Consider the following 224,177-nt stretch of genomic DNA (forward strand, 5'->3'; position numbering starts at 1 on the left):
GCTGATGGTGGCAGTCGATATTTGCCCGCCGTCTTTGAGCAACAAACTGGAGCCCACATTTACATCGACATTACCGGCATTACCCAGCGCCTGCGTACCTGCATCACTATAGATGCCCGTTGCCATGCCCTTGCCATCAATCGTCAGACCGGGAGTGTCAATATTGACGCTGCCAGCATTACCTGAAAAACGGGTGGCAGAAGAAATTCTCGCGCCACTTTGCATTTGTAAAGCAAGATTGGCTTTGACTGCAACATTGCCTGCATTACCCGTACCCACGGTCTCTGCCAGGATGCCACTGCGCTCACCATCCATGGCCAGGGTATTGGCAACGACGCTGATAGCGCCGCTATTACCGCGCGTATAAGTCGTGGATGAGATGCGGCCACCATCTATCGTGGATAATTTGTCGGCGATGCTGACATCAATATCCCCACCGTTGCCACCACGAAAATTGGCAGAAGTACGAAAATCACCAGCGTCGCTGTAAATACCGGCTTCCAGGCCCTTGCCGTCTATAGTGAGACTATTACCGACGAACTTGATCTTGCCAGCCTGGCCCGTACCGAATGCCGAGGTAGCGATGCCACCTTCAGAAAAAATATTGCTGGCACCGCTGACAGTCACATTGAGGTTGCCAGCATTGCCTGAGCTACTGGCTATGCTGTTGATACCGGTAGAAACTGCATTGCCATCAATCAGTAACTCTGCCGCATTGATTTTTACATCTGCGCCCTGCCCTGCTGCATAAGTAGCGGTCGATATTTGCGCACTATTCAAGATACTTAATTTACCCCTGGCATTGACTTCGATATTGCCTGCATTGCCAGTGCCGTTATTGGTGGTACTCAGCAGGCCGGTAGAAGGGCCATTCGCATCAGCACCATCCAGTAGAATTTCATTGGCACTGACACGCACATTACCGCCATTTCCCGAGGTATAAGTCGATGATGACATGAGGGCACCGTTCAAGACCGTCAGCTTTCCAGCCACATTGATATCCAGATTACCTGCATTACCTGTCGCCTCATTGGCCTGGCTATAGATACCGCTGACACTGCCCTGTCCATCCATGATGACAGCACCTGCATCCAGCTTGATGGAACCAGCATTGCCAGCACTGTAAGTAGAAGTGGAAATGCGGCCACCATTTTGTATGCTGAGCTGCTGACTGGCAGCGATCAAAATATCGCCGGATTTGGCATTACCCTCTTTGGCATTGCTGAAAATACCCGTATCCTGGCGGCTATCCTGTTTATCGATCAAGATCTGCCCTGCCTGCACCCGCACTTGATTACCATCGACATTGCCAGTGACAGAAGTATTGATACTACCGCCGTTGAGTATGTTCAAGCTGCCATCTGCTTTAGGCAAATCACCATTGAAACCAACTTCGAGTTTGTTCTTGCCAGTGGCGATCAGGCGCACTGCTGCACCAGGCGCAAGCACTGTGGCATCATTGATAGCGATATCACCTGCGGCCAGCGTCAATGCCTGCTGAGCACGCAGGCTCAGGTTTGCACCGTCCCTGAATTCCAGCGAGGCTGAATTATTTCCTAAAAAACCGAAAGCTTCAGGAGCTGCCGCGGACAAGGTGCTGGCCTTTGTGGTATCCACATAAAAATTACCATCGGCGAATTTCACATAATCTGCTGTGCTGATATGCAAACCCGCAGGTACGTCAACAGCTGCACCCGCCCCAAAAATCACGCCAGCAGGATTGATGAAATAAAAATGCGGCTGGCTCCCGGGTGCGGCGCTTAGCTTCAACAAGCCATTGATAGTCGATGCGCTGCCGCCAGTGACGCGGGCAATCACATTTTGCAAGGCCGTAGTCGTTGTAAAATTTGCCGACTCGCCACTCTCTATGCTGAAGTTCTTGAAACTATGGAATAAATTGCCGCCTTTGGTCGTGCCCAGGCTTTGCGGGATCACAAAATTACCACTCAGATTTTGCACGGCGCCGACTGTGCCATCGGTACTGGCACCAGCCCAGGCGAGTGCAGACATGTTTCCCAATGCCAGCAAAACACTTATTCTGAGCAAGCTCATGGAATGTAAATGAACCTTGCTCATAACCAGCTCCCTACCATGATGAACGGTGCCCAATAAAAAGGATGATTGAAGTTACTATTTTTCATCAAGGTCAACTGGGCTTTTTGCAATGCCTGCGCCTTGCTGGTCGCTGGCTCTGCCAGATTACGATAAAACTGTCCCATCAACAAGGTAGCAGCATCGTCGGAAACCGGCCAGAGTGAACCCAGGGCACTCTTGGCCCTGGCTTTCAAGGCAGCACCACTCAAGCCCAGCGGTGCCCTGTCATCGCCTTCCGCAGTTTCACATGCAGACAGGGTCAACAATTCCAGTTCCTGGCTTTTCATGCTGCCAGCCCTTAAAAATAGCTGAAGATTATCCATGGTAATCACATCATCATGGGCCATCACAAAAGTCGTATCTGCCGTGCCACCAAAGACCCCGTGTGAAGCAATATGCACAATCTGATAATCCCCGGTTTTAACTTTTTGACTAAATGCTGCCACAGTAAAACCGGCATTCAACAAGGTCTGGCTGCTGGTGAGTTTTTCCAGTGTATGGATTTCTTCATTAACGCCAGCCAGTGCCAGCATTTGCTGTAATTGCTGATGTTGTTCCGGCTTACTGATGGAGAGCTCGCTCAGTTTGCCACTCATGCTGCTGTCTGCAGTTTTGGGGATATTACGCAAGCTTCGGGTCAGCACGGCTCTGGCGACTTGTCGCCCATTCATGCTGGACGCCTGCTGGTTGGCATTCAATAATTGCTCGACCATGGCGTTCGGCAATTTATCCACCACCGTTCCTGGTTCGCTCATACCCGCCAGCAGAGTCTTGAAAGCGGCATCATGATGGGCGCGGGCATTGGTATTGGTCAGGCTCAATGCCGGTACTACAGCGATGGCATATTTTTCTATGGCAAAGCGCTGGCCATCATGCAAGGCAGCGAAAGGCAATAAGCGCAAAACACCGTCAGGAACAATCACCAGGGTATGTATGCCTTGCTGCGTCAATTCAGCATCGACCGGTGTCAACAGGGCTTGATACAGGCGTTTCGCCTGAGACTGGAAGGAGAGATTGTCTTTCAGGGTATTGCCAAAATCAATGACATCCGCCCGCAACTTTGTGGCGGACATGGGCAAGCTTTGGCGATACATGCCTGAGCTGGTTTCCAGCAAGAGTTCCAAACGGTCTGGCAAGATAATCGGATACAGTATCGCGGTATCACTGGCAAGCTGCGTGCTTTTACGATTTGCCCTGGCGGTTTCGACCGCGCAACGATCGCCCAGATAATCTTGCAATTCAGTTTGCTTGAGCAATTCCAGGACATCGCGGGCACGGCGCAATTGCGCATTTTTTTGTACGCCTTCAAGTTGCACTGAAGTCTGCAAGAGCAAATCTGCCAATCCCAGGTAAACTGGTTCCAGGGTTTCACGGAAAGACGAGCGACCATCCTGGTATTCCACCGGTATGTCGACGCGTATGGTTTCTATATGCTCCAGTGCTCTTTGGTAAGCAGCAATTGCCCCGACATTATTGGCTTGTGCCCGCAAAATGCGTGCATGGCGCCATTCTATATTGATCAGTAAATCATGCGCTTCTACGCCTTGTGCCGCCAACAGGGCCTGATCGGTCAGTGACAGGACATCATCAAAGCGGCCAGCATCTTCATACATTTGCGCGAGTTGATCCAATGCCTCCAACTGTAATCGTGCCTGCCCTGGTGCCAGGCTCAAGACACGTGCATGCTCAAATGCCTGGAAAGCCAGGGCTAGCCCTGCTTTGCCCAATGACCTGGCTTGCACGCCGAGATTGAGGCTATAGCGCGCCGCTTGCGGCGCATCTTTCAGTTGCAGCAAACGCTGCCACAATGCTTGCAGATTTTTCACTTGCTCAGCGGGGGGCATTTTTTTGGCTGTGAGCTTGTGCCGGTTGAGGCCAGCACTGATGGCAATTGACGCGTTGTCACCAGCCAGTTTTAATGCCGCATCGTAATAATAAGCCGCCTGCTCTGCATGCCCCTGTTGCTGTTGCCAGTTACCAAAATCGATGGCGTAGCCAGCTTTATCCAGCTTATCGTCTGCTTTATCAAAGGCAAAGCTTAAATATGTTTCCGCCTTGGCTGCCTGATGCATTTGCATATAGCTCTGTGCCAGTGCTGAAGCAGCTTTGACTTTATCGCCATTTTTTTCTGCTTTGGCATAAGATGTCTGCAACAGACTCAAAGCCTGGTTGTAGTTGCCACTGGCACAATCACGCAAACCCTGATCCAGCATACTCTCGCTGGCAAAAGTGCTAGAACTGAAGCAGCAAACCAGCAGCAGTTTCAATGTCAGTATGCGCATACCTGATGACGCAAATTTCTTAGTCATGGCTCGCATTCTCAAAATAAATGGTAAGTCAATTGGAAGTGCAGGCCGTGGTCTTGCAAATTGCCACTGCTTTGTCCCGGCAGGCTGACGAGTTTCTTTGCCAGGAAAATATCTGCACTCCAATTTTGTCTACGCCAGTTCAAGCCTGCGCCCAATGAGGCTAATCGCTGGGCAGATTCATCTTTATTGCTGGCGCTGGCCATATCGGTAAAGGCAATGAGTTTGAACTGTTGTCCGGCATCTTGCCAGACAGGTAAGGGGTAATGATATTCAAAATTGAGCAAGCAGGCACGATCACGTACTACGGCATTTTCCCGGTAGCCGCGCACAGTGGCTACCCCGCCGAGAGAAAAGCGCTCCAGCGGTAACAAACGATCCGGCGTCAGTTGCGCCGAGGCGCGCAGGACTATTTGCTGGCCTGCTGATTCCAGATTCCTGACATATTGCAGTTGTCCGGTCCAGATACGATAATGTTGCGCTGGCACTTGGGTGTCGCTTGCATTACCGTCTATGTTATTGCGACCAAAGGCAAATACGCTGCGCATGGCCAGGGCCTGGGTTTCCCAGCGTTCTGTCCACTCCTGAGAGAAGCGCATCACCCTGGTTTTTGAATAACCATCTGGCTCACCAGGGGTAAATGAAAATGCCTCACCCAACAAACTGGTCTGGCTATCGCGCTGGCTATAACTCAGGCCCAGCTCGATTTTTCTTTGCAGGCGATAGACCAGCGCCTGGCTGATGCCCAGTTCATAGCCCGAACTGCGACTTTTGATATCCACCGCAGCCAGGGACTCACCAACCACAGAAGAACTGCCCTGGTCCACACCGAGTTTGATACTGGTGCCCAGGCTATTGACTGGCATGGTCCAGCCCAGATGCACAGGGTCAGCCCCTTCACTATGGGCCAGGCTGGCTTCCAGATAATCGCCATAGCCACTCAAATTGCGCACCCAGCCGCTAACACCCAACACTTCCGAGCCTATCGAAGGTGCGCGGTAATTATTGGCATACAAGTTCAAGCCATATGCTTTGGTCCTTACCACATCAATATCCAGTACGGCCATGCCCGGCTGATCCCCAGGAATAATGCGACTATTGATTTTTTCAAATAAAGGGTCGGTCAATAAAAGTTGAAAGCGCTGTTGCAAGACCGGCATATTGAAAGCTTCGCCTTCAGCGACCAGACGTTGTTGCAGGTAGGCCGGTCGCAAATTAGCTTCGCCCCTGATTCTGACTTCTGTGATGCGCCCTTCTATCAGGCGGATAGGTACTATGCCCGCTGGAAAAGGCTCTGCCCCTTCAGTCACTTGCAGCACTGCGCCAGAATTCAGGTAACCACGCTCTACATACACGCGTGTGATACGGGTACGTAACTCTTCCAGTTCGGCGTAAGTGACAGGTTTGCCAAGATATACTTTTGTCATCTCTTGCAATTCTGCATTGCTGAGTACAGCATTGCCGCTAAATTGAAATTCCCTGACCATGACATCCCTGCTCTTTGCCTGCACCGCGGGCAAATTAAAGACAGGTAAATCAGATGCCAGCAAGGATCCGGGTGCCAGCCAGGTCAATGCCAGGCAAGCAGCCATCAGTCTGGGCCGCGAGACCATACAATTCCTTGCATGATGAGGAGCTGGCATGGTCGGAAGAATCATAGACATGAATTGGGTGAGTAAATAGACGAAGCAAGCGGGTTGAGAAGCAAACTGACAACACTGACCCGGCATGATAAGTCCATTGCCCCTCCATTACAACGATACCAAGGTATGGCTTACATTTGGACACATCTGAAACAGTGGTCTCTAGCTTTACCGTCAAGCCGGGTTCACTCTACAAAAATTGTCATGGTGAAATTCCCATGTCAGCACAGCTTAGTACAGGAAATTGTACCGGTACAGCCACACCGCACTCATCTAAGATAATGCCAACAACAAGGAGCCTAAATGCAAACACCCGGCACACGCCCCATGCAAAAATATCAAGCCAGTTGCCACTGCGGTGCAATACGCTTTGAAATAGAAACAGATTTTCCTGAGCTGACGATGTGCGACTGCTCGATATGCCGTCGTAAGAATGCTTTGATGGTCAAGGTGCATGAAAGTCAATTCAAATTATTGGCAGGAGCAGAGTCCTTGAGTGAATATCAATTCAATAGCCACACGGCCCATCATTATTTTTGCAAGACCTGTGGGATTTATCCGTTTCATCGCAAGCGTGTCACACCGGATAATTTTGGCATCAATGTGTATTGCCTGGAAAATTTTGATCCGGCTGGTATCCCGGTACGCCAGACGAAGGGTTCAACAATGACGACCGTACTCAAGGCTGAATAGGCAAGAACTAAGCCTCGCTTTTCCAATTAATCACATTCATTACCAATAATGCAAACTCAAACCCTGCTGGCCTTTACCGCAATCGCCGGACTCTCCATACTCAGCCCTGGTCCTGCCATATTACTGTCCCTGAAGAATGGTGCAAGCTATGGCGTGCGTTCTGTCATGTGGTCAGCCTTGGGTAATATCAGCGGTGTATTTTTTCTGTCAAGCGCGGCTTTTCTGGGTTTGGGAGCATTGCTGAATTCTTCAGCAATGCTGTTTGCTGCCGTCAAGATAATAGGTGCACTGTATTTGTTTTATATAGGTGCAAAGCAGTTGTTTGGCAAGAATAATGCACTGCTGGCACAAGGGATGAGCACTGGAGAAAATGAACAACCCGCCAAAAAGAAATTGTTTGCCGAAGCTTTCCTGACGGCAGCCACTAATCCCAAGGCCTTAATGTTTTTTACTGCCCTGTTCCCTCACTTCATCAATACCAGTGAAGCACTGGCACCACAGTTTTTTGCTCTGATGGCTATCTTCATGAGCCTGGCATACCTGACGCATCTGATGTATGCGCAACTGGCTGCGCGTGCCATGCATCTATTGGTCAAGCCACATTTTGTGAAATGGGTAAACCGTGTAGTTGGTACAGTCTTTATTTCATTTGGGGCGATGCTCCTGAGCTTGCGTCGGCAAACAGCCTGATCGTTTTTTTCAGATCAATAAATTTTTCTCCATGAAGACGCTCAAAGGATCTTCATGGTAATCGCCAAAAACGGCTCTCTCTGCATAACCGAGGCGGAAGTATAAGCCCAGCGCCTCGGGCTGCCTGATTCCGGTTTCCAATCTGGCCACACGGATATCCTGCCCCAGCAAATAATCTTACAGTGCGCGCATGATGTGCTTGGCTAAACCTCTGCCACGGAATTCATCCGGCACAAACACGCGCTTGATTTCACCATAACTTAGCTGTTCATCGTCATCAAACAAGATTTTGACTGCACCGCAAGCTGCCAAGTCTTCGTCGATATAGCATCCAAGAAAAATCACATTGTCTTGCGCTAAGGCGCTGACACTTTCCAGATGATTGCTCTCTGCCGGATATAAGTCATTCATATAAGTATCTGACATGGAGATCAGCTTCCCCGCGGCTTCAGAGGCTGGATCTATTCTTTCTATCTTCATATTAGTGGACTTTTTCCTGCATATTGAAGCTGATCATTTTCTTGAGCTCAGGTACGCAAGAACCACAATTCGTACCGCATTTGAGCTTGCTTTGCAAACCAGTCAGGATATCGGCTGGCAGACCATCCATATCGCCAAGCGTCTTATTAATTTCGGTATCAGTCACATTCAGGCAACTACAAACCACTTTGCCACGTGCGGCAAAACCCTGTGGTGCTGTGGTGCTGGGCATGAGCAGGAGACGCCCCAGCCTGGCGACTGGTTCCTGTGCCTGCAGAAAATCCTTGAGCCAGCTTTCTGCAGACACGTCTCCCGCCAGCGCGACGGCAGCCAGACCACCTTCTTTTACCAGGATATGGCGCGAAACACTGCGGCGCTTGTCGTCATAGCGCAAGACATCCACACCCTCAACACCAAAAATCTTTTCGATTTTTTCCAGTACTTCATTTGCTACCGCTTCTTCATTGGCTGCGCGAAAAATCACCCCCACCTTGTCGCGACCAAATGGCGTGCAGGATGCATAGGCAAACTCGCGCATATATGGGCGCAAGGCAGCCTGGATACTATAAGCATCGTCACTATCCAGCCAGGCAAACACGACGAAACGCCAGGGCAATTCTGCTTTCAGAATCTTAACGGCAGCGGCTTTCAACTCTGGTTGCTTGGAAATGGGATCGATTGCTGGTGAAGTCAGGGCATTCACACCATAGCTGGCATTCTGTGCATGACCGCGGCCAGACACATATTCCTCACCCCAGTGCATGGCGATGAAAACCTGGCCCGCACGCTGCTCATCACTTTCGACTACCGGCAAAATGACAGTGCCGCGACGGCTGCTAACATGCACCAAATCTCCCGCTTTCAGGAAGCGTCTTTGCATATCTGTGGCTTCCATGCAGATACCCGGTTCGGCCACGTGGGCAAACAGTTGCGCCACCGTGCCGCTACGGCTCATGCCGTGCCATTGATCACGCAGGCGACCTGTATTCAAAGAGAATGGATAACGCGCATCAACTGCGTCTTTGACAGGCTGATACACGGTATTGATAAAGCGCGCACGGCCATTGGCAGTAGGAAAAATACCATCTTCATACAAACGCTGCTTGCCCGTACTGGCACCAGTCGGATAAGGCCATTGCTGTGGCCCCTGCTGCTCAAGTATGGCGTAAGACAAACCGGTGATATCGAGGTCACGGCCACGGGTGCTGTCGCGGTGTTCGTTCCAGACTTGTTCGTCGCTGTCGTACTTGAAGTTTGCTGGCGATTTACCCAGCAAAGGGGCCAGTACCTGAGCAAACTGGCTGGCGATTTGCCAATCGTGTCTGGCTTCACCAGGTGCAGGTATGACGGCGCGTACACGTGATATGCGGCGTTCTGAATTGGTGACGGTGCCTGTCTTCTCGGCCCAGGTGCTGGCTGGCAACAGTATGTCGGCATACGGCACGGTAGCCGTGCTTGCATAGGCTTCCTGCACGATCACCAGCTCGGCTTTTTGCAAAGCTTCGCGTATCAGGTTTTGCTCAGGCATGGATTGCGCCGGATTGGTACAAACTATCCAGATGATCCTGATCTCACCCTGTCTGACTGCTTCAAACATTTCCACTGCAGTTTTGCCCGGCGTCGCGGGTACATCATATACACCCCAGTACGCGGCTATCTCCGCGCGGTGTTCAGCATTGGCAAGGTCACGGTGACCCGACATCAGATTAGCCATGCCACCGACTTCACGCCCGCCCATGGCGTTTGGCTGTCCAGTCAGGGAAAACGGCCCTGCGCCCGGCTTACCAATTTGATGCGTAGCCAGATGCAGATTGATGAGAGCAGCATTTTTTGCAGTACCAACAGATGATTGATTGAGTCCCTGGCAATACAGCGACAGGCTGGCTTTGGCTTGCCCAAACCAGCGCGCTGCCTGCACCAGGTCCGCCTCCTTGATGCCACAGGTCTTGGCGACAGCTGCTGGCGTGTAATCACGCACGGTTTGCTTGAGCTCGGCAAAGCCCTCTGTATGTTCCTGGATATAGGCCAGATCGATCAAGTCTTCCCACAGACACAGATGCAGCATGCCGTTGAACAAGGCCACATCGGTGCCCGGCAAAATAGGCAGGAATAAATCTGCTTCACGCGCCGTATCGGTGCGGCGTGGATCAGCGACGATCACTTTCAGCGCAGGATTTTTCTCCCTGGCTTGTTCAATACGGCGGTATAAGATCGGATGCGCATAGGCCGTGTTGGAGCCGACGATGAAGATGACTTCTGCCAGGTCTATGTCTTCATAACATGTGGGCGGTGCATCCGCACCCAGAGTCTGCTTGTAACCGGCAACCGCGCTGGACATGCACAAACGCGAATTGCTATCGATATTATTGGTGCCGACCAAACCTTTGGCGAGTTTATTGAAAACGTAATAGTCTTCAGTCAGCAATTGACCAGAAATATAAAAGGCCACACTGTCCGGGCCATGGGTCTTGATGGTGTCAGCAAACTTGTCCGCCATGCTGGCAATGACGGTATCCCAGTCACTGCGCTGACGCAGCTCTTCACGCATTAGCGGATCACGTATTTCGGGATACAGTGCCCTGACCTGTTGTTGTAGCCTGATATCCGCTGACAAATGCAGGGTACTGCCTTTGCTGCACAAACGACCAAAATTGGCTGGGTGCTCAGTGTCACCACGCACACCCAGTACTTGCTCGCCATCGCTTTCTATGACTACACCGCAACCGACGCCACAGTAACAACAGGTAGATTTGGTTTCAGTCATACATGCCTTTAAAAGCCCGCAACATAGTAATCATTTGTGAGCTTGTGCATTTTCTCATGCCTCTACTGCATGTGCCGACAATTCATTGGCATCAAGATAGACCTGACCTGCTTCCACTTTCAAACTGAATTTTTGTGTACAACCCACGTCCGGTGCAATCGCACAGCCCGTGGGTAAATCTATATTCCAGTTATGCAAGGGACAGGCTACCTTTTCGCCAAAGACGATGCCTTGCGATAAGGGGCCGCCTTTGTGCGGACATTTGTCCAGCAGGGCAAATATCTTGTTTTCGCTATTCCTGAAGATAGCCACATCCGGTTTGCTGTCACGGGCGACTACACGGGCGCCCAATACAGGTATGTCGTCAACGCGACAAATAACTTGCCATTCCTGATTCATGTTTTTTCCTTTCAATTAGGCTGGCAAGCGCTCAAACTGTCGTGTATCGACCTGGGCTTTTTCTGGTTCATGCCATGGATCAGATTCACCTTCCAGTGCAAACAGCAGATGTTGATACAGGTCTTTGCGACGGCCATGGTCTTCCAGAATAATTTTCTTTACATAGTCGAGGCCAACGCGGGCCAGGTAATGGACGGTACGTTCCAGATACCAGCCTTCCTCCCGATATAACTGCAAGAAGGCGCCGGTATATTCCATGACTTCTTCATGGGTTTTGAGTTTGACGAGGAATTGCGCGACTTCGGTTTTGATACCGCCATTGCCACCGACATAAATTTCCCAACCTGAATCAACACCGATGACACCAACGTCCTTGATACCGGCCTCGGCACAATTACGTGGGCAACCAGATACCGCCAGCTTGACCTTGTGTGGCGCATACATGCGTGCCAGTTCACGTTCCAGTTGTTGTCCCATGAGAGTGGAATTTTGCGTACCGAAACGGCACCATTCACTGCCCACGCAAGTTTTCACGGTACGCAAACCCTTGGCGTAGGCAAGGCCAGATGGCATACCCAGGTCTTGCCAGACGGCGCGCAAGTCTTCTTTCTTCACACCCAGCAAATCGATGCGCTGACCGCCGGTAACCTTAACTGTCGGTATCTTGAACTTATCGACAACGTCAGCAATCCTGCGCAATTCGCTGGCATTGGTTTCACCGCCCCACATACGCGGTATGACGGAGTAAGTACCATCCTTCTGGATATTTGCGTGTGAACGCTCGTTGATGAAACGCGATTGCGGATCATCCCTGGCTTCACGCGGCCAGGTAGAAATCAGGTAATAGTTGATGGCTGGCCGGCAACTGGAGCAACCATTAGGCGTACGCCATTCCATGAATTCCTGCACGCCAGCTACTGTCAGCAATTTGTTGACCTTGATCGCATCACGCACTTGCTGATGACTGTGATCAGTACAAGCGCACATGGGTTTGACTTTAGACGCAGTCGAATAATCACCACCCGCCGTGAACATGATGATCTGTTCTACCAGCCCGGTACAGGAGCCGCAAGATGCCGATGCCTTGGTATGCTTGCGCACATCGTCGAGTGTGAACAAGCCTTTTTCCTTGATGGCCTTGACGATGGTGCCCTTGCAGACACCGTTACAGCCGCAGACCTCGGCCTCATCCGGCATGGCAGCAGCCTTGGTGTGTCCTTCATGACCAACATCGCCAGTATTCGATTCCCCAAACATCAATGAGTCACGAATCTCGGCAATATTCTTACCTTCACGCAGCAGTTTGAAATACCAGCTGCCATCGACAGTATCGCCATAAAGGCAAGCACCAATCAGCTTGTCATCCTTCACCACGAGCTTCTTGTAAACACCACCTATGGGGTCGGACAAAATGATTTCTTCAGTATCCTTACCCCCCATGAATTCACCTGCAGAAAACAGATCTATGCCCGTCACTTTCAGTTTGGTGGAGGTGACTGAACCCTGGTAACGACCTATGCCAAAATTCGCTAGATGATTGGCACAGACCTTGGCCATTTCAAACAGAGGTGCGACCAGGCCATATACAGTGCCACGATGATTGACGCATTCGCCAACGGAATAAATACGTGGGTCATAAGTCTGCATGGTGTCATTGACGATGATGCCGCGATTGCAGTACAGACCAGCAGATTCTGCCAGCGCAGTATTAGGGCGTATGCCAACTGCCATGACGATCAGTTGCGCAGGGATTTCCAGGCCATCGGTAAAGCGTATGGCTTTCACATGACCAGCATCATCACCAATGATGGCTTCGGTATTCTTTTCCAGCAGGAAGTTCAGGCCGCGGTCTTCTAGGGATTTTTGCAACATCTTGCCAGCAACGGGATCAAGCTGACGCTCCATCAACCAGCCTGGCAAATGCACCACAGAGACACTCATGCCACGCATTTTCAAGCCATTTGCCGCTTCCAGACCCAGCAGGCCACCGCCAATGACGACAGCGTGAGTATGCTTTTCTGCCGCCTCTATCATTGTATTGGTGTCGTAGATATCGCGATAGGCTATTACGCCTTTCAGATCTTTGCCCGGTACAGGCAGCATGAAGGGCGTAGAACCCGTCGCCAGCAATAGACGGTCATATTCAGTTTGCGTGCCATCTTCGGCAATCACGACGCGCTTGTGGCGATCTATTTTGGTTATTTTTTTTCCGAGATGCAGGGTAATATTATTTTCTTCATACCAATCCACATCATTGAGCATGATGTCCTTGATGGTTTGCTCGCCAGCCAGTACGGGTGATAGCAGGATGCGGTTGTAATTGGCATAAGGTTCTGCACCAAATACGGTAATGTCATACAGGTCGGGGGCGATCTTGATTAATTCTTCCAGGGTACGCACACCTGCCATACCATTCCCTACCATCACTAGCTTAAGTTTCTTCATGGCTGCTCCTTTGCTTGTCTCCTCACACACTAAGCAAGAGCAATGCCAGTTCATTACCCCCAGAGAGAAGACCAGCCTGTTTTTATAAGCCCGCACCAATTTGACTGCACATTAATATGGTTTTCACCAAGAAAAACGGAGGATTCCTCTGCTGGCAGCAAGAGCAATGCCACTTATTGAAGCATGCGCCCAAAATCCTCATGGCACTCATAAAAAAAACAGTCATTCTGGTGCATTGCACCATTTAATTCAGGGTGCGCACAGTTTTTGCGCAGAAAGTTTTGTTTTCAATCAAGAAATATGCGAATCACCTGCACATTTTGATGGCACGTCCCTTGCAAGTGGCATGCATGTTCACTATTGGAGCGATCATGCAAAAAACTTCCTTCTGGAAAGCCGGGCACACGCCCACCTTATTGGCATCCTTCTTTTATTTCGACCTGAGTTTCATGGTCTGGGTATTGCTGGGGCCACTCGCCATCCAGATTTCCAAGGACCTAGGCCTGACTGCAGCACAAAAAGGCCTGGTCGTCGCCACCCCCTTATTGGCTGGTGCCTTGCTACGCATCGTCATGGGCGTGCTGGTCGATCATTTAAAACCCAAGAAAGCAGGATTGATAGGCCAGATCGTCGTGCTGATAGGCTTGTGCTGGGCATGGCTGGGTAATTTGCACACTTATGAACAACTGCTGTTCCTCGGCGTGATCCTGGGTGTCGCAGGTTCTGCCTTTGCCGTGGCATTGCCGCTGGCATCGCGCTGGTATCCGCCTGAGCATCAGGGCACTGCTTTAGGGATTGCGGGTGCAGGCAATTCCGGCACCGCCTTTGCGGCCCTGTTTGCGCCAGCGCTGGCAATTGCCTTTGGCTGGCAAAACGTGTTTGGCCTGGCGCTGATACCATTATTGATTGCCTTGGCGGTTTACCTGATTTTCGCCAAGGATGCACCGGGTGATACACCAAGCAAATCATTGACTGAATACCTGGCTGTGCTGAAAGACAAGGACGCCTGGTGGTTCATGTTCTTTTACAGTGTCACTTTTGGAGGTTTCTCTGGCCTGGCCTCTTCCCTGACCATTTATTTCAATACCCAGTATGGTTTAACGCCCGTCACGGCAGGTTATTTCACTGCCGCCTGCGTTTTTGCCGGGTCGCTGGTGCGTCCTATGGGTGGTCGTATTGCTGACCGCATAGGTGGGATCAAAACCCTGTCTGTCATGTACACCATCGCTTCTGCCTTCCTGTTCATTGCAGCTACAGGTTTGCAATCAGCAAGCACCGCTGTATGTGTCTTTGTGGTTGCCATGCTGGCTCTGGGTACGGGCAATGGTGCGGTATTCCAACTGGTGCCGCAGCGTTTCCGTAAGGAGATGGGTGTCATGACTGGCCTGGTAGGCATGGCTGGCGGCATAGGCGGTTTTTATCTGGCTGCCAGCATGGGTTATTCACGCCAGCTCACCGGCAGTTATCAAATAGGCTTGTCGATTTTCGCCAGCCTCGCCATCATCGCCTTGCTGGGTTTATCATTGGTCAAGAAACGCTGGCGCACGACCTGGGGCTCTGCCGCCATGACTACAGCAAAAATTTAATCCATCGCATATGCCATTGACAGTCAGCACAGGACATCACAGCGTAGCCGGTTTACGCCCACGTAATGAAGACTTTGTCGGCATGGTCACGCCAGGCGAACCCGAGCTATCCTGCAAGGGCATGGTGTTGGCCGTGGCTGACGGCGTCTCTGGCAATGAAGGCGGGCGTGAAGCGGCTGAATATGTAGTACGTGGCCTGCTGACCGATTACTATGCCACGCCTGACACCTGGGAAGTAACGACTGCACTCGACAAGGTGCTGGTCGCCATGAATAGCTGGGTGCAGCAACAGGGATCGGTACGCCGCGAACTGGCAGGCATGGCCACCACCATGACCTCACTGGTCTTGCGCGGACGCATGTATTACAGCGCCCATGTGGGCGATACCCGCTGCTACCTGTTGCGTGACGGTGCGTTGCAAAAACTGACCCAGGACCATGTCTGGGACAGACCAGAGATGCAACATGTGCTGACCCGCGCCATAGGCCTGGACAATCACCTCGTCATCGATCATGGTATGGGTGAGCTGCGTGTCAATGATGTCTTTTTACTGGCTTGTGATGGCATCTGGGCCAGCCTCACCGAATATGATCTGACAGATTTTTTGAAGCAGGTCAGCGCAGGCAAGCTGAGCAGTGAGGCGTCCTGCGAAGCGCTATGTGCAGCCGCACTGAAAGCGGGGTCGCAAGACAACTGCAGTGCCGTGATAGCACGCATAGACAGCTTGCCAGAAGGCGAATTGCGCGATGCCATCAGCGAGCTGCACGCCCAGCCTGTACCACCACGCATGAAGCCCGGCCAGACCCTTGATGGCTATGCGATAGAAGAAGTCATGCATACCTCGCTGACGACGATACTGTATCGCGTTAGCGATACCACTCATCACCAGCAACTGGTGTTAAAAACCCTGCATCCCGACAAGGCCAATGATGCACCGGAGCGCTCAGCCTTTGCGCATGAAGCATGGCTGGCCAAGCGCGTGGTAGCGCGCTTCTTTCCCCAGGTAATCACGCCCGATCAAAGAAACTACCTGTACTATCTCTCAACCTGGCATGCGGGTGCATCCCTGCAACAAAGGCTGGAAGCCGGGCAACATTTCACCATACCAGAAGCAGTCGCTTATGGTGGCAAGCTGGTACGCGCCATCGGTGCGCTGCACAGGCGCAGCATCCTGCACAGGGATATCAAGCCCGCCAATGTCCATCTGGGGGACGATGATGAAATCCGCATTCTTGACCTTGGTGTCGCGCAATCCGGCTTTGACAGCCAGGATGGCCAGGGCAATGCCAGCCACAGCATGGCGGGTACACCCTCATTTCTGGCGCCTGAGCAATTTCAGGGCGCAGCTCCATCCCGCGCCACTGATCTGTATGCCACTGGCGTCACACTTTACTATTTGCTGACGCGTCACTATCCGTACGGCGAAGTCGAGCCTTTTCAGCGCCCCAGGTTTGCTGAGCCTGCGTCGCCGGGACGTTACCGCCCCGACTTGCCACACTGGCTGGAAAATGTCTTGCTCAAAGCCGTGGCACGCGACGATGCTGAACGTTTTGAAACCGCTGAAGAATTTTTACTGGCACTGGAACGCGGTGCCGCCCATCCCCTGCCCTCCCCACAAGCCAAACCCCTGGCACAACGCGACCCGCTGGCCACCTGGCGCATGCTGGCAGTATTGTCCCTGGTTGCCAATGTGCTCATGTTATATCTATTGATTGCACGTTAATTTTTACTGCCGCAAGCATGAATTCATCCCCATCTGCCCCTGATTGATCCCAGTACGCTGGGATTTCATGCAATCCCATGACATAGTCAGGATTGCGCAAAAGCACCGGTCTTACTCTTATTGCCTGGCCACAAGCTAAAATAGGCATTTGCCACCCATATCATCCTATTCAAGCAATGAGTTTCAGATAAATGTCACGGATGACTACGCATTATTTTCGGCTCACTTCATGATGTCTGTAAACAGAATGAGAAATCTTCCCAGTGTGAAGTGTTTCCTCTCCATCCTGATGACATGGTTTCTCGTCATATTATTCTTCAGCCTGGCCCAATATACGGACTTTTCCAAGATTATGCCCACGTCGTTTTTTGAAGCGCTGTGGATGACGACTATCTATTTCTTTCCTTACATTCCTTTAAGTTTTATTCTGGCAATAACGTTTAAACGTTTGCCAGCCCATTATTTGAATGCCAAACACCTATCGCTGCTATATGTCCTGGTGCTCGTCTTATTTCTTCCTGTGATAGTTAGTTATCAGATAGCAGCAGAGTATTATTTTGTCTTAAAGAAAACTCCCCCCTCCCTTGGAATATTGCTGACTGGTATGTCTGCCATGGGTTGGTGGGTATTAGGTTTTCAAACCAGTATTGCTTATTTCATGGAAGTCGCGGCAACACTATGGAAACGCAATCACGCGCAGGCAAAGCTCACCCAGGCTTTACAAAAAAAGAACCTGCTACTGCGCCTGTCTTTGATGCAATGTCAACTTGAGCCTTATTTCTTGCTCAGCTCTCTGGATGGCATAGGTAATCTTATCCGTGTCGCGGATCGTAGTCTAGCCACCACGGCACTGGCTCGCCTGAGTGATTTACTGCGCTATGTTCTACGTTCTACAGGAAATGAAAAGCCTACTATGGCTGACGAAATAGGTTTTGCCAAAGCTTATCTCAGTCTGCAAGAATTGCGCTATGGAGAGCAGTTGCAGGTTCAATGGATTTTGTCCGACAATGACTGGTCTGCCCTTACATGCCCTGCCTTGTTATTACATGCATTCCTGGAGCAAGCATTGCAGTGGTCACTTATTTTAAAACAAGAAAAACATCTCTTGCAAGTAAGCCTGGTGCTAAGCAATGACATACTCCGGTTCTGCGTTCTACTCAAAGTGGAGAACGCCAGCATAGAAACAGAGATGATAAAAATTGTCGCCGTAAAAGAAAGGCTGGACATACTCTATGCCGGAGTGGCCAGTCTGGAGTTAACGCAGGACTATCAACAAATAAGCATTGCCATGTGTATCCCATCGGGAGAGTTACAAGATGGATAATCAAACCATGCAAATCATTACGGGCCAACACTCACCGCTTAGAGCCGCGCCCCAGAAGCTCTTACTAAATGAATTCGATGCCCCTTGTATCAATGAGACAAACGACAAGGCTGATTACCTGAATTTAATATTTACGCTATTAATCTGGTTTTTGATTGCCAGCTTACATAGCCTGGCTTTTTACAAGGACGCCTTACGCCATCACACTAATGTCAATATCTTTCGTGACCTTGCCTCGATACTGCCTGGTTATGTCGTGCTGCTTGCACTGAGTTGCGGTTTTGCTCGTGTTTTCTCAAAGAAAGCTGATCACCTGCTCAAGCTGAAAAATATGCTGTTTACAAGTGGGCTGACGGTATTGCTTGGTGTGCCAATCCTGACCATGATCTCACTGCTCATGAATGCGCTGATCAACCATCGTGACCTGACTACTTTGCCAGCTATGCTCAACAAGCATTCGGCTATCATTTATTGCGTAGATGCTGGACTACTGTTGTTTGCTTACCTGATGCAAGCGGCTTATGCATTCTGGCACAAGGGACAGATACAGAGTCTGGCTTTTACTCAGCAAAACAATGAGAGCCTGGCCTTGCGCCTGCGCCTTCTGCAGGGTCAGTTAAAACCACATTTTCTGTTTAACGCACTCAATAGTATCAGTGCGTTAGTCAGAACAGCCGACCGCGAACTCGCTTCCTCCGCACTGGAAAAACTCAGTGCATTGCTACGCTATGTGGTTCATTCCAGCAAACATGAGTGGTTAAGTGTTGCAGACGAGATCAACTTCACCAAGGCCTATCTGGACATGCAAATGCTGCGCTATGGCGAACGCACCAGTATCAACTGGCATCTGGCAAACGTGCCATGGGAAAAACTGTCATGCCCACCCCTGCTCTTTCAACCACTGGTAGAGAATGCCATTCATCACGGTGTAGAGCAAAATCACGAAATTTGCCATATACAAATTAACTTACGACAAAAAGGCGATATGCTGGAATTTCGCATCACCAGCCCGGTGTTCAAACAAGGCTGTAGTAAAAAGGGCCATGGCCTGGGCTTATCTGCCAGCAGGGACAGGCTTGCCATCCTGTACGGACAGCGCGCAAGCCTCACAACCGAAGCCAGCACAGATCGTTATACGGCAACACTGGAATTTCCCTTGGGATTTCTGCAGACTGCATAAAATACTCTTGCCACAATCTCCATACAAATTCTCTGACTATCTGAAGAAAATATGAGTCTCAAAAAAGTCTTGCTGGTAGATGATGAATTGCCAGCGCTGATCAATATGCAATATATCCTGTCAGACAATCCCGACTGGCAACTGGTGGGCAGCTGCCATTCGACGGCGCTGGCTAAAGAATTCATGCAAAAAACCCATGTCGACCTGATCCTGCTCGATATAGAAATGCCGGAGCAAAATGGACTGGAATTTGCTCGCGAACTCTGCAGCCTGCCCGATACTCCATTGATTGTTTTCATCACGGCTTACGACCAGCATGCCGTCAGCGCCTTCGATGTATTCGCACTCGATTATCTGCTCAAACCTTACGATGATGAGAGATTTAATCTGATGCTGCGAAGGGCTTTGCAGCAATTGAATCTGAAACAAAAAGCCTTGAATTCAACTGCGATACAAGATTATTTGCAAGACAGGGCTGCGTTTGATGAAGGCAAACGCAGCCCGGAATTACAGCAACTTATCATCAAATCCATAGGTAGCACAGAACGTATCAATATTGATGATGTGATCTGGCTTAGCACTGCCGCCAACTATGTAGAAATCCATTTGAGCAAGCGCATCGTTTTGCATCGCGCCACTATCACGGCAATGGAAACACGTCTACCAGAGCATCAATTCATACGCGTACACAGGACGGCCATCGTTCGCTGTGAAGCAATCCTTAATTTGAAAATAAATACTGATGGTAGCCATCAAGTAGATTTGAGCAATGGTGATGAGGTCAGAGTCAGTGAAAGTTACCTGAAGAATCTGAAGAAATTATTTACTTCTATATAAAGCAAAATTTTTCCGCTCTTGCCATCATTTTTTAGCTCATTTTTTCATCCCTGGGCACTCACAAAAAAAACAACACATTCGCTCACTTCATCCCTGCCTTCCCCCGTTTCATCACGCGGCAATTTTCCCATCACCTGACAATTCCAACTCGTCCCTAGTCGATAGTTGAGGCATTTCTTTCATGTCAAAGTCTCTGTCACACCGACTTGCCGTTTGGTTTTTTGATATCCCAAAAAAGGCATGCGCTTGCGTCTCACCACCTCAAAAACACATGACATTGCCGGGGTGAGTAGCAAACAACATCGGGATAGTCGCTTTCGCTTTCAATGAAAACCTTAGGAAATTACATGCAAAAACGAAATCATGTATTCAGAAAAACACTGGTAGCCCATGCGCTGACTCTGGCGTTTGGCGCAGGCGTATTGACAATGACATTTGCACCTGCTGTCCATGCACAATCAAATGCTGCAGGTACAGTTTTTGGTAAAGTCAATGCAGGTTCTGCCACCACTGTCATCCTGAAAAATACAGACACCAATTTGACACGCACTGCAACTGTAGATGCCACAGGAAAATTCCAGGCAACTGCACTTCCCATAGGGCATTATCGTCTCAGTCTGATGAAGGACAGCACGACCTTGTCGACACTGGAACTGGATGTACTTGCAGGACAAGGTGTTGAAGCTGCATTCAGTACTGAAACATCTGGCGTGCAGTCAGTCACAGTGGCGGCTACTCGCAAACGCATAGACGTCTCCAATGCCACGAACGGTGCAACCTTTACTGCAAAAGAACTGGACAAGTTACCTATTGCAAAAAATGTCAATGCCATCATACAACTGGCACCGAATACTACGCGCAGTGACCCAACCTATGCTGGCGGAGCAGCATTTGCCGGCGGCGGAGCATCAGAAAACGCCTACTATATCAATGGTATGGTAGTCACCAATCCATTGACACAATTGGGTGCATCTGAACTGCCATTCGGCGCGATTTCGCAAGCACAGGTTCTAGTCGGTGGTTTTGGTGCAGAATTTGGTCGCTCTGTCGGTGGTATCGTCAATATCACGACCCGTGGCGGGACCAATAACTGGGAAACAGGTATCTCGGCATATACCACACCAAACTCTTTACGTGGCACGAGACTTGATTACTATTTCCCTGTCATCGGCGCCAGCAACACCAAAGCAACTGATGGTCTCACACGCCGGAACCGCTCGGAAAACACTTACAATGAAAAACAGCTTGGTGCCTATCTGGGTGGTCCTATCATACAGGACAAACTGTTCATGTTCATTGCAGCAGAAGGAACTCGATCTGATAACGGCATAGTCAATAGGGACAGGACTGAGGCCACACTGGCCTCGAGTGGTTGGCGTGACCAGAATAACACCATCAATCGTTACTACGGCAAGCTGGACTGGAATATCAATGATGATCATCGTCTGGAATTGACCCTCCTGGGGGATAAGACCAAGCATGATAATACCTATTATTCATACGACTATGCGACACGCACACGCGGCACAGTGCCAAAATTAATAGAGCACATAGAACTCAATTCTGATGCCAATGTGGGCGATAACGGTGCCGACGTACAAATCCTTCGCTATGTTGGCAATATTACCGAGAACCTGACTGTTACAGCTCTATATGGTCAAAGCAAGGCCAAGCATATCTATGAGGCTGTGGGTTATGACCCTACTCTGCTTGCAGTAACCGCAGATACCAACAACCGCGTGCCAGGCTTGAATTATAATTCCCCGCAAAGCCTGACTGGTCTTTTGAAAAATAAAGACGCTACGGATTCAGTCAAATCAGCACGTTTTGATGTCGAATACAAACTCGGCAAACATCTGATACGTGCTGGTATTGATAATAATTCAGCGAATTCAATTAATGCAGGTGAATATAGCCCCGGTGGCGGCACCTGGACTTATCTGCGTACAACAACGCCCAATTTGCCTACTGAAGTCACTGGCGGTACCGTCCCAGCCCTGACTCCTTTTGGCGGCTATGCAGCGCAGGGCTATTATGTGCAAAAAGGCTTGTACACTACAGTTTCCGATGCCTATACAGAGCAATCCGCCCAGTATATTGAGGATAAATTCCAGGTCACCAAGGATATCTTGCTGAGTTTTGGTCTGCGTAATGAACAGTTTTCCAATGCCAACCGGGACAAGGTCAAGTTCGTTGATATGAAAAACCAGCTGGCACCACGCTTTAGTGCTGCCTGGGATGTCAATGGTGACTCTTCTCTGAAACTATTTGGTAGCGCAGGCAGGTATGCAGTGCAAATGCCATCAGTTGTTGCTTTGCGACAAGCTAATGGGTCTCTTAATACCAACCAGTATTATGCTTATACTGGCACAGATGCTAATGGCTTGCCTACCGGTTTGACGCAATTGACGAATCCACTTTCTGGCAATAGTGAATTTGGTCAGGTCAAAGACCCGAAATCCATCACAGCGACCAACCTCAAACCCATGTTCCAGGACGAGCTTACCCTGGGTTTTGAAAAAGCTTATTCGCCAAACCTGAATTTTGGTGGCAAAGTCACTTACCGCACTTTGCGCTCATCCATTGATGATTTCAGCGATCCACGGGTATTTGAAGATTGGGCCAAACGCAATAATGTACCTATCGGTGACTCTTGGTCATTTTCTGGTGCTGCGTTCAATCCTGGCGAAGACAATGATTTCCTGATTGATTTCAAAGGTGGCAAAGGTTATTCAGCGGTGCACTTGACTGCAGCAGATATAGGCATGGAAAAAGTCAAGCGTGTCTACAAGGCTCTTGATCTGTTTGCAGAACACCCTTATCGCAATGGCTGGTATGGCAAGGTCAACTATACCTGGTCACGCAGCGAAGGCAACACCGAAGGCCAGACGCTGTCTGATACTGGTGTCGGGCAAGGTGACGTGGCAACCACACAAACCTGGGACTATAAGGAATTGATGTACTACGCCAGCGGCAGGCTGCCCAATGATCGTACTCATCAATTGAAAATGTTTGGTTACTATGATCTGACACCAGAATTGACCATAGGTGGCAATTTATTGATTGCAGCAGGTCGCCCGACCAATTGCAAAGGTACCTTCCCTAATCCCGACCCGCGTGCCGTGAATTATGGCATCAACTATAACTCTGCCTCTTTTTATTGTTATGGTACGACCGCGAGCAAAAACGTGCCGTCACCACGTGGTACGGCTGGTAATCTTGAATGGGATAGAAACCTGGATATGAACCTTGTGTACAAACCCAGGCAAGTCCCAGGCCTGATATTCAAACTCGACGTCTTCAACGTATTCAATGCACAAACTGTGCAGAAAATTGAAGAACGCTACAACAACTTCAATGTCTTGCGTAACTTATATGGCGGCGTATTAAGCCTGACTGCACCACGTAGTGTACGTCTGGGAGCGGAATACAACTACAAATTCTGATATTCAATTTTTCAACTGTCATTTTTCCTTTGCGCCTTTGCAGTACGACTGTTTCTGCATAAACGGAACTGCTGCAAACTTCATACGCCCGGCTTGCCGGGCGTTTTTTTGTTTACCGTCGGCCCCACAATGGTATTGCTCTTGCTGTTGATAGTGCATTAACATGAGAGCTAGCATGCTCAAATGGCATCTTCGACACCAAAGAACTGCAAACGCTTGCTTCAGTTTTCCCTCTTCACCAACTTTGATCTGACCTGAATATGCCGAATAGTCTTGATCGCCTGACCCATTCCCTGCGCTTGCGACGCATAGGTGTAAGGCTGGCGCTCAGCTATGGCTTGCTGCTGGTCTTATTCAGCATTGTCTTATTGTTGCCAATTTCACAAATTCGCAAAATGACGAGTTTGAGTGAGAAATTTGCCCGCAAAGAAGTACAAAGCCTCTTGTATGTACAGGAACTCAGCGTCTCGACAGAAAATGTAGGCCGGGCACTGTTGCAATTCCTGACTGTACCTTATGAACAAAGAGTGCCTGAATACGCCATCGTCGATGAAAAAAATCGCCAGATTGATCGCCTGATTACGGCCCTGGAAGCCTCGCTGAGTGATGATGAGCAATTAAAAAACCTGAAAGTCCTCCAGGAAAAGCGCCGGATTTACAACAAGCATTATCTGGACACGGTCAACCAACTGGAAGAAGAGGGCCAGGAAGCCGCCAAGGCCAGCTTTATCACACAAGTCAAACCTGCACTGGATGCCTTGCTGGATCAGTCAAAAAGCTTTCTCAAGCGCGAACAGGAGTTGATACTGACCCATCAGGCCCAGGCACAGCGTGAACTGGAGCAAACCAGCATGCTGGTTGCCATGCTGTCTGTATTTGGGGTCATCATGGCGGCGGTACTGGCCTGGCTGACTACCCGCAGCGTCGTCAAGCCGCTGGCAAGACTGGAAGCCAGCGCCCTGCAAATTGCCAGGGGTGACTATCAAACCCGCTTTATCCCCAGCAAAACAGAAGAAGTCGCCAGAGTGGGGGAAGCCTTGAATACTATGGCCGAAGCCATAGGCATACGTGAACAAGCAGTAGAACGTCTGGCTTATTACGACAGCCTTACAGGATTACCTAACCGCACCCTGCTGCTGAAAACCCACGAAGGCAAGGATTTGCCACACCAGGGCTTTATCCTGATGGACCTGGCACGCCTGAAGGTCATCAATGAAACCCTGGGCTTTGATACTGGTGACACCGTCATTTCCGACATTGCCCTGCGCCTCAAAACCGTCATCAGCGACGACACCAGCACAGCCAAACCCTGGCTGGCCAGGCTGGCAGGAGGCGCTTTCGCGATACTCTGCACCGATAGTTCAAAAACCAGTATCGAAGACTTGCATCAGCGCATCGATGCCGCCATGGCCAACCCGGTCAAATGCGGTCTTCATTCTGTCGATGTCAGCCTGGTCTATGGCTTTGCGATTACCGCTGGCACACCCATGCCCTTAATGACACTGGTCAGGAATGCCGAAGTGGCCCTGTATGCTGCCAAACGTAGTGCCAGTGCCTCGGCCTGGTATAGCGATGCGCAAGAAGCCTCACGGCTGACACATCTGAGCTTGTTGTCTGACTTGCGCTCTGCTGTTCGCGGTGCTGAACTGCAAATGTGGCTGCAACCCAAACTTCGTCTGGATACCGGCAAAGCCTATGGCTTTGAAGCCCTGGTACGCTGGCAACATCCTACCCGTGGTTTTATTTCCCCAGCTGATTTCGTACCCTTTGCTGAGCGCACAGGCTATATCAATCTGCTGACCATGTGGATGCTGGAGCAAGCCATCGTCACGCTCAAGAACTGGCAAGGCAAATATCCAAACCAGACCATCGCCGTCAATGTCAGTACCCATGATTTGCGTGACGCCAGTTTTCCAGACCAGATTTCTGCGCTGTTGCGTCAATATGAACTCAATCCAAAACTGCTGAAACTGGAGATTACCGAAAGCGGTATCATGGAAGACCCCAGCAGTACCATAGAATTGCTGAACCGCCTGCGTGCTATCGGCCTGGAATTGTCAATTGATGACTTTGGCACCGGCTACTCTTCCCTGTCCTACCTGCAACGTCTGCCCGTGAGTGAGCTCAAGATAGACCGCAGCTTTGTCACCGATATCGACAAGCTGCCAGCCACCCAGGGTCTGGTCAAAGCCATCATAGAAATGGGCCATGGCCTGGGCTTGAGTGTGATTGCCGAAGGCATAGAAACCGCTGCCGAACGCGAAAGCCTGCGCCTGCTTGGCTGTGATTCCATGCAAGGCTACTTCGCCAGCAAGCCACTGTATGGCGAAGGCTTGCAAAAATGGCTGGCCAGCCTGTCGACTGACTAGCATTTATGCAAGTACCTGCATTTCCTGAAGATGAAGCCCTGCGCCTGCAAACCCTGATTGCCTGCGCCATACTGGACACGCCCGCAGAAGAACGTTTTGATCGCCTGACACGGCTGGCACGCCACTTGTTTCAAACGCCGGTTGCCTTGATCTCCCTGATAGACAGTGAACGCCAGTGGTTCAAATCCAGACAAGGCCTGGATGCCATAGAAACGGCCAGGGATATCTCATTTTGCGGCCATGCCATACTCAGCCCGGATGTCCTGTATATCCCCGATGCCAGTCTGGATGCCCGTTTTGCAGACAATCCTCTGGTTGCCAGTGCCCCTCACATACGCTTTTATGCTGGCGCTCCGCTCAGGGCAAGCAATGGTCAGCGCCTGGGTACCTTGTGCATCATTGATACCCAAGCACGTACACTGACTGCCGCCGATCTGGCCGCATTGCGCGACCTGGCAGATTGTGTAGAGCGCGAGTTTTCCCGCGAAGAGCAGCAAAGGCAGCATCATGCCCTGCTGGCCCTGACCGCCATCACTTCACTCTCTTATCAAGACCCGGATGCCGCACTACGACAGAGTCTGGCCATGGCCTGTGATTACCTGGGCATGGCCTGTGGCCAGATCAGTCGCATGCAAAACAATGGCAAGCAAGTGCTGTTATATCAGTCCGGCAATCGCTTGCATTGGGCGCTGGAGCAAGCAGGCCAGGCAAGACTCTGTCCCTTACCAGAGTCAGCAACCGGCTTGATAACGGGCTTGATACATGCCGCCAATCTGGCCGACAGTGAATATCATCATTTCTATCACCTGCAACCGGATGTGCAAAGCCTGATAGGCTTGCGTCTGCATATCCATGCCAAAGACGATACCGCCCTATGTATCTGGCATACAGAATCCAGGGTATTTCCTTTTTCCGAGGTAGAAACAGATTTCGTGTGTTTGCTGGCCGACTGGATCAGCGGCGTCATGAAGCGTCAGGAACTGGACCGGCAATTGCAAAGACAGCGCGCCCTCAGTGATGCCATTGCCATGGCCCAAGCCTTGTTCATACGCGAGACTGGCCAGGAAAAAGGTTTTGCATCCCTGCTGGCAGCGATCCTCAAGCTCACGGAGAGTGCCTACGGATTCATAGGTGAAGTCAAGAACAAAAGCCCTGGCACCCTCTCCCTGAAAAGCATGGTGTTGGGCTGGAATACCACAACAGACCACGTCAGCAGCCTCAACCTGGGGACAGAGGTGCAGGATGCCGCCTGTCGGCAACTGCAATCCCGCTACGGTGAGGCGCTCAAATCAGGTCAGCCTGTGATAGACAATGATCTCCCGGCTACTGCACTGGATCAGGTTTTCCCGCCTCATTTCCCTGCCTTGCGCAGCTTCCTGTACATACCCGTGCAATATGATGGTGAACTGATTGCCCTGCTTGGCCTGACCAACAGAGCAGATGGATATGATCAGCAAATCAGTGATTTTTTAAGCCCCTTGTTCAGCACCCTGGGCCAGTTGATCAGCGCTGCCCGCGTGCAAAAACAAAGGCGGGAAACCGAACGACAACTCGCCAATGTCATCAAGGGCACCAATATCGGCACCTGGGAATGTAATATCCTCACAGGTGAAACTATCTATAACGAGCGCTGGGCCGAAATGCTGGGTTACACCCTGGCAGAGCTGCAACCCACCACCGTCGACACCTGGCTCAAACTGTGCCACCCGGAAGATCTGCACGTCACCAGTGGCATGATAGAGCAGCACTTCAGAGGCGAGATCGAATACTTTGACCTCAAGAGCCGTATGCGCCACAAGGATGGCCACTGGATCTGGATACATGACCGCGGCTGCGTCGTCAGTTGGGGCCCCAATGGTGAACCACTCATCATGTCGGGTAGCCATGCCGACATCACCAGGCAAAAAGAAGCCGAAGCCGAACTTGAACACACTTATGAGTTACTGGAAAAATCGAATGCAGCTGCCCGTATCGGCACCTGGGGTCTGGAAATAAAAAACCGCAAACTGCAATGGAGTAAAGTCACCAAAGAAATACATGAAGTCGATGACGACTTCAGTTGTGGCGTCGACGAAGCCGTGGCTTTTTACAAAGGGGAGAAAAACCAGCAAAGAATCCGTGAACTATTCATCAGTGCAGTGCGCGAAGGCAGCTCCTTTGATACTGAATTCTGCATCCTTAGCGCAAAAGGTAATGAACGCTGGGTACACGTCATTGGCTTCCCTCAATTCGAAGACAATGTCTGTGTACGTGTCTATGGCACTTTCCAGGATATCAGCGAAAGAAGAGCCGCGGCAGAAAATCTGCGCGACCAGGCTGCACACACTAGTACCATACTCGACAACGTGCTTGATGGCATCATCACCTTCGACGAAGATAACCATATCCTCAGCGTCAACAATGCAGCGATCGATATTTTTGATTTTTCTGCGGATGAATTACTGGGCAAGAATATCTTGCAATTGATCCCCTACACCAGCGACCCCGCACCCGACAATATCATCCCTGGGATACAAGACATCATAGGTATCAGCCGTGAAGTAGAAGCAAGGCGCAAGGATGGAGAGCTATTCCCGCTGGATTTGTCTGTCTCCACCGTCAAGCGCCAGGGCAAGCCTTTGTACATTGCCCTCATGCGTGATATTACTGAACGCAAGCGCACGGAAAAAATCAAGAATGAATTCATTTCCACGGTCAGCCATGAATTGCGCACGCCACTGACATCGATTTCCGGCGCCCTGGGTTTGATTTCTGGTGGCGTCTTCGGCGGCTACTCTGAGCGCATGAAACAAATGATAGACGTCGCCAATAAAAACTGCCAGCGTCTGACTTTCCTCATCAATGACTTGCTGGACATGGAAAAACTCACCGCGGGCAAGATGGTATTTCGTCTGGAAACCAGCTACCTCAGCGACTTGCTGCAACAAGCGGTAGAAGCCAATCAAACCTTTGGTACTATCCGTGGTGTCAGCCTGCGTTTATCAAAAAACATCCCCGCAATCAGTCTCTCTGTCGATACTCAGCGCTTCATGCAAATTTTGTCCAATCTGTTGTCGAATGCCATCAAGTATTCACCGGAAAACGATGTGGTGGAAATTGAAGCCGAGAGAAGAGGGAAAAAGATACGCATCTATGTCATCGACCACGGCGTTGGCATCCCGCATGAATTCCGCGAGCGCATCTTCCAAAAATTTGCCCAGGCAGATTCTTCCGACACCCGCCAGAATGGCGGCACTGGCCTGGGCCTGGCGATCACACGCGAACTGGTAGAAAGAATGGGCGGCAGTATCGGTTTTGAATCCACTCCTGGTCAAGTAACCAGGTTTCATGTTGATTTGCCAGTTTCGCCCTGAATACCAGCACCGCAATTACCTGCCTTTATGACAGGGCATGCTTCTCAAGACTCTTTAAGTAAAGGGCATGATACTCTTGCCCTTCTTTGGAGACCTCCCAGTCGGCAAAATGCAAAGTCGGCTTGTCTGTAAGATGTGTGGATGGCACGGCACTCGCTAGTAATCTGCAAAAAGTATCGAGTGTCAATAAATCAGGATCTATCCCTTCCTTCCAGAGAAATTGACCTGCTTCATTGATTTCCAAAAATATATACTCGCCAGCCTTATTGACGATCAAATCTATACATCCAAAGACCAGGCCCAGTTTTCTACACAAAGCAATACAACGATCTGCTATCTCTGCTGGCAATTCTATTTTTTTAAGAGGCAGGTCTGCACCCAAATCACAACGCCAGTCTATGGTTTCACCCTTGCTTTGACTATCTATCGCCGCAGCAAGCACGGTATCACCCATCACCGTGACGCGAAGTTCATAGCTCTTTTCAACCAGTACTTGAAAAATGCCAGGGCAGGCCCTGATACCATAGTCATCCTGAAAATGCTCTTCAGATAAAGCCGCGGTACGCAAGCCTGTTACCGAACCTTGTTCATGATGCCAATATCCTTGAAAAAACGCTTTGTAGATAATTTTCCCATCATGCTTTTCAAAGAAATTTTTCACTTTTAAAAAATCATTGCCAATAAGCGTGTCCGGGATCTTGAAACCCAGCGCCCTGGCAGCCAGTAATTGTGCGGGCTTCATATCTGCCTGCTGTCCCGCAGCCGGTGAATTAACCCAAAGACTATTGGCGCTACCGATTAGCGAAGAAATGCTTTTCAGGAATTCATTCGACTCACGTTGAATGATGACAACATCTTCAGGGTGCGAATCCAGCATAGGGGTAGCCGTACCAGCGCGACGATTCCAGATGACATCAAAGGGTCCAGTACATTCACGTCCAGCAATCACCATACTTGCTTTGTGATTGCCAGTTTCATCGATCTCCAGCGTAAGCGCATCAGATTTTGGAAAATCTGACCAGTCCCACAAAATGGAATCACAACCCAACATCTTAAGCCCCCAATGCACTGCGGCTGCATGCACATCCAGGGGGTTAGAAAGAATTAAAATACTCATCTCGGTAAATTATCTATTTTTTCACTGAGGCTGTCATCATCAACCAGCTCACTGCACGTCCATGAAGACGAAGTCTTGTACATCTCCATGCTTGAAGATGTACAAGACCAATTAACATTGAATCAGTAACTTTCCCTTTCCAAATTTGGAATGAGCTTACAGATTCGAAATCTCAATTAACTTGGGAGAATTCTGTCGCTGCTGTTTTCTGGCAGGTGATTCCAAGTAGGACCATGAGCGTTATCACCGCCAGCGATAAATTTTTGCTCTTCAACTGTCAATTCTTTACCTACAGTTTTTCCCAAAATACGTTTCTCTGTAGTAGAAGAAATTTCGTTTTTTACTGTTTTAGTTACAAACATTATGTATCTCCAATAATGCATTTGGCCATTAAATAATCTCTGCCTGACCTGGCCAAATTTAGCCAGGCAGAGCTACCGTTGAAACCGGTCAGCCACAATATAAATATATATTTTTGAATTTACATCCTGTCCATAAGTACAGGTAGGTGCTACTACTGTTGTCCCTACGACCTGGTCTGATGGATCAGATATGGGACCTTGAATTTTGCATAAAAAAGTTTTCATTTGCGAAATGTAAAATATGCAATTACTATGGGATTGTTTTTTAAGCATTTTTAATATTGCTGTTTTCAGCGTCATCACCTACTCAGGACGGGTACTCCATGCGCAACAGGAAAAATGTTCATTTCCATATCTACATCTCCTATTTCTTTACTGGCCTGATCCTGATCTTTGCACTCGCCATGGGCACGGTACTCTTCATGCGCATGAGTAAAATCATCCTGTCCCAGGCGGATAGCAGTTATTCATTGATAGGTAATGAAGTTGCCAACAATGTCAAAGACATTTATGAGCCGGTAAAAAACCAGACCGAGATACTGGCGCAGTCCCACCCCATCGCAGGCAAAAACCTGGATGAACGCCTGACCCATGTCAATTATCTGGCCAAGGCCATCATCAGCGTCAAATCTGCGACCTCTGCTTATGTGGGCTATGCCGATGGTGAATTCTTCCTGCTGCGGCAGTATGCCAAGTCAAATGGCGGCAAGGATGTCTTCAATGCCCCCGATAAAACTGCGTGGATAGTGCAAAGCACCAGCATGGATGCAGGCAAGATGCTGGAACATGTGGTTTACCTGGATGACAGGCTCAATGAAATCAGTCGCCAGCCCATACCCTTGCGTAATTATGATCCCCGCCTGCGCGGCTGGTATGAAAAGGCCATGAAAGAACCAGGACAAGCCCATGTGTCAGAACCCTATTACTTCTTCACAACGAAACAGATAGGTGTCACTTACGCGCAAAAGATAGTCAATGCAGATGCGGTCGTCGGTATAGATATAGAACTGCCCACCATCCATGAAACCATCAGGAATAGCAGTGTCACCCCGTCAACCATGATGGCCCTGATAGATCACAAGGGTCAGTTGCTGGCCTGGCAAAATGGCAGGCAGCCGGCCTATAAGCCGCAAATCACCACTCGCCTGGATGGCACACAAAGCATGCCTACCCTGGCAGAGCAGAATACACCCGTACTCCATCAAATACTGGAGTTGGGCAACGCTGATGGCAACAAGAGTCAGACGCTGGATGTCATGGACAAAACCTGGTCTACCTATCTGGGCAATATACAAATCCCCGGTGGCCAGGATTTGCGCATCCTGATCGCCAGCCCGCATGAAGAATTGCTGGCAGGTGTCATCAAGATGCGCAGGCAAAGTATCGCCCTGTTCATGCTCTTGTTACTGATAGGCTTGAGCGTGACCATTTATTTTTCCAGGCTGGCCTCCTTGCCGCTGAAGCAACTCAATGCAGAAGCCAGCAAGATCGCCCGTTTCGACTTCAGAAGCCCGGTCAATATCGAGTCACGCATCAAGGAAATTGCCGACCTCAGCAATTCCATGCGCGGCATGAAAGCGACCATACGTTCCTTTCTTGATATCGCCAGCAGCCTGGCGTCCGAAACCAATTACGACAAATTGCTGGCGCGGGTACTGAAAGAAATGTCGGAAATCACAGAAGCCAAATCCGGCATGTTATATCTCTACCAGCCACAAGACCAGACCATGCAGGTAGTGCAAGCCTACGCAGACCATGAAGTGCTGGAAGCTGCCACCCAATGCATCAGTATGACGGATGAAGACCATCCCGTCATACTGGCTTGCAAGTCCCGCAGCAGTATCTGCCAGTTGCTGCCAGCAGACCTGACACGCTACTTCAGCACCTTGCCTGCCACCGACCACATTACTACCCTCATCGCCATCCCTTTAAAGGATAGAAACAATACCCTGGTTGGCGCAATCGCCCTGGTGATAGACGACGCTGCCATCGATCCTGGCAGGCAAGCCATGGCCGAAGCCGTCTCTGGCGCGGCCGCAATAGCCATAGAAAACCAGCGCCTGATACAGGAACAGAAGACCCTGCTGGAAGCCTTCATACAACTGATTGCCAGCGCCATCGACGCCAAAAGCCCCTACACCGGCGGCCATTGCCAGCGCGTGCCCGTACTGACCAAGTTATTGGCCCAGGCCGCCTGCAAGGAAACCGAAGGCCCGTTTGCAGGCTTCCAGCTCACAGAGACAGAATGGGAAGAACTCCACATCGCCGCCTGGCTGCATGACTGTGGCAAAGTCACCACGCCAGAATACATAGTCGATAAAGCCACCAAGCTCGAAACCCTGTACGACCGCATCCATGAAATTCGCATGCGTTTTGAAGTACTGAAACGCGATGCAGAAATCAGTTATTGGAAAGCAGTTGCAGAAACGCCAGATCAGCAAGAAAAACTCAAAACTGAACTCGACAAAACCCTGGCAGAACTCGATGAAGAATTCAACTTCATCGCCACCTGCAATGAAGGTGGCGAATTCATGGCCGCTGACAAAATCGCCCGCATCAAGCAAATTGCAGAGCGCAGCTGGACCCGTACCCTGTCTGACCGCATCGGCATCTCGCACGATGAAAAAGAACGTAAAGACCGCGCACCAGAACCAGCATTACCCGTACAAGAGCAGCTACTGAGTGACAAGGCAGAACATATCTTCAGCAGAGCAGAACGTGACAATGTCAGGCCAGACAACCCCTGGGGTTTCAAGGTCAAGGTGCCTGAGCACCTGTACAACCGCGGTGAAGTGTATAACCTCACTGTAGCTCGCGGCACCCTGTCAGAAGAAGAACGCTACAAGATCAATGAACACATGATACAAACCATCATGATGCTGGAAAAACTCCCCTTCCCGCGCCACCTCGCCAAAGTACCGGAGATTGCCGGTGGTCATCATGAAAAAATGGATGGCACAGGCTACCCCAAACGCCTGATGGCAGCCGACATGAGCATACCCGCCCGCATGATGGCCATAGCAGACATCTTCGAAGCCCTGACCGCCGCCGACCGCCCCTACAAGAAAGGCAAAACACTGTCAGAAGCCATCAAGATCATGGGCTTCATGAAGAAGGACCTGCATATAGACCCTGAACTGTTCACCCTCTTCCTGCGTTCAGGGGTGTATCTGGAATACGGCAAGATGTTCATGCAAAAAGAGCAAATTGATGCGGTGGATATAACGACATTCATTTGAAGCAGTTACCAGAACAATTAACATCGCAAACAAAAATTTACTATGCTCACACTTAAGCAACTTGCAGCCATCGCCAGCATTATTTTCCTTGGCAATTTCTATCCTGCTGCAGGCTTTGCCAAGCCACCTCAGGAGCAATTACTTGTAGGAAAATGGATGCACAGCCACCAAATTCAAACCGATGATGGTCGCGTCATTCCGCAAAAAAAGACATCGATAGAAGACACTGGTATAAAAGCCACGGGCGAATTTTTTACCGACAATACCTGGGTACTTAATGGAAGAAAAGTACGTTCGTCAGGTACTTACCGATGGGTAGATAGCGAGCACATAGAACAAAAAGTTCTGGAATCCAACGTCGCTATACAAGTAGGAATGCTTTCTATAAAACGAATAAGAGTCAGCGAAAACCGCCTGGAATTTATCGTCACCCACGATAGGGCCGAAATGGAACGCTATCTAGGCCCAGTCAAGCCAGGCCAAAAGCGTCCTAACGAAACTATCATTACATCAGTCTTTACACGTGTTGGCACTGGCAATCCTTGAGCAAGGACTTCCCTTTTCAAAAAAAGGAAGTCCTTCATTTCATACTAGCCCGTTAAAACCTTACTTACCCGCACTCGCCCTGGTATAGCTATTGATCAAGTTCCGGTAATCAGGGATATGATTCGAGAACAGCGTACCCAGACCGATCACATCATTTCTCCAGTCGCGATGCAATTCACCGGCCACTGCAAACCAGCTCGTCAACTGCGCACCCGCTGCCTGCATGCGTTGCAGGGCAGAATTGCGGGTGATATCGTTGAAAGTGCCTGATGCATCTGTCACCACAAACACTTCATAACCCTCACCCAAAGCTGACAAGGCAGGGAAAGCCACGCATACCTCAGTCACCACACCAGCGATAATGATTTGCTTGCGACCGGTTGCCTTGACGGCTGCCACAAACTCTTCATTGTCCCAGGCATTGATCTGGCCCGGGCGGGCGATGAAAGGCGCGTCCGGGAAAATCTCGCGCAGTTCAGGCACCAGCGGGCCATTTGGTCCATCCTCAAAACTCGTCGTCAATATCGTCGGCAAATTAAAGTACTTCGCCACATCTGCCAGCGCCAGCACATTGTTCTTGAACTGGTCAGGCTGGATATCACGCACCAGTGACAGCAAACCAGTCTGGTGATCCACCAGCAGCAAGATTGCATCATCTTTATTCAAACGTTTATAGAGATCGCTTCTAATTTCTTTACTCATTTCATCTTCCTAAAAAAGTGGGCAGGTTTGCCCACGTACAAAAAGCTTTTTATTACGCAATCTTGCCGAATTGGCCGCTTCTGAAATCGGCAAAAGCCTGGTCTATCTCGGCTGCTGTATTCATTACAAAAGGCCCATGTGCCACTACCGGTTCGTCAATGGGATCACCACTCAGTAACAGCACATGCGCATCGGCTTCTGGCTGTATCAAAACATCTACACCTGCCTTGTCCAGCAAGACCATTTGCGCAGGCCCGGCCACCTGCTGACCATTGACCTTGACCGTGCCTTGCAACACCACCAGCATGGCGGTACGGCCCGCCTGCAAAGTCAAGCTCGTGGCCTTGCCCTGGTTCAGCCGCATGTCCCACACGTCCATCGCTGTGTGCGTATGTGCTGGCCCACCCTTGCCTGCATGGCTGCCAGCAATCACCCGCAAACAGCCTGCATCACCTGGCAATTCCACCACAGGGATATCGCTATTCAAGATGCCCTGGTAACCGGGCTCTGTCATCTTGTCGCGTGCTGGCAGGTTGACCCACAGTTGCACCATCTCCAGCGTGCCACCTGTGCGGCTAAATGCTTCTGAATGAAACTCGTCATGCAAAATGCCTGATCCCGCCGTCATCCATTGCACATCACCCGGACCTATAGTGCCGCCTGCGCCAGTTGAATCGCGGTGCTCGACTTCGCCCTGATAGACGATGGTCACCGTCTCAAAACCACGGTGTGGGTGGCTGCCTACGCCGCGCTGCTGCCGACCCGTCATCGGTGCAAACTGCGCAGGACCTGCATAATCCAGCATTAAAAACGGGCTGATATGCTGACCCAGACTGGCATTGGAAAACAAAGTCCGCACCGGAAAACCATCACCAACCCAATGTTGGCCGCTAGTACCGTAGATACCTAAAACTTGTTTCATGATCTTGTCCTTATTTGCAAACACACATGGTGTCGATGGAAAGAAGTGTAAATTTTTCCCAAACAAGGCGGTAGTAGGCGAAAATATGATGCAACGTCCCAAAAATAGAACGATAAAATAGAACGATCAAAGATCCATGTCACAAGACTTGAATGACCTCTACTACTTTGCCCAGGTAGTCGACCACCGCGGCTTTGCCCCGGCCGGGCGTGCCATAGGCATACCCAAATCCAAACTCAGTCGCCGCATCGCCGAGCTGGAAGAACGCCTGGGCGTGCGCCTGATACAGCGTTCATCCCGCAGCTTTTCTGTGACCGAGATAGGCCAGACCTACTACAGCCATTGCAAGGCCATGCTGGCCGAAGCCAGTGCCGCACAAGAGGCCATAGACCAGGACAAGGCAGAACCACAAGGGGTCGTACGCCTGAGCTGCCCCATCGCCATGCTGCACGCCCAGGTCGGCACTATCCTGGCCGATTACATGACCAGCCACCCGCGCGTCACCCTGCAACTCGAAGCCAGCAATCGCCGCGTTGATGTCATAGCAGAAGGTTTTGATCTGGCCATACGCGTGCGCCCGCCACCGCTGGAAGACAGCGAACTGGTCGTCAAGGTATTAGGCACCCGCTGCTGGTGTCTGGCCGCCAGCCCTGCACTGCTGGAGAAACTGGGCACGCCACAACAACCAGCCGACCTGGCCAACTACCCCAGCCTGGACCTCGGCCCCGCGCGTGAAGAATACCTGTGGCAACTGGTAGGCGAACAAGGCGAACTGCTGACCATGCGCCACACCCCGCGCATGATCAGCGACGACATGACAACCCTGCGCCAGGCCGCCATCGCGGGCGCAGGCGTCGTGACATTACCTGTGATGATGATGGAAGAAGAATTAAAAGACGGCCGCTTGGTCCAGCTCATCCCCTACTGGACCCTGAAACACGGCATCGTCCACCTGGTGTTTCCATCAAGGCGATGGATAAGACCGGCGGTGCGCAGTTTGATTGATATGCTGGATGAGAGGTTTAGGGATTTGCCGAATAATTAGAAGAGCAAACTATCTTTGCCCTTCGTCGGAGCGGCTTCAGCAGCGAGCAATGGCTGATATACGTATTATAGCGATTCGCGGCTGAAGCCGTTCCTACAAAAATTCCGACCAGAGTTGATAAAAGCTAGGTCTGTTCGCAACGAAAAACTACCGAAGTCCCTCCAGTTGCACTAGATAGCAAGTATCTGAATGGGTGATACAATAAATGAACAACAACACTAGCGAACCTTTATGGATAAGGCACAGGCAGTAAAACTGTTGCAGGGGATTTTAAACGAGATCACTATGCCAGATGGATCTGCAGCGACGGACAGATTCACAGGCTTACGTGATGTCGATGGCAAAATTCGTGAGGCCAGAATGATTCTGGATGAGCTCGCTGGCATTCCACCAACACTATTATCAAACATGGCTGACGACCTTGACTTTCAAGTCAATAGTCGTCGTATACGATTAGAAGCCCTTGCCCGGTACATTACCAGCGCATTAAAATTCGCTAATACAGGTGCGTTTGAAAAGCCTCAAAAAATCATCCATGCCCCTCGCGATTTTTCACGTTTGACAACCACAGTACCAGGTCTTAAGGAAGAGTTGGAAAAACGTTGGCGTGAGGCCCAGCGTTGTGCACACGTTGAAGCATACACTGCTGCTGTAATTTTGATGGGCAGTATCCTAGAAGGATTACTTTTGGCGCGAGCGCAACTTTCCACTCCGATAGCGTACCAATCACAAAAAGCCCCGCGAGACAAAACAGGAAAGACGCCAGCCATCCATGATTGGAACCTTAGTACATTGATTGACGTAGCCGCAGACGTTGGTTGGATTAAAGGCGACCGGAGCAAATTTAGTCATGCACTACGCGACTCCCGCAATGTCGTGCACCCATGGCAAGCTGTTATGACTCGCTCCAACTTTGATCAAGCCACATGCAAAACGTCGTGGAATGTGCTCGATGCTTCAGTAGAGGATTTGTTTAATTCATTACCTTAGTCACAAAAACTTTAACCTCATTCATTTGTTTTCTACTTGTGCAGATACGTTAGTTTCTGGTTTCAGAATTGTTGCCCCAGAGTTAGCTAGAACCTTTTTTGACTGCGATATCTCGCTATATTTACTCATTACAGTAGGTGTTATTGGAGAGATATCTTCAAATTTCGCAGGACGTTTTTTAAATGGGAGACATCCCGCAGCACCAACTTCGTCAGGACGAATTCTAATTCCGTTAACACTAGCCCTGACCGCAATTACGTGATCATTACTTACACCTTGTCTCTGAAGCAAATCAACTACCTCATTCCCCCACACTATATTCTCAGCAGTTTCTTTCCAAGTAGTTTCATCAACTAAAGGAAGAACGGCTGCGCGGAATATCTCTGTGACAAAAGTGGCACAAGTCAATCCATGGCTTCCTTTAGGCGCGCTGTAATGACCGTTTGAATCAAATGAATTTTTCGCAGTAAGTACATTAACAGCATAGCTTATTGAGGGTCTTCTTTTCGCTATAGCTCTGACAATAGCAACCATTTGCTTCGATGCAGAATGAGAAATCTCTGGCACGCATGCGATCCAGCATTGATCCAATGGTAATGAATCTACAAGAAGACTTTTATGCCAAGCTAAATGCAGAAGTTGAAATCCTTCTTTTGCGGAATGAAAAGCAATTCCAGTATGACTGCCAAATCTACCAGCCGTAATTGCTATTGCTACCTGGTCCTTGGTGATCTGATTCTCACTTACTTCAGAAAACGTCATAAGCATTGCCTTAAAGCATACCAGCTAATGCGTCTTGAGCGTCAATCCCTTCATTTTTCAAAGCATTGACAGCCAGTTCAAAAGCATCGTTCCAGCCATCTATATTGAATCTGTAGTGATATGTTACCCTCAACAATGAAGCCAAATGCTCACCATTTACATGGTTTCTTTGAAACTCATTTAAAACAATTGCCCCAGGCCCAAATCGAGAAATAATTTCAAAAGCGCTTTCAACCGTCTCAGACAGGGAGTCAATATCGGAAGAAACTCCTGGGGTATTAATTTTCATTTTCAGGATATCTAACAATTTGATCTTTTCGATTTCCTGCTGAAATTTAATTGCGGCCAGCGGCTCCCCATTATTTGCCCACACCATAAGTGAATCAGAAATGGAATTGGCTGTCTTTGTAGCGACAAAAAAGAATACAGCTGAATTTGTTACAAAACTGTTTGAAATGCGCTGAGTAATATGCTGTGGCAAACCAAATTTTGGTCTGTCTTTATATTCGGCTGTAGCAACAATCCTAGGTTGAAAAAAATGTGAGTCACTAAGCGTATAATCAGAAGTAGCAATCATTTCAATTCACCTCACTTGGTTCCATCAAAGCCATTATTGGTTTTGTGATTTCAAAGAACATATTGTGAATATTATTGTGCGATAAATTCAGTACAGCCATTACTTCAGCCACATCAGCATTAGTTTCGATGTTGGTAACAACATTGGTATCCATAAGAAACGCAGGGTTTCCACCAGACATACCTTCACCAATAGAAATTAGCATGACTTCTTTATCTTTCATTGGAATTTGAAGTTGCAAGGACGGTCTATGCGTTTCACCCTTAGCTATATGATTGGATATACCAGTCGGTATGGATATATTTATACCTAAAACTTCTGACATGAATTTATCGATACCCATGCCTTGGATCAGCGGCTCCTTAAATGCATCCAAGTATCGAAGACTGACATTTGAAAATGGCTTAAGCTTATCACTTCCAGATCGAGCTGTTAAAAGTGCGTTTAGTCCATCTTCAATAACAGGAGAAAAGTCATTCCAGGATTTGTATCCTGCTGTTGCATTTACCGAAAAATAACCCGCCCCGACCTGATAAAGCACGTCGTTATTCTCTGATCGAAATCGAAAAATAGGCTGATGAGAGAAAAGAGGCATTCCGTGAGGAAAAAGCCGTTCTATTTTTTTGAAACCGAGCTTATTTACCTCACCAGAGAACATCATGAAGAATTCTTCACATTCAGCTTGATTGATCACTATTCCAGAAGGCCCGTTACCAATATTGGCGCCGGGAAATTGCTGCTCAAGAATGTCCCAATTTAGTTCAGCAACTAATTCAACAATAGGACTTTTTTTCAGTGTTACGGGCATACTCTTTGCCTCAATTTTTGCATCTGGAATATGAAGATAATATCACCAAATTAATTAAAATTGCCTTTTAATTAATAATGGACCGATATTTAACGGGCAGCGAATAATATAACAATCTCCCATATCACGCCATCGCACGTTTGACAGTTACGGCTAGTAGGAATCATCTGGCGATTCATTTCATCAAATAACTACAGATTATATTTATCAAAATTAAATTTATCAAAGAGACACCAATCGTGCACGCACTTTTACTTAGTCTGAATCAAAATGTTGCAAAATTGACTCGTAGCCTAATCTATTACTCCAACGACTAACTTCCTTTAGTACAGGCGCCTTTATATCTCCCCCTAAAAAAGCTCAATGTTAACCAGAATAAAATCGCCGCATATTCTTGTTAAACAGAATGTATTTATGGCCATTCCAAATTTGGATTTGATAATTTCTACCCCACCACCCCAGCCCTCCCCAGCATCGCATGCAACAACACATTGCACCCTGCCTCCAGATGTTCTGATTTCGCATCTTCAATTTCATTGTGGCTGATACCATCCTTGCAGGGCACGAAGATCATGCCGGAGGGGGCCAGTCTGGCGGTGTAGATGGCGTCGTGGCCTGCACCAGAAACTACGTCCATGGTGCTGTAGCCCAGGGTGGCTGTGGCTTCGCGTACGGCGTTGACGCAGTCAGGGTGGAAGGGGCAAGGAGGGTAGTAGGAGACGCGTTCTACGCTAATGCTGAGGCCACTGTCCTTGCTTGTCTTATCGACGAAGGCGAGGATTTCATTGTGCATGGTGTCGAGCAGCTCTGCTGATACATTGCGCAGGTCCATGCTGAATTTGACTTCGCCGGGGATGACGTTGCGACTGTTGGGGAAAACCTGCACCATGCCTACCGTGCCGCGGCCATAGGGCGGGTAGCGGTTGCCGATGTTGACGACTTCCTGCATGATTTTGGTGGAGATTTGCAGGGCGTCTTTGCGCAGCGCCATGGGCGTGGGGCCGGCGTGGGCTTCCATGCCGGTGACGACGCAGTCGTACCATGAGAGGCCAAGCACGCCGGGGACGACGCCGATGACCTTGTCGGCATCTTCGAGCACCGGGCCTTGTTCTATATGGGTCTCGAAGTAGGCACCTATGGGGTGCTGGCCAGGTACTTCTGTTCCTTTGTAGCCTATGCGTTCCAGCTCATCACCGACGGTCTTGCCTTCGGTGTCTTTGGCGGCATAGGCTGTTTCCAGCGAGAATGCGCCGCAGAATACGCCTGAGCCCATCATGACGGGGACGAAGCGTGAGCCTTCTTCATTGGTCCAGAAGGCGACTTCGATTGGCGCTTCGGTTTCTACGTTGTGGTCGTTGAGGGTGCGCACGACTTCGAGTGCGGCCAGCACGCCGTAGTTGCCGTCGAACTTGCCGCCAGTGGGCTGGGTGTCGATATGGCTGCCGGACATGATGGGTGGCAGTGCCGGGTTCTTGCCTGCCCTGCGCATGAAGACATTGCCTATCTGGTCTATGGTGACGGTGAGGCCAGCCTGTTTGGCCCAGGAGACAACGAGGTCGCGGCCTTGTTTGTCGAGATCAGTCAGGGCCAGGCGTTTGACGCCACCCTTTTGTGTGGCACCGATTTTTGCGAGTTCCATCAATGAGGCCCAAAGGCGGTCTCCATTGATACGTAGATTTGCGGTAGACATTGCGTTACTCCTTATATTACTTTTATGCGCGCATTCTGTTGAGCGCATGAAACATGGGTGAGAAGGATGGGCGTTTGATATAACGCCCTGCCCCCATCTCTGCCATTAATTCACCTTGTTTAAACACCAGCTTGCCACCGCTGATGGTGTGCGTTGGTATGCCTTTGACAGTGCGACCTTCAAAGATATTGAAATCACCTTTGGAGAATTGCGTTTTGGCGGACAATGTCTTGGTGCCATTGACATCCCACAGCACGATATCAGCATCTGCACCTTCTGCGATCACGCCTTTGCGTGGGTAGATATTGAAAATCTGTGCGCAGTTGGCAGAGGTGACCTTGACAAATTCTGATGGCGTCAGGCGGCCTGTGTTGACGCCTGCATCCCACAAGATCATCATGCGTTCTTCTACACCGCCGCAGCCATTGGGTATCTTGGTGAAGTCATCCTTACCTGCGGCTTTTTGGGCGGCACAGAAGGTGCAGTGATCAGTGGCTGTAGTATGCAGGTTACCGCCTTGCAGTCCTTGCCATAGAGCCTCTTGATGATGGCTGCTGCGGAAAGGTGGGCTCATGACGTGGCCTGCCGATTGTACAAAGTCCGGATTCTTGTAGACGCTGTCATCGACAACGAGGTGGCCTGCTAGCACCTCACCAAACACGCGCTGGCCGTGGGCACGGGCGCGGGTGATGGCGTCCAGCGATTCCTGGCAGGATACGTGGACGATATACAGCGGGGTGTTAAGCACATTGGCAATGGCGATGGCACGCTGTGCGGCTTCGCCTTCTACCATGGGCGGGCGTGACAACGGGTGGGACTGTGGGCCCGTCATGCCTTTTTTTATGAGCTCTTGCTGCAACATGTAAACGAGTTCACCGTTTTCTGCATGCACGGTGGGTATGGCACCAAGTTCCAGTGCGCGGGAAAAGCTTTTTACCAGGATTTCATCATCAGCCATGATGGCGTTCTTGTAGGCCATGAAATGCTTGAAGCTGTTGACGCCATGCTCATTGACGAGCTTGCCCATGTCGGCATGGACGCTGTCATCCCACCAGGTGACGGCGACATGGAATGAATAATCACCGGCAGATTTTTCTGCCCAGGTGCGCCAGATATTGAAGGCTTCCATCAGGCTTTGTTGAGGGTTGGGGATGACGAAGTCGATAATGCTGGTCGTACCGCCCGCCAAGCCAGCAGCCGTGCCGGTAAAGAAATCATCTTGCGTGACCGTGCCCATGAAGGGCAATTGCATATGGGTGTGCGGATCTATGCCGCCGGGCATGACGTAGAGGCCACCAGCGTCTATGATTTCGGCACCAGCAGGTGCGTCGAGATTGTCGCCTACGGCGATGATCTTGCCGTTGTCGCAAAGGACATCGGCTTTAAATTCGCGGTCTGCGTTGACGACAGTGCCGCCGCGTATCAGGATGGTCATGACAGTTCCTTCATTAATTCATTGGGTGTGCGAGATCAGGGAGGTTGCTTCTCGTAGGTTGGGCATCGCTTCATCTACCCAACACTGGGCCTCAATTAACGTATACGTTTTTGAAGGCCGAGTGTTGGGCTTGATGAAGCGAAGCCCAGCGGGGCCCGGCCCAACCTACGTTCTTGCAACCTATCCGGTGATTTTGCACACCTCCACACATTCAAAATTCAAACCTTCTTACCACTCATCAAACCCATATACACCACCCCGGACAAGGCAAGGCCGACGAACCAGGCGTAGGTGTAGATGGTCTTTAATACTTCTGGAATAGCCGGGAAGCTGGCAGGGAAAGCCGCGTTCAAAAACCCCGGGATATTCGGTAAGACGCCGATCACAAAAGCGATCACGGCTGCCATGTTCCAGCCATTTTTATAGCTGTACTTGCCTTCATCCTGATACAGGGCATGGACATCAATTTCTGTCTTGCGGATGAAGTAATAATCAATGATCAAAATACCAGCAATGGGGCCAAGCAAGGCGGAATAGCCTATCAGCCAGGTGAAGATATAACCCTGGGTGGATTCTAGAATCTTCCATGGCATCATGATCAGGGCGATGGATGCGGTGATGTAGCCACCGGTTTTATACGAGATCAGCTTGGGGTTCAGGGCCGAGAAATCATAGGCCGGGCCAACGAGATTGGCGGCCAGATTGACGGATACCGTGTCTATCAGCAAGATCAGCAAGGCGATCAACACTGCAATGCCAGTCATGCGGCTGGCCAGGTCTACCGGGTCCCACAAGGCTTTGCCGTACAGAACTACGGTGGCAGAGGTGACGATCACTGCCAGCAGCGCCAGCAAACCCATGGGAGCTGGCAAGCCTATGGTCTGGCCGAGTACCTGGTCTTTTTGTGATTTGGCGAAACGGGTAAAGTCAGGGATGTTCAAGGCAAGGGTAGCCCAGAAGCCAACCATGGCTGTCAGTGAAGGCCAGAAGGTTGTCCAGAATTGCCCGGCTTTTTTACCGCCTTCGACGAACTGGGATGGTTGATCCAGTATCGGGCCAAAGCCGCCAGCCTTGTTATAGACCCAGCCCAGCAGGACGAAACAGATAAGAATTTTTAAAGGCGCGGTATAGGTTTCCAGCTTGCGTATGGAGTCCATGCCGTGGAAGATATACCAGAATTGTATCGCCCAGAAAATCAGGAAACAAACCAGTTGCGCGACATTGATGCCCAGACCAGCAATATTGTCACCACCTAGAGGATGGCCGATCAATACCCCACTCAGGGTATAAATCATTTGCCCGCCAAACCAGGTTTGTATGCCATACCAGCCGCAGGCAACAATGGCACGCATGAGGGCAGGCAGACGTGCACCGCGTACACCAAACGAAGTACGCGCCAGCACCGCATAGGGGATGCCGTATTTGGCACCGGCATGGCCTATCAGCAACATGGGGACGAGGACGATGGCATTGGCAATAAACACGGTCACCACCGCCTGGTAACCCGACATGCCGCCTTCAATCAGGCTGGCTGCCAGGGTATAGGCCGGGATACACATGACCATGCCGACCCACAAAGCGGCAAAGTGATACCAGCGCCAGGTGCGCTGTGCTTCTGAAGTAGGTGCTAAATCTTCATTCCAAAGTTGCCCGCTTTGTGTCTGCATATACTCTCCATTGGGTGTCAGCAAGTGAATTAGCGATACATTCAAGACCTCTCAACACAGAGGCACAGAGACACAGAGGGCTCACTGAGAAGAACATGAGGAAAACCATGTAATTCTCTTGCACCTCTCTGTGTATCAATACTCAGATACTGAATGATCTTTATATATCTACTTTATAGCAGATTTATAGCAAACTTCGTTCCAACATCAACATCTAACAACACTTGAAAATTCAAAACAGATCAATCGACCTGAACTGCCTTGAACTCTCTTGCCTTTCTCTGTGATCCCTCTGTGTCTCTGTGCCTCTGTGGTGAGTGGTTTTGAACCTATTTCAACACCGCACGCGGATTACGTGGGTCTTGCGTCCAGTTCATATAGGGCTTGCCAGTTGCCTGGGGCACCATGGTGATGCACTGCTCTACCGGGCAGGTGATCTGGCAGAGGTTGCAGCCTACGCATTCTTCCTTGATGACTTCGTATTTGCGGGTGCCGTTGTCGGCGATCAGTTGCGCAATCGACTGATGCGATGTGTCTTCGCAGGCGATGTAGCAGCGACCACATTGTATGCATTTGTCCTGGTCGATCTCGGCAATGACGGCATAGTTCATGTCCAGGTATTTCCAGTCTGTCGTATTGGCGACGGCTTTACCGGCAAAATCGCTGATGCGTTCATAGCCTTTTTCATCCATCCAGCGTGACAGGCCATCTGTCATTTCCTTGACGATACGGAAACCATGCAGCATCGCAGCAGTACAGACCTGCACCGAGCCTGCACCCAGCGCCAGAAACTCTGCCGCATCACGCCAGTTGCCTATGCCACCTATGCCTGAGATAGGCAAGCCCTTGGTGGCCGGGTCACGGGCGATTTCTGCCACCATGTTCAGGGCGATAGGCTTGACGGCGCTGCCACAGTAACCGCCATGCGTACTTTGGGTGCCCACTATCGGGCGGGCGATCATCTGGTCAAGATCAATGGACGTGATGGAATTGATGGTATTGATCAGTGACACGGCATCTGCACCACCATTGAAGGCAGCACGCGCTGGCACACGCACATCTGTGATGTTGGGTGTGAGCTTGACGATGACGGGCAGTGAGCAATACTTTTTGCACCAGCGTGTGATCATTTCCACATATTCTGGCACCTGGCCTACGGCTGCGCCCATGCCGCGTTCCGGCATACCGTGCGGGCAGCCGAAGTTGAGTTCTATGCCGTCTGCGCCTGTGGCCTCTACCAGTGGCAGGATGCGCGCCCAGCTTTCTTCTTCGCAGGGGTACATCAGCGATACGATCATGGCGCGGTCTGGCCAGTCTTTTTTGACTTGCGTGATTTCACGCAGGTTGATTTCCAGACTGCGGTCGGTGATGAGCTCAATATTATTAAAGCCGATGACTTCACGGTTCTTACCAAAGTGGGCAGAGTAACGGGAAGAGACATTGACCGGTGGTGGATCTTCACCCAGGGTTTTCCAGACCACGCCGCCCCAGCCTGCTTCAAAAGCACGGATGACGTTATAGGCCTTGTCGGTCGGTGGTGCAGAAGCCAGCCAGAAAGGATTGGGGGCCTTGATGCCGGCAAAGTTAATCGAGAGGTCAGCCATATTACACCTTCGCTTTCAAATCATTATCAATCGCCAGCGCTGCCAGCTTGCCATGTTGGACTGCCTGTACGGTCAGGTCCTGCCCGTCGGCGATACAATCACCCCCGGCATAAATACCGGATACGCTGGTGCGATACTGCGCATCCACATGGATTTTGTCATTCTGCTTTAGCAGGTCTTTTGCCATTGCATCTGACAGGCTGTTGCTGTCCATGCTTTGGCCGATTGCCTTGAAAATGGCTTGTGCGGGGATGTCGATAGTGGCGCCGCTGGTTTGCAATTTGCCACCCACTTCTTTAGTGCGTGCAAAGCGCATGCCGCTGACCTTGCCTTCTGCATCACGCAAGACTTCTTGCGGTTGCGCCCAGGTGACGATGCGTACCTGGTTGGCTTTGGCGATGTCCTGTTCATGGTGGGTAGCAGACATATGCTCTGCACCACGGCGGTACACCAGGGTGACCTGCTCTGCACCAAGGCGGGCGATTTGCACTGCCATATCGATGGCGGTATTACCGGCACCGATGACCACGCATTGCTTGGGTACGGGTAATTTGCTCAGGTCTTCTGCCTGGCGCAGCTCGGCGATGTAATCTACTGCAGCCATCAGGCCGGGAGCATCTTCACCTGTCAGGCCCAACTGGCGGCTGGCACCCAGACCGAGACCGAGGAAGACGGCATCATAATCACGACGCAAATCTGCCAGATGCAGGTTCTGGCCCAGTACCTGCTCATGCTTGACGGTGATGCCGCCAATTTGCAGCAGGAATTCTACCTCGCGTTGAGCACTGTCTTCTGTCAGTTTGTATTTGGCGATACCGTATTCATTGAGGCCACCGGATTTTTGCTTGGCTTCAAAAATCACGACATCATGGCCCAGGGTCGCGAGCCTGTGCGCACAGGATAAACCAGCAGGGCCACCACCAACGATGGCGACTGTTTTACCTGTACTGGCAGCGCGCTGGAAAGGATGCTGTTCAAACTTGGCATTGTCGAGTGCAAAGCGTTGCAGCAGACCGATCTTGACTGGTGCACCTTCTGCATCATGATTGCGCACGCAGGCGTGCTCGCACAAAATCTCGGTGGGGCAAACGCGTGAGCAGCTTGCACCGAGTATATTTTGATCGAGAATAACTTTGGCCGCACCATTGATATTGCCGACAGCAATATTCTGGATAAAGCTGGGCACGTCAATTTCCGACGGGCAGATGCGTGTGCAGGGAGCATCGTAACAATAGAGGCAGCGGTCACTTTCTATCGCTGCCTGACGCTTGTTCAGTGCCGGATTCAAATCAGTGAAATGCGAACGCAGCGTTTCCTGACTTTCTTCTGCCTGGGGTAAATGCTTAAGGGCTTCCAACATGGTGGCTCCAATCGATCTTGAGAATTCTTTTTACAAGCAATTTTCGTGACAGCTAATTTACTACTTTAGGACTTACGAAAAATTGTCCCAGCAAGGCTGCCGCTTTGGGAAACATCCTTTGTAGGGGATGTTCGTTTCGTCGGCAGACAACGTGTTGTCTGAAACCCCGACTACACCGCAGCGACGAAGACAGTACTTTAGTACCAGGTCTTGCCAAAAGCGGGAGCTGCAACGCCGCTGGGGCGATTTTCTCGTAAGTCCCGCGTTTATTTATTTTGAGGGAAGGAGAATTCTGCCCCCTTGGAAATACTGTCAGGCCAGCGTTGCATGACTGCTTTCACACGCGTATAAAAGCGCACACCTTCAGGGCCGTAGATGTGATGATCACCAAACAGGCTACGCTTCCAGCCACCAAAACTATGGAAGGCCATAGGCACAGGCAAGGGTACGTTCACACCGACCATGCCTACCTGTATCATCCGCACAAATTCGCGCGCTGTACCGCCATCGCGGGTGAAGACGGCGACGCCATTGCCGTATTCATGCTTGTTGATGAGGTCTGCTGCTGCTTCCATGTCCGGTACGCGCACTACGCACAGAACCGGGCCAAAAATTTCCTGTTTATAGACGGTCATTTCTGGCGTCACATGATCAAACAGACTACCACCGCAAAAGAAACCTTGCTCATGTCCGGGCACGCTGAAATTACGGCCATCGACGACCAGTTTTGCGCCTTCTGCCACGCCGTCACCGATCAGGCTTTCTATGCGTTCTTTCGCTGCATGAGTAATGACCGGCCCCATTTCTGCATCAGGGATCAGGCCATTATTGATCTTAAGAGATTTGACACGGGCTGCCATGGCATCGACCAGGGCATCAGCGGCAGAGCCAACGGCGACAGCCACAGAGATGGCCATGCAGCGCTCACCGGCAGAACCATAGGCTGCGCCCATGAGGGCATCGACTGCCATGTCCAGATCAGCATCTGGCATAACGACCATGTGGTTTTTTGCACCACCGAGTGCCTGCACGCGCTTGCCATTGGCACAGCCACGTGCGTAGATTGCCTGCGCAATCGGGGTCGAACCGACGAAGCTGATAGCCTGTACTTCTGGATGATCAAGCAGCGCATCAACGACAGTTTTATCGCCTTGCACGACGTTGAAAACACCATCTGGCAAACCGGCCTGCTTGAGAAGTTTTGCATGCAACAAGGATGCAGACGGATCACGTTCTGACGGTTTCAACACAAAGGTATTACCGCAGGCAATAGCGATAGGGAACATCCACATCGGCACCATGACAGGGAAGTTGAATGGCGTGATGCCAGCAACGACACCCAGCGGCTGGCGCATGCTGCAGGCATCGATGCCACGGGCGATTTGTTCGGAATATTCGCCCTTTAACAGTTGTGGTATGCCTATCGCAAACTCCACCACTTCTATACCACGCGCGACTTCGCCCTTGGCATCGGCCAGGGTCTTGCCATGTTCCTTGGTCAACAAGTTGGCGAATTCATCAGTGTGCTGTTGCAGCAGGTTCAGGTAAGCCATGAGCACGCGGGCACGTGACAGGGCTGGTGTATTTGACCATGCAGGAAAAGCTTTTGCGGCTGCGGCGACCGCCAGGTTAACGTCCTGCTCGCTGCCCAATGCGACCTGTCCTTGTACAGAGCCGAGTGCAGGATTATAGATATCGGCAAAGCGTGGCTGCACGCTTTGATGCAGTTCGCCGTTAATGTAATGATTGACTTGATATGTGGTCATGATGTTCGCCGGATTAATCGAGGTGTTTCAGGATGTCGTGCAATTTGCCAAACAGCTGGTCTACGTGTTTTTTCTCCAAAATCAACGGAGGTGACATGGCGATGATGTCGCCAGTCGTGCGTACCAGTACGCCTTCAGCAAAGGCTTTCTTGTAGGCGGCCATGGCGCGTGCACCGACTTTGCCGGGCATGGATTCCAGCTCTATCGCACCGATCAGGCCGACATTGCGCAAGTCTATGACGTGCGGTAAACCTTTCAAGGAATGCAGGCCGTCTTCCCAATAGGCAGTCATGCTTTGTGCGTGTTCCAGCACTTTTTCTTCCTTGAATACTTTGAGGGAAGCCAGGCCAGCAGCAACTGCCAGCGGGTGACCGGAATAGGTGTAGCCGTGGAACAGTTCTATGCCAGCCGGACCTTCCATCAAGGCATCGTAAATCTTTTGATGGCTGAACACCGCGCCCATGGGTACGACACCATTGGTCAGGCCCTTGGCCGTCGTCATGAAGTCAGGTGTGACACCAAAATAGTCAGATGCAAACGGTGTACCCATACGGCCAAAGCCGGTGATGACTTCATCAAATATCAGCAGGATGCCATGCTTGTCGCACAGTTCACGCAGGCGTTTCAGGTAACCTTTTGACGGCAGGATGACGCCAGCAGAACCAGCCAGTGGTTCTACGATAACGGCAGCGATGGTGGAAATGTCGTGCAGGGTAATCAGGCGTTCAAGTTCATCTGCAAGGTGGGTGCCGTATTCTGGCAAGCCACGGGTGAAGGCATTTTTTTCCAGGTTGTGTGTGTGCGGCAGATAATCAACACCGGCCAGCAAGGTACCAAACTGTTTACGGTTGGCTGGCAGGCCACCGAGTGACATGCCGCCAAAGCCTACGCCGTGGTATGCACGTTCGCGGCTGATGAAGCGGGTGCGCTGGGCTTCGCCACGGCTGCGGTGGTAAGCCAAGACCATTTTCATGGCCGTATCGACGGCTTCCGAGCCGGAATTGGTGTAAAACACCTGGCCAAACTTGTGGCCGCTATAGTCGATCAACTGTTCTGCCAGCTCAAAAGCTTGCGGGTGGCCGATCTGGAAGGCGGGTGCGTAATCCAGGGTCGCTACCGCATCCTGTACCGCTTTCACCACAGTTGGATGGGAATGTCCCAGCGGCACGCACCACAGGCCTGCCGTACCGTCGAGTATCTCGCGGCCATTCTGGTCGCGGTAGTACATGCCAGAGGCAGAGGCCACCAGGCGCGGCGCTTCTTTATAGTCACGGTTGGCCGTGAAAGGCATCCAGTAAGAATTGAGTTGTTGTTTGCTGAGCATGGGCTTCTCCTTGACACTGAAAACAATTTACCAAGTGGTAAAAATATGCTGAAATGCTAAATAAGCATATGCAGTAATGACATATACAGCCAGTTTAATTTCATCCAACCGTATTGGTAGCCAGAACAACACAGTTACGTTGGAACTTGCAAAAAACCGCCCCAGCTGCGTTGTAGCTCCTAGCCGTACTAAAGTACTGTCTTCGTCGCTATGGCGTAGCTGGGGTTTCAGGCAACATGTTGCCTGCCAGCTAAGCGAACATCCCTTGCAAGGGATGTTTCCTAAGGGCGATAGCCTTGCTGGGACGATTTTGTGCAAGTTCCATTAGATTGAGTATGCTCAGCGAGGAGTAAAAGCATGGACGCCGTAAAAGAACAGCAGGTAGCAGAGCAAAGCCCGATCTGGCCGCAACTGTCGCTGGAGCGTAGCCGCCAGGCCAGCCTGGTAGAGCAGATCGTGCAGGAAGTGAGCCGTCTGGTGCGCCAGAATGACCTGGCACAGGGCAGCAAGATGCCATCCGTACGGCAATTCGCCAAATGCAATGCGGTCAGCACCTTTACAGTTGTGGAATCTTACGAGCGCCTGATTACCCTGGGCCTGCTGAGTTCACGCCGTGGCTCTGGTTATTTTGTCACCAAACCGGCCTGTACACCGCAGCCCATGGCGCAAGCCGTCATACCAAGCGCGCTGGATGCCTTAAGCCCGGATCTGTACTCTGGCGTATCGAGCGCCCTGCCGGTAGGTTCAGGCTGGTTGCCGCCAGAGTGGTATGGCGATGATATTTTGCTCGATGCTCTGAAGCAATCCATGCGCATCCCTATCCAGCGCCTGCGTGGTTATGGCAACCCGCTGGGCTTCCCCAGCCTGCGCCAGCATCTTGCCAGCAGCCTGTCGCAGGAATTGTTCAGTGTTGATTCTGAACAGATTTTGCTGACCCATGGTGCCACCCATGGCTTTGACCTTATCTTGCGCACACTGTGCAAACCCGGCGACACTGTACTAGTGGAAGACCCCGGCTATAGCAATCTGTTGTCGCTGATACGCCACCACGGTTGCATACCCATAGGCATAGCCCGCGACGAAAAGGGCCTGAACCTTGACAGCCTGATGGAAAAGGCCCTGCTGCATCAGCCCAAGCTGATGTTTGTAAATACGGTCTTGCAAAACCCGCTGGGTACCAGCCTGAGTCAGGCACAGGCACACCGCCTGCTGGCCCTGGCAGAACAGTTTGACTTCTGGCTGGTTGAAGATGATATCTATCGTGAACTCTGCCCACGACCCGAACCTTCGCTGGCTGCAATGGATGGCTTGCGTCGCGTGATACGGGTAGGTAGTTTTTCCAAGACCCTGTCCCCTACGCTGCGTGTAGGCTCGGTATGCGCATCGCATTCGCTGATCGGTGAACTGCTGAGGGTGAAGATGCTGGCGGGTTTGACCACATCTGAAATCAATGAGCGTGCGGTGCTGCATGCGATCAGCTCGCGCTTGTACCGGCGCATGCTGGAAAAACTCAAACGCCAGTTGGAGACTTCACGTAATGCCAGTATGGACATGCTGTTGGCCGCAGGTTTGACACCTCTGGCAGAACCCCGCGGCGGCATGTTCATCAGTGCGGGCTGGAAAGACAGCAAGGCCAGTGCCAGCGAGATTTCACGCCAGGCTTTGCAGGAAGGCATCTTACTGGCACCGGACGAATTCTTTAGCCTTCGCGCCAGTGATCACCCCTGGTTCCGCTTCAATATCGCTTATAGCGGTGATGAAGCATTGAAAAACTTTTTGATGAAGCAGCGTCATGGATAGAGCGCCAGACAAACTCACGCGCTCACGCGATGCGCTGCAAGCCCGCATCATGCAGGCGGCGGTGGAGGTATTTGCCGAGGCCGGTTATGCAGGCACGGCGCTGGCGTCCATTGCGGAGCGGGCTGGCCTTTCAAAACAGAATCTGCTGTACTATTTTCCGACCAAACAGATACTGTATGAAAAAGTACTGGACCAGGTGCTCGATCAGTGGCTGGAACGCATGAATATCCTGGCAGACCCGGAGCAAGACCCGGCCACACTGCTGCGCAATTACATACGCGCCAAACTACGTTTTTCGCGTGAGCAACCACAAGCCTCACGCGTGTATGCGATGGAAGTCATCAGTGGGGCACCAGTCTATGCTGAAACCATGCGCAATAAGATACTACCCTTATTACAAAAAGACATAGCCGTTTTTGAAGCCTGGATGGCGGCTGGAAAAATTGCTGCAGTCAATACCACGCATCTCTTGTTTGCCATCTGGGCCATGACGCAATCCTATGCTGACTTTGCCTCGCAGATGAGCCTGGTATTGGGGCATAGTCCTCTGGATGAAAATGATTTTACAGAGGCAGAAACCATGATCGTCGACATGGTGTTGAGCCGGGTTTGTTAGCATCGCCCCATACCCCTAACAATTGTGATTGCGCCACAGTGGTGCATCGAAGTGCTATCTGTTAAATTACCAGTCAGGAGTACCTTGCTTTTGTAGTTGAACGCACAAAGCTCGCTTTTTACTGGAGGCACTATGTCTGGCATGGCTGCACAAAAGATGCTGATGCTGCGTCGCATTTCATGCTTGTATTTATTGAGTTGCAGCGCTTTGCTGCAAGCGCAAAATTTACCGCTATGTCCTTCCCGGCCTGTCGTCCTGGCCTTGCAAGAACTGGGGCAATTTTATCGTGCAGGTGTGGGCCTGGATAAGGATATGGCTGAAGAGTTGGCTGTGCGCAGTGGTTGCAAATTCGAGACACCAGTTTTGCCACGCACCCGTACCTGGCATGAGATAGAGGCTGGCCGGGTGGATATGGCCTTATCTGCATTAAAAACGACTGAACGCGCCGAAAAATTCTGGCTATTTCCTTACCTTCAGTCGCGCCTGCAAGTCGTCATTTACAAGGACAAGGCTGCCACGGTCAAATCACAGGAAGATTTCCTGAAGCAGGATAATTTATTGCTGGGCGCTGTGCGCAGTTTCAATCATGGTTATAACGAAGCCTTCGTCCAGCAATTGCGCAAGTTAAACCGTGTAATCGATGTCAATGATAGCGAACGGCTCTATGCCATGCTGGAAGCAAGGCGCTTTGATGCGGTCATAGGTTTGCCACTGATCTATAACGCTTACCTGGACAGGGAGCAAATGGAAAGCAAATACAAAGCCATAGACTGGAGCCCGCAAAACATGAAAGGATATGCGCATCTGGCGCTGACCAGGAAGAATTTCTCAGAAGCGGAAGCCCAGAAATGGAATCAATTGCTGCAAGCCATGATCAGGGATGGCACCATGTTGCGGCTCTTGAAAAAATATGTCAGCAAGACAGAGGCTGAAAAGATGCTGGAATAATTTTTGTCGACGATTATCGTTTACAATCAGACAGACAAAGAAAGCAAGACTGTGCAATTGATCGGGGGAGTGTATGAGTCACGAACAGGGATCAGAAGAAGACTGGATCATCGAAGATGAAAAGGATGATAAGTCACAGCAACAGCTTGATACTTCATTTGAGTCACATCCCTGGCGCCTGCTCATCGTTGACGATGAAGAAGATATTCATGCGGTCACCCGCCTGGCCCTGAACAATATTGTATTCAAGGGCAGGCCCCTGGAAATTTTGTCGGCCCACAGCGCCTCTGAAGCCTTTGATATCCTCAGCAAAGAAAACGACATCAACCTGATCTTGCTGGATGTGGTCATGGAAACCGACGACGCCGGCCTGCGTCTGGTCAAGCGCATACGCGAAGAACTCAAGAACCAACTGGTGCGCATCGTCCTGCGTACTGGTCAACCGGGCCAGGCCCCAGAGAAAAGCGTCATTGTCGACTATGACATCAACGACTACAAAACCAAGACCGAACTGACTACCCAGCGCCTGTTCACCACGGTGATTGCTTCTTTGCGTGCCTATGAAGGTTTGCTGTCGATAGAACGCAGCCGCATAGGCTTGACACGCATCTTGCAGGCATCGGCGAATTTGTATGAGTTAAAGTCACTGAAGGAATTTGCGTCAGGTGTCCTGAACCAGATCGGTGCCATACTGGATGTAGGTGCGGATGGCGTCTTATGTCTGTCGCGTAACGCGGTTGGTCCATCTGGTGATCGTCTGCAAACCAGCATCATTGCCGCAACCGGTACTTATAGTGATTATTCTGGCTTGAGCAGCTTACCTGCAGATTGTGAGTGGACGGCCATCGTCGAAAAAGCCTTTACAGAAAAGAAAAGCCAGTTCCAGCATCCGGCTGATGTCTTATTTATCCACACCAGGCAAGGACATGAATTTGCCATCCTGGTGACGCCGCCCTGGCCACTGGGGCAAATGCAGCGCGACTTGCTGGAACTCTTTTGTGACCGCATTGCGGCTGCCTTTGATAATCGCTACCTCAATGAGCAATTGCAAAAAGCCCAGGAAGCCTCGGTCGTGGCCTTGACTGACCTGGCAGAATCACGCGATACCGACACTGGCGGTCATGTGCAACGTGTATGCAAGCTGACCAATGCGATCGCCAGTGAGCTTAAGAAACGTAATAATTTCGAGACCGACCTGACCCCGCAATTCATGGAAATGGTGGGTATCGCCAGTATCCTGCATGATGTAGGCAAAGTGGCGACACCGGATGCAGTCTTGCTAAAAGCTGGTGGCCATGACAAGAGTGAGCGCATCATCATGGAATACCATGCGCTGGCAGGCGAGACTGTATTGGCACGCGCCGCCACCATGGTCGATGGTGTCAGCTACCTGACTTATGGTTCGCAAATCGCAGGCAGCCATCATGAGCATTTTGATGGCCAGGGTTATCCACGCCAGTTGAAAGGCGAAGAGATTCCGCTGTCAGCTCGGATCGTCGCCGTAGTCGATGTATTTGATGCTTTACTGCATCGCCGTCCCTACAAGGAACCCTGGACACTGGCAGACACCATTGTCTATATCAAGGCCAGGAGTGGGACACAGTTCGACCCGCTGGTGGTAGATGCCCTGCTGCACTTCATAAAAACAGAAAATCCAGACTGGCTTGCTGACGGTGAGCATTAATCAGTAATCAGCATTGACAGTTTTACGCAGGCTTTGAAATATCACTACCCAACGCCTGAATGATAGGGCACTGCGCCTGCTGTGTCGATGAGGCACATTGCTGTATCAACTGCGTCAGCATATCTTCCATCCTGTGCAAATCAGCCAGCTTGGTCTGTACCTGTAACAAGCGTTCTTGCGCTACTTCACGTATGGCATGCTTGTCGTTAGCATCTTCCAGCATGAGCAGGTTGGCAATTTCGTCCAGGCTAAAGCCCAGTTCCTGCGCCCTTTTGATAAAGCGTATGCGTTCGACCAGGCTGGCCGGATAAGTCCGAAAGCCGCAGGCAACCTCGGGCACGGGCAGCAATTCACGGCGCTGATAATAGCGTATGGTTTCTACCCCCACCCCTGCTGCTTTGGCCAGTTGGCCTATCGTATATTGATCCATATCAAGCATCACTAAAAAGTCCTTGACTCTGTTCTTGGGTACGGAGTCTATGATAAGGCAATCGAGCTAATTTTGTATCAGGAGCACTGAAGATGACGCAAGACCATAAAGAGCACCAGCACGGCAGCGATTGCTGCGGGCACAAGCATGAGGCGCAGCCTGTCGCAAGCCAGGATAAAAAATACACTGACCCCGTATGTGGCATGCAAGTCAGCAAGGACGATGAAAAAACAGCCCGCTTCCAGGGCATCGCTTATTATTTCTGCAGCAGGTCTTGTGTCAGCAAATTCACTGCCGCGCCAGAACTCCACGTCAAAACCAAGCGAGTGATAGGTCTGCGTACAGTAAGTGATGAGCTCATGCAAAGCGATGCCAGCGGTGAATACAAAGACCCGGTCTGCGGCATGCGTGTCAATGGGCAAAGCCCACATCAATTCATGCATGAAGGACAAAGCTATTATTTTTGCTGCAAGGCTTGCCTGGACAAATTCAGCAAAGACCCCGTTGCCTGGCTGGACCCGGCCAAGCGTCCTGCTCCCAAAGCTGTCGCCAAGGATGCCATCTTCACTTGCCCCATGCACCTGGAGATAGAGCAAGTTGGCCCCGGCACTTGCCCGCTGTGCGGCATGGCGCTGGAACCCAAAGAAGCTTCGGCAGAAGAAGATACCAGCGAGCTGGATGATATGTGGCGGCGCTTCAAATTCAGTCTGGTACTCAGCCTGCCACTACTCATCATGAGCATGGGCGACATGTTGCCTGGGCTTGCTTTTCATAAGCTCCTGGGCATGACTGCCTTCAACTGGCTGCAATTCCTGCTGGCAACGCCAGTCGTACTATGGGCAGGCCTGCCATTTTTTGAACGTGCACTGGCCTCTTTCAAAACCTGGCATTTGAATATGTTCAGTCTGATAGGCGTGGGCACGGCAGCCGCTTATTTGTTCAGCCTGGTGGCACTGTTATTGCCAGATATCTTGCCCGCTGCCTTCAAGATGGATGGCATGGCGCCACTGTATTTTGAAGCAGCTGCGGTTATCATTTGCCTGGTCTTGCTGGGCCAGGTACTGGAATTGCGGGCGCGCTCACAAACCAATGCAGCGATCAAGTCCTTGCTGGGTCTGGCACCCGCAACGGCAATACGCATTGCTGCTGATCGCAGTGAAGCGGAGATTGCACTGGATGCAGTACAAATAGGTGATAGTTTGCGTGTCAAGCCAGGTGCACATATCCCTGTTGATGGCGTAGTGCTGGATGGACATAGCAATGTCGATGAAGCCATGCTGACAGGTGAGCCGCTACCCGTCAGCAAGCAGGCGGGTGATAAGGTCAGTGCCGGTACGATTAACCAGCAAGGCAGTTTCAGCATGCAGGCCCAGCGCATAGGCAAGGACACTTTACTGGCCAGCATCATCAACCTGGTGAATCAGGCGGGGCGTTCACGTGCACCTATACAAAAGCTGGCTGACCATGTATCCGGCTGGTTTGTGCCTGGCGTGATTGCCGCAGCCGTGCTGGCCTTCATTGCATGGGCAGTCTGGGGGCCAGCACCGGGGATGGCAAATGGCTTGATGGCGGCAGTCTCGGTATTGATCATCGCCTGCCCTTGCGCACTGGGTCTGGCAACACCGATATCAGTGACGGTAGGCATAGGCCGCGGGGCCAGTGAAGGGATTTTGATCAAGGATGCCGAGGCACTGGAGAGACTGGAAAAAATCGATACCCTGCTGATAGACAAGACCGGCACTCTCACCGAGGGCAAGCCGACATTGGAAAAATTTAGCACTGCCGCTGGCGAGTCTGAAGCTGATTTACTGGCCTTGGCCATGACACTTGAGATGCGCAGTGAACATCCGCTGGCGCAGGCCATCGTCAGTTATGCAGGAGCGCATGGCTGCAAGGCAGTTGCGATCAGTGATTTCACATCCATCTCCGGTAAGGGTGTCAGCGCCAAACTGGATGGCCATTTGGTCTTACTGGGCAATCCGGCTTTATTGAAGGAACATGCCATTACCATCTCAGGCTGGGAACAGCAAGTCACGGACTTGCAAGCCTTGGGTCATACAGTCATGCTGATGGCAGTCAATCAAAAAGCAGTCGCCTTGCTAAGTGTGGCAGACAAGATCAAGAGCAGCAGCAAGGAAGCCATAGCGCAATTGCAGCAACAGGGCATGCGCATCGTCGTCCTGACAGGTGACAATGCCATCACGGCGCAAGCGGTGGCCAGGCAATTGGGGCTTAATGATGTACGCGCCGATTTACTACCAGCAGACAAGTTCCGTATCGTGCAGGAGTTGCAGGCACAGGGTCGTGTAGTCGCCATGGCTGGCGACGGCATCAATGATGCACCAGCGCTGGCACTGGCCGATGTGGGTATTGCCATGGGCAGCGGTACTGATGTCGCCATGCATAGCGCCCATGTTGTGCTGGTGAAGGGAGACTTGCGAGGCATCGTCAAGGCGCAATCCCTGAGCCAGCAAGTCATGAAAAATATACGGCAAAACCTGTTCTTTGCCTTTGCCTATAATTTTGTCGGCGTGCCTGTCGCTGCCGGTCTGTTGTACCCGTGGTTCGGGATTTTGCTGAGTCCCATGATCGCCAGCGCAGCGATGAGTCTGAGTTCAGTATCAGTCATCAGCAATGCGCTGCGTTTGCGACATGCCAGGCTATAGTCTTGAATCGAAGTTTGGGAAAGATTTTTCCGGCCAGGGCAGTTTTGCGCAAGTCCTAGTAAAATACGCAACTGTTTCTGCCTGCACCAGGCATAGTCCCACTAATAAGAAGAATTATGCGTATTTTTACCCTGGCTTTTTGTATCGCTAGCTTGCTTGCCATTCCCGTCCACGCCGCTGATAAAAATAAGCAGGCCAACAAGAAAAAAATTGAGAAACCCCTCAGCATCAGCGTCTACGCTGCTGGTGATATCGCTGAATGCAAAAAAAAACCTGCGGAAGAAAGTATCGCTGCCAGAACAGCAGAGCTGATCGCTGCAGGCCTGGACAAAGACAGTACAGCCAGAGCCATTACCCTGGGCGACAATACTTACCCTATAGGCAGCCCTGAAGAATTCAGCCGATGTTATGAACCTACCTGGGGGCGTTTCAAGGATAAAACCCTGCCTTCGCCAGGCAATCATGAGTATGGCATGCCCAAGGCCTTGGGCTATTACAATTATTTTGGTGAGGTCGCGGGCCCTGACAGGCGCGGCTACTATGCGACACGTTTGGGCAAATGGCTGGTCCTGTCACTCAATAGCAATCTTGACGAAGTACAAATGCAAGTGCAGTTGAGCTGGCTGAAGGAAGAACTGGCAGGCAATAAACATAATTGTACGCTGGCCTTCTGGCACCACCCAGCCTTTAGCTCGGGCGGGCACGGCAATAATAAAAACATGCAGGATGTCTGGAAGATCTTGAGCGCTGCCAAAGCCGATATCGTGCTGGCAGCCCATGACCACAACTATGAACGCTTTGTACCGCTAGATGCAAATGGCGACAGGGACGACAAAAACGGCATACGCAGTTTTATCGTCGGCACTGGCGGTGCGAAATTGACGCCCATGTTTTTAGCCAAGAACACGACAGAAATCCGCGACAATTCAACTCATGGTGTACTCAAGCTGACTCTTAACGAAAAGTCTTACGAATGGGAATTCATACCCATTCCAGGACAAAGCTTCAGTGACAAAGGCAAGGCTGCCTGTCACTGATATCCACCACTAGCCCCCGCTTAAAGGGGACGCAATTTAGGCAAACCGTTCGCTGCGTCCTCTCCATCTGTGACTATCTGTTCCAGCACAGCACGCATGGCTTTGACTTTGCTTGCGCCCAGGTGTTCGCTTAAGCGGCTCTCAAACTCTTGATGAAATGCCTGTGCCACGTCCATCAAGGCCAGTGCACGCGGTGTCAGATGCAGCAGGCGCACTCGCGCATCGTTGGCGTCATCCTCACGCTGGACATAGGCTTTCAGCACCATGTCATTAATGATCTTCAGCGCACCTTGCGGCGTCATGGCCAGGCTGTCTGCGATTTGCTTCAGGTTTTGCGGATTGTTTTTCAGCAAACGAAAAACATAGCCAAAAGAACTTCCGATATCGGCATATCCCTGTTGTGCCAGATGCAGGTGCAATTGCTCTTTAAAACTGCCAAAAGCCAGATTCAGCAGTACACCCAGGTCAGTATTTTCTTGCACGGTAATTTCATTCACCTTAGTTTATAATCTCAAGTGAATTATATCACGAGAGAAAATTATGAATCTGATCGACGCTTCATCCGCCAAAGTTTTTACCATGCATGAAGCCATATTTACCGGCCTTGCCTCACCCAGTCGTGGTTCTCAGGAAAATTCAGCCTGGATTGTTGAGTTGAGTTCCAACAAGCCCGGTGCCATCCATGAGCTGACACGAGAAGAGATATTTATCTGTCTTGCAGGCACGGCAACAGTGCGCATGGGGGAAGAACATCGCGACCTGAGTGCCGGGGCCTGCCTGATCGTACCGGCGCATACGCAATTCTCTTTGAGCAAAACCAGTGAAGAGAATTTCCGTGCCGTCGCAATCTTGCCAGTGGGTGCAGAAGCAATACTGGAGAATGGCCAGACTTTCGTACCGCCCTGGACGCTCTGACAGGTCGGCATATACGAAACATACTAACTTGGCAACACAAAGCGCATCCGGGATATGAAATGGATGATATCGCCCATATGAAATTCAGATAATGATTCCGGATTTTTTTGAACTATACTCAATTACGGCCCAACGACTTGATGACATTGCTGCGTCATTCGTGATTTCCCGCGTCCGCCAGGCGCATACTGGAGTCGTCATGCATATAGAAGAAACCCTCAGGCTGGATTTCAAGGACGTTTTGATACGCCCCAAGCGTTCCACCCTCACCTCCCGTTCCCAAGTCAATCTGGAACGTGAATTCGTTTTCCATCATTCCCGCAAGACGTATCACGGCATCCCTATCATTGCTGCCAATATGGATTCCACTGGCACCATGGAAATGGCAGCCGCACTCGATGCGCACCAATTATCCGTCGCCTTGCATAAGCACTATGATGAAGATGCACTGGTCGAGTATTTTTCTGCCTTGCAAAAGAAATCAACTGCCTTCTATTCCATGGGTATCACCCAGTCAGATTTCGAGAAATTCTCGGCTGTCATGGCACGCGCGCAAAATGCCATCGAATATGTCTGCATCGATGTGGCCAATGGCTATACCGAGGGCTTTATCAATTTCGTTAAAAAAGTGCGCACGACTTACCCGCACCTGACCATCATGGCGGGCAATGTGGTGACAGGCGACATTACTGAGGAACTGATACTGGCCGGTGCTGATATCGTCAAGGTCGGCATAGGCCCTGGTTCCGTCTGCACGACCCGTAAGATGACGGGCGTGGGCTACCCACAATTATCAGCCGTCATTGAATGCGCTGACGCTGCCCATGGGCTGGGTGGCCAGATTTGTGCTGACGGTGGTTGCGTCGTTCCTGGTGACTTGGCCAAGGCCTTTGGTGCTGGTGCCGACTTCATCATGCTGGGTGGTATGCTGGCAGGTCATGATGAATGCGCTGGTGACCTGGTAGAGCGCGATGGCCAGCAATTCAAACGTTTCTATGGCATGAGCAGCCGGGCTGCCATGGACAAGTATGCTGGTGGTGTCGCCAAATACCGTGCCTCGGAAGGCAAGGAAGTATTGATACCCTATCGCGGTGCTGTCGAAACCACCCTGCAAGACATACTTGGTGGTGTGCGCTCGGCATGCACCTATGTGGGCGCGCACAAGCTCAAAGAACTCACCAAGCGCACGACCTTTATCCGGGTTACCCAGCAATTGAACGAAGTGTTCGGAAAATCCTGAACCACCTCCCCGTAAAAATGTAGTTCTACTTCATCAAGTAAAGCCAGCTTCGCGAGAAGTTGGCTTTTTTTCATTAATGATGCGATTTAAACGATTTAATTCATATTTGGCACAATTCCTGCATGGTTTTGTACAAACAAAGTATTTTTGATCCCTGAATTTTCATGATTTCATTCTGTTCTGTGATTTGAATATTGCTATGCGGGTATATCCATGGCAGGATAGCCGTTCGGATTTGTGAAAATTTTCGCAGCAGCGAATAAATTGGCAATGCACCAAAATAATGCAGATTTGCACTGTTTTATGGCGCCTTGATAATTTCGCAGGGTATAGCAGCTTGCTTCGTTTAACTTTAGCTTTAAAACGGTTTTTTGCCTGGAGTGATATGAAAACGGTAGTCCTTAACAAAACAGCGAAATTCTCAGCGCTGACATTCAGTCTGCTATCCAGTGCCATGCTGATGACGGCGTGCCAAAAAAGTCCTGCACCAGAAGCAGTGGCCAGTGCCCCAGAGGCCCCGGCTTCCAATGCTGCCATGCCGACTGGCCTGGTGAAAAATCCGGTGAAACACTCGGATACGGCAGACGTGACGAAGTGGATGGATATGGCATCCAACAAGACTGCTGCTCAGATAGCCAAGGAAGAAAAACTGGCGAAAGACGCGAAAGACGCCAAGGAAGCGAAAGACGCTAAAGATGCCAAGGAAGCAAAATTAGCCGCTGAAGCCAAAGCCCTGGCGGCCAAGGCCAAGGATGCGCCTAAAGTTGCGTCTGCCACGGCAGTTGCCCCCGCTCCCGTACCAGTGCCAGCACCAAAACCGGTAGAAGTACCGCCACCAGTGGTTGCTGCGGCTCCCAAGCCAGCGCCAGCCCCTGCTCCGGTAGAAAACCTGACACTGAAGGTCGTCTCCAGCGTGCAACCTAAATACCCGAGCACGGCAGTTCGTGCCGGCGTCACATCTGGCGTTGTCAGTGCGCGCGTGCATATAGATACGGATGGCAAGGTCTCACAAGTGGATATCGTCAAAGCCAATCCACCCAAGCATTTTGACAAGGAAGTGATCGCAGCAGCATCACAATGGAAATATGCACCGATTTCCAAGCCGCTGACAACCCTGCTGGAATTTAATTTCAAGCTCGATAACTAAACAATAAAAACGATAGGGGCAGTCTGATTTTGCATCAGACTGCCCCTTTTTTATTGCACTGAATATTGTTTACCCCAGACGTAAGGCCTGGCGTTGCTCCTGATTCGCGGCTTTTGCTTTCTTGAACTGAGCAGTCTTACTAGCGCCTACTGCCTCGCCTATATTTGTGACTTTGAAGACGCCTACCACCTGATGCAAATTATCAGCTTGCTCAAGCAAGCTTTGCGCTGCTGCAGCGGCCTCTTCTACCAGCGCGGCATTATGCTGCGTCACTTGATCCATCTGGGTAATGGCCACATTCACCTGCTCTATGCCACGACTTTGTTCGCTACCTGCCGCCGCAATTTCACTCATGATGTCGGCCACCTGCTTGACGGATGTCACGATCTGGTCCATGGTGGCGCCTGTTTCATCGACCAGAGCAGAACCCGCATCGACTTTCGACACTGAATCATCAATGAGTTGCTTGATTTCCTTGGCGGCACTGGCAGACCTTTGCGCCAGGTTGCGCACTTCCGAGGCAACCACGGCAAAGCCGCGCCCTTGCTCACCTGCCCTGGCGGCTTCGACAGCCGCGTTCAATGCCAGGATATTGGTCTGGAAAGCAATGCCATCAATGACGCCTATGATGTCGACGATTTTGCGAGAGCTATCCTTGATTGCCCCCATGGTGCTCACCATTTGCCCCACCACATCGCCCCCCTTGCTGGCAAAATCGGACGACGACATGACAAGCTGATTGGCCTGGGCGGCGCTGGCGGCATTGTGTTGTACGGTGGAAGTCAACTCTTCCATCGATGAGGCGGTTTCTTCCAGTGAGCTGGCCTGGTTTTCAGTGCGTTCAGACAAGTCCATATTGCCAGTGGCAATCTCATTCGAGGCCGTGAAGATGGTATTGGTGCTGGTCCTGACCTGGCTGACAATATTGATCAGGCTCTGGTTCATATTCGACAAGGCTTGCAGCAATTCTCCAGCCTCGTCTTTGGATTTGATCTTGATATCCTGCCGCAAATCACCGGCGGCAATGTTATTCGCAATCTCGACTGCATAGTTCAAGGGCCCAGAGATGCTGCGCACCAGCCAAACGCCCATGGCCGTAGCAAACAAGACCGACAAGATGATGAAGACCGCCGCAAAAACCTGGAAGCTGCGAAAGAAACTCTGGGAAGAGTCATACTCGGATTTACCCACATTCAATTGCAATTGTATGAGCCCATCCATGGCCTCTTTCATGCCCACAAACAAGGGCTCGACTTTACCGTGGAATAACTTCGACGCGGCATCGATTTCTTTATTTTTCAAGGCAGCCAAAGTCGGGTTCAAACCCTCGTCAAGAAATTGTTTTCGCCTGGTCGCAAACTGATCTGCCAGGACTTTTTCTTCCGGTGTCAGGTAAGTCGCCATGTATTCTGCCCAAACCTTGCTGGCTTCAGCCTTGCCAGCTTCGACCGCAGCGACATGCGCGGAAATTTTTTCCTGGTCGTCGGTCATGGCCTTGGCGACGATGACTTGATTTCTCATGATGAGACGTATGACAGCATCAAGCTGCCCTAGCGCCACCAGCCTGTCGTCATACACGGTTTTCAGAGAATTGTTACTGGCATTGAGACTCAAATACCCGGCAGACCCTATGGACAAGACCAGCAAACTCAATAAAATAAAACTGAAAATGAGCTTGGTCTTGATGCGTATATCCTGAAACATAAAGCCTCCATAAACTTCGGATGAAACCTGACTAGCAAGATGAGTGCGTTGCACTTTTGCATGCGGCCTGATACTGGGGCAATCCAGGCAATCAGGGCGGCGTGGGTGGAAAGCGGATCAGACTGGGCTGATCCGTGATTTGACTTTAAATGCTAAACGGCAATAACTCAAGGTCGGGCGAATAATTCCGCCGGGCTTAGACTATTTTTCCCACAAAGTATAAAAGATTGTTTCCAGGCAAAAATACTTCTATGCATACGCAAAAATTGCGAGAAATATGCGAAGAATTATGGAGTTTGATTTTCGGTATCCTGTGCCGCCAGCTTGCGCAGCACCTGGGCGGCTGCCATCAGGCCAAAGGAAGCCGTGACGACGATGGAGGAACCAAAACCCGCGCAGTTCAAGCCCGTCACACCAGTAGTGCCTGCACTTGCCTCAGTACCGACTTCGCACACTTCGGCAGTTTCTGGTGTGCTCAATGCTTCCATGGAAAACACGGCATCAATCCCGAATTTGCTTTTTGCCCCGCGCGGGAAGCCATGATTTTGGCGCAAACGCTTGCGTACCAGTGCCAGCAAGGGCTCTTGCTCGGTGCGTGAGAGGTCCCTTATTTCTATCTTGCCTGGATCAGTTTGCCCGCCAGCCGCACCTATGGTAATGAGGGGGATGGCATGCTGACGGCAATAAGCAATCAGGGCGGTCTTGGCTTTGACATTGTCGATCGCATCTATCACATAATCAAAACCGGGCTGGCCCAGCATGGCATCGAGATTGTCTGGCGTCACAAAATCTTCGACCTCATTGACTTTACAGTAAGGATTGATGAGGGCGATACGTTCAGCCAGCGCCGTGACCTTGGCTTTGCCTACTGTGTCGGTATTGGCCTGTATCTGGCGATTGATATTCGATTCGGCTACATTGTCGAGATCTATCATGCTGATCTGGCCTATGGCACTGCGGGCCAGTGCCTCTACTACCCAGGAGCCAACGCCACCTACGCCGATGACGCAGACGTGCGCGCCCTTGAAACGTTCCAGTCCAGCTGCACCATATAAACGGGCGATACCACCAAAACGGCGGTCAAAATCGATATCGACTACTTCTTGCATAGGAAAATTGTGCCCGCAGGCTGTACATGATAAGCAGGCGCTATTTTACTTGATGCAGCGTAAGACTGAATTTTAACGTCCAGTTTTACGCTTCAAATCAGAAAACAGGGAAAATACCCAGGGTCGGGTTGCCATCAGCAAGGCCACGCCCTGTCTCTGCTCAGATGACAAACTGGCATCAATGTCAGCCAGCTCATTGAATTCTGTCAGCAAGCGTCCCATTTTTCTTTGCAGAACAGCAATCGAAGCAGTGCTGAGTTCGCGGGTTTCAAAGCGCAAGACTGCCTGCTCATCCTCAAAATCATTTTGCAAAAATTCTTCCATGACCTGGGTCTGGTATTTCTTGCGTATGGGGCCGTCTGCACGCCATTGCAGGGTGGTATGGGTCAGTAATTTGATGCGGTTATGGGGATGCAGTTCGATTAACTCCAGCCTTTCCAGGCCCATCAATAGCTGCAAAAGTTCGGTTTCTGCTATATCAAACTTCCTGGAAATCTCTTTGACTTGCCATTGATTGAGCAAGAGATAAAACACGCCCAGCAGTCTGGGTTGATCGGCCAGCGTTTGCTCCTGCTTCTCCGATAGTTCAGCCTTCAATTCTTGCTGCCCCCGTGCCAATCTGGCCAGCTCCAGGAAATCCAGCTCCAGTAACTGGCATATCGCTTCCAACCTGCGCACGGTAAATGTCGACTCTGAGAACAGGCGTTTCACACTGGCTTCGCTGATTTGCAAGTGCGCCGCCAGTTGTGCATAGGTCAGGCCCTTTTGCTTCAAATGCTTTTTCAGGGCTGTCGTGATTTGCTGGGTCAGGTTCATGTCACCCTTAAGGTTTACGCTGGTCTATGCGGAAAGATAAATGACGTTGAGTATTAAAATTTAATACTAATTTCTATTAGATTGTATATCAATACCTTAAATAACAAAATGCAGTCTTCACCAACCAGGAGAAAACTGCATGTCTACGCAACACCATTCACTCATTGTCAACGATATTCATTCCGCCATGAACCTCACTCAGGTGAACAAGATAGTAGAAGTAAGCGATCTTGCCCATCTTGCCGCAACTTTGGCTGAGGCAAGAAATAGTGGCAAAAAAATCGCCATCAGCGCAGCCCGTCATGCCATGGGTGGACAGCAGTTTGCCCATGATGCCATCTTGCTGGATATGCGTGGCATGGATAAAGTGCTGGCTTTTGACCGCAGCCAGGGCATCGTCACAGTCGAAGCGGGCATACAGTGGCCAGCCCTGATCGATTATCTGGAGACGGCACAAATAGACAACCTCAGACCATGGAGCATACGGCAAAAACAAACTGGTGCAGATAATCTCAGCATAGGCGGCTGCCTGTCAGCCAATGTGCATGGACGTGGCTTGCAAATGCGCCCTTTCATCAACGATGTCGAGAGCTTTAGCCTGCTGGATGCCCAAGGCAGATTACAGCATTGCAGCCGTGACAATAATAGCCACTTATTCAGGCTTGCCATCGGTGGTTATGGCATGTTTGGCGTTATCACCAAGGTCAGCTTGCGCCTGGATGTCCGACAAAAAATGCGACGCGATGTCAGCATGATCTCGCTGGATGAATTGCCAGCTGCGTTTGCGCAGCGCATAGCAGCGGGCTATACCTACGGTGACTTTCAGTTTGCGATAGACCCGGACAGTCCTGACTTTTTGCGGCGCGGCGTATTCTCCTGTTATTGCCCGGTAGCCGACTCCAGCAACATCAGGGAAGAGCATGCACTCAGCGATGAACAATGGCAGCAATTGCTGACATTGGCCCACGTAGACAAGAGCCGCGCCTTTGATTGCTATGCCCAGCACTATCTAGCCAGCTCTGGCCAGATTTACTGGAGTGACAGGCTGCAACAAACTACGTATCTGGATGGATATCATGACAAGATAGACAGCCTGCTTGGCCAGCATGGCTCGGAAATGATAGGCGAGCTATATGTGCCAAGAACAGCGCTGCTGGCCTTCATGCGCGATGCAGCACAGGATTTCCGCCAGCATGGTGTTGACCTTATCTACGGTACGGTACGTTTGATAGAAGCAGATACAGAAAGCTTCCTGCCGTGGGCCAGGCAAGACTATGCCTGCGTCATCTTTAATTTGCATACCGAACATAGTGAAAGCGGCATGGCCGCCACGGCAGCAGCTTTCGGCAGACTCATCGATCTGGCGATCCTAAGGAATGGCAGCTTTTACCTGACTTATGGACGCTATGCCACAGCAAAACAAATCCGCCATTGCTATCCCAACTTTGAAAATTTCCTGGCTTACAAACGCCGTTTTGATCCAGAATTACTATTCCAAAGTACCTGGTTCCAGCATCATGCCGCCATGTTTGCGGCGTCTCAGGAGCAGGCAGCATGAAGGCTGACCAAGCCAGTAACACCGCCCTGATCGTTGCCGCCGGCGTACAAATGCTGGCGCGTGATCCAGACTATCTGGGCCTCGTGCCTGGCACTATGACTACACATGGGCAAAGCTTGTTACGGGCCAGCCACCCACGTTTGTCCAGACTGATTAGTCACCAGTGGTTCCGCACGCTAGCCTATGCAGCAGAACAAATGACCTTGCCAGGCATCTTGCTGCACTATGTCTTGCGCAAAATAGTCATCAGGGATTATGTCGAGCAAGCTATAGCGGCAGGTACGCGCCAGATCATCGTGACCGGAGCTGGCTATGATAGCCTGTGCATGGAACTGGCGACAGCATATCCAGACTTGAACTTGATAGAAATCGATCATCCGGCAACGCAGGCTGTCAAACGCGCAGCGACAGGCTCGCAAGAAAATCGTATCCACTATATCGCTACTGAACTGGGCAAACAAAGTCTGATAGAAGTATTAGGCAATTGCCCGCATTTTGATGCGCACCTGAAAACCTTGTTCATTGCCGAAGGTTTGCTGATGTATTTGGCAACGAGCGATATTGCCAGGCTATTACAACAAATGCGCATGCTTGCCACGGAGTCATCACTGATTTTTACCTGGATGGAAATCCAGGCAAATGGCAAACCCAATTTTCGACCTGCCAGCAAGATCATTGATTTTTTCCTCAAGAAAAAGAACGAACCCTTTTTATCCGGCATGGCACAAAAGCAAGTCTCAAATTTTTTGCAGCAACATGGCTACCATCTGCAAGACTTGAAAGAAAGCGCTGATGTCGCTACGCAAGGGTGCAAGATCAAACCAGTGGCGGGTGAATATATATGTTTCGCTAAAAATCAACACGTCTGAGCAGGTCTGAATTTGATATGACGCAAGCAGGTAGAGGCTGTCTATTGCATAATAAGCATATCAACCCATGCAAAGTGAAAATGAATACCTTATTCGATACTGCCCCAGGCTTTGACCAACCGCTAGCCGTACTCAAGCATTGCCATGACCGCATACGCAAGCAATTGGCGACCATGAGCAAGCTGCTAGATCACTTACCCAGCCATGGTGCCGACCAGGAAGCACAGCAGGCTGCGCAGTCGGTGTTGAATTATTTCGTCAAAGCAGCCCCTTTGCATCATGAAGATGAAGAAATCAATCTATTGCCTGAACTGCAAGTGACTGCGAAGGACGAAGATGCTGCCCTGCTAGCTGGCCTCTTGCCAAAAATTCTTAGCCAGCATGAAGATATGGCTGCGAAATGGCTACAACTGGAAAAACAGCTGGGTGCCATTGCAGCAGCAACTGCGGCGTCCTTATCTGCCAGCGAAGTACAGGACTTTCAAGCCCTGTATAGCGAACATATGCAGATAGAAGAAACACAGATCGCCCCAATGGCAAAACGCCTGTTTTCTGATGCGCAAATGGCAACTCTGGGCGCAGCGATGAAAACCAGGCGCGGTATTGCCGCATAAAAATAGCAAAGTTCTCAATACTTTATCAAGGAAAACCATGTCCGTAGCTGATATCCGTACCGACTACAAAAAAGCCAGCCTGGCTGAATCTGAGGTGAGCAGCGATCCCTACAGCCAGTTTGCCAACTGGTTTGATCAAGCTTTAAAAGCCGACGTACCAGAACCAAATGCCATGACCCTGTCCACAGTGAGTACGGCAGGTCGCCCCAGTTCACGCATTGTCCTCATCAAGGAATTTGATGCACGTGGTTTTTCCTGGTTCACCAATTACGATAGTGCCAAAGGCCAGGATCTGGAAAGCAATCCCTATGCTGCGCTCCTGTTTTTCTGGATACAGCTGGAAAGACAGGTTCGCATAGAGGGTCGCATAGAAAAACTCAGCGATGCGGAAAATGATGCTTACTTCAACAGTCGCCCTTTAGGCAGCCGCCAGAGCGCCCTGGCATCGCAACAGAGCCAAGCTATTGCTGACCGTGCCGTGCTGGAGCAACAACTGGCTGCCGTCATAGCAGAATTTGGCGATCACCCGCCGCGCCCTGCTCATTGGGGTGGGTATAGGCTAGTGCCAGAACGCCTGGAATTCTGGCAAGGCCGCAGCTCGCGCCTGCATGATCGCATCATCTATACCAGGTCTGAAGATGGCTTGTGGGAAATTTCTCGCCTTCAACCTTAATCCCTGCAGCAGCTATGGCTACCGCCTTCTCAAAACATTGACAATGCGATAGCCAGCAAGCCGATTTGGCATGGCAGTTTACAGACCGTGTTATTCTCGGTGTTTTTACCACACACCGAAGTCCATGCCTAAGAAAAAGATCTTGTTATTAAGCGTTTCCGCTGGTGCAGGTCACAAGCGTGCCGCTGAAGCCATACAGGCCACTGCCGTGCAGCATGCCGCTGATACTGAAGTCTTGCATCTGGACGTGATGGATTTTGTCACGGCGGGCTTCCGTAAAATCTATACCGACTTCTATATCAAGCTGGTCAACAAAGCCCCAACCTTGTGGGGTTATCTCTACCATGCCAGCAATGAAGCCCAGTCTGACAGCACCATGGAAAAGCTCAGGCGCGGCATAGAGCGATTAAGTTCACGCCCCTTGCTGCAAGCCATTGCCGACTTTGCCCCCGATGTTATCGTCTGCACTCACTTTTTGCCTGCCGAAATGCTATCCCGTCTGTTGCGCAAGGAAAGGCTGCATTGCCCGGTCTGGGTGCAAGTCACTGACTTTGATTTACACAGGATGTGGGTACATGAACACATGGCCGGTTATTTTGCTGCCAGTGAAGAAGTGGCAGACCGCATGCGTATCAATGGTATCGCCGCTGACCATGTTCATGTCACGGGTATTCCTATCATGCCTGCCTTCACACAAGACCTGGACAGGAAAACCTGTGCTGCAGAGTTTGGACTAAACCCGGCTTTGCAAACCTTTATGCTCATGGGGGGTGGTGCTGGCCTGGGTGGGCTCGATGAAGTAGCCGAGCGCCTGTTGTCATTGCCAGGCAATTTCCAGCTCATCGTATTGGCAGGTAAAAATGCACCGGCCTTGCAAGCCTTGCAAAAACTGGCACTACGCTATCCGGGGCGCTTATTGCCGCAAGGCTTCACCGACAAAGTCGAGCGTTTGATGGCTTGCGCTGATCTGGTAATCACCAAACCGGGCGGTCTGACGACATCTGAATGCCTGGCCATGGGCTTGCCCATGATCGTCAACTCCCCTATTCCAGGGCAGGAAGAACGCAATGCCGACTTTTTGCTGGAACAAGGCGTGGCCTTGAAAGCCTATGATGACATCAGCCTGGCTTATCGCTTGAATTACCTGTTGCAACATCCCGATAAATTGCGCGACATGCATGTCAAGGCGCAGGCCCTGGGCCGCCCTCAGGCAGCCAGGGATGTTTTGCAAACCATACTGAGTAAAGCAGTTTGAGGTCTGGTTTGATGATGAAACCTGCTAATTCATTTCTGTCTTTCTTACTCTGCTTTGCTTTTGCCTGTGTGCTGGCGCTATTTTTTGCCCAGGTAGAAATCCAGATAGAAGGCAGTGCTGGCTGGGCTGCCAATCTGCCGACCTGGCGTATAGAAAAGCACTGGCTGCTGGATATCTTCTGGGGTGGCCGCGCCATGACGGGATACCACGCCTGGGTTTTCCCTTTCATCAGCCTGTTTTTTCATTTCCCCTTTGCGATGATGCGGCAATGGACCTTGAAGCTGGAATGCCGTGCCATCGCCAGCATCATGAGTTTTTGGGTAGTCGAGGACTTTTTATGGTTTGTCATCAATCCTGCCTATGGTGTCTCGCGCTTCAACGCTCATGCTGTACCCTGGCATATACACTGGCTGCTGGGCGTGCCTACCGATTATTGGGTAGGCTTTATCGGTGCCACTTTCCTCTATATTTATTCGTACAAAACACATGCTCAACAAGATGCGAAGTAAACGGATCAAGGCTGGCTTGAAGACCGTGTCAGCCCTGGCTGCTCTGTCCTGCACCAGTCTGCTGCTGGTAACAAATACCGCTAGCGCACAAGACGCTCGTCCTGCCGAATGGGCTACCCCGGTAGCCGAGGCGAAAAACCTGTATCGCGTCAATCAAGACTTCTATCGCAGCGCCCAATTGGAAAGCAAGGATGCCGCCTTGCTGAAGTCCCTGGGCATCAAGACCATCGTCAGTTTGCGCTCCTTTCATTCGGATGACAGTTTATTCAAGGATAGTGGCATCAAGCTGCAGCGCATAGGTATCAATACCTGGAGCATCAATGACCTCAATGTCATCACTGCCCTGCGCGCCATTAAGGCAGCAGAAAAAGAGGGACCCGTACTCCTACATTGCATGCATGGAGCCGATCGCACAGGTCTGGTAACTGCCATGTACAGGATACTGTATCAAACCTGGACCAAGGAACAGGCTTTGGAAGAATTGATGAAAGGCGGCTACGGTTACCATAGCATGTGGAAAAACATCCCGGAATATCTGAACAAAGTCGACATAGAGAAAATACGTACAGGTGTGAATAAACCATGAAACAAACTACTTTTTTATTTGGCATGATCTCAGTCCTGCTCTTGTCGACAAGTGCACAGGCTGCCCAACTGGATGCCAGCAAATTCAGCGAAACCGAGGTCCAGCTCATTGACCTGACTAAGCCGGATAGCAGTGGCAAGACGTTTGCCGCTGGCACCATACTCAATGCCCCGGTCGCCAAAGTATGCGCAACCATACAGGCCTATGAAGATTACCCCAGCTTCATGCCGAATACTGCCAAGGCCAAGGTCACGCGCCAGCCGGATGAAACTGCACTGGTGGATTTCACCCTGAATCTGCCACTTGGTAAAGTCAAAAAATACCGCCTCAAAATGACACCTAAAGCCAGTGCCACGACCTGTAACCTGAGTTGGAAACTACAACCATGGGAAGGTTTGAAACAGGAAGAAACCATCGCAGATACTGCAGGTTACTGGGATTTGACAGCACAGGCTGGCAACCCCAACAAGACTGTTGTCAAGTACCAGGTATTTACTGATCCAGGCCCTGTGCCTATGGGTCTGGGCTGGATCGTTGATAGCATGAGCAAGGATAGCATCCCGAAAATGATGGATGCACTCAGGAACAAATTGCGTTAAGCATGGGCGGCTAAAGCAAAACGGGGAGATCAATGATCTCCCCGTTTGCATTTGCATGAGTGTATTACTATAGACTGATTACTTGTCCTCTACGGTATAAGCTGCCTTGGAATCTTCTACAGCAGGTTCGCCTTGTTTTTCAGGAATTTTAAAACCGGCATAAGTACCCGCACTCATGCCCAGCAAGGCCAGAATATTACTGTCCAGGTTAGGCATGTTGAAGTGCTGTACCACATAGATCAGGAACAGGAAGCCTATCAGCACATTGAATACCAGCATTTGAAAGCGATGCAAGGTCAAGCCTTGTGAGTCACTGAGAATATCATGGAAAAATCCCTGGCTTTCGCCAAGCTGGTCTGGCTTGCTGGTATCCACACCAGCAGCAGTCAGATAAGTGGCACTGCCTATGCCAAGCAAACCCAGAGCCTGTGCAGAAATAGTAGGTATACCTTCTGTCGCTATACATAACCAGATATAAGAGGCCAGTACAATAAAAAACCACCAGGCCATTTGTACCCGCGCCAGACTATAAGTACGCTGCTCTACGGCTACCGAGTTACTGTCACGCAGCAAGCCAGAATCTCTTCCGAGTCGAAACAGGGCATAGCCGACGACGGCAATAAATCCAAAGCCAAAAATAAGATGCGCTGGTTTCAATATTTGAAAGTGCATGGAACCTGTCGCCAGGACTACACTGATACCCGCTTTTTTTACACTGACATTGAAGGGCAGATCTCGACCGTAACCGTGGCGTGACTCTTGCCAGGGAGTGCCCATCACGGCCTCGCGTTCAGACAAAAAAATGCTGGAGTCTGTTTGCGGCATTTGAAAGACCAGTTTGTTCATGCTTGGGTCAGGGTTGCAGTCAAGTAATTTTCTTTGGCTAAGCACCCCATTGATGCGCAGTTCTACCGAACTGAATTGCTCACTCTTCAAAGTTTCACATACTTTGGGAACAGAAATCATCAATAATTCCTGGTCCAGATCTACCTCTTTCCGGACCAGCGGCTTAGCCTCATTTGCCAGAGCCAGGCTGAAACCCAGGCTCAACGCACAAAACAGTAATTTTTTTATGGTAAGCAGCATTTTGTTTTCCTTCAGTTTGGCATTGGAGTTACAAACAAGGTGCGTTCAGCTGCGCGGCGTGTGACCAGGCCTTGCAAAGTTTTGCCTCCAGCCTGGGTCCAGCGGCCAAACTGGTCAGCCGCTCCTGCCCTGTCATTGGCATTGAGTTTTTTTAACAAGGTGGAGCTGCGTAAATTGCCTACGCCCAAATTAAAAGTAAAGCTGGTCAAGGCCCCATATTCATTATCATTCAAAGGCACAGTCACGACTGACAAGACATCCCGACCAGCATTCATCAAGTCTGCCTGCAACAGACCGCTGGCCTGTTCCAGACTGATACCATTTGGATACAGGGCTTTGACTTGCAGGGTGTCAGCCTGTCCTTTCATGAATCGTCCCTGATAAGTGATTGCATGACCCCAGCCTATGGTCCAGATATTCACAGGGTCCAGGTAAGGGTCAATATTGCTGGTGGCGGGATTGCCGTCTGGTATGCCTTCAAAGCGCTTGACCAGATCGACGGTCGCCGGATTCACGTCACGAAGTGCCATTTTTCTCTCCCTGTTATTGGCATGGGTGGGCCATGCAAGTATGAGAAATCTGGAGAAAACTGCATCCTCAGAGCAATATTCGCAGACAGACACTCAACACGCTTGCACAAGCAATGAGGATAGTATCAAATAAATATGACTTTTTTATAACTTAATCGCGCTTATTCACCAAGACTGTGGCGGATAAAGCATTTTTGCGGGAATGAATACAGGTGGAAACTATGTCGACAAACCTGGCGTGCAATGGAATCACAACACGCCTATAGACGCGCGCAGCAAAATGCACTGGCACTTTGCTGCGGGTAAGAAGATTTAAGCAATCAGCTTGCTGGCAAATACCTTTCTGGCTTTGGCGACTTTAGGTGCCACCACGAAGGAGCAATAGCCCTGCTCTGGATGCTGGCGGAAATAATTCTGGTGATACTCTTCCGCGATGTAAAACATTGGTGACTGGCTGATTTCGGTAACGATGGCATCATCCCAGACCATGGCCATTTCCTTGACAACTTGTTGTGCCAGGGCTTGCTGCTGAGTGTCATGAAAGAAAATGACGGAGCGATACTGCGTGCCTGCATCATTGCCCTGACGGTTCAAAGTCGTAGGATCATGGATGGTGAAAAAAATTTCCAGCAAATCCCGATAGCTGACGATGGCAGGGTCAAAAGTCAGGCGCACCACTTCTGCATGCCCGGTTTTGCCGGTACAGATTTGTTCATAGGTGGGTTGATGGACGGCACCCCCGGCATAGCCTGACTCCACTTTCAATACCCCACGAATTTGCTGGAATACAGCTTCAGTACACCAAAAACAGCCGCCTCCCAGGGTGGCAAATTCAGTCGATGTCGCGCTCATGGTTTTCTCCTTGTTTATACAGTAGCTTAGTCTGTACTTAGTCTGTATAAAGCGCATTTTCTTACATTTATGAAATCTTTGCCTGGGACTTGTATGACTTCTTGTAAGTAAATGAAACCAAGCTATAACAAACGACATCAAAACACTGTGGCCGGTTCCGCTCTTTCTGCAGCCAACTCTATCTCCGCCAGAAAACGGGCACTATCCTGGTACGCGACACTATGATTCAAGCGCTGAAATTGTCCCTGGCTTTCCAAAACAAAACTGGGGAAACCCTGGGCACCTGCCCGGCGCAATAATTGGTGGGCAGCCCCTGCCCGCGCTGGCAAATCTGCTTGCGCTCTGGCATAACTTTCTTTGAAATCTGTCGCATTCAAACCCAGTCCGACAGCCAACTGGCTCAAGACATGAAAATCACTGATATCCGCCGCATCAACATAATGCGCATGCTGAATTTTCTCCAGCATCTGTAAAGCGGCCAAGCCAGAGGCGTCTGCCTGACTCATGACCGCAGTTGCTGATGGTACCGAGTAATACTTCAATTCATCTATCTTCCGCACTCTATCCAGGTATGCCTGGCCAAATGCCACGCCTGACAAAATGGCGATATGCTGGTCGGCCGCAATAATGTGCTCTCTGTAGCTGGGCGGGATGACATTAGGCTGGGCAAACAACAGGCCCGGATGAAACACCAGCGGCAGCTTGTCACCAAAATGCGCCTGCACTTGCTTTAGCAAAGGGCTGGCCGCATAGCACCAGCCACATAGGGGGTCAAAAATCATATGTAGTTTGATGCTCATGCCTTGCTCCTGTCCTTGAATAATTGCCGCTATTCTAGGCAAATAACAAGTATAGAAAAAGCGCGTATGATGGAAAGCATCTTTCGATAAAACAGAATAATTACTCTTATATTTTTCGAATCATGCATTTTGATCAACTACGCCGCATGGCCTTGTTCGCCCAGGTAGTGCGCTATGGCTCTTTTTCCGCTGCCAGCCGGGCACTCGATCTGGCAACCTCGGTACTCAGTGCTGCCGTCTCTCAACTGGAAATTGAACTGGGGGTACGTCTGTTGCACAGGACTACCCGTCGCCTGTCTCTGACCGAGGTCGGGCAAGAGTATTACCAGCAATGCCAGTCCATGCTGGCTGCAGCAGAAGCAGCACAAGAGTTGATTGCCGAAAGCTCGGGAGAAATCGCTGGCCGCCTGCGTATTTCTGCCGCCTCTGATGTGGCAGAAAGTATTATCCTGCCGGCCCTCCAGCCACTCACCAGAACACACCCCAAGTTAGTACTGGACATACAGGTTGCAGACAATATCGTCGATATGGCAAGCCAGCAAATTGATTTATCCATACGCTCAGGCTGGATGCGCGATTCGTCCCTGGTAGCCCGCAAATTATCGGACTTGCATGAGGTCCTGGTTGCCTCGCCTGCTTATCTGAAACAATCGGGGATACCGCAGAACCCGGAAGATTTGAGTCAATACCAAATCATTGCCATGACACGCCTTACTGATCCCACCATACTGCCTTTAAAAAATGCCGATGGCCTGTTGATCAAAGTCAGCCTGACAGCGTCTGCCATGACTGACAGTGTGCGGCTGCTAACCCATATGGCTGTCCAGGGTATGGGCCTGGCGCGCTTGCCCAGCTATGCAGTCAGCCAGGATTTACGCGCTGGTCGCCTGGTGACGGTGCTGGATAACTGGCAACTGCCAGGGGCTGGCATTTTCGCAGTAACCTTGAAGCGTGGTTTGCAGCCACAAAAAGTAAGGGCTGCGATTGAGGCGCTGACGCAGTATCTGAATCCAGCTTGAAATGGGACGCATTCTGCCACGATCAAAACCTGCCAAAACACAGAATCGATTTCATTACTATTACTTACACTTGGCAAACAGCCAGAATCCTGATCGTCCATCATTTCGTGCTATCTTTTTCCTGTCACGGCATTGGATATGCTTATTCAACGAAATCAAGAATAAAACGACAAGCAATACTACCAGCACCCTATATCATGAAAAGAATGAAGCTTTCTCCCGCCAGTGCCCTTTCACCTGAACGCTTGACGGCAGTCGGCAAAAAACCAGGCACGCACTATGCATCTGCCTTGCTGATCCTGCTCTTGACAGCTTGTGGAGGCAGCAGTACTTCGCCAGAAAGCTCTACAAACAAAGTCGCAGTGGTCACACCACCACCGGCAGGTACGGCAAACCAGCCCGGCACACAACTGGATGAGCCGCTGACGTTTGAGCAATACAGGGCGCTGAACAAAGATGGTCCGGTTCTGCACCAGCCTGCCCCTGCACCCATCAATGCCCTGCCACCATTGTTGCTGGATACGCAAAACCGGGAAATGGTCAGAAATGCCTACAACACCCTCTACCCGCAATCAGATAATGTAGCGATGAACTGGACTGGCGACTACGCCGCAGGCAAGGCGGGCAGTGTCAGCACGCAATACCAGGATGCCACCTTGTTGCGCATCAATTTAATACGTGCCTTGGCTGGCGTACCGGCGAATGTCGTATTCGATCCAGTTTATTCTGCCAAGAGCCAGCAAGCTGCATTCATGATGAGCATCAATGGACAGCTCTCGCATACACCGCCATCCAGCTGGAAATTTTATACCGCCGATGGCGCTGAGGCGGCTGGCAACTCTAACCTCGCCCTGGGCAATGCGGGGCCAGATGCAATCTCGAATGGTTATCTGGGGGATAGCGGCAACAATAATGCTGCTGTGGGCCACCGCCGTTGGCTGCTGTATCCGCGGACTCAGGTCATGGGTTCGGGCAGCGTCCCTGGCGCCCCCTCATCCGGTGCGGGCAATAACTCACTCTCCTCCGCCAACTCATTGTGGGTGTTTGATAGAAATGCATTAAGCCAGCGCCCCAAGCTACGCGACGATTTCATCGCCTGGCCAGCCAGGGGCTATGCCCCCTACCCTGTCGTTTATGGCCGCTGGTCATTCTCGTACAAAGACGCTGATTTTTCCAATACCAAAGTGAGCATCAGCAAGGCTGGCGTCAACATCCCTGTGAACATCGAAGCCCAAGCCAGGGGCTATGGTGAGAACACCATCGTCTGGTTATTACAGGGTACGACAGATGGCAGCAGAGCAAGCAAACCAGCAAGTGACGAGACTTATGAGGTCACAATTTCTGATGTGCGGGTTTCGGGAGGATCACAAACATTCAGCTATAAAGTCATCATTTTTGATCCTGAAACAGCGACACCAGGTATAGACACTACTCAGGTCACGGCTAACGCCAGCGTCAATGTGAATTCCCCTTTGCTGTTCCAGGTCAAACCTGTCGCGGATGCCTCTGGCTATGGTCTGAAAACCTATCGCAAGGCCGCCCTGACGGATACCTGGACTGTCAAGAATGCCGCAGATAGCTGGACCGCCAGCACCGCCTCCAACTATTCTGCCTTTGGTAGCAATAACTTCATCCTCTTCCACGGCGACTTTGGTCTGCAAACCCTGGGCTACAATAACAAGCTCTTGATAGCAGCAGGAGGCCAGGTCGAGTTTGATAAAACCACGGGTTATGCCACCCCTGGCGAGTATTTGAGGGTGCAGGTTTCAAGCAATGACGGTGCCACCTGGTCAGATGTCTATTCAGAAAAAGGTACATCCAGCCCGCAGGCGAGCAACCATATCAAGGTAGACCTGGCTAAATATGCAGGCAGTAGTGTCAACTTCCGCTTTGCTGTCACGCTGGATTCTGGCTCTTCCTTCTACACCACACCTGGCGTCTCTGGCTGGCAATTCAATAACATCAAGTTTGCCAATGTCGTGCAATTGGTGGATGAGCAAACTGGCTTCATCAATGGCAATCAAACTGGCACCAGTCTGGTGTTTACCAAAGCAGGTGATTATCTGGTGATAGGCCGCAGCCAGTATCAGGGACGCTTCTTTTCTGACTGGGGAAAACCTTACTTTTTTACAGTCACTTCCACCGGGTTTGACGGCAATCTGGCGAACTATACGATCTCTAAAACCACCGGTGGCTATGCCATTACAGACAAGTCAGGCAATAGCGCCAGCCAGGTAGTGCCCACTTCTGCACGCATCGCCTTCAAGGATGTGACTGTGGCATTTGATGTCGAGGGTAAGCCAGGGCAAGCCTACCGCATCTACCAGGCGGCATTTGGCCGTGTACCTGACCTCGCAGGGCTAGGCTACTGGATCAAGCAAATGGACCAGGGCAGCAATCTGAGCAGTGTGGCAGCAAGTTTCATGCAATCTGCAGAATTCAAAACCCTGTACGGAGCCACCAATCCTTCAACAGATAGTTTCCTGACTACCTTGTATAGAAATATCCTGGGTCGTCAGCCTGACCAGGCTGGTTTTGATTACTGGAAGGCGGAGATACAAGCCAACCGTATCACCCTGCCTGGGGTCTTGGCGAGTTTTACTGAAAGCCAGGAAAACAAGCTCAAGACAGCAACAGCGACGCAAAGTGGGATTGCGTATATCCCCTACCTGCAATAGCTAAAAAGACATTATTTTCAAAAAGACAAAATACTATGAGGTAATAAGGATATTGCATGACAGCTTGCTGGCTAATTTGGCAAGCAATCCTCGTAATTTAGAATAAAACCGAACAAACGTGAAAAAATGTAACTTCCCGGACTAAAGATTACACAAACTTACACAAGAGAAGTGCAGTAAATAGTTGGTATACGACTAAAATATTTCACTCGAATTTACTGCCGACAACAAATGCATGTTGTCCGGCAAACAGTCAGTTAAATGCCCGCCGCGTCCCGGACAAGGACGATAGATAGCAGGGTTTAACTAGTGAAATTACTACCGCCTTGCTTTTCAATAAGAACACCATGTTAATTGACGTTATCAAAAACGGCTTCAGAACCATCTTCAGAATGCGCCATGAACGCGAGTTGCCACCGCCTGGCCCCAAACCAGCATTTGGCAGTACCGTCGTCTACAAGCGTCTGAAGATGCAATTAATCGTGCCTATTGATTATGAACAATGGGAATGGCTGACCGAAAAAGGCTGGCGCACCCTGGACATGCGCTCCAACCGCCGTCGTTATTTCAAAGTGCCGCGCAAAGCAGTCATACGCCTGCTGCATGCCAATGAAACAGAACGCGAAACCTTGCTCTTGCAAATTCTGGAGCATCGTTATGACAGGTCGCGCCTGCATTAATCATAAAATAAATAGAACATTAACAATGTAATGTCATATTCTATTTATTATCAAAGTGACTCCATAAAATTTCAAGGAAATGCATTGCCAACAAAATAACATCGGCGATAGATTCATTTGCTTAACTAAATCTCAGTAAAATTAAAATTTTATTTCGATACTATTTCTCAGAGACGAATCCGCAAGCGTGGCGAACAATATCTATGTATCGATTTATAATTAATTTCCACGGAAACTCTCGTCCTGGTTGATTGAAATTTAAGTGCGAAATTAAATTATTTGGGAAACTTGAATTTGCCAAGCTTGGAAATCCTTCACTTGAACTTGTTGCTCGTGTAGTTAAATAGAATTCAGCTATTTCGTAGATCGTTGTCCTTCGCTCCTCTCTTCTACCACCTTGTGAATAACTGACGTACGTGAATGCTCCAGCATTTCTTACCAGATTCATATCATTAAAAGCTGGATTGCCTAGAACGCTTGTTCGAATTGTTTGCTCATAAACAACTGAAGATTTTTGATAAAGGAAAGTTAAGAAAAGCAATAAATGAATGTGGATACCTCTATCAGCACTCCCATTCTCTAAGTTGACAAACGCTGCCTCGATAATTTTCAAGACTTGTTTTTGGTCCCTTAACCCAGCTTGAAAATAATCTGAATATTTGGAGAAGGAGAAAACTAACATGTCAGTTGAGTCTACTTCATCAATTATATTTTGTACCCCAAAAATTAGTTTGGAGCTATCTGGCTTTATCGCATTTTTTAATAAGTGTTGCGCATACACAAAACTACTAGGTTCAGGTAACAAATACTCCAGATCGAAGAAGCGTTTTAAGTACCTTTCTCCATCAAATCCAGCACCGTAAATAGCTTTTACAGACTCAGACAATTGCGCAATATTAGTAGCAACTACAAAGTAAATTCCTTTTACACCGAATAAGTGTTTAATGCCCTCTAAAAGTTCTATTGCATAATTCGGTCGACACCTATCAAGCTCATCAATAAATATGAAAACTGGAAGTTGCACCAATGGCTGATCGCTTAAAGCTTCGATAAGCAGCGTCAGCTTTTCTTTAAATTCCTTAATAGCAGTTTTTGTATTTCTATGCTCCTTCAATGCGTTGTCAACTGCTTGCTCAAGAGATTTTTTAGTGCTCTCGAATGACTTTTCTATGCCTTCTTTCTCATCGGCATCCACAGAGATTTCATCGGTATCGTTGTCGCTAAACATCTCAGAAATTTTTTCCACACTCATGCCAACAAGATGTTTAGCTCCTGCCGATACTAATACTTGACTAGCAGGCTTAATGATTTTTTTTAATTTTCCAAATGCGGATGCGTATAATTTTTTGCCAATAGGTACGCGTTTAAAGTATTCAGCAAGCCCTAAATCTAATTCAGCTATGAATGCAATGAGTGGATCAGTTGTAAAGTCATTTTTCCACGCATCAAAATAAACTGCAGGGTAATTTTTAAAAGAAAGCTCTTTTTTCCATCTTTCCAGCATGAATGTCTTGCCATATCCCCATTCGGCATTAATAGCAAGTACAAAACCTTCCTCATCTTTTTTCAGTGCATATCTCGTCGTCAGATATTTTTCAAGATATTGAGCGGCTTCTTTTCTCTTAAGAATATCTCCGCCCCAAAAATCTTCTGGCGCTACTGTTTTTGATTGCTCATCAGTCATGGTCTTTTGTAATTTAGATAATTTTTCATATATTATCAATTTCACTTTAAATAAATGGCCGTATTTGGAAATACTACTGAAATTTTGCATTTAATGCTGTATTTTTAATAACCCTAGTATTTTCCTGACACGTTTATATGCCCCTTTAACGCGCAAATCAGAAAACACTTGTTCAGTGACATATAATCGTGCCTTCGAAGGATTAACTTTATCTGGTACGCGATGTTTCCCATGGGAAACCTGCATTCAACAAACGAAGCATGCAAAATACAAGTAACGACGTTGAGGTTCAGAACGAAGACGATCTCGCTCTGCAGACCTATTTCAAGCCTGGTATTACTCCCGAAGACGTTTCCGCTGTATTCCCCCTGAAGCGCGCCCAGCCTGTATTGCAGGCTTTTACGGCTTTGTTTCATGGCGGTTTCAACGGCGTACTGTTGCGCCTGCTGGTTTTGCGGGAATTGGCAGCGGATGTGGAAACACCATCGCTGAGCCGGGCGGATATCAATGCCAAGCTGGGTTATCTCGAAGCTGATGCTTTGGAGACGGTGTTGTCACGCCTGCGCTCCACTGGTCTGCTGATCTGGGATGCCAGCCAGTCTGTCTACCGCATTGCACCGACGGCACGTAATGTGCTGGCAGCGATAGAGTCCTTGCTGCAAGTTGAAGAAAACAATGACCAGGCTGAGATGAGTTATATGCTCACCCAGGTCGCCGGTGCCCAGGCCGTGGGTGGGGTCTCGGTAGAGCAATTGCATCATTTGCTGGGCCGCCTGATAGAGCTGACGGAAGAGTTCTCGGATGCGATTGCCTCGGGCTCAGAATTCCAGTTGCGTACTGCCCAGCAAAAATGGCATACCGCCTGTGACTGGGTAGAAAAAGGTTCGCAAATTATTCATGCCATCACCAACGACAGCCGTGCCGATGCCGCAACCCACAGAGCAGCCCAGGCCATAGGCCGGGCCCAGAGTGCCCTGCTGAATATGCAGGGCATGTTCTCAAGGGCCTTGAACCAGATTGAACGCCAGCGCGTACACCTGGGTCAGTCTGGCTTGTCGACGACAGATATCAAAACCTGGCTGCTGCAAAAAGATGACCTGGCGGCGCTGGCTGACGATGCTCTAGCAAAACCGGTGACACCAATGTTTATCACGCCTTCAGAAATGATAGACGTGGCCGAGAGTGAACTGCTGAGCCACCGCGTGTCTGCACTTGCGGGTGCTTTGCCTGCCGGTGAAAATGCACCATCGATTGCCAATGAGGATAGCGATGCTCTGCATGAGCTGGATCACTGGCTGGCCTTGCTGACCAATGCTGATGCATCTGAAAAACCGATCTCGCTGCAGGATATCTTATTGCCGTCGAATTTTTCGATTGCCTCTTACCGCGCCTCCATGCTGCCCTTGCTGGGGGACGCCAATGAATCCGCCTTGCAGGGTGCGACCGGGATACTGGCACGCCTGCCGCTGGTCTTTAATTCCAAAGACAAAATGCACAAGGTGCATGATGAGCACGTTGCGGCAATGTCGATTGCCAGCCTGAGTGCGCCCGATACTGCAGCTAAGTCTGAGACTACACGCAAAGCGAAGCCATCTGCACCCGCCGAACCATCTGCACCATCTGTAGAAACAAGAGAAACACCATGATCGAAGATGCACAAATCCTCATCGCCCGCTTGCTGGCGCACCAGACTCTGCGCCGTGAAGACAAGCTGGTTAAACGCGCCTTGTCGGATGAATTGTTCCGCACCGAGATCGACACGCGCCTGAAAGCCTGCGGCATGAAGTTTGTCGATAATGTGTATGCCGACTATGTCACTCTGGCTTTGACACGCGACAGTGAATCCAAGGTATTTGGCACTAAAGAAACCTGGCAGAATAATAATTTTGGCCTGGCTCGCGATGGCGTGGCCTTGCTGGTGGTCTTGTGGTCGCTGATTATTTTGCCCAAGCGTGAACGGCAGGAAGCCCATCAACTGGCAGAAGAAGACCAGAATGATATGTTTGGCAAAGACAAGCCCATGCCGCGTGCAGAAGATACTTCGATGGGTATTTCTTACCGTGCCCTGCTGGCAGACTTTGGCGAAAAGCTGGGCAAGAAAACCCGTATGGACATGAACCTGGGCCAGCTGGCACGCGTAGGCTTTATCGAACGCAAAGCAGACTTGATACTTGAAGGCCCGCTACTGGATTTGCTCATGGATACCGATACCCTGAAAGACCGCATCATCAATGGTGCGCTGTCAGATATTTTCCAGATCCCGGCACCACGCACACCAGCCATCATCGCACCTGTAGTTGAAACCCAAGCTGAAGCTGAAATTGAAGCTGCTACTGACACAAATGTAGCAAGCGTGGACACACCTGTTGCCGATACCGATGCAAGCGCAAGCATAGCCATCAACACCAATACCGAAAAAGAATAAGCACCATGTTTCATATCAAATCGCTGGAACTTGTCCATTGGGATTATTGGCAACGCATCAAGAACATCCCGCTGGATGCCAAGATTATTACTATCGCCGGACAAAATGGCTCGGGTAAAACCACGCTGCTGGATGCTCTACGCACCCTGTTTGGTCTGGAATGTTCGATGGGGCGTTCCTACAAACATTATGCCCGCCATTCTGGCCAGCAAACGGCATGGATACGTGCGGTGGTGGATAACAGCGCAGTCGGGCCGCAGATTTCCAACCGCCCTTTCCGCATGTCTGGCCTGTATGAAGATGAAGTCACGCTGTTTTGCAAAATAGAAAAAAATGGTGGTGACTGGAAGCGTCAATACCTGATGCGTAGCGGCAAAACCGAGATAGAAGAAATACAGGAAGCCAACGACTGGCTGGGTGTGGAAAGCTACCGCAAGCGCCTGGCACATGCCGGCTTGTCGAATGCCATGGGCAAGGTGCTGGCACTGGAACAGGGCGAGACGGACAAGCTTTGTGAATACGCGCCGCGTCAGTTGCTGGACCTGGTGTTCCAGGTGTTTGGTGACAAGGAAGTACTCGATGCCTATGATGATGCCAAGCGCCATCAGCGTGATACTGAGACTGAATTGCAGCGTTTTGAAACCGAGCTGGAAGGTGCAAAAACCAACCTGGAAGGCTTGCGCCTGCGCGTAGCCAATTACCATCAATATGAAAGCCTGGGCAAGGAAAAACGCGATCTGCAGGAAGAGATACTACCCACCCTGCAATATCATGAAGCATTGGCACAGGCTGGCAATACCAGCCAGGCACTGCGTGCCAGCAAACGCTTTTTAAAGACACAAGACCTGGCACTATCTGACCGTCGCCAGCACCTGGCGCAACAGGCGCAGCAAGTCTCAGATGCCAAGCAGGCAGAAGCCGCACTGGAAACTGAAGAATCGTCGCTGCGTGAAAAACTGGGGCAGATCAATAGCAAACTCAAGCCACAAGAAAGCCTGCTGGAACAAAAAGCCCGTTTGCAAAAACTGGCTGCTGAAGCGGATGCTGATGTCGCCAATATCGCTGACGATCTGGAGAAAAAAGAAGCCGAACTGTCACGCCAAAAACTGGAACGTGATGCCCTGACCCAGCGTATCGCTGGCGAAATGGAAACCATCGCCGCCCTGCAAGGCAAGTCTGCCCTGCCCGACCCAGAGAATGTGCGCCAGATGCGCCGTGCGCTGACAGAGGCGAACATTCCGCATTGCATGTTGCCAGAGATCGTCGAAGTGACCGATCCTAAATGGCAAGCTGCAGTCGAAGGTGTATTGCGCGGCTATACCTCGGTCATTTTGCTGGACAAGGCGACTGATGCCTCTGCTGCTTATCGCATAGGTGAGAAACAACGTTACAGCCACTTCATCGTGCCTGACCGTATCAGCGCACCCGTGGTCAAGGACCAGAGCCTGCTGTCTGTGGTCAACTTCACTGGCCAGGCACCAGGCTGGCTGATCGAGCAACTGCAACGCATAGACACGGTAGGCTCGATAGAACTGGGCATGAAGCTGCCGAAAAATCAGGAATGGATTACGCCTGACGCTTACCATTTTGAGCGCCGTGGTGGCCGTTCACTGTTTGTCGAAGTATCACGCTATCGCTTTGGTAATGCAGGCCGCACGCAGCGCCTGGAAGCCTTGCTGAAGTCTTTGCCGCGCCTGCAATCGCAAGAAGATGTGCTGACCATGCAGATCAGCAAACTGGCCGGTGAAATCAGCGCCTACAAAGCGCGTCTGGCCGGTGTCGATGCCGCAAAAGAACTGAGTGCCCGTCATGCAGAATTTGAAGAAGCGACGCGCAATACCCAGCCGCTGAAGCAGCAGCGCATGGAAGTCGGTGGTCGCCTTGGTGAAATCGCGCCTTTGCTGAAAGCCGCTACCGAACAACGCTCTATCGCTCACCTGAAATGGGAACAGGCCAAAGCCGCGATTGCCGATGCCGAAGCCCAATTGCGTAACTCAGAAAAACGCCATGCCGATGAACGCAAGGAACAATTTGAAACCCTGCGTGCCATGCGTGATACCTGGCATACTCTGCCACATAACTGGAAGCGTGCTTCGCACCGCAAGGAACTGGTGGCTGAACATGAAAACGTCCACCAAATCGAATTGCGCATACGCAGCCTGACGAATAATCTGGCGCGCGATGATTGGGAAACAGACTCTACAGTCGTCGATCAGTACACGCGTTTGAACGCCCTGCTGCAAGGCCGCCAGGCAGAAACTGATGAACGTCGCTATCAGAATAACCGGGCGATAGAAGCCACCGTGAATGCCCGTGCCGCCTATATGGACAGGCTGCGCTTCACGATCAAGTCTTACAGCAAGAACATCAAGCAACTCGGTGAGCTGGCAGGCATAGAAGTGCATACTGATCCCGTCAAGCTGGAAAATGATGACATACAACTGTCCCAGGCTGGTTTGCATGTACGCTTCAAGTTTGACGGCAAAGGCCCGATAGGCATGAACGACGGTGAAGCATCCGGCGGCCAGCAAGTCATGAAGTCATTGATCTTGCTGATAGGCTTGTTGAAATCCGACGATGGTTCTGGCGGCTTTGTGTTCATCGATGAACCTTTTGCCCATCTGGATATACGCAATATCCAGCTGGTCGGTGAGTTCCTCAAAAACACCGATGCCCAGTACCTGATGACGACACCGCTGACGCATAATACTGACGTCTATGATCCTTCTGAACTGACACTGATCACCAGCAAGAAGAAAAAAGATACCGAATGGGCTCAGCCTATTTTTGTCTTGCAAAGAAAGGTTGAAAAACAAAAAGAAGGACGTGCTTGAACAAGCAAGGCACAAGTTTGCTTAGAACTCATTTCAGTATTCACCATGACGATAATAAACAGAGACCGGGATGCGCAGAAAGACTAAAAGCAAGGTATCGAAGCAAGCGATATTCAACAAAAGCAACAAAAACAACGAAAATAGCCCGACCACAGGCAGGATTGCGCATGCTGCAACGCTGGCATCAGCGCTACAACAAGACCATGTGCATGCCTGCCCAAACTGTGGTGCAACGCTGACTGGCAATTATTGCCAGTCTTGCGGCCAGCCTGCCCATGTGCACCGTTCGATGGCGCATATGTTTGAAGAATTCTTGCATGGCATATTTCATTTCGATCACAAACTCTGGCGCACCCTGCCTGCGCTGATACTCAGGCCAGGCAAACTTACCCGTGATTATATTGCTGGCAAACGCCATAGCTACGTGTCACCACTGGCGCTGTTGCTATTCCTGATCGTTGCCATGTTCTTTGTCTTTTCATTGACGATGAAAGACCCCTTAGCCGGACTGAAAGGTAATTACAAATCCAGGGATGAACTGGTATTGGAAATCTACGAGACCAAAGAGACTCTGAACAAACTCACATTGCCGCAAGAAAAACAGACAGCATCACTAGCAGACGAATATCTGGAAGATCTGGACAGCACCCAGAAAAAACTGAGCAAGCTTGAAACAGCCCTGGCAGAAGAAAACCAGCGTCTTGCAAAAGAAGAAAAAGAGCAATCGGAAGCAGAGGCGGAAGATAAAAAAGCCAGTAGTGGATATGACATCACCCAGGTGAAATGGATCAAAAAAGTCCTGGACCGTGCTGAAAAGAATCAGGCCCTGACTTTCTACAAAATGAAGGCCAATGCAGCAAAACTGGCTTTCCTGCTGATGCCGATTTCCCTGCCGTTTCTTTGGTTATTATTTGTATTCAAGCGGCGTTACAAGCTGTTTGATCATGCCGTATTCTCGCTGTACTCATTGTCTTTCATGAGTATTTTATTCATGTGCATTGCTCTACTGGCAAAACTCAATCTTGCGACTATCGCTGGTTTATTATTTGCCTTTGTCCCGCCCGTGCATATGTTCGTGCAACTGCGCGATGCCTATGAACTGGGATTTTTTGCCAGCCTGTGGCGTACCGCAGCCTTGCTATGCATTGCCGCCCTGTCACTGCTGATTTATACGGTGATTGTCGCTGGCCTCAGTTTTTAAGATAGGTAATAACAGCTAGGCAGCATTCTCGGGCCTGGCTGTGGATGGAAGACATAAATCACGCAACTTCAATCTCAGTGAGCGTGAGTGTGCGGGTTTTCCATAACCCACCCGCCCCATGAAACAGGTGTTTTTCAACAGGGCGGGATGGCAAAATGCAGCCAGGTTTTGCTGCAGTTCCTGCATCTGCTCCTGTATGCCTGCGGTGGCGCTACAAGTGCGCCCTGCTTTTACATACCAGCTGAAAATCAAGGGTGTCATTTCTGGCTGCAATTGTATGCCGAGTTGAGTGGCGGTCAGCCAGAAGCTTTGCAGGCTACGACCGGCAGCAACAAAATCTTCTACCGTTTGCGGTTCTTTCTTTGCCACGATCATGAAATGCGTTGCACAAAACAGTGCCGGGATCAGATCAAGTTGCAGGCGCGGTAGCCAGGTGCCAGCAAGGTAATGATTCATCCAGTTGACGCGCTGCCAGCTATGCATGGCCCAGCGCATCAGCAATAGCCCCAGTTTGTCCATGCCTATGGCTTGATCGGGTATGCGGTCTTCACTGAATTGCTTGCCCCAGTCTATGACTTTCTTATGGGTGCTGAAAGCCTCTGGCATGGTCAGTCGTATTTTTGCATTTCGCCATAATAATTTCGCCATCTCCCAGCGCTGTCGCCAGCCAGCAAACCAGCATATGGTGAAATTCTCCCCCACCGCCTGTTCCAGCGCCAATTGGTGCTCTGCCAGTAAAGCCCTTGTGGACAGCGCCCGCCTTTGTACACTTCTTTTTTCTATCTCTGCCACCAAAGGATGCGGGATACAGGTATCAGCGGGCAAAAGCCTGACCTGATAGCTGATTGCTCTGCTATTACCTTGCTGGCTGTCGCTGTCTATGCGCAAAAATTCTGCCCGCCGCTGCTGATGGCTGGCAGCCAGACTGATGTTTTCCAGCAAGGCACCCAGGGCGATCTGGCTGGGTCGGCCCTCGAAATCATAAACCACGCTGTCCCTGGTATCGAAGGCCTGGATGATAAAAAGTTCGTCAGAAATAATTTCAAAACGCCAGTTTTGTACATTGTCACCGCTGGGTGCCCAGCGCGCCTTGTCGAGTATGTATTCAAGCGGGCTCATGTTGCCTTCCTGTGCTGGCCAGTTTCTGACCCAGTATGCGCCTGGCAATGGCCAGCTTGATTTTTTGCAGTGGATTGCGGTTGCCGCCAGGTAGCCAGGTTTTCTTCAACTCCTGTCGGTAAGCGTCGTAATGCATGCCGTGCGGGGCACACATTACTTTTCCTCGTCCTAGCAGTATCTTCGTGGCTTCGGTAGCTGCTACGCCTGCGCACAACTGACAAGCCATGATAGTCGATGGTCCTTTTTTCAAATCCAGTCTGACGCGGCCAGGATCAACCAGATACGACATATGCAGGCGTGCTGGTGCCAATCCCAACAAAAATCGCAAGCCCTGTTCGAACTCTGATTGCCCCTGCATCTGGAAATAGTCATCGAAACTCATCTTGCCTGGCATAAAAGCCAATACGGCAGTGCCCATGCCCAAGGGCGCAGCAGTGACTGCCGGTATACCCTTGCGATAGCATGCGGCGAAGACGGCACGGCGAGTATCAAAAACAAAAAAATCCAGACTGTCTATATAGATATCGACACCATGCAGGAAAGCATCCATATTGCCCGCCCCCACGCCTTGCGGAAATACTGTTATCTGCAATTCAGGGTTGATATCTTTGGCCATGGCTTGCATGACTAGTGTCTTATCCTGCCCCAGCGTTGATTGCATGGCACCAGCCTGGCGGTTCATATTCGGTAAATCAAACTGATCAAAGTCAGCAATATGAAAGGCCGAGATACCCAATCTGCTCAGCGTCAGCAAATGAGCCCCACCAACACCTCCCATGCCTGCGATCGCGACCTTCTTGCCACGCAACTGTGCCTGCTCCACCTCAGTGAACCAGCCCAGATTGCGTGAAAAAGCCTGGTCGTAATCGAAAGCAGAGCTGGTGCCACCCAGCTTGTTGATGTATGACTCCATTTCAATACTCACTCATGCTACGCAAACGACCAGCCAGACTGAATTCTTCTTGTGGAGAGAAGAAATAAGGATAAAAAGAACGTTCCTTCTCGGCCAGCTCAGGCTTACCGCCAAATTGTTGCACCAGTGTCGCAACGTAGTTCAAGTCTATCCCCAGCAAGACCGAGGGTGCCTGAATTTCCTGATTATCACGGACATCGCTCAAGATCGTGAAATTCAGCATACGCTGATAAAACGCCACATGCCTGGGATTCACTTCTATGCAGATATAGTTGTAGTGACGGACCCGAAAAGCCCAAATCTCGGCAATATGAAACAGAGATGCCAGCACGCTCTTGGATTTGACGTCTTTCTCTACAGCCAGTTTGGTGAACTGGCATAGTTTTGCACCTTTGCGGCGCAGACTATCAAGTTCAAACTGATACAGGCTATCCAGAGGTAATCCATCCTGGGAGTCGAATTGCACGCTGAGTGTGCCAACTATGCAGTTCTCTATTGTTGCCTGCAGACTCAAGACATTCATGGTCTTACGCAATTCGTGGTTGGTGTAGCCGCGCGAAGAAAATCGCTGGTTCACCAGCATGCTGATGGATTCCTGATCGTTCGTGGTATTGACCAGCTTGACCTTGAAGCCATTTTTTTGTTTCTCCGGCCATGGGTAAACCGGCGCTTGCCGTGCAAAAGCGTCTCTGTGATGTTTAGGCGCGACATCTAGCGGCATACCAATGATGGTATTTGTCTGTGCAAGTGAGTGCATGATCTTGTCCAAAGTTATGAGGAATTAAGGGGCTGAAAGACCTTTCCTGTGGCGTGCGCACCCACTTCTGGAAGCAGAAATATTGTTTCTGCGTAGTAAGTATATGCATGCTTCTGGATAATTAATAAGCTAAAATAGACAACTGATATGCCAATCCAGCCATAACTTGTAAGCAAATATAAGCACAATGCTACCTGTCCGTTTTGATTTGTTATATCTGGAAGGCTGCCTTCCTGGTGCCATGCTGACCAGTGTCGACGCCATTGTCGGTGCCAATACTTTCTGGAGTTTGCGTAATCCTGAAAAACCTGGCGACCCGGGCAAACGGTTTTTCCCTTTTCGCTGGCGCGTGATTGACAGGCTGGGCAAGACCATCCACTTGCCGTGGTTAAACAATGCCGCCTTGCCCTACCTGGATGACAGTGATGAGTACTTGCCAGCCATGCAAACCGTGCTTGTAGTGCCCGGCCTGCAAGTCATGAATATTTATGATCTGGAAAAGCGCATCAAAACTGGCGAAGCCGAGAAAAATTTGATACAGGCACGCCATCAATCCGGTGCCATCATTGCCGGCAGTTATAACGCGACCGGCTTTTTGGCCGAAGCCGGTTTACTGGAACACAAGCAAGCCACCATGAGCTGGATGATGAGTGGCTGGCTGACGGATAATTATCCCAATGTGTTGCTGAATTTGCGGCATGAGGTGGTAGTCGATGGCAACATCCTGACTACTGGAGCGCCAGCCAGTAATTGCCGTTTGATTTATGAAGTCATGCGCCTGCTCTCAGGAGATGCACTTGCCAATAGCGCCATAGATGCCACTTATTATCAGGAAGAACGCTATAAAATCAGTGCAGACATGAATCCTGTGCTATCTGCCAAACCACGCGATGGCATCGTCTTCAAGGCGCGCGCCTTCCTTGAGGCAGACCTGGGTCGCAGCTATAACTTGCAAGACGTGGCGCAGGCTGCTGCGGTCAGCCCACGCACGATTAATCGTTACTTTAATGAAGTATTGGGTATGTCGCCGCTTTCATATCTACAAAAAATTCGCATACAAAGGGCCAAGCAATTACTGGAAATCAGTATGCTCGATATCAATACCATCGTTGAACAATGTGGTTACCGCGACAATAGCGCATTTTGTCGGCTGTTCAAAAGAGAAACCAAGATGAGTCCCCTGCAATTCCGGCGGCGCTACAATTTCCGCGTAGACAAGCGCTGGTGGCGCGCCAACGATACGACTTCTTACAAAAAATTGCGCCCGGAAGATCCGGAACCCAAGAAAACATGAGCATTAAAACAAACATGCTTTGGTATGAGTTTACATTGCAGCCAAGGTGGCTCAGACTCTCGCCAGAAAATCATCATCTCATTCCCTCAAGCAATCGCTGGAAAAAAACATGTTAATCAACTGCGTCACTTACCAGGAAGGTCGCAAACTGTCCGATATACCCGTGGCAGAAATCAGCGACTATGTGCGACAAAAGGACCAGTTTGTCTGGGTGGCCTTGCGCGATGCCTCAGATGAAGAATTACAGGAAATGCAAGTTGAATTTAACTTGCATGAACTGGCTGTGGAAGATGCGCGCCATGGCTATCAAAGACCCAAGATAGAAGAATATGGTGATTCCCTGTTTGCCGTCATCCACACGGTAGAAATGCTGGAAGGCGAACTGAACATAGGTGAGCTCAATCTCTTCGTCGGTGACAATTATGTGTTGTCGGTGCGCAATCGCTGTCAGCAAAACTTTCTGGGCGTGCGCCAGCGCTGTGAGCGAGAACCACATTTGCTCAAGCATGGCTCGTCCTTTGTCTTTTATGCCCTGATCGACGTGGTTGTGGACCGCTATTTCCCTGTCGTGGAAGCTCTGGAAGAAGAGCTGGAAAGGATAGAAGAACAAATTTTCACCAAGGGCAGTGAAAGAGCAAATATCCAGCGCCTGTACCAACTCAAGCGCAAAATCATGGTGGTCAAACATGCCGTCACACCTTTGATGGAAGCCTGCGGCAAACTGTTTGGTGGCCGCGTGCCAGCAATGTGTGTCAATACCCAGGAATACTTCAGGGATGTCTACGATCACCTATACCGCATCAATACATCGATAGAAACCATACGCGACACCATCAGTACGGCGATACAAGTGAATTTATCCATGGTTGCCATAGACGAGAGTGAAGTCAATAAACGCCTGGCTGCAGGTGCGGCAATTTTTGCCGTGCCAACCGCTTTTGCCGGGATCTGGGGCATGAATTTCAAAGCCATGCCGGAACTGGAATGGCATTATGGCTATCCCATGGCGATTACTATCATGGTCACAGCTTGTGGCTACTTATATTACCGTTTCCGTAAAAGCGGCTGGTTATAAAGATCTCAACAGATGGTCTGGGATTGTCAATTAAATACAAAAAAGTAACTATCCTTCGCTATAAAATATGGCATTTACCAGACCTCCCCCTCATTGCTCATCATTAATAACATACTCAAATGAAAAAACTTCTTAGCTTCTTCTTTCTGATAACTTGCAGCCTTAACAGCATGGCCCAGGATCATGTGGAAAATGTTGCGAAAAAGACTTGTGAATGCGTAGAGAAAATCCCGCAAGACTTACAAAAAGATGGTGCATATGCCCAGGTCGCTGTCTGCATGTTCCAATCCTTTAATAAGCAGGAAAAAGAATTCTTTCAAAAAGAATTCAACCTGAGTTTCACCAATGGGAAAGACGGTGAAAAAATAGGTAGCATATTGGGCGCAAGCATGATGACTCAATGCCCAAACGTCATTATGAAAATGTCGACAGTCCTCAATAAGGGTGTTGTTTCAGGTACGGCGGCTGGCGTCATCAGCAAAATTGATAGCGACTTCTTTGTCATGTTCTCTTTGCGTGAACGCAATGGTGTTACCAGCAAATTTATCTGGCTGAATCAGATTCCTTCCAAGATAGACTTACCCAATACCTATCAGAGTCTGCTGGGTAAAAATGTAGAATTCAAATATGAAAGCAGAGATATCTTTGATCCCAAAATAGGTGAATACCGCCAATTCAAGGTATTAACTGACATCAAGTAAACCATTCCATACCCGCCTGACAGCGGGTATTACCTGGTACAGGCATTGTTAAATACCCGATCGGCCAAGCAACAATTCATTCACGCTTAGTAAATGACTGATGCGTTGCTCATTCAACTCCAGGATGCACATGTAACGTCGGTGTCCAGTACCCGTTCCACCGGCAGCCAGGCTTGCCTGTAACTCACATTGCTCAACACGATAGCGCAGATATTGCCTGCTTGAGGAGAGCAATTTACTCTTCACCCTTGCACGATTTCCTGCTGTATCGTCCCATCGCTGCACCGCAGCCAGCACATCTGCTTCAAGCTGGCGGAGCGCGGCATCGCTTTTCACGACACGCTCTTCCAGGCATGTGCGCGCATCGGCCTGCCCGCCTATATAAAAACAATCCTCACCCGAAGCAGCGCGCTGCGCCTGCACCGCTGTAGACAAAACTATCGAGGATAAAAATAACAAGCATGGTAATAAGCGCATATTGATCATCATTGAGTCAGAAAATTCAAGAGCCGCTTGCAAATAGCAGCGCTCACGGAAACTTTTATATTATAAAATCTACACCTTGTTTATGCTAATTGCCCCAACTGGCAATAAAGCTATATGGCAATCATCAGACACCATCATCAAAAAAACAGAGAGCAAACTTATGGGCCTGGATATAGGGACGGCAGCAGATGTGGCGGCAGAAATGGTCGTAGTGAATGAAGTAGAAAGAGCCGGGCATCATGCGACTGGCAAAGATGAGCATGCACATACCTGCGCCAACTGCTCCGCCACCCTGCAAGGTGCATATTGCCATGCTTGCGGGCAGTCTGCGCACATCCATCGTTCTTTATTACATTTGATAGAAGAACTCTTGCATGGCGTATTCCATTTTGAAACCAAGGCATGGAGAACAATCCCTGCCCTGATCTTCTCACCAGGCAAATTAACCCGCAATTACATTGATGGCCAGCGTACCCGCTATGTCTCGCCTCTGGCTTTGTTTTTGTTCTTGATCTTCCTGATGTTTTTCGTGTTTTCGTTCACCAGCAATAATCCGCTCAATAGTATCTCTGACAAACCACATACCCTGATAGGGATCACCAAGACCTTGCAAGAGAATAAGGAGAAGCTGGCTTTGCTACAAGCAGAGCGTGCAAAACTCCCGACAGGAGATGCCAAACGGAGAAGCATTGATGAAGACATTTCTGATATTGAACTGGAAATTACTGGTCTGCAGACCTCACTGAATTTACTGCATCCATCCGGCACAAAGAAAAACGAGGGGAAACCTGAAGCTGAAACTATTCAATGGACAGATGTGGCACAAAGAGTTGGCCAGAAACTGGACGGGGAAAGTGTTCATTTTTCCTCCCCGCAAGTAGAGCAAAAAGTCAGGCACGCGCTCAAAACACCTGAACTGACCTTATATAAGATAAAGAGTAATGCCTCAAAACTATCGTTTTTACTGATGCCAATTTCACTGCCGTTTTTATGGCTGTTATTTGCGTTCAAGCGTCGTTACGGAATGTTTGATCACGCCGTATTTTCATTGTATTCCTTGTCCTTTATGGCTTTGCTGTCAATGCTGGTTGCGATCTTGAATACTCTGAACTTTAGCATTACGGCAGTCTTGCTCTTTGCCGTGGTACCGCCCCTGCATATATTCTGGCAATTACGCGCTGCCTATCAGATAGGTATTTTTGCCAGTTTGTGGCGTACCTTCGCATTATTGCTGGTGGCCGTATGCTCACTACTCTTTTATATATTGCTGATTATAATTCTCAGCGCCTGAGCATCTACGAACCAGGGGACCTGTTGAAGACGACAGTTGAATCAACAGGTTTCCCAGATCACCTGATTGCGGCCATGGCTCTTGGCCTGATACAGCGCTTTGTCAGCGCGCTCAAGCAAGCGCCCCAGCCTGTCATCTTCTGTCCTGTAAACGGCAATACCTATGCTCACCGTGAGTGAGAAAACCTCGCCAGATGCGGCATTCAGGGGCATGGATTGTATGTGCGCCCGTATGCGTTCAGCGACCAGCAAAGCCTCGGGTCGGCTGGCTTGCTGCAATAATACACAAAACTCTTCGCCACCCAGGCGCCCAAATAAGTCGGACTCACGCAACTCCACTTTGACGGTTTCAGCAAAATGGACCAAGGCCTGGTCACCACATTGATGGCCATATTTATCATTGATGGTCTTGAAGAAATCCAGGTCCAGCATCATTAGCGTCATCTGGGTTTGATAACGCTGACAGCTTTTGAAGATATGCTCGGCATGTTCCAGGAAGGCGCGACGATTGGCAATGCCAGTCAAGGGATCGGTCGTTGCCAGCCTTTGCAATTCTCTTTCCAGCATCTTGCGTTGCGTCACATCACGGCATATGCCTTCTACGCCGGCATATTGGCCATCATCATCAAACAAGGCCTGGCTATTGACCGAGATATCAATGACGCGACCGTCTTTGCTGACCATCTGGCCAGGAAAGTCATTGACCATGCCATGCATCATGATTTCTTTTTTAAAGGCATCCCTGTCCGAGGCGTTGGGATAGAGGGCTTCAGCAGGCTTGCCCTCGATTTCTTCTGGTGTAAAACCCAGGATCTTGTGCACAGCGGGACTGACTTTTTGCACTATGCCATGAACATCGGTACGGTAATACACATCTTGCATATTTTCGAACAAACGACGGAAGTTGAACTCACTGAGCCGTAGTTGTTCTTCCATCTCATTATGCTCCGTCATGTCCATGCCGCTGATCATGACAGCATCCCTGCCTTCGAATTGTATGGCGCGACTAATGACCAGCAGCATGCGAAAATTGCCCTTGCTGGTACGCACACGAAATTTGCTATTCGCGTTTGCCCAGTTATCGCCCTGTTTTTTCAAACGCCCTTGTGATCTTGGCTGATCCAGTGGGTGGACAAATTCATCGACAGCTCTGTTCAACAAAAGCTGCTCCTCACTGGCTTCCAATAACTGGACAGCAGCGGGATTGAGTTTGACCAATTTGCCATCAACGACGATTGCGACGGCAACCGGCAAGATGTCAAACAAGTAAGCGTAATAATTATCTTGGCTCAAAAGTATTCCGATCGCGACTACACCCCAAGTCATAGGCGTTGGGGTTCATCGTCTCATTCTACTGCCGGGTACCGGGGAGTAAAGTAATAAAATGCAAGTTTGTGCAGAATGTTTTTACTTCACAACGATAAACCAGTGGCTGCTTGATGTCTTTGAACGTCTTTGAACGTCTTTGAACCAGTTCCAGACAAATGCTTGACACTTTTATCTTGATATTTCTGTTGTCATCTGGCTGTCAAATCAAAGGCTTAGTGTATGCTAGCCCACCAGCCGTTAGCGATCATGAACGGCTTTTTTATTGACTCAACCGACAACAAAACATGAAGAATACCTTGCCATTTTTGCCAAGCGCAATGCGCCGACTTCTCTTGCTGACTTGCCTCACGGCGTCGACAGTTCTCCCTGCCTTACCAGGCTATGCAGTTGAAAAACCTGCGAAAGCCAAGTTGCTGGTAGTACTGGTGGTCGATGGATTGCCACAAGAACAAGTTGTACGTTATCGCGATCAATTCGGCCAGGGTGGCTTTCGCCGTTTGCTGGACCAGGGTGCCTGGTTCTCGGATGCGCACCAGGCGCATGGCGTTACGGTGACAGCGGTAGGCCACACGGCTGTGCTGACAGGCGCCTACCCTTACCAGCATGGCATTATCGGCAATAACTGGATAGACCCTGTGACATTGGAGTCCATCTATTGCACGGAAGACAAGCAGCACACTTATATAGGTGAAGAAACCAAGCCCAGTGACGGTACATCCCCAGCCAATTTGCGCGTCAGTACTTTAGGTGATGAGTTGCGCTACTCGAATGGAGAACATAGCAAGGTCCTTACCGTATCCGGCAAGGACAGGGGTGCCATTCTGCTCGCAGGCAAGACAGGTACGGCCTATATGTACATGGGCAAAACCGGCAATTTTGCCAGTTCCACCTATTACATGAAGGACCACCCGCAATGGGTGCAGCAATATCAGGCAGCAAAACCACAAGACCGTTTTTACGGCAAGGAATGGCGTCCCTTATTACCGGATGCGGCCTATGCTGCAGATGCTGATGATGAGCTGGTCATCAATCAAAAAGAAAAAGACAAGCGTTTCCCTTTTGTGTACACCAGCAAGTCGGGCAAACCTGATGCTGATTACTACAAAGACCTGTACACCGGCCCTTATGTCGACGAATTGACGCTGGACTTTGCCCGTGCAGCGATAGAGGGTGAAAAACTGGGCCAGAATCCCGCTGGTGTTACTGATGTACTGGGTATCAGCCTGTCCAGCCATGATTATGTGAATCATAGTTTTGGGCCAGAAAGCCGCATGTCGCATGACCACCTGCAAAGGCTGGACAGGATGCTGGCAAATTTCTTCACTTATCTGGACAAACGCGTGGGCCTGGACAATACCATGGTAGTGTTGACAGCCGACCATGGCTTCCCGAATGTGCCGGAATTTGCTCAATCCATCAAACGCGATGCCCAGCGCCTGGATAGCAAAAAGATGACAGCGGACCTGAATCAATATTTGTCTGAAAAATTTGGACAAAAGGATCTGGTCAGCAAATGGTCTGCACCTAGCTTCTTGCTCGACTACAAAATGATAGAGCAAAAAAACCTGAAGCGCGAAGAAGTCGAAAAAGCTGCCGCCAGATACTTGCTGGGTTTGCCAGGAATAGCAGACAGTTTTACCCGTACCCAGTTTGAAAACGGTAATTTGCCGCGCACCCGTATCGGCACCCTGGTACAACGTGCCTGGCATAAGCAACGCTCTGGCGACATCATGGTGATCACCAAGCCTTACTGGTATTTTGGCAGCGAGGCACATGGCACTTCTCATGGCTCCCCATACATCTATGACACCAATGTGCCATTGATACTGATGGGCAAGCCATTCAAACCAGGCGCCTATGGCCAGTATGCAGAAGTCATGGATATTGCCCCCACTCTGGCGCATCTGTTACGCGTGCGCCCACCTTCAGGTTCAGAAGGACGGGTACTGACAGAGATTTTGCGCTGATCAGTTCAAGGCGAAAAAAAACCGCATGACAACATCATGCGGTTTTTTTCATACTGCCAGCTTACTTCGCCTGGCGGTAATTGTTCAGCATCGGATAGCTTTTGGCATACAGGGCAAACAAGAGCGCTGCCAGCAAAGCGAAGCCAGCAAAGAAGAACATCTGGAAAGCTGTGACGCTCATGCCAGTAGACTTGATTTGCTCGGTGACAGCTTCACTCTTGACGCTGGAGTTCGCCAGCAAGACCCACAGATTGCCAATAGTGACCGACAGATTCCAGAAGCTCATGATGACACCTTTCATTGCCAGCGGTGCCTGGCTATAGGCGAACTCCAGGCCCGTTGCAGATACCAGCACCTCGCCAAAGGTCAGCAAGGCATAAGGCAGGATTTGCCAGGTGATGGTCAGGGCATTGCCACCATCGATGGCCAACTGCATGAAGCCGACCACGATCCAGGCCACGCCCGAGAAAGCGATACCCAGGCCCATGCGGCGCAAAGCGGTCAATTCCACACCCATGCGTTTCAACAAAGGATACAAGACCAGGTTATTGAAAGGGATCAGCAACATCACCAGCAAAGGGTTCAAGGCCTGCATTTGGGCTGACTGGAACCAGGAAGGCTTGGTCATTTGGTCAGCCTGCAAGACCCAGGTCGATGCCTTTTGATCAAACAAGGACCAGAATGGTGTTACCAGAGCAAATACCACCAGAATGCGCAAGACTGAACGCACACCATCAACGGCCACATCTGGATGCACACCACGGGCACGTTCCAATTGCATCCAGGCACCCATGCCACCAAAGCCCAGTACCAGCACCAAAGCCAGACACAGTGCGGCAACGATGCCCACTTTAGGGATCAGGAACAAAGAGCCTACTGCCAGCAAAGCACCTGCCACTGCCAGAAAATAACCGCTTTTGGCCTGACCTGGCACATCAGTTGTCAAGGCGGTGCGCACCACATTCAGGAAGGAATGTGGGTCACGTGGTGCCGGTGGCACATGGACATACTTGGTACGGCCAGACCAGAAAATAATGGTAGCAATCAACATCAACACGCCAGGAATACCAAATGCCATGCTGGCCCCCAATTCCTTGAGGAAGATGGGCATGAGCAAAGAGGCAAAGAAAGAGCCAAAATTGATGATCCAGTAAAAACCATCAAATACCTTTTGTGCCAGCGAGCGGTTGGACTGGTCAAACTGGTCACCAACAAAAGAGGTCACCAAGGGCTTGATACCACCGGAACCCAGGGCTATCAGGAATAGGCCTGCATAAAAGCCATTGCGGTTATCTTCAAACATCGCCAGGCAGGCATGGCCACAGCAATATACCAGGCTCAACCAGAACACCGTATTGTATTTACCAAAGAAACGGTCGGCCAGCCAGCCACCCAGCAAAGGGAAGAAATACACGCCGATGACGAAGGTATGAAACACCTCTTTCGCCATACCTGCGCGCATGTTTTCTGGCATGGACAACAGCAGACTGGTAATCAGGAAAGGCGTGAGGATGTTGCGCATGCCATAAAAGCTGAAGCGCTCGCAGCCTTCATTGGCGATGATGTAAGGTATTTGCTTAGGCATCTGCGCTTTTTCAGCGCCATCCACAGCCATGGATTGAGTCATTCGTCTCTCCTGTTCAATTGTTTTTTTCACAGCACGAGCAAGCCAGCTTTTGTGGAGTCAGGCTTGCTTTTTTTTAGGATGATGGATATGTTCATCCAGCATATAAATGAGATATATCTGGAAAAACAGTGGGCGAAGTATCCAGATTTGTGGGTGGGTAGTCAAGCCTGAAAAGCCTGGATTTTAATAGCGAAAGCTGAACTTACAGTTGTCAATTGCGGCTATGGCAAAAAATAGTGATATGAAGCTATCAAAACTTTCCATGCCTGACTTAGGCTATCTCATTGCAAGCCATATGGATGCTCACTTTGTGCAGTGCAAAAACAAAAATTCTCATGAGTTGATGCGATACAGTTATGAGTCAATCTTGCAAAAATAAATTTCTCATTTATTCAACAAACTCTGAAAAAATGCCCGCTTACACAGCGGGCATTTTATTTTCTATCGCAGCATCAGACAGCGGCGGGCTTGCCGCTGATCAGGCGCCAGGCCCGGAAAGGCAGGCGGAACAGGAAGCGCACCATGACTATGGTCAACAAGGCTTCAATAAAGGTGGAGATGAAAGCGAAGAAAGTATTCCAGCGAGATTCACGGCGGCGGAACTTGGCGATCATGCGATCGTGGCTAATTTCTATACTGTCATAGAAAGTCGGCACTACCAGCAAGGTCAGCAAGGTTGAGGTAATGGTCCCGCCTATGATGGCAATCGCCAGAGGACGGTAAAACTCACCGCCCTCACCCAGGCCTATAGCCACCGGCAACATACCGGCAATCAGTGCAAAGGTGGTCATCAAAATCGGACGCAAGCGCTTGCGCCCGGCATACATGAGTGACTCTTCGCGGTCATAGCCTTCTTCTTCCCGTTTTCTGGCGCAATCCAGCAAGAGAATCGCATTCTTTGCCACCAACCCCATGAGCATGATGATGCCTATGAAGCTCATCAGGTTCAGCGTGCCCTTGGTCAACAGCAGGGCCACCACCACGCCAATGAGGCTCAAAGGCAGGGACAGCATGACCGCAATAGGAGCAGTGAAAGAACCAAACTGCATGACCAGGATCAGGTACATCAAGCCTATGCCTGACACCAGGGCGATGGTCATTTCAGTAAACAATTCTTTTTGTGAACGTGCAGCGCCACCCAGTTCTATACCAAAGCCCGTAGGGAAATTGATGGCATTGGCAATTTTCAGGGCCTCAGCTGTCACCTCTCCTGGTGAGCGGCCCTGGGCATTGGCTGACACGGCTATCATGCGCTTGCCATCGGTATGCTGTATCTTGGCCGGTCCCTTGCCCATGGTGATCTTGGCGATTTGCTCGAGTGGCACCATCTTGTCACTACCGGCTACGGCTATCGGCAGGCGTTCTATGTTTTCAGCACTGATGCGGTCCTCGGGATGCAAGCGCACTGCCACATCACGGGCTTCACCAGTAGGGTCAACCCAGTCACCGATTTCCACACCAGCAAAAGCGACTCGCAAGGCTTGCGCCGCATCATTGACGGAGATACCCAGTGAATTGGCCAGGCCACGATCCAGCTCTATCTGCAATTCATCTTTAGGGTCTTGCTCAGACAACCCGACATCAACCGCACCCTTGACCTTGCTCAGTTTGGCCATGAAGTCATTGGCGATTTCCATGAGCTTGCGTGAGTCGGGGCCAGAGAATTGTATTTGTACCGGTTTGCGCCCGCCATTTTGCAAATCGTCTTGTACTACATATTCAGCACCGATAATGCTGCCGACTTTTTGGCGCAATTCAATGGCGATCTCGATGGCTGAGCGTTTTCTCTCAGTACTCTTGCCTATATCGATATAAACCCGGCCACCAGTACTATTGATATAGCTATTGGTGACCTTGGTTTCCTTGATAGTGCGCGCCAGTTCGGCGGCTTTTTCTACTTTCAGCCTGCCATATTCGAGACTGGAACTAGAAGGTGTACGCACATCGATCAGAATGGTGCCATTGTCTGCCGAAGGCAAAAAGCTGGTGCCGCCCATGGTTGCATGCAAAGCCAGCGCACCGACAAAAGTCAGCGCCGCGATCAGGGCCATCCAGACTCGGTGGTGCAAGGCCCAGGCAATCACATTGCCATAGCGGTCTGCCTGATGATCAAACCAGATATTGAATTTGGCCAATACCAGACTGATGCCACGCTTGGGTTCCAGGTGATGTCCGACCGGGTCGCCCCAATAGGCAGACAACATCGGGTCCAGCGTGAATGAAATGAACAGGCTGACCAGCACCGAGCTGGCGACAGTCAGGGCAAATGGCCGGAACCACTCGCCAGAAACACCGGGCATGAAAGCCACGGGGATAAATACGGCAATAATCGAGAAGGTGGTAGCAGCCACGGCCAGACCGATTTCTTTGGTGCCGTTGCTGGCAGCCGTACGCCTGTCTGACCCCATTTCCATATGCCGCACGATATTTTCCCGCACCACGATCGCATCATCGATCAAGACACCGATCGCCAGCGACAAGCCCAAAAGGGTCATGAAGTTAAGCGTAAAACCACACAACCAGACCGCGATAAAAGCTGCAATGACTGAAGTCGGCAAGCTCATCGCCGTAATCAAAGTGGAACGCCAGGAATTGAGGAAGACGTAGACCACGAAAATCGTCAGCACTGCACCAAACATCAGTGATTCGATGACATTATTAAGGCTGCTTTGCGCATCCTTGCCGCCATCCTGGGTTACTTCCATCTTGGTGCCAGCAGGCAGGGTTTTATTGATTTGCTCAACCATGGTCCGTATCTTGCCAGCAACAGTAACGGTACTGGCATCACGCGAACGGGTCACGGAAATACCAACGTTAGCTTGGCCATTACGCATACTGAAGCCATTGATTTCAGCAAAGCTGTCGGCAATATCCGCCACCTGCGCCAGCCTGACCAGTTCATTGCCGCGACGCTTGATGACAATATTCTGGAATTCTGCCGGGGATTCTATGCGACCTATCAGGCGTATGCTTTGCTCATCCAGGCGTCCCCTGACCTTGCCTACCGGTGCTGTGGTGTTTTGATTGCGCAAGGCTGTCACGACTTCAGCGACAGAGACATTGTACTCACGCAGTTTTTGAGCATGCAGCAAGACACTCAGTTCACGCTTCAATGAACCATCGACAGTCACCGTTGCCACTCCATCGACACTGCGGAACTTATCAGACAATTCATCTTCCGCCATGCGTGAAATTTCTGCATGACTCAGCGTATCCGAGGTCAGGGCGATTTGCATGATGGGCTGCGCCGAGGGGTCGCGCCGCTCAAGTATGGGCTCGCGCATTTCCACCGGCATTTTATAGCGTATGGCAGCAATCGCATTCCTGACTTCGTCTGAAGCTTCAATCATATTCTTGTTGAAGTTGAAGACGATGGTGATGGCAGCATTGCCTTCATTGGCGGTAGAACGTACCTGGTACACGCCGGTAATGCTTTGCAGAGATTTTTCCAGGCGATTGATAATCTCGCGCTCCACTGTTTCTGGCGATGCACCTGGATAAGGAATGCTGATCAGCAGCACCGGCTCTTCCACGTCAGGAATCTGGTTGACTTTGAGTTTTTTGAGCGCCAGCAAGCCTATGCACATCAGGGTGATGATGATGACTATCATCGCGACCGGGCGCTTGATACTGAAATCGGAGAGGAACATGGCTTATTTCCCGGCTGGTGCAGAGGCTGCTGGCACTGCAGCAGCGGTCGTTGGGACATTGACAGGCACCGAGGCTATCATCTGCACTTTTTGCCCATCAATCAAAGTGGAAACCGGATTGCGTACAACTTTGTCGCCCGATACCAGGCCACTGCGCACTTCAAAGTCACCACGGCGTGGGTCGCGTTCGCCAATCACGATGCTGATCTTCTTCAAAATACCATCCTTGACACGCCAGGCATAAGCCTTGTCACCATCACGCAGCAAAGCAGTATTCTTGATCATCAGCGTCTGGGTGGAACCAGTTTCTACTCTACCCTCGGCATACAGACCAGACACGCGTGGCGGATTATTGTCAGCAAAGGCCACCAGTACTTCGACCTGGCGGGTAGTAGCATTGGCCGCCATATCGACACGCTTGACCTTGCCAGTAAAGCTTTGCTCGCCATAGCCATTGACGCGGAAGCTGACGGCCTGGCCTAGCTTGACATTATTGACTTTGTCAGCCGACAGCAAACCTTCAAAACGCATGCTGGTAGGATCAATGACCTTGACCAGCTCTTTGCCTATCTGAGCCGTATCACCAGCAGACACTTTGCGCTCACTGACGACACCATCAAACGGCGCGCGCACTTCAGTGCGCTGCAATTGCTGGCGTGCCTGTACCGAACGGGCCTTGGCTGCCACCAGATCACTTTGGGCATTATTGCGACGGATTTCGGCATCTTCCAGTTGCTGGGTCGATGTCATGCCAGAAGCACGCAAGGTTTTCAAGCGCTGGAACTGGCGCTCAGCCTGCTCCAGGGTTTGTGCAGAAGCACGCGCGGCTTCTTCCGCCGAATTCAGGCTATCACGGATGGAAGTGTCATCCAGTCGCACCAGCAAATCACCACGTTTGACGGTTTCACCATTTTCTTTCAATACTTGCAAAACGACCGTGGATAACTCCGAACGCAAATCAGCCTTGCGTTCTGGCTGTATCGAGCCTGTGATCACCGGGCCGGATGACAGGGCGCTATTTTGTATCACTTGTAAATCTTCTTCCGTCACCATCAAAGCTGTGGCGGCCGCCTTGGCACTTGCACTGGCTTTGGCCTGGTCCGATTCCTTGCCATCTTTCCCTCTCTTGTTGCATGCCGTCAATGCCAGGGCAAGGGAAAGAAAAATCAGACTGGGTCGCAACATGGTAAGTCTCCGTATATTTATAGAATGGCAGGCTACTAAGAACCTGATTTGTAACAAAAAGTTCCAATTCTTGCCAAGTATCCATGAGCATGCATACTAGTGTCAATCATGCATTAACAGCCAGCAACACTATGCGCTTTAGGGTGAATTTCTTGCATTCCCGGCACAAGTCCGGTAGGCTCCCGCCTCTTGCGTACTTACCAAGCTGCTTATTGTGTCCGTTATTGTGTCTGCACCTGCCTCACCGCCTGCATTACTGATTGTTACTGATGTTTTTGGCAATACACCAGCCATTGCCAGCTTTGCACGTCAATTTCCCCTGCCTAGCCTGATTGCCTCGCCTTTTGATGGTGAGCAAGTACAGTACCCGGCAGAAACCCTGGCTTACCATGCGTTTATCGCTCACGGTGGAGTAGCGGCATACGCAGACAAGCTAAGTTCATTGATACATACTCACCAATCCAGCCTGCGCTATGCGATAGGTTTTAGTGCCGGTGCCAGCGCCCTGTGGCTCAATAGCGCCAATCCAGCAATGGCCAATCTGCAGCAGGCAGTATTATTTTATGGTTCACGCATACGCGATCATCGCGATGTGCAGCCAGTCTGTCCTACCCGCCTGATATTTGCCGAGCAGGAAGCCGCTTTTGAACCGGCAGAACTAGTCAGTGATTTGCGCCAGCGCAACCATGATGCTGAACTGGTCAAAGGCAGTAAACATGGCTTCATGAATCCCTATTCTGCCGGTTTTTGCCTGAAAACCCAGGAACGCTACCTGAAAGACTTGCTGGACCTGACCCAAATCAGTGCCGCAGCTTGAATGGCGTATTGCTTATAGCCAGCTGGCAAGATTGAGTTTCACCCTCTATTCCCCTATACTTCGCACGCGTGACACAATCACCGCCTTGTGTTTTTGATTACACCAACCAGTGATCAGGGACCGTTTTAATTGCATGACAACACCACCATTTATTTAATCACTTTTTTGCGGCACCAGTGCATCTGCCTGATCTGGCAGCTCGTCTGGTTGAACCGCGCGGAGCCATAAGCATGACCGCTTTTGTATTTAATGAAATCAATTTCGACGACCACGAACAAGTCGTGTTCGCATCTGAAGCCAAATCTGGCTTGAAAGCCATTATCGCTGTCCACAACACCAATCTTGGCCCGGCCATGGGTGGTTGCCGCATGTGGAATTATGCAGATGAAGCCGAAGCTGTACGTGATGTATTGCGCCTGTCGCGCGGCATGACTTACAAGAACGCCGTTGCTGGCCTGCCTATAGGCGGCGGCAAAAGCGTTATCATCGGCAACCCAAAAACTGACAAGACCCCTGCCCTGTTTGAAGCCCTGGGCGAAGCCCTGGAGCGCCTCGGTGGCCGTTATGTCACAGCAGAAGACGTAGGCACCAGCCCGGCTGACATGGCCAATGTTGCCAGCAAAACCAAATACGTTGCCGGTCTGGGTGACCGTGGCGACCCATCCCCTTACACTGCACTGGGCTGCTTCGTTGGTGCCCAGGCCGCAGTCAAACATCATTTAAAACGCGACAGCTTTGACGGCTTGACCGTGGCACTGCAAGGCCTGGGTCATGTAGGCTACGACTATGCCCGCCAGTTGAAAGAAGCCGGTGCCAAGCTCATCGTCACCGATATCGACCAGGCTGCACTGAAGCGTGCACAAGAAGAACTGGGTGCAGAAATCGTCGCCATTGATGCCATCTATGATGTACAGGCCGATATCTATGCACCATGCGCCCTGGGTGCGACACTGAACCCGGACACCTTGTCACGCCTGAAAGCAAAGATCGTTGCCGGTGGTGCCAATAACCAGTTGGCTACACCAGAAATGGGCGAAATCTGCCGTCAAAAAGGTATCCTGTATGCACCTGACTTTGTCATCAATGCCGGTGGCATCATCAAGGTTTGCTATGAATACCTGAACACGCCAGAAGACGGCATGGTTGCCCATGTGCGCCGTATCGGTGAAACCCTGGCAGAGGTATTTGCCCGCGCTGATGCAGAAGGCTTGCCAACCAGCGTTGTCGCTGACCGCATTGCCGAAGCAAAATTCAAGAAATAAAAGCCCTCATTGATCCGGGCTCAAAAGCCACCAGACTATTGTTCTGGTGGCTTTTTTTCTTTCTTGCTTTGTATCTGCCGTAATCGCAAACATCTGTATCTATTGGCCGGGCCTTAAACCACATACTCTCTATCTAGAAGGCAGGTTTCCTTATCCCACCGGAGAATATGAATGACGATGTTATCGAATATACGCATGCTGACCCACTACAAAGCCTGGGCAGATGACAAGATGTTTTCCATGCTGAATGCCTTACCTGAAGAAGAAGTATTGCGCCCGCGCCTGACACGTTTTGGCAATATGCTGCACACCCTGAATCATGTATATGTCATTGACGATATATTCCGCGCCCATTTACAAGGGCAGTCGCATGAGTACCAAGACCGCAATACTGCCACCACGCCGCCCTTGCAGGAACTGTGGCATGCATCCACACAGATGAATCAGTGGTATCGGGATTTCACCAAAGAGTTGACTGAAGATGATCTGGAACGTGTCATCCATTTCAATTTCATAGGCGGTGGCGAGGGTCACATGAGTTGTCAGGAAATGCTGCTGCATGTCGTCAACCATGCCACTTACCATCGCGGTTTTGTCGGCGACATGATGTACCAGGCCAAAGTCATGCCCCAGTCTACTGATCTGACGGTGTTTGTCAGGGATGTATTAAGGGCCTGTTAAGGGCCTGAAACTTTTAAGTGAATCCCGGGTCAATTGAGTGTGTGCTTGAAACGCATAGCTTTCAAGCTTAAACTCATCGCTGTCTATAGCCACCCCGAAGATCATGACCATACTGACTACTGCTCGCCTGCGCCTGGAACCAATGACCGACAGCCATTTTGAAGGCCTGTTTCGCATGAACAGCCAGGCAGAAGTCATGCAATACATCACTGGCAAACCCGACACGCCTGAAGATACCCAAGCCATGATAGACCGCGTCAAGGCGCGCTGGATAGAGTATGGTTTTTCCTGGTGGAGTTTCATAGAACTCGAGAGTAATGAAATCATCGGCGCTGGCTGCATACAACACCTGGGGCGCGACCCGGCCAATCCCCTGGAGACAGGCTGGCGTTTGCGCAAGGAAAGCTGGAACAAGGGTTACGCCTCAGAAGCCGCGCGCGCCATGGTCGGCTTTGCCTTTGAAAACCTCAAAATAGACTCCTTATGCGCGGTCTGCCACCAGGACAATCATGCCTCAGCCCATGTCATGAAAAAATTGGGCATGCAATATCGTGGCATAGAACGCTGGTACGAAATGGATACTGCGGTCTATTCCATGGATAAGGCAGAATGGCTGGCAAACAAGAAATAAAATTCTAAGCAGGTTTACATTTCCGCACTTTATTATCAACATCTTGCCTGATCATGAGCATACTGACTACTGCACGCTTGCGCCTGGAGCCAATGACCGACAACCACTTTGAAGGTCTGTTTCACATGAACAGCCAGCCTGAAGTCATGCAATACATCACCGGCAAGCCAGACACGGCTGAGGAAACTTTGGCCGCAATAGCGCGCATCAAGGCGCGCTGGGTAGAGTATGGATTCTCCTGGTGGAGTTTCATAGAACTTGAGAGTAATGAAATCGTTGGTGCAGGTTGCATACAATACCTGGGACGCGACCCGGCCAACCCTCTGGAAATAGGGTGGCGTCTGCGCAAGGAAAGCTGGAACAAGGGTTATGCATCAGAAGCCGCGCGTGCCATGGCGGCATTTGCTTTCGACGATCTCAAGGCAGTATCCTTATGTGCCATCTGCCATCAAGATAATCACGCCTCAGCCCATGTCATGAAAAAACTGGGCATGCAATATCGCGGTATAGAACGCTGGAATGACATGGATACTGCAGCCTACTCCATGGACAGGGTACGCTGGCTGTGCTCGCGGGCTTAGGAGCTTGGTGGCTCACAGGCCTTGCACATAAAATGCTTCAGGCTGTCCCTTCTGGCGCATCAGGGCAGTAACTTCATCTTGCCACAATTGTGAAGACAAATTCGCAGTGGCACGTGTGATGAAATGACGCGTGGGTCTGTGATCAAAAGCCTGGGCCAGTATTTTTTGCATGCTGGCAAAGCTGTCTGGATTAATATGTATGCCCTGAGAAATGCGTTCAGCAACCAGATTCACTTGATGCAGGATAGCCTGTTCACGCCTTGGGTCACTATGCACAGCCACTTCATAAAAAGAAGTGAGTACGGCAAAAGCAGGACGCACGCCTTCCAGCAGGCAGGCTTGCATGCGGTCATGCCCATCCAATATCAAATAGGCATTCAGGCTATGTATATACCATACCAGGATGGGTGGTAATTGCCCCGTGCGAGCCAGCTTGCGCCACCATTTGACGCGACCACTATCCTTGTGCTGCGGGGCAAATATATTCAACACCTGCCCGTTTCCAGATAGACACCAATCCAGATAGACGGCAGGAGCATGCAATAACTGTACATCGTCTTCGCTGCCACCAAGATGCCAGTCACGCAAGCGATATTTGCCACGCCAGTGCGGATGACATACCTGGCTACCATCGCAATATTCCAACGACCATAAACCATCGGACAAACAGCTGATATCAGCGTTCCTCAATGCCTGCGCAAAGTGTTTCAGCCATAATCTTTTTTGCTGTTCAACAGAAGCAGAAGCAATATGCTGGACCTCCGCTGAACTAATGGACGGCAACCAATTCTGATGTGGTGGCAAATTGCGGTAGATGTTCACACCATAATAAGCATCTTCCATTTCGGCCCACAGTAACGGTAAGTCACCTGCATCCAAACGCATGCGCTTGCCCGCCGCAGTACGCAAACGCAATGCGGACTTGGGGGCATTGCTGACAATCAGCAATGACCCAGACCATGTCCCATAATCCCGTTCATGATCGCGAGTATCGTCTTGATAATGAATACTAATTGCCATACTGTATTTTTCAAAAACTTGAAATCACAAGCCCTGTTTTTTCAAGGCCTCAATCTCAAAATCACCATCATCCACCAACCGCTCGCCACCAGCAAATTTGCCCAGGCCCAGTATCCTGCCCATGGACAGCAGCAAGCTTTGTCCTGCCGCCAAACGCTCTGGTACCAATTGATAAACCGGGTCATTGAAGGCCGCTGCTGGCGTGGTGAACTTCCAGCCCATGTCCTTGAACTGTGTGATGACATCATCAAGCCACAGGGCATTGATCAGATTATGATGCATGAGCAAGACTTGCGGAATATCCCGCCCCTGTAATTGCCAGGACAAAGCACGATACGCTTCGGCACGCTGGCGCACATGGGCAAGGTAAGCCAGCTTGATCGGTGTCACATCTGCCTGAGGATTTTTTGTGAGTACTTCGACCAGTTTTTCATTCAAGCGCCAGTCGCTGGTATCCAGGCTGACATAGGCATTGCGGTAATTATGCTGCTTCAGAAACAGACGCATGCCGTTCAGTTTTTCTGGGGTATTGCCTTCGCGCAAATAGGTATAGCGATACCATTTCTGGTAACCGGGCAAAGTGCTGATGATGGCGTCACAATCCAGTATTTCCTGCTGGTATTGTGCCAGGCTGACTTTGTCGCTATGCAAATCGGGGTGACTCATACTGTGGTTGCCGATGGCATGACCAGCATCGCCCCAGGCTTTGGCGAGTGCATAACCGGCAGGTTGTTTGGCAGCATAATCCGCCGTGACAAACAAGGCGGCAGACACGCCATGTTTAGCCAGGGCATTCAACATGGCCTGGTTGCGCTGTTCAGGGCTTAACCTGGGTGTTTGCTCCAGATTGGGAGCATCATCAATTGTTAGCGCCACAGTTTGCGCAGCAACCGTTGTAGTCATCAGCATTGCGACCAGACATGCCAAACCAGTTGCATTATTTAGGTGTGTAAAAATTTTCAATTTCAATTCATTTCCTGGATAAATTTAATCAACAACATAATCATTATTTTTTGTCGCTGGCTCAATCGCATTCATCAACATGAATTGCTGGCCATTCCATTGATAGCGACTGGCCGCTTCACTACTGTCCGTAGCCAGGGCAAGTAAATATTTTTTATTTCCATTCGCTTCATAGGTCCATTCAAATGCCGCTGCCAGTATGCTTTGCACTAATTTATATTCACCGCCGACCACAGCATAGACCAGCATTTGTTCATAGGCCGCCCCTTGCTGTATCCTGAGTACGACTATGGGCTTATCTGCCAGAGTAAATTCAGTATGCAATTGCAGACGCGGATTGTAAGTGTCGGCAAACTGTTGTTGCAACACTAGCCGCCAAGCCTGTTTATCCTTTTTGTAAATGCTGAAGGTAGTCGCAATGCCAGCCTTATTTTTCTTGCTGGCCGCGATGTCTGGCTTGCTGGACCAGGCCAGTAGTTTCCAGTCGTCCGGTGCGCTGAGCATACTGTAATTTTCGACCTCTGCCAGATCCGCTTTGCTGAATGCAGGGAAAGCATCTTGTGAGGCTTGGGTATCCGCAGATTTCTGATTTGGTTGGCATGCTGCTAGTGCGACCAGGATGAAGAGAGTGAACAGCGATTTTTGATATGGCATGAAGAAGTGGTTTCAGAAGGGTATTTCCTGGAGCGCTCAAAAAATGCCTTGCAGCAAGTAAATTCAGCAATAGCATAACATTAAGTTTTATTGCCCGTGCAAACCTCAACTATTTGTCAATATCGGCATGTCAAGTCGCGGGCAAGCACCTATAATTCTGATGGCAATATCGTCGCCGCTTGATGGCATTGTTTGCCAAAATTTTTCTATGTACTCCCCTTTGCTTTGAACAACTATCAACATGAAGGAGATATCTGCATGAGCATCGTAACCTCACATGAACCCGGGGCATTTTGCTGGGTTGAGCTTGGCACCAATGATCAAAAAGCGGCCAAGGCATTTTATGGTGAACTGTTTGGCTGGAGTGCCCAGGATAATGAGATGGGGCCAGGAAGTTACTACACCATTTTCCAACTCAAAGGGCAGGATGCTGCGGCAGCCTATACGCTGGACGCTGAGCAGCAAGCTGGCGTACCGCCACACTGGGCTATTTATGTATCAACAGCAAATGCAGAAGCCACAGCCAGGCGTAGTGCAGAATTAGGTGGGGAAGTCGTGGTCCCGGCATTTGATGTCTACGACCTGGGTCGCATGGCTGTCTTGAAAGACCCTACCGGGGCTTTCCATAATATCTGGCAACCAGGTAAAAATATTGGTGTGGGTATACAGAATGAACCTGGTTCCTTTTGCTGGGGACAACTCAATACCAGTGACACAGCCAAGGCAGAAGCTTATTACACTGCCTTGTTTGGCTGGTCCGCCAGTACCAGTAGTGATGGTGGCATGACTTATACAGAATGGCAGCAGCATGGTACAGCCATAGGTGGCATGATGACTTTGCCCGATGGCGCCATGGCACCATCGCACTGGCTGGCTTATTTCAGCGTGGAAGATTGTAATGCCAGCACCGCCCAGGCCCAGGCGCTGGGTGCTGCTGTTTATGTGCCGCCAACCGATATACCGCATACTGGCCGTTTCGCCGTCCTGGCAGATCCGCAGGGGGCTGTCTTTGCGATTTATCAGCAAAGCTAAATCAGCAAACTTAAATCAACAAATTAATTAAGCCCGCAAATGCCCGGCCCAAGCCGGGCATTTGTGCATTATTTAATTTACCTGCAACAAGCTGAGCGCATGTGCTACACCCAGCCTGGGACTGGACAAGACCTCCTTACCAAGTTCAGTCAGATCAGGCGCAGCAGCGGCCATGGATGCCTGGGCCAGGACCACGACATCAATTTCAGCCGCCTCATCCTGCACCTTCTGCCTGACTGCATGCACAATCGCCTGTCGATATGCCTCGCTATCCCCTTGCAGGAAATGCGCCCAGGCATCTGCAACCAGCAAATTATTGATCACCAAAGGCTGGTTCAAGGCCGCAGCAGATTCTTGCAATAATTCTGCCGTGGGCAACAAGGTCGTTTCCAGTGCAGCCACCAGCAAGACGCGCGGACCGAGCGTGACAGCCCGGTCTGCCATGGCTCGATCTATCCTGGCCGTCTGCAAGCCAGCAAAACCAGACATGCGCTCCGCCACACCACCTATACTGGAACAAGTGCACACCACCATGTCAGCACCACCAACCGCAGCCGCTTGCATGGCTGACTGTATACGCTGGATGAGATGCGGGTCTGCAACACCAAATTGCTGGGCTGCACTCAATAAACCTGCATCCACATGATGCTGTAACTTGAGCCCGGGAGCCATGTCCTGCACCAAGGCATCGAAAGTAGCGATATGTACTGGTGATGTGTGTAGAAAAGCGAGTGTCTTTTGCATGAGCCCTGGTCTTTCAGTTCAATTGAGTTTTTTCATATGATCCACCAATTGGTCTAGCGCCGTTCCCCATCCTTGATGGAATCCCATGTCCATATGTTTTTGCATGTCTTCTGCACTTTTATGCAAGACCACAGCAGTGTATTTGGTACCAGCCTCATGAGCTTCAAAGGTGACGATGGCCGTCATGAAGGAATTGCCGGTAGGACGAAAGCCTGGCCCCAGAGCATCTGTGAACACCAGCTTTTGACCAGGTATCACTTCCAGATAGCAACCAACATTATGATGATCGACACCCTCTGGTGAGCGCATCACGGTGCGAAAAATACCACCTGGTCGCAAATCAATTTCGCAGTCTACTGTTTTCCACGGGGCGGGTGTAAACCATTCAAGCAAATGCGCCGGCGTAGTCCAGGCCGCCCACACCAATGCTGGTGGGATGTCGACGATGCGCTCCAGCACCAGATCAAATTTGCCTGCTTCTTTCGATACTTCAGTCATCAAGAGTCTCCTTCATTTTTTTCAGGTGTAAATCAAGTTGATTAAAACGGCTTTCCCAATCGCTGCGCTGTCTGCTCAGCCAAAGCTCAACTTCTTTTAATGCCTCTGGTGCCAGGCAATAAGTTCTTATTCTGCCTTTCTTTTCTGATATGACCAGACCGGAATGTTCGAGCACCTTCAAATGCTGGGTAAATGAAGGCAGGGCCATGTCAGCATCCTGTGCCAATTCGCTGACCGCTGCTGGCCCCCGTGACAGGCGCGCCAATACCGCCCGCCGGGTGGTATCCCCGAGAGCAGAAAACATGAGGTCGAGCTGGGTTTGATGAACAGACATGCAGGATAATATAACGCAGTTCAATACTTAGGTAAACACCTTTGTATTGAAATATTATTGCGCGATTTTTTCGTCTGGTCGCAAATGTTTCAGGCTTTGATCGAAGATATCTTGCAAATGCTTGTAGCGAGGTGAGAGATAGAGATAAACAGGTTTGAAGAGTAAATCCTGCAAGAGATAAGTGTCAGTAGCATGTTCACTGCCTGCCAGTATTTTCATCGCCATACCCTTGGTCATGATGCAGACATCACCGTGATTTCTCAAGACCATATAAGCACAATCATGCTCAGAGTTAACGGCAATCAATTGCTCCAGTTCCTTGTGTGCTGCTATGGCAGCATTGCCGCGTACATAGAATACTTTTTTCTTGCTCAAGTCCGCCAGGGATTTGATGACGAGATCCTTGTCACGCGTGAGCACACTGAAGCTGAGCTGACCTATGGCCGTAGGTACGCGTGTCGCCGTTGGTGCCATTTGCTGGAACTCTTCAAAACGCGGCAACTCCCCAGCGGTTTCGCTATCCAGCAACATTTTCAGGGCGCGGCCTGGAGGGTAAGCTGTCAGCTTGCAATGCAGACCATTTTGCTGGCACAACTTGTCGAGCAGTTTTTTGCTTTCTTCAAAAGCCTCACCCGCATCCGTCAGCGAAGAAGAAAAATACAATATCTCATGCTGCGCCACCTGCTCTCCCGAGCATGCGTCAGTACAGATAGTAAAGAAAAACAGTAGTAAAAGTAAGCGCACGGATGCCTGCTTTCAAAATCGGAACTGGCATTTTGTCAGACTTGATGCCATTAACATAAAAGCAAAAAGACAAAAATTATGGAGCCAATATCATGAAAGTATTTAGCAAGACAGGACTACTGACAAGTAAGACTTGGCATAGTGTTGCGGCGCAGATGCAGCTTGCCGTTTTTTACCGACAAACTTATCGCTCTGACATATCAAACACGCCTATAAATGCGCCGTAGACATTGCCTTATCGAAAGTCCTTGCACTTGCCTTTTAAGCTGCGAGAACAAGTCAGGTGCATCATTGAGCAAGACAGGTCTGCCTTGCTCGCCTGACCTGGAATGCTCAATGCACTACTGGTTCAGCTTCAAGTGCCTCGGCAGTGCGTGGGGCATTATAAAGCTCCAGATTAAGCAAACCCAGGCGCTTGGCAACGATGGTCGGCACCAGAGCCTGACCAGCAACATTGACCGCAGTACGACCCATATCAATAATGGGTTCCACTGCCAGCAACAAGCCTACACCTTCGAGTGGTAAGCCTACGGTAGACAAGGTCAGAGTGAGCATGACGGTGGCACCGGTAGTGCCCGCAGTTGCAGTGGAGCCCAGTACCGAAACCAGGGCAATCAAAGCCAGTTGAGTGGCATCAAGATGCAAGCCATAAAACTGCGCAATAAAAATCGCCGAAATTGCCGGATAGATTGAGGCACAGCCATCCATCTTGGTAGTTGCACCCAAAGGGATGGCAAAAGCGGCATATTCGCGCGGCACACCGAGATAGCGCTCAGTGACACGCTCAGTCAATGGCATGGTACCCATGGAAGAACGGGATACAAAGCCAAGTTGCACAGCCGGCCAGACACCGCTGAAATACTGACGCACCGACAGCCCATGTAATTTGACCAGCAAGGGGTAAACCACAAACAAGACCAGTAGCAAACCTACATACACTGAGGCGCTGAAACTGGCGAGTGAACCCAGGGCGTCCCAGCCGTAACTGGCAACCGCATCCCCAAGCAAGGCCAGCGTGCCTATCGGTGCCAGGCGTATGATCCACCACAATATTTTTTGCACCACTGCTCCCACTGCATCAGTGAAGCGCAATAAAGGTTCAGCACGGTCGCCCACCTTGAGCGCAGCAACACCCACCGCAATCGAGATCACCAGCAACTGCAATACATTAAAGCCCAGTTGAGTACTGGCAACCGCTTTCTCTCCCACCAGCTTGACTGAACTGCTGGCGGTCATGCCCAGTATATTGCCTGGCAAGAGCTGATTTAAAAAGGCCCACCAGGAACCTGTTCTTGATGGTGCACTCGCCTTGGCTGCATCGACTATTGCACCGGCACTGGGATTGGCCAGCAAACCTATGCCAAGGCCAATGGCGACAGCGATGAAAGCAGTAATGGCAAACCAGATCAGCGTCTGGGTGGCCAGTTGCGCCGCATTTTGCAGACGACGCAAATTGGCGATGCTGCTCACCACAGCTGTCAGGATCAGTGGCGGTATCATCAATTTTAACAAGCCCACATAGGCATTACCGATTGCCCCCAGAGCTACCTGCAACCAGTTCGCTTCTGTGCCTTGCGTGCCCATATTACGCGCCACCAGCCCGACTAGCACACCAGCCACCAGACCGATGACGATCTGCGGCCCGAAAGACTTCCACCAGCGCGCGCCGTGGCTGTCTGGTAAAGCCGCTGCACTTGTCTTGTTAGCTGAAGTTTGCATATCAGTTCTCACCCTGCTCTAATGATTGATCACGCCCGCAATCCTGCACCAAGCCAGCGCTACAGGCAAGTAATTAGATCGTATTAGGTAATTTGCTGGGGTAGGATCTGATGCATCAAAGATTTGAAATCACTAAGGGCGATAGTTTGTTATCGAGACCGCCAGCTCCTGCCCGCATTCCAGAGGAACTGTCTTGGCTAGTCAAGAGCCACCAGGAGCGGTTGAAACGGATGGGTTTCTGTAGCAAATTCATTTGCCGTCAAATGACCGAAACCCATCCCCTTGCCCTCGCCATGGAAGGGAGGAAGTTTAATTATCTTTTTTATGAGGCACATTATTCCGGACAGACGTACCGGAATTCATGCATGGTGCAATAACTACTCTGTCTTTACACCCACAGGCTTGAACTGCCCCATCACATCCCGCTTGCCCCGCTCCAGGTAAGGCACAGGCTTGTCCATCCATTCGGGACGCGGGCTACCCAGCAGGTAATGATCAAAGAACTCGGCCATGTGCACAGTGAAATACTTCATGTTGTCGCGTTCTTTGAGGCCATGTTTTTCACCATTGAAATTGAACCAGTAAGCTTCCTTGCCAAGTTGGCGCAAGGCGGTGAAAAATTCTATGGCCTGATACCAGGGTACTGCGTCGTCATCATCATTGTGGATGGTCAGATAAGGCGTCTGCACTTTGTTGACATAGAATATCGGTGAGTTTTCTATATATTCAGCCGTCTTGTTCCAGGGTGCACCGCCTATGCGGCTTTGCTGTTTTTCATACTGGAAAGCGCGGCTCATACCTGTACCCCAGCGTATGCCACCGTAACCGCTGATCATGTTTGCCATCGATGCACCGGCTTCCACTGCACGGAACATATTGGTTTGCGTGATCAGGTAATTGACCTGGTAGGCACCCCAGCTATGACCTTGTATACCTACGCGTTTGGGATCGACATAACCTTGTGCCAGCACTTTTTGCACTGCTGGCACGACAGCATTGTAGGCACTCTTGCCAGGATGCCCGGTTTTATAGGCAATATCCGGGCGCAGCACGATATAGCCATTGCTCAGATAACGGGTGACATTGATGTTCTGGCCCGGCGCAGGCGGGACGTAACGATGCAAGTTGTCCGACATGTTTTCATAGATATACACCATCATCGGATATTTTTTTGCCGGATCAAAATCCTCAGGCTTGGCCAGCAAGGCTTTAAGCTTCTTGCCGTCGAGGCTGGTGTATTCAATCATCTCCTGCTTGCCCCAGTTGTACTGCGCCTGCTGGGGATTGGCATTACTGATTTTTTGCGGGTTCTGCAAAGCCAGGTTACTGCTCCACAAATCAGGGAATTCCGTGAAGCTTTGCTGCGTAAACAAAACCGTATCAGCCTTCTTGGCCTTGACCAGGCCAGCAAACATTTTATCGCCATGTATCAGTTTTACCGGTTCACCAGATTTTGGATTTTGCTGGTAATAACCACTGGAACGGTTACCTTCATTGGTGGCGGCCAGTATCCACGAATCTGTCGGCAAAGCCTTGGCCTCGGCCACTGGTGATGGTTCGTCCGCAGGCGGCTTTTTCTCGGCATCGACGGGGACATAACGCAGTTCCAGATTGTGCTTGCGACCATAGCCTGCGGTCAGGTTGCGGCTGGCCTGTGTCTGAGGATGGACTTCCCACAGATCAAATTGATCATACAAGACTACGCTGGCATCGTCTTCAGTCCAGCCAGCAAAACCATAGGCATCCTTGGCTTCTGGTGTATCGCGCTTGGCATCTTCAAAGTGCGCCTTGATTTTCCCTGTCAGATTGATCTTGCTGCCGTCAGCAGTGGACCAGCAATACCAGATACTGCTATTGGCATCAAAAGCCAGCACATATTTACCACCCGCCGACAAGCTGGGCACATAGCGCAATTTTTGCACCAGTAAACGAGCCTGACCAGTTTGTAAATCTACCGCATAGGCATCGTGATACAGCGCATCCCAAGACTGCTGCATTTTGTAAGGCACATCACTGGCACCCATGGCAAAATGCGGATTATCATTGATCAGCACATTCGGGATAGTCTTGTTGGCAAGCTGTACAAAGCGTTGTTCAGCGATATGGAAAACCGCTTTATAGCTGCGCTGTTTTTCTTTTTCCGCTTTGACCTTTTGCATGGATTGCAGTTCAGGGTCTTTCCAGTGCCAGAGATCAACCTTGAAAGGTTCCGGTGCATCCTTGGGATCGGCCTTGGCCAGTTCTGCCGTGCCAAAGAACAGGCGCTGGCCATCCTTGCTAAAACTCAGGCTACCGTATTCACTGGGTAACCAGCCTGCTGGCATGCCTTTAGTGTCGGCAGTGACAACCGCTTTGGCTTCGCTATCACCGGCGCGCCAGTAATACAGATTGAATGCGGTAATTTCTTTTTCAGCTTTGTCGGCTTTTTCAGCCTTATCAGATTTATCAGCTTTGTCGGCTTTGTCAGCATCAGCATTTTTCTTGCCGGACTTTTCTGCTTCGGCGCGTTTCTTCGCCAGGTCATCACGGTTACTGACGAAAGCCAACTGACGGCCAGCTTCATCAAAATTCATGTGCTTGTAACTGCCTGCGCCTGCCATGATGGTGCGTGGCGTCAGGTCTTGCGGGCTGATCAGGTAGACACCTTCGCGCGCAGTATCTTTTTGTGCGTCTTTTTTAGCTTCTTTGGCGATGACATTAAAGGCCAGCAATTCACCATTTTTTGACCAGGTAAAATCAGCGACCTCCTTGAAGCTGCTGCGCTTGGCGTTCGCCACATCGATCAACAGAAATTCTGTGCCCGTGTCTTTTTTCCTGGCTGCAGCCAAGGCCGCAGCAGTTGCCTGATCTTCTACATCCTTGGCGGCAGATTCAGCTTCTTTCTTGGTGTCTTTCTTTGCTTCCTCTGGCGCATCGAACAAGACTGCCAGGAAATTACCGCCCTCTTCCGGCCAGGCAAAACGTTTTACCCTGTCCAGGTTTTCAACTTTACCAGTAGCCAGATTCATGATCCCCAGGCCAGACTTGGGCAGATCATCACCCTTCTTCTTTTCTTTCTTGGCCTTGTCCAGCTCCAGCCTGGTTGGTGCGATCGCAAAAGCCAGGTAATGGCCATCGGCACTGAAGGCTGGCATAGTGCCACGGGGTGCGCGCAATTCGCGGCCATCTTTCAAATTCCTGACAACGACTTCACCATCCGACTCTTGCCCTACCAGAGCATAAGCTGCCCAGTTACCGTCGCGGCTCAGCACACTACCCTGTATGCTGCGCCAGTTTGCATAGACATCATGGCTGATGACTTTTTTTGCATGCACTGCGACAGTTGTCGGGCTTTCTGCCAATACTGGGGCAGCGTGGATAACAGGAACAAATGCACCATAAGTCAGGCATACCAGCAGAGCTGTAGCGGCTAAATTATGCAGTTTAGGTAACTTAGGCAGTTTGTAATGACTCGATGATGAAACAGAGGAAGGAGAGGAATAATGCGTGCTCAACACTGGAATTACCTTTCTGGATGACTTGCTTTACATCACCACATTGTAATGTCAAACCATTTTAAATCGACAAAACAATTATGTATTATCAGTGTTGCATTGCAGCAAGCTCAAAGATATCAAGATTGCACTTGCAGGGTTTTGACGATGCGCATCTCTCCTTTTTCGCCAGCGCCTGAACCAATATTCTTGCTTTCTTTTTTTGTGATGACAAGACGGTCACCACTCAATCCATAGACCAGATCTTCTTCATATTTGCTTTCAAAGCTGATGACCACAAAAGCGCGCCCTGAAATAGTCTGGTGCATATGGCTGGCCAGAGGTGTGCCATCGGTGGCTATCCAGACTTCCAGGCTGCCTTCGAATTTCTTGACGTATTTGCGTTCTTTTTCTGTCAGCTTCTCGATAGGTATCTCGAAACTCAGCAAACGGACAGTTTTGCCGTTATAGCTGGCGTCGGCTTTTTCGCTTTTGAAGATGGCTTTTTCCAGGACACGCGACAGATTGCCGACAGCAGACACCATGGGGCGCAGTTCTGAAGAATTGACTTCGCGGATGGCAGCAATGGTAGGCGTTTTAGCCTTGGGGTCTTTTTCTTTGGCGCGCTCTTCCGTTTCCAGGCGTGTCAATAAATCTTTGCTGTACAAGATTTGCAAGCCACGGGGGCTATCTTCCAGGCTGATGCTGGCCTGGCCGTTTTGCTCTTCAAGCTCTTTACCCTCACCCTGGCGACTCCAGGTTTTTGCGTCTACTACAGCTTTTACCGGCGTCTGGCCAGGCAAACGCAACAGCGCGGCTTTCAAATCTGCCAGACCATCCGCCTGTGCGGCCTGGTTAAACAGGCTGAAACATACGCCTGCAAGGAGTAACAGCATTTTCTTTTTGGCCGGCATACATCCCCTATCACCTTGGCTATCGTGAGCGATCTGACCCTGGAGGCAGCTTAAAGTTCAGCCCTGTTTCAGGGACAGCCACTTCCTGTAGACCAGCAATGCCACTTGCGCATCATTGGCAGCATACATGATTTGTCTGTCATTCAATGCCGGCACGGCCCAGTTGGAGGTAGAGGTTTTCTTGGACTTTTGCAGCTGCATGCCAAAATACTTGGCGACAGCAGCTTTTGCGCCCATGTCGCGCTGCTTGCTTTCACGCATGGCGCGGGCCAAATCAAGTACATGCTGTGGCGAGATGCCGAGTTTGATTTTCAGGCGTTTCATGTCATCGCTGAGCCCGAAGCCAACCTTGAGTATGTCTTTGGATTCCAGCAAGGCTTGCACGGCATCGGTATTTTGTACCTTGACTGTAGGGAAGAGGTAAGCCTTGCTATCGGTCGCCAGTTGTATCAGATGTGGCCCATCGGATTGCTGGCCTTTGAAGAATACTGGCTTGGATTCTGTATCAAAACCCAAAATATCGGCTGCCTGCATCTCTGCATAAGCTTGCTCTGCGTCTGCTGGCGTCTGTACCAGCAGTATGTCTTTTTCCTGGATACCAGGATAAGGGGGGAGGAGAACTTCCTGATCTTCTGTCATGACAGCATGATAAGGGAAACAGGGTGGATATGTCAGGTGTTGACTTGCTAGCTTAGCTTGTGTGAGGTCAAAAACAGTGAAAATAAGCCACAAACTGCAAGCCAGCATGATAAACGATATATTTTTAATATTATTTAGGCCTTGAATTTGTCTGCATGCGTTTCCATGAGCTCAGTCAGCCATTCTACGAATACCCTGACTCTGGGCGATAACTGCCGGTGGTGAGGGTAGAGTATGGATACCGGCATGGGCGGCGGCCTCATTCCTGGCAAGACTTCCTGCATGCTGCCTGCCGCCAGTTGGGCAGCGACATGGAAGCGCGGCAGTTGTATCAGACCATAACCAGCCTCAGCACCTGCAACATAGGCATCAACATCATTGACTGCCAGTTGCCCTTTCAATGGCAATGCCTGGGTTTTTCCATCCATGACAAATTCAAAATCCATATTCCGGCCTGTCTGCGATGAGAAATAATTCACTGCCAGATGGGCGGGCAAATCATCCAGCGACTCCGGTACGCCATACTTTTGCAGATAAGCGCTGCTGGCACAGGTAATTTGCGTCATCAGCGCTACCCGTTTGGCGATCATGCTGGAATCGCGCAGCTCACCGCCACGCAAGACGCAATCAACGCCCTCGCGCACCAGGTCAACCAAGCGATCACTCATGCCAACCTCCAGCTCTATCAAAGGGTATTTGGCACTAAAGCCTGGCAAGGCCGGGACCACGAAAGATTTGCCCAGCGAGCCTTGCAAATTGATCCTGAGCTTGCCACGCGGATTAAGCAGGCTGTGGCTGAATGCCGATTCAGTTTCTTCCAGGTCAGCCAAGAGACGCACGCAACGCTGGTAATAGGCATCGCCATCCGCCGTGGTGTTGACCTGGCGCGTGGTTCTTTGCAAGAGGCGAGTACCCAGATGGGTTTCCAGTTGCTTGATACTCAGGGTCACACTGGCCCTGGGCATCTGCAATTGCTCGGCAGCACGGGTAAAGCTGCTTTGCTCGACCACGGCGATAAAGACTTGCATAGCCTGGAATTTGTCCATAGTCTAAGTCCGCTCCATTGTTTAGATTTTTTGCATAGTTAAAGCAATTTTAGCGTATTTATCTATAAATTCTAACTAACTACAATAGCTACATCTTCAGCAAACCCGCTGAGGCAACAATGACAGAGGAGTTTCAGCATGGCACAGAACAAAATCGCAACACGTCAATTGGGTAAGCTTGGCCCGGCAGTTTCAGCACTGGGTTTGGGTTGCATGGGTATGTCGGATTTATATGGCCCGGCTGACCGTGGTGAAAGCATCGCCACTATCCATGCGGCACTGGATGCAGGCATAGACTTGCTCGACACAGGTGATTTTTATGGCATGGGTCATAATGAATTACTGATACAGGAAGCCTTGCAAAATCTGCCACGCGAGCAGGTCAAAATCAGCGTCAAATTCGGCGCTTTGCGTGACCCGGCAGGCAACTGGATAGGCATGGATGGCAGGCCAGCAGCCGTCAAGAACGCCCTGGCTTATAGCCTGAAACGTCTTGGCACTGATCACATCGACGTTTACCGCCTGGCTCGCATAGACCCGCAAGTGCCAGTGGAAGACACCATAGGTGCGATTGCCGACATGGTGAAAGCCGGTTATGTGCGCCACATCGGTATGTCGGAAGCTGGTGCTGCCAGTCTGCGCCGTGCGGCAGCAGTGCACGCCATCAGTGACTTGCAGATAGAGTATTCACTGTTTTCACGCGGCATAGAAGCTGAAATTTTGCCAGTTTGCCGTGAACTGGGCATAGGTATTACGGCCTACGGCGTGTTGTCACGTGGTTTGCTTAGCGGCCACTGGAGTACTGAACGCAATGCTGGCACCAAGGATTTTCGTAGTATCAGCCCACGCTTCCAGGATGGCAATCTGGAACGCAACCTGGTCCTGGTCGAAGCCTTGCGCAGCATCGCCAGCAGCAAGGGCATCAGCGTGGCGCAAGCGGCAATTGCCTGGGTACTGGCGCAAGGTGACGATATCATTCCTTTGGTAGGTGCGCGCCGTCGTGACCGTTTGACAGAAGCCCTGGGCGCACTTGATGTAAAACTGGATGCAGCAGATTTACAGGCGATAGCGGCTGCAGTGCCAAGTGATGCAGTAGCAGGTAATCGCTACAATGATCACGCCATGGCTTTACTCGATAGCGAACATGCACCAAATCATTAATCTATTCAGCTTTTATCAATAACATCTGCAAGCTGACCCGTTTGTTCAGCTTTCAGCGGATCAATGCGTCGTCGGCGTGGTCTTCCGCTGGGCAAAGGCTCTATGATTAACGCCTGACCATCGGGCAGGGAAATCGCCAGTTTTTCCTGCCCATCATGTTTGAAATGATAGACAGTCGCCGCACCAACGGCGGCTGATTTTTCCAGCGTTGCTGCCATCAGCAATTCCGGGATTTCGCTGACCTTGCCGGTGCGCCAGATCAGCTTGTTCATGGTTTTACTCATCGTCTTACTCATAGCCGTGCTCGCGATAGCGGGTAGCAAAGCCTGCTGCATCCATGGGGCGGCCAAAATAATAACCCTGTACCTGGCTACAACCCATTTTACGCAAAAGCTCGGCCTGTTCTTTCTTTTCCACACCTTCGGCAACCACACTCAGACTCAGGCTCAAGGCCATGGCAATGATGGCGCTGGCTATTGCTGCATCGTCAGGATTTTCATGGATATCATTGATGAAGGATTTATCTATCTTGAGTTCATCAATGGGGAAACGCCGCAAATAAGAGAGGCTGGAATAACCGGTACCAAAATCATCCAGCGATATCGATACCCCCAGTTTTTTCAAGGCCCGCAATGCCACCAGGGTGCTGTTGACGTCCTGCATGACCATGCTCTCAGTCAGCTCCAGGGTGACATTCGATGGGTCAGCACCCGTCTCGGAAAAAATAGCGGCGACACGGTCAGACAAATCCTCTTGCCGGAACTGGCGGGGTGACATATTGATGGCGATTTTCAAATCACCCATGCCAGAATTTTTCCAGCTGACTTGCTGGCGGCAAGCCTCAGCCAATACCCATTCACCCAGAGGCAGGATGAGCCCGGTTTCTTCTGCCAGCGGGATGAACTCTATGGGGTGTATTAAACCTATTTGTGGATGATGCCAGCGCACCAGTGCTTCCGCACCGACTATATGGCCCGTAGCGAGTTCTATCTTGGGCTGATAGTGCAAAGTCAACTCGTGCCGCTCCAGCGCACGGCGCAATGCACCTTCCATATTCAGGCGGCTGATGGCAGTGACGCCCATCTCGGGAATAAACTGGCGCACGCTATTGCGACCATGCTCCTTGACGCGGTACATAGCGATGTCGGCATAGCGCAGCAAAATCTCGCCATGATCACCATCACGCGGGTAGAGCGAAATACCGATACTGGCCGTGACAAACACATCATGCCCATTGATTTCAAACGGGCGCGCCAGGGCTGACAGGATTTTTTCAGCGACGATATCAACATCGCCCGTCTCGGGCAAATCAGTCAGGATGATGACAAACTCATCACCACCCAGGCGCGCCACCGTATCGGTTTCCCGTACACAATGACTGAGCCGATTGGCTACCTGCTTCAGCATTTCATCGCCAGCACCATGGCCAGAGGCATCATTGATGAGCTTGAAATGATCGAGATCAAGCAACATCAAACCCACCGACAAATCCTGACGCTTGGCCCAGGCAATGGCCTGGGTGATACGGTCATTGAGCAAATTGCGGTTCGCCAGGCCAGTCAGGCTGTCATGGGTGGCCTGGTATTCCAGCTCTTTCTGATAATTGACGCGCTCACTGACATCATTGATGACACTGACAAAATGCGTGGTGGCTGCGCCCGTTGCATCCTTAACAGGTGAGATATGTAATTCATTCCAGAATTGCGTGCCGTCCTTGCGGTAATTGCGTAACAGTGCGCAGCCTGCTCTTTTTTCTCGCAGAGCCGTGCGTATCTCTTGCAAATCCGGCTGCGCCAGGTCTTCCCTGACCAGGAAGCGCCCTTCCCTGCCTATGACCTCCTGCGCTGTATAACCGGTGATACGCTCAAAAGCCGGGTTCACATAAACAATGGAATGATCGCTGTCATCACTGCGGGTAATCATGATGCCATTGCTGCTGGATACCAGGGCTTGTTCACGTAAAAGCAAGGCTTGCTCGACTTCTTTCAACTGGAATTTGCTATCGGTAATATCCTGTTTGACCGCCATCAGATGAGTGATATGCCCCTCTGCATTGCACAGCGGACCTACCATCTGCCTCTCCCAGTAGGCCGTGCCATCCTTGCGATGGCTTAGTACATCACCCTGCCAATGCTCACCGACCTTGAGTGCCTTGATGATGCGCATGACTTTTTCATCCGCAGGATCACCAGAATTCCAGAACACATGCTTGCCCAGCACTTCGTTAAGCGTATAGCCAGAAATACGACAAAAGCTATCATTGCCATATTCAAGCTCACCATCCGCATTGGTAATGACTACTGCAAACGGGCTTTGCTGTACCGACAGTGCCAGCATTTCCATATTATCTTGCAGATCATGGTGCTCATGGCTGCTGCTGAGGGCATGGATGGCTTGCGCTAATTCATTCGCAAAACGGCTCAGTATGTTGTATGCATCACTACTTTCACTGAGATCAAAGTCAGCACCAACCCGTAATTGCGCCAGCGCATAGCCATAACGTTGCAAAGGCAGAACCAGGTATTTTGTCTCTTTTCCAGCCTGCTTGTCGGCACGAAAGCGATAAATTTCTGACTTGTCCCCCAAGTCCAGTTCCACCTCAGCACACAAATAGCCAGCACGCTGCACCAGGATACGACAGAAGCCACGCAACATCTCTGGCAGTTCTGGCGTGTACCACAAACAATGGGAAAGCTCCCCCAGCAAGAGATACCACTCTTCCAGCCGATGCGACTCGGCATCCAAAGTCAGGGTCTGGTCAACTATAGCCATTGCTCCGAGGTCTCCCATTCAGCATGCTGTTTTTATTGGCAGGTGGATTTTTATACCGCGTAGCCAAGCGAATTGCAACAAAAACCGCCTTAGCAAAGCTGCCTATTTATGCTGCAATTGCGTTCAAACAAACGAAAAGACCATTTAGATTTTTTGATTATTTTTACCAAAAAGACAATCTTCGCTCTCTCCTTTCTTCAGGTTTTCTCCTGAATTTCTCTGTGTCTCTGTGCCTCTGTGTTGAGGGGTCTTTCAAAATAATCAAATTCAAGGCTCAAAATTAACAAAACAACATCAAGCAAATTAGCCTATCCAGCGCAAAAGCCGTTAAAATCTAAGGTTTGGCAAACTTTATTCATCGCTTCTTCAAGAAGTGACAAAGGCAGATAGCACGATGCTCACATTTCAACAAATTATCCTGACATTACAAGATTACTGGGACAAGCAAGGCTGCGCCCTGTTGCAACCTTACGATATGGAAGTGGGCGCGGGTACTTCGCATACCGGCACTTTCTTGCGTGCCATCGGGCCAGAACCATGGCGCGCGGCTTATGTACAACCATCACGCCGCCCCAAGGATGGCCGTTATGGTGAAAACCCTAACCGTCTGCAACACTATTACCAATATCAGGTAGTGTTAAAGCCTGCGCCGGAAAATATCCTTGATCTCTACCTGGGCTCACTGAAAGCCCTGGGCCTGGATTTGCAGCAAAACGACATACGCTTTGTTGAAGATGACTGGGAAAACCCTACCCTGGGTGCCTGGGGCCTGGGCTGGGAAGTCTGGCTGAATGGTATGGAAGTCACACAATTCACTTACTTCCAGCAAGTTGGTGGTCTGGATTGCAAACCTATCCTCGGTGAAATCACCTATGGGCTCGAACGTCTGGCCATGTATTTGCAAGGCGTAGACAATATCTATGACCTGGTCTGGACTGAGCGTGAAGAAAACGGCAAAACCGTGCGCCTGTCTTATGGCGATGTATTCCATCAAAATGAAGTTGAGCAATCGACTTTCAGTTTTGAATATTCAAACACCGATTTCCTGTTCTCTTTGTTCAGCAATTACGAAGCAGAAGCCAAGCGCCTGCTGGAAGTGACAGAAAAATCCCTGGCCCTGCCTGCTTATGAAATGATTTTGAAAGCTGCGCATACTTTCAACTTGCTGGATGCACGTGGTGCGATTTCTGTGACTGAGCGTGCTGCCTACATAGGCCGCATACGCAATCTGTCGCGTGCTGTGGCTGCGGCTTACTATGCATCGCGTGAGGCACTGGGCTTCCCCATGTGCGCTGCGGATGACAAGCATAAGCCTGCTCCCGTTGCTGTTACTGCTGCATAAGCACTGCATAAGCTTTGCACAGGCTTTACGTATAGCCCACAAGAACATCATTAAACAGATTCTGGCACAACGCCGGAACGTAGGATAAGAAACATGAGCCAAACACTGTTAGTAGAATTATTTACCGAAGAGCTGCCACCCAAGGCGCTGGCCAAACTGGGTGAAGCATTTAGCGCCGGTATCGTCGCTGGTCTGAAGTCACGCGATTTTCTCGAAGCTGAATCCGTCGCGACCAGCTATGCCTCACCACGCCGCCTGGCTGTCAGCATCACAGGTGTACGCGCCACTTCCCCGGACAAGCTGATGCGTGAAAAAGTATTGCCGGTATCTGTAGCGCTGGATGCGGCTGGCAATGCGACGGCCCCGCTGGGCAAGAAACTGGCGGCACTGGGCTTCCCTCACTTGCAGGTCAGTGACCTGGAACGTGCGGTAGATGGCAAGACTGAGAGCTTCTTCTACAGCTATACAGCGGCAGGCACTGCCCTGGCACCAGCAGTACAAACTGCACTGGAAGAAACCATAGGCAAACTGCCTATTCCTAAAGTCATGAGCTACCAGCGTCCTGATGGCGAGACTGTGCATTTTGTGCGCCCGGTGCACAAGATCATTGCCCTGCATGGTGCTGACATAGTGCCGCTGTCCTTGCTGGGTTTGAACAGTGACCGCATTACCAAAGGCCACCGTTTCCTGTCCGCTGGTGAAGTCAGCATTGCCAGGGCTGAAGACTATGCAGCCAGCCTGAAAACCGAAGGCAAGGTCATTGCCAGCTTCAACGAGCGTAAAGAACAGATACGCGCTGCCCTGTTGGGCAAAGCAGGTGCAGACCAGGTATTGATGCCGGAATCCCTGCTGGATGAAGTCACGGCCCTGGTCGAATGGCCGGTAGTGTATGAATGCAATTTCGAGCAGGAATTTTTGGCTGTGCCGCAAGAATGCCTGATTTTGACCATGCAAACGAATCAGAAATATTTTGCCCTGACAGATGCTTCTGGCAAATTGCGTTCACGCTTTTTGATCGTCTCCAACCTGGAAACCAGCGACCCGCAATACATCATCCAGGGTAATGAGCGCGTCGTGCGTCCACGCCTGTCAGATGCAAAATTCTTCTTTGAGCAAGACAAGAAAAAGACCCTGGAATCACGCTTGCCACTGCTGGCAAATGTGGTCTATCACAATAAACTGGGCAGCCAGGCAGAACGCACACAACGCGTTAAAACCCTGGCAGGCCAGATTGCTGCCAGCCTGAATGGTGATGTCGCGCTGACTGAACGTGCCGCCCTGCTGGCCAAGACCGACTTGCTGACTGACATGGTAGGTGAATTCCCTGAGCTGCAAGGCATCATGGGTACTTACTATGCCCAGCATGATGGCGAACACGCCGATGTAGCCGCTGCCGCGTCTGAACATTACCAACCACGTTTCGCTGGTGATGCCCTGCCTGCGACACTGACAGGTACTGCCGTAGCTTTGGCTGACAAGCTGGAAACCCTGGTCGGTATCTGGGGCATAGGCTTGCAACCTACTGGCGACCGTGACCCGTTTGCACTGCGCCGCCATGCCCTGGGCATCTTGCGCATGCTGGTAGAAAAACGCTTGCCGCTGTCCTTGGATACCTTGCTGGCACAAGCAGTCGCACTGTTTGCTGGCAATGCCAATTTCACTGACCCGACGGCCGATGTGCTGAACTTCCTGTTTGACCGTCTGCGTGGCCAGTTGCGCGACAAGGGCTTTTCACAAAATGAAGTTGAAGCTGTGGTTGCCCAGCAACCAGACACGCTCGATAGCATCGTTGAACGCCTGCAAGCTGTACAAGCCTTTGCTGCCCTGCCAGAATCAGAAGCACTGGCGGCTGCCAACAAGCGTATTACCAATATCCTCAAAAAAGCCGAGGGTACGCCAGGTGCAGTCCAGCCAGCGCTATTGCAGGAAGCTGCCGAGCAGGCACTGGCCAAGGCCATGGCCGATGTCAAACCGGAAGTGGATGCGGCATTTGCCAAAGGTGATTTCGCCAGCGCATTGAAAACCCTGGCAGCCCTGCGTGCAGCGGTGGACAGCTTCTTCAATGATGTCATGGTGAATGCAGAAGACCTGGCCTTGCGGAATAACCGCCTGGCCTTGCTGGCCAGCCTGCATGGCATGATGAACCAGGTTGCCGACATTTCCAAGCTGGCAGCTTGAGGCGCGTTAAACAACATGGAACACATGAGCACCACTAACCAGGATTGCAGATGAAACTCATCATCCTTGACCGCGATGGCGTTATCAACCAGGATTCGGACGACTTTATCAAGTCGCCCGAAGAATGGAAGCCTATACCGGGTTCACTGCAAGCCATCGCCCGCCTTAACCAGGCGGGCTATACGGTGGTGGTCGCAACCAACCAGTCTGGCATAGGTCGCAAGCTGTTTGATATGGCGACGCTGAATGCCATCCATCAAAAAATGCATACCAGCGCCCAGCAAGTCGGTGCCACGATAGATGCGATTTTCTTTTGCCCGCATATGGCAGATGACAATTGCGATTGTCGCAAACCCAAGCCTGGCATGCTGCAAGAGATAGCCCGTCGTTACGACACCAATCTCAAAGGCGTGCATTGCGTGGGTGATTCCCTGCGCGACTTGCAGGCTGGTTTTGTTCTGGGTTGCAAACCCCATCTGGTGCTGACAGGCAAAGGCAGCAAGACCCAGGAAAAAGGTGGCTTGCCGCCAGGTACGCAAGTTTTTGATGACCTGGCCGCCATGGTCGACAAACTGGTGGAAAATTCGCCATCTGAATTTAATATCGCGATCTGAGTCATTGAGCAACATAGAACAAACTCAAACAGCATCGCTGCAATGGAGACTACATGCTTAGCTTTACCCGTTTTATACGTTCGCTGATTTTCATACTGGTGATGGCGATAGTCACCATCGTCTGGGCCCCGATCAGCATGCTGTTTGCCTTTTTGCCGTACAACCAGCGCTATTACATTACAGCCCGCTGGAATGTCACCATCATCTGGGCAGCAAAAGTAATCTGCGGCATACATTATCAGACCAGGGGATTTGAAAACTTCCCTGATGGCCCGGCCATCCTGCTGTGCAAGCATCAATCCGCATGGGAAACCATCTTCCTGCTGATGGCAACGCCGCGCCCACTGGTTTTTGTGTTCAAAAAAGAAATTACCTATATCCCCTTCTTTGGCTGGGCCATCTCCATGCTGCGCATGATCCCTATAGACCGCAGCAAAGGCAAAGACGCTTTTGCCCACGTCGTCACGCAAGGCCGCAAACGCCTGGCTGATGGGCAATGGATCATCATGTTCCCTGAAGGTACACGTATCGCCGTTGGTAAAAAAGGCCAGTACAAAGGCGGCGGTGCCCGTCTGGCAGTAGAAACCAATACCCCGGTCGTGCCTATCGCGCTAAATTCTGGTGAGTGCTGGCCAAAAAATTCTTTTACCAAATTGCCAGGCACAGTCACTGTCTCCGTCGGCAAGCCTATCCCACCCAACGGCATGAATGCGGTTGAACTGATGCAGGAAGTGGAGAAATGGATAGAAGCAGAAATGCGTGTGATTTCTCCGCAGGTTTATCAGTCTGAAACCAAATAAACTTTAATAAGCTGTAATTAAGACAGCGGGCGATTTTCCAATATTTGTTCGCACTTGTCAGGATGTTTCAGGTAATCACTAAGCCAGTCGAAAACCCGACTGGCTTTGTTTTTTATATCGTCACCAAAACCGTAAGTACCCAGCAGGCGTATACCATTCGGGTCAGCCAGGACACCTTCATTCAATTGCAATCTGGATAGCTCATCCTGCTCTGCTGTGACACATAATGGTGTCAGATAGGCAGCCAATATAGGTGCCAGCACCAGATTATGGGACGAAACGATCACCATGTTTGCACTGGCCAGGCTTTGTAACACTGCGGCGGCTGCCGAGATGGATTCCTGATGGTTAGTGCCACGGAAAATTTCATCAATGATGAACACAGCCTGCGTATCGCTTTCTGCGATATCCAATAATTCTTTGGCACGCCTGAGTTCTGCCTGATACAGGCTTTCATTTGCGATCAGGGAGTCTTCACTTTGCATGCTGGAATACACCGCTGCCATGGGGACGCTGGCACTAGCCGCATAACAAAAACCGAAAGCGCGGGCGACGATGAGATTCAAACCCAGGGTACGCAACAAGGTGCTCTTGCCTATGCCATTTTGCCCGGAAATAAAAGCACCCCTGCCTTCCAGTCTTATATCCAGGGCGGTAGCCTGCGCCAACATGGGATGCACAACTTGTTGCATGCACAGTTGCTTCTTGTCTGACGCAGAGGACCAGCAATATTGTGTAAGCGATTGCAAATGCCTGGCCAGCGTCAGATCGGCTTCCAGGTTTGCCACGTGCGTGTATACCCGGCGCAGAAAATCCTGATTTTTACGGACAAGAATGCTGGTCTTGAAAAAATGCCTGACATTATCCAGTAAGAGCCAGTCCGTGTATTCCCGCATGCCTGGCAGTAGCACCAATTTATGCCTGCGTAATTCGGCAAGCATTTTATTTGCTGTTTGACGATCTGCAGCAGGCGCTTGAGCATCCTGTGGACAATGTTCAAGCAGCAACTCAAAGCTCCTCAGCAAGGCTTGTAGCGCTTGTACTTTCTTTGCCCATTGTGTCACCGCATCATGGTAACGCGTCTGCACGGCCAGCAAGATCATCCATACCAGCAAGACAGCTATCCAGGCCGGTGCCAGCGATGTCAGCGCAAGGACAAGCAAAGTGCCCATGCTGACAGGTAACATCCACATGAATTTATGCCATGCTGCCGGAACCGGGATTACGTCGGTGAAAATCTGTTCGCTGACTTCTGTTTCCACTCCGCGCAAGGGCCGGCAGTGCTGCTGCAAGGTATCCAGCAATACCGGTTCAGCCAACAGTTGCTGCAAGCGCTGCTTGCCTTGCTTGTCATGCTTGCCCTGAGCACCTTCACGCAGCCGCTTATGTATGATCTGCTGAGCAAAAATACTGCTCCCTGCTGTCAGTTTATCGGCATAGGCATCAAGCAGCATATCTTTGGCTGTATGCTCATCAATGTGCCTGGCAGCGTCACCTTTGGCAATGTGATACAACATGGCGATATCGCTGCGAGCGAAAGGAAAATCAAGCGGCTGCTCGTAATCAAGGCCCGGAATCTTGAAGAACAAGCCTATCTTTTTAATCGTACTGTTCCATAGCTTTTGCAACGATATCAGCTTATTCATCAGAGCCTGTTGAGTAGGTGGCGATTACAATATCTATGTAGACTATCTCTTGCTCAGGCAAGTTGCGCTAGTTGCAGAAAACTCAAGTGAGCTAGCTTAAATAAAAGAAAGGCAATATCGAAAAAACCAGTTTTTTGAGGCAAAAACACGAACTCGCAAAAATAAGTCAAACTAATGTCATTGCAGCTTGTAAAACCAGACTTCCATACTTGGAATATGTGCTACAAGCAGAGCAAAAATCCCACTTGCTATTGAATCAGGATTCCCCAAGCTTAGATGAAGCCCCGCATTCCCTCGATTGGCAAGGCCATACAAATGGCTTTGCAACTGGATTTATTCAGTGATTTTCTGGTGCCGGACAAACTGCGTCCCGCGCCTGTAAAAACACCACTTGCTAGCCCGCTTAAAGAGACAGTTCAACAAGATGAATTGCGCCCTGCCGCGCCGCCACCGTCTACCTTTGTCAACACCAGTAACAAACGCCGCATCCTGATACAGGATTATTTGCTCGAATATGATTTGCAACGCTCGAAACGCCGCAGTATAGGTTTCTTGATTAATGAAGATGGCTTGCGCATCACGGCACCACGCTGGGTGACGATAGCCGATATAGAAACCGCGATACAGGAAAAACAAGCCTGGATCTTGCGCAAGCTGACTGAGCGACGTGAGCGTACCCAGCGCAAGCTGGAACCCAAGATGCACTGGCAGGATGGAGCAAAACTGCCTTATCTGGGTGGTGAAATCACTTTACGGATTGCACCTGCCTCTGTCAGCGGTACGCACTTCCAGAGCGAACAGTCTGAATTGATTATCAACCTGCCTGCAGATGCTGGCGAGCAGCAATTGAAAGACCGGGTACAAGCCTGGCTGCAGCAGGAAGCCAAGCGGATATTCAATGAACGCCTGCCAGTATTTGCTGAAAAACTCAATGTGCGTTATCAGAGCATGGCCTTGTCGGCTGCGGCGACACGCTGGGGTTCTTGCACTTCACAAGGCAAGATACGCCTGAACTGGCGGCTGATCCATTTCTCGCCCATGATTATTGATTATGTGATTGCGCATGAACTTGCGCATTTGCGTGAGATGAACCACAGCCCGCGGTTTTGGGCAACAGTGCAATCCGTCTTCCCAGACTTTGAAGTGGCACGCCAAAATTTGCGTCAGCATGCCAGTGCAGATTTACCTGTATTCTGAATCAGTATCAAGGCCGGATTTTTCAAGCTGATAAATCCGGCCTCTGCATGTCAACTGATTTACTTCAACTAAGTTATTCCAACTAAGTTATTCCAACTACCTCACTTCGCAAATCAGGCTGCCTGACTTGCTTTCATTATTGGCATTTTCCTGGCTTTGATTGGCAGGAAAACTACCTGGTGGCGAGAATTGCATGCCAGGGTTATTTGGCAAAATGATAGGCGGCTTGGTAAAGCTGATGGCAAAGCCAAATTGCCCCGCGGTGACATCCAGGCTGCCTGTGCTATTTCTCAGGAAGATAGTGCCATCGAGGACTTGCACATACAGCCCTGGCGCACGCCCTGCACCTCCAGCGCTCCCTGCTCCCCCTGCTCTATTACCTGGCTCTTCATTGGCAGCAAGTTGCAAGGGCAGGATGGCAGCCACGGGAACGTCAATGTCGCTGCGTATTGTCTTGTTGCCCGTACCTGTGGGGACCTGCAATGCTGCCGTCGTTGCCATATTGTAGGCGGCCAGATTGCCATCAGGCGGGATGTATTCCGCAATGAAGGTCGTGCCGCGTATGCCTATCGATGCAGTCGGCGTATTCAGGCCAAACCGCTCTTTATTGCGCTTGCCCAGTAAGCCTGTGACTGCCCGCAAACCACCTTTGATGAGGGTCATGGTGAAACCATCATTATTCGGTTTATCTTCTTCAAAAGAAAACTGATCTATCTTGATCTGGGTATTTGGACGCAGGACGATTTCACTATTATCGGCAAACTTGATGCGGGCATAGGTATCTTTCTCGGCAACCAGAGTGTCACCCTGCTCTATGGCCGATTGCAGAGACAAGACCTTGACCGTGCCGTCAGCTTTCTTGGCGATCAAGGGGCCGCTCAAATGCGTCACCGTGCCTGCGATCTGCGCCGCGAAACCCAGCGCACAGCTCAGACACAGTGCCGCAATAAAGAAAAACTTAATTGCAGTAGAGTTTTTTATCAGTAGCATTTTTTAATACTCCATTGTCCCTCGTGCCAACAATACTGCTTCTTTGTTCTAACCTGGTTTCCCTGCCGGAATCACTGCTGCCACTCTCAAAAAAATTGGCAGTGTTATTGATGGAATTGGTGATGGCCAGGGTGGAACTGATAAAGCTGTTCAAGGCAAAATTGATTGAGTTATTGAGGGTATTACCAGTCCTCAGATCACCTATAGGCAAAACCAGAGTACAACCCAGCAAACCAGGGTTGGCAGCGCATTGCGCCTGAGTAGGCAATACTGCAGCACAACCACTCAAAGCAGGATTGGCAGCACAACTCGCCAAAGCGGGCAAGACAGCGCTACAGCCTGGTGTAGAAGGATTGGCGACGCAAGCTGCCAAACTAGGCAAGACCGCACTGCAGCCAGATACAAAAGGCGTGGCCGTGCAGGTGGCCAGAGTAGGCAACACCACGCTACATCCAGGCAAACCTGGATTGGCAATACAGGCACTCAAGCCAGGCAAAACTGCAGCGCAACCAGGGCTGGCAGGATTGGCGGTACAGGCTGCCAGGCTAGGCAAGACCGCGCCGCAACCTGCCAGGGCAGGGTTGGCTGTACATGCAGTCAGACTAGGCAAGACTGCCGAGCAACCTGGTGTACTTGGCGCGGCAGTACAGGTAGCCAGACCAGGCAGTATCGTGCTGCAACCTGGCAAACCAGGTGTGGCTATGCAAGCGGCAAGGCTGGGCAAGACGGCACTGCATCCTGGCAAACTTGGGCTGGCGCTGCAGGCTGCAAGGCTAGGCAACACTGCAGAGCAACCAGCCAGCGTCGGTGTGGCCGTGCAGGCTGTCAAGCTGGGCAAGACCGCACTGCAACCTGTCAGGCTGGGTGCTGCGCTACAAGCAGCCAATGTCGGTAAAACAGCCGAGCAACCAGACAGGCCAGGATTAGCGACGCAGGCATTCAGGCTAGGCAAGACCGCCGAGCAGCCAGGCAGACTGGGGCTGGCAACACAGGCCGCCAGCGTCGGCAAGACAGATGCGCAAGCGGGCAAGGCTGGATTGGCAATACAGGCACTCAAACTAGGCAAGACTGCAGCACAACCAGGCAAACTGGGGCTGGCCTGGCAGGCAGCCAGGGTAGGCAATACGGCAGAGCAACCTGAAAGTGCAGGATTGGCGGTGCAAGCTGCCAGACTAGGCAAGACTGCACTACAACCCGGCAGGGAAGGATTGCTCAGGCAAGCCGTCAATGTAGGCAAGACATTATTGCAACCAGACAGGCTGGGATTAGCTACACAGGCACTCAGGCTGGGCAGGACTGCGCTACAACCCGGCAGGCTGGGGCTGGCGGTACAGGCTGCCAGAGTGGGCAAAACAGCACTGCAACCTGCCAGGCTGTTATTGCTGATACAGGCACTCAAGCTAGGCAAGACTGCACTACAACCAGACAAACTGGGGTTGGCAGTACAGGCCGCCAGCGTAGGCAGAATCGCGCTGCAACCTGGCAGACTGGTATTACGGATACAGGCGCTCAAACTGGGCAAGACGGCACTGCAACCCGACAAACTGGGGCTGGCCAGACAAGCACTTAAGGTAGGCAAGACCGCACTGCAACCTGCCAGACTGCTATTGCTGATACAGGCACTCAGGCTAGGCAGGACAGAGCTGCAACCAGGCAAACTGGGGCTGGCAGTGCACGCAGCAACAGATGGCAAGACTGCCGAGCAACCAGCGATATTAGGTGACACCAGACACGCTGCCAGGGCTGGCAAGACCACGCTGCATCCTGCCGTCGATGGGCTGCTAATACACTGCGACAGGCTAGGCAAGACTACGCTGCAACCTGTCAGGCTGGCATTGCTGATGCAGGAATTCAAGCTGGGCAAGACTGAGCTGCAACCGGGGGTCGATGGATTAACCAGGCAAGATGCGAGTGTAGGCAAAACTGCGCTGCAACCTGGCAGATTAGGATTGGCCTGGCAAGCAGATGCACTGGGCAAGACATTCGAGCAACCAAACATGGAAGGGTTGGCCAGGCAGGCTGTCAAGCTAGGTAAGACCACACTGCAGCCAGCCAGTGTGGGGCTGGCCTGGCAAGCAGCAACGCTGGGCAATACGACACTGCAGCCCACCAGATTGGGATTACTGATACAGGCAGACAAACTAGGCAAGACTGAGCTGCAGCCAGGCGTAGTCGGGCTGGAAAGACATTGATCCAGGGTCGGCAAGGGCACATTCTGGAAAGCCTGTTGCGTTACCGTACCACCACTGACAGTACCAGAGATCAGAATGGCATCACCCGCTTTGAGCAGAATATTACCCGAGGTCGTCACCGAACCAGTACTGCCCACCGTCAGCTTGTCTGCCGTGCTGCCACTGGCACCAGCTTCCAGGGTAATATTACCGCCATTCGCGCTGGCGACCGTACCATTCACAGTCAGGGGGCTATGTGCCACCAGGCTGATATTGCCTGCCTTGGTACGCACTGCGTCACCGCTATTGAGCGTAATGGCACCAATATTATCGATCAGAATATTGCCCGTACTACCCGCACTGCTCTGCTGGACATTTTGCAAATTCAGTGCACCGGTATTATTGATCTTGATATCAGTGTTTGAACCCGTGTTATTGGCCAGCAGTAAAGGCACCTGGGTTTTCAAGCCACCACTATTGCCTATGCCGCCATTGGCAGTCGCATCCAGTGCCGCACCACTAATCAAATTACCTGAGGTCTGGCTGATCGCGCCACCAGAGGCGGATAAAGTGACTGCGCCCGTCCCGGCACTCACATTCGAGCTCAGTAGAATATTGCCGGAACTGGCTGTCAGGTAGATATTGCCTGTGGTATTGATACCGCCCAGGCTATAACTGCTGGAACCATTACTGCCACTCAGGCTTGCTACATTGATGCCCTGGCTATTCACCAGGCTGAAGCTGCCAGCACTCTTGCCTGCCAGGCTAGTGATCACGTTTGGACTATTGAGCGTCACACTCGTGCTTGAGACCACGCCCAAATCCTGCACAGTGATAGGGTTGACCTGGGAAATAGCCCCGCCACTGATCAAGCCTATGCGTGTCGTCGTGAGGTGTTTGATATCGGTAATGGCGCTGGTATTGGTATCAGTAATGCCCACCACGGAAATAGCACCGGAAGCATTGCTGACGTCATCCGTACCTATCGCAATATTGGCGGCACTGACCTTATACAAATTGGTCACCGCAAGACAGGGGGCGACGGTACATGTGGCAGAGCCTATGGTAATGGCACGCCCAGCAGTAAATGGACGAACGCCAAAGTCTCCTGCCGTCACACCACCAGGGCCGCCAAGCGTCAATTGATTGGCAATGAAGCCCACTTTGCCAGTTCCTGCGTTGACATTATCAGAAACAGTCAAAGTACCTGTACCTGAACTCACAGTAACGGCCTGGTTATTGGTAGTGATGCCGGTGATGGAAGCAATGTTGCTGATAGTCAAATTGCCCGCATTAAAGATATTCAGGCTACCTGTACCCTGTCCCCCAGGATTGAGATCGGCTGCCAGGGAGCTGAAACTATTGCTGGTATTGCTGAGATTGACAGAGCCCTTGGTTTGCAAGGCCAGGCCACTGCCTATAATGGCATTGCCTGTTGCCTGACTAATGCCGGAAGTGGAGTCAGAAGTCAGCTTGATCGTAGAGCCACTGCTAATACCGCTATAACCATCTACCGTAGAAATACTGATGGGATTGCTGGAACGGTATAAGAAACTGCCGGTACTGGCGGAGCCAGACACCACACCAATAAAATTAAGCTCTGACAGATTGACACTATAGCCGCGGGCCTGGACGGAACTGGCACCATCTATCGTGGCACCCGCTTGCTGGGAAATCGTGTTACCAGAATTCAAGGTCAATGAGGTATTCACGTTTTGCAAAGCACCACCTGCGCCTGAACCCATGGCACCCTTGATGTCAATACTGCCACCACTCATATTGCCGATTTTAAGACGTGTCGCTGTGACATTATTCAATTCTGCTGCAGACAATTCCAGCGTGCCTGTCAGTGCATTGCTCGCTCCCGTGGCAAGGTGAATCGTACCCGCCGTATTCGAATCCAGGGTCACTGCACCACTACCGGCATTGACTGCACCCTGCAAATCCATCTTGTCGGATTTGATGGAAATATCAGCACCGGCGCTATTGATTTGCGTACCAGCAGCAGTATTGGTCAATACGTTCGTATCAGTCGCCAGCAAATTGACGCTGCCACCAGCGCTATTAATACTCCCACCCGCATTCAGGTTAATGCCGCCCTGCCCATTAATATTGAGCATGCCATTATTGGTAATGACAGGTGAATTGATATCGGTGGTAAAACCGGTAGGTGAACTCAGGTGGATTGCGGTACCAGAGGTTTGTTGCTTGATACCGTAGCCGGTGCCACCTACGTCGTTGATGACCAGATTCGCACCTATACTGGCGATACGGATATCACCACTACCCGTATTGATGGCATTGAGCTTGGCAGCCTGCACGCCCATACTGTCAGTGGAGATATTTCCATGCAGGCCACTCACTGCGCTCAGCTTCAAGTCCTTGGCATAGATGATGCTACCGTTTTGCTGGGTAATATCCGAACCCGTCGTGATCGTGACATTACCATTCGCCGAAGAATTGCCACGCGCATCAACACCGCCTGTTCCTACATTGATATAACCCGTGCTGTTGAGCACTACGTCACCACCCACGCCTACCGCGCTTGGGGTCGTCAACAGGGTTTTGAAGGTAGTGTTACCGCTGGCACTAGTACTGATCTGGCTGCTATTGGTGGTCAGCTTGGCGACTACGATATCTGCAGTTTGGGGGGATACGCCAGTGCCAGTTTGCAGCGTGATAGTCCCGAAACCACTGGTCTTGATTTCCAGGTTGGGATCTGCTCCTGTCAGGTTAATACCACGGGTAGCACTGACATCGGTCGATGCATTGCGGGTTCTTAAAGTGATATTGGAATTGCTCGGCAAAGATATGGAACTACCGAAAAAAGTGCCGCTGGTATTAATGAAATTCGTTGCCTCCAGCACGATATTAGTGCCTGGAGAGAGGCCCTGGAGTTCTGACTGATACACCGTAGTAGGGCTGGCATCGGCAAAATTGATAGTCCCTATCGCCGAGCCCTGAAAGCTTGAAGAACCGTCCGAAGCGCCATCGCCAGTGCCGCCAGCGATAGTGATGGAAGACGGATCCAGCAATAAAGTACCTGCTTTGCCACGCGCAGCACCTACATTGACCCTGGCATGGAAATCCAGGTTTTGCTTACCAGAGGTTTCGACAAAACCGCCATTGCCACCAAGTGCCCCACCCTGCGCAGAAATACTGCCATTGACCCGGGTGACGTCATCTGACCAGACGATGACCTTACCACCGTCACCAGTCTTTAAGGCATCGGCGCTGATTTTGGCATCGCTGCCAACAAAGGCGCGTTTTGCATTCATGATGGCGGAATTATCACCATGATAATCGCCACCGACAAGGACCTGACCGCCGCCAGTATTACCGCTGGCATCAACCTTAGCATTACCAGCCAATGCTACACGCTGCCCCAGTATTTGTATGTCACCGCCCTGGCCTTTACCGGTCGCCGTAGTGACACTGCCGGTATCAAGTATGGTGTCCTGGCTGGCTTTGAAATAAATTTTCCCATTCTCTCCCACTACCGCACTATTGGCACTCACCAGTCCACGCTGACTGATCAAGCCGCCATAGATACCTACCTTGCCGCCCTGGGCAACGATTTGTCCAAGATTGAGCGCCTGGTTATTGTCGGCACTGACGACCACATGTACGTCAGGGTTGGCAGAATCCACCAGTTTCACTGAACGCCCGGCTGCCAGCAAGACCTCACCTTTGGGTGAAGTAATGATGCCGCTGTTTTCTATATCCGGTGCGATCAGATAAACCTGCCCGCCTGCTGGTGTGGTAATGGCACCCTGGTTACTGACTTTGCCTGCCAGCGTACCAGCATTGAAGTTCAGCCTGCCTGCCTTGAAATCTGCATCCGTCATGCCCAGGCTAGAGACCGTCAGACCATTGACATCGACTTGGGCACCCTTGCCAAACAATATTCCATTTGGGTTGATCAAAAACACCCGTCCATTCGATTGCAAGGCACCCAGGATCTGCGTGGGGTTTTGACCTATCACACGATTCAATACTGTGCTGTTGGCACTCTCCTGGATAAAACGGGTAGTCTCGCCGCCATTGATGAAGAAATCCTGCCAATTAATAATTGCACCTGGCGTATTGGTAATCGTGAATACCTTGCCATCCTGGCTGAAGATGACCCGGCCATTGATGACCTGCGGCCCCACCGGATTGGCATGGGCCAGGCTGGCAACAAGACCAGTACTAAAACAGGCTGCCAATAACACAGGCATGAGCCGGGGTAGCAGTTTAGGTAACAAGCCAGACAGCTGGTTTTCCCTGGTGTTCGACCGCAATACTGATACAGATTGAGCGAACATATCGATTTCTTTTCTCATGCTCTTCCTCATCCATCATTAATAGTTGATGCCCAGCCTGACATGCAAGCGCCTGTCATCTTTGCTCAATTCATCCGGGGTATGCAGGGCCTTGCCATAGTCCATCTGCAGCGACATCATGCGTGACATGGCCAGTCTGATACCTATACCTATACTGGAGATAGAAGCCGAACTTTGCTCGCCCGGCAAAGCCCGGTTACGCGAGACATGGGCCGCATCATAAAAGCCGAGCAACTGACATTGCGTCAAACTGGCAGTAAAACCGGTACACAGATTAGGGGTGTAAATCTCGGCACTGAAAAGAGTGCCATAGTCGTTGGCCAGCGCCCGCTCTGTAAAGCCGCGCACACTACTCGCACCACCAGCACCGAATTGCTCGCCAGGCACCAGGCTATCCCTGGTATATTGACCACTGAGTATGAGTTTCAATTGCCAGGCGGCTGGCAATACCTTGCTGTAACCCAGGCCATAGCGCACTATGCTATAACCTGCCGTGGCACCACTACGGACTTTTTGAAAATCTTCGGTCTTGCCTTTTTCTCCGCCAGGCAAGTTATGGACGGCTGACAGATAGGCATTTGCCTCACCGGCATTGGAGCTCAGGTTGGCAGAATAGCTGAGGCTAAGCGGGTGAACAGTGACATCGCTCCCCAGTTGTATGCCTTGCAGGGCGACATTATTCTTGAAAGCCTTATAGTCCCAGCCAAGGCTGAGACGCGAATCAAAATCCTCGCTGCGACCAAGATTATAGTTATAGCGCCCGCCAAATACCGAGCCGCGCCCACTGACATTCAAATCAAATATGCCCGCTGCGACAGAACCGGAATCGACATTCGAATAACTCGCATAAACATCCACACTGTCGCCCAGAGTGTACAAAGGCAGGTGATAACCGAGGCCAAAGACGGCGTAATTACTGGGTTTTTGCAGCGTGGTTGTATATTGCAGGCTGAGTACATCATCACGCCCGCTGAGATTGGCATGCTGAAACAACAGCCCCAAATGGGATTTGCCGGTATTGCTATCGCCAGCATTGTCGATATTCGCACCTATGGTCCAGGGCTTGTTGTCGACGACGTTCAGGACAGCATTGACTTCGCCCTCTTTGCTGGCAGTTTCAAACTGCAAATTGGTTTTCTTGGCAGGGTTTTCATTGGCTGTCTTCAGGCTCTCGGACAGTTTCTTGATATTTGGTGTATCGCCTTCACGCAATTGCGGCAAGCTGCGCCTGATATTGTCACTGTCAAAATGGCGATTACCCTTGACGCTGACACTGGCGATGCGTGCCTGTACCACGATGAATTTGACCACGCCCTGATTCAACTCCTGTTCAGGCAAGACCACCTGCACCAGGCTATAGCCTTTTTGGTGATAGGCCTTTTCCAGGGCTTCCAGGGCTTTTTGTACATCGGCAAAACTGCGGCTCTTGCCAGTATAGGGTGCCAGCAGGCTATCCAGGGCTGCCGCCGTCAATAAATCATTGCCCTTGACCTCATAACGACTGATGTCAAAACGTCCAATGACGCTATCGGTATCCTGGGCCAGCAAAGGCTGGCTGAACCCGATTGCCATGGCAAAGATCAGGCTGAGGCTAAAACGAGATTTGACTTGCTTGTTCTTCAACGGTCTCATACTAAGATTTCCCAGTTGCTGAGTCGTGCAATACCAAGTTCTTTTGTGTGCAGAGCCTTACCAGCCTCTGCTGATCGTATCGATAATGCTTATCGACTTGTATTTGTTACGTATTCTTTGCTGAAGAGATGCGTGCGCAATCGTATTGCGACTGAGAAGCTTGAAACTCAGCTATGTCGCTGAGATGAGTTCCAGATGCAAGTATCCTGCAATCCAATTCCGACTACAAGCACTATGTTGTTAATTCTGACATGGGCGTCAAGATTTGTAATTTTGGAAATTTGATAGTGTTGTTTAGCTGTCCTCAGCGCTACTGATGTGGCTTACTGGGCTGGCTTATTTCGCCGACTTATTTCGTCGACTTATTTCGCCGGCTTACTGGGCTTAGCTGCAATGGCCATGGTTTCTATGATGTGATCAAACTCATCTATGCGCAAGCTGCGGCTGATTGCGACAGAAGGACAGCAATTGGCGTCTTTAGGGCCCATTTGCATGCCATCGATAGTCAGCATTCCCTGCCGGATACGCGCACTATCAAAATCAAAAGTTCGCCAGCCACGCTGCGCCAGCTTGCTGACAGCCACCAGGCGATAGGGGCGCGCTTTTCTTATGGCGGCATCGTACTGATGCTGTTCAGCAAAGAAGGCCACAAATTCTGCATGAAGATTGCCGCCACCAAAACCTTCCATGCTAAATAGTACGACTGCATCATTTTTATGCTCTTCAAATAGCTGACCATACAGTATCCTGGCTGGCTTTCCACTATAGGTTTCGGCAATGCCGTCGCCAAACTGCTCTATCAGCCTGGCAAGCTCTGCCTGTATCATCGACTGCTGTTCTGGCCGGGGATGAGTGGCAACTGGCGTGGCTGGATGTGCCTGCTGCGCCTGCGCAGGGCTAAGTGCAAGTAGCGCCAGGCTACAAAGTAGGCTGATGTATAGCGGTTTCATAGGTAAAAATGAATGTCCTGAACGTCACGAAAGAAATACTCATTTCCACTTGGCAACATCGACTCCAGAAATGAAAGTATTTACCACAAACATATGGGATAACCCAGGCATATATACGATGAATAAAATTCAATCGCCACAAACTGGTATTACTGCCTATCATAAGAGTAATCCTTCGATTGAGGGATAAATCTCATGACTCCCCCAAGACGAACGAGATTTTCAAGGGCGCGCAAGCGCCCTTTTTTATGCGGATCACCCAGCAAAAACCAGGCAAAAATAGAAGAAAGGCTGGTTAGTCAAAGTGTAATGCAGTAGCATCTCAGCTCTTTCGCCTTTATTTCGTCCTTATTTCGTTTTTATTCAGTCCCGGCTTACGCATGTTTTCGCATCAACCCTCGTCACGTCCTGCTTTTACTTTGAAAACTTTCCTGCAATATGCCAAATTGCCTGCGCTGGCGGCCACCGTCTGTGCGCTCTTGCTGGCCTGTTCGACACCCCTGGAAAAAAAACCTGTCAGCAAACCCGTCAAAACAGATTTGACTATTATTCCGCAAAATGCCCCAGTCAATTATCCTGTGCAAGTCCATGAGGCACCAGCTTTGCCGCGTGAGTTCCGGGCAGCCTGGGTTTCTACCGTGGCTAATATAGACTGGCCATCGCGACGTGACCTGAGCACGGAAAAACAAAAGAATGAAATCCTCACCATCCTCGACAATGCTGTACAGTTAAAACTGAATGCCATCGTCTTGCAGGTGCGCCCGGCGGCCGATGCGATCTACCCTTCCGCGATAGAACCCTGGTCTGAGTTTGTGACTGGTGAGCAAGGCCGTCCGCCCTTACCGTATTATGATCCCCTGCAATTCTGGATAGACCAGGCCCATGCGCGTGGCCTGGAATTGCATGCCTGGTTCAACCCCTTCCGTGCCCGCACCGCGCAAGCCAAAACAATCGTTGCCGCAAACCATATCAGCAAGCTGGCGCCACAAGTGGTAAAAACCTATGGTGACTTGCAATGGATGGACCCGGGTGAACCCATCGCCATGCAGCAAACCCTGAATGTCATCAGCGATGTCGTGCGTCGCTATGAGGTGGATGGCATCCATATCGACGATTATTTCTACCCCTACCCGATCAAGTCCAGCAATGGCAGTGAAGTGGATTTCCCGGATGACCCGGCCTGGATCGCTTATCTGCAGTCAGGCGGCAAACTGGCTCGTTTTGACTGGCGCAGGGATAATGTCAACCGTCTGGTGGAAGCCATCAATCAGCGCGTACATCTGGAAAAACCCTGGGTCAAATTTGGTATCAGCCCCTTTGGCATAGGCAGGCCAGACCGCTTGCCACCCGGCATCACCGGTTTCAGTCAATATGACAAGCTGTATGCCGATGTAGAACTATGGCTGGCCAGGGGCTGGCTGGATTATCTCGCGCCTCAGTTGTACTGGCCCATCAATCAGGGGCCACAAGCCTTCAAGGTCTTGCATGATTACTGGCTGGCGCAAAACACCACGGGCAAGCATGTCTGGCCTGGCCTGTACACCAGCCGCATAGACAATAGCGATAAATCCTGGTCTGCCGATGAAATTCTCAACCAGGTCGATGCCATGCGCGAAAAGGCAGGCAATGGCCATGTACATTTCAGCATGGTAGCGCTGAACCAGAACCGCAAGGGCATACGTCAGCGCCTGGCGACAGAGAAATACACTTCACAAGCCCTGATCCCGGCCAGCCCCTGGCTGGACAATACCTTGCCCGCCAGCCCCTTGCTGGAAGCCAGTGCCGACAAGAAATCGGTGCGCCTGCAACTGGCCAGCACCGTCAACACCCGCCTGCTTGCCATTTGGAAGCGTACTGAACAGCAATGGCTATTCTCCGTAGTACCAGCACAAAATATGATGATCGATTTATCCGATGACCCGCAATATGGTGCAGTCAAGCAGTTGACCGTTTCAGTCATCAGCCGTACTGGTGTAGAAGGGATACGCGCAAGTTATAGCCTGCCATGACACTGATACAGTAGTAAGTGTGGTTTTTAAAGGCGTATGGACAATTGTTCATACGCCTTTTTTATGTAGCTGTGTTTTAGAAATACCCGCAAACCCTCAGCGCTCAGATGAGTGCAAGGGCAACTCATATCTTTTAGTTATCGCTTGTCATACAATTTTCATTTGTCACAATGGCTGCCCTGCCCCTAGTCTGGGACATACATACAATTTATAAAATTGACACTCATATAGTCAGATCCCAGGAGAGCCCAGTGAAGTTAAAGACCATCGCCAGATGCATTGCCCTGACAGGTATTTCTGCCGTTAGCAGCGCAGCAGTACAGGCACAGGAGCAGACTACCCAAGCACCGCAAAGAGTAGAAATTACCGGCAGCAGTATCAAACGCATCGCCAGTGAAGCTGCCCTGCCTATAGAAATCATCACCCGCAAACAGCTTGAAGCCGCGGGCATAGTCACAGCTGAACAATTCATTGCCAACCTGAATATCAATGGCAATGGCTCAGATAACCTGGCCAGTAATGCCGATGTGACTTCTGGCGCACAACGCGGTAACAATGGGGCGTCTTCAGCCAATCTGCGCGGCCAGGGTGCTGACAATACCCTGGTGCTATTGAATGGCCGCCGTATTGCCACTCATGGCATGAAGGGCTCAGCTGTCGATTTGAATTCCATCCCCATGGCAGCAGTGGAGAGGATAGAAGTGTTGAAGGATGGCGCATCTGCCATCTATGGCACGGATGCCATAGGCGGTGTCATCAACTTCATCTTGCGTAAAAATTATAAAGGACTGGAAGCCCAGGCCTTTACCGACATCACCCAGCAAGGCGGCGGCAATATCAAGCGTTTTTCTGTAGTCGGGGGCTTTGGTGATCTGGAGCAGGACAATTACAATGTGCTCATTACCGCCACCCATAGTGAAAATGATGCACTGCGTGGTGAACAGCGTAGCTTCGTCAATACCTTCCAGCCCAATCGTGGTCTTTCGGTAGATACCCGCGGCACGCCCTTTGCCACGGTAGTAGCGACCTCACTGGCCAATACTATACTCAGCAACAAGAGCAATAATGGCCCGGTCTTTCCGGGTACGAGTCAAGTCATGAGCTCCATCAATGTATTGAACCTGCCTGGTGCTGCGGGTTGCAATAGCGTAGATGGCATGGCTGCTTATGATGCCAAACTCTGGGACGTGGCTGCCTCCAAATATGCCTGCGCCTGGGATACCGGGCGGGCTGCCGTCTTGCAACAACCCGTCAAGAACGATAATTTTGTTTCGCGTGCGAGTTTTAAAGTTGGCAATCACCAGTTATTTGCTGAAATAGTCGGCTCTCAGGTGGAGGTCGCCAAGCGTTTTTCACCCAACCAGATTTCCCCCGGCACGGCCTTTCCTGCCAGCTCGTTTTATCCCAGCACAGGGGCGGCCTATAATGCGGTCTTCAATTCCATTGTAGCGGTCTTCCCCAGTATAGAAGCCTATCGTGGCGCACCGATTGCCTATCGCTGGCGTTGCATGGAATGCGGTGACCGCGAAATCACCACCAAGACCGAGGCAGGCCGCCTGCAACTCGGCGCTGACGGCCAGATCGGCAACTGGGATTACCGTGTAGGCCTGTCCCGCGCCTATAGTGAATCCGAGTCCAAGCTCGGTACAGGTTATAACTATACCGTGGCACTGGCTAATGCCCTGGGCACAGGCATCATCAATCCCTTCCTCAAGCCAGGTGAAAAACAGACGCAAGCGGCAATCGACTTGCTCAACAGTACCTCGGCCACAGGCGTCACTTTGTATGGTGGTAAAACCACGCTGACACAGGTGGATGCCGCCCTGTCTGGCGAAGTCTGGAAACTGCCAGCCGGCCCAGTCATGGCAGCAATAGGTATGGATGTACGCAAGGAAGAATATAACTTCAATGGCGACGCCCGCGCTGCCAATCTGCGTTACGCCATACTGAATGCGCCCTTTGATGATACCAATGCCCTGTCCCAGGTCAGCCGCGACATCCGCGCCGTCTATGCAGAGGTACTGGTGCCGGTGTTGAAGTCACTGGAGTTCACTGTAGCTGGCCGTCAGGATCATTATTCCGGCTTTGGAAATACCTTCAATCCCAAAGTCACTTTCCGTTACACACCAACCGATACCCTGTTGTTCCGCGGTTCGTATAACACCGGTTTCCGTGCGCCTTCGTTTAATCAACTATTCAATGGCATCACTGAATCTCCCTATCTGGGCAAAGACCTGGCTGATCCCGCTACCTGCCCTGGCCTGAAAGTCGATAGCAGCAAACCAGAGTGTGCATCCATCACGCCGAATATCCTGACTGGTGGCAAATCCACGCTAGGCCCGGAAACTGCCAAACAAGGCACGGTAGGCGTAGTCTGGGCACCCGGCAGCAATTTCAGCGCCAGTGCTGATATCTGGGAAATCCGCAAGGAAAACTCCATCACGTCGATAGACCTGACAACCATGCTGGCAAACTATGAGTTGTTCAAGGCGCAGTTCTTGCGCGACAGCAGCGGTGCCCTGGCTTTTGTAGACCAGCGCTGGGTCAATGCCGGCTCCAGCATTACCCGTGGCGTCGAAGTCGGCGCCAAGGCGAATGGAGAAATCTGGAATGGCAAATGGGCAGCCGGTCTCGATGGGTCTTATCTGCTGGAGAAAAAATCCCGTCCCATGGCAAACGCCCCCTATGGAGCCAGCGAAGTCGGCAGATTCACCTTCACCGGTGACCTCGGCCTGAAATGGAAGCATACTGCCTATGTCACTTATACCCAGGGTGACTGGACTGGTACTTTCATGCAAATTTATCGTGATGGTTATAAAGACCAGGTGTTGCCCGGCGTGCAAAGCGGCCTGGTGACACCTGGCGATTACAACCCTACGGTAAAAGCCTACACCATCTACAATATCAGTGCGACCTATAGCGGGATTAAAAACCTGACGCTGACTGCGGGCATCAAGAATCTCTTCAATACCGACCCGCCCTTTGCCATTACCTATGACAGCAATACCGGTGCAGGCAGTTCCTGGGAACCCCGTGTCGCTGATCCACGCGGCCGCGCCTTTACCTTGCTGGCGAACTATAAGTTCAAATAAGCGGATAAGTCACACTCCCAAAAAAAATCCCCCGGTATTCAAGCCGGGGGATTCTTTTTACTGCTAAAGAACTGCGGACATTTAACTGGCGGCAGGATTCATGAGCTTGCCCATGAAGAGGATGAGGCCAGTCTGCCTGTCCCTGATCATGAACAGGAAAGGTTTGTCCAAGTTCAGCCTCAAGGGCTGGTTGACATTGATGCTGGTGACGCCGATTACCACACCAGTCGCTGCGGCTGCTTCTGTCCCCTTTTCATCAACAGTGATGTAAGCCTTGTGCAAGACCCCTGAAATCACCAGGTCACGGTTACCCGTCATACCAGAAAAATCAGCCTTGCCCGCATCAAATGTAGCACCCATGCCCAGGCTGCTGAGGCTACCCGTCATTTCCGGGTTGGCACTGAAGTTAAACTTGGGCATGCCCAGAGCGATGTAATTGTCTTTTAAGCCCGCAGTAATGTCGTTGATTATATTGCTGCTCAAGCCCTGCACAAAGCTGTCAAACTTGCCCGTATCTGGCATGACTATCAGCATAGCCAGTTTGTTGTCCATGTAAGGCAGCTCTATCGCCTGATAGTCTTTACCCTGCACGTAAGGGAAATTTGCTGTCTGGTTCATGAAAGGAACATTTTTCACACCGCCCTTGCGGTCGGTGAAATCCTGGTTCCTGGTAGCTTCCTTGGTAAATTGCCGGGCCCAGTCTGACTTGAACCAGACGGCATTGGTCAACACCACCCGCGTGGATGCAGACACGGAATTGGCAGGTAGCAAATCCTTGATTTTTTGCTGGGTTTGGTCTGCCACCCAGTTATTGATCGTCAGACGGGAAGGCTCAGCGGCTTTGGCAAAATCCAGCAAATTCACTGAAGCACCAAAGTTCACGCTGAGAGCATCGAGGTAAGTGCTTTGCAAGTTATAGCCCTGCTGTGCCCACAAGGCATTGGCGATGTTCAGGTTGGGTAACTGGGCATTGGGTTTGGCTGCAGTCGAAGTCTTATCTGCCAGCAATAAGTCAAGGCGGTTCAAGGCGGGTTGCAAACGGCTTTGCTGCAATTGAAAAGCCAGGGCTTTTTCCATGCCACTAAGAGTGTCACCCTTGGCACCGGCGGCGGCCATTTCCAGTGCCAGTGTCAGGCTATAGGGTGAATACACCAGATTGCTATCCCCCTGTGCACCCAGCAGGGGCAAAACCTTGAGGGCAAACTCAGTATTGCCGGCAACGGCGGCCGCCAGGTCAGTATCGCTGGCTTGTGGGGCGACATTGCGCGCCAGCGTGGATTTGGCCGTACCTATGGCCTGCGGTGCGTCACCACCGGTAGTGGCAGAATTAGCAGTGGTACTCGCTCCACCACAGGCAGAAACCAGGGCTAGCAGCAAGCAAGAGCAAATGATTTTTGGGCGCATTTTTGGGCTTTCTATTTTGAGCTTTATATTAAGCTGTCAGGAAAACAATATCTGTTAATAATACGCCAGACAGGTTCCCGAATCAGTTTAAAAATGTACTCAAATTGTCATCAAATTGTACAAACTGAAAGATCACCATATTCAAAACTGCAAGCCCTTCCGAATCCATACGCATGCAAAGGTAGCTGAGAGCAGAGAATTTGCATTTGTTTAATTGTGTTTAGCCTGGCACCACATAAGCTGATCCGAGGGTATACACAAATACTGCACAAATACTGCCAGCGCTTTTATGCATTACCTGAGGTTATGACCAGACCACGAGCTTTCATTGGCGCTCTGCCTGCACTGGGAATAACTTAGCGGTGAAGGGGACAAAAACCATATGTTGAACACCGAGGCACCAAGCGCACTGCACACTGAGCTGGATTTATATTCAACCGAGCGGCTGCTCAATGTGCTGATTGATGACCAGTTGAATGCCATACGTGCTGTCAGCCTGGCAGTACCCGGCATTGCCGCCGCTGTTGATGCCGCGGCACCGCGTATCCTGGCAGGTGGCCGCCTGGTGTATGTGGGTGCCGGAACATCTGGCCGCCTGGGGGTGCTCGATGGCGTAGAATTGACACCCACCTTCTCCTGGCCCAGCGAGCGCGCCCTGTCCTTGCTGGCAGGCGGCAAGCAAGCCATGTTTGTTGCCGTCGAGGGTGCGGAAGATGATGCAGAACAGGGTGCACAAGAAATTGTGGAGCTGGCTTTGACATCCAATGATGTGGTGCTACTCATCGCTGCTTCCGGTGCCACTCCCTATGTATTGGGTGCCATGCAGGCTGCCCGTGCCACCGGTGCATTGACGATAGGCTTTGCCAATAATCCCGGTGCACCCCTGACTTTATCGGCAGAACTGGGGATCACCCTGGATACCGGTAGTGAAGTAATCTCGGGCAGCACACGCTTGAAGGCAGGCACTGCACAAAAGGTCGCGTTGAATAGTTTTTCCAGCGCCTTGATGGTCAGGTTACACAAGGTTTACGGCAACCTCATGGTGGATGTCAAACCCACCAATATCAAGCTGCTCAGGCGCACCGTCAGCCTGACCATGCATGCAACCGGGCGCGATGAAGCACATTGCCGTCGCGTACTGGAAGAATGCGATTTCCATGTCAAGATCGCGATACTCGCCATCCTCGATAAGATCAGCGTCACCGCCGCCAGCAAAAAACTGCAGGTCTGTGGTGACGACTTGCGCCTGGCACTGCGCACCACGTCATAAGTCTGGCGCAGGCGAACCAGTCAGCCACACCAATTCCCCTCAGGCGTTACAATCAAGTTCGCGTTTCAAGTTCGAGTTTCAAGTACATTTCTTGCTGAAAGTATTTACCCATGCGTTTGCGTCATATAGAAGTTTTCCATGCCATCATGCAGGCAGGCACGATCAGTGGTGCTGCGCAACTGCTGAATATTTCACAACCGGCTGCCACCAAGGTCTTGCAGCATTGCGAAATTCAATTAGGCTTAAAACTGTTTGAACGTATCAAGGGCAAATTGCATCCCACGCCCGAGGCCCACAAATTATTTGTCGAAGTTGATAAACTCAATCGTGACTTGCAATCGGTACGCAGGCTGGCCAGTAATTTGAAGCATCATCCTGACGAAGCAGTCAGGCTGGCATCAACACCGACCTTGTCTATCACCGTAGTACCAATAGCCTTGGCAGCCTGGCGCAAAAAATTTGCCAATGTCCATTGCACGCTGGCGACCCACCATACCAGTGAGATCGTCAATGCATTGTTGCTGGGGGATGTTGACTTTGCCTTTTCTCTGTATGACCCCTGTCACCCGAATATCGCATCAGAAGCCTTGATACGCGGCAGCATGACGGCCATCGCCCCTGTCGGTAGCTGGGTAAAAACACTGGACAATACCGCCTTGCCAGTGGCCGACCTGCCCAAGAACCTGATAGCCCTGGACCTGGATGACCACCTCGTCAGCCGTGTCATGGATGCCTGTGAAGAACAGGGTTTGAGTTTTAATTCCTGCACGGTAGTGCAAACCTATTTGCTGGCCAGGACACTGGTGGAACTGGGTGCAGGTGCCGCCGTGATAGATCCCTTTACAGCTGCCACAGCTGACCATGACAAAGTGCAGTGCCGCCCCTTGTCACCGAATGTACCAGTCGACTTATTTTTGCTGACGGTAAAGTCCACACCATTGTCACGCTCGGCTCGCGCCTTTGTGGAATGCCTCAGGGAAGCGGGTGCAGAATTCATTTCCCGCACCAGCTAAAATCTCACTCTATCCGCAAATAAGTTTCACGCACGACTTGAGGATCACCGCAGTTGAAATGCCACCATTCGCTATTGATGCCGCGAAAACCGCCGTATGCCATGGCTGCCCGCAAAATCCCTCGTTGATCAAGCTGGTGTTGGGTGAGATGCCCTTCGGCCAGCATGCGCTGTTCCAGCGCTGGATGGGATTTTTCTTCGAGGGCATCAAAGCCGCTACCCATGTCCAGTTCCTGACCAGCCGCATCTATCAGCGTCACATCCACTGCCATGCCAAAGGAATGGATGGAACCACGCGCTGGATCAGCCACATACATGCGCAGGGGCGTGCCATCGAGGTGCTGCCACAGCATTTCCTGCACCCGGTGCGGGCGCAGCGCATCCAGCACCAGGATGCGCAAATCGGGGTGGTGTTCCTGTAACCAGGCTACCGCAGCCTGCAATGCCTGTGCCGCTTCCCTGTGTAGCCAGCGGCAGTCGAGATCGCCATATAACTCCCTGCCTACAAAATTATCAGCACCGACATAACGTAAATCGATCACTATGCCGCTGACAGTGTCCAACTGGCAAAAATCAGGATGATCCGCAATCAATTCACAACGCACAAAGGCTCCACACAATAGAGTTTTTCATCAGTGCAGCATAGGGGGAGTCATTGCTGCTTGCCAATGAATATTTACCAATCACATATAACCAGATGGCATGCTCAGAAATGAACTGTGATGATGCCATCAACAATATTTATTTTAATACTTTGTTACGGGCAGCAGTATCTACATCGACATAACGCCAGTTAGTAAAATCCACAGGATGGCGATAATAATTTTGCAGCCAGGGTTGTGATAAATCCGCCGTCACCGGATGCCAGCGTGGCACCCAGGGAGTATAGCCATGCATGAGTTGCGCCATTTGCCGATAAATCGCAGTGCGCTCAGGGCTGTCACTGAGGCGCATGGCTTCTTCATATAGCTTGTTAAAGGCAGGCAGGTTGAAGCGCGAATAATTGGCGCGACCAGCATTGGGACCGTACAGGAGCTGGTAAAAATTCTCGGCATCGGGGAAGTCGGCTATCCAGTTGGCCTCAGTCATCTGTACCTTGCCCAGGCGGGCTGCACGCAAGACTTCAGAATGTTTATCGGTCTTGAAACTGACATGGATACCGATCGCATCCAGATTCTTGCGCCAGACTTCATCGCGCAGGCGACCTGTCGTACTGGCCAGGGTATGCATTTGCAAGTGCAGGGCTTGTCCATCGGGCAGGTTGCGATAGCCATCTGCGCCGCGCTTATAGCCAAACTTGTCCAGCAAGGCATTCGCCAGTTTCAGGTCATATTGCACCGGGGTTTTATAGCTGGCATCGTAGCCCAGCACATTTGGCGGCAAAGGCGATTGCGCCTGTATCGCCAGGCCTTTTTCCATCAGGGCGATATCTTCCTTGCTGTCATAACCAAGGGCAATGGCACGACGCAAAGCGATTTTCTCTGGAGTGTAACCCCCTATTACCGGATCTTCCATATTCATCCACATGTAATAGGTTTGCAGTGGCGTGAACAGGGACAGACGTATTCCTCGTTGTTGTAGAGCAGGCTTCAACTTGCCATCATCGAGCACCATGTTTGACAAGGGTGCCGGCACTTGTTCCAGATAATCAAATTCATTATTCAGAAAACCCAGCACCCGTGACTGCTGTTCTTCCATGATCTTGATTTCTACCTTGCTGACACGCGGCAAAGTCTGCCCTGCCAGACTGCTGGCAATTTTTCTAGTGGTCTCATCGATGCCCTGGTCATCGAACAGGACTTTGCGATACTGAGGATTGGCCAATAATTCTATACTGAAGCTGCGCTGCCACTGGCCAAGGATGAAAGGGCCTGTTCCTATCGGGTGATTGCCCACCTGGTTGCCATAAGCCTCCACTACTTCTCTGGCCATCGCACCTGTGGCAGTGGTCGCCAGGATGAACAGGAAGTTACTGTCTGGTGCATTCAGGCGTATGCGCAGTGTGTATTTATCGATGACTTGCAAACCGGGAATGCTGGTTTGCAGATTGAAGTCCTGGCTTTTGCCCTCTTTGGATGAATTTGCAGCGGGTCTAAGCTTTTCATCCCCCAGTATCTTGCCTTCAAACATGAATAGCCAGGGCGACTTGACCGCAGGATCATAGATGCGCTTGATACTGTAGATATAGTCGTCTGCCGTCAACTCCCTGGGCTTGCCCTTGAATGCAGGATCAGGTGTAAACAGGATGCCAGACTGCAGATGCAAGACATAGGTCTTACCCTGATCCAGAATTTCTGGCATGCTTTTCAAGGTATTGGGCTTGAGTTTGACAGGCCGCGCCAGATAATCATAGCGCAGCATCGGCTCAAAAATATTTTCATTGATACTGACTGAAGGCACGTCCGACGCTACTGCCGGGTCCAGGCTACTCTCTGGTGTCGTCACCAATACACGCAAGACTTTTTCATTGCTGGCTGCTGCCTGCGCAGGCAAAACCCCACCCAGGGAAGACAGGCTCAGCAATGCCACAAATATAAAACGCAAACTCATGCTCCAGCCTTTGCAAGATCAGTCAAACGCGGGTTGGGCATGGTCAGGTAAAACCATTCTTCACCAGCCCTGGCCGCGGCATCGGGGAAAATAATGCGGCCATCCTGGTCTGCCCTGACTTCGCTACCATCGGCGCGTATGCCTATCAATTCTCCCTGCGCCAATACATCAAAGCTGCGCCATTCGCGGACAAAGCTATCGTCGTCATGCAATTTATCGATGACATCGTAAATACGCAGGGCTTCCATCTCTGCCACAGCTTCCGGTGCTGTCCCGGCGATTACGCCCAGATGGCGCAAGCTGTTGACAATGGCAGTGTAAGCAACTGCAGGCGCTTGCGGGTCCAGGTGCTGGCCGCACTCCAGTGTCATGGCATAGCCACCCACTGAGCGCATATATTCTGTCGTGCCTACACCGAATTGTGTATTGGCATTGGCGACTGTCTTGGCATCCGCATCATCAGCAAGTCTTTGCTGGCGGCGTTGCACACCACGCGCATAAGTGCCTAACCAGCCATCGACCAATCTGTGCACACCGAGGCGCATGGCCATGCCCAGCTCATGTTTTTCATGGCTGAATGATTCTATAGGGCCGCGATTATTTTCCGGGCCTATCAAAACAAAAGGCTCACCCTCACCGCGGAAAGAATGCAAGTCCAGCAAGACATCATGCTGGGCCAGCAAGGGGCATAGCCAGTTGGCTACATGGTCTTCAAATTCCTGCGGGTCCGTGGTCGGTATCAGGCGGCGGTTCAGGTTACGCTCACCTTCCCTTTGCTCCAGGTGGTAGGCCAGAGGATTACATACCGGCACCAGCGTCAGGCGGCCTGCAAGCAATTGCAGGCGGCCCTCTTCCAGCTCGGCAATCACCCGGCGTATTGCCAGCGTGCCGCAGGTTTCATTGCCATGTACTGCACCCGTGATGATGACACTGCTGCCAGGCTGTGGTGAACTATAGCTGCTGCTTTGAAAATGATGGGGATAGGTCTTCTTAATCATGCTTCATTCCACCTTTTTACCGAAGGCCCGGTCCACTTTAATGAGGGCCGTGACAATAAAAGTCGGTATTGCAGCAATGCATATCCAGACAAAGAAATGGGCGTAACCCAGATACTCTTGCAGATATCCACTAACCATGCCAGGCAACATCATGCTCATCGCCATGAAACCAGTGCAAATCGCATAATGCGCCGTCTTGTGTTCACCGTCAGCAATCATGATCATATACAGTACATAGGCAGTAAAACCAAAGCCATAACCCATTTGCTCTATAGCGACTGCTGCACCGACGAGATAGATATTTTGTGGCTGTACAAAGGCCAGATAGACATACACCAGATGCGGCACATTGATGGCCAGCGCCATGGGCCAGAGCATACGTTTCAAACCAAAACGTGATATCAGTGCGCCCCCTGCCAGGCCGCCTATCGTCAGCGCGATCATGCCCATGGTGCCATACACAATACCAACTGCCTGCGTGGACAGGCCCAAACCACCTTTGTCCACACTATCGAGCAAGAAGGGGGGTGCCATCTTGACCAATTGCGCTTCACCAAAGCGATATAGCAAAAGAAAGGCGATGGTCAGCAAGATATTTTTCTTACCAAGAAACTTGGCAAATATGGTGAAAAAAGTCAATGCCACCTGATTGGGGTTGCCATGCGCGCAATCGCTGGCCGGACGCGGCAAGGCCCATTGATGATAGGCAGACAGGCTGATAAACATCACTGTCAGCACACAAAAAACCACGATCCAGCCTAACTTTGCATCCCCTGTCATATCCCGCAAGGTGCCTGCGAGGTAAACCAGGCCTCCCTGCCCGGCCAACATGGAAAAGCGGAAAAACATGCTGCGCACGCCGACGAAGGCAGCTTGCTGGTGTTGTTCCAGTGCCAGCATGTAAAAACCATCCGCGCTGATATCATGGGTAGCTGCACTGAATGCCAATAGCCAGAAAACCAGCAAGGTCGCCTGGAAAAACGCCGCCATGGGGATGGTCAGGGCAACCAGCCCAAACATGGCACCGATGACCAGTTCCAGCGTAATGATCCAGAAGCGCTTGGTCTTGAACATGTCAACAAAAGGCGACCAGAAAGGCTTGATGACAAAGGGCAGGTATAACCAGCTTGTATATAATGCAATATCTGAATTGGAAATATCCAGTTTTTTGTACATAATGACGGAAAGCGTCATGACGACGACATAAGGAATCCCCTGGCTGAAATACAATGAGGGTATCCAGCGCAACACGCCGCTGGCTGGCACTTCGGGATTATGGACTGCAGTAGCTGTCTCGCTTGTCATCTTGATCTTTGTTTTAAGAGCTAAGGCCTGGGCATCTTCCCAGTAAAATACCGGGTTGGCGACTGAAATTTTGCCCTTGCTTCATAGTAAAAAGTTATAAGCCGGATGCATCTTTTCATTCGCTGCCAATACCAGAAGCGCCCTATGATAAACGAACAACAGCCAGTTATTGCGATTCAGTTTCAAGATGTATTATCAATCCCCTTCAGAAATCTGCACAAAAACATTCATCCATGCTATCTGACCAGCCCACATCCCTGCCGCCGCAAAGCACAGCCATTGCGCTGGGGATAGATGCGGGTGGCACGCAAACCCGCTGGGCGCTGGCAAGCAAGGATGAACAAATACTCGCCAGCGGCACTGCCGCCGGGCTGACCGCACTGCAAACCGATACTCAGGAAGGCCTGCAAGCCCTGCACCAGATATTTGCCAGCCTGGCTGCTGCGACAAGCAGCCATGGCCAGGTGAGTAGCATACGGGCTGGCATTACCGGCTTTGGTGGTGATGCCCATACCCTGCCAGATATGCTGGCTGACTGTTTTGGTCTTTACGAGGGACAAATCTCCGTCAGTAATGACATAGAAATTGCCTATCTCGATATTTTCAAGCCGGGTACTGGTTACCTGATTTATGCCGGTACCGGCTCGATTGCTGCCTACATAGACGCTAATGGTGAATTCCACCGCGCCGGTGGCCGTGGCTATTTGCTGGACGATGCCGGTGGCGGTTTCTGGATAGCCCGCGAAGCCATGCGCCAGCTCTGGCGTGCTGAAGATGAGCACCCCGATCACTGGAAAGAATCAGAAATGGCCAAGCGCCTGTTCAAACTCATAGGCGGCAATGACTGGAATATCTCGCGCGATTTCATCTATCATCGCAGTCGTGGTGATATAGGCAAGCTGGCAATGGCGGTGGCGGCCGCAGCCAATAGTGACCCGCTGGCCATGTCCATACTCAAAAACGCGGGCAAGGAACTGGCGCGCCTGGGCACAGCCATGTGCACCCGTTTTGGCAATAAACCCATTGCACTCAGTGGTCGCGTGCAAGAATTGCATCCCGCCATAGTAGAATCGCTGCGCCTGCATTTGCCGCCAGAAATCAGCCTGCGCCAAAGCACTTGTGAAGCCCATTTTTCTGCCGCCAGACTGGCAGCCCGACAACTTAAAAAGCAAACATGAACAAAGTCAGTCTCTATAGTTTATTTACCGCACTCAGTATCGTCCTCAGTGGCTGCGCCACCGTTGGCCCCATGGGCAAACTCGATACCAGCATCTCTGCCAAAAGCCAGGAAGAGCGCGTGCAATTCATCATCCTGCATTACACTGCGCTGGATCAGCCTACTTCCTTACGGGTGCTCAGCCAGCAGGCCGTCAGTGCCAATTACCTGGTCGGTGATGAAGCCCCCATCAAGGTCTGGCAACTGGTGCCAGAGAATCACCTGGCCTATCATGCCGGGCTCAGTGAATGGAAAGGCTATAGCCGCATGAATGCCAGCTCCATAGGCATAGAAATCGTCAATCTCGGTTTCAAGGATACGCCAGAAGGCCGGATTTACTTCCCCTTCCCGCAAGCCCAGATAGACCGCGTGATTGCCCTGGTCAAGGATATCTCTGCACGTTACCAGATACGCCCGGAATACATACTCGGCCATTCTGACATCGCCCCCTTGCGCAAGTCCGACCCTGGCCCGCTCTTCCCCTGGAAGCAGCTGGCCGATGCTGGTCTCATCACCTGGCCCAAGGCAGATGAAGTCGCTCTGCGCAAGCCCATCTATGAGCAGCAATTACCCGAGATCAAATGGTTCCAGCAAAAACTCGCGCTATATGGTTATAGCATTCCACAAACCGGCTTGCTCGATGAAGCTACCCGCAGTGTATTGATCGCTTTCCAGACCAAGTACAGGCCAGCAAAATTTGATGGCATGCCAGATGCAGAAACCGCCGCCATGCTCGACAGCCTGCTCGCCAGCCTGAAAGCAAAATAAGCATGGCCATCAGCCACGCTGCAAGTTTCAGCATATCGCCGCAACTGCTGGAACAGCGTGGCCTGCTTGTGCAGCAGGAAGCCACAGAACTGGTGCTGGCAGAAACTGGCTCGGACGGCTGGCAATATTTGCTGACACCCGCCGCCAGGCTCGCCTGGCAAGCGATGAAGCAAGCCGCCAGCCAGGATGGCATAGCACTCCTCATGATCTCGGCTTTCCGCAGCATCGCCAGACAAACCGAGATCATCAGCGACAAACTGGCTCAGGGCCAGCAACTGGAAGATATCCTAAGAGTCTGCGCCCCACCCGGCTACAGCGAACACCACACCGGCCGCGCCATCGACATTGCGACACCAGAAGACCCGGAACTGGAAATATCTTTTGATACCACGGCAGCCTTTGCCTGGCTGCAAAATAATGCCAGTCGCTTTGGCTTTCATATGTCTTATCCGCCGGGGAATAGCAGCGGGTTTCAGTATGAGCCTTGGCATTGGTGTTTTCAGCCAGGATAAAAAGTAGTTTACTGATAATGAACCTTGCCCTTATTGAAGATAAATTATTCGTGGTCAGCGAACAGCTTGGTCTTGCTATCTATGACTTCGATTTTAATTTGCATTTTTCATGCAAGCATCCCTATTTGATTGAAGGGCAGCATCCTTGCATCATGCGAATAGGTGCAATAGCCAATTATGCACAAGAGTATGAAGATAAACTGGAGATGGGTTTGCAGCTAGTCAATACGCCAGACCAGCATAAACTGGCGAGTGAGCTGGAAGCATGGTACCCCCTGATCACGGAATTAACACCACGCACTGTGGTTTATGAAACTTTACCAACGGCGCATGAAATTGAGTCTAATTTTGATTGGCCAATTTTCCTCAAGGGCTCCAGGCAAACCAGCAAACACAACCCCGATCTCGCCGTCATACAAAACCGCGCTCACTATGAAAGAGCGGCTCAGCTTTATAAAAATGACACCATACTGCACTGGCAAAAACCTGTCATACGCGAATTCATTTCCCTGGCAAAAGTAGATGGCACAGTTCCCGGAAAAGTACAGGTATCAATTGAATACCGTTCATTCTGGTGGCATGGCATATGCGTTGGCTGGGGACGATATTGGTATCAGGTGCAACCATATGAATGCCATGATAAAGATATTGGGCTGGCCATTGCAGCCGAGGCTGCAGCAAAGTTAGCTGTACCATTTTTAGTCATAGACTTTGCAAAAACGGCAGATGGTCGCTGGATCATCATAGAATGCAACGATGCACAAGAATCGGGTTACGTTGGCATACAACCCCTGCAGCTATGGCAAAGACTGTTGACACAAATAGATTTATCTCCCCACATTTAGCGCAATTTTGTTGGAATGTGTTAGTCCAAAGTTTGCCTATACCTCTTCAAAGCCACAAACCCCGCCAGCAGTAAAAACACCAGCATGGGCCACAGCTCTGGTGTGAGCTGGCCTGTGGTATTTCCCTTCAATAAAATACCGCGCACGATGCGCAAGAAATGGGTCAGGGGTAAGGCTTCGCCTATGGCTTGCGCCCATTCCGGCATGGCGCGGAAAGGGAACATGAAGCCTGACAAGAGCATCGAGGGCAGGAAGAAAAAGAAAGTCATCTGCATGGCTTGCAACTGGTTTTTTGCTATCGTCGAAAACGTGAAGCCGACCGCCAGGTTGGCGAGGATGAAGACGCCTATCATGCTCATCAGCAGGCTGAAGCTGCCCATCATGGGCACTTCAAATAACAGGAAAGCGGCGCTGATGATGACACCGAGTTGTATGTAACCGATCAGCACATAGGGCAGGATTTTGCCGACCATGACTTCTGCCGGGCGTACCGGGGTTGCCAGCAGGTTTTCCATGGTGCCGCGCTCACGTTCTCTTGTCATGGCGAGTGAAGTCAGCATGACCATGGTCATGGTGAGTATGGTGCCGATCAGACCGGGGACGATGTTATAGCGTGACAGGCCCTCGGGATTATAGCGGCGGTGCACACGCACTTCATAAGCAGGTGTGGCGGTTTGCAGGTAATGCAAAGGGCCTTTGAGGTCATGATGCAGGGCCTGGTTGGCGATGACATTCAGCGCGGCGATGGCGTTACCTGATGCCGAGGGATCAGTCGCATCAACGGAGATCAGCAAGGCTGGTTTTTCACCACGCACCAGTTGCTGGGCGAATTGTGGCGGTATCACCAGCATAAATTGTATTTTGCCGGTTTCGAGCAAAGTCTCTGCCTCTTTTTCACTCTGGCCTACCGAGTCGATACGGAAGTAGCCAGTGTTTTGCATGGCGACGACAAAACTGCGGGCCATGGGGCTGTTATCTGTGCTGACCACGGCGGTGGGTAAGCCCTTGGGGTCAGTATTGATGGCATAGCCAAACAGGATAAGTTGCAGGATGGGGATGCCGACTGCCATGGCAAAGGTCAGGCGGTCACGCATCATTTGCTGGAATTCTTTGATGAAGATGGCGAACATACGTGCCATTGAAAATTTTTTCATGCCGCTGCCTTTTGCTGTTTTTGCCGCAGGTCGTCTTTGGAAAAATTATCAGGTGCACTGGCGATCAGGCTGATAAAGACATCTTCCAGATTCGCTGCGCTGGGCGTGATGTGTATATTGGCTTGATGCCTTATGCCATCGAGTGCCTGTAAGACCAGCGCCTCGTCCAGCCCGGCGACGTGGACGGCATTGCCGAATGCGGCGACACTTAATACTCCCGGGGCAGACTTCAAGGGTTCAAGTACAGAACCCAGTTGCTCACCCTGCAGGGTCCAGACCTTGAGTTTGGAGTCACGTATGATTTCTGCCTCGGTACCACGTGCCAGTATTTTTCCGTAGGCGATATAGCAGAGTTCATGGCAGCGTTCTGCCTCATCCATGTAATGGGTAGACACGAGAACGGTAATGCCCTGGTCAGCCAGCAAATGGATCTGGTCCCAAAAGTCGCGACGCGCCTTGGGGTCGACGCCAGCCGTTGGCTCATCCAGCAACAGCAGGCGCGGTTCATGGATGAGGCAGGCCGCCAGTGCCAGCCGCTGCTTCCAGCCGCCTGACAATGAGCCTGCCAGTTGCTGCTGGCGGGCTGCCAGGCCCAGTCTTTCCAGAGACTGGTCAACGGCATTTTTTCTGTTGGGCAGTTCAAACAGGCGAGCCACGAAATCCAGGTTCTGGCGTATCGAGAGATCATCATACAGGCCAAATTTTTGCGTCATATAACCGACCTGGCGCTTGATCTGTTCTGCCTGTTTAATGATATCCAGACCCAGGCAATAACCCGCACCAGCATCGGGCGTGAGCAAGCCACATAACATGCGTATGGTGGTGGTCTTGCCGCTGCCGTTAGGGCCGAGAAAACCACAGATGCGGCCTTTGGCAACTTGCAGCTCGATCTTGTCGACGACTGCACGACCGCCATAGGATTTGCTCAGGCCATGGACATCGATGGCGAGGTTTGCCATGTCAACAGTGGTATTCACTGGTTTTTTCCTGGGTTTGTTGCAGCAAGCAACAGCGATACATCCAGGGGCTGCCCAGGATGCAGCAAGAGTTTTGCCGGCTCATCAGGTTTGGCCTCGACCATGAACACCAGTTTGGCTCTTTGCGCATTTGAATAAATCACGGGCGGCGTATATTCAGCCTGGCTGGCGATGCGGGATATGTGGGCAGGTACGGCAGTTGCGCAGCCATCGCAATGCAGGCTGACTGCCTGGCCGACAGCGATCTTGCCCAGCTCACCTTCCGGTACAAAGAACCTGGCTTTGCGGTTTTCTGGAGGCAGCAGGGACAAGACCGGCTGGCCAGCTTGCACATATTCACCCTGACGGAAAAACACTTCTGCCACCTGCGCATTCGCAGGTGCGTTTTGTGATTTTTGCCCTGAACGCCAGGTAGTTTGGCGCAGGGCTTCTTTTGCGGCATCAGCACTGGCCTGGGCGGCAGTGCGCTCATCCACGCGCGCTGGCAACTTGGCGACACTCAATGCGGCGTTCAATTCTGCCACACGTGCCTCAGCCAGTTTGAGATTGGTTTGTGCATCGTCCATGCGGGATTTGGACACAAAGCCCTGTCCCACCAGTTGCTGCTGGCGTGCCAGTTCCTGTCTTGCCAGGGCAGCCTGCGCCTGGGCACTGCTCAGTTGCGCCTGGGTGACTGCGATCTCTTCTGTGCGCCTGCCTTTTTCTGTATTGCTGGCTTGCGCCTGCGCGCTAGTGAGACGAGCACTGGCTTCGTCATGGGCAGCATTCTCCGCTTCAGCATCAAGAGCAAACAGCAGGCTATCCTTGGCAACTTGCTGGCCTGCCTGTACTTTGATGCTGTCGAGTTTGCCACCCAGTGGTGCAGAGATATAGACATACTCACCTTCTGCATAACCTGACCAGTTTGTTGATGCCTTTTCATTGCACGCTGCCAACATGGCAGATACGGCGAGCGCCACTGGCAATGCTGCCACGAGTTTGAATTTTTTATACACGGTGTAACTCCTCATTCGTTGCAGCCAGTGCATACAGGGCACGGTTGACTCGGTCGACAATGGCGGCATCGCTCAATACCTGGCTCAGGGGTTCTTGCAGCATGGGGGGTACAAAACCCATGTCCAAAGCGCGTGGCACGATGACCATGGGGGCGGCAATGCTGCCCATCAAAAATGCCAGGGCCTGGGTGGGCGGTGCCATGGCTATTTCACCTGCCTGCATGGCTTGCATGAGCAAGCCAGTAATCAGCAATACATGGCGCGCACCGTTTTTTTCCAGGAATTGCCTGGCGACTTTTTCACCTTGTGCAGCATCGGCCCAGACCCGCCCTATCCAGCGGCCATGCTCGCGTAATAGGCGCCCCAACAAGCACAGTGCTTCACGCAGACGCTGCACCGGTGAACCCTCATGATTGACCTCGGCTTGCAATTGCACGAACACTTCCTCATACATGGTTTGCAGCAACTGTGTCAGGAAATTATCTTTATTCTTGAAGTGGTAATGGAACATGCCCACATTCACACCCGCATGCTCAGCCAGCATGCGCAGGGACAAACCACCACAGCCATGCTGCGCAAACAGGGCGCGCCCGCTTTGCAATAAGACTTCATCGAGTTGTTGGGAGGGGCGTGCCATTTTTTACTTAATAATTATTATGCAGTTGACTAATAATTGAAGTTTGCGAGCTTTTTCTGGCACTGTCAAGAATTTATTTACCTGGCGTATTCAGCAATAAGCCAAATGCCCTGAGGCAAAAATTCAAATTTGTCGATAAAACATTTAAATAAAACATTGTTTTTGTACTATGCTGGTATCTGCTGCCTGGGCAATTCAGCAAGGGAGATCAAGATGGCCCTCATGTGGATACGCAAGTTCTTATTTCTCTGTCTGCTTTTGTTTGCGACAGATTCTCATGCAGAAAAGCGGGTGCTGGATGCCAATGAAGCTTCATGCACCGTGCCAACGATCAGCGTGATCTTGCACAGAGATAGGTGACAAGCTTTTGCCGTCATTGACAATATGTTCAGCATCAAAAGACTGCTGAAAAACAAATCCCTTCAGACCTCACAAATAGCTTTCCCGAAGTCCTCAGTTCGTCCGCTGCAAACGCATTCCGATACTAGAAAATTGCACTTCGTCGCCTGCTACTGGCGGCCAACATTGCTGCGGCCTACAGTGCAATCACTCCCACTCGAATTGAAAGGAAATATCATGAACATCACAGCAAACATGGATGGCGTAGTCATCGCTACTATCGCCCTGGTTATCCTGAGCAGCTTGTTGCGCGTCATCATCGCTTAAGGAAAAATGATGCTAGGCTTTTTGATCTGGATTATCTTATTTGTACTCTGCTGGCCTTTAGCCATACTGGCCCTGGTGCTGTACCCACTGGTGTGGCTATTGCTGCTGCCTTTTCGTATATTTGGCATTGCAGTCCATGGTGTGTTTGAATTATTACGGGCCATCTTCATGTTGCCCGCCAATTTGTTAAAAAGTCGCCCATGATTTTTGGGCGACTCAGATACTGAAACAGCGCCCGTGCTTGTCCTCTGTTCAACAATTTCTTCACAGATTTGATCAAACCTCCTACTTAAGTATGATTACAAATTGCCTGGATATGGCCAATGATATGGCTACGGAAAGAAATTAGTCCTCTGCGAGGAAACCTCCAATTCAGCCCGACCTCGACATCTTCCTCCACCCTGCATTTTGGCATTTGCGTCGCTTTAATGTGGCATAAGGAAAATCAAGCTGTACCCGGTGTCATACCAAAGCCTGGTTGACTTATTACCTTGGCCAAGCTCGTGTGTCTCCAGTCGCCGGTCTCTTTTGTTGGTAAAAATAATCACTATTCCGTGCAACCAGGGATGCAGCCCTGAATTGCAAAAATTGCGCAAATATATCAACTTCATCAATGGAGAAAGAGTGTGGCTATTAATAAATATTTTGACCATTTCACAACTACAAAAATAGCAAAGGCAATCAGTTTTTCCCTGTTCTTATGTGCCAGCTTACCGGCAGCCACGAGCTATGCCGCGGAAGCCAATGTACAAACCAGTTCTTTCAAGTTAAACAGCATAGCTACAGACAACATCAGTTTTTCCGTGACCAACTCCAGCAACAGTATCGGTTACTATAAATTATTACCAAGCACTAGCACTGCACCCAGCCCGGAAGACATGAAGCGGACTGGAAGCTCCATACTGATGAATGCCAACCAGACCATCACGCAGAGCCAGACCAAGCTGTTTCCATCGACTGGCTATGTCCTGTATTTCATCGCGGCAGATTCTCAGGGCAACCTGCAAAGCAACGTGCAATATATCCCCTTGCAAACCACGCGCAACGAATTACTCTGGCCATTTCATTCCAACAGCATCTGGAACATGCCTATAGGCTCGGCAGCACAATATGCAGATGCAAACTTGCCAGGCACGCCTGGCCTGACTGACGCTGAGTTATATTGGTCGCAATCTAGCGGTATCGATAAGGAAATCATCGTCCTGACACCAAAAGAAACGTCGGTTCAAGTCATACAAAACACGGCTGGGTGGTCTGGAAACAGCCGCTGCTATAACAGCCCGACGACGACAGGAAAACTGCTGGCCACGGTACCCATGCCTGCTGACTACCTGATTCCGCATGCGAATGGCAATAATGGTGCCGTATTTTTGATGCAGGATAGTCATACTTTGCTGCAAATGCAGCCAACGGCGCGTTGCGCGCCTGACGAACCAGCGACTGCCTTGCTGACTTTCAAAACTGAGGATTTGTATGGCACGGGCACAACCGGGGCACATGGTGGATCACGTCTGTCCACCCTGGGTGGTACTTTGCGCGTCGGTGAATTGCGTCCCAACTCCCCGCCGCCACGGCATGCATTAAAACTGGATGTGGATACCCGTGTGGTATTCCCAAAATGCTCGCGTACAAATAAAGATTTGCCTGCATGTTACCGCTGGCCCGCCGAGGCTGCAGATAGCGGCGCTGACGGTAATGGCAACTACAGCTATGGCAAATTAGCCCAAAGCAATGTCAGCTTAGCCATGAGCATGGGTGCCTTGCTGGCCCTGCCTCCAAGCGTTGATATTGGCAGCATGCAATTGGAGACGCCAGCGGCAAAACAACTGGCCTGGACTTTACAAAATTACGGGACTTACATTGTTGACAGCTCTGGCGGTTCCAATTATTTCTGGGGAGTGGAAACCGGTCCAAATGGTAATTTTGCCGATCAATTCAAAGCCGACTGGGGGTTTGATTTCGCTCAGTACAATAAAGGTGGCAGCACAGCCTGGGTACGCGACATGCAAAGAATCATCGTCAAATTGAAAGTTGTCGTCAACAACAGCGCCACCAGCATCGGTGGTGGTGGTACACCACTGCAGCCACTGGCGGTGCCCTTGCAGGCACCGACTACGCAATTACGTTAATCACGTAGTAAACCGCTAAAAAAAATAAAAAAGGGCCATCTGGCCCTTTTTTATTATTCCATGCGACACAAATAGCCCATGGCTAATTCGCATGATTAAACAATTCGTGCAGCTCTTCAAACCGGTCTTCCACCTCATCGGCAGACAATCCCAAAAACTCACAGGCCGCTGCGCCACCTTTTTCCCATTCGCAAGATGACTCTTGTCCATGGTATTTTTGTATGCCGTACTCAGCCAGCAAGGCCAGTGCGATCAGGCTTTTGACTGCATCTTCCGTACTGGCATCGTGCAAGACGCTATAGTCATGATGCAAGAGTATGGCTAAGGAAACACTCTCAGGCAAACCCCAGGTGCGCGCCATCAGGGAACCGATGGCAGTATGCGAGGTGGTGTGACGCTGCTCTTCTATGGCAGTGAAAGCCTCATACGCCTCCTGATTGGCAAGATCGAGAGTCTCATTGTAATCAGGAAAACGCTCCAGCAACAAGGGGATGCCTATGTCGCAAAACAGGCCAAAAGTATGGGCCTGATCAGGTGGACATACACGCATGCGCCTGGCCAGTTGTGTCATGGCTTGCGCACGCTTGGTAGAAAAATCCCAGAATTTGACCAGGGAGATTTTCTCAACTTGTATGCTTTGGCGAGCGATGATACCCGTCATCAGATTACCGCATTGGGTGATACCCAATAAATTGACTGCATGCTCAACCGACTTGGCTTTCAGGCGCAAGCCAAAGAAAGAGGAATTGGCCAACTTTAACAAAGAAGCCGACATGGCCACGTCATTGGCGATGATATTGGTCAGTTTGCGCGGGTCAGGATCATCTGCCGCCAGTTCAGACTGAACATCTGCCAGCAAGCTGGGGCGTGGCGGGATACGTATCGTCTTGATAAGCGCATCAACGGATTGTTCAGTAGTCAGCTTGGGAGCTGCGGCGGAGCTTGTCATAATAGTACGCTAGGGGAAATTACGCTTACAAACTACATTGTAAGCGTAATTGATTGCTGCATAGAAAAACTCGCGCATTTTCTCCATGTCAGTTTGCCATTTTATTTGACAGGAATGGGGGTGCTGCGGTCTACGGCTACAGCGGTCACACTATTTTTTGGTGAACCTTCTATCAATTTGTCAGAGTATGTTAAATAGATCAGCGCGTTGCGTTTTTGATCCACCATGCGGACTATACGCAGCTTTTTGAACAAGATGGACAGGCTCTGGTTAAACACTTCATCTTGCTGCTTGAGCGAACCAGGGAAGCTGATAGGGCCAACCTGGCGACAGGCTATCGATGCTTCTGACTTATCTTCTGCCAAACCCAGACCACCAGAAATACCGCCAGTCTTGGCGCGTGATATATAGCAGGTAACGCCATTCACTTTAGGATCATCATAGGCTTCCACCACGACTTTATGGTCAGGGCCTATGAGTTTGAAGGCGGTATCCACACTACCTATATTCTCAGCCTGGGCAGTCAGGCTGACGCTGGTAATCAATGCAGTTGTGGCGGCTAAACTCAATAATGACAGTTTCATAATCTCGCTCTTTTCCTGGATGCGCCACAAACCGGGCGCACCAGGAATATCAGGCTTATTGTTGTTTATTCAAGTGTGAATGGGCTTTGCTATACAGGAAATAAATTGCAATAGCGACTGCCATCCAGATAAAGAACACATGGTAAGTGGTGGCCGACAAATCCTTCAGGATATACAGGCACGCCAGAATGCTCAAGCCCGGGATCAGATAAGGGCCGAAAGGCACGCGGAAACCACCTGCTTCTTCACCCAGTTTTTGCCTGCGTATGACAGGTACTGCTACTGATACCACCATGAAGGCGACCAGAGTACCCATACTGACCATATCCCACAAGAAAGTCGAGTCCACCAGGCCAGCGACAACACCCACCAGCAGGCAAACCATGATGGTATTGCTGACAGGAGTACGGGTACGTGCATGCACGCGCTGGAATGAACTGGGGATCAAACCATCTTTACTGATGGCAAACAAAATCCGGCTTTGACCATAGATGGTCACCAGAGTCACACTGAATACCGAGATCACCGCACCAGCAGACAAAATCAGTGCAGGCCAGGTCTTGCCTGTGACGTTTTGCAAGATCACGGCCAGGCCAGCTTCCTGCCCCTCAAACATTTTGGCAGGCTGGGCCCCCACTGCAGCCACCGCAACCAGCAAATAGAATACTGTCACGACGATCAGTGCCGTCATGATGCCCAGCGGCACATTGCGTTTGGGATCTTTCACCTCAGCCCCCGCCGTGGCTACGGTATCAAGGCCGATGAAGGAAAAGAATACGGTGCCGGCAGCCGCAGTTACACCTGCCATGCCAGCCAGGCCCTTGCTGTTATCTGTATTAAAGAAAGGGGTGAAATGCTCGGCATTAAAACCGGAGAATGCCACGATGGCAAAGAAAGTCAGGATGACCAGCTTGATCATGACCATGACGGCATTCACAGTGGCTGATTCTTTGGCACCGCGCAATAAGAGTACACAACATATCGCTACCAGCACCATGGGCGGCAGATTGAATTGCCCGGCATGAAATTCCACGCCATTGGCACCAGCCACGATCATGGGGGAACGCAACATTTCGGGTATTTGCCAGCCCAGGGCATTGCTCAGGAAGTTATTCAGGTAAGCTGACCAGCCTATCGCGGTGGCACTGGCCGCCAGCCCATATTCCAGCAACAGACAGGCAGCAACGATGAAGGCCCCAAACTCACCTACCGTGGCATAGGCATAGGAATAAGACGAGCCTGATGCCGGGATGCGCGAAGACAACTCCGAGTAACACAGGGCGGTCAAACCGGCAGTAACTGCGGCGATGATGAAAGACAGAATGACCGAAGGCCCAGCCTTGGGCACTGCTTCCACCATCGTAAAGAAAATACCCGTGCCTATGGTAGACCCCACCCCTATCATGGTCAGGGCAAACAAACCCAGCGAGCGGTGCAGGGCATGACCCTGGTCATCGGTCACTTGCTCACTATGGTCTATGGGTTTGGTGCGGGTCAGTTGCTGACCCAGGCTAACTTGTCTCAAGATCTATCCTTCTGCTTATGCCAACTACCTGTTGTATAAAGGAGCTGATGCCTGACCCTCATCTGGGCTACTCGCTCAGGTTTAGCTGTCTATTATTATGTGGTCGAGGTCAGGCTAGCCCCGAAAATCGCCATGATAGCCTCAATTCTGTCTACTTTGATGTCAGTTCGCTTATTTTTCCAGACTTCCAACAGCGAATTTGTAGCAGCGCCGAAGGATGATACAATGCCGTCCCATGTCCGCCCCCCGTATTTCCCTGTCGTGTTTTCGCCATCTGGTGCGCGCAGTACTGCTCATGTATGTACTGACGCTGGGTGTTGCCATGGCATCGACAGTCGTGAAATCAGGCGAGCAAGGCATGAGCCTCATCTGTACCAGTACCGGCTATAAATTCGTCAAGCTTGGTGGTGATGGCGTGAAAGAAGAAGGCAAGAGCATGACGCACTTGCTGGATTGCTCCCTCTGTCTTGCTGTCAGCCTGCCTGCCAGCTTCCCGCAAAGCACGGTGCTGGCAGCTCCGCACGCCTTATCCTATGCTACCCGCTCTATCCCGGCAGCGCGCCTGGCGGCGATTGTTGCCGCCCCCTTACCTGCACGCGGACCACCCACTCTCTAAAAAATAGTTTCAGTACAAAGCTGTCATGCCCATGCTCATACCTATCGCATGGCCAGGTTTGTTTTGCGCACCTGTTTGCGCCTCCCATTTTTTAGATTTACTTTATGTCGAATTCTTTACGCACCATGCGCTTGCGCGCATTGACGGCTGCTTTGGCTGCCGCCTTCCCTTTTTTGCCTGCTTCAGTACAGGCTACTGAAACCGCAGAAAACACCAGCTCGGCAGAGCGCGTCGTCATCAATGGCGATCGTCCATCTTCCCTGCCCAAGGAAATACCGACCACCATAGAAGGCATCAATGCCAGGACCATGGAGCAGACCATCAATGCCATCGATGCAGAAGATGCCCTGAAATACCTGCCCAGCCTGCTGGTGCGCAAACGCTATGTGGGTGACTATAACCATGCGGTCCTGGCAACGCGCGCCTCAGGCACTGGCAATAGCGCACGCTCCCTTGTCTATGCAGATGGGATACTGCTCTCCAATCTGCTGGGTAATGGGGCCAGTTTCACGCCGCGCTGGGGACTGGTGACGCCCGAGGAAATCGAGCGAGTGGATGTACTGTATGGCCCGTTCTCGGCTGCCTATGCAGGTAACTCTGTCGGTGCCGTGGTCGATTATGTGACACGCATGCCCAGGCAGTTTGAAGCCCATGCCAAGCTGGTTGGCTTTAGTGAAAACTACCAGCAATATGGCACAGACAAAACCTATAGCGGCAAGCAGCTCAGCGCCAGCCTGGGCAATAAACAAGGTGCATTTTCCTGGTGGTTGAATGTGAACCAGCTTGACAGCGATGGCCACCCTATCGTCTTCGCCAATAAGCTGATGTCCACCGGGGTCAGCAGCACGGCAGGTAAGGCTGTAACGGGCGCGATTGCCGACAAAAATCCGCAAGGCCTGGATTGGTGGGTAGTAGGTGCGACCGGTCAATACCATACCACGCAAGACCATGCCAAGATCAAGCTGGCATATGACTTAAGCCCGATTTTACGGGCCAGTTATACCTTTGGCTACTGGCGCAATAATATGAATAGCGGTGTCGAAAGCTATTTGCGTGATGCGGCAGGCAATGCGGTCTATAGTGGTGACATCAATATCGCTGGCAAGAAATATACGCTCGCGCCTACCGATATGGCTAACAGCAAAAACCAGCTTGAGCATATCACCCACGGCCTGAACCTGAAGAGCAATACCAAAGGCGTGTTCGACTGGGAAGTGGCAGCCAGCCTGTATGATTACAGCAAGGATATTGCCCGTGCGCCTACTGTGGCAATTCCACAGGCAGATAGCGGTGGCGCAGGGCGTATTACGGACGGTGCTGGCACAGGCTGGAATACCCTGGCGCTGAAAGGCATCTGGCGTCCAGCGGCAGAGCACACTGCTGAATTTGGTTACCAGCGTGAAGCATACAAAATGCGCACCCAGGTATCCGATACCGATGACTGGATCAATGGCGGGGCGCTCAAGCGCTTCTCAGCCTTCCAGGGTAATACTCAATTGCAAAGCCTGTATGCGCAAGATGCCTGGCGTATCAATCCAGAATGGAAAGCCATCCTCGGTGGTCGCCTGGAACAATGGCAGGCAGATCATGGTGCCATCTCATCCGCGGCCAGCACCCTGCCCTTTGCTGAACGCAGGGAAAATTACTTCTCGCCCAAGGCAGCCATAGCCTACAAAGCCAATGAAGACTGGACCCTGAAAGCTTCGACAGGTCGTGCCGTGCGCATGCCTACCGTATCTGAACTCTACCAGGGTAGTATTTCGACGACAGCCATCGTCAATAATGACCCCAACCTGAAGCCTGAAAAATCCTGGACCATGGAATGGACAGCAGAGCGGGTACTGAATGAAGGTAAGGGCTTTTTACGGACTACCCTGTTCCATGAAAGAACCAGGGATGCTCTGTATTCGCAAGTCAACACCCTGGTCACGCCGAATATCACGAATATCCAGAATGTCGATGAAATCCATACGACAGGCCTGGAACTCGCCTATCAGGCCAGCGATATCTACACCCGCGGCCTGGACTTGGCCGCCAGCCTGACCTATGCCAATTCCGAGATTACCCGCAATGACAAATTCCCGGCCAGTGTAGGTAAATGGCAACCGCGCGTACCAGCCTGGCGCGCCAATCTTGTCATCAGCTATCGCCCGGATGACAAGCTCAGTACCACGCTGGGCTTGCGCTATAGTGGCAAGCAATATGGCTCACTCGACAATAGCGATAGCAATGCCTTTACTTACCAGGGTTTTTCCAGCTTTGTGGTGGCGGATGTCCGCGTACGCTATCAGTTAGCCAGGCAATGGGTCGCCTCTATCGGCATAGACAATCTGAACAATAAAAAATACTGGGCCTTCCACCCATATACACAACGCACAGTTGTGGGTGAATTAAAGTTTGATTTTTAAACTGATCTAAACAAACAAGAAGGCGCGTTTTGATTTTGATTGATCAATGACTCAAATGCGCCTTCGCATATGTTTCCCTGTCGATTTCCAGCACCTCGACACAAAGCTGCACATCCAGCCCTGCTGGCCAGGTCTGGGCAGCCTGTATCACCGCCAGCACACGCTCGGATAACTCCCTCCTCACTTCTGCACTACGGCCTTTCAGGATAGCCAGCTTGGCATGCAAGAACGCCCGATCTGCAGGCTGAGTACCTATCAACACATCATCCAGGCGTATCGCCCGGCTCTTGATATCAATTTCCTCAAAATGATGTGTATCGACTAAAGCCAGATTGATTTTCAACAGTAAATCCTGCGACTTGATGGGCAGGTTGCCGGAATATTCCAAAGTAAAATGAGGCATGCAATTCTTTCTGATACTGATAATTTTTATAGTCTTACTTTTATAGCGCTACCTGCATGAGCAGATAGGAATTTCTGATGGCAGTTTGCACAAAACCACAAGATGCATACATGCCAGCGGCTGGGTTTTGTGGATGCACCGTCAGCGACACCTGTTGTACACCATGTTCGTGTGCCATCTCCAGGGCAACCAGCATCATGGTTTTGCCATGGCCCTGGTGCTGATAGGCTGGCGACAAGGCGATGCCCAGTTGTGGCGTGTGCTCATCGACATACGCCAGACCCATGCCATCCGGCACCAGACGCATCCAGCAAGCACCTATGGGGGTGTCTTCACCAGAGATTCTGGCAATAACGCCCAGGTCACCATCCCGCCCCCAGTTCTCGGCATAAATACGCACCGTCGGCAATTGCAGGGTTTCTATCGCTCGCAAACCCGCCGGAGGTGGGTCCCACAAGGCAATATGCAAGAAATTCCACAGTAAATCCTGATGCTGAGGAAGCAAGGGAGAAAAACTTAAACTCATTAAGGCATTAAAAAGTGTGAATGCAATTGCTCTATTTTAAGCAAATACCGCGACTAGTGCTTGATATCACTATATTCAGGTAGAAAACACCGTGCGTGGCCCACGCAAGTCGTAAGTAGAAAGCATAAAAGCTACATCAGACCCGCAACACCATAAGGGAGCATATCTGGCTAATTCTCTTGATCAGCAGCGCTGGCAGGACATTCTCTTGCAATTGCTTTTACCCATGCAGGAACAGGGCCAGTTGGCTGAAAACCTTCCACCGGTTCATGCGCTTCATCGTATTTAGGCTGGCAGGTAAAACTTGCCAGTAGCTTGCCATCAGCGATACGTATTAATTTATACCATATGGGTGAAATGCCATGCGGGTAACTTTGCCTATAGGCGACGGCGGTATCGCCTTGAGCAAAACTCCATTGCCAGATAGGTGGCGCTTCCTGAAATCGCCTGATCACCTTGCCCTTGCGAAAAATGACTAAAACCGTCGGCAAAGGATAAGAGGTGCAGCAATTATTGGTCGCAGCCACCCAGCCCAAGGTATTGCCAGAGGCGGATACACGCGCTTGCTCAAATGCCAGTTGCCCCTCTTCCTTCAAAGGAGCACTGAATTTGCCAGCCTTGCTGACTATGTTGAGCTGACTGTGATCGTCATTGAGGTTTGCAGCTTGATACAGGGTGTTTCCGCCAAATGCGGCGATAAGGAATAATGTCAACATATGTGCTTCAGCAACATCACTGGCCTGCCGCCTGGATATGGGCTTTTTTCATTTCATCGTCAGGATTGCAGCCACCCACATTTTCACTATCAAACATCATTGGTTCCCACTTGCTCTCCATGATGGATGTTTTATTGGCGACGATATAATAGCGAGTACAAGCCTGTACATCGAGCTGCATGGTTTTTTGTGTGGGAATATGTGAACCTGAATGCGCCAGTTCAACGACCACCCTGTGCATGCCTGGTTCCAGTTGCACCGGCCCGCTAAAATACAGGGTTTGATCGACAGAAACTATGCGTACAGGATACAGGTGATTCGGTAAGTGGCGGTCTGGATGCCCGCTCAGGAAAGACAAGGGCGCGCTCTGGCAGGCCGTGAGTAAAATCGCGCCCAGTACAGTGGCGGCTAGTAATTTAATGTTGGATAACATACGCTGGTTTGTCTGCCGAAGAAGATCTATGCCTGATTGTACAATAGGCACTCATCTGCTTCCTTGCAATTATTTGTATCGTCTAGTAATACCAATATGGACGCGGGCAGTATATAGTCGCAGTTCCTGCTTTTCTCATGCATAATCGAAACAAATCTTTATGGAGCAAGCATGAGCATCACGATGATCATTTTTTTCAAGGCCCTGATCGTAGTACCGATCACCTTGTTACCTATCCTGAACCCTATCGCCATTGCGCCGATATTTCTATCCATGACCGGGCCCATAGAACCACCATTGGCTAACCGGCTGGCAAAGCGCATCGCCCTGAATTGCTTTTTTTTGCTCATGGGCGCCATCTTTGTAGGTTCTTATGTGCTGGATTTTTTCGGTATTTCCTTACCCATCGTCAGAGTAGCGGGTGGTATCGTGGTTGCCATGGCAGGCTGGAAATTGCTGAACGACCAGGGACAGGATAATTTGCGCACTTCGGTGGCGGCATCCCATGGTGGCAGCTGGTCACGCGAGGAATTGCGTCGCCGCAGTTTTTACCCCTTCAGCTTTCCGCTGACCGTGGGGCCAGGCACGATTGCAGCATCAATCACCCTGGGTACACAGATGCCACATAAACCTGTGGACTGGATCATTACCGGCATCGCCTCTCTGCTGGGTGTCTTGCTGACCAGTCTGGTGATTTATCTATGTTATCGCTTCGCCCGTAATATGGAAAGAGTGCTGGGTGATGTCGGTGCCATCGTCCTGTTGCGCTTGTCTGCCTTTATCTTGTTATGCATAGGCATAGAAATTGGCTGGGCTGGCGTTTCCGATTTGCTGGGCGATTTAAAACTCCATTAAACAATTTTGTGTCATTTACCCGGCGCATGGCAGGCACAAGCCTCGCCATGCGCTGCGGCCACCAGTTCATGCAAGATCCCACATTCCTGCCCCTGATGGGTTTCATCACAGCGAGCGCGTAGCTGCGTGAGTTGCTTCTCCAGCGCGCGCATGCTTTTCAACCTGGCTTTGACACGGCTGATTTGCTGGTCAATAAGCTGGTTTATATCCCCACAATCTTCCAGCGGACTGCTGATAAAGGCGACCAGACGCCTGACATCAGCCAAGGGAATATCCAGCGCACGGCAATGGCGTATAAAAGACAGGCGCTCCAGATGGGCCGGGGTATAGCTGCGATAGCCATTCTCTTCTCGTGCTGGTTCTGGCAGCAGACCCTGTTTTTCATAATAGCGTATGGTTTCTATATCAACACCGGTAGCGTTCGCCAGTTCACTGATGCGCATGGGGACTCCCTGTAAGATGTGGGTATGATCGTTTTTCAGGCAGAATCAAAGCTGCAAAGTTTTGCTTGACCCTGTAGCGACTCCACAGTTTACACTCATTGTAAACTATCGTTGAGAGATGCAAGAAAAATGCAAATGCCTGAAAAAACCACCTGCTGCGGCCATCACCATCATCATGAGACATCTGCTCATGAGGCAACTGCCAAAGACAATAAGTCAGATACTGCCTTGCCAGCACATGCCAGCAAGCTCAGGCTGAAAATCGAGCAAATGGATTGCCCCACGGAAGAAGCCCTGATACGCAAGGCCCTGTCTTCACTGCCTGGCGTCCTGGCGCTGGAATTTGACTTGCTCAACAGGATATTGACCGTACACCATGAAGCAGCCGATCTTGCTATGCTGCAGCAACGCCTGGCTGGCACAGGTATGCAGGGCATCATTATCCAGGATGGGCAAGCGGCAATAGCTCAGGAATTGCCTCAGCGCTCCTGGCTGGATTACTGGCCTGTGGCCCTGGGTGGCCTGGCAGCCATCGCGGCAGAATTGCTGGGTTGGTATAGCGGTACTGAAAACTCTCTCATCATTGCCCTGCTGGCGCTGTGCACCATCATCAGTTGCGGCATTCCCACCTTGAAAAAAGGCTGGATAGCCTTGCGCCACTTTACGCTGAACATACATTTATTGATGACGGCAGCAGTCCTGGGGGCAACGGCCCTGGGCCAATGGCCAGAAGCGGCCATGGTGATCTGGCTGTTTGCGATTGCCGAGCTGATAGAAGCGGCCAGCCTGAGCCGGGCACGCGACATTATCCAGGGCCTGCGCTCGCAAGCGCCAGAAACTACCCTGTTGCAACAAGCAGATGGCAGTTGGCTCAGCGTGGGAACTGACACAGTCGCGCTGGGGCAAGTCATACAAATACGCCATGGCGACAGAGTTGCTCTGGACGGCATCATAGAAACTGGCCTATCCAGTATCAATGAGGCGGCTATCACGGGCGAGAGCATGCCGGTAGAAAAGACCTTGGGAGATCCAGTATATGCAGGCAGCCTGAACCAGAGCGGCTTGCTGCAAGTCAGGGTCACTGCAGTACAGGCATCCACCATGCTGGCCAGGATTGCCCAGTCGGTGCAAGAGGCACAGGGCCAGCGTGCGCCCACCCAGCGCTTTGTTGATCGCTTTGCAGCCATTTATACACCTGTGGTCTTTGTCGTCGCTATCCTGGTAGCGGTGTTGCCACCACTATTGTTGCAGCATGGCTGGCATGACAGCCTGTATCGTGCCCTGGTCTTGCTGGTGATTGCCTGCCCCTGTGCCCTGGTCATCTCCACCCCGGTCACCGTGGTCAGTGGTCTGGCACTGGCGGCCCGCCGCGGCATTGTCATCAAGGGTGGCGTCTATCTGGAACAGGCCAGGCATTTAAAAACCATCGCTTTTGATAAAACTGGCACCCTCACAGCCGGTAAGCCCCTATTGATAGAAACCGTCAGCCTGGGCGAGCAAACTGCCGAAGAATTGCTGACCCTGGCTGCCAGCCTGGATGCTCATTCCAGCCACCCATTGGCCATCGCACTGCTGAATGCCTGTCAGAGACCACTATTGCCAGCCTCGGACATCAAGCTATTTGAAGAAGGCCGGGGGCGTGGCGTCAGCGGATTCATCAATGGCGCAGAATATCACCTGGGCAACCAGGCCATGTGGCAAGCCCTGCAAGCAGGTAAAAACGAAACCCTGACACCGACAGCACAACTGGATAAGCTGGAAGCGGCTGCTTACACCATCCTGTTCCTGTGCCAGGGTAACAAGCTACTGGGTTTGCTGGCGCTGGCCGATCAAATACGCGAGCATAGCCGCGCTGCCGTGGAGGAATTGCAGGCCATGGGCATCAAGACTGTGATGTTGACTGGTGACAATGCAAAAACGGCAGCAGCCATCGCCGCGCAAGCGGGCATCAGCGAATTCCAAAGTCAGATGCTGCCCGGAGAAAAATTGTTGGCCATACAAAAATACAGTGAAAGCGGCTTGATAGCCATGTGTGGTGATGGCATCAATGATGCCCCTGCCCTGGCCAGGGCCGATATAGGCTTTGCCATGGCAGCAGGCAGCGATACTGCACTGGAAACTGCCGATGTCGCCTTTATGCAGGATGATTTGCGCAAGCTGCCAGAAATGATCAACATCTCGCAGCGTACGGCCAGTATCTTGCAGCAAAACATCAGCTTTGCCTTGCTCGTCAAATTTGTGTTTTTTGGATTGGCTTTGACCAATCATGCCAGCCTGTGGATGGCCGTCTTTGCCGATGCTGGCACCAGTGTGCTGGTGGTATTGAATGGCTTGCGCCTGTTGGCGCATAAAAATCAGAGCTAAAATCCAGGCAAAAACCAGCCTGAAAAAACACCAAAGCGGCTAGGGGAATGAGTCGGGCTCATCCCCATATCCTTAGGTCTCATTTATTCAGCATGAGAAATCGCTTCATTGAGCATGAGTGCATGCTCGACGATTTCTGTTTCATCACCGATGCGACTATTCCAGGCACGTGCGAAATAGCTTTTCTCTTTCTGGGTCGGTGCTTCATACCAGATCACCATCAGTGTCCCCTTATGGTCATGGATCTTGGCCAGTTTGGTGATGCATTCTGTATTGCCATCAATATCTGCCAAGCCCATTGCATAACCATATACACGACTCAGACGTTCTATGCGGTCTGGTTCGGTTTCGCTATTGGTGGCAGAAATTTTTGGGTGGTCCAGATACATGGTACGTCTCCGTCTTCTGATGAGTGTTTTTCATTCTAACTGATAGACTGCGCCGTCGCTATCGGGATTTAGGGGCTTTGCCCCGGCAGCTATAAAAACTCAGGGTCTGTTGCGTTTTTCCCATTTGCATTCCTGTCTGGCCAGGATCTTGGACTCAGGGTCCACAGTTTCCAGATAAACATCAAAACCCCATAACCTGGCCACATGCTTGAGCATTTCACCGGTTTGCGGATTCAAAGGACGCCGCAAATACTGGGTATGACGCAAGGTCAATGCCCGGTCGCCCTGCATGTCTACTGCCCATACCTGGATATTCGGCTCACGGTTACCAAGATTATATTGCCCTGCCAATTGCTCGCGTAGATAGCGATAGCCATGTTCATCATGGATGGCTGAGATCAATAACTTATCCTTGCTATCATCATCCAAAATGGAAAAGAAGTGAAAATCGCGCATCAGTTTCGGTGACAGATACTGGGCGATAAAGCTTTCATCCTTGAAATTGCGCATGGCAAACTGCAAGGTTTTTTGCCAGTCCGCCCCGGCAAAATCAGGGAACCATTCGCGATCTTCTGGCGTCGGGTCTTCACAAATGCGACGGATATCGCGCATCATGGCAAAACCCAGTGCATACGGGTTAATGCCATTAAAGTAACGGCTACCTACCGGCGGCTGATAGACCACATTGGTATGACTTTGCAAAAACTCCATCATGAAACCATCACCGACCACACCTTCTTCATACAGCTGTTGCAGTATGGTGTAATGCCAAAAGGTGGCCCAGCCTTCATTCATGACCTGGGTCTGGCGTTGCGGGTAAAAATACTGTGATACCTTGCGTATGATGCGCACGACCTCGCGCTGCCAGGGTTCCAGCAAGGGAGAATATTTCTCTATGAAGTACAAGAGGTTTTCTTGCGGCTCTGGTGGAAAGCGTTGTTTGACCAGGTTCTCTGGCGCTTCATTGCGTCGCGGTATGGTACGCCACAAGTCATTGACTTGTGATTGCATATATTTTTCCCTGTCCTCCTGCCGCTCTCTTTCTTCGGCCAGGGAAATCCGCGCAGGACGTTTATAGCGGTCTACACCATAATTTTGCAAGGCGTGGCAGGAATCAATGATCAATTCCACCGCCTCCATGCCATAACGCTGTTCGCAATCAGCAATATAATTTTTGGCAAACAACATGTAATCGATGATGGCATCTGCATCGGTCCAGGTACGGAACAGGTAATTCCCCTTAAAAAAGGAATTATGTCCATAGGCCGCATGCGCGATGACCAGAGCCTGCATGGTCAGGCTGTTTTCTTCCATGAGGTAAGAAATGCAGGGATTGGAATTGATGACGATTTCATAGGCCAGGCCCATCTGCCCACGTTTGTAACTCTTTTCGGTGGACAGAAAGTGCTTGCCAAAAGACCAGTGGTTATACGACACCGGCATGCCCACCGAGGCATAGGCATCCATCATCTGTTCAGCAGTAATGATTTCCAGCTGATTTGGATAAGTATCGAGGCCAAATTGCTGGGCGACCCGACGTATTTCTTCATGGGCTTGTTCTATGAGCTCGAACGTCCATTCTGATTGTTCGGGCAAAGCGCGCAAGTGTTTTTTCCTGGGGCTGACATGGCCGTTTTCCATGGATTACCTCATTTCGGCTGCTTCTTGAACAGTTCCCGAAAGACCGGATAAATATCCGCCGGTGTTTCTATTTTTTGCATCGCAAAGTGGGCTTGGAGCTCGGCGACTTTTTCATATTCCAGCCATAGATTTTGCGGCTGGCCATCGGTAATTTCTACATAGGCATAATACTGCACCAGCGGCATGATGCTGTTCATGAGTAACTGCTTGCAAGTGGTAGAATCATTATCCCAGTTATCACCATCCGATGCCTGCGCCACATACACATTCCAGTCCGATGCGGCATAGCGTTCCTTGACGATTTGTGCCAGCAGGTTCAGGGCAGAAGAAACGATCGTGCCACCTGATTCACGCGAATGGAAAAATGCTTCTTCATCGACTTCCAGTGCCGTCGTATGATGGCGTATGAAGACGACTTCTATTTTTTCATAAGCGCGTGTCAGGAACAGATACAGCAAGATAAAAAAGCGCTTTGCAGTGTCTTTCTTTTGTTCATCCATGGAACCGGATACATCAAGCAGGCAAAACATGACGCATTGACTGGCAGGCTTGGGTATTTTGACGCGATTGCTATAACGCAGGTCAAAAGGATCAAGAAAGGGTATCGCCAGCAAGCGTGTGCGCAAATGATGTATCTCTTGCTTCAGGGCGATGAAATGCGGCTCTTTCGGGTCCACACCCAATTCCAGCATGACGGTCATTTCAGACTCGGCAACTTTGAGCCTGCGGGCAGATTTACCACCGACAGCAATACGCCTGCCCATGGCTCCGCGCAAAGACCGCAATACATGCAGGCTTGATGCCGTGCCCGAGGTTTTATAACCGGCACGTTGGCTCTTGAAATCCGTGGTCGAAGTCAGCTGGGTCTTGACCATATTGGGTAATTCCAGGTCTTCGAAGAAATAATTCATGAATTCTTCGCGCGACAGCTGGAAGACGAAATCGTCTTCACTTGGGTCTTCGCTATTGCCACCCTGCCCCTTGCCCGAACCACCACCGCCCCCTTTGGGCCGGGCAACCTGATCACCGCGCTGATATTGCTCATTACCAGGCTGCACACCCTCCCATACCCCGCCATGGGCATGGCCAAAAGTGGGTTCATTGACATCCTTGACCGGGATGGAAATACGCTCGCCACTTTCTATATCGGTAATGGAGCGGCCCTTGACTGCTCTTGCAACAGCATCTTTGATCTGCCCCTTGTAGCGACGTAAAAAACGTTCGCGATTAGGGGCAGATTTATTTTTACCCTGGACACGCCGGTCAATCAAATGAACCAAAATGCTCTCCCGTTTGCCCCGAAATTTCCTGCACTGCCTGGCTATTCAGTCTTCAATTATGAAGATTTCCTGACACGCAAATACCATTCACATAGCAGACGCACCTGTTTCGCCGTATAGCCTTTGGCGACCATGCGTTCGACAAATTCCTGATGTTTATTGGAATCATCTGCGCTGGCTTTGGCATTGAAGGAAATGACAGGTAATAATTCTTCCGTATTCGAGAACATTTTTTTCTCGATGACGGTGCGCAGCTTTTCATAACTGGTCCAGGCTGGATTCTTGCCTGCATTCTGCGCCCTGGCCCTCAGCACGAAATTGACAATCTCGTTGCGGAAGTCTTTGGGATTGGAAATGCCCGCCGGTTTTTCTATTTTTTCCAGTTCATTATTGAGCGCATCACGATCGAAACTTTCACCAGTATCTGGATCACGGAACTCCTGGTCCTGTATCCAGAAGTCAGCAAAGGTCACATAGCGATCGAAAATATTCTGGCCATATTCTGAATAACTTTCCAGATAGGCAGTCTGAATTTCCTTGCCTATGAATTCGGCATAGCGTTGCGCCATGTATTCCTTGATGAAGGATACATATTTTTGTTCGACTTCAGGTGCAAACTGTTCACGCTCTATCTGCTGTTCCAGTACATACAGCAAATGCACGGGATTGGCAGCAACTTCAGTATTATCAAAGTTAAATACCTTGGATAAAATCTTGAAGGCGAAGCGAGTCGACAAGCCATTCATGCCTTCATCGACGCCAGCATAGTCTGAATATTCCTGACGCGATTTGGCCTTGGGATCAGTATCCTTGAGGTTTTCCCCGTCATATACCTGCATCTTGCTGAAGATGCTGGAATTTTCAGGTTCTTTCAGGCGTGACAGCACGGCAAATTGCGCCATCATTTTCAAAGTGCCAGGTGCACATGGGGCGGCAGCCAGCGACGACGTGCGCACCAGCTTGTCATAAATCTTGATCTCATCACTGACGCGCAGGCAATAAGGCACTTTGACGATATAAATACGATCGAGAAAGGCTTCATTGTTTTTATTGTTTTTAAAGGCTTTCCATTCCGACTCATTTGAGTGCGCCAGGACTATGCCTTCAAACGGAATGGCGCCAAAACCTTCGGTACCTTTGAAATTGCCTTCCTGGGTTGCCGTCAGCAAAGGGTGTAATACCTTGATTGGCGCCTTGAACATTTCGACGAATTCCATCAAGCCCTGATTGGCCAGGCACAGGCCACCAGAATAGCTGTAGGCATCAGGGTCATCCTGTGCATATTCTTCGAGCTTGCGGATATCTACTTTACCAACCAGGGAAGAAATATCCTGATTGTTTTCGTCACCCGGTTCAGTCTTGGAAACAGCGATTTGTTTCAATACCGAGGGATAACGCCTGACCACACGGAATTGATTGATATCACCATTAAACTCATGCAAGCGCTTGACAGCCCAGGGGCTGGGTATGTTTTTCAGGTAACGGCGTGGTATACCAAAATCTTCTTCCAGCAAGACCCCGTCTTCATCTTCATTGAACAGGCCCAGGGGCGATTCATTGACGGGTGAACCCTTGATGCAATAAAAGGGGATTTTTTCCATCAAGGCTTTCAGCCTTTCTGCGATGGAAGATTTGCCGCCGCCAACTGGTCCCAGCAAATACAGGATTTGCTTGCGCTCTTCCAGACCCTGTGCAGCATGACGGAAATAGGCCACGACTTGCTCTATGACCTCTTCCATGCCATAGAACTCACGGAAGGCAGGATAAATCTTGATGACTTTATTGGAGAAGATGCGTGATAGCCGCGAATCATGTCGGGTATCTACCAGCTCAGGCTCGCCGATGGCAGCCAGCATGCGTTCAGAAGCACTGGCATAAACGAGCCGGTCCTTTTTGCAAAGATCCAGGTATTCCTGCATGGAATACTCTTCTTCACGCGTACGTTCATATCGTGCGGTGTAGTTGTCAAAGATATTCATCCCGACCTCCATGGATAAGCAGTGAACTTGCAAATACCGAACTGGGCTGGCAGCAATTTCAAATCAATCTGAACTCACTCAAATTAAAAATATTAATTGCCCGTCAGCACACTACGACTTTAGTGTAGTTGAAATTATCAAAACGTGCAGGCGAAATTGTTACTCTGTGCAAAATGTTGGTCTTATGCAAAACTTGTTCACAAATAAGTTGCATACGTCTATGCTATCCAACGCGATGCAAGACATGTCGTTGACAGCCTCTGCAAATATGCAGTGAATACGATGATTTAATTCAGGCTATGACGCAGATGCACAAATTTTTGCATATAGCATTTATGCATATGCAAAATTGTGTTGCAGAAGTACCTTCAGGCGAGCTTGAACTGGTAAGCAGCCGGGCTTTCTTTGGCAGGTATTTCAGTCAGCAATAATTCCAGTGCCGAGACTTCCAGCGGCCGGTAATAAAAATATCCCTGAAAATAATCACACCCTATCTCTTTCAGGAAAGTTTCCTGCGCTTCGTTTTCCACACCTTCAGCAACTGTGTGACAAGACAGAATATTAGCCAGTGAGATAATGGCCTTGATGATCATTTCGCTTTTCTTGTTGTAGCCTATCTGCGCCACAAAGGAACGATCGATCTTGACGCTGTGCGCGGGGAAATGACTGAGCTTGGAAAGGGATGAATAACCAGTACCAAAATCGTCAATCGCAATATTGAAACCACGTGCCTTGAGCTCATCGAGATGATGTATGGTCAGGGCTTCGTTGGCGATCAAGCCAGTTTCAGTAATTTCAAATTCTATATACGACGGTGCAATATCATAACGATTGCAGCATCCATCTATCAATTGCAACAAATCATTGCGGGCAATATCGGTAGCCGATAAATTCAGTGCAATGACAGGACAATCGGCGTAACGGTCCAGCCAGTCCCTGACCTGGAAACAAACCTGGTTCATGACATAGTTGCTGATCAGTCGTATCAGGCCAGCACGTTCAGCAATGGGAATAAATTCTGCCGGAGCGACATTGCCAAGGCTCGGTGATTCCCAGCGCAGCAAGGCTTCGAGGCCGGCAATATTACCCTCACGGTCCACCTTCGGCTGATAGACCAGGCGGAATTCATTTTGTTTGAGACCGTTGACGATGCCGACTTCAATTTCTACGCTACGACGTATTTGCAGTGCATCTTCTTCATCGAACAAGGTCACGCTTTGATCACTCGAGCGGCGTGCCGTATCAAGCGCCACTTCGCTGCGGCGTATCAAGTCGTCCGGCTCCTGATCTTCAGGTCTGACCAGGGCGATACCGGCAGAAAATTGTATCAATAGATTTTCGCCATTGATTTCGAGTTCTTTTGGTAAATTATTTCTGACTTTTTCCACCAGCTTGATAATTTCACCTGGGGTACGGGAATTTTCTACAACAAAGGAAAAAACGATGCTGCGCAAGCGAGCGCAGAAACAATTCTTGGGCAAGGCCCGCGACAATTCTTCGGCAAAGCGGCGCAACAAGATATCGCCAGTATGTGCCCCAAACTGTTGATTTGCATGACGTATGCTGTTCAGACGGAAAGACACCAGGGCAGTGACCTTGTTCTCGTCATTTTTTACCAGCACATCTTGCAAGTGGCTGCGTAACATTTCGCGGTTGGGCAAATTGGTCAGGGCATCATGGCGGCTCAGATAATCTTCGCGCTGCAAGCTGAGCTGCAAAGCGTGGTGCATGGAGTGCAGGCCGGACACATCACGCAAGGCGACGATGTAATGGTCGGTGGAAGTCTGAGAAATATTTTCCAATGCAACCAGCTTGCCATCACGCGTGCGATACGCTGACATGCGCATGTTTTCTGATTCATCGCTGTTCGGGCTCTTCAGACGGACGCTATTGTCCAGTGACAACCAGGCAAACAAGGCGGGCTCATCCTTATCGTCAGCCTCGCGTCCCAGCAAATTATTGGCCAGCTGGTTCGCCTGTAAAATTTGTCCACTGGCATCTGTCAGCAATAAGGCAGTTCCGGCATTCTGGAACACTTCTTCATACTGGGCATGGCTGACTGCCAGGGCGGCGCTGGCCTGGCGATAACGCAGCGCCGAGACATCCAGTTCATGCAAGACGCGGAACACTGCCAAAGGCACGCAGGCATTAAAAAACAGGAATAGCAGGGATTGTATATAGGTATTGCTGGAAGGCAGGGTAATGTCGAAACCAGCGATATTCAATAAGGGCCGGTTTAATAACAGCAGCAGGAAGGGCAAAGTATTAAATACCATCAAACCTATTGCCAGCCGGGTGCCAAAGAACAAGCGGGCTATGATGGGCGTTGTATAGATGAAGATATAACCAAACTTGGCAATCTCGTATTGCTGGATCAGGCAAACAATGGCAGCTGCAGATGCATACACCGTACCGATGAGGATGGCGGCACCAGCACGTAAATGACGGGACGAATAATACAAACCCAATGCCAGCACTATATAGAAAAAGCCTACTACCCACAGCACCTGATAAGCACCAACTGCGATTGCGTCCAGAGAACTGTGAATCGCTACTGCCGCCTCCAGCACAAAGCCAGACATCAAAATGATACGTAGTGCACTTAATTTCCATGCAGCGTGCTCGGCAGGCGTTAATGCACTTTCATTTAGAAAAAGCCAGCGAAACATGTCATGTAATCAAAAGAAGAATCCAGAACCTGTTGTGACAAAACGGGTGAATACATGAACAAGGGTGCAACGATATTAATCAGAAGCAACAAAATTACTTTCAGTATCTCCTCCCAATTCCACATCAACAGAGATCTTTGAATCTGTAAAAAAATGTTTCCAAAAGGATTAGGCATTCTCTCATAGATTCCAGCTGTTTCCGCAGATATTGTCACAATTAGGACATTAAAAATGAAAACTAATTTTCACTTGGCAAACTGAATCGATATTTATATTTCATATTGCTAAAATTATCTGAACGACAAACTTTGCTCAAGTTTATCCAAGAAAACATCTTGACGACTTGATATGCTGACGCAAAATCCGCCTTGCATGCTAAAAAAACAAGGCGGCTGCAAAGCTGTCACTCAAGCTGCTTCATGCACCGGGGGTGACTGACGATGATATAAAAATTGCAGCACTTCTGTCCGGTATTGTGCGTACTGCGGATTCTGCGCCAGGGCCACACGATCACGTGGTCTTTCCAGATCCACATGCAAAATGTCGCCTATGGTCGCAGCCGGACCATTGCTTAGCATGACGATACGATCAGACAACAAGACTGCCTCGTCCACATCATGGGTCACCATGACCACGGTAGATTGTGTCTTGGCGACGATCTTCAGTAATTCATCTTGCAGATGTGCACGCGTGAGCGCATCGAGAGCACCGAAAGGTTCATCCATGAGTAAAACTTTTGGTTCTATCGCCAATGCGCGAGCGATGCCTACACGCTGCTTCATGCCACCGGAAATTTCATTCGGACGCTTTTTCTCTGCGTGCGCCAAGCCCACCAGTGACAAGGCTTGCATGGTGCGCTTTTGCAATTTCGTCCCATTCTCGGTCGCACCAAATACACGTTCTACCGCCAGGAAGACATTTTCGTAACAAGTCAGCCAGGGTAATAAAGAATGATTCTGGAACACCACACCGCGCTCTGGTGAAGGACCAGCAATTTCCCTGTGCGCGCACAACAAGGTACCGGAGCTGGCATCAGTCAAACCGGCGATCAGATTCAGGAGTGTCGATTTGCCACAACCAGAGTGACCGATCAGGGTGATGAATTCGCCCTTTTTGACGTTCAGATTGATATTGCGCAGTGCATGAAAACTGCCTTTTTTGGTATTGAAGACCATCTCTACCTGATTGATCTCTATGTACTTGTTGTCGATTTCATTCATGATCATGTCCCCACATCTTCATAAGTAAAGGCGCGTGCTATCGCCACCAGAATTTGTTCCAGTATCAACCCCACCAGGCCGATGACGACGATGGCGATGATGATGTGCGGTACATTCAGATTATTCCATTCATCCCAGACCCAGAAACCTATGCCCACGCCGCCCGTCAGCATTTCTGCCGCGACAATGACCAGCCAGGCCGTACCTATCGCCAGCCTGACGCCGGTCAGCATGTATGGCAGCACTGAAGGCAATAAGATGCGCGTGATGATCTTCCATTCAGATAAATTCAATACGCGAGCGACATTCATATAATCTTGCGGCACGCGCTGCACACCTATCGCAGTATTAATGATCATGGGCCAGATAGAGCAAATAAAGATGGACCAGATTGCTGCCGGATGGGCAGACTTGAATACCAGCAAACCTATAGGCAGCCAGGCCAGTGGCGAAACAGGTTTCAACAGGCTGATGATGGGATTAAACATGCCGGATAAAAATTTGAAACGACCTATCAAAAATCCCAGCGGTATCCCCACGGCCGCAGCCAAACCAAAACCGACTGCCACACGCTTCAGTGACGCATAAATATTCCAGCCTATGCCTTGATCATTGGGGCCTTTTTGATAAAAAGGATCAGAAAACAGCTTGATTGCTTCTTGCAAAGTCACCCAGGGTGAAGGGAAAGTCGTGTTTTTCACCGCAATGATTTCCCATATCAGTATCAGCATGCCTATGCCAAACAAGGGCGGCAACACACTCAGGAAAATGGGCCGCAATGAACCTGGCTTTCTCTCTCTCTTGGGTTTCACCTCCTGTACCACTGTTACTTCCTTCGCTGTATTTGCTGTCGTTGCTGTCGTTGCTATGCTGGCAGTCTCGTCGGCTACGGGTATTGCACCATGCACCAAGGTATTCATAAGGACTCCTCAAGCCTTGATTTTGAAAGCAGCTGCATAGGCAGCAGGATTCTTACCATCCCAGACTGTACCGTCCATGAACTTGCTGCTGCGCATGGGATCTTTTGGTACAGCTACCTTGGCCATGGTCGCTGCCTCCTTGTAGATATCTATGCGGTTAACTGCTTTTGCCACGGCTAAGTAATCAGGATCAGCTTTGAGCAAACCCCAGCGTTTATGCTGCGTCAGGAACCACATGCCATCTGACAGATAAGGGAAATTCACCGCGCCATCATTAAAGAATTTCATGTAATTGGGATCATCCCAGGTCTTGCCCAGACCATTTTGATAACGCCCCAAAATACGCTGATTAATGACATCGACCGAGGTATTGACATAGGATTTATCGGCGATGGTTTCTGCCATCCTGGTCTTGTTGGACAGCGATGCATCTATCCAGCGGCTAGCATCCAAAATCGCAGCGACCAACGCACGCGCGGTGTTTGGATATTTCTGCACGAATTCAGATGTCGTACCCAATACTTTTTCTGGATGATCTTTCCAGATATCCTGTGTCGTTGCTGCCGTGATGCCTATGCCGTCAGCAATCGCCCTGTGGTTCCAGGGCTCACCCACACAATAACCGTCCATATTCCCCACCCGCATATTCGCCACCATTTGTGGTGGTGGCACGGTAATGACCTTGGCATCTTTCATGGGGTTGATACCATGTGCAGCGAGCCAGTAATACAACCACATGGCATGGGTACCGGTAGGGAAAGTCTGGGCGAAAGTATATTCACGCTTGTCGGTTTGCATGAGCCTGGCCAGGCCTGCACCATCTACTGCACCCTTCTCTGCCAGCTTCTTCGACAAGGTAATGGCCTGGCCATTATTGTTCAGCGTCATCAACACAGCCATGTCTTTTTTATTCCCGCCTACACCGAGTTGCACACCATAGATCAAACCATACAAGACATGGGCTGCATCGAGTTCGCCATTGACCAGCTTGTCACGCACACTGGCCCAGGAAGATTCTTTGCTGGGGATAATCTTGATACCGTATTTTTTATCAAAGCCAAGCACCGATGCCATCACTACCGAAGCACAATCAGTCAGGGGAATAAAACCTATATGCACTTCTTCTTTTTCTGGCTTGTCTGATCCCGCTGCCCATACCCCACCGGTACTCAAGCCCATGATGCCTGCCCCACTTGCCAGCGCAGCGGTTTGCAAGAAACTGCGACGTTTGAAATTAGGTTCATTTTCTTCCCGCGTCTTGATGAGATTGTTAGAAACTTCCTGATTCAACATGTCTGCACTCCAGCTAAATTAATTCCTGTAACGAAAAAAGATGTCATCCCACCACGGATAAACCGTATGGAAAGACACCTTTGTCTGGTGAGGTGACCGCCGTTAGTCAGACTCACTTTTTTCTTAAGCACCAGCTTTGGCACTTTGTCTCAATACAGCAATTGCCGTGCCAACCCCAAAACCCGATTTAGCTCCTTAAACCCAACAGGAAACAGCAATTCATTAAAAAATACCGCACCTAAATGACGCATTGCACCATTTATACGCACAAATCTGGACTTAGCCACCCAGCAGATCAGCCACGTCCAGCATGCGCTGCGCAAGATCAACCAGCTTGAGATTTTTTTCCATAGCTTGTTTGCGCATTTTTTGATAAGCCTCATTTTCTGAAAGATGATGACGTTCCATCAACAGCCCCTTGGCACGTTCTATGGTTTTGCGCTCTTGCAGCTTGGCCTTGGTATCAGATAATTCACTACGCAGCTTTTGATCTGCATGGAAGCGTGCCATGGCGACATCCAGCACAGGCTTGATGCGCTCGGACTGCAAACCGGCAACCACATAGGCCGAGACACCGGCTTCCATGGCTGCCGCCATATTCGACTGGTTGCCATCTTCAGTAAATAAAACGATGGGCCGTGGCGCATCGCGGGTCAGCATGACCATGTGCTCTAGTACATCTCGCGAATCAGATTCAGCGTCAATAATGATCATATCGGGCTGCAACTGGGTGATGCGCTCGCTCATATAGATGTCACCCGGAATGACAGCAATGATGTTATAGCCCGCTTGCAGCAGACCGATGCGCAAGGCACGTGAGCGCGCCAGCTGCGCCTGAGCCTCCTCATGCAACTCATCCTCGCTTTGGATAACGGTATTCACCACGACGATCCGCAGACTGGAGGAAGCTGGTGTTATCGCATCGTCATTATTTGCTTTACTGCGCATTGATGGCCCATGCCAGATATAATTACGTTATATGAGTCATAGCAAGAATCGCTCCAATCCCTGCCTGATATGGGAGCAAGCAGTGTTTTGTGTTCTTGCCCGCATGTGCAATGACTTAACTCCCCTCCCATTTAGAAACAAACATGATAGTTCTCGGCGTTGAATCCTCCTGTGACGAAACCGGTCTTGCCCTGTATGACACAGAGCGCGGTCTGCTGGCCCATGCCTTACACTCGCAAATCGCCATGCACCAGGAATATGGCGGTGTCGTGCCGGAGCTGGCTTCGCGCGACCATATACGCCGCGCTCTGCCCTTGCTGACAGAGGTGTTGAATAAATCTGGCGTAGACAAACAAGCCATAGACGCGATTGCCTACACCCAGGGACCTGGCCTCGCCGGTGCTTTGCTGGTAGGTGCCTCGGTTGCCTGTGGCCTGGGTATGGCGCTGGATAAACCGGTGCTGGGTGTCCATCATCTGGAAGGCCATCTGCTGTCACCCTTGCTGGCCAGCCAGCCACCTGAATTCCCTTTCATTGCTCTGCTGGTCTCTGGCGGACATACACAGTTGATGCGTGTTGACGGCGTTGGTCGTTACCAATTACTTGGCGAAACCCTGGACGATGCTGCCGGTGAGGCTTTCGATAAGTCCGCCAAATTGCTGGGCCTGTCTTATCCCGGTGGCCCGGCTATTTCACGCATGGCAGAATTTGGTGACCCGGCAGCCTATCAATTCCCGCGCCCCATGCTGCATTCCAAAGACTTGAATTTCAGCTTCTCTGGCTTGAAGACCGCGGTATTGACCGTCGTCAAAAACCATCCTGCAAATATCTGCGAACAGGATAAAGCCAATATCGCCCGTGGTTTTGTGGATGCCATTGTCGCTGTGCTGACCGCCAAATGCGTGACTGCAATGAAGGAAAGTAGCTTGAAGCGTCTGGTGATTGCTGGTGGTGTGGGTGCCAACCAGCAGTTGCGCGCATCCCTGAATGCCGCGGCGGCAAAGAAGCGCTTTCAGGTGTATTACCCTGAGCTGGAGTTTTGTACTGACAATGGCGCAATGATCGCCTTTGCTGGTGCCATGCGCCTGAAAAACAATCCGGGTCTGGCAACCAGGGATTATGGTTTCAATGTCAAGCCGCGCTGGCCTTTACAGGACTTAATAGCTGCATAAAATAGCTGAATAAGTTTGCTTGCACGGGATTTCTATTTATAAATCCCACAGCCAACGATCGTATTCTCGAATTTTTCCACATACATGGACTTGGGCTCTATCTGCTTCGTTGTAGGATTCACGAATTTATAATCCTGCCAGGCACGGCCCTTGGTCTTCACTAATTCTATGCGCTCGCGTATAAAGAATTTGCCATCGACATCAGTCAGGTCCAGCATCTCCTTGCCTACCATCTTGGGATTCAGGTGGGCAAGATTTTTGCCATTCATGTCATACACAACCACGTACAAGTCGCGGTCCTGATACTGTCCATCACGCTTGTTGATCTCGGCAATGGTTGCATCGACACCATGTTTTTTCATCGCGTCTATGGCTTTTTGCACCATGGCCTTGGCCTCATTGGCACTACCATGCTCCGCAGCAGCAACGGACATGCTCAAAAAACAAAGAGAGAGAAAACTTGCCAGCCACAGTTGTTGAAATCGCGTCAGCATAAGAAAACCCCTCTTCATGATTAAAAAAGCATGTTTCTTTTTAAGCATAAATGAGGGGTAGGGATAATTCTAGATTTATTTGCAATATTGAAGATTTATTTTTTCTTTTCAACTTTTGTTGCATCTTTTTTACTACCCAGACGGCTTTCCTTGCCCGCGATGAGATTTGCAATATTCTGGCTGTGGCGATATATCAGCAAAGCACACATGATGGAGATAGCCAGCATTTTGACATCAGGACCGAATAACAAACCATAATAGAAAGGCGCGAAAATCGCCGCAACCAGGGCTGCCAGCGAGGAGTAGCGAAACGCAAATGCCACCATCATCCAGCTTACCAATGTGGCCACCCCCAGCCAGATATCGATGCCTATCAGGACGCCCGCTGCTGTGGCCACGCCCTTGCCGCCGACAAACTTGAAAAACACCGGCCATAAATGACCGATGAACACAGCCAAGGCCACAATGGCGATACTGCTGTCATCAAGTTGAAATTGATGTTGAAACCGCATCGCCAGCCACACCGCCAACCAGCCTTTGAATGCGTCGCCCAATAAGGTCAGGACAGCGGCCGCTTTATTCCCACTCCGCAAAACATTGGTGGCACCAGGATTTTTTGAGCCATAGGTACGTGGATCGGCCAATCCAAATAATTTGCTGACCACGACAGCGAAAGATAGTGAGCCCAGCAGATAAGCTGCAATTGCAGCCAAAATTGTATTCATCTTATTCCTTAGGATTCATGGGGAAATGCCCGGCAAGTATAAACCAGGCAAAAAGCAAAGTAAGTCAATTCAGGGATTTCAAACCTGGGGACTATTCATCCAGGGCACAATCCACTGGATGTGCCTGCAAGAGGCTGGGCAATAAATCTGGTGCAATGCCTATCAGGTAACCACGCTGGCCACCGTTGATATAAATTTTTGACAGCGCCAGGATGCTGCGCTCGACATAAATAGGCATCGCTTTTTTGGTTCCAAACGGTGAAGTCCCGCCAACCAGATAGCCTGAATGCTTTTGCGCGTTTTCTGGTTTGCAGGGTTCTACCGATTTACAGCCAATTTGTCTGGCCAGGTTTTTGGTCGATACTTTTTTGTCACCATGCATGAGGACAATAAGAGGTTTAGCTGCTTCATCCTGCATCACCAGGGTTTTGACCACGCTATGTTCATCTACCCCCAATTCCCGCGCCGATACCGAAGTTCCACCATGCTCTTCATATGCATAAGGATGCTCAGTAAATTCTGCTTTGTGCTTGCGCAGAAATTGCGTTGCCTGGGTTACCGATACATGTTCTTTCTTTGCCAAGTTGCGCTCTCAAAAACGAAATATTCTTCAAATGAAGTACAAATTATATCTTCTGAACATGCCAGGCTGTCATGCAAATACTGGGGAAGAATCATTTTCTTTTTACAGCCTGCATCAAAATAAAGATCAGCAGTGCCCTCATTGCCCAACCTGACATTATCAATAAGTTAATATTATATTTTCATTTTGGAGAGATACAAGCACAGCAATTTGTATGGGCGAGAGCATCGCAGTTTGCGCAATATGACTCTTTTAGCTGTGAGAATGGCATATACATTACAGTTCATTTATGGTTATGTCCAATAAATTGCCATATAACTAATACATAACCAATTTGAACAACATAATTCCAATTTCTTCAAGTGACAAGATTGAAAATTAAAACCGCACAAAACAATGTGAGGTAAATGTGGAAAATTTCGAATTCTCGGGCTTCAAATAATCATTTACAAAATTAAATATTTATTAAATACCCAATAATTTCATTCCGTCGCAAGCGAGCAACAATCTTTAACATTCGGGTTACATTTCATTACATAATACCGCGCAAACCAGACGGTCTTTCTGGTTTTGCCTGAATGGTTTACACAAAATCTATAGAACCATTCAGTTAGCTCTATCGAGGGAAGGTCAGCACGACCATATAAAAGCATAACGAGCTGATTTGATGACGATAAAAATTAATAACAACTTAAGGTGGAAGTGAAAATATATGTACCTGAAAGAAAAGAAAGCTTCTCAATTGGTGCGTACGGCTCTGTGCATTATGGCAGGCTCCATGCTCACAATGAACGGCCATGCGCAAACCGTTACTGAAGAACCAGCAAAACTGCAAAAGATTGAAATTACCGGTTCAAATATCAAACGCGTTCAAGCTGAAGGTGCCTCTCCAGTACAGATCATTACCAGAGCTGAACTGGAAAAAACCGGTGCCACCAGCCTGTCTTCTGTCATACAAAACCTCTCATCGAACAATGCTGGCGCCTTGACAGGCGTCGAATACAACGGCTTCTCCCCTGGTGCAACGACAGCATCTCTGCGTGGCCTGGGTAGCGGCGCCACGCTGGTGCTGGTCAATGGTCGCCGTGTCGCGCAATACGGTATCACTGGCTTCCAGTCCCAATTCGCCAATCTGGATGCGATACCTGTTGGTGCAGTTGACCATATCGATATCCTGCTCGATGGTGCCTCCGCGGTTTACGGCTCGGAAGCGATCGCTGGCGTTATCAATATCTGGCTTAGAAAAGATTACACAGCCGGTGAAGTCAAAGCCAGCGGCGGCGCTACCTCCAAGGGTAAAGCACAATCCAAGGACTTCAATATCTCCTACGGTATGGGCGATATCGCTGCAGACAAATTCAATGTGATGGGCTTTTTCGAGCATCATGACTCGGATGCCTTGTCCATGCGTGACATCAATGCCTACAATAGCCAGGACTATCGTGGCTTTGGCATTACCAAAGGTGACCGCCGTACCGCCTATTCCGTACCAGGCAATGTCCTGGTCGGTAACGTCATTACTGCCTTGCCAGGCTGCGCACCAGTCAACGTGGCACCAAATGGCCGCTGCATGCTGGACCGTTTTGACTGGACAGATGCGGTTCCAAAGCGTGGCAATGATTCCATCTTCTTGCGTGGCGAATATCAGTTCAGCGCCAACCATAGCTTCTTCCTGGAAGCTGGCGTCACACAAATCAAAACCAATTTGCGTTTCGACCCACAGTTTTACGCGAATGATGACGCAGGTACGTTCACTGTAGCTGGCGGCAAAAATTACTTGCTGCGCACTGGTGATCTGGGTGGCCGTGCAGTAGATGTCAAAGATACAGAAACACGCATCATTGGTGGCTTTAAAGGTGCTTTAGGTAGCTGGGAATACGACACAGCTGCTGGCTACCTGCAAAGTAAAGTGAATGTAGATCAGCGTGGTTTCATCATCACTGATCAAATGGAAGCTGCACTGGCAAATGGTACCTACGTGCCTGGTGCTGCTAACAATTCCGCTGCAGTGCGTGCAAAAATCTCTCCTACCTTGACACGTGGTGGCGAAAACAAAACTTTGTTTGCAGACCTGAAAGTCAGCAACTCAGAATTATTTGAATTGCCAGGTGGTTATGCCGGTACTGCGGTTGGTATTGAATACCGCCGTGAATCCACCAGTGACGTAGACGACCAATACCTGCTGGATCAACGTGTCTACTCCATCGGCGGCTTGCCCAAATTGCCATTCTCCAGCCGCAATGTTGCCTCTGCTTATGGTGAATTGAATCTGCCAGTCTTGAAATCCCTGGAATTATCTACTGCAGTTCGTGCAGATAATTACAGCGTAGGCGGCAATTCATTGACACCAAAAATTGGCGCAAAATGGAGCGTTCTCCCTACAGTAGTTTTGCGTGGCACGATTGCCAAAGGCTTCCGCGCACCGAACTTCCGTGAAATTTCGCCATCCGTTTCCGTTGGTTTCTACAATGGCCAACAAGATCCGGTATTGTGCCAAACTGGTAATGAACCAGATTGCAATATCTCTCTGAAAGCCAATATTTCTGGCAATGCTGCACTGAAGCCAGAAAAATCGACCAGCAACACCATCGGTATCGTCTGGGAACCAGTCAAAGACTATAGCGTCACTCTGGACTATTACAAAATAGAACGCCGTGATGAAATCAGCTCTTTGGACATCACCTATTTGCTGTCGAATCAAAAGGACCCTAACTTCGCGAAATTCATCACCCGTGACAAAGGTGGTCATATCACTGAAGTAAGTCTGCCATACATCAATATCGGTAAAACGCAAGTCAGTGGTTTCGATCTGGATTTCAAGGGTAAACAAAATCTGGGCGAAAACGGTAAATTGAACTTCCGTTCAAAAATGTCGCTGACCAGAGAATATCTGTCGACACCATTCCCGGATAGCGAAACCGTTGATTACAACAAGACCTATAGCCAACCTGAATTCCGTGGTTCCCTGGCAGTAGGTTGGGAAAAAGGCCCATGGTCGCATGAAGCATCCGGTAACTATATCTCTGGATACGACTATATAGGCACACCAGCGGACAGCTGCAAGATAGATATTATCTACGGCGCGCCTAGCTCATATTGCCGCGTAGCTGCAACGACTACCTGGAGCTGGTTCACAGGTTACAAAGGCTTCAAAAATGTGGAATTGGCATTGAACATCTCCAATCTGTTTGATACAAAACCACCATTTGATGCACGTAGCGCACTGAACAATGGTTCTTTCCCATACAACTCTGGTTATAACAGCCCATTTGGTCGTCGTTTCCAATTCTCTGTTAAATACGCATTCAAATAATCAACAAGATTATTGAAAATATAAGCAATATTGCATCCTTATTTAAATACAGGATCAGATTTTTGGGGGCCTCGCGCCCCCATTTTCAGGAGTAAACATGAAATTTCGCTCAACGTTGCAACAACTGATCGTTGCCACTTTTGCCGCATTACCTGTATATGCAGTGCATACTGACGTCATGGCAGAAACAGCTGCCGTCACTTATAAAAGCGCATCTGAAATACCGGTAGAAGTTTTCTTTAAACTGGCTGATTACCGTGACCTGTCGATATCACCAGACGGCAAAACCATCGCCGCTATTGTGCCCCTGAATGGCCGCGGTAATCTGGTATTGATAGATACTGCCACACGCAAGGCCAAAGTCATTACATCCTCGTCCCGTTTCGACGTTGCAGAAAGTCGCTGGGTAGGTAATAAATATTTATTCTATCGTACCGCAGATGGTCAGGAAGCAAGGGGTCGCTTCAACTTTAAAGGTTCCTACTATTACGACATAGACAGCGATAAAAATTGGGAGCTGGAAAATACGAATGAACGCAAAAAAGGCGACATTCATATTGACGACATTATCATGACTGAAGGTAAGGATTCGCCTGAAGCCTATGTTTCTATGAAAGGTAGAAGCAAAGACTATGCTGATGTCTATAAATTCAATTTCAAAACCAGGCGCTCACAATTATTGACCTTTGAATCACCAGGACGCACTGAAGGCTGGGAACTCGACACTCACAGACGCCCACGCATTGCACAAAGAGGTGAAATTCGTCCTGGCGCAGGTCAGCCACAGATGACCACTTACTATCACCGCCCTATTGACAGCGACAAATGGGAAAAGATATTTGAGCAATCGAGCTACAACAATGGCACGATGTATGATGTACTGGGCTTTGACGACGATGACCGTACATTGTATGTCTCCACCAACAAAGATGGCCTGGATAAAATGGCGGTCTTTAAATATGATACCGTCACCAAGAAATTTGGCGAACTGGTGCATGCGGATCCTATATTTGATATCAATGGCCAGAATTCCAGTGCACGCTTGATACGCGAAGGCGATGATGAGACTGGTAAGGTCGTCGGCTTGACTTATGATGCAGCTAAACCAGTACGCGTCTGGTTTGGTAATAGCGCAAGAAAATCCCTGACTGAGCAAATTGATGCATCCCTGCCCGCAACCCACAATGCGTTCAGGCTGTCCTCTGATGGAAGCAAAGCATTAGTACATGCCACTTCAGATATTCAGTCCGGCATTTACTATTTGTTTGACACACAAAAGAAAACCCTGGAACCCATCGTACAGGACCGCGAATGGGCAAATCCAGAGTTGATGGCTGAGCGTAAATACATAGGCTTCAAAGCACGTGATGGCTTACCTATCTATGGCTACCTGACCTTGCCAAAAAATTCGGATTCCAAAAACCTGCCATTGATCGTGAATATTCACGGTGGACCTATGGTACGTGGCTTCCACTTCTCTTCCTGGGGTCGTTGGCCTGAAGCGCAATTCTTTGCCTCACGCGGTTATGCAGTTCTGGAACTGGAACCGCGCGGCTCTGAAGGTTATGGTCGCAACCATTATGTCAAAGCATGGAAGCAATGGGGTGGCACCATGCAGGATGATATCAATGATGGCGCCATGTTCCTGGTACAGGAAGGCATAGTCGATAAAAACCGCATGGGTCTGTTAGGTGGTAGTTATGGCGGCTATGCATCCCTGCAAGGTATGACCCGAGATCCAGACTTGTGGCGTTGCGCCGATTCAGTCGTGGCTGTGAGTGATCTTGGTCTTTTGCAAAACGTCTCATGGTCAGATACATCTGAAAATGCAGACGCTGCAACTGGCGGCTACCTGAACAATGAATTCAAACTCTGGGTTGGCGATTCCAAAGCCGATGCCGCTCTGTTTGAACTGCGCTCACCAGCCCGCAATGCTGCCAATGTCAAAGGCCCTATCATGCTGTCCATGGGTTCTGACGACAGACGCGTGCCGATGATACACGGTGAAAAAATGCGTGACGCCTTGCTCAAAGCTGGCAAAACCCTTGACTACAAGGTTTATCCAGAAGAAGGCCATGGTTTCAATAAAGACGTCAACGTATTTGACTTATACAACCGTAGCGAAAAATTCTTTGCTCAGTGTTTGAAGAAATAATCATCTTACTTTAATCAAAAGAATTGACGCACATCGCGTATGACATAACTATCCCCTGCAATTGCAGGGGATAGTTTTTTTATTCCTTGAAAATGAATTACCCACATTCCAGGGCAATAAAAAAGCGCCAAAAATCTGGCGCTTTTCAAGGTTCTAGTTGAGGCTCACTCTATCTTGGTGATAGGCGGCTGATAAGGACTAGGCACCGGAGTTCTGGGGTTAGTTGGAGTATCATGCCCAAGACCTGGCTCGTCAGGTACAGTCACCACAGTACCGCCATCACCTGGCTCACCATCACCGCCAGCAACCAGGATCAATTCTTCATTTGAAATCAAACGCATTTGACACTACTCCATTGTAGGTAAATAAATCATGTCGATCAGGACATGCGCATTTGCACCATTCACGACTTTTTGTGCCGCAAACAGCATCCTGACATAGGGACGATACATTTTCTTGTATCTATCCCGTGTCTGAATTCTCTTCCCTCGCTTTTCTATGCTGACCATCTCTATCTGACCAGTAAAAAAAACGGTTTTAGCTTATTCGGCAATAGAATTATCCATTTAAGAACAGATAATAAAGGCCACATAAGTTATTAAATTATATTTCACAAACAATATCATGAATAGTATATCAATGATAAATACAATAATAATTTTTGCTTATGCAAACTTTAAATAATGCTTACTCCGTTCGTCTGGGAAAATCAAAACATCTGGATTAAAAAGTGTGGATTTTTATAATTCATCAGCCATAAAAAAACCCCGTGTTTTGCACGGGGTTTTCTATCTTCAAGACAATCAGATGATGCGTATAGCGACTGGCATCAACTATTCTGCAAATGAGAATTGCATCAAACGCCTGCCCTGACCAATGAAGCCTTTAACACCTCGTTCAAGGTTGCCAGGCTCTCAGACAAATGGGCACGCGCTTCAGCACTCATAGGCTTGCCTACTGCACCGCGAATGGCGATCAGCAATTGATTGGCCTGTTCTCTTTGCAAACTGCGTGCATCTGCAGGAGTGAAGGCAGAAGGTTTTATTAAGGCATTGGACAAACGCTTCAGATGCTCACGCTGCAGATTACGGCGCGCAGAGATGATGTCAGCACCGCTGGATAATTCGCTCCAGATGCTGGTTTGCAAGCTGCCATACAACTCATGCAGAGACAGCACTTTTTTAGGGTCGCGCAATTTTTCTGCATTATTGAGCATGCGCTGTGCGACCAGATCCGACATTAATTGATCCAGTGCTGCCGTTTGCAAACCCAGCAAACGGGCAGAAATGGAAATGTCATTGCGGTTACCTCCCTGGAAATGATCAACCCCAAGGCGGCTCAACAATTCAGGTGAAAAGACAAAGCTCTTCGCTGTGAACAAACTGTCGGAAACCAGTTTCAAAGCCTGACGCTGACGGTCGGCAGCGATAGGTGTGTAAGTAGCGCGACCGGTACCGGCATGGTCCCTCAGAAAAGTGGTACCGCCAACAAACTTGGCTGCCAGTGGCACAGTGCGGGCAAACTGACCAAAGCCGTATTCAAAACTGCGGCGCAAGGTTTCATAGCTATCGCCCGTTTTCAATTGACGGGTTTGCAGCTTGTCCCACAATTCACGTGACATCGCCAGACGTTTTTGTATGTAAGCCAGAGGATCAGAACCCAGATCGAAGGTGTTGACGTCCGGGTCTGACACCATGCTTCCCATTGCATCTTCATCCGTGCCATAGGCCAGTAAAGGTTCCGTAGAGCGTGAGGCAATACGGGCCAGCTCATCTTTTTCCTTGTCGGCCTCGATTGGCTTATAGGCATACTCTATCGCCCAGTAATCATAAGGGCCAAGGGAAGACATTACATATTCGCCCTGAGGCTCCCCCTTGGTCGCCAGATTGAAAGGTACATAGTCCATGATGGAACCAGCCAGCCCATTGACCTTGGTAAACGCTGGGTCCTGCAATTGCTTCAAGCTATAGATAGTCGAAGAGCGGAAGTTATGGCGCAAACCCAGGGTATGGCCTATCTCATGCATGATGACGTCTTTTACATAGGCTTGCGCCAGTGCTTCTGCCTTGGGGCTGTCCATATCCACTTCACCGCGGGCATCCAGCAAGTCCAGGGCAAAGCCCATTTCCATCGATGCCTCATGGGCAAAATCGCAATCGCGATGCGCCGACGGCGTCCATGCCTGGCTTTGCGTATCCTCACCTATCAGGCGGCGCGCGCCACGGGCAAACACATCCGACATACCTATATCAGCATCCAGGATTTCCCCACTGCGTTCGTCTACTTGAGAAGGGCCAATGGCAAAGCCTACGTCAGCGCCAACAAACCAGCGTATCGAGGCATGGCGTGCGTCCATGGTATCGAAGGTATCACTCTCAACTTGCTGTTTGACCACGACAGCATTTTTGAAACCTATTTTTTCAAAAGCCTTGTTCCATTCCAGTACCCCCTCAGTAATCGATTTACGGTATTTTTCTGGCACATTCTTGTCCAGCCAATACACGATAGGATGCTTGGGCTCAGACAAAGCCGCCGTCGGGTCTTGCTTTTCCAGGCGCCAGCGATTGACAAAGTGACGTGAAGTCTTGGGTTTGATATCGTCAGTGAAGTCGTAACTGGTGGTGACAAAATGCCCCAACCTGTCATCCGCCAGACGTGGGCGCATGACTTCTGCAGGCAAGGCAGAAAAATTGAAGTAAAAGCCGACAAAGAAACTGCGCGGGTCGGGTGTGGTCCGTGGTGGTGAAGGAATGGCTACTGGTGGCGGCACCAGTGGCAGAGCAGCGATACGCGGAGTAGCGAAATGGGCATTGACGAAAAGACCGGACAAGGACTCATCGGTACTCAATTTTCCAAAACTACTATTCGCTTTATCCAGCACATACATGGTGCGATAGGCGTATTCCAGACGTGTTGAATATGAAGGAATGTCATTGAACAGCAAGGCACTGGCATCCACCAGAATGCCTTTTGACTCGCCATGTGGAGAACTCAGCACGGGTGCACTCGCCAGCAAACTGTCTGAAAACGCCTGGGAAACAGCAATCGCCTGTGGCGTACCTGGTGTCGCAAAAAAGTCTGTGTTCTTGGCCAGCAACTGGACTTGATTACCTACTTTTTTGAAGACCGCGTGATAACTCTGTCCCATCTGGCTGCCATACAAGCCACGCTCACCTATGCTATTGGGAATGTTGTAAGTAAACAAAAAAGGCTTATCAAATTGCTCAGGCTTGATTTCTATCCAGACCTTTTCGTCTTTTTGATACAGATTAAAAAAGCCCTTGTGCTCTTTGGCATCTTTAATGATTTCTTTGAATGGACGCAAACCAGGTGTTGGAGCCGGTGCTGCCGCAGGCGCAGCTGCAGCAAGCACAGGTACGGCAGGTGCAGTCACCGTCGTGCCATTTGGTGCAGGTGCAGGCGCAGGAACAGGGGGAGGTGTCTGGGCAAGTGCGACTTCACTCAAAGCGCACAACAAAAGGAGCAGGCTCTTTTTCTTGAAATGTACTTCTTTTGGCAATTTCATATTTTTTCCCGGTTAATTTAAATAGCGACATAGCGCTGTTGTATGACTTCTTTGCTGTGTTCGCAGATTCTTCTTTCTGTTACAAGTTCTTACAAGTCGCAGGAACTTATGCGAAGCTCGAATTTTTACAGAAATTCTATAATTTGAAAATTTTTTCGCATTTTTTGATTTCAAAAAGAGTATGCAAGCACAGGCACTTTGATAGTATTTGCTTTCAATTGGTTCATTTTTTGAGGATTTATAAGCTTATTACTTGAATTTATATGAAAATAAATACATTTCCAAAAAAATCACAAATTTTCATTTTCATGAAAATTTAGAAATTAAATTTTCATTTCTTGTCGTCGCCGAACAACAGACCCTCAAAAAAAGGTAACAAAAGCTTTCCTGAAAGGTATTTTATTTACATAATAAAGTTCTGTTTGATTCATTGCCTTTCATTTTCCCCGAAGCAATTATAGAGAGGAAAAATTTGGTAACACTTCATCGGACAGCAGCACAGGAATGTTAAAAAATTTACAAAATTTTTGAAATTACACCCTAACTGCCAAAACGGATCCGGCACCCGGTTGCATCTGGTCTATCAACAAAGAGGGAACAATAATGATATTTAAAGAAAAAAAAGGCGTGCAGTCAGTGCGCCTGGCGCTAAGTGTAATAGCTGGTTCTATGTTGATCGCGGGCGTTGCCCACGCTCAAACTGAATCTGCAGCACCACAACGTATCGAAATTACCGGCTCTAACATCAAGCGCACGGACAAAGAAGGTACGGCAGCAATTCAAACCATTAGCACACAAGAAATCAGGAACAGTGGCGCATCCACAGTTCTTGAATTGATGAAGGCACTGGTACCAGGTATGGGTACTGGTGGTTACAACAATACTGCCAATCAAAATGGTTTTTCCAAATCTGTTGCAGTTGCAGACTTGCGCAGCCTTGGTGCAACTTCTACCCTGATTTTGTTGAATGGCCGCCGCATGGCGCCAGCGCCTTATGCAAACCCGAATAATGGTAAATCAACACTGTACGATCTGAACAATATTCCAGTCTCCGCTTTGGAAAAAGTTGAGGTATTGAAAGACGGCGCATCCGCGATTTATGGTTCTGACGCCATCGGCGGTGTTATCAACTTCATTACCCGTCGTGACTATCAAGGCGGCGAAATCAATGCGACTATCGGTGCAAACGACGATAATCGCTTTGGTAAAAAAGATGTCAATGCCTTCTATGGCCAGGGTGACTTGAATAAAGATGGTTATAACTTCTTTGTCACTGGCGACTTCAGCCGCCGCGATCCAGTCTGGAAACGTGATGGCACCAAAGATATAGAACAAAACCTGTATGGTGTATTGAATAACCGCCTGACGCTGTGGGATGGTTCTGCACTAGCCAATGCTCTCTCTAATACTGCCATTTCCAACCAGCCTACGCTTTATCGCGAGTCTGCTCCTGGTAACAAAAATTTCCCGCTGGCCAACTCTTCTTTCCAAACCAACTGCGCTGATGCATTGAAAGTGACTGGTACTGCAGCGAATCACGCCAATGCTGCTTTCCTGGGCAAGACTTTCTGCGTTTACGACACAGATGGCGTTACTCAAGTACAGAATCGCTCAGAAGAAGCGAATTTCATGGGCCGTGGCGAATTCAAAATCAATGAAAATTTGAGTGCGTTCTTTGAAGCAGCAGCAACCAGAAATACCAATTACTATACTGGTGCTTCTACCGCGATGAATGGCCGTTCGCCGACCACTAATTTTACATCGACTGGATTGGCAGATTCATTCCAGGCTATCTTGCCGGTTGGTCATCCTGACAATCCATATAATGTCCGTACTGCACTTGCCTATCGCTTTGAAAACCTGAAAGGTGGCAGTGAAGAACAATCCGACAGTGCTCGCCTGCTGGGCGGCTTGAAGGGCACAGTCGGTACTATTGATTGGGAAACTGGCGTATTGTGGAGCAGATCCAAAGTCAAAACGACTAATTTCGGCCTTTTGTATCTGCCAACGCTGCGCAAACTGATTACAGACAATCGCTCGATTGCCTCCATTGCAAATGACCCTAACATTGCCAGAAACACTATTGATACCGGCACGTCCGAAATCACGCAATGGGATGGCAGAGCCAGTACAGAAGTCGGTAGCCTGGGTGGTGGTGCGATAGGCGTCGCTGCAGGTTTTGAATTCCGTCAGGAAAAAATCAAGCTTGATCCAGATGCAGATAAAGCTGCTGGTAATATCCTGGGCAATGCCAACACCATTATCGATGGTAAGCGCAAAGTAGGCTCTGCTTTTGTTGAAGTACGCGCTCCATTTGCCAAGACCTTTGAAATGGATTTTGCTGGTCGTCTGGATAAATATGACGGTTTAAAATCCAATTTTGCTCCAAAAGCTGGCGCAAAATGGACACCAAATGACACCATCGCTCTCCGCGGTACTTATTCTGAAGGCTTCCGTGCCCCAGCTTTGACCCAGGTTACTCCTGGTGGTGCCCAGTTCTTCCTGAGCAGCTTGCAAGATCGCGTACGCTGCCCAGACGGTACTAACCCGGCTGCAGGCGCAGATCCTACTGATTGCGCAAAAACCGCTTCTGGTACAGGTGGTGCAAATCCTAACCTGAAACCTGAAACTGCCAAGGCATACACTCTGGGTCTGGTATTGTCACCAACCCGCAATTTTGACGTAGCTCTGGACTGGTACAAAGTGCGTAAAGAAGGTGAAGTTATCCTGACAAATGCACAGACCTTGCTGGATCATGAAACTGCAGCTACTGTTGGTATCGTCCGTGATCCAAATCAGGCTAACTGGTTGAAAGATGCCAAGGGTAATCCTATCCCTGGCACAGGCCCATTGTTATCTATTGCTGAACCTTGGATCAACCAGGGCGCAACAGAAACATCCGGTATTGACCTTGATGTACGTTACCGTACTGCGCTGGCTGGTGGCAAATTGGAAACCAGCCTGAGTGGCACTTACATTCTGTCCTATCGCAGAGCAGAAAACATTGGCGACAATGAAGCCAATGTTGTAGGTGGAGCTGGTGGTACGTCTGACTGGAACACTTCTGGTGGCGATATCCCACGTGTAAAAGCACGTTTGAGTGCCAACTGGACAAAGGACGTGCACAATGTCTTTGGTGCAATGAACTACACTAGTGGCATTTCCCTGCTGCGTCGTTCAGACAATCAAACGATTTATCCAGTAGCCTATTGCCAGTATGGTACAGGTCAACCATCCTCAGCTTACTCGCTGGGCGGTGTGCCACTGTTCAATCAATACATTGCAGATTGCAGCGTTGCAGCCTGGACTACAGTTGATATTGGCTACAAATACACAGGTATCAAGAATTTGACACTGGGTGTGACTGTTGCCAACGTATTTGATGCGAAAGCACCTTACGATCCACGTAACTACGCCAATGGTTACAACGACCAATTGCATAACAACACAGGTCGTTATTTCACATTCTCAGCAAACTATAAGTTCAAATAAAGCAGGATAAGGAATCAGGCTATTCATAGTCAGATTCCTGTCAACTTGAAAGCGTCCGGAATTTCCGGACGCTTTTTTTATTCCCCGCGCGGATGGTGCATGGCATGCAGCTTCTTCAAGCGTTCACGTGCTACATGGGTATAGATTTGTGTGGTTGAAATGTCTGCGTGTCCCAGCAATAATTGCACCACCCGTAAATCAGCGCCGTGATTAAGCAAGTGCGTGGCAAAAGCATGGCGCAAGGTGTGGGGTGACAAATGGGTGCTGATATTGGCCTGGGTCGCGTACTTCTTGATGAGTATCCAAAACATTTGCCTGCTCATGGCTGCACCACGCGCAGTGACGAACAAGGCATCATCAATCTGGCCTTGCAGGATAGCAGGACGGCCTTCATGCAGGTAACGCTCCAGCCATACCCGCGCCACCTCCCCAAACGGCACCAGCCTGGTTTTATCGCCCTTGCCGGTAATGCGCAAGACCCCTTCATTGAGCCCGACTTCTATGGAGCGCAAACCCACCAGTTCACTGACGCGCAAGCCACAGGCATACAATAATTCCAGCATGGTTTTATCGCGCAAGCCATGTGGATTGCTATGGTCCGGTGCCTGCAATAACGCGACAACTTGCGCCTCGCTCAGGGTTTTGGGCAAGCGCTGTGCTTGTTTGGCTGAACGCAATTTACTGCAGGGATTCTGGCTGACCAGATTCTGGCGAAAAGCCAGTAAATAGAAGCGTTTGAGCACGCTCATACGGCGGTTGGCGGAGCTGGCTTTGGAGGTCTCGTGTTTTGCCGCAATATATTGATTGATATCAGCCTGCTTGACTTCATACAAATGCTTGCCCTGCTCCAGATGCAGGTATTCGGCAAACAATCGCATATCGCGGCGATACGCTTCTATGGTATTTTTTGCCAGACCATCTTCCAGCCACAAGGCATCGCAAAACTGGTCGATTTGCTCCGTCAACCTTTCTGGCAGCACGACAGGTAAAGGCTTTACTTCCACAAGGCTTCCTGGGTATAGCCCGCCGCACCTTCATGCGTCAGCAACCAGCGTTTCACCCCCAGGTGGAAGCCGGTTTCATCATCATTGTGAGCAAAGCCTCCCAGGCCGCCTGCTGCCGTTACCCTATGGCAGGGTATCACCAGCGGATACCAGTTGGCACCGCAAGCCTGGCCAACGGCACGTGGTGCAGAGCGTATATGCTTGGCAATTTGCCCATACGTCAATACCTGGCCACGCGGGATGGAAGAAATTGCTTGCCAGACCCGGGTTTGAAACGCCGTGCCCGCCTCTTTCAAGGGCAGCTTGAATTGAAAGTCCGGGTCCCGTAAATAACTAGCCACTTGTTTGGCCGCCTTTTCGGCCACCTTGTCTATCGGTGCTTTTTCCTGGAAACGTGGTGGCAAGTACACCAGTTCACTGACCCGTTGGTCTTCGCAACGTATGCCGACAGCCCCAAAAGGTGCCTCGACGATGGCAGAGAAAAAGCCTGATTCTTTAGATTCTTTATCCAGCATGACTTTCCTTTTTGACAAAAGAAAAAAGGCGCATCATCCGATGCGCCTTTAAAACGTCTTTCGCGTTTTCGGCTGTTTAGTGTATGCGATTTTTTAATTTTTCACATCCACTCAGCTTGTAGTAAAAACGCGCGTCTCCTCAGTGTGTACGGTATAGGTACCGTTATTTTGCACTACCGCCTTATAAACCTGTGTGCTTTCATTCTTGATTTTTTTTGCAGAAATCTGAACTGCCGTGAATATAGCATGACAAGTTTTGGCTTTCAAAATAAAAATGAGACAAAACAGTGCGCTGTTGCAGATATGTGAAAATTAATCATAAACTCAAAAAATGTGCTAGGTAAGACCAATTTTAATTCTGCCAAAATAAAATTTGCCGTATTTCCTTGCGAGAAATACGGAAAATTCTTTTAAATTTTGGCCAATTTACTTTGTTTGACTAATTTGACTATCAAATTCTGGCATATATGCTGACTAGCCTCTGCTTAGCTGGCTGACAATAAACGAAGCAGTACGGTAACAATCGCACATCAACATACAAAGATTTTCGTTCCGCAAGCCCCAATTTGGTGTTATCTGAGACCTCAGTGCTCTGCTTTCCTGTCCAGTCTTTGATGACAAGGCTTACACAGACACTACATAAAAGAATAGCCATCACGGCAACACGTGATGGCTATTCAAAACAAAATAGCAAATAACAATTACTTGAAGCCCAGTTTGGCTCCTTCTTTATTCACATTGGCGATAAGGTCTTTCCCTATACGGCCTTCCATCTCTTTTTGCACCGGCAACAGCGCTTTGCGCCATTCTGCTTTTTCTTTTTCAGTCAATACATAGACCGTGGTTTTACCGGACTTCTTGACGCCTTCCAATGCATTATCGTTCTCTTGCTGGGCAATGGCATTGGCATACTTGGTTGCCGATTTCATGGCTTCATCCAATTGAGCGCGGATATCAGCAGGCAGACCATCCCAGAATTTTTTATTGACGATGACAGCATAGCCAAGATAACCGTGATTCGTCACAGCCACATGCTTTTGCACTTCATGCATTTTTTGCGTATAGAGGTTGGATGGCGGATTTTCCGTGCCATCGACAACACCGGTCTGCAAGGCTTGATAAACTTCAGAGAAGGCCAGCACCTGGGGATTGGCACCGAGGGCGCGCATTTGTGCATCCAGCACCTTGGACGATTGTATACGCAGCTTCTGGCCCTTCATGTCTGCAGGCAGATGCATGGGCTTGTTGGAAGACATGACCTTGAAACCATTGTCCCAAAAACCCAGACCGATAATACCCTTGGGTTCCAGCTTTTTCATGAGGTCTTTGCCTATCGGGCCCTCCGTCACTGCATACAGTACATCCTTGGATGGGAAAATATACGGCAAATCAAACACTTCAAATTCTTTGACGCCCAGGGGGCCAAACTTGGCCAGCGACGGTGCCAGCATTTGCACTGCACCTAATTGCAGGGCTTCCAGCTCTTCCTTGTCTTTGTATAGCGTGCTGTTGGCATAGACTTCAACCTTGACACGTCCCTTGGTGGCTTTTTCAGCCAGCTCTTTAAAACGCTCGGCAGCTTTGCCTTTAGGCGTATCGTTGGAAACTACATGACTGAATTTGATGACGATGGGTGCCTGGGCGAAAGCAGCACCACTAACGAGAGTTGCGGCCAACAGGGAAAACAACACTGACTTCAGTTTCATACTTGTCTCCAGACGTTTTTATGGATTGTTGCATGGATTATTGCAATGTCAGCATTATCTGCCAACTGTGGAAAACCACAAGCCCACAATACAAAGCAACTACCCCACCCTAGTTACTCACTAAGGGCGGGTGAGCGGAATTCGTCACACCACAAAAACATCCCCATTCCAAATATCACTGCCATGTTTATGCATGATCATCGCTAACTCATGGAAACTTTGTCACACTATGCGGTAACATCCTGCATACAATAATGTGGAAAACCACAGTTGTCGCAGTTATACCGCTGACTGAAAATAGAAGAAAATAAAAATGAAATTCTTACAATATGGGGACCTCATGAAGCAAAAACTCTCTTTGCCTGGTTAAAGTCGCTTGCATTACTTTAATAGCTTGCGACATCGGTATTGCATATCTTCTGTAGACAGTCGTAAGAAATCACGACAAGAATTCAACAGCCCTGGCAGATAGCAAACCCTGTGCCTGCTTGTTCGTCAGACATACAAGCAGCTTTTTTCACTATCATCTTATTTTCCCAAAGGGATCCACCATGAAATTTCTTGATCATTTGGAGGAGTGGATTATTGCTGCTCTTATGGGTGGCGCTACGCTCATCATCTTTATCTCCGTGCTCCATCGCTATGGCACAGGCTTCAACATCCCGATCGTACAGGACTGGTTACTCTCCCTGCATTTCAGTTGGGCTCAGGAACTGTGCATCATCATGTTTGTCTGGATGGCCAAGTTTGGTGCAGCCTATGGCGTAAGGGCAGGTGTGCATGTAGGTGTCGATGTGCTGGTGACCCGCCTGCCAACAGAATGGCGTAATGCCACCGTGTACACCGCTCTGGCATGCGGCATGATTTTTACTGGCATCATAGGTACTCTGGGACTGACTTTTGTCTGGGAAAACGGCATGCACTACGCCATTTTTCATACGCTAGGTCTGTCCGTCGGCGAGCTTACCGAAGGCCCCACCACCCCGGACCTGGAATGGCCAACATGGATAGTCTATTCCGCTGTCTGGATGGGCTCTTACCTGATGTGTTTCCGCTTCATCCAGGTTGCGCTCGCCTTTTATCGTACGGGTGAATTACCGGTACATGACCACGCCCATGTTGAAGGCCTGAGCGACGAAGAAAACGCCATTCAATTGCAACCAGCCACAGCAGCAACTAAAGGAGGTGTGTAATGAGTGCCGCCCTGGATACACTGGGCATCAAGCAGATGTCCAAACAACGTGCCACCATCGTTTTGTGTGGCATCGTCCTGGCACTTGGTGCCATGTGCATGGTAGGCAAGATAGGTATCGTGTTTGCCTTGCTGATTGCGCTGATGCTGACGGGCATCCCGGTATCGATTGCCCTGGGTTTGACGGTATTAATGTTCATGTACCTTCTCACCCAGGTGCCAATTGAAGCCGTGGCCTTGAAACTGTTCACAGGTATAGAAAAGTTTGAGATCATGGCGATCCCTTTCTTTATCCTGGCTGGCAACTTCCTGACGCATGGCGGTGTCGCCAAGCGCATGATCAATTTTGCTACCAGCATGGTAGGTCACTGGCATGGTGGCCTGGCGCTGGCGGGTATTATTTCCTGCGCCATGTTCGCGCTGGTATGCGGCTCCAGCGTGGCAACCGTGGTAGCGATTGGTTCCATCATCTTGCCAGCCATGGTCAAGCAAGGTTACCCGAAACAGTTTGGTGCTGGTGTCATCATCACAGCAGGCTCACTGGGTATTTTGATGTTGCCATCAATACCCAAGGTGATTTACGCGATTTCTACCAATACCTCCATTGGGGCCTTGTTCGTTGCAGGCTTATTCCCTGGCATGCTGCTGACCGCCATGCTGTGTGCGACTACCTGGTTCCTGGCCAGGAAGAATGGTTACCCGCGCATGAAAAAAGCCACATGGGGTGAGCGCTGGAAGGCATTTCGTGAAAGTATCTGGGGCTTGCTGCTGGTGGTGATTATCATCGGTGGTATTTATAGCGGTATCTTCACGGCGACTGAAGCAGCGGCCATGAGTGCAGTCTACGCCTTCTTTATTTCTGTCTTTGTCTACAAGGACATGAAAATATCGAATACACCCAAGGTACTGGTCAATTCCGCAGCCTTGTCGGCCATGCTGTTGTACATCATCACCAATGCCGTGCTGTTTTCTTTCCTGATGGCGCATGAGAATATTCCCCAGCTCATGGCTGACTGGATACTGGGCAAAGAACTCGGTCGTGCTGGTTTCCTGTTCTTTACCAACATACTGCTCCTGCTGGCTGGCAATGTCATGGAACCATCCTCCATCATACTGGTGATGGCCCCTATCCTGCATCCGGCTGCCATACGCCTGGGTATAGATTCAGTTCATTTTGGTATTTTGATTGATGCCAATATGGAAGTTGGTCTCTGCCATCCACCGGTAGGTTTGAATTTGTATGTGGCCAGTGGCATTTCAAAAATGAGTATTACCGAACTGACTGTTGCTGTCATGCCCTGGCTATGCACCATGCTGGTTTTCCTGGTTATCGTCACTTATTGGCCTGGACTTTCGCTTTGGCTGCCCAGGGCCATGGGAATGATGTAGACATAATATCAATAGAGAAAGGCCGGAAAGGTGAATGCCCCCGGTCTTTTTCTGTTCCGGCTCTGTTAATGGCCTGACTTAAACTCAGTCGATCAGGGATACAGTTCACTACTCAAGAGCAGCACCGCAAAATATTCTGTCGGCATTGCAGGCCCTGCGATAAACTGGTTTTATGAAAAGCTCACACCGCTCCCAATCCTGGCCTAACCAAAAATGGCGCTGGATTATCCCCATCCTGTTGCTGCTTTTATTTCTGTCCACCCTGATCTGGCTGCCGTGGCAGGCACAACGCATGGAAGCCAATGAGCGCCAGGAGCAATTGATTGCCGATTCACTGTGGGTAGAGCAGGCCATACAATTCCAGTTGACGCGCAATGATGAAGTCTTGCGCCAGATCGGTGGTGAAATCAAGTCAGCCAAGTTGCAAAAAGAGACCGTGCTGGAACGTTTCCGCGCCATTCTCAAGAATAATCGCGAAGTGCAACGTATCGCCTGGTATGACGCCAATAATAAAGTGCTGGTCGATACCCGCGAATCGCTGCAAGCCAGTGCTGAACGCCTGCCCCTGCCCCATTTTGAATTTGGTGCGCTGGATGTCAGCGAAGAAACCATCTGCCTCAAGCCTGTGCTGGAAATCAATGCCAAGAATGCCTATCTCATGCATTGCCAGATTCCCCTGATACGCGACGAGCGCAGGATAGGCAGCATGATGATCAGCTATCGCATGAATGCCATCCTGGAAGAACTGGTGCCCTGGTGGTTTGCCCAGGATAACCAGATCACCATCACCGATATCGATGACCGCATACTGGCAGAGCGCAGCGCTGGCGGCAGTGGCAAAAGCGTGTACACCCACAGCCGTGCCCTGGAGTTGCCCAGCCTGACCCTGGTCTTGCGCACGAATAGCATCAAGACCGAGCCCAAGCTCTTGTCGAACTTGCTGGTGCTATCCGTCATCCTCTTATCGATAGGTCTGATCTGGAGTTTGCTGGCCCTATGGCGCGACATCAACCGGCGCCTGGCAGCAGAAGGCGCTTTGCGCCAGCAAGTCACTTTTCGCACGGCGATGGAAAACTCCCTGGTTACTGGCTTGCGTGCACGCGACATGACAGGCAGGCTGACCTATGTCAACCCGGCATTCTGCCGCATGGTGGGTTTCCCCGCCGAAGAAATCATAGGACGGATACCGCCCATGCCCTACTGGGCCCCCGAGGCCATAGAGGAATACCAGCAGCGCTTCAGCCAGTTGCTGGCAGGTTCAGTGCCTTCTGAAGGTTTTGAAACCATCTACCGGCATGTCAGCGGAGAACGTATTCCCGTTCTCATCTATGAATCAGCCCTGATTGACGAGCAGGGCAAGCAGACTGGCTGGATGAGTTCCATCCTCGACATCTCAGAACTCCGGCGAGCACAAGAACTGACCCGTCAGCAAGAAGAAAAACTGCATACCAGCGCCAAGCTGGCGACCATGGGTGAAATTGCCTCCATGCTGGCACATGAGCTGAACCAGCCACTGGCAGCTATTTCCAGCTATACCACGGGCGCTGTCAATCTCTTGCAGGCAGGCGTCATAGACAGCAACCTGTTCCAGAGTGCGCTCGAGAAGGTCAATGCCCAGGCCCAGCGTGCCGGTCAAATCATACGCAGTGTGCATGAGTTCGTGAAGAAACGTGAAGCTGCCCGCGAACCCCTGCAAATTGCCGACCTCATGCAAAGCGCCATGCCACTGGTAGAATTGCAGGCGCAAGCCAGCCACGTCGCCCTGCAATGGAAAATCGGGCACGAATTACCCCTGGTACTGGCAGACCGCGTCTTGCTGGAGCAAGTACTCTTGAACCTGACCAGAAATGGCATAGAAGCCATGCAAACCACCACGCCAGAACAACGTATACTACGGGTAGAAGCTGCACTGGACGACAACAAACAACAACTCATCGTCAGCGTGACCGACAGGGGCCATGGCATACCGGTGGAAGTGGCAGAAAAACTGTTTTCACCATTCTTTACCACCAAGTCTGCAGGCATGGGCATGGGCCTGAACATCTGCCGCACCGCCATAGAATTCCATGGTGGCAAGCTCTCGCATCGCGATAATCCAGCTGGTGGTACTATTTTCCAATTCGCTTTACCAATACAAGACTAGCGCTGCACACTGAAGTGCGCCAAACAAAATACGGGAGAACAAATGTTACACATCATCGATGATGAAGAAGTCATACGCGATTCTTTATCCTGGCTGGCCAGGTCCAGGCAAATTGCCGCACATAGCTATGAAAGTGCAGAAAAGTTCCTGGTTGCTCTCGACAAGCCTCTGATTTTTGACAGCCAGGGTGATTGCATCCTGCTGGATGTACGCATGCCTGGCCTGACTGGTATCAACTTGTTTGAAATGCTGGCAGCCAGGCAATTGACCAAGCGCTTGCCCGTGATCTTTTTGACAGGCCATGGTGATGTGCCAATGGCGGTGGACACGCTCAAACGTGGTGCCTTTGATTTTTTTGAAAAACCGTTTAACGACAACAAGCTCATGGACAGAGTACAGGAAGCCCTGGCCATTTCACGCCAGGCAGGTGCTGCGGCTCTGGTACATGACAGGCTGGCCAGCCTGTCTGCCCGCGAAAAAGAAGTGCTGGACCTGATCCTGTTAGGCAAGATGAACAAGGTCATCGCTGACCAACTGGGCATCAGCATGCGTACTGTGGAAGTACATCGCGCCCATATCTTTGACAAGATGCAAGTCAAGACTGCCGTAGAACTCGCGGGGCTGTTGAAATAGATGAAGTAGAACGATGTCCATCTTCACCCTGCTCTTCCCTGACTTCAGCCTGATACTGATTGGTTTCCTGCTGGCGCGCCATGCGCACTGGGGCGGGCATTTCTGGGCGGGGGTGGAAAAGATCGTCTATTTCATCATGTTCCCGGCCCTGCTGTTTTATACCACCTCGCGCACCCGCTTTGATTTTCATTCTACCGGTCATTTGCTGCAGGTTGCCGTCATCACTACCGCTTGCGGCATGCTGCTGGGCTGGCTGGCCAAGTTCATGTTCAAGACTGGCCCCAGGATATTTGAATCAGGCGTACAGACAGCATTCCGCTTTAATTCCTATATAGCGCTGGCGATTGCTTCACGCCTGGCGGGTGAACAGGGCACCGCGCTAATGGCGCTGCTGATCGGCTTTCTGGTCCCTCTTTGCAATATGGGTGCAGTGTATGCACTGGCGCATAATAGCGGCAGGCTCATGAAAGAAATCGCCAGCAACCCGCTGGTCGTCGGTACCGCCAGTGGCGTTTTGTTCAGCGTGCTTGAAATACCCATGCCTGAAGGCATAGCCGCTACCCTGTCACGTCTGGGCAATGCCTCTATCGCATTGGGCCTGCTGGCCGTTGGTGCTGGCATGCGCCTGTCCGGCCTGCGTGAAGCCAAGGGCATGGCCACCTATTTTTTATCAGTCAAACTATTGGCTTTGCCACTGATCGCCCTATTCCTGGGGCGCTGGCTGGAATTACCACCATTGCAATTACAGATTGCCGTCGTCTTTTGCGCCCTGCCTACCGCATCCAGTGCCTATGTACTGGCAGCACGCATGGGTGGTAACGGGCCATTTGTAGCCTTCCTGATTTCAGCGAGTACCGTCCTGTCGGTATTGACTTTGCCAGTCTGGCTGAGCCTGGTGCGCTGATGCAGTCAAGCGGTAGTGAGCTTAAGCCTGTGTGGTAGCCATGCCATTCCGCCCGCGCGCATTCGCCGGGTCGGACAATATCGCATTGATCTGATCAAAACTGACTGGTTTGACCAAATGCGCATCAAAACCGGCATCCATTGCCAGTTGGCGATCTTTTTCCTGGCCCCAGCCGGTAATTGCTACCATGACTGTGTTTTTCAGTTCAGGCATGAGGCGCAATCCGCGCACCAGATCATAACCGTTCAGATGAGGCAAGCCGATATCAAGAAAAGCAAAATCCGGGCGAAAAGCCGCCGCCATGCTCAGTGCTTCAGCACCATCATGGCTAATCAGGGTGGTATGGCCTATCAGCTCCAGCAACTCACCGAACCCCCTGACGAAATCCACATTATCATCCACCAGGAAAATCCGGTATTTTGCATCGGCCGCCTGCCTGCCAGCGACCTGCTGACCATTAGCAACGAGATTGACCAGTGCTGGCAAGCGCAAGACAAATTCACTGCCCTCACCCAGGCCCGCACTATGCGCGACTATACTGCCGCCATGTAATTCTGCCAGGCGACGGGCCAGCGATAAGCCTACTCCCAAACCAGCATTCGAACGTTCTATCGACGAATCTGCCTGACTGAACATGTCGAAGATACTTTCCTGCATATGCGGGGCAATACCTATGCCATTATCCTTGATGCGTATATCAATATGAGTCGCTTCCAGCGTGGCGATCAAACTGATTTGCCCGCCTTGCGGCGTATATTTCACCGCATTGTTGAGAAGGTTGGAAATAATCTGCGCCAGCCGAGTCGCGTCCCCCGCAATCATCACCATCTGTACTGGCATCTGCACTTCAAACTGATGGGCAAATTTATCAATCAGCGGTCGCGCAATCTCCACCGCATTATTGATGATGGCATGCAGCGACACGGGCGCTACCTGTATCGCCAGTTTGCCAGTATTAATACGCGAGACATCCATGAGATCATCGACCAGGCGCACCATCTGCACTAGCTGTCTTTCCATGATATCGCGTGCCTTGGCTGCTGCGGCTTTGTCGCCTTCTTTCAGGCGCAAGATATCCAGGCCTGTGCGTATCGGTGCCAATGGATTACGTAATTCATGCGCCAGCGTCGCCAGAAATTCATCCTTGCGGCGGTCAGCCTGCAACAAGGCTTCTTCCGCAGACTCGCGTATGCGCACCTCTTGCTCCAGCCTGACATTGGTCGCCTCCAGTGCATCGGCGCGGCGGCCCAGTTCTATCAACATGTCATTGAAGGCGGCAACCAGAGTACCGATTTCACCACCATCGCGGCTTTCCACGCGCAAGGAAAAATCACGATCATGCATGACCTGGCGCGCGACATCCGTAATCGCACCCAAGGGTTTGGTAATCGCCACCTGCAAACGCGACGCCACGATACCAGCCAGCAGCAGGCTGATCAGCATGACGGAAACCAGGATCAGGCTGTAACTCTTGATACGCTCAAACAAGGGGTAAATTTCGCGGATATATACCGTGCCAAGAAACTCACCGTTTTCAACCACCCTGTAGTAGACATGCAATTCGCTACCATCTATCGTATAACCCGGTGCACCTGGCGCCTCAGGATAGGCAGGCGAACCGAGGTCGGCCTGCGTATAGCCAGCAAATCGCTTGCCATTGGCATCGTAGATTGCGCCGACAAGGATTTGTGGCCTGGCACTCAACATGCCCAGATTGTGTTCGGCAGCGGCATTGTCATTAAAACTCAGGGCCGGTGCCACTGCCTTGCCTACAATTTCTGCCTGCGTAGAAAGATCACTGACCCATGAGCGCTGAAAAGACACCAGGTCATAGAACAACATGGCAGCAGAAGCAACGATCACCGCCACCATGGTGGTCATCATCGCCATCAAAATCAGCCTGCCCCTGACGCTCTTGGTTTCAATCACTGTTTTCATGGCGTGTTTTTTTGTACCAGATAAGCAACCGACAGCAAACGTGAACTCAGCTTCAAACCCGCTTTTTCAGCAGCCGGCAAAGAAACTTCAAAGCGCACCCTGTCATCCACTATGCGAAAGTTAATCACACTACCCAGCCGCATGCCACTGTCAAATTCTGTAATAGACAAGATGCCGAGGGCAGCGGCATTGCGCAAGGGTTTTTCAGCCGAATCAGATTCGGCGATACCGATGAACAGTATATGCAGGCCATCCAGTTTTTCACGCGGCGCTATGGTTTTAACAGTCACGGTGCGGCCATTAATGCTGCGGCCTGTGACCTGGCGCGTCAGGTCAGCTGCCACATCATCCGCACCCAGCACGCCGATCACCAGGGGCGTTTCAGCACTACCAGCTTCAGTCGCTGGAAAGTCAATATAGCCTATGAATTTTGCAATGAAGGCTGCCTTGATATTGCGCTCCTGCGGCACTTCAGCCTTGACTGACCATGCAGTACATATCACCAAAAACGACAATAACAAGCATGCCAGCAAACGCCAGAAGAATGGCATCACCATGAAATGCTGATCTTGATCGCTGGAAGCCTGGCCTGGGTCTGCATGTTGAAGATGGATGTCAGTCATATAGGCTGACTAAAAACGTTTGGAGATTTTTAACAACACGCTACGCTCAAACACACTTCTACTCGCAATGCCGCCAAACTCAGTATGTGATGCGTGCAAAAGATTCTGGCCTATGATGGCAACATCAATATCTGGCCGTACGCGCCACGACCATTGTGCATCCATTTCATAATAAGCGGGTACAACCGGATTGCTCAGGTCTGAGTTATAACGCAGGGATAGATCAAGCTGCTGATTCCCCGATAAATCAGAAGACGAACGCAAGGTCCAATGACGCCCAGGATCATTGTTGGCCAGGCCGCTAGTGCCGCTGCTGTCCTTGCTGCCAGCAAGCAGCCTGGTAGTGACGCTTTGCACGACCAGACCGCCTGAGAGTCGCCATTTATCGACTGGCTGCCAGCGCCACCATGCCTCCAGCCCCCTGGTGCGCCCCTCCCCCATGTTCTGGAATACCGAGCCACCGCTCGCCTGAGGTTCCAGCGTACGCAAGTTATCATAGCTGCTGGCGAATGCCGTCAGCGAATAAGAAAAACCATTATCAAGTTGCGAGCGATAACCGACTTCAAGAACCTTGGCCACTTCAGACTGGAAATTGGGGCCGCCAGCGATAGCAAACTGGGGGATGCCATTCACCACTGGTGGATTGGTCGGTGAATAAAAATCGCGGTCTATACGCGAAGGTGCGCGCACCGTGCGTGACAGGCTGGTCCATATCAGTTTCGACTGTTCTGGCATCCAGGCCAGGCGCATATTGGGTAATTGCTCCCAGCCAGTATAATTATTATGCTCGGCCTTCAGCCCTAAGGTGAGTTTGAATTGCTGGTTGATGGCAATTTCATCCTGGGCAAACAGATTGGCCCAATGCATGTTCAGGTCACCAGGCAAAAAACCAAAAGCCGGGCCATTATTGACGCGGTCATTTGAATAGCGATAGCCACCACCCCAGGAAAAACGGTGATCATCACCAAAATGCAGATTATGTTGTGCCTGCAAATCCACCGTCCCCAGGCGCTCGGCAAAGGCATTCGGCTGATTACGTTCGGTATGGTCAAATATCAAACCCAGATGCAAGTCAGAACCATCATCCAGTTTACTATTGAGCGCCCCCGTCAGATTGGCACCACTGATGCGAATATTTGGCGTGCCCGTCTGTCCCAACTCCCCGGAGTAAGTATCGCCAGACAGCGATACGCCATAATTGCGGATCAGCCAGTCAGACCTAAAACCCGCTTGCAGACGGCGAAAACCAGTATGCGTATTAACCCCGGCAGCGGTAAAAGTATCGTCTACCTCAGTGGCTTTCGCATAGACCCGGTAATGGCCATTGCTAAACAACTCACCACCATAGCGAAATCCACCAACCCGGTCCTTACTGCCACCGACAAAACCCATGACACCATCCTGCGTATCCTTGGATGATTTGGTGATAATACTGATGACACCATTAACCGCATTCGCCCCGTAGATAGTTGCCCCCGGGCCGCTGATGACTTCTATGCGTTCAATATCCGCCATCAGCACATCTTGCGCATCCCAGAAAACGCCAGAAAACAAGGGAGAATAAATACTGCGTCCATCGATCAACACCAGCAGTTTATTTTCAAACGCACTGTTAAAGCCACGTGCCGTAATCGCATAATTACGCGCATCCACCCGCGACACCTGCAAATTGGGCGCCAGCCGCAAAACCTCAGGCAAGCTACGCGCACCGCTACGGGCAATGTCCGCCGCACTGATGATATAAATAGAAGCCGCCGCATTGCCCAACTTCTCTTCCTGGCGCGACAAAGACGTGATGACAACTTCGCTCAATTGCTCCAGCGAAAGCCCAGGCAATTCGCCATCCCCCTCAAGCGCCAGGGCGCTGACTGGGGATAGGACTAAAAAGAAAGCTGAACATACAGCTGCATGAATGCATTTTTTGAGCATGATAAGCTGTCTGTGGATATATTTAAGGAATTCTGCTACCAGGGCGTATCCTGGCATAACAAATGCCAACGCCCAGGCCTTACCAGGATGATAAGGGCTGATTGTCGCAGAAAACTGTTAGCTATGCCACTTAGGGTGAGGAAGCAACAAATTAATGACGCACCTGCACACAGGTCGCATTGCTGTTGCTGTTGCTGTTGCTGTTGCTGTTGCTGTTGCTGTTGCTGTTGCTGTTGCTGTTGCTGTTGCTGTTGCTGTTGCTGTTGCTGTTGCTGTTGCTGTTGCTGTTGCTGTTGCTGTTGCTGT

174 protein-coding genes (1 of these 174 running past the window's edge) are annotated in these 224,177 nt (G+C 50.4%); 78 read left to right on the forward strand and 96 right to left on the reverse strand.

Annotation, left to right across the window (positions count from 1 at the left end; genetic code table 11):
* The 3 genes in view from ACO0LF_RS15670 to ACO0LF_RS15680 are tightly spaced (at most 11 nt apart) and all read right to left on the reverse strand, a layout consistent with a single transcriptional unit that may run on beyond the window.
* Window positions 1-2,076, reverse strand: the 5' portion of a protein-coding gene (locus tag ACO0LF_RS15670; RefSeq protein WP_423015516.1) for a filamentous hemagglutinin N-terminal domain-containing protein. The gene continues 1,098 nt to the left of window position 1, outside the view; only the first 2,076 of its 3,174 coding nucleotides appear in the window; its start codon is at window positions 2,074-2,076; its stop codon lies beyond the left edge, outside the window.
* A complete protein-coding gene (locus tag ACO0LF_RS15675; RefSeq protein ID WP_423015518.1) occupies window positions 2,073-4,403 on the reverse strand; it encodes a CHAT domain-containing protein in 2,331 nt (776 codons plus the stop codon). Before ACO0LF_RS15675 ends, ACO0LF_RS15670 begins: the two co-directional genes overlap by 4 nt.
* Window positions 4,404-4,414: 11 nt before the next feature.
* Window positions 4,415-6,013 carry a ShlB/FhaC/HecB family hemolysin secretion/activation protein gene (locus ACO0LF_RS15680; protein ID WP_423015520.1) on the reverse strand — a complete coding sequence of 533 codons (1,599 nt, stop codon included), beginning with the start codon at window positions 6,011-6,013 and terminating at the stop codon, window positions 4,415-4,417.
* 333 nt (window positions 6,014-6,346) lie between these two features.
* Here ACO0LF_RS15680 and ACO0LF_RS15685 point away from each other — a divergent pair, with 333 nt between their 5' ends.
* Both ACO0LF_RS15685 and ACO0LF_RS15690 read left to right on the forward strand, forming a co-directional pair.
* Window positions 6,347-6,736, forward strand: a complete 390-nt coding sequence (locus ACO0LF_RS15685; protein ID WP_423015522.1) for a GFA family protein — start codon at window positions 6,347-6,349, stop codon at window positions 6,734-6,736.
* A 48-nt stretch (window positions 6,737-6,784) separates the two neighbouring features.
* Window positions 6,785-7,426, forward strand: a complete 642-nt coding sequence (locus ACO0LF_RS15690; protein WP_423015524.1) for a LysE family translocator — start codon at window positions 6,785-6,787, stop codon at window positions 7,424-7,426.
* 9 nt (window positions 7,427-7,435) lie between these two features.
* On the opposite strand, the gene ACO0LF_RS15695 is transcribed toward ACO0LF_RS15690, so the two are convergent.
* The 5 genes from ACO0LF_RS15695 to nirB are packed head-to-tail and all read right to left on the reverse strand — an operon-like array spanning window position 7,436 to window position 13,514.
* The gene (locus ACO0LF_RS15695) at window positions 7,436-7,576 is read right to left on the reverse strand and encodes an acetyltransferase (RefSeq protein WP_423015526.1); all 141 of its coding nucleotides are present in this window, start codon (window positions 7,574-7,576) and stop codon (window positions 7,436-7,438) included.
* A 27-nt stretch (window positions 7,577-7,603) separates the two neighbouring features.
* A complete protein-coding gene (locus tag ACO0LF_RS15700) occupies window positions 7,604-7,906 on the reverse strand; it encodes a GNAT family N-acetyltransferase (RefSeq protein WP_423015528.1) in 303 nt (100 codons plus the stop codon).
* Window position 7,907: 1 nt separating this feature from the next.
* The gene (locus tag ACO0LF_RS15705) at window positions 7,908-10,670 is read right to left on the reverse strand and encodes a molybdopterin-dependent oxidoreductase (RefSeq protein ID WP_423015530.1); all 2,763 of its coding nucleotides are present in this window, start codon (window positions 10,668-10,670) and stop codon (window positions 7,908-7,910) included.
* Between the two features lie 54 nt (window positions 10,671-10,724).
* Complete coding sequence (gene nirD / locus ACO0LF_RS15710; RefSeq protein WP_423015532.1) at window positions 10,725-11,069, reverse strand: nitrite reductase small subunit NirD; 345 nt, start codon at window positions 11,067-11,069, stop codon at window positions 10,725-10,727.
* A 15-nt stretch (window positions 11,070-11,084) separates the two neighbouring features.
* Entirely contained in the window at window positions 11,085-13,514 is a 2,430-nt protein-coding gene (nirB, locus tag ACO0LF_RS15715) for a nitrite reductase large subunit NirB (RefSeq protein WP_423015534.1), read from the reverse strand.
* Window positions 13,515-13,885: 371 nt separating this feature from the next.
* On the opposite strand from nirB, the gene ACO0LF_RS15720 reads away from it, so the two are divergent.
* The 8 genes from ACO0LF_RS15720 to ACO0LF_RS15755 all read left to right on the forward strand — a co-directional run bounded on the left by ACO0LF_RS15720 (window position 13,886) and on the right by ACO0LF_RS15755 (window position 29,332).
* A complete protein-coding gene (locus tag ACO0LF_RS15720; protein WP_423015536.1) occupies window positions 13,886-15,100 on the forward strand; it encodes a nitrate/nitrite transporter in 1,215 nt (404 codons plus the stop codon).
* A 10-nt stretch (window positions 15,101-15,110) separates the two neighbouring features.
* Window positions 15,111-16,823: a protein kinase domain-containing protein gene (locus ACO0LF_RS15725; protein ID WP_423015538.1), complete on the forward strand. Its 1,713-nt coding sequence runs from the start codon at window positions 15,111-15,113 to the stop codon at window positions 16,821-16,823.
* Window positions 16,824-17,052: 229 nt separating this feature from the next.
* On the forward strand, window positions 17,053-18,147 hold the full coding sequence (locus ACO0LF_RS15730; RefSeq protein ID WP_423015540.1) for a sensor histidine kinase: 1,095 nt from the start codon (window positions 17,053-17,055) through the stop codon (window positions 18,145-18,147).
* Window positions 18,140-19,327: a sensor histidine kinase gene (locus ACO0LF_RS15735; protein WP_423015542.1), complete on the forward strand. Its 1,188-nt coding sequence runs from the start codon at window positions 18,140-18,142 to the stop codon at window positions 19,325-19,327. The genes ACO0LF_RS15730 and ACO0LF_RS15735 overlap by 8 nt, the downstream gene beginning before the upstream one ends.
* Window positions 19,328-19,378: 51 nt before the next feature.
* Window positions 19,379-20,164 carry a LytR/AlgR family response regulator transcription factor gene (locus ACO0LF_RS15740; RefSeq protein ID WP_423015544.1) on the forward strand — a complete coding sequence of 262 codons (786 nt, stop codon included), beginning with the start codon at window positions 19,379-19,381 and terminating at the stop codon, window positions 20,162-20,164.
* Between the two features lie 347 nt (window positions 20,165-20,511).
* On the forward strand, window positions 20,512-23,610 hold the full coding sequence (locus ACO0LF_RS15745; RefSeq protein WP_423015546.1) for a TonB-dependent receptor: 3,099 nt from the start codon (window positions 20,512-20,514) through the stop codon (window positions 23,608-23,610).
* Window positions 23,611-23,870: 260 nt separating this feature from the next.
* A complete protein-coding gene (locus tag ACO0LF_RS15750) occupies window positions 23,871-25,979 on the forward strand; it encodes an EAL domain-containing protein (RefSeq protein WP_423015548.1) in 2,109 nt (702 codons plus the stop codon).
* Between the two features lie 5 nt (window positions 25,980-25,984).
* On the forward strand, window positions 25,985-29,332 hold the full coding sequence (locus ACO0LF_RS15755; RefSeq protein ID WP_423015550.1) for a PAS domain S-box protein: 3,348 nt from the start codon (window positions 25,985-25,987) through the stop codon (window positions 29,330-29,332).
* 25 nt (window positions 29,333-29,357) lie between these two features.
* Here ACO0LF_RS15755 and ACO0LF_RS15760 read toward each other — a convergent pair whose 3' ends face one another.
* Together ACO0LF_RS15760 and ACO0LF_RS15765 are read right to left on the reverse strand one after the other, a co-directional pair.
* Window positions 29,358-30,449: an ATP-grasp domain-containing protein gene (locus tag ACO0LF_RS15760; RefSeq protein ID WP_423015552.1), complete on the reverse strand. Its 1,092-nt coding sequence runs from the start codon at window positions 30,447-30,449 to the stop codon at window positions 29,358-29,360.
* 176 nt (window positions 30,450-30,625) lie between these two features.
* A complete protein-coding gene (locus ACO0LF_RS15765) occupies window positions 30,626-30,811 on the reverse strand; it encodes a hypothetical protein (RefSeq protein WP_423015554.1) in 186 nt (61 codons plus the stop codon).
* A 323-nt stretch (window positions 30,812-31,134) separates the two neighbouring features.
* On the opposite strand from ACO0LF_RS15765, the gene ACO0LF_RS15770 reads away from it, so the two are divergent.
* Both ACO0LF_RS15770 and ACO0LF_RS15775 read left to right on the forward strand, forming a co-directional pair.
* Window positions 31,135-34,050, forward strand: coding sequence for an HD domain-containing phosphohydrolase (locus tag ACO0LF_RS15770; RefSeq protein WP_423015556.1), 2,916 nt, complete (start codon window positions 31,135-31,137; stop codon window positions 34,048-34,050).
* A 42-nt stretch (window positions 34,051-34,092) separates the two neighbouring features.
* Window positions 34,093-34,596, forward strand: a complete 504-nt coding sequence (locus ACO0LF_RS15775; protein ID WP_423015558.1) for a hypothetical protein — start codon at window positions 34,093-34,095, stop codon at window positions 34,594-34,596.
* A gap of 60 nt (window positions 34,597-34,656) precedes the next feature.
* On the opposite strand, the gene ycaC is transcribed toward ACO0LF_RS15775, so the two are convergent.
* Both ycaC and ACO0LF_RS15785 read right to left on the reverse strand, forming a co-directional pair.
* Window positions 34,657-35,298, reverse strand: coding sequence for an isochorismate family cysteine hydrolase YcaC (ycaC, locus tag ACO0LF_RS15780; RefSeq protein WP_423015560.1), 642 nt, complete (start codon window positions 35,296-35,298; stop codon window positions 34,657-34,659).
* 52 nt (window positions 35,299-35,350) lie between these two features.
* Window positions 35,351-36,220, reverse strand: a complete 870-nt coding sequence (locus ACO0LF_RS15785; RefSeq protein WP_423015562.1) for a pirin family protein — start codon at window positions 36,218-36,220, stop codon at window positions 35,351-35,353.
* A gap of 136 nt (window positions 36,221-36,356) precedes the next feature.
* Here ACO0LF_RS15785 and ACO0LF_RS15790 point away from each other — a divergent pair, with 136 nt between their 5' ends.
* Window positions 36,357-37,265 carry a LysR family transcriptional regulator gene (locus ACO0LF_RS15790; protein ID WP_423015564.1) on the forward strand — a complete coding sequence of 303 codons (909 nt, stop codon included), beginning with the start codon at window positions 36,357-36,359 and terminating at the stop codon, window positions 37,263-37,265.
* Window positions 37,266-37,496: 231 nt separating this feature from the next.
* Window positions 37,497-38,255, forward strand: coding sequence for a hypothetical protein (locus ACO0LF_RS15795; protein ID WP_423015566.1), 759 nt, complete (start codon window positions 37,497-37,499; stop codon window positions 38,253-38,255).
* A 21-nt stretch (window positions 38,256-38,276) separates the two neighbouring features.
* Here ACO0LF_RS15795 and ACO0LF_RS15800 read toward each other — a convergent pair whose 3' ends face one another.
* From ACO0LF_RS15800 to ACO0LF_RS15845, 10 genes are all read right to left on the reverse strand, one after another.
* Window positions 38,277-39,017: a hypothetical protein gene (locus tag ACO0LF_RS15800; protein ID WP_423015568.1), complete on the reverse strand. Its 741-nt coding sequence runs from the start codon at window positions 39,015-39,017 to the stop codon at window positions 38,277-38,279.
* A 10-nt stretch (window positions 39,018-39,027) separates the two neighbouring features.
* Complete coding sequence (locus tag ACO0LF_RS15805) at window positions 39,028-39,594, reverse strand: hypothetical protein (protein WP_423015570.1); 567 nt, start codon at window positions 39,592-39,594, stop codon at window positions 39,028-39,030.
* A 1-nt stretch (window position 39,595) separates the two neighbouring features.
* The gene (locus ACO0LF_RS15810) at window positions 39,596-40,402 is read right to left on the reverse strand and encodes a TIGR04255 family protein (protein WP_423015572.1); all 807 of its coding nucleotides are present in this window, start codon (window positions 40,400-40,402) and stop codon (window positions 39,596-39,598) included.
* Window positions 40,403-40,847: 445 nt separating this feature from the next.
* Window positions 40,848-42,092, reverse strand: coding sequence for a Zn-dependent hydrolase (locus ACO0LF_RS15815; protein ID WP_423015574.1), 1,245 nt, complete (start codon window positions 42,090-42,092; stop codon window positions 40,848-40,850).
* Window positions 42,093-42,114: 22 nt separating this feature from the next.
* Window positions 42,115-43,527: a dihydropyrimidinase gene (gene hydA / locus ACO0LF_RS15820; protein WP_423015576.1), complete on the reverse strand. Its 1,413-nt coding sequence runs from the start codon at window positions 43,525-43,527 to the stop codon at window positions 42,115-42,117.
* Between the two features lie 218 nt (window positions 43,528-43,745).
* On the reverse strand, window positions 43,746-45,194 hold the full coding sequence (locus ACO0LF_RS15825; RefSeq protein ID WP_423015578.1) for an NCS1 family nucleobase:cation symporter-1: 1,449 nt from the start codon (window positions 45,192-45,194) through the stop codon (window positions 43,746-43,748).
* Between the two features lie 329 nt (window positions 45,195-45,523).
* Window positions 45,524-46,798: an NAD-dependent dihydropyrimidine dehydrogenase subunit PreA gene (gene preA / locus ACO0LF_RS15830; protein ID WP_110255749.1), complete on the reverse strand. Its 1,275-nt coding sequence runs from the start codon at window positions 46,796-46,798 to the stop codon at window positions 45,524-45,526.
* A 1-nt stretch (window position 46,799) separates the two neighbouring features.
* Window positions 46,800-48,158 carry an NAD(P)-dependent oxidoreductase gene (locus ACO0LF_RS15835; RefSeq protein WP_423015580.1) on the reverse strand — a complete coding sequence of 453 codons (1,359 nt, stop codon included), beginning with the start codon at window positions 48,156-48,158 and terminating at the stop codon, window positions 46,800-46,802.
* Window positions 48,159-48,424: 266 nt separating this feature from the next.
* A complete protein-coding gene (locus ACO0LF_RS15840; protein WP_423015582.1) occupies window positions 48,425-49,924 on the reverse strand; it encodes a CoA-acylating methylmalonate-semialdehyde dehydrogenase in 1,500 nt (499 codons plus the stop codon).
* A 13-nt stretch (window positions 49,925-49,937) separates the two neighbouring features.
* On the reverse strand, window positions 49,938-51,248 hold the full coding sequence (locus ACO0LF_RS15845) for an aspartate aminotransferase family protein (RefSeq protein ID WP_423015584.1): 1,311 nt from the start codon (window positions 51,246-51,248) through the stop codon (window positions 49,938-49,940).
* Window positions 51,249-51,605: 357 nt separating this feature from the next.
* On the opposite strand from ACO0LF_RS15845, the gene ACO0LF_RS15850 reads away from it, so the two are divergent.
* From ACO0LF_RS15850 to ACO0LF_RS15865, 4 genes are all read left to right on the forward strand, one after another.
* Complete coding sequence (locus ACO0LF_RS15850; protein WP_423015586.1) at window positions 51,606-53,048, forward strand: PLP-dependent aminotransferase family protein; 1,443 nt, start codon at window positions 51,606-51,608, stop codon at window positions 53,046-53,048.
* On the forward strand, window positions 53,041-53,664 hold the full coding sequence (locus tag ACO0LF_RS15855) for a TetR/AcrR family transcriptional regulator (protein ID WP_423015588.1): 624 nt from the start codon (window positions 53,041-53,043) through the stop codon (window positions 53,662-53,664). The genes ACO0LF_RS15850 and ACO0LF_RS15855 overlap by 8 nt, the downstream gene beginning before the upstream one ends.
* 132 nt (window positions 53,665-53,796) lie before the next feature.
* Window positions 53,797-54,612 carry a substrate-binding periplasmic protein gene (locus ACO0LF_RS15860; protein ID WP_423015590.1) on the forward strand — a complete coding sequence of 272 codons (816 nt, stop codon included), beginning with the start codon at window positions 53,797-53,799 and terminating at the stop codon, window positions 54,610-54,612.
* A 73-nt stretch (window positions 54,613-54,685) separates the two neighbouring features.
* Window positions 54,686-56,296: a DUF3369 domain-containing protein gene (locus ACO0LF_RS15865; RefSeq protein WP_423015592.1), complete on the forward strand. Its 1,611-nt coding sequence runs from the start codon at window positions 54,686-54,688 to the stop codon at window positions 56,294-56,296.
* A 22-nt stretch (window positions 56,297-56,318) separates the two neighbouring features.
* On the opposite strand, the gene ACO0LF_RS15870 is transcribed toward ACO0LF_RS15865, so the two are convergent.
* The gene (locus ACO0LF_RS15870) at window positions 56,319-56,735 is read right to left on the reverse strand and encodes a MerR family transcriptional regulator (protein ID WP_423015594.1); all 417 of its coding nucleotides are present in this window, start codon (window positions 56,733-56,735) and stop codon (window positions 56,319-56,321) included.
* Window positions 56,736-56,818: 83 nt separating this feature from the next.
* On the opposite strand from ACO0LF_RS15870, the gene ACO0LF_RS15875 reads away from it, so the two are divergent.
* Complete coding sequence (locus ACO0LF_RS15875) at window positions 56,819-59,392, forward strand: heavy metal translocating P-type ATPase (protein ID WP_423015596.1); 2,574 nt, start codon at window positions 56,819-56,821, stop codon at window positions 59,390-59,392.
* 116 nt (window positions 59,393-59,508) lie between these two features.
* Entirely contained in the window at window positions 59,509-60,429 is a 921-nt protein-coding gene (locus ACO0LF_RS15880) for a metallophosphoesterase family protein (RefSeq protein ID WP_423015598.1), read from the forward strand.
* A 20-nt stretch (window positions 60,430-60,449) separates the two neighbouring features.
* On the opposite strand, the gene ACO0LF_RS15885 is transcribed toward ACO0LF_RS15880, so the two are convergent.
* The gene (locus ACO0LF_RS15885; RefSeq protein WP_423015600.1) at window positions 60,450-60,911 is read right to left on the reverse strand and encodes a MarR family winged helix-turn-helix transcriptional regulator; all 462 of its coding nucleotides are present in this window, start codon (window positions 60,909-60,911) and stop codon (window positions 60,450-60,452) included.
* Window positions 60,912-60,969: 58 nt separating this feature from the next.
* Between ACO0LF_RS15885 and ACO0LF_RS15890 the strand changes: the two genes are divergently transcribed.
* From ACO0LF_RS15890 to ACO0LF_RS15900, 3 genes are all read left to right on the forward strand, one after another.
* Window positions 60,970-61,344 carry a cupin domain-containing protein gene (locus ACO0LF_RS15890; protein ID WP_423015602.1) on the forward strand — a complete coding sequence of 125 codons (375 nt, stop codon included), beginning with the start codon at window positions 60,970-60,972 and terminating at the stop codon, window positions 61,342-61,344.
* Between the two features lie 199 nt (window positions 61,345-61,543).
* Entirely contained in the window at window positions 61,544-62,584 is a 1,041-nt protein-coding gene (locus tag ACO0LF_RS15895; RefSeq protein ID WP_423015604.1) for a GMP reductase, read from the forward strand.
* Between the two features lie 385 nt (window positions 62,585-62,969).
* Window positions 62,970-63,731, forward strand: coding sequence for an energy transducer TonB (locus ACO0LF_RS15900; protein ID WP_423015606.1), 762 nt, complete (start codon window positions 62,970-62,972; stop codon window positions 63,729-63,731).
* A gap of 69 nt (window positions 63,732-63,800) precedes the next feature.
* Here the strand turns inward: ACO0LF_RS15900 and ACO0LF_RS15905 are convergent, their stop codons facing one another.
* The 3 genes from ACO0LF_RS15905 to ACO0LF_RS15915 form a co-directional block, all read right to left on the reverse strand.
* Window positions 63,801-65,435 (reverse strand): methyl-accepting chemotaxis protein, encoded by a 1,635-nt coding sequence (locus tag ACO0LF_RS15905; RefSeq protein ID WP_423015608.1) that lies wholly within the window; start codon window positions 65,433-65,435, stop codon window positions 63,801-63,803.
* Between the two features lie 287 nt (window positions 65,436-65,722).
* Window positions 65,723-66,544 carry a tRNA cyclic N6-threonylcarbamoyladenosine(37) synthase TcdA gene (gene tcdA, locus ACO0LF_RS15910; protein ID WP_423015610.1) on the reverse strand — a complete coding sequence of 274 codons (822 nt, stop codon included), beginning with the start codon at window positions 66,542-66,544 and terminating at the stop codon, window positions 65,723-65,725.
* A gap of 72 nt (window positions 66,545-66,616) precedes the next feature.
* The gene (locus ACO0LF_RS15915; RefSeq protein ID WP_423015612.1) at window positions 66,617-67,360 is read right to left on the reverse strand and encodes a helix-turn-helix domain-containing protein; all 744 of its coding nucleotides are present in this window, start codon (window positions 67,358-67,360) and stop codon (window positions 66,617-66,619) included.
* A 139-nt stretch (window positions 67,361-67,499) separates the two neighbouring features.
* Here ACO0LF_RS15915 and ACO0LF_RS15920 point away from each other — a divergent pair, with 139 nt between their 5' ends.
* The 8 genes from ACO0LF_RS15920 (at window position 67,500) to ACO0LF_RS15955 (ending at window position 74,023) form a co-directional block, all read left to right on the forward strand.
* Entirely contained in the window at window positions 67,500-68,918 is a 1,419-nt protein-coding gene (locus ACO0LF_RS15920) for an FAD-binding oxidoreductase (RefSeq protein ID WP_423015614.1), read from the forward strand.
* Complete coding sequence (locus ACO0LF_RS15925; protein ID WP_423015616.1) at window positions 68,915-69,787, forward strand: class I SAM-dependent methyltransferase; 873 nt, start codon at window positions 68,915-68,917, stop codon at window positions 69,785-69,787. The genes ACO0LF_RS15920 and ACO0LF_RS15925 overlap by 4 nt, the downstream gene beginning before the upstream one ends.
* An 80-nt stretch (window positions 69,788-69,867) precedes the next feature.
* Entirely contained in the window at window positions 69,868-70,401 is a 534-nt protein-coding gene (locus ACO0LF_RS15930; protein ID WP_423015618.1) for a hemerythrin domain-containing protein, read from the forward strand.
* A 37-nt stretch (window positions 70,402-70,438) separates the two neighbouring features.
* Window positions 70,439-71,074 carry a pyridoxamine 5'-phosphate oxidase gene (gene pdxH / locus ACO0LF_RS15935; protein WP_423015620.1) on the forward strand — a complete coding sequence of 212 codons (636 nt, stop codon included), beginning with the start codon at window positions 70,439-70,441 and terminating at the stop codon, window positions 71,072-71,074.
* Window positions 71,075-71,198: 124 nt separating this feature from the next.
* Window positions 71,199-72,329, forward strand: a complete 1,131-nt coding sequence (locus tag ACO0LF_RS15940) for an MGDG synthase family glycosyltransferase (protein WP_423015622.1) — start codon at window positions 71,199-71,201, stop codon at window positions 72,327-72,329.
* Window positions 72,330-72,340: 11 nt separating this feature from the next.
* Entirely contained in the window at window positions 72,341-72,838 is a 498-nt protein-coding gene (locus tag ACO0LF_RS15945) for a hypothetical protein (protein ID WP_423015624.1), read from the forward strand.
* Window positions 72,828-73,424 (forward strand): dual specificity protein phosphatase family protein, encoded by a 597-nt coding sequence (locus ACO0LF_RS15950; RefSeq protein WP_423015626.1) that lies wholly within the window; start codon window positions 72,828-72,830, stop codon window positions 73,422-73,424. The genes ACO0LF_RS15945 and ACO0LF_RS15950 overlap by 11 nt, the downstream gene beginning before the upstream one ends.
* Complete coding sequence (locus ACO0LF_RS15955) at window positions 73,421-74,023, forward strand: hypothetical protein (protein WP_423015628.1); 603 nt, start codon at window positions 73,421-73,423, stop codon at window positions 74,021-74,023. The genes ACO0LF_RS15950 and ACO0LF_RS15955 overlap by 4 nt, the downstream gene beginning before the upstream one ends.
* Window positions 74,024-74,101: 78 nt before the next feature.
* On the opposite strand, the gene ACO0LF_RS15960 is transcribed toward ACO0LF_RS15955, so the two are convergent.
* The 4 genes from ACO0LF_RS15960 to ACO0LF_RS15975 form a co-directional block, all read right to left on the reverse strand.
* Entirely contained in the window at window positions 74,102-75,109 is a 1,008-nt protein-coding gene (locus ACO0LF_RS15960) for a hypothetical protein (RefSeq protein WP_423015630.1), read from the reverse strand.
* An 11-nt stretch (window positions 75,110-75,120) separates the two neighbouring features.
* Complete coding sequence (locus tag ACO0LF_RS15965) at window positions 75,121-75,639, reverse strand: lysozyme (RefSeq protein WP_423015632.1); 519 nt, start codon at window positions 75,637-75,639, stop codon at window positions 75,121-75,123.
* Window positions 75,640-75,951: 312 nt separating this feature from the next.
* A complete protein-coding gene (gene msrA / locus ACO0LF_RS15970) occupies window positions 75,952-76,491 on the reverse strand; it encodes a peptide-methionine (S)-S-oxide reductase MsrA (RefSeq protein WP_423015634.1) in 540 nt (179 codons plus the stop codon).
* Window positions 76,492-76,628: 137 nt separating this feature from the next.
* Entirely contained in the window at window positions 76,629-77,291 is a 663-nt protein-coding gene (locus ACO0LF_RS15975; RefSeq protein WP_423015636.1) for a DsbA family protein, read from the reverse strand.
* Window positions 77,292-77,413: 122 nt separating this feature from the next.
* On the opposite strand from ACO0LF_RS15975, the gene ACO0LF_RS15980 reads away from it, so the two are divergent.
* From ACO0LF_RS15980 to ACO0LF_RS15990, 3 genes are all read left to right on the forward strand, one after another.
* Window positions 77,414-78,310: a LysR substrate-binding domain-containing protein gene (locus ACO0LF_RS15980; RefSeq protein ID WP_423015638.1), complete on the forward strand. Its 897-nt coding sequence runs from the start codon at window positions 77,414-77,416 to the stop codon at window positions 78,308-78,310.
* Window positions 78,311-78,516: 206 nt separating this feature from the next.
* Window positions 78,517-80,988, forward strand: a complete 2,472-nt coding sequence (locus ACO0LF_RS15985; RefSeq protein ID WP_423015640.1) for a DUF4214 domain-containing protein — start codon at window positions 78,517-78,519, stop codon at window positions 80,986-80,988.
* Window positions 80,989-81,335: 347 nt separating this feature from the next.
* On the forward strand, window positions 81,336-81,668 hold the full coding sequence (locus tag ACO0LF_RS15990) for a hypothetical protein (RefSeq protein WP_423015642.1): 333 nt from the start codon (window positions 81,336-81,338) through the stop codon (window positions 81,666-81,668).
* A gap of 160 nt (window positions 81,669-81,828) precedes the next feature.
* On the opposite strand, the gene ACO0LF_RS15995 is transcribed toward ACO0LF_RS15990, so the two are convergent.
* The gene (locus ACO0LF_RS15995) at window positions 81,829-83,352 is read right to left on the reverse strand and encodes a KAP family P-loop NTPase fold protein (protein ID WP_423015644.1); all 1,524 of its coding nucleotides are present in this window, start codon (window positions 83,350-83,352) and stop codon (window positions 81,829-81,831) included.
* Window positions 83,353-83,612: 260 nt separating this feature from the next.
* Between ACO0LF_RS15995 and ACO0LF_RS16000 the strand changes: the two genes are divergently transcribed.
* From ACO0LF_RS16000 to ACO0LF_RS16015, 4 genes are all read left to right on the forward strand, one after another.
* Window positions 83,613-84,998, forward strand: coding sequence for a hypothetical protein (locus tag ACO0LF_RS16000; RefSeq protein ID WP_423015646.1), 1,386 nt, complete (start codon window positions 83,613-83,615; stop codon window positions 84,996-84,998).
* Window positions 84,995-85,777: a hypothetical protein gene (locus ACO0LF_RS16005; RefSeq protein ID WP_423015648.1), complete on the forward strand. Its 783-nt coding sequence runs from the start codon at window positions 84,995-84,997 to the stop codon at window positions 85,775-85,777. The genes ACO0LF_RS16000 and ACO0LF_RS16005 overlap by 4 nt, the downstream gene beginning before the upstream one ends.
* A 5-nt stretch (window positions 85,778-85,782) precedes the next feature.
* Window positions 85,783-88,611, forward strand: coding sequence for an ATP-binding protein (locus ACO0LF_RS16010; RefSeq protein WP_423015650.1), 2,829 nt, complete (start codon window positions 85,783-85,785; stop codon window positions 88,609-88,611).
* A 70-nt stretch (window positions 88,612-88,681) separates the two neighbouring features.
* On the forward strand, window positions 88,682-89,812 hold the full coding sequence (locus ACO0LF_RS16015) for a DUF3667 domain-containing protein (RefSeq protein WP_423015652.1): 1,131 nt from the start codon (window positions 88,682-88,684) through the stop codon (window positions 89,810-89,812).
* Window positions 89,813-89,827: 15 nt separating this feature from the next.
* Here ACO0LF_RS16015 and ACO0LF_RS16020 read toward each other — a convergent pair whose 3' ends face one another.
* From ACO0LF_RS16020 to ACO0LF_RS16030, 3 genes are read right to left on the reverse strand one after another with little or no spacing between them, the layout of a single operon-like run.
* Window positions 89,828-90,931, reverse strand: coding sequence for a molybdopterin biosynthesis protein MoeY (locus tag ACO0LF_RS16020; protein WP_423015654.1), 1,104 nt, complete (start codon window positions 90,929-90,931; stop codon window positions 89,828-89,830).
* Window positions 90,918-91,844, reverse strand: a complete 927-nt coding sequence (locus ACO0LF_RS16025; RefSeq protein WP_423015656.1) for a ThiF family adenylyltransferase — start codon at window positions 91,842-91,844, stop codon at window positions 90,918-90,920. Before ACO0LF_RS16025 ends, ACO0LF_RS16020 begins: the two co-directional genes overlap by 14 nt.
* Before the next feature lies 1 nt (window position 91,845).
* The gene (locus ACO0LF_RS16030; RefSeq protein ID WP_423015658.1) at window positions 91,846-92,601 is read right to left on the reverse strand and encodes an N-acyl amino acid synthase FeeM domain-containing protein; all 756 of its coding nucleotides are present in this window, start codon (window positions 92,599-92,601) and stop codon (window positions 91,846-91,848) included.
* A 187-nt stretch (window positions 92,602-92,788) separates the two neighbouring features.
* Here ACO0LF_RS16030 and ACO0LF_RS16035 point away from each other — a divergent pair, with 187 nt between their 5' ends.
* From ACO0LF_RS16035 to ACO0LF_RS16045, 3 genes are all read left to right on the forward strand, one after another.
* A complete protein-coding gene (locus tag ACO0LF_RS16035; RefSeq protein ID WP_423015660.1) occupies window positions 92,789-93,895 on the forward strand; it encodes a GlxA family transcriptional regulator in 1,107 nt (368 codons plus the stop codon).
* Between the two features lie 109 nt (window positions 93,896-94,004).
* Window positions 94,005-94,970 carry a magnesium/cobalt transporter CorA gene (gene corA / locus ACO0LF_RS16040; RefSeq protein WP_423015662.1) on the forward strand — a complete coding sequence of 322 codons (966 nt, stop codon included), beginning with the start codon at window positions 94,005-94,007 and terminating at the stop codon, window positions 94,968-94,970.
* Between the two features lie 119 nt (window positions 94,971-95,089).
* A complete protein-coding gene (locus tag ACO0LF_RS16045; protein WP_423015664.1) occupies window positions 95,090-95,671 on the forward strand; it encodes a hypothetical protein in 582 nt (193 codons plus the stop codon).
* 48 nt (window positions 95,672-95,719) lie between these two features.
* Here ACO0LF_RS16045 and ACO0LF_RS16050 read toward each other — a convergent pair whose 3' ends face one another.
* Window positions 95,720-96,160, reverse strand: coding sequence for a lysozyme inhibitor LprI family protein (locus tag ACO0LF_RS16050; protein ID WP_423015666.1), 441 nt, complete (start codon window positions 96,158-96,160; stop codon window positions 95,720-95,722).
* Between the two features lie 157 nt (window positions 96,161-96,317).
* Here ACO0LF_RS16050 and ACO0LF_RS16055 point away from each other — a divergent pair, with 157 nt between their 5' ends.
* Window positions 96,318-97,448 carry a DUF3667 domain-containing protein gene (locus tag ACO0LF_RS16055; protein ID WP_423015668.1) on the forward strand — a complete coding sequence of 377 codons (1,131 nt, stop codon included), beginning with the start codon at window positions 96,318-96,320 and terminating at the stop codon, window positions 97,446-97,448.
* Window positions 97,449-97,489: 41 nt separating this feature from the next.
* Here ACO0LF_RS16055 and ACO0LF_RS16060 read toward each other — a convergent pair whose 3' ends face one another.
* On the reverse strand, window positions 97,490-98,740 hold the full coding sequence (locus tag ACO0LF_RS16060) for a sensor domain-containing diguanylate cyclase (protein WP_423015670.1): 1,251 nt from the start codon (window positions 98,738-98,740) through the stop codon (window positions 97,490-97,492).
* A 353-nt stretch (window positions 98,741-99,093) separates the two neighbouring features.
* Between ACO0LF_RS16060 and ACO0LF_RS16065 the strand changes: the two genes are divergently transcribed.
* A complete protein-coding gene (locus ACO0LF_RS16065; RefSeq protein WP_423015672.1) occupies window positions 99,094-100,743 on the forward strand; it encodes an alkaline phosphatase family protein in 1,650 nt (549 codons plus the stop codon).
* A 61-nt stretch (window positions 100,744-100,804) separates the two neighbouring features.
* Here the strand turns inward: ACO0LF_RS16065 and ACO0LF_RS16070 are convergent, their stop codons facing one another.
* From ACO0LF_RS16070 to ACO0LF_RS16080, 3 genes are all read right to left on the reverse strand, one after another.
* On the reverse strand, window positions 100,805-102,370 hold the full coding sequence (locus ACO0LF_RS16070; protein WP_423015674.1) for an oligopeptide:H+ symporter: 1,566 nt from the start codon (window positions 102,368-102,370) through the stop codon (window positions 100,805-100,807).
* A 452-nt stretch (window positions 102,371-102,822) separates the two neighbouring features.
* Window positions 102,823-106,020 carry an efflux RND transporter permease subunit gene (locus tag ACO0LF_RS16075; protein WP_423015676.1) on the reverse strand — a complete coding sequence of 1,066 codons (3,198 nt, stop codon included), beginning with the start codon at window positions 106,018-106,020 and terminating at the stop codon, window positions 102,823-102,825.
* Between the two features lie 3 nt (window positions 106,021-106,023).
* Complete coding sequence (locus ACO0LF_RS16080; protein WP_423015678.1) at window positions 106,024-107,205, reverse strand: efflux RND transporter periplasmic adaptor subunit; 1,182 nt, start codon at window positions 107,203-107,205, stop codon at window positions 106,024-106,026.
* A gap of 214 nt (window positions 107,206-107,419) precedes the next feature.
* Here ACO0LF_RS16080 and ACO0LF_RS16085 point away from each other — a divergent pair, with 214 nt between their 5' ends.
* From ACO0LF_RS16085 to ACO0LF_RS16105, 5 genes are all read left to right on the forward strand, one after another.
* Window positions 107,420-108,022 (forward strand): hypothetical protein, encoded by a 603-nt coding sequence (locus ACO0LF_RS16085; RefSeq protein WP_423015680.1) that lies wholly within the window; start codon window positions 107,420-107,422, stop codon window positions 108,020-108,022.
* A gap of 230 nt (window positions 108,023-108,252) precedes the next feature.
* Window positions 108,253-109,284 carry a Glu/Leu/Phe/Val family dehydrogenase gene (locus ACO0LF_RS16090; protein WP_423015682.1) on the forward strand — a complete coding sequence of 344 codons (1,032 nt, stop codon included), beginning with the start codon at window positions 108,253-108,255 and terminating at the stop codon, window positions 109,282-109,284.
* Window positions 109,285-109,455: 171 nt separating this feature from the next.
* Window positions 109,456-109,965: a DinB family protein gene (locus ACO0LF_RS16095; RefSeq protein ID WP_423015684.1), complete on the forward strand. Its 510-nt coding sequence runs from the start codon at window positions 109,456-109,458 to the stop codon at window positions 109,963-109,965.
* A gap of 103 nt (window positions 109,966-110,068) precedes the next feature.
* The gene (locus ACO0LF_RS16100; RefSeq protein ID WP_423015686.1) at window positions 110,069-110,596 is read left to right on the forward strand and encodes a GNAT family N-acetyltransferase; all 528 of its coding nucleotides are present in this window, start codon (window positions 110,069-110,071) and stop codon (window positions 110,594-110,596) included.
* 53 nt (window positions 110,597-110,649) lie between these two features.
* Window positions 110,650-111,177, forward strand: a complete 528-nt coding sequence (locus ACO0LF_RS16105) for a GNAT family N-acetyltransferase (protein WP_423015688.1) — start codon at window positions 110,650-110,652, stop codon at window positions 111,175-111,177.
* 12 nt (window positions 111,178-111,189) lie between these two features.
* On the opposite strand, the gene ACO0LF_RS16110 is transcribed toward ACO0LF_RS16105, so the two are convergent.
* The 3 genes from ACO0LF_RS16110 to ACO0LF_RS16120 all read right to left on the reverse strand — a co-directional run bounded on the left by ACO0LF_RS16110 (window position 111,190) and on the right by ACO0LF_RS16120 (window position 113,814).
* Window positions 111,190-112,197 carry a hypothetical protein gene (locus ACO0LF_RS16110; protein WP_423015690.1) on the reverse strand — a complete coding sequence of 336 codons (1,008 nt, stop codon included), beginning with the start codon at window positions 112,195-112,197 and terminating at the stop codon, window positions 111,190-111,192.
* Window positions 112,198-112,221: 24 nt separating this feature from the next.
* A complete protein-coding gene (locus ACO0LF_RS16115) occupies window positions 112,222-113,100 on the reverse strand; it encodes a polysaccharide deacetylase family protein (RefSeq protein ID WP_423015692.1) in 879 nt (292 codons plus the stop codon).
* An 84-nt stretch (window positions 113,101-113,184) separates the two neighbouring features.
* Complete coding sequence (locus ACO0LF_RS16120; protein ID WP_423015694.1) at window positions 113,185-113,814, reverse strand: hypothetical protein; 630 nt, start codon at window positions 113,812-113,814, stop codon at window positions 113,185-113,187.
* A gap of 258 nt (window positions 113,815-114,072) precedes the next feature.
* Here ACO0LF_RS16120 and ACO0LF_RS16125 point away from each other — a divergent pair, with 258 nt between their 5' ends.
* Window positions 114,073-114,846 carry a VOC family protein gene (locus tag ACO0LF_RS16125; protein WP_423015696.1) on the forward strand — a complete coding sequence of 258 codons (774 nt, stop codon included), beginning with the start codon at window positions 114,073-114,075 and terminating at the stop codon, window positions 114,844-114,846.
* 72 nt (window positions 114,847-114,918) lie between these two features.
* Here the strand turns inward: ACO0LF_RS16125 and ACO0LF_RS16130 are convergent, their stop codons facing one another.
* The 9 genes from ACO0LF_RS16130 to ACO0LF_RS16170 all read right to left on the reverse strand — a co-directional run bounded on the left by ACO0LF_RS16130 (window position 114,919) and on the right by ACO0LF_RS16170 (window position 124,957).
* Entirely contained in the window at window positions 114,919-115,590 is a 672-nt protein-coding gene (locus tag ACO0LF_RS16130) for an aspartate/glutamate racemase family protein (RefSeq protein WP_423015698.1), read from the reverse strand.
* Window positions 115,591-115,608: 18 nt separating this feature from the next.
* Complete coding sequence (locus tag ACO0LF_RS16135) at window positions 115,609-116,088, reverse strand: SRPBCC family protein (RefSeq protein WP_423015700.1); 480 nt, start codon at window positions 116,086-116,088, stop codon at window positions 115,609-115,611.
* Window positions 116,081-116,422, reverse strand: coding sequence for an ArsR/SmtB family transcription factor (locus ACO0LF_RS16140; protein ID WP_423015702.1), 342 nt, complete (start codon window positions 116,420-116,422; stop codon window positions 116,081-116,083). The genes ACO0LF_RS16135 and ACO0LF_RS16140 overlap by 8 nt, the downstream gene beginning before the upstream one ends.
* Window positions 116,423-116,476: 54 nt before the next feature.
* The gene (locus ACO0LF_RS16145) at window positions 116,477-117,166 is read right to left on the reverse strand and encodes a hypothetical protein (protein WP_423015704.1); all 690 of its coding nucleotides are present in this window, start codon (window positions 117,164-117,166) and stop codon (window positions 116,477-116,479) included.
* A 333-nt stretch (window positions 117,167-117,499) separates the two neighbouring features.
* Entirely contained in the window at window positions 117,500-118,885 is a 1,386-nt protein-coding gene (locus tag ACO0LF_RS16150; RefSeq protein WP_423015706.1) for a dicarboxylate/amino acid:cation symporter, read from the reverse strand.
* Window positions 118,886-119,262: 377 nt separating this feature from the next.
* Window positions 119,263-122,382, reverse strand: a complete 3,120-nt coding sequence (locus ACO0LF_RS16155; protein WP_423015708.1) for a prolyl oligopeptidase family serine peptidase — start codon at window positions 122,380-122,382, stop codon at window positions 119,263-119,265.
* A gap of 116 nt (window positions 122,383-122,498) precedes the next feature.
* Entirely contained in the window at window positions 122,499-123,272 is a 774-nt protein-coding gene (locus tag ACO0LF_RS16160) for a hypothetical protein (protein ID WP_423015710.1), read from the reverse strand.
* 57 nt (window positions 123,273-123,329) lie between these two features.
* Window positions 123,330-123,911 carry a 3'-5' exonuclease gene (locus ACO0LF_RS16165; protein ID WP_423015712.1) on the reverse strand — a complete coding sequence of 194 codons (582 nt, stop codon included), beginning with the start codon at window positions 123,909-123,911 and terminating at the stop codon, window positions 123,330-123,332.
* 134 nt (window positions 123,912-124,045) lie between these two features.
* A complete protein-coding gene (locus ACO0LF_RS16170; RefSeq protein WP_423015714.1) occupies window positions 124,046-124,957 on the reverse strand; it encodes a LysR family transcriptional regulator in 912 nt (303 codons plus the stop codon).
* 153 nt (window positions 124,958-125,110) lie between these two features.
* Here ACO0LF_RS16170 and ACO0LF_RS16175 point away from each other — a divergent pair, with 153 nt between their 5' ends.
* The gene (locus ACO0LF_RS16175) at window positions 125,111-126,118 is read left to right on the forward strand and encodes an aldo/keto reductase (RefSeq protein WP_423015862.1); all 1,008 of its coding nucleotides are present in this window, start codon (window positions 125,111-125,113) and stop codon (window positions 126,116-126,118) included.
* Between the two features lie 5 nt (window positions 126,119-126,123).
* Here the strand turns inward: ACO0LF_RS16175 and ACO0LF_RS16180 are convergent, their stop codons facing one another.
* Both ACO0LF_RS16180 and ACO0LF_RS16185 read right to left on the reverse strand, forming a co-directional pair.
* On the reverse strand, window positions 126,124-126,402 hold the full coding sequence (locus ACO0LF_RS16180) for a hypothetical protein (RefSeq protein WP_423015716.1): 279 nt from the start codon (window positions 126,400-126,402) through the stop codon (window positions 126,124-126,126).
* Between the two features lie 4 nt (window positions 126,403-126,406).
* The gene (locus tag ACO0LF_RS16185; protein ID WP_423015718.1) at window positions 126,407-128,890 is read right to left on the reverse strand and encodes an EAL domain-containing protein; all 2,484 of its coding nucleotides are present in this window, start codon (window positions 128,888-128,890) and stop codon (window positions 126,407-126,409) included.
* 394 nt (window positions 128,891-129,284) lie between these two features.
* Between ACO0LF_RS16185 and glyQ the strand changes: the two genes are divergently transcribed.
* The 4 genes from glyQ (at window position 129,285) to ACO0LF_RS16205 (ending at window position 133,824) form a co-directional block, all read left to right on the forward strand.
* Entirely contained in the window at window positions 129,285-130,232 is a 948-nt protein-coding gene (gene glyQ, locus ACO0LF_RS16190; protein ID WP_423015720.1) for a glycine--tRNA ligase subunit alpha, read from the forward strand.
* A 93-nt stretch (window positions 130,233-130,325) separates the two neighbouring features.
* Window positions 130,326-132,410 (forward strand): glycine--tRNA ligase subunit beta, encoded by a 2,085-nt coding sequence (glyS, locus tag ACO0LF_RS16195; RefSeq protein WP_423015722.1) that lies wholly within the window; start codon window positions 130,326-130,328, stop codon window positions 132,408-132,410.
* Window positions 132,411-132,460: 50 nt separating this feature from the next.
* On the forward strand, window positions 132,461-133,024 hold the full coding sequence (gene gmhB / locus ACO0LF_RS16200) for a D-glycero-beta-D-manno-heptose 1,7-bisphosphate 7-phosphatase (protein ID WP_423015724.1): 564 nt from the start codon (window positions 132,461-132,463) through the stop codon (window positions 133,022-133,024).
* 53 nt (window positions 133,025-133,077) lie between these two features.
* Window positions 133,078-133,824: a lysophospholipid acyltransferase family protein gene (locus ACO0LF_RS16205; protein WP_423015726.1), complete on the forward strand. Its 747-nt coding sequence runs from the start codon at window positions 133,078-133,080 to the stop codon at window positions 133,822-133,824.
* Window positions 133,825-133,841: 17 nt separating this feature from the next.
* Here ACO0LF_RS16205 and ACO0LF_RS16210 read toward each other — a convergent pair whose 3' ends face one another.
* Window positions 133,842-135,470, reverse strand: a complete 1,629-nt coding sequence (locus tag ACO0LF_RS16210; RefSeq protein WP_423015728.1) for a MutS-related protein — start codon at window positions 135,468-135,470, stop codon at window positions 133,842-133,844.
* A 276-nt stretch (window positions 135,471-135,746) separates the two neighbouring features.
* Here ACO0LF_RS16210 and ACO0LF_RS16215 point away from each other — a divergent pair, with 276 nt between their 5' ends.
* On the forward strand, window positions 135,747-136,667 hold the full coding sequence (locus tag ACO0LF_RS16215) for a M48 family metallopeptidase (protein WP_423015730.1): 921 nt from the start codon (window positions 135,747-135,749) through the stop codon (window positions 136,665-136,667).
* Between the two features lie 96 nt (window positions 136,668-136,763).
* Here the strand turns inward: ACO0LF_RS16215 and ACO0LF_RS16220 are convergent, their stop codons facing one another.
* The 4 genes from ACO0LF_RS16220 to ACO0LF_RS16235 form a co-directional block, all read right to left on the reverse strand.
* Entirely contained in the window at window positions 136,764-137,657 is an 894-nt protein-coding gene (locus ACO0LF_RS16220) for a FecR family protein (protein WP_423015732.1), read from the reverse strand.
* Window positions 137,626-144,153, reverse strand: a complete 6,528-nt coding sequence (locus ACO0LF_RS16225) for a filamentous hemagglutinin N-terminal domain-containing protein (protein WP_423015734.1) — start codon at window positions 144,151-144,153, stop codon at window positions 137,626-137,628. Before ACO0LF_RS16225 ends, ACO0LF_RS16220 begins: the two co-directional genes overlap by 32 nt.
* Window positions 144,154-144,171: 18 nt before the next feature.
* Complete coding sequence (locus tag ACO0LF_RS16230; protein ID WP_423015736.1) at window positions 144,172-145,785, reverse strand: ShlB/FhaC/HecB family hemolysin secretion/activation protein; 1,614 nt, start codon at window positions 145,783-145,785, stop codon at window positions 144,172-144,174.
* A gap of 362 nt (window positions 145,786-146,147) precedes the next feature.
* Window positions 146,148-146,735, reverse strand: coding sequence for a hypothetical protein (locus tag ACO0LF_RS16235; RefSeq protein WP_423015738.1), 588 nt, complete (start codon window positions 146,733-146,735; stop codon window positions 146,148-146,150).
* Between the two features lie 380 nt (window positions 146,736-147,115).
* Between ACO0LF_RS16235 and ACO0LF_RS16240 the strand changes: the two genes are divergently transcribed.
* On the forward strand, window positions 147,116-148,744 hold the full coding sequence (locus tag ACO0LF_RS16240) for a glycoside hydrolase family 10 protein (protein WP_423015740.1): 1,629 nt from the start codon (window positions 147,116-147,118) through the stop codon (window positions 148,742-148,744).
* A gap of 251 nt (window positions 148,745-148,995) precedes the next feature.
* Entirely contained in the window at window positions 148,996-151,836 is a 2,841-nt protein-coding gene (locus tag ACO0LF_RS16245; RefSeq protein ID WP_423015742.1) for a TonB-dependent receptor domain-containing protein, read from the forward strand.
* Window positions 151,837-151,917: 81 nt separating this feature from the next.
* Here the strand turns inward: ACO0LF_RS16245 and ACO0LF_RS16250 are convergent, their stop codons facing one another.
* Complete coding sequence (locus tag ACO0LF_RS16250; protein WP_423015744.1) at window positions 151,918-153,240, reverse strand: serpin family protein; 1,323 nt, start codon at window positions 153,238-153,240, stop codon at window positions 151,918-151,920.
* A gap of 382 nt (window positions 153,241-153,622) precedes the next feature.
* Here ACO0LF_RS16250 and ACO0LF_RS16255 point away from each other — a divergent pair, with 382 nt between their 5' ends.
* The gene (locus ACO0LF_RS16255) at window positions 153,623-154,510 is read left to right on the forward strand and encodes an N-acetylmuramic acid 6-phosphate etherase (protein ID WP_423015746.1); all 888 of its coding nucleotides are present in this window, start codon (window positions 153,623-153,625) and stop codon (window positions 154,508-154,510) included.
* Between the two features lie 110 nt (window positions 154,511-154,620).
* Entirely contained in the window at window positions 154,621-155,523 is a 903-nt protein-coding gene (locus ACO0LF_RS16260; protein ID WP_423015748.1) for a LysR family transcriptional regulator, read from the forward strand.
* A gap of 4 nt (window positions 155,524-155,527) precedes the next feature.
* Here ACO0LF_RS16260 and ACO0LF_RS16265 read toward each other — a convergent pair whose 3' ends face one another.
* From ACO0LF_RS16265 to ACO0LF_RS16280, 4 genes are all read right to left on the reverse strand, one after another.
* A complete protein-coding gene (locus ACO0LF_RS16265) occupies window positions 155,528-156,127 on the reverse strand; it encodes a M15 family metallopeptidase (protein WP_423015750.1) in 600 nt (199 codons plus the stop codon).
* A 136-nt stretch (window positions 156,128-156,263) separates the two neighbouring features.
* The gene (locus ACO0LF_RS16270; RefSeq protein WP_423015752.1) at window positions 156,264-158,072 is read right to left on the reverse strand and encodes an ABC transporter substrate-binding protein; all 1,809 of its coding nucleotides are present in this window, start codon (window positions 158,070-158,072) and stop codon (window positions 156,264-156,266) included.
* A complete protein-coding gene (locus tag ACO0LF_RS16275) occupies window positions 158,069-159,070 on the reverse strand; it encodes a succinylglutamate desuccinylase (protein ID WP_423015754.1) in 1,002 nt (333 codons plus the stop codon). Before ACO0LF_RS16275 ends, ACO0LF_RS16270 begins: the two co-directional genes overlap by 4 nt.
* A gap of 3 nt (window positions 159,071-159,073) precedes the next feature.
* Window positions 159,074-160,375, reverse strand: coding sequence for an MFS transporter (locus tag ACO0LF_RS16280; RefSeq protein WP_423015756.1), 1,302 nt, complete (start codon window positions 160,373-160,375; stop codon window positions 159,074-159,076).
* A 233-nt stretch (window positions 160,376-160,608) separates the two neighbouring features.
* On the opposite strand from ACO0LF_RS16280, the gene ACO0LF_RS16285 reads away from it, so the two are divergent.
* The 4 genes from ACO0LF_RS16285 (at window position 160,609) to ACO0LF_RS16300 (ending at window position 163,716) form a co-directional block, all read left to right on the forward strand.
* Complete coding sequence (locus ACO0LF_RS16285; protein ID WP_423015758.1) at window positions 160,609-161,553, forward strand: N-acetylglucosamine kinase; 945 nt, start codon at window positions 160,609-160,611, stop codon at window positions 161,551-161,553.
* Complete coding sequence (locus ACO0LF_RS16290; protein ID WP_423015760.1) at window positions 161,550-162,359, forward strand: N-acetylmuramoyl-L-alanine amidase; 810 nt, start codon at window positions 161,550-161,552, stop codon at window positions 162,357-162,359. Before ACO0LF_RS16285 ends, ACO0LF_RS16290 begins: the two co-directional genes overlap by 4 nt.
* A gap of 2 nt (window positions 162,360-162,361) precedes the next feature.
* The gene (locus tag ACO0LF_RS16295; protein WP_423015762.1) at window positions 162,362-162,871 is read left to right on the forward strand and encodes a M15 family metallopeptidase; all 510 of its coding nucleotides are present in this window, start codon (window positions 162,362-162,364) and stop codon (window positions 162,869-162,871) included.
* Window positions 162,872-163,023: 152 nt separating this feature from the next.
* Window positions 163,024-163,716, forward strand: a complete 693-nt coding sequence (locus tag ACO0LF_RS16300; RefSeq protein WP_423015764.1) for an ATP-grasp domain-containing protein — start codon at window positions 163,024-163,026, stop codon at window positions 163,714-163,716.
* Window positions 163,717-163,736: 20 nt separating this feature from the next.
* On the opposite strand, the gene ACO0LF_RS16305 is transcribed toward ACO0LF_RS16300, so the two are convergent.
* The 4 genes from ACO0LF_RS16305 to ACO0LF_RS16320 are packed head-to-tail and all read right to left on the reverse strand — an operon-like array spanning window position 163,737 to window position 167,479.
* A complete protein-coding gene (locus tag ACO0LF_RS16305) occupies window positions 163,737-164,870 on the reverse strand; it encodes an ABC transporter permease (RefSeq protein WP_423015766.1) in 1,134 nt (377 codons plus the stop codon).
* The gene (locus tag ACO0LF_RS16310; RefSeq protein WP_423015768.1) at window positions 164,867-165,847 is read right to left on the reverse strand and encodes an ABC transporter ATP-binding protein; all 981 of its coding nucleotides are present in this window, start codon (window positions 165,845-165,847) and stop codon (window positions 164,867-164,869) included. Before ACO0LF_RS16310 ends, ACO0LF_RS16305 begins: the two co-directional genes overlap by 4 nt.
* Window positions 165,844-166,842, reverse strand: coding sequence for an HlyD family secretion protein (locus tag ACO0LF_RS16315; protein WP_423015770.1), 999 nt, complete (start codon window positions 166,840-166,842; stop codon window positions 165,844-165,846). The genes ACO0LF_RS16310 and ACO0LF_RS16315 overlap by 4 nt, the downstream gene beginning before the upstream one ends.
* Complete coding sequence (locus ACO0LF_RS16320; protein WP_423015772.1) at window positions 166,835-167,479, reverse strand: TetR/AcrR family transcriptional regulator; 645 nt, start codon at window positions 167,477-167,479, stop codon at window positions 166,835-166,837. The genes ACO0LF_RS16315 and ACO0LF_RS16320 overlap by 8 nt, the downstream gene beginning before the upstream one ends.
* Before the next feature lie 672 nt (window positions 167,480-168,151).
* On the opposite strand from ACO0LF_RS16320, the gene ACO0LF_RS16325 reads away from it, so the two are divergent.
* Window positions 168,152-168,349 carry a hypothetical protein gene (locus ACO0LF_RS16325; protein ID WP_423015774.1) on the forward strand — a complete coding sequence of 66 codons (198 nt, stop codon included), beginning with the start codon at window positions 168,152-168,154 and terminating at the stop codon, window positions 168,347-168,349.
* 422 nt (window positions 168,350-168,771) lie between these two features.
* Window positions 168,772-170,274, forward strand: a complete 1,503-nt coding sequence (locus tag ACO0LF_RS16330; protein ID WP_423015776.1) for a hypothetical protein — start codon at window positions 168,772-168,774, stop codon at window positions 170,272-170,274.
* 82 nt (window positions 170,275-170,356) lie between these two features.
* Here the strand turns inward: ACO0LF_RS16330 and ACO0LF_RS16335 are convergent, their stop codons facing one another.
* From ACO0LF_RS16335 to ACO0LF_RS16345, 3 genes are all read right to left on the reverse strand, one after another.
* Entirely contained in the window at window positions 170,357-171,223 is an 867-nt protein-coding gene (locus ACO0LF_RS16335; protein WP_423015778.1) for an HDOD domain-containing protein, read from the reverse strand.
* A 101-nt stretch (window positions 171,224-171,324) separates the two neighbouring features.
* Window positions 171,325-171,807 carry a CreA family protein gene (locus ACO0LF_RS16340; protein ID WP_423015780.1) on the reverse strand — a complete coding sequence of 161 codons (483 nt, stop codon included), beginning with the start codon at window positions 171,805-171,807 and terminating at the stop codon, window positions 171,325-171,327.
* 55 nt (window positions 171,808-171,862) lie between these two features.
* Window positions 171,863-173,332, reverse strand: a complete 1,470-nt coding sequence (locus ACO0LF_RS16345; protein WP_423015782.1) for an APC family permease — start codon at window positions 173,330-173,332, stop codon at window positions 171,863-171,865.
* A gap of 235 nt (window positions 173,333-173,567) precedes the next feature.
* On the opposite strand from ACO0LF_RS16345, the gene ACO0LF_RS16350 reads away from it, so the two are divergent.
* Window positions 173,568-173,948, forward strand: coding sequence for a DUF2946 family protein (locus tag ACO0LF_RS16350; protein ID WP_423015784.1), 381 nt, complete (start codon window positions 173,568-173,570; stop codon window positions 173,946-173,948).
* Window positions 173,949-174,052: 104 nt separating this feature from the next.
* On the forward strand, window positions 174,053-176,356 hold the full coding sequence (locus ACO0LF_RS16355) for a TonB-dependent receptor (RefSeq protein WP_423015786.1): 2,304 nt from the start codon (window positions 174,053-174,055) through the stop codon (window positions 176,354-176,356).
* Between the two features lie 43 nt (window positions 176,357-176,399).
* Here ACO0LF_RS16355 and ACO0LF_RS16360 read toward each other — a convergent pair whose 3' ends face one another.
* The 4 genes from ACO0LF_RS16360 to ACO0LF_RS16375 form a co-directional block, all read right to left on the reverse strand.
* A complete protein-coding gene (locus ACO0LF_RS16360) occupies window positions 176,400-176,759 on the reverse strand; it encodes a 5-carboxymethyl-2-hydroxymuconate Delta-isomerase (RefSeq protein ID WP_423015788.1) in 360 nt (119 codons plus the stop codon).
* A 40-nt stretch (window positions 176,760-176,799) separates the two neighbouring features.
* Complete coding sequence (locus tag ACO0LF_RS16365; protein WP_423015790.1) at window positions 176,800-177,285, reverse strand: GNAT family N-acetyltransferase; 486 nt, start codon at window positions 177,283-177,285, stop codon at window positions 176,800-176,802.
* Window positions 177,286-177,455: 170 nt separating this feature from the next.
* On the reverse strand, window positions 177,456-178,001 hold the full coding sequence (locus tag ACO0LF_RS16370; protein WP_423015792.1) for a hypothetical protein: 546 nt from the start codon (window positions 177,999-178,001) through the stop codon (window positions 177,456-177,458).
* A 16-nt stretch (window positions 178,002-178,017) separates the two neighbouring features.
* Window positions 178,018-178,434 (reverse strand): hypothetical protein, encoded by a 417-nt coding sequence (locus tag ACO0LF_RS16375; RefSeq protein WP_423015794.1) that lies wholly within the window; start codon window positions 178,432-178,434, stop codon window positions 178,018-178,020.
* A 171-nt stretch (window positions 178,435-178,605) separates the two neighbouring features.
* Here ACO0LF_RS16375 and ACO0LF_RS16380 point away from each other — a divergent pair, with 171 nt between their 5' ends.
* Window positions 178,606-179,289, forward strand: a complete 684-nt coding sequence (locus ACO0LF_RS16380; protein WP_423015796.1) for a MarC family protein — start codon at window positions 178,606-178,608, stop codon at window positions 179,287-179,289.
* Window positions 179,290-179,300: 11 nt separating this feature from the next.
* On the opposite strand, the gene cadR is transcribed toward ACO0LF_RS16380, so the two are convergent.
* The gene (gene cadR / locus ACO0LF_RS16385; protein WP_423015798.1) at window positions 179,301-179,732 is read right to left on the reverse strand and encodes a Cd(II)/Pb(II)-responsive transcriptional regulator; all 432 of its coding nucleotides are present in this window, start codon (window positions 179,730-179,732) and stop codon (window positions 179,301-179,303) included.
* Window positions 179,733-179,867: 135 nt separating this feature from the next.
* On the opposite strand from cadR, the gene ACO0LF_RS16390 reads away from it, so the two are divergent.
* Window positions 179,868-182,096, forward strand: coding sequence for a heavy metal translocating P-type ATPase (locus ACO0LF_RS16390; RefSeq protein WP_423015800.1), 2,229 nt, complete (start codon window positions 179,868-179,870; stop codon window positions 182,094-182,096).
* Between the two features lie 83 nt (window positions 182,097-182,179).
* Here the strand turns inward: ACO0LF_RS16390 and ACO0LF_RS16395 are convergent, their stop codons facing one another.
* The 9 genes from ACO0LF_RS16395 to ACO0LF_RS16435 all read right to left on the reverse strand — a co-directional run bounded on the left by ACO0LF_RS16395 (window position 182,180) and on the right by ACO0LF_RS16435 (window position 194,435).
* Complete coding sequence (locus ACO0LF_RS16395) at window positions 182,180-182,485, reverse strand: hypothetical protein (RefSeq protein ID WP_423015802.1); 306 nt, start codon at window positions 182,483-182,485, stop codon at window positions 182,180-182,182.
* 99 nt (window positions 182,486-182,584) lie between these two features.
* A complete protein-coding gene (locus tag ACO0LF_RS16400; RefSeq protein WP_423015804.1) occupies window positions 182,585-184,126 on the reverse strand; it encodes a SpoVR family protein in 1,542 nt (513 codons plus the stop codon).
* Window positions 184,127-184,134: 8 nt separating this feature from the next.
* Entirely contained in the window at window positions 184,135-185,406 is a 1,272-nt protein-coding gene (locus tag ACO0LF_RS16405) for a YeaH/YhbH family protein (RefSeq protein ID WP_423015806.1), read from the reverse strand.
* A gap of 56 nt (window positions 185,407-185,462) precedes the next feature.
* Window positions 185,463-187,385 carry a PrkA family serine protein kinase gene (locus ACO0LF_RS16410; protein WP_423015808.1) on the reverse strand — a complete coding sequence of 641 codons (1,923 nt, stop codon included), beginning with the start codon at window positions 187,383-187,385 and terminating at the stop codon, window positions 185,463-185,465.
* A 368-nt stretch (window positions 187,386-187,753) separates the two neighbouring features.
* Complete coding sequence (locus tag ACO0LF_RS16415; RefSeq protein ID WP_423015810.1) at window positions 187,754-190,054, reverse strand: putative bifunctional diguanylate cyclase/phosphodiesterase; 2,301 nt, start codon at window positions 190,052-190,054, stop codon at window positions 187,754-187,756.
* Between the two features lie 407 nt (window positions 190,055-190,461).
* Window positions 190,462-191,274 (reverse strand): ABC transporter ATP-binding protein, encoded by an 813-nt coding sequence (locus ACO0LF_RS16420; protein WP_423015812.1) that lies wholly within the window; start codon window positions 191,272-191,274, stop codon window positions 190,462-190,464.
* Window positions 191,275-191,276: 2 nt separating this feature from the next.
* Window positions 191,277-192,194 (reverse strand): nitrate ABC transporter permease, encoded by a 918-nt coding sequence (ntrB, locus tag ACO0LF_RS16425; RefSeq protein WP_423015814.1) that lies wholly within the window; start codon window positions 192,192-192,194, stop codon window positions 191,277-191,279.
* 9 nt (window positions 192,195-192,203) lie between these two features.
* Window positions 192,204-193,373 carry a CmpA/NrtA family ABC transporter substrate-binding protein gene (locus ACO0LF_RS16430; RefSeq protein ID WP_423015864.1) on the reverse strand — a complete coding sequence of 390 codons (1,170 nt, stop codon included), beginning with the start codon at window positions 193,371-193,373 and terminating at the stop codon, window positions 192,204-192,206.
* Window positions 193,374-193,766: 393 nt separating this feature from the next.
* Entirely contained in the window at window positions 193,767-194,435 is a 669-nt protein-coding gene (locus tag ACO0LF_RS16435; protein ID WP_423015816.1) for an ANTAR domain-containing response regulator, read from the reverse strand.
* A gap of 143 nt (window positions 194,436-194,578) precedes the next feature.
* On the opposite strand from ACO0LF_RS16435, the gene tsaD reads away from it, so the two are divergent.
* Window positions 194,579-195,607: a tRNA (adenosine(37)-N6)-threonylcarbamoyltransferase complex transferase subunit TsaD gene (gene tsaD, locus ACO0LF_RS16440; protein ID WP_423015818.1), complete on the forward strand. Its 1,029-nt coding sequence runs from the start codon at window positions 194,579-194,581 to the stop codon at window positions 195,605-195,607.
* A 32-nt stretch (window positions 195,608-195,639) separates the two neighbouring features.
* Here tsaD and ACO0LF_RS16445 read toward each other — a convergent pair whose 3' ends face one another.
* The 3 genes from ACO0LF_RS16445 to ybaK form a co-directional block, all read right to left on the reverse strand.
* The gene (locus tag ACO0LF_RS16445) at window positions 195,640-196,101 is read right to left on the reverse strand and encodes a cache domain-containing protein (RefSeq protein WP_423015820.1); all 462 of its coding nucleotides are present in this window, start codon (window positions 196,099-196,101) and stop codon (window positions 195,640-195,642) included.
* Between the two features lie 95 nt (window positions 196,102-196,196).
* Window positions 196,197-196,826, reverse strand: a complete 630-nt coding sequence (gene plsY / locus ACO0LF_RS16450) for a glycerol-3-phosphate 1-O-acyltransferase PlsY (protein ID WP_423015822.1) — start codon at window positions 196,824-196,826, stop codon at window positions 196,197-196,199.
* Between the two features lie 91 nt (window positions 196,827-196,917).
* Complete coding sequence (gene ybaK, locus ACO0LF_RS16455; protein ID WP_423015824.1) at window positions 196,918-197,409, reverse strand: Cys-tRNA(Pro) deacylase; 492 nt, start codon at window positions 197,407-197,409, stop codon at window positions 196,918-196,920.
* A 778-nt stretch (window positions 197,410-198,187) separates the two neighbouring features.
* Between ybaK and ACO0LF_RS16460 the strand changes: the two genes are divergently transcribed.
* The gene (locus tag ACO0LF_RS16460) at window positions 198,188-200,722 is read left to right on the forward strand and encodes a TonB-dependent receptor plug domain-containing protein (RefSeq protein ID WP_423015826.1); all 2,535 of its coding nucleotides are present in this window, start codon (window positions 198,188-198,190) and stop codon (window positions 200,720-200,722) included.
* A gap of 97 nt (window positions 200,723-200,819) precedes the next feature.
* A complete protein-coding gene (locus ACO0LF_RS16465; protein ID WP_423015828.1) occupies window positions 200,820-202,877 on the forward strand; it encodes a prolyl oligopeptidase family serine peptidase in 2,058 nt (685 codons plus the stop codon).
* 164 nt (window positions 202,878-203,041) lie between these two features.
* On the opposite strand, the gene ACO0LF_RS16470 is transcribed toward ACO0LF_RS16465, so the two are convergent.
* Together ACO0LF_RS16470 and ACO0LF_RS16475 are read right to left on the reverse strand one after the other, a co-directional pair.
* On the reverse strand, window positions 203,042-203,218 hold the full coding sequence (locus ACO0LF_RS16470; RefSeq protein ID WP_423015830.1) for a hypothetical protein: 177 nt from the start codon (window positions 203,216-203,218) through the stop codon (window positions 203,042-203,044).
* Window positions 203,219-203,733: 515 nt separating this feature from the next.
* Window positions 203,734-206,403 carry a zinc-dependent metalloprotease gene (locus ACO0LF_RS16475; RefSeq protein WP_423015832.1) on the reverse strand — a complete coding sequence of 890 codons (2,670 nt, stop codon included), beginning with the start codon at window positions 206,401-206,403 and terminating at the stop codon, window positions 203,734-203,736.
* A gap of 603 nt (window positions 206,404-207,006) precedes the next feature.
* Between ACO0LF_RS16475 and ACO0LF_RS16480 the strand changes: the two genes are divergently transcribed.
* On the forward strand, window positions 207,007-209,895 hold the full coding sequence (locus ACO0LF_RS16480) for a TonB-dependent receptor domain-containing protein (RefSeq protein ID WP_423015834.1): 2,889 nt from the start codon (window positions 207,007-207,009) through the stop codon (window positions 209,893-209,895).
* 77 nt (window positions 209,896-209,972) lie between these two features.
* On the opposite strand, the gene xerD is transcribed toward ACO0LF_RS16480, so the two are convergent.
* The 3 genes from xerD to ACO0LF_RS16495 all read right to left on the reverse strand — a co-directional run bounded on the left by xerD (window position 209,973) and on the right by ACO0LF_RS16495 (window position 213,120).
* Window positions 209,973-210,899 (reverse strand): site-specific tyrosine recombinase XerD, encoded by a 927-nt coding sequence (gene xerD, locus ACO0LF_RS16485; RefSeq protein ID WP_423015836.1) that lies wholly within the window; start codon window positions 210,897-210,899, stop codon window positions 209,973-209,975.
* Window positions 210,890-211,414 (reverse strand): methylated-DNA--[protein]-cysteine S-methyltransferase, encoded by a 525-nt coding sequence (locus ACO0LF_RS16490; protein WP_423015838.1) that lies wholly within the window; start codon window positions 211,412-211,414, stop codon window positions 210,890-210,892. Before ACO0LF_RS16490 ends, xerD begins: the two co-directional genes overlap by 10 nt.
* Before the next feature lie 701 nt (window positions 211,415-212,115).
* Complete coding sequence (locus ACO0LF_RS16495; RefSeq protein WP_423015840.1) at window positions 212,116-213,120, reverse strand: TRAP transporter substrate-binding protein; 1,005 nt, start codon at window positions 213,118-213,120, stop codon at window positions 212,116-212,118.
* Window positions 213,121-213,671: 551 nt separating this feature from the next.
* On the opposite strand from ACO0LF_RS16495, the gene ACO0LF_RS16500 reads away from it, so the two are divergent.
* From ACO0LF_RS16500 to ACO0LF_RS16520, 5 genes are all read left to right on the forward strand, one after another.
* On the forward strand, window positions 213,672-214,313 hold the full coding sequence (locus tag ACO0LF_RS16500; RefSeq protein ID WP_423015842.1) for a TRAP transporter small permease: 642 nt from the start codon (window positions 213,672-213,674) through the stop codon (window positions 214,311-214,313).
* 98 nt (window positions 214,314-214,411) lie between these two features.
* Entirely contained in the window at window positions 214,412-215,701 is a 1,290-nt protein-coding gene (locus tag ACO0LF_RS16505; protein WP_423015866.1) for a TRAP transporter large permease, read from the forward strand.
* Window positions 215,702-215,873: 172 nt separating this feature from the next.
* The gene (locus tag ACO0LF_RS16510) at window positions 215,874-217,844 is read left to right on the forward strand and encodes a sensor histidine kinase (protein ID WP_423015844.1); all 1,971 of its coding nucleotides are present in this window, start codon (window positions 215,874-215,876) and stop codon (window positions 217,842-217,844) included.
* Between the two features lie 42 nt (window positions 217,845-217,886).
* Window positions 217,887-218,477, forward strand: coding sequence for a response regulator transcription factor (locus ACO0LF_RS16515; RefSeq protein WP_423015846.1), 591 nt, complete (start codon window positions 217,887-217,889; stop codon window positions 218,475-218,477).
* Window positions 218,478-218,490: 13 nt separating this feature from the next.
* Complete coding sequence (locus tag ACO0LF_RS16520; RefSeq protein WP_423015848.1) at window positions 218,491-219,381, forward strand: AEC family transporter; 891 nt, start codon at window positions 218,491-218,493, stop codon at window positions 219,379-219,381.
* 21 nt (window positions 219,382-219,402) lie between these two features.
* On the opposite strand, the gene ACO0LF_RS16525 is transcribed toward ACO0LF_RS16520, so the two are convergent.
* The 3 genes from ACO0LF_RS16525 to ACO0LF_RS16535 are packed head-to-tail and all read right to left on the reverse strand — an operon-like array spanning window position 219,403 to window position 223,871.
* Window positions 219,403-221,319, reverse strand: a complete 1,917-nt coding sequence (locus ACO0LF_RS16525; RefSeq protein ID WP_423015850.1) for an ATP-binding protein — start codon at window positions 221,317-221,319, stop codon at window positions 219,403-219,405.
* Window positions 221,316-221,942 carry a YfiR family protein gene (locus tag ACO0LF_RS16530; RefSeq protein WP_423015852.1) on the reverse strand — a complete coding sequence of 209 codons (627 nt, stop codon included), beginning with the start codon at window positions 221,940-221,942 and terminating at the stop codon, window positions 221,316-221,318. Before ACO0LF_RS16530 ends, ACO0LF_RS16525 begins: the two co-directional genes overlap by 4 nt.
* 9 nt (window positions 221,943-221,951) lie before the next feature.
* The gene (locus ACO0LF_RS16535) at window positions 221,952-223,871 is read right to left on the reverse strand and encodes a TonB-dependent receptor plug domain-containing protein (RefSeq protein ID WP_423015854.1); all 1,920 of its coding nucleotides are present in this window, start codon (window positions 223,869-223,871) and stop codon (window positions 221,952-221,954) included.
* Between the last annotated feature and the right edge of the window lie 306 nt (window positions 223,872-224,177).

Origin of the sequence: Undibacterium sp. Di27W (genome assembly GCF_049340345.1) — a bacterium.
GTDB lineage: Bacteria > Pseudomonadota > Gammaproteobacteria > Burkholderiales > Burkholderiaceae_D > Undibacterium.

Bases quoted from the DNA above. Each gene is read 5' to 3' on its own strand.
- ACO0LF_RS15675 (WP_423015518.1), bottom strand. From the start codon at position 4,403: ATGACTAAGAAATTTGCGTCATCAGGTATGCGCATACTGACATTGAAA.
- ACO0LF_RS15680 (WP_423015520.1), bottom strand. From the start codon at position 6,013: ATGGTCTCGCGGCCCAGACTGATGGCTGCTTGCCTGGCATTGACCTGG.
- ACO0LF_RS15685 (WP_423015522.1), top strand. From the start codon at position 6,347: ATGCAAACACCCGGCACACGCCCCATGCAAAAATATCAAGCCAGTTGC.
- ACO0LF_RS15690 (WP_423015524.1), top strand. From the start codon at position 6,785: ATGCAAACTCAAACCCTGCTGGCCTTTACCGCAATCGCCGGACTCTCC.
- ACO0LF_RS15700 (WP_423015528.1), bottom strand. From the start codon at position 7,906: ATGAAGATAGAAAGAATAGATCCAGCCTCTGAAGCCGCGGGGAAGCTG.
- ACO0LF_RS15705 (WP_423015530.1), bottom strand. From the start codon at position 10,670: ATGACTGAAACCAAATCTACCTGTTGTTACTGTGGCGTCGGTTGCGGT.
- nirD (WP_423015532.1), bottom strand. From the start codon at position 11,069: ATGAATCAGGAATGGCAAGTTATTTGTCGCGTTGACGACATACCTGTA.
- nirB (WP_423015534.1), bottom strand. From the start codon at position 13,514: ATGAAGAAACTTAAGCTAGTGATGGTAGGGAATGGTATGGCAGGTGTG.
- ACO0LF_RS15720 (WP_423015536.1), top strand. From the start codon at position 13,886: ATGCAAAAAACTTCCTTCTGGAAAGCCGGGCACACGCCCACCTTATTG.
- ACO0LF_RS15725 (WP_423015538.1), top strand. From the start codon at position 15,111: ATGCCATTGACAGTCAGCACAGGACATCACAGCGTAGCCGGTTTACGC.
- ACO0LF_RS15730 (WP_423015540.1), top strand. From the start codon at position 17,053: ATGATGTCTGTAAACAGAATGAGAAATCTTCCCAGTGTGAAGTGTTTC.
- ACO0LF_RS15735 (WP_423015542.1), top strand. From the start codon at position 18,140: ATGGATAATCAAACCATGCAAATCATTACGGGCCAACACTCACCGCTT.
- ACO0LF_RS15740 (WP_423015544.1), top strand. From the start codon at position 19,379: ATGAGTCTCAAAAAAGTCTTGCTGGTAGATGATGAATTGCCAGCGCTG.
- ACO0LF_RS15745 (WP_423015546.1), top strand. From the start codon at position 20,512: ATGCAAAAACGAAATCATGTATTCAGAAAAACACTGGTAGCCCATGCG.
- ACO0LF_RS15750 (WP_423015548.1), top strand. From the start codon at position 23,871: ATGCCGAATAGTCTTGATCGCCTGACCCATTCCCTGCGCTTGCGACGC.
- ACO0LF_RS15755 (WP_423015550.1), top strand. From the start codon at position 25,985: ATGCAAGTACCTGCATTTCCTGAAGATGAAGCCCTGCGCCTGCAAACC.
- ACO0LF_RS15760 (WP_423015552.1), bottom strand. From the start codon at position 30,449: ATGAGTATTTTAATTCTTTCTAACCCCCTGGATGTGCATGCAGCCGCA.
- ACO0LF_RS15765 (WP_423015554.1), bottom strand. From the start codon at position 30,811: ATGTTTGTAACTAAAACAGTAAAAAACGAAATTTCTTCTACTACAGAG.
- ACO0LF_RS15770 (WP_423015556.1), top strand. From the start codon at position 31,135: ATGCGCAACAGGAAAAATGTTCATTTCCATATCTACATCTCCTATTTC.
- ACO0LF_RS15775 (WP_423015558.1), top strand. From the start codon at position 34,093: ATGCTCACACTTAAGCAACTTGCAGCCATCGCCAGCATTATTTTCCTT.
- ycaC (WP_423015560.1), bottom strand. From the start codon at position 35,298: ATGAGTAAAGAAATTAGAAGCGATCTCTATAAACGTTTGAATAAAGAT.
- ACO0LF_RS15785 (WP_423015562.1), bottom strand. From the start codon at position 36,220: ATGAAACAAGTTTTAGGTATCTACGGTACTAGCGGCCAACATTGGGTT.
- ACO0LF_RS15790 (WP_423015564.1), top strand. From the start codon at position 36,357: ATGTCACAAGACTTGAATGACCTCTACTACTTTGCCCAGGTAGTCGAC.
- ACO0LF_RS15795 (WP_423015566.1), top strand. From the start codon at position 37,497: ATGGATAAGGCACAGGCAGTAAAACTGTTGCAGGGGATTTTAAACGAG.
- ACO0LF_RS15800 (WP_423015568.1), bottom strand. From the start codon at position 39,017: ATGACGTTTTCTGAAGTAAGTGAGAATCAGATCACCAAGGACCAGGTA.
- ACO0LF_RS15805 (WP_423015570.1), bottom strand. From the start codon at position 39,594: ATGATTGCTACTTCTGATTATACGCTTAGTGACTCACATTTTTTTCAA.
- ACO0LF_RS15810 (WP_423015572.1), bottom strand. From the start codon at position 40,402: ATGCCCGTAACACTGAAAAAAAGTCCTATTGTTGAATTAGTTGCTGAA.
- ACO0LF_RS15815 (WP_423015574.1), bottom strand. From the start codon at position 42,092: ATGTCTACCGCAAATCTACGTATCAATGGAGACCGCCTTTGGGCCTCA.
- hydA (WP_423015576.1), bottom strand. From the start codon at position 43,527: ATGACCATCCTGATACGCGGCGGCACTGTCGTCAACGCAGACCGCGAA.
- ACO0LF_RS15825 (WP_423015578.1), bottom strand. From the start codon at position 45,194: ATGCAGACACAAAGCGGGCAACTTTGGAATGAAGATTTAGCACCTACT.
- preA (WP_110255749.1), bottom strand. From the start codon at position 46,798: ATGGCTGACCTCTCGATTAACTTTGCCGGCATCAAGGCCCCCAATCCT.
- ACO0LF_RS15835 (WP_423015580.1), bottom strand. From the start codon at position 48,158: ATGTTGGAAGCCCTTAAGCATTTACCCCAGGCAGAAGAAAGTCAGGAA.
- ACO0LF_RS15840 (WP_423015582.1), bottom strand. From the start codon at position 49,924: ATGACCACATATCAAGTCAATCATTACATTAACGGCGAACTGCATCAA.
- ACO0LF_RS15845 (WP_423015584.1), bottom strand. From the start codon at position 51,248: ATGCTCAGCAAACAACAACTCAATTCTTACTGGATGCCTTTCACGGCC.
- ACO0LF_RS15850 (WP_423015586.1), top strand. From the start codon at position 51,606: ATGGACGCCGTAAAAGAACAGCAGGTAGCAGAGCAAAGCCCGATCTGG.
- ACO0LF_RS15855 (WP_423015588.1), top strand. From the start codon at position 53,041: ATGGATAGAGCGCCAGACAAACTCACGCGCTCACGCGATGCGCTGCAA.
- ACO0LF_RS15860 (WP_423015590.1), top strand. From the start codon at position 53,797: ATGTCTGGCATGGCTGCACAAAAGATGCTGATGCTGCGTCGCATTTCA.
- ACO0LF_RS15865 (WP_423015592.1), top strand. From the start codon at position 54,686: ATGAGTCACGAACAGGGATCAGAAGAAGACTGGATCATCGAAGATGAA.
- ACO0LF_RS15870 (WP_423015594.1), bottom strand. From the start codon at position 56,735: ATGCTTGATATGGATCAATATACGATAGGCCAACTGGCCAAAGCAGCA.
- ACO0LF_RS15875 (WP_423015596.1), top strand. From the start codon at position 56,819: ATGACGCAAGACCATAAAGAGCACCAGCACGGCAGCGATTGCTGCGGG.
- ACO0LF_RS15880 (WP_423015598.1), top strand. From the start codon at position 59,509: ATGCGTATTTTTACCCTGGCTTTTTGTATCGCTAGCTTGCTTGCCATT.
- ACO0LF_RS15890 (WP_423015602.1), top strand. From the start codon at position 60,970: ATGAATCTGATCGACGCTTCATCCGCCAAAGTTTTTACCATGCATGAA.
- ACO0LF_RS15895 (WP_423015604.1), top strand. From the start codon at position 61,544: ATGCATATAGAAGAAACCCTCAGGCTGGATTTCAAGGACGTTTTGATA.
- ACO0LF_RS15900 (WP_423015606.1), top strand. From the start codon at position 62,970: ATGAAAACGGTAGTCCTTAACAAAACAGCGAAATTCTCAGCGCTGACA.
- ACO0LF_RS15905 (WP_423015608.1), bottom strand. From the start codon at position 65,435: ATGTTTCAGGATATACGCATCAAGACCAAGCTCATTTTCAGTTTTATT.
- tcdA (WP_423015610.1), bottom strand. From the start codon at position 66,544: ATGCAAGAAGTAGTCGATATCGATTTTGACCGCCGTTTTGGTGGTATC.
- ACO0LF_RS15915 (WP_423015612.1), bottom strand. From the start codon at position 67,360: ATGAACCTGACCCAGCAAATCACGACAGCCCTGAAAAAGCATTTGAAG.
- ACO0LF_RS15920 (WP_423015614.1), top strand. From the start codon at position 67,500: ATGTCTACGCAACACCATTCACTCATTGTCAACGATATTCATTCCGCC.
- ACO0LF_RS15925 (WP_423015616.1), top strand. From the start codon at position 68,915: ATGAAGGCTGACCAAGCCAGTAACACCGCCCTGATCGTTGCCGCCGGC.
- ACO0LF_RS15930 (WP_423015618.1), top strand. From the start codon at position 69,868: ATGAATACCTTATTCGATACTGCCCCAGGCTTTGACCAACCGCTAGCC.
- pdxH (WP_423015620.1), top strand. From the start codon at position 70,439: ATGTCCGTAGCTGATATCCGTACCGACTACAAAAAAGCCAGCCTGGCT.
- ACO0LF_RS15940 (WP_423015622.1), top strand. From the start codon at position 71,199: ATGCCTAAGAAAAAGATCTTGTTATTAAGCGTTTCCGCTGGTGCAGGT.
- ACO0LF_RS15945 (WP_423015624.1), top strand. From the start codon at position 72,341: ATGATGAAACCTGCTAATTCATTTCTGTCTTTCTTACTCTGCTTTGCT.
- ACO0LF_RS15950 (WP_423015626.1), top strand. From the start codon at position 72,828: ATGCGAAGTAAACGGATCAAGGCTGGCTTGAAGACCGTGTCAGCCCTG.
- ACO0LF_RS15955 (WP_423015628.1), top strand. From the start codon at position 73,421: ATGAAACAAACTACTTTTTTATTTGGCATGATCTCAGTCCTGCTCTTG.
- ACO0LF_RS15960 (WP_423015630.1), bottom strand. From the start codon at position 75,109: ATGCTGCTTACCATAAAAAAATTACTGTTTTGTGCGTTGAGCCTGGGT.
- ACO0LF_RS15965 (WP_423015632.1), bottom strand. From the start codon at position 75,639: ATGGCACTTCGTGACGTGAATCCGGCGACCGTCGATCTGGTCAAGCGC.
- msrA (WP_423015634.1), bottom strand. From the start codon at position 76,491: ATGAGCGCGACATCGACTGAATTTGCCACCCTGGGAGGCGGCTGTTTT.
- ACO0LF_RS15975 (WP_423015636.1), bottom strand. From the start codon at position 77,291: ATGAGCATCAAACTACATATGATTTTTGACCCCCTATGTGGCTGGTGC.
- ACO0LF_RS15980 (WP_423015638.1), top strand. From the start codon at position 77,414: ATGCATTTTGATCAACTACGCCGCATGGCCTTGTTCGCCCAGGTAGTG.
- ACO0LF_RS15985 (WP_423015640.1), top strand. From the start codon at position 78,517: ATGAAGCTTTCTCCCGCCAGTGCCCTTTCACCTGAACGCTTGACGGCA.
- ACO0LF_RS15990 (WP_423015642.1), top strand. From the start codon at position 81,336: ATGTTAATTGACGTTATCAAAAACGGCTTCAGAACCATCTTCAGAATG.
- ACO0LF_RS15995 (WP_423015644.1), bottom strand. From the start codon at position 83,352: ATGACTGATGAGCAATCAAAAACAGTAGCGCCAGAAGATTTTTGGGGC.
- ACO0LF_RS16000 (WP_423015646.1), top strand. From the start codon at position 83,613: ATGCAAAATACAAGTAACGACGTTGAGGTTCAGAACGAAGACGATCTC.
- ACO0LF_RS16005 (WP_423015648.1), top strand. From the start codon at position 84,995: ATGATCGAAGATGCACAAATCCTCATCGCCCGCTTGCTGGCGCACCAG.
- ACO0LF_RS16010 (WP_423015650.1), top strand. From the start codon at position 85,783: ATGTTTCATATCAAATCGCTGGAACTTGTCCATTGGGATTATTGGCAA.
- ACO0LF_RS16015 (WP_423015652.1), top strand. From the start codon at position 88,682: ATGCGCAGAAAGACTAAAAGCAAGGTATCGAAGCAAGCGATATTCAAC.
- ACO0LF_RS16020 (WP_423015654.1), bottom strand. From the start codon at position 90,931: ATGAGCCCGCTTGAATACATACTCGACAAGGCGCGCTGGGCACCCAGC.
- ACO0LF_RS16025 (WP_423015656.1), bottom strand. From the start codon at position 91,844: ATGGAGTCATACATCAACAAGCTGGGTGGCACCAGCTCTGCTTTCGAT.
- ACO0LF_RS16030 (WP_423015658.1), bottom strand. From the start codon at position 92,601: ATGCACTCACTTGCACAGACAAATACCATCATTGGTATGCCGCTAGAT.
- ACO0LF_RS16035 (WP_423015660.1), top strand. From the start codon at position 92,789: ATGCTACCTGTCCGTTTTGATTTGTTATATCTGGAAGGCTGCCTTCCT.
- corA (WP_423015662.1), top strand. From the start codon at position 94,005: ATGTTAATCAACTGCGTCACTTACCAGGAAGGTCGCAAACTGTCCGAT.
- ACO0LF_RS16045 (WP_423015664.1), top strand. From the start codon at position 95,090: ATGAAAAAACTTCTTAGCTTCTTCTTTCTGATAACTTGCAGCCTTAAC.
- ACO0LF_RS16050 (WP_423015666.1), bottom strand. From the start codon at position 96,160: ATGATGATCAATATGCGCTTATTACCATGCTTGTTATTTTTATCCTCG.
- ACO0LF_RS16055 (WP_423015668.1), top strand. From the start codon at position 96,318: ATGGGCCTGGATATAGGGACGGCAGCAGATGTGGCGGCAGAAATGGTC.
- ACO0LF_RS16065 (WP_423015672.1), top strand. From the start codon at position 99,094: ATGCGCCGACTTCTCTTGCTGACTTGCCTCACGGCGTCGACAGTTCTC.
- ACO0LF_RS16070 (WP_423015674.1), bottom strand. From the start codon at position 102,370: ATGACTCAATCCATGGCTGTGGATGGCGCTGAAAAAGCGCAGATGCCT.
- ACO0LF_RS16075 (WP_423015676.1), bottom strand. From the start codon at position 106,020: ATGTTCCTCTCCGATTTCAGTATCAAGCGCCCGGTCGCGATGATAGTC.
- ACO0LF_RS16080 (WP_423015678.1), bottom strand. From the start codon at position 107,205: ATGTTGCGACCCAGTCTGATTTTTCTTTCCCTTGCCCTGGCATTGACG.
- ACO0LF_RS16090 (WP_423015682.1), top strand. From the start codon at position 108,253: ATGACCGCTTTTGTATTTAATGAAATCAATTTCGACGACCACGAACAA.
- ACO0LF_RS16095 (WP_423015684.1), top strand. From the start codon at position 109,456: ATGACGATGTTATCGAATATACGCATGCTGACCCACTACAAAGCCTGG.
- ACO0LF_RS16100 (WP_423015686.1), top strand. From the start codon at position 110,069: ATGACCATACTGACTACTGCTCGCCTGCGCCTGGAACCAATGACCGAC.
- ACO0LF_RS16105 (WP_423015688.1), top strand. From the start codon at position 110,650: ATGAGCATACTGACTACTGCACGCTTGCGCCTGGAGCCAATGACCGAC.
- ACO0LF_RS16110 (WP_423015690.1), bottom strand. From the start codon at position 112,197: ATGGCAATTAGTATTCATTATCAAGACGATACTCGCGATCATGAACGG.
- ACO0LF_RS16115 (WP_423015692.1), bottom strand. From the start codon at position 113,100: ATGACTACAACGGTTGCTGCGCAAACTGTGGCGCTAACAATTGATGAT.
- ACO0LF_RS16120 (WP_423015694.1), bottom strand. From the start codon at position 113,814: ATGCCATATCAAAAATCGCTGTTCACTCTCTTCATCCTGGTCGCACTA.
- ACO0LF_RS16125 (WP_423015696.1), top strand. From the start codon at position 114,073: ATGAGCATCGTAACCTCACATGAACCCGGGGCATTTTGCTGGGTTGAG.
- ACO0LF_RS16130 (WP_423015698.1), bottom strand. From the start codon at position 115,590: ATGCAAAAGACACTCGCTTTTCTACACACATCACCAGTACATATCGCT.
- ACO0LF_RS16135 (WP_423015700.1), bottom strand. From the start codon at position 116,088: ATGACTGAAGTATCGAAAGAAGCAGGCAAATTTGATCTGGTGCTGGAG.
- ACO0LF_RS16140 (WP_423015702.1), bottom strand. From the start codon at position 116,422: ATGTCTGTTCATCAAACCCAGCTCGACCTCATGTTTTCTGCTCTCGGG.
- ACO0LF_RS16150 (WP_423015706.1), bottom strand. From the start codon at position 118,885: ATGCAAACTTCAGCTAACAAGACAAGTGCAGCGGCTTTACCAGACAGC.
- ACO0LF_RS16160 (WP_423015710.1), bottom strand. From the start codon at position 123,272: ATGCCGGCCAAAAAGAAAATGCTGTTACTCCTTGCAGGCGTATGTTTC.
- ACO0LF_RS16165 (WP_423015712.1), bottom strand. From the start codon at position 123,911: ATGACAGAAGATCAGGAAGTTCTCCTCCCCCCTTATCCTGGTATCCAG.
- ACO0LF_RS16170 (WP_423015714.1), bottom strand. From the start codon at position 124,957: ATGGACAAATTCCAGGCTATGCAAGTCTTTATCGCCGTGGTCGAGCAA.
- ACO0LF_RS16180 (WP_423015716.1), bottom strand. From the start codon at position 126,402: ATGAGTAAAACCATGAACAAGCTGATCTGGCGCACCGGCAAGGTCAGC.
- ACO0LF_RS16185 (WP_423015718.1), bottom strand. From the start codon at position 128,890: ATGGCTATAGTTGACCAGACCCTGACTTTGGATGCCGAGTCGCATCGG.
- glyQ (WP_423015720.1), top strand. From the start codon at position 129,285: ATGCTCACATTTCAACAAATTATCCTGACATTACAAGATTACTGGGAC.
- glyS (WP_423015722.1), top strand. From the start codon at position 130,326: ATGAGCCAAACACTGTTAGTAGAATTATTTACCGAAGAGCTGCCACCC.
- gmhB (WP_423015724.1), top strand. From the start codon at position 132,461: ATGAAACTCATCATCCTTGACCGCGATGGCGTTATCAACCAGGATTCG.
- ACO0LF_RS16205 (WP_423015726.1), top strand. From the start codon at position 133,078: ATGCTTAGCTTTACCCGTTTTATACGTTCGCTGATTTTCATACTGGTG.
- ACO0LF_RS16210 (WP_423015728.1), bottom strand. From the start codon at position 135,470: ATGAATAAGCTGATATCGTTGCAAAAGCTATGGAACAGTACGATTAAA.
- ACO0LF_RS16215 (WP_423015730.1), top strand. From the start codon at position 135,747: ATGAAGCCCCGCATTCCCTCGATTGGCAAGGCCATACAAATGGCTTTG.
- ACO0LF_RS16220 (WP_423015732.1), bottom strand. From the start codon at position 137,657: ATGCTACTGATAAAAAACTCTACTGCAATTAAGTTTTTCTTTATTGCG.
- ACO0LF_RS16225 (WP_423015734.1), bottom strand. From the start codon at position 144,153: ATGAGAAAAGAAATCGATATGTTCGCTCAATCTGTATCAGTATTGCGG.
- ACO0LF_RS16230 (WP_423015736.1), bottom strand. From the start codon at position 145,785: ATGAGACCGTTGAAGAACAAGCAAGTCAAATCTCGTTTTAGCCTCAGC.
- ACO0LF_RS16235 (WP_423015738.1), bottom strand. From the start codon at position 146,735: ATGAAACCGCTATACATCAGCCTACTTTGTAGCCTGGCGCTACTTGCA.
- ACO0LF_RS16240 (WP_423015740.1), top strand. From the start codon at position 147,116: ATGTTTTCGCATCAACCCTCGTCACGTCCTGCTTTTACTTTGAAAACT.
- ACO0LF_RS16250 (WP_423015744.1), bottom strand. From the start codon at position 153,240: ATGCGCCCAAAAATCATTTGCTCTTGCTTGCTGCTAGCCCTGGTTTCT.
- ACO0LF_RS16255 (WP_423015746.1), top strand. From the start codon at position 153,623: ATGTTGAACACCGAGGCACCAAGCGCACTGCACACTGAGCTGGATTTA.
- ACO0LF_RS16260 (WP_423015748.1), top strand. From the start codon at position 154,621: ATGCGTTTGCGTCATATAGAAGTTTTCCATGCCATCATGCAGGCAGGC.
- ACO0LF_RS16270 (WP_423015752.1), bottom strand. From the start codon at position 158,072: ATGAGTTTGCGTTTTATATTTGTGGCATTGCTGAGCCTGTCTTCCCTG.
- ACO0LF_RS16275 (WP_423015754.1), bottom strand. From the start codon at position 159,070: ATGATTAAGAAGACCTATCCCCATCATTTTCAAAGCAGCAGCTATAGT.
- ACO0LF_RS16280 (WP_423015756.1), bottom strand. From the start codon at position 160,375: ATGACAAGCGAGACAGCTACTGCAGTCCATAATCCCGAAGTGCCAGCC.
- ACO0LF_RS16285 (WP_423015758.1), top strand. From the start codon at position 160,609: ATGCTATCTGACCAGCCCACATCCCTGCCGCCGCAAAGCACAGCCATT.
- ACO0LF_RS16290 (WP_423015760.1), top strand. From the start codon at position 161,550: ATGAACAAAGTCAGTCTCTATAGTTTATTTACCGCACTCAGTATCGTC.
- ACO0LF_RS16295 (WP_423015762.1), top strand. From the start codon at position 162,362: ATGGCCATCAGCCACGCTGCAAGTTTCAGCATATCGCCGCAACTGCTG.
- ACO0LF_RS16300 (WP_423015764.1), top strand. From the start codon at position 163,024: ATGCGAATAGGTGCAATAGCCAATTATGCACAAGAGTATGAAGATAAA.
- ACO0LF_RS16305 (WP_423015766.1), bottom strand. From the start codon at position 164,870: ATGAAAAAATTTTCAATGGCACGTATGTTCGCCATCTTCATCAAAGAA.
- ACO0LF_RS16320 (WP_423015772.1), bottom strand. From the start codon at position 167,479: ATGGCACGCCCCTCCCAACAACTCGATGAAGTCTTATTGCAAAGCGGG.
- ACO0LF_RS16325 (WP_423015774.1), top strand. From the start codon at position 168,152: ATGATGCTAGGCTTTTTGATCTGGATTATCTTATTTGTACTCTGCTGG.
- ACO0LF_RS16335 (WP_423015778.1), bottom strand. From the start codon at position 171,223: ATGACAAGCTCCGCCGCAGCTCCCAAGCTGACTACTGAACAATCCGTT.
- ACO0LF_RS16340 (WP_423015780.1), bottom strand. From the start codon at position 171,807: ATGAAACTGTCATTATTGAGTTTAGCCGCCACAACTGCATTGATTACC.
- ACO0LF_RS16350 (WP_423015784.1), top strand. From the start codon at position 173,568: ATGTCCGCCCCCCGTATTTCCCTGTCGTGTTTTCGCCATCTGGTGCGC.
- ACO0LF_RS16355 (WP_423015786.1), top strand. From the start codon at position 174,053: ATGTCGAATTCTTTACGCACCATGCGCTTGCGCGCATTGACGGCTGCT.
- ACO0LF_RS16360 (WP_423015788.1), bottom strand. From the start codon at position 176,759: ATGCCTCATTTTACTTTGGAATATTCCGGCAACCTGCCCATCAAGTCG.
- ACO0LF_RS16365 (WP_423015790.1), bottom strand. From the start codon at position 177,285: ATGAGTTTAAGTTTTTCTCCCTTGCTTCCTCAGCATCAGGATTTACTG.
- ACO0LF_RS16370 (WP_423015792.1), bottom strand. From the start codon at position 178,001: ATGTTGACATTATTCCTTATCGCCGCATTTGGCGGAAACACCCTGTAT.
- ACO0LF_RS16375 (WP_423015794.1), bottom strand. From the start codon at position 178,434: ATGTTATCCAACATTAAATTACTAGCCGCCACTGTACTGGGCGCGATT.
- ACO0LF_RS16380 (WP_423015796.1), top strand. From the start codon at position 178,606: ATGAGCATCACGATGATCATTTTTTTCAAGGCCCTGATCGTAGTACCG.
- cadR (WP_423015798.1), bottom strand. From the start codon at position 179,732: ATGCGCATCAGTGAACTGGCGAACGCTACCGGTGTTGATATAGAAACC.
- ACO0LF_RS16390 (WP_423015800.1), top strand. From the start codon at position 179,868: ATGCCTGAAAAAACCACCTGCTGCGGCCATCACCATCATCATGAGACA.
- ACO0LF_RS16395 (WP_423015802.1), bottom strand. From the start codon at position 182,485: ATGTATCTGGACCACCCAAAAATTTCTGCCACCAATAGCGAAACCGAA.
- ACO0LF_RS16400 (WP_423015804.1), bottom strand. From the start codon at position 184,126: ATGGAAAACGGCCATGTCAGCCCCAGGAAAAAACACTTGCGCGCTTTG.
- ACO0LF_RS16410 (WP_423015808.1), bottom strand. From the start codon at position 187,385: ATGAATATCTTTGACAACTACACCGCACGATATGAACGTACGCGTGAA.
- ACO0LF_RS16415 (WP_423015810.1), bottom strand. From the start codon at position 190,054: ATGTTTCGCTGGCTTTTTCTAAATGAAAGTGCATTAACGCCTGCCGAG.
- ACO0LF_RS16420 (WP_423015812.1), bottom strand. From the start codon at position 191,274: ATGAATGAAATCGACAACAAGTACATAGAGATCAATCAGGTAGAGATG.
- ntrB (WP_423015814.1), bottom strand. From the start codon at position 192,194: ATGAATACCTTGGTGCATGGTGCAATACCCGTAGCCGACGAGACTGCC.
- ACO0LF_RS16430 (WP_423015864.1), bottom strand. From the start codon at position 193,373: ATGGGCTTGAGTACCGGTGGGGTATGGGCAGCGGGATCAGACAAGCCA.
- ACO0LF_RS16435 (WP_423015816.1), bottom strand. From the start codon at position 194,435: ATGCGCAGTAAAGCAAATAATGACGATGCGATAACACCAGCTTCCTCC.
- tsaD (WP_423015818.1), top strand. From the start codon at position 194,579: ATGATAGTTCTCGGCGTTGAATCCTCCTGTGACGAAACCGGTCTTGCC.
- ACO0LF_RS16445 (WP_423015820.1), bottom strand. From the start codon at position 196,101: ATGCTGACGCGATTTCAACAACTGTGGCTGGCAAGTTTTCTCTCTCTT.
- plsY (WP_423015822.1), bottom strand. From the start codon at position 196,826: ATGAATACAATTTTGGCTGCAATTGCAGCTTATCTGCTGGGCTCACTA.
- ACO0LF_RS16460 (WP_423015826.1), top strand. From the start codon at position 198,188: ATGCTCACAATGAACGGCCATGCGCAAACCGTTACTGAAGAACCAGCA.
- ACO0LF_RS16465 (WP_423015828.1), top strand. From the start codon at position 200,820: ATGAAATTTCGCTCAACGTTGCAACAACTGATCGTTGCCACTTTTGCC.
- ACO0LF_RS16470 (WP_423015830.1), bottom strand. From the start codon at position 203,218: ATGCGTTTGATTTCAAATGAAGAATTGATCCTGGTTGCTGGCGGTGAT.
- ACO0LF_RS16475 (WP_423015832.1), bottom strand. From the start codon at position 206,403: ATGAAATTGCCAAAAGAAGTACATTTCAAGAAAAAGAGCCTGCTCCTT.
- ACO0LF_RS16480 (WP_423015834.1), top strand. From the start codon at position 207,007: ATGATATTTAAAGAAAAAAAAGGCGTGCAGTCAGTGCGCCTGGCGCTA.
- ACO0LF_RS16490 (WP_423015838.1), bottom strand. From the start codon at position 211,414: ATGCTGGATAAAGAATCTAAAGAATCAGGCTTTTTCTCTGCCATCGTC.
- ACO0LF_RS16495 (WP_423015840.1), bottom strand. From the start codon at position 213,120: ATGAAACTGAAGTCAGTGTTGTTTTCCCTGTTGGCCGCAACTCTCGTT.
- ACO0LF_RS16500 (WP_423015842.1), top strand. From the start codon at position 213,672: ATGAAATTTCTTGATCATTTGGAGGAGTGGATTATTGCTGCTCTTATG.
- ACO0LF_RS16505 (WP_423015866.1), top strand. From the start codon at position 214,412: ATGGTAGGCAAGATAGGTATCGTGTTTGCCTTGCTGATTGCGCTGATG.
- ACO0LF_RS16510 (WP_423015844.1), top strand. From the start codon at position 215,874: ATGAAAAGCTCACACCGCTCCCAATCCTGGCCTAACCAAAAATGGCGC.
- ACO0LF_RS16515 (WP_423015846.1), top strand. From the start codon at position 217,887: ATGTTACACATCATCGATGATGAAGAAGTCATACGCGATTCTTTATCC.
- ACO0LF_RS16520 (WP_423015848.1), top strand. From the start codon at position 218,491: ATGTCCATCTTCACCCTGCTCTTCCCTGACTTCAGCCTGATACTGATT.
- ACO0LF_RS16525 (WP_423015850.1), bottom strand. From the start codon at position 221,319: ATGAAAACAGTGATTGAAACCAAGAGCGTCAGGGGCAGGCTGATTTTG.
- ACO0LF_RS16530 (WP_423015852.1), bottom strand. From the start codon at position 221,942: ATGACTGACATCCATCTTCAACATGCAGACCCAGGCCAGGCTTCCAGC.
- ACO0LF_RS16535 (WP_423015854.1), bottom strand. From the start codon at position 223,871: ATGCTCAAAAAATGCATTCATGCAGCTGTATGTTCAGCTTTCTTTTTA.